Origin of the sequence: Corynebacterium testudinoris, from assembly GCF_001021045.1 — a bacterium.
GTDB lineage: Bacteria > Actinomycetota > Actinomycetes > Mycobacteriales > Mycobacteriaceae > Corynebacterium > Corynebacterium testudinoris.
Genome location: NZ_CP011545.1, coordinates 911628 through 1142313, shown reverse-complemented (window position 1 = coordinate 1142313; position 230686 = coordinate 911628). Strand labels below are relative to the sequence as shown.

The following is a 230686-nucleotide window of genomic DNA, read 5'->3' as shown; positions in this document are numbered from 1 at the left end:
CGATGACCAGGCCGGCAATATCATGCTGTCGGTGTCGGCGGTGTTGATCCTGGTGTGCCTGTTTTTTGTTCTGCGCACCGTCACCGCCGGCAAGGTTGATCGCCTGTCGCTCTATGCGCTGTCGTCCGTGGCATGGGCGGCCATGATGCTCATCGAGCCGGTCTATCTCAACTCAAGCTATGCGCAGATCAACGTCATCCTCATGGCGTTGGTCATCCTCGACATCGTCCCGCGCAAGCGCTGGCTACCGCAGGGAACGCTCATCGGAATCGCGGCGGCCATCAAGCTCTCCCCGCTGGCGATGCTGTTGTACTTCCTTCTTCGTGGGAAGCTTCGCCCTATCTTCGTGGCGGTGGCGTCCGCGCTCATCGCCACCGGGGCGGCGGCGCTCGTGCGTTGGGATGCCACCGTGGAGTTCTTTTCCTCCGTGCTGCTGGGCATGGGCACGGAAGCCGAGTTCGGCGTGGACTCGACCTACCAGTCCAACAGCTCCCTCAAAGGCATGATCATGCGCTGGTACTCCAGCGCAGACAGCCTCGCGGCACATGGCACGCAGGTCAACATCATCTGGCTCGGACTTGTCGTCCTCACCATCGGGTTGGGTGGGTGGCTGATGTGGGCACTGATCCGAAGGGGAATGCTTATCGACGCCGCCCTGGTCAACGCCTTCATCATGCTGCTGGTCTCACCGGTGTCGTGGTCCCACCACTGGGTCTGGCTGGCGCTAGCCCTTCCGGTGCTCGGCTGGCGTTGCGTGACCACATTCGGGGTACCCGTGGGGCTCAGCGCGCTGACGCTTGTGTGGACCTGGCTGGTCCTGCAGGAGCCGCCGAAGTGGTGGTACGGAGACAATTACGACGTCCACTCCCTGACCTACGTGGAGAAGTTCCTCATCTCCGACTTCGTGTGGTTGGCGATCGCGACGATGATCGCCATCGCCGTCAACCTGCGGAAAGTTCCGGTTAGTTCAGCGGATTAGTGCCCGCGCCGAACCACCACAGGGCGACGCCGCCGGCGATGGCCAGGAGGACGAAGACCCAGGAGCTCACGAGCGGACGACGGGCCCAGCTACGCCCATAGTCGAAGGAGTACAAGCCCGGGCCGGTGAACTGCAGCGCCACGGAGATCCCCAGCAACACCACCGAGAGCCAGACAGCCTCGGACCAGGCGAAGACGTTGAGTCCGGCGCCGGTGCCCGTGAGGGCGTGCAATGCGGTGAAGGACGAGGCGATCGTCGCGATCATGGCGAAGAACGGCGTAATGAGGCCAAGCACCAAGAACACGCCCGCGGCCAGCTGCAGCGAAGGAATGATAATCGCCAGAGCGCTCGGTACGAGGTAACCAGCGAACTCCGCTTCCAACCCGGAGATGCCAGCGTTGCCGCCGAGACGGAAGAAGGTGCCCACGGCCTCGAGGATGAGCCACACGCCCAGCAGCAGCCGGACGATCAGCAGACCGAAGTCAGTGGTGCCTCGGCGGTAGTCCGGGGCGGCGGTCTCTTCTACCTCCGTAGCCACGAAAGGATCAGAGGTGAAGGCGGCGGGAGCAGGGGCAACCGGCTCGCGATCAAAAGACACGGTCTCATACGACGGAGCCGGCGTCGGTGCGAAGTCCTGGTCGCGGTAGCTGGGTTCGGCGGCCGGGATCTCTTGCGGCGGGACGCGGCCCGCCCGGTCGAACATGGTGGTTTCCTGCTGAGAGGAGTAGGTGGGAACGTCAATGCCATCATTGTCGGGAGAATTGGCGTTGTCCGGGGTCAGGTTTTTCTCGCTCATGCCTGCCAGGTTATGACACCGACCCCGTTTTTCCTGCGACCATACCCGGCGAGCCGTCACACCGGGCCAATTCTCGGGCCAACGCATCTTTCTCCGCAGCCGTGACTGACAGGCCATAACGACCTTTCACAGCGACGATGCGTTGGGCGTAGTCACACCGGAATGCCTTGTTGGGCGGCAGCCACGTCGCGGCATCACCCGCGCCTTTTTGTTGATTGAGCCCGGCATCAACGGCCAGCAGGTTCAGCGGGTCATTGGCAAAGTCACGGCGCGTGTCCTCGTCCCAGGTCTGCGCACCCTTGGCCCACGCATCCGCCAATGCGACCACGTGATCGATGTGGAGTTGGTTGTCGCCGCGGACGAAGGCGATGGGTGTGCCGCTGTAGGGGTCGTCGAGTGTTCCGGATTCTACGAGGCAGCCAAAAGTTCCGGGTCTGATCTGCGGGTCAGTGAGGTCCCGGCGCAAAATATCGTTGCGAGTATCGCAGCCATTATGGCCCCCTTCCACCCGGACGTCATCGCTCCACCGCTGGCCGAACAGGTCGCGGTCATAGCCGGTCATGGGCGCGCGCCCCTTGACCTCGAGGGCGTCGAGGTCCGCAGGGACCACTGGTGCGGCCGGCACGACGCTGACGACGGTGGTGGGCGCGGGTACGTCGACAAGCAGGCCGCCGCCGACGGCGACGAACACAATGGCGATGAGGAGCGCGATCCTTTTCATGTCGCCTCACACCGTAGCAACCACCCCAGACACAACAATCGTGTAGGGTTGTTGATATGACATCAACTAAGGAATGGGCAGGCGACGCCCAGAACGCCTCGACCGACGGCGAATTCGTCCGCGATACCAACTACATCGACGACCGGATCGTCAACACCGTCGATGACGTCGTCGAACAGCCCGACGGCACCTTCCATTGGCCCGTCGAGACCGGCCGCTACCGCCTCGTCGCCGCCCGCGCGTGCCCCTGGGCCCACCGCGCCGTCATCGTCCGCCAACTCATGGGACTCGAAGACGTTATTTCCCTCGGCCTGACGGGCCCCACCCACGACAAGCGCTCGTGGACCTTTGACCTGGACCCGGACGGCCTCGACCCCGTTCTGGGCATCCCCCGCCTGCAGGACGCCTACCTCAAACGATTCCCCGACTATCCCCGCGGCATCACTGTTCCCGCGATGGTGGACATCCCCACCGGTCAGGTCGTGACCAATGACTATCCCTCACTAGTGCGCGACCTCATCACCCAATGGGGCGACTATGCCCGCCCGGACGCCCCAGACCTGTGGCCCGCCGATCATGTGGAGGAGATGGACCAGGTCAATGAGTGGATCTTCACCGAGGTCAACAACGGCGTCTACCGCTGCGGCTTCGCCGGATCCCAAGAGGCCTACGACAAGGCCTACGACCGCCTGTGGACAGCCTTGGACAAGCTGGAAGAACGCTTGAGCACCCGCCGTTACCTCGTCACCGATCACATCACCGAGACAGACATCCGCCTGTTCACCACCCTCGTGCGTTTTGATGCCGTCTACCACGGGCATTTCAAAGCCAACCGCAACAAGATCACCGAAATGCCCCACCTCTGGGGCTACCTGCGCGAGCTCTACCAGATGCCCGGATTCGGTGATACCACCGATTTCAAGCAGATCAAGGAGCACTATTACGTGGTGCACAAGGAAGTCAATCCCACCCAGATCGTACCCAAGGGCCCCGACCTATCCGGTCTGCTCACCCCGCATGGGCGGGAGGCAATACGCTAGCGGCATCCCGCACGGCAGTGGTGAGCCGCTCCACCAGCTCCGATTCGAGCCGCCAGCGCTGCCAATACAAGGGCACGTCCACGATGTCGTCATCCAACGTGACCAACTCCCCCGACTCCACCAGCTCGGAAGCCTGAAGCAGGGGCAACAACGCCCACCCCAGGCCCACGCGCGTGGCCTCCACAAAGGCCTCGGACGAGGGGATCTGCGAGATGGCACGCTGGCGCCGAACCGTTTCATCAAGACGGCCGTCGAGGTCGGCGTCCTGCAACGCATCATTGGGCCCGAACCTCAACGCGGGCATGCGAGCCCAATCGATGGTTCCGTCCACGGTGTAGTCCTCCTTGAGCTGCGGTGTCGACACCGCCCGATAGCGCATCACGCCGAGCTCTAGCGTGTCGCACCCGGACACCGGGGTAGCCTCCCGCGTGATCGCCCCGAGCACATCTCCCCGCCTCAACAGGGCTAGCGTGCGGGCCTCATCTTCTACTCGCAGCCGCAGGACCGCGGAGCCCATGCGGGCGACGTCGGCGAGCGCGGGGCGAAACCACGTCGCCAGGGAATCCGCGTTGACCGCCACGGACAGCGGGACGCGCTCCAGGCGGGTGCTCAGCTGCGCGTTGGTTTCCGCCTGGAGCAAAGCCATGCGGCGGGCGGCCTGCACCATGACCTCGCCGGCCTCGGTCGGGCTGGCCGGGCTGGTGCGCTGAACAAGCACTCGGCCAACCTGAGCTTCCAGCGCCTTGATCCGTTGACTCACCGCCGATGGGGACACTCCCAGCACCGCGGCGGCGATTTCAAAGCTGCCTTCGTCGACGACGGCGAGCAGTGTTTCCAGGTGGATCGGGTTCATGAAGCAATTCTAAACCAGGTTGCAGAAATGTAATTGGTCTTAAGTTCTCAGCTAAAGGAGAATATCGCTCATGTCGATTATGCTCGCCGGGTTCTTCCTCGGACTCTCCCTCATCATCGCGGTCGGGCCGCAGAACATCCTGCTGATCAAGCAGGGTATCCGCCGCGAAGGCATCACCGCCGTCATCATCGTCTGTGTGCTTTCCGACATCGTCCTCATCACCGGTGGCATCGCCGGTGTAGGCATCCTCGTGGAAAAGGCCCCCCTCGTTCTCGAGGTCCTGCGCTGGGGAGGCGCGGTCTATCTGCTCTGGTTTGCCTGGCGCACCTTCAAAGACGCCCTGCACCCGGGCTCCGTGACCGTCGTCGACGAGGCCCCGACCAGACAGCCCGAAGGCACCGGCGGGGGCAGCGCGGTCTTGACCAAGACCAGGCTCCGGCAACGAACCCACGCGACGCAACGACCGGTGTGGTTCAAACCGATGCTCATGGCCATCGCACTGACCTGGCTCAACCCCGCCGCCTACGTCGATGTGGTGGTCATGGTCGGCGGCATAGCCAATCAGTATGGCGAGGAAGGCCGCTGGCTCTTCGGCCTTGGAGCCTTGGGCGCGACCTTCCTCTGGTTCCCACTCGTCGGCTACGGCGCTGGACTCCTGCGCAAGCCACTATCTAAGCCCGAGGTGTGGCGCTGGCTCAACTTCATCATCACCGGCGTCCTGGTCGCCCTCGCCCTCAAGCTGATCCTGATGTAACTTACTCGTCGCCGTGGATCCGGGAGGCCGTGGCGTCCGCCCAAATGTTGATCCCAGCGTCTCGGGCAACCTCATCGATGGCAGCGAGTTCGGCGGCGCTGAACTCCAAGTGGTTGAGGGTGTCGAGGTTCTCATCCAGCTGGGTCACCGAGGACGATCCGATGAGCGCGGACGTTACGGTCTCTGCCCCGTAGTCACCCTGCTCGCGCAGCACCCATGCCAGCGACATCTGGGCGAGCGACTGCCCGCGCTCCTGAGCGATGTCGTTGAGCCGGGACACCATCTCCAGGTTTTCCTCGCTGAGCATCTCACCCGAGAGGGACTTCTGCGCAGCTGCGCGCGACCCCGACGGCACGCCCTTCAGGTAACGGCTGGTGAGCAGGCCCTGCGCCAACGGCGAGAAGGCGATGACACCGAGTCCATTGTCGGCAGCAGCGGTGAGGAGCGAATCGCCATCCTCGCCCGGTTCCTCGACCCAACGGTTGACGATGGAATAGCTCGGCTGGTGGATCAGCAGCGGGCAGCCCTCTTCGGCCATGAACTCCGCGGCCTCGGCCGTGAGCTCGGGACCATAGGATGAAATACCCACGTAGAGGGCCTTGCCGGACGCCACAATGTCGCGCAGGGCGTACATCGTTTCCTCCAGGGGGGTCTCCGGGTCCGGACGGTGGTGGTAGAAGATGTCCACGTAGTCCAGGCCCATGCGCTCCAACGACTGATCAAGCGAGGCCATGAGGTACTTGCGCGAGCCACCGAAGCCGTAGGGCCCCGGCCACATATCCCAGCCGGCCTTGGAGGAGATGACGAGCTCGTCGCGGTAAGGCTTGAAATCCTCCGCGAAGATGCGACCGAAGTTGGTCTCCGCCGAGCCGATCGGCGGGCCGTAGTTGTTGGCCAGGTCGAAGTGGGTGACTCCCCGATCGAAGGCGCGCCGCAGGATGGAGCGCTGGGTCTCTAGCGGCTTGTCGTCGCCGAAGTTGTGCCACATGCCGAGGGAGATGGCGGGCAGTTTCAGGCCCGACCGTCCCACTCGGCGATACGGCATGGAGTCATAGCGGTTATCTGACGGGTGATAGGTGCTCATAGAGAACCATTGTGCCAGTGGACCAGGCCGGTGGACCTCCACGCTTAAATTCTCAGCGTATTTATATCTACCAAATGACCGAATCCTGTGTTAGCCTCGTCACATTGACGGTCAGGCCTATGCCTCTCAATGAAAGGACCCTCCGCGATGTCCTCACCACCCACCTCCCGTAAATGGACGGTCATTGGCCCCGGTCTGGTGGCAGCGGCCACCGGCGTCGGCTCTGGCGACCTCGTGGCCACGCTCATCGCCGGCCAGCGCTATGGCTACGCACTCCTCTGGGCATGCGTAGCTGGAACGCTCATGAAAATCGTCCTCGTCGAGGGGGTGGGCCGCTATACGCTAGCCACCGGCAACACCATCTTCCACGGCTGGTCCACGCTGGGTAAGTGGACGACCTGGTACTTCGCCCCCTACATCGTTATCTGGGGCTTCGTGTACGGCGCTGCCGCCATGAGCGCCTCCGGCATGGCGCTGGCCGCCCTCTTCCCCGGAACTCCCCTCCTCATGTGGGCGGTGTTCTCCGGCTTGATCGGCTTCGGCCTGACGTGGCTGGGCCACTACAAAATGTTCGAGAAGGTCATCGCGTTTCTCGTGGCAATCATGTTCCTCACGGTGGTGGGTATCGCCACCTTGTCACTGCGTAACCTGCCGGAAATTCTCACCGGTCTCATCCCGACGCTTCCCGAGGGATCCTTTGTCTACGTCCTCTCCCTCGCCGGAGGTGTGGGCGGCACCATCACGCTCGCCGCCTACGGCTACTGGCTGCATGAAAAGAAATGGGACTCACCACCGTGGATGAAGGTCATGCGCCTGGACAATTCAGTGGCCTACATCGTCACCGGCATTTTCGTCGTCGCCATGCTCATTGTCGGCGGCGACCTGCTCTACAGTGCAAACATCGCGGTGTCGTCCGGCGATAAGGGTCTCGTGGACCTGGCCGAGGTGCTCAATGACCGGTATGGATCAGGAATGGCCACCGTATTCCTCGTGGGATTTTGGGCCGCAGCCGTGTCCTCCGTCATCGGCGTATGGAACGGCGTGTCCATGATGTTCGCCGACTTCATCGGCCACCTACGCAAGCTCCCCAAGGATCATCCCGATACCCGCTCGGGCGGGAAATACTACCGCTGGTACATCCTGTGGTTAACGTTCCCCCCGATGCTCCTGCTGTTCCTGGGCCGCCCGACGGCGCTGGTCATCGCCTATGGCGTCCTAGGCGCGTTCTTCATGCCATTCCTCGGGCTGACCCTGCTCATCCTGCTCAACACGAAACGCACACCACAGGAGTGGCGCAACGGGTGGTTTAGCAACACCCTCATGGCGATCATTTCGGCGTCGTTCGTGTTTATCTGCGTCACCGAGATCGCCAAGCTGTTGACGTAGCGCAGCTACGCCAGCTTCTCGGCGATGAGCTTGTTCACCTGGGCCGGATCGGCCTTGCCACGGGTGGCCTTCATGACGGCTCCGACGATTGCGCCGGTGACCTTCGTGTTGCCCGCGCGGTACTTTTCCACGATGTCCGGGTTAGCGGCCAGGGCCTCGTCGACGGCGGCCTCGATGGCGCCGTCATCGCGCACGACCTCCAGGCCGCGCTGGGCGACGACCTCGTCCACATCACCCTCACCGGCGAGGACGCCGTCGACGGCTTGGCGCCCGAGCTTGGTGGTCAGTTTCCCTTCCTTGACCAAGGCGATGACGCGGGCGACCTGTTCCGGGGTGATTGCCAGGGCATCCAGATCCGCCTCGGCTTCCTTTGCCTTCGCCGCCAGGTAGTTGACCCACCAGGCGCGGGCCTCGTCTGGGGTGGAGCCTTCCTCGACGGTGGCGATGATCAGTTCCAAGGCGCCAGCGTTGACGAGGTCGCGCATCTCGGCGTCGGGGAGCTTCCACTCCTGCTGAATGCGGGCGCGGCGGACCCACGGCAGCTCGGGCAGCGTCGCCCGGATTTCTTCCACCCATTCCTTCGGGGCGATGACCGGCGGCAGATCCGGATCGTTGAAGTAGCGGTAGTCCTCGGAGGTCTCCTTCGGGCGCCCCTTGGAGGTGGTGCCGTCCGTCTCCTGGTAATGGCGGGTTTCCTGGACGATGACCTCGCCATTTTCGATGGCGGCTGCCTGGCGCATCATCTCGAAGCGCACGGCCTGCTCGACGGACTTGAGGGAGTTGATGTTCTTCGTCTCGGTGCGGGTGCCAAATTCCTCTTGGCCAATGGGGCGCAGCGAGAGGTTGGAATCCACGCGCATGGAACCTTGATCCATGCGGGCATCGGACACCCCGAGCGCCTTGACCAGGTCACGCAGGGCGGAGACATAGGCCTTGGCAATCTCCGGGGCACGCGAGCCTGCGCCCTCGATCGGCTTGGTCACGATCTCGATGAGGGGGATGCCCGCGCGGTTGCAGTCCACCAGCGAAGCAGTGGCGCCGTGGATGCGCCCCGAGGTGCCGCCCAGGTGGGTGAGCTTGCCGGTGTCTTCTTCCATGTGGGCGCGCTCAATCTCCACGCGCCACTCGGTGCCGTCGAGGAGCTGGACGTCCAGGTAACCGTTGTAGGCGATCGGCTCGTCGTACTGGGAGATCTGGTAATTCTTCGGCTGATCCGGGTAGAAGTAGTTCTTCCGGGCGAAACGCGAGGACTCCGCGATGGAGCAGTTCAGTGCCAGACCGATCTTGATGGCCCATTCAACGCCCTTGGCATTGACCACGGGCAGCGCACCGGGCAGTCCGAGGGAGACGGGATCAACGTGAGAGTTCGGGGCCGCACCGAAATGAGCGGAGCTTGCGGAGAACATCTTCGTCTCCGTGGCTAATTCAACGTGGACCTCCAGGCCCATGACGGGGTCAAACTTCTCCAGAACGTCGTCGAAATCCATCAAGTCATACATCGGGGCAGTCATGGGCCAGATTTTAGCCCGTCTCGCCCTCATCGTCCGCCATCGGGGCGCCGTAGGCCGGGCGCAGCTCCAACCACTCTCGTAGTGGCACCCCATCCTTGCCGGGAGCGGCCGCGAGCTCGGCGGCGAGTTCCCTGGCCCGGCGGGCCGAGGGGACGTCGATAAGCATCCAGCCAGCCACCAGGGCCTTGGAAGCGGGGACCGCGCGGGTGGAGCCGCCGGCGGTGATCAATTCGGCCTCCTCCGACAGCGCGAGACTGTCCACGAACTCACCGCTGGCGCGCAGCTTGTCGGCGAATCGTTCCATGTAGTCGACGTGGGCGCGAACATCGTCCGGTGTCCACGTGGACATGGGAGGGAAGTCGGCGGGGACGCCGCGATAGTGCTTGATCAGTGCGTAGCGGGGCATTTTTATAGGATACGGGAATGAGACTTTCCATCATTCGCGGCGGAACCAGCCGAGCAGTCTTCCTTCACCTGCGTGATCTGCCTGCTCTCCCGGCCGATCGCGATGAGCTGTGCCTGCGGTTGATCGGAAGCCCCGATCCCCTGGCCATTGATGGGCTCGGTGGCGGGGTCTCGTCCAACAGCAAGGTGATGTTTGTTGGCCTGCCGCCTGAGCATCCAGATTGTCCGCCGACTGTCGACCTGGTCAGTGTGTTCGCGCAGGTCTCCCCCACCGAGCCCCACGTCGATTGGTCTGGCAATTGCGGCAATATCTCTGCCGCCATCTCGACGTTTGCCGTCCACCACGGGCTGATAAGCCCGCGGGAGACCGTCCGCGTGTGGAATGCCAACACCGACAGCATCTTCGAGCTTTCCCATTCAGGTGAGCGTATCGACGTCCGCTTCCTCGCCCCCGGCACACTCGGCCCGCGAGTCATCCTCCCGGACAGTGGCCTTGAGGCCAGCCTCGTCGACATCGCCAATCCGATTGCGATGCTGCGGGCTGCTGACGTGGGCATAGATACGTGTGCCACTCCGGCCGCGCTCAACGCCGATGAGGAACTCCTCGACCGACTCGAGGAAATTCGCCAGGAAGCGGCAGGCCTCATGGGCCTGGACGGCCCCGTGCTTCCCCGCCTGGCGTTACTCGGCGAGGGAGATCCGTTGCCCGTTCTCATGACCTCGGTTGGGCGGGTCCACCATGCCCTGCCTGCGACAGGCATCCTCGGCATTGGTGGCGCGCTCGCCCTCGGCGGCACCATTGCTGATCGGCCACCAAGCACAGAAACCGTCCTCCGGCACCCGAAGGGCACCGTGACGGTTTCGGCTTCAGTAGTGGACGGCGAGTTGGAGTGGGTTGCACTTGCCCGCAGCGCCCGCCTCATCATGGACGGCGAAGGCTTCTAGCCAAACATCGCCTGCGCGGTGGTGTAGCGATCCAGCGGCACGGTCTTGAGGTGACCCACGGCGACGTCGAGGGGGATGTTGATGATCCGCTCGCCATCGAGCGCGACACAGGTTCCGAACTTGCCCTCATGCACCGCGCGGGTGGCGCGCACGCCGTAGCGCGTAGCCAGGACGCGGTCGAAGGCGGTGGGGGTGCCGCCGCGCTGAATGTGACCCAGGACGGTGGTGCGGACATCGTGGCCCAGGCGAGCGTGAATCTCGTCGGCGACCTGCTGGCCAATGCCGGTGAACAGCTCGTGGCCGAACTGGTCAACGCCGCCGGAACGCAGCTCCATAGTGCCCTCCTTCGGGGCGGCACCTTCGGCGACGACGATGATGCCGTACTTCTCGCCCATCTGGAAACGGCGCTCCATGGCCTTGCAGATTTCCGCGATGTCGAAGGGCACCTCGGGGATGACGGTGTAGTGGGCGCCGCCGGCGAGGCCAGCGTGCAAAGCAATCCAGCCCACGTGGCGGCCCATGACCTCCACGATGAGGATGCGGTTGTGAGACTCCGCGGTGGTGTGGAGGCGATCCACCGCATCGGTGGCCACGGCCACGGCAGTATCAAACCCGAAGGTGTAGTCGGTGCCGTAGACGTCATTGTCAATGGTCTTGGGCACGCCGACAACCGGAATGCCGTTATCGGAGAGCCACTTGGCGCCCTTGAGGGTGCCTTCGCCGCCGATGGGGATCAGGGCATCAATCTTGGCGTCCGCAAGGTTAGCCTTGATCTGGTCGAGGCCGGCCTTGAACTTATCCGGGTGCAGACGGCCCGTGCCGAGGATGGTGCCACCGCGCAGCAGGATGCGGTCAATGTTCTCGTCGTCGTAGAGATCCACGCGACGGTCCTCCATGAGACCGACCCAGCCGTCTTCGTACCCGACGACTGTCGAGCCGAATTCGGCGCTGGCGGTGCGGACGATTCCGCGGATAACTGCGTTGAGTCCGGGGCAGTCGCCGCCGGAGGTAAGGGTGGCAAGTCGCATGACCTCCACTCTATCCCCGCGTCCGCCTACACGCGAAGGCTGGGACGGAAGAAGGAGACGGCGACGAAGCCAAGACCCAGGGCGACAGCAGGAATGAGCAGGGCGATTGCCATGCCGTGTTCAAGTCCGAGTGCGACCGATCCCACTTGCATCGCTGCACCCACCATCGCGGCACCAAGAACGGAACCGATCTGGCGGGTCGTGTTGTAGACCCCGGACGCCGCACCCATGTACGCGAGGTCGACGTCGCGCATCGCCGTGGCAGAATTCGGTGCCCAGATGAAGGAGCTGCCGAGCCCGTACAGGCCGATGGCGAAAAGGAAATAGTACGTGGGGGCGTCGGACAGCATGATCCAGCTGGCGACCACGAGGGAGACGGCGGAAATACCGAAGCCCACCATGGACATCACCCGCGGGTGGTAGCGGTCAGAGAAGGGACCCACGAGCGGGGAGCCGATCATGGCGATGATCGCCATGGGAACCATCATCAGGCCCGCGCGGGAGGAATCAAGTCCACGGCCATCCTGCAGCCACACCATGATGGGCAGCATCATCGAGGACACGGTAAATCCCATGGTCGCGATGGAAAACGCGGCGAGGGAGAAGTTGCGGTTGTGGAAAATCCCCAGCGGAACCAGCGGCTCGTCCACCCTGGCTTGAAGGCGAACGAACCAGTACAGGCAGATAAACCCGACGATGAGCAACCACCACGGCCAGCCAAATTCGGGGCCCTGTTGGATGGCAAAGACGAGCGAGGTCATGCCGACGAAGGAGACGATGACCGAAGGGACGTCGATTTTCTTCGCGTAAGTGGGCAGGCGCGGGACCCACAACCCGGACAGCACGATCGCCAGCACGCCCACGGGGACGTGCAATAAGAAGATGCCCTGCCAGCCGACGGTGCCAACGATGAACCCGCCCACGACCGGGCCGACGAGGCTGGCAACAGATCCGACTGCACCCCACACACCGAGCGCGGCACCCCGGTTTTCCTTGGCAAAGACACGGTTGATCACGCTCATCGTCTGCGGGGTAAGGATCGCCGCGCCGAGGCCCTGGACGGCACGACAGGCAATGAGCACCTCAATCGTGGGGGCGAAGGCGCAGGCCACCGCCGCGAGCGTGAAAATTGCCACGCCCGTCTGGTACACCGCGCGCTGCCCGAACCGATCCCCCAATCGGCCGGTGAACAGCAGCGGCACGACGATGCACAGCAGGTACACCGACGTGACCCACACGACCTGGTTGAGCGAGGCGTCGAAGTACTCCACAAAGGACGGCATGGCCACGGCCACGATGGTCTGATCGACCAAGATCATGAAGAACCCGAGACAGAGCGCGGCGAGTGCACGCCACGCCTGGGGTTTGGGAAGGACCGTGTTCATTCGCACGAGTGTAACTAAGATCAAAAACATGATCGATCTCAAGAAACCAGAAGAAGTTGCTACCGCCCCAGTCGTCGCGTTGGGTCTGGTCGGAGGCTGGCTCACCGCCCGCGAGACCGGCGTGCGCCCGCTCGGCGGGGTGCTGCTCGCCGCGGCCGGAGGATGGGCAGTGCGCAGCTGGCTGGCCACGTCCGGGCCGGTGACCGCCGTTGGTTTGGGCGCGTTGTACGTCGGCGCGTTCGGCGCCTCGCACCCGTTGGCAAAGAAAATCGGCCCCTGGCCCGCCGTCATCTCGGTGACGGCGGTAGCTGCCGGGGCCGCACATTACCTAGCTGACCGCCACTAGGCCTGTTCGGCGGCGTCCAGTTCCGCGTTGAACTCGCGCTTAGACGCCTGCCACTGGTCTTCGGTCATGCCGATGCGCCAATAGCCGGAGATGGATACGTCTTTCCGATCGACGTCGCCGTCAATGAACAGAAAACGCCGCATTTCCTTGATCATTTCCGCCACGCCGTGGATGAACCACCCCGTGCGTTGCGGCGGAATGCCCGCGGCCCGCACGGCCTCCGATAGCCGGGTGCCGTGGGTCGCGCCCTGCCGGGGCACCCAATGCACGGTGACTCCTGCTGGTTCGGGCATCTCGAAGGTGTCGTCGCAGGTTTCTACCTCGATGTAGACTTCGGCGCTCGCCCCGGCCGGGAGCTTGTCTAGGCCCGCGGCAATCGCCGGGGCAGCCGATTCATCCCCGGCGAGGACGAAGTGGTCATAGTCCCCCGGGTGCCAGGCCCCGCCCGGCCCGCGGTACTCGATAGTATCCCCGACCTGGGCCCGCTGGGCCCACGGGCCAGCCAACCCTTCGTCGCCGTGGGTGACGAAGTCGATGTCGACGTGTCCCGTCGTGGTGTCGGCCCGACGGAACGTATAGGTCCGGGTCACCGATTCACCGAACACGATCTTGATGTAGTGATCGGTGTGCGGCAGTTCCGCCCCGACGAGATCGGGGAAATCGAAGCTGATACGCACCAGGTCGTTGGTGAGGCGACGGACAGCGGTGACGGTGGCGTGGGACAAGGGACGAACCTCCTGATTGGCTTAGGTGACCCTAAGGTACCAGGCGGCCCGCTTCGTAGGCAGAACCGATGCGGTAGAGACGGTCGTCGAAAAACGCCGGGGCCATGATCTGCAGGCCGACGGGCAGCCCGGTGTCCGAGGCGAAACCGGAGGGCACCGACATACCGCACAGTCCCGCGAGGTTGAGCGGGAGCGTGCACAGGTCGAAGTTATACATCTCCAGTGGATCGGAGACCTTCTCCCCCAGTTTGAAGGCCGTCGACGGGGTCGTCGGCGTGACCAGCACATCCACCTTCTCGTAGGCAGCGGCGAAGTCCTGGGCGATGAGGGTACGAACACGCTGAGCCTGCAGGTAGTAGGCGTCGTAGTAGCCCACCGACAGGGCGTAGGTGCCGATGAGGATGCGGCGTTTGACCTCCGGGCCAAAACCTTCGGCCCGCGAGAGAGACATCACTTCTTCGGCCGAGCGAGTGCCGTCATCACCGGCGCGCAAGCCGTAACGCATGCCGTCGAAGCGAGCGAGGTTGGAGGACACCTCGCAGGGCATGATGAGGTAGTACGCGGCCAGCGCGTCATCGAAGTGGGGGCAATCCACCTCGATGATCTCCGCGCCCTGCTCGGTGAGCTGACGCAGGGCTGCATGGTAGTTCTCCATGACACCGGGCTGCCAACCTGCGCGGTCGAACTGCTTGACCACGCCGACCTTGACGCCGCTGAGGTCACCGTTGGCGCCTTCGCGGGCTGCCGCGACGACCGGGGCGACAGGCCGGTTGACGCTGGTGGCGTCGAAAGAATCGTATCCGGCGATGACCTCGTGCAGCAGTGCGGTGTCCAGGACCGTGCGGGCCGTGGGGCCAGCCTGGTCCAGCGAGGACGCTGCGGCGATGAGACCGTAGCGGGAGACGGTGCCGTAGGTGGGCTTGACGCCAACGGTGTTGGTCAGCGCGGCCGGCTGGCGAATGGAACCACCGGTGTCGGTGCCAATGGCGATGGGGGCTTGACCCGCAGCCAGAGCCGCTGAAGAGCCGCCACCGGAACCACCCGGGGTGCGCTCAAGGTCATAGGGGTTGCGGGTGACGCCGTAGGCCGAGTTCTCCGTGGAGGAACCCATGGCGAACTCATCCAGGTTGGTCTTACCCAGGATCGGGATGCCGGCCGCGCGGATCTTGGCGGTAACGGTCGAGTCGTAGGGGCTCATCCACCCGTCGAGCATCTTCGACGCCGCGGTGGTGGGCGCATCGGTGGTGGTGAGCAGGTCCTTGAGCGCCAGGGGGACGCCAGCTAGCGCCGAGGCCGGGGCCTCGCCCTGATCCAGAGAGGCGTCGACGGCGTCGGCTGCGGCCAGAGCTTGCTCCGCGCCGACGTAGAGGAATGCGTTGACTTGATCGTCGGTCTCGGCGATGCGATCGAGGTGCGCCTGGGTGACCTCACGTGAGGTGACCTCGCGGGAGTGGATCTTCTCGGCGAGCTCGGCGGCCGAGAGGGACGTCAAGCCAGAATCCGGAACGGTGTAATTCATGGTTACTGCTCCTCCCCGAGGATCTGCGGAACGACGAAACGACCATCTTCGACGGCGGGAGCCTGGTCGAGAGCCTGCTCAGCGGTGAGCGTCGGGACGATGACGTCTTCGCGCATGGAGGTCGTGATCGAATGCGGGTGGCTCATGGGCTCCACCCCGCTGGTATCGACCCGCTGGACGGCGGAGACACTATCGACGATCCCGTCGATCTGGTCAGCGAACTGCTTCAGCTCTTCTTCGCTGAGCGCCAGGCGGGACAGCTTCGCGAGGTGGGCGACCTCGTCACGCGAAATTTCGGACACTTTAGGCTCAATCCTTACTACACGTCTACGAATGAACTTTTCCCATGGTACTGCAGCTGCCATCCCGGCCGAAGATTGCGCGGGCGAAACGGAGAGGTTCCCCAATTTGGGCAGTTTTGTATCTAAGATGAACTCACACTGATGTATCCGGCAAGCAATTGATTGAAAAGGTGGCCCACTCACCATGTCCTTCCTCATCCGCGTTCTGCTCCCCGATGCACCGGGAAGCTTAGGTGAACTAGCGGAGGCGATTGGCGTGGTCAGCGGCAATATTATGTCCGTTGACGTTGTCGAGACCTTCCCTGATGGCACGGTCATGGATGACATCGTCGTGGAGCTGCCCAACGATGTCATGGCCGATACGCTCATCACGGCCGCCAATTCCATCGACGGCGTCGAGGTCGATTCCATCCGGCCCTTCTCTGGCCGCGTGGATCGCCGGGGACAGATCGAGATGCTCTCTAAAGTGGCCGCCCACTCGGGCAACATCCCCCGCGCCATGGAGGAGCTGGTCAAGGTCACTCCCCAGTCCATGACTGCGTCGTGGGGCATCGTGCTTGATGATGTGGAGGCGAATACCTCCATCACCCGCGTGGCCGCTTCCCAGGCCGCACCCGAGGACGATGGTTCGAGCCCCGTTGACATTTCCGTCACCGCTGCCCGCATCCTCAACCCCGATATGGAGGACTGGGTTCCCGCGTCATGGGGGTTGCTCGACTCTTCCCTCGCCGTCACCCCGTTGGAGGGCACCGGCTTGGTTTTGGTCGTGGGGCGTACCGGTGGCCCGGACTTCCTCGCTAGCGAGGTGGAGCACCTGGGCCACCTGGGGCGGATCGTCGGCGCGATCCTCCGCTAGCCGCCCAGGACTGTTCCCTCCCGGCGGGGATCGGCGCCGCCGAGAATTCCCGTGTCTGTGACCACGAGGGCAGATAGCCCACTGGACTGGTCATCTACCGATATCTCATGCCCCAGGCTTTCGAGCTGGCTGAGCAAGACTCCCGGGTCATCCATGAGGGGATGCTCGCCGCCGATGCCGGTGACCGGGGTATTGCGGGCACCGAAGTTGGGCGCGGAGACCGCCTGCTGCGGATTCATCTCCCAGTCAATGATATTGACCAGTGTTTTGGTCACGTACTGGATGATGAGCGAGCCACCGGGTGAGCCGACGACCATGCTGAGCTGGCCGTCGTCAAACACCAGCATCGGCGCCATTGACGAGCGCGGCCGCTTGGCCGGCTCGACTCGGTTAGCCACTGGTTGGCCGTCCTCCCCGACCGGGTCCGCGCTGAAGTCGGTGAGCTGATTGTTGAGGAGGAATCCGTTCGTCATGTGGAAGGAGCCGAACGCGGCTTCGACGCTCGTCGTCGCGGAGGCGGCATTTCCCTGGCCGTCGATGATGCTGATGTGCGTCGTACCTTGTTCGGGCAGGTCGGCCCCGCGGGCCATCGCGGGAACCAGCTCGCCGGGCTGGGCGCTGCCCATGGACTTCTCGGGGTCGATGAGCGTTTCCCGTTCCGCGATGTAGGAGTCGCTGAGGAATACTCCCACGCCACCGGGGATGTCGGTGAACGCGGGGTCGGCGATGTACGCATCGCGGTCGGCGTAGGCGAGTCGCTCGGCCTCCGACACGAGGTGCACGGCTTCGGCGGCCGGCAGGGCGCCATTTGGCCCTGCCTCGGCGGGGGCGTATTGCGCCAGGTCATAGGCGTTGAGCAGGCGCAGGGTCTCTAGGACTGCGACTCCTCCCGATGAGGACGGCGGCATGCCGCATACCTCGAAGGAGCGGTAGGGCGCACACAGCGCCTCGTGGGTCACCGGGGTGTAGCCGGCCAGGTCAGCGGTGGTCATGAGCGAGGGAGTCATCCCACCGTCGGTGGATGCCGCCTTGTCCACAATGGCTTGCGCCAGCTCACCGGTGTACAGCGCGTCCGGGCCTTCTGCAGCCAGCTTATCGACGACCGCGGCGTACTCCGGGTTCTGCATCCTCGTCCCGGCTGGCTTCGCCACCCCATCGTCGAGGAAGTAGGCGGCAGCTTCCGGATCGCGGGCGAGGTCCTCGGCCGAGTCGGCCACGGACGCGGCCATCCTTGGCGAGATCTCGAAGCCTGCGGTGGCGAGCTCCGCCGCCGGAGTCAGGTTGTCCGACCATGCGCGGGCTCCCTGGCGCTCGTGCAATTCACCGAGCGCCGCGACAATTCCGGGGACTCCGATGGAGCGACCCGAACGGCGCGCATCCGGCACCGCATCCTGGAGATAGTTCTCATCCGCAGCCAGCGGGGCAACCTCCCGGCCATCGATGGCCGAGGTCTGCCCGGAGGCGGCGTCGTAGTAAAGGATGTATCCCCCGCCACCAATGCCCGAGGATTGCGGCTCGGTGAGGCCGAGGACGAATTGGGCAGTCACGAGCGCATCCGCCGCTGTGCCGCCGTCCATGAGGACGTCGCAGGCCGCCTTGGTTGCCAATGGATTCGCGGTGGCGACGGAGAAGTTCTCGCTGGCCACCGCCTGCATGCCGGAGCGGTAGCCGGTGGCGATCTCCGGGTTGGTAGTGATGTCTCGGTCGCTATCGGCCGCTGCCGCTGCGGAGGAGTCGGCGGTGTCCGCCGCCTCCACCTGGCAGTTGGTGGCGTTAAGTGGCTCGACTGTCGGGGCACTCGCCGGGGCGGCATGGGAGGTGGTGGGTGCCGGTGGATCACTGTCGCTCGGTCCACCACAGGCGGCCAGGAGCAGCGCCGTCGTGCTCATGACGGCCGTGAGGGTCATTGTCCGTGAGGTATTCATGACCCCAATGTAACCCACATCACATGGCCGAGGGAGGGCCTTCTTCCAACAGCTGGATAAATCCGGCCTCGTCGAGGATCGTCAACCCTAGGTCGCGGGCCTTGGTTTCCTTGGAGCCAGCGTTCTCCCCGACCACCACAAAGTCAGTCTTTTTCGATACTGAGCCTGAGGCCTTACCTCCGCGGGAAATGATCGCCTCCTTGGCGCCATCCCGGGTGAAGTTCTCCAGGGATCCCGTGACCACAACCGTCAGACCGTCCAAGGTCTGCACAGCGAGGTCGGTACTCTCATCCTCCATGGTCACCCCGGCGTGCGCCCAAGAATCGACGATCTGGCGGTGCCAGTCGACGTCGTACCAGGCGGCGAGGCTCTCAGCAATGATCGTGCCGACGCCGTCGGTGTCGGCGATGTCGGTGACCTCAGCGTCGAAAAGCACCTTCAACGAGCGGAAACGCGAGGCCAAGGCGCGAGCTGCCGAGGGCCCGACATGGCGGATCGACAGGGCAACAATGACGCGCCACAGGTCAGCCTTCTTCGCCGATTCCAGGTTGGCCAGCAGCTTCCGGCCGGAGGCGTTCACCTTGCCGGCATTGGTCGTGTACACCTTCGAGGACTCCAGATCCGTCGAGGTGAGGTCGAACAAGCCCGCCTCGTCCTCCAAGATGCCAGTACGAATGAGATCCTGGGCACCCTTCTCCCCCAGCGCTTCAATATCGAAGGCTCCGCGCCCCGCCAGGTAGGTCAGGCGGGCAGACAATTGCGCGGGGCAGGAACGCGTGTTGGGGCAGCGCCAATCGGCGTCGCCCTCTTTCTGCGGAGCGAGACGGGTGCCGCAGGAGGGGCACAACGTGGGGAAAATGAACTCGCGCTCGGTGCCGTCCCGCTTCTCCACGACCGGGCCGAGCACCTCCGGGATGATCTCGCCTGCCTTGCGGATGACCACCGTATCGCCGATGAGCACGCCCTTGCGGACGACCTCAGTCTGATTGTGCAACGTCGCCATGGACACGGTCGAGCCGGCGACAAACACGGGCTCCATGATCGCGAATGGAGTGACGCGACCCGTGCGGCCCACCCCAACCTGAATGTCGAGAAGAACCGTCGTTACTTCCTCCGGCGGGTATTTGTAGGCGATCGCCCACCGCGGGGCCCGGCTGGTGGAACCAAGAGCGCGCTGTTCGGCGATGGAATCAACCTTGACCACCAGACCGTCCATTTCAAAGATCGCGTCATGGCGGTGATCGGCCCAGTAGGCCACCTTCTCGCGCACCTGCTCCGGGGTATGGACCTGCTCGGTGTAGGGACTGACGGGCAACCCCCAGGCAGCCAGCGCCAAATAGGCCTCGTGCTGGGTCGCCGGTGCAAACCCCTCGCGAGCACCGATGCCGTGGGCAACCATGCGCAGGCGGCGCTTTTTCACATCCTCCGGGTTTTTCTGGCGCAAAGATCCGGCGGCGGCATTGCGTGGATTGGCAAAGGGCTTGCCGCCTTCGGCCTGGCGAAGTTCGTTGACCTGGGAGAAGTCCTCGACCGCGATGAACACCTCGCCGCGGACCTCGATGAGTGCGGGGATGGGAAAATCCGGATGCGGGGTCAAAGAATGCGGGATGTCCTCAATCACCCGGGCATTGGCGGTGACATCCTCGCCGATTCGGCCATCTCCACGCGTCGCGGCCCGCTCCAGGCGGCCGTTCCGATAGACCAGCGCCAACGATAGGCCGTCGATTTTCAGCTCGGCGAGGTAGGTCTCGCTGGGCGTACGCGTTAGCCATTCGGTGAGTTCTTCGTCGTCGAAGACGTTATCCAGGCTCATCATGCGCTCGAGGTGCTCGACGTTGGCGAAGGTCGAGGAGACGACCGCGCCGACCTCCATCGTCGGGCTATCCGGCACGGCGAGCTCGGGGTGGTCCGCCTCAAGCTGCTGCAGCTGGGCAAATAGCCGGTCGAAGTCTGCGTCGGGGATCGAGGGCTGATCGTTGTAGTACAGGTCGCGGTGGTGGCGTACTTCTTCGGCCAGTTCGTTCCACTGTCGGCGGAGGTCGGAGTTCTGCTCAGTCACCGTGCTGATTCTAATCGTTGCGCACGGTTCCAGATTTCCGTATTTTTGGAATTATGGAATTGTACGAGAGATTGGCCGCCATAGAATCCCGGCTCGCTGCCCTGGAGGGCACACGGCCAGACTTTTCCGATGTCGATGACCTCATCTCCTTCACCGGAACTCACGGAGGTGTTGTCTACGAATGGAACCGCCCCGCGCAGTTTCTTATCGACACCACGTGGACGGATCACCTCGACCGGCTCGCCGCCCTCGCCCACCCGGTGCGCGGTGCCATCCTCCAGCGCCTCCTGCAGGCGCCTTCGACCGTCGCCGAGCTTGTCGACGACCGTGTGGTCACCTCCACCGGCACTGCCTACCACCACCTCGGGGCCTTGCAGGCCGGCGGGTGGGTGGCCAAGGAACAGGCCGGAGTGTTTTCCCTCCGCCCCACCCGGGTCATTCCCCTCCTCACCATCATCGCCGCAACGGAGGAACACTAATGCGCATTGTATTGAGCATCCTGGCCGGATTGGCCGTCTTAGCCGTAGCGATAGTCTTTGGGCCGAGTCGAGTAACGGTCTCCGACGAGCGGACGGGAGACCCCGCCCTGGCAGCCTTGCTCGCTGAGCATACCCAACGCGGCCACCATCATCTTTCGGCCTTCACCATGGTGGGCGACGACACCACCTTCGCCGGGTTAGGCGCCGACGAGAACGCCGAGTTCGAGATCGGCTCCATCACCAAAACCTTCACCGCCGAGCTTCTGGCGCGGACGGATGATTCGCAGACCGTCGGGGAGATCATCGACGTCCCCGGCGCGCCTATTGCTGATGTCACCCTGCGGGAGCTGGCCGATCACACCTCTGGGCTCCCCCGGCTGGGAAAGACCAACGTGTTCCGCGATATCTACCTACAGATGACTGCCGGGAACCCTTACGCTGGTCACACTCGCGACGAGCTGCTGGCCGAGGTCGCCGATAGTGAGCTTTCCCAGCGCGGTGAGTTTAACTATTCCAATCTGGGAAGCGCCTTGTTGGGTCACCTCCTCGCCATGGAAGCGGGAACCACCTATGAAGAATTGCTCCACGACGTAGTCCTCGGCCCCAGCGGGATGGATGACAGCTACCTCATGACGTTCGGCTCCGTGCCCCCAGATGCTCCCCGCGGCTTTAATGCTGCGGGCCGCGAAGCCGAGCCCTGGGAGATGGATAGTTACCTCCCGGCCGGCGGCCTGCGGTCCACCGCCGCCGATATGGCCCGATATGCCCGCCACGCTACTGTCCCCGACGTTGCTTGGGTCGTGCGCGAGGACGGCTCGCGGGCCCACAATGGCGGGACCTTTGGCTATTCTTCGATACTCATTGTGGATCGCGCCACGAACAAGGCGGTGTACGTCGTCGGTGACACTGACCTCGGGGTCGAGGACATTGCGTACGCACTGTGGGGGTCGATCTAAATGGGAGCGCTCATCGGTTGGGGATTGGCCCTGTTTCTCATCGGCAGCCTGGTGCTGTCTCTCCGGAAACGCCCCTCGTTGACTGATCTGGTGGCGACGTGGTTGCTTGCCTTCATCATCAGTGCGACGTGGAAGCTGCCCTGGGTGGAGGTGTGGTGGATCATTGCGCTGCTGCTAGCAGCGCATGCAGCGGCGTTCGCCTATTCATGTCTGGGGCGCAAGCTAGGGTGAGTGGCATGAACTTCGACGCCACCCGAATGCTGTCTTTTGACTTGGAAACCACCTCCGCCAACCCCCTGGAGGCACGCATTGTTACCTCTGCCCTCGTGCGCATTGATGGCAGGGATGTCAGCGCCGTCGAGCACCTCGCCGATCCGGGGGTGGAGATCCCGGAGGGGGCCGCGAAGATTCACGGCATCACCACGGAGAAGGCTCGGGCCGAGGGCCGCCCCCACGATGAAGTGCTCGCGGATACGGTGCAGGCCATTCGGCAGGCCTGGGCGGATGGCCTCACCCTCGTGGTGTTTAATGCCAGCTACGATCTGACGGTCTTGCGCAAGCTCACCGGTGATTTCACTGTCACCGGACCGGTGTTTGATCCATTCGTGGTGGACAAGATCAAGGACCGCTACCGCCCTGGGCGTCGAACGCTGACTGATTTGTCGGAGCACTATGGCGTGCGGCTAGAAAATGCGCATGAGGCCACCTCCGATGCGTTGGCTGCCGCGCGGATTGCCTGGAAGCAGGTGAAGCAGTGGCCGGAGTTGGGAACCATGGATTCGGATGAGCTCATGGAAACGCAGGCGGTGGGCTACTACGAGCGGCAGAAGGATTTCGCCCGCTACCTAGAAGGCCAGGGCAAGGACCCGAAGACGGTCAACACGAGTTGGCCTATGCAGTCTTAAGGGCCCGAACTGTGTTGAGGGAGAGGTGGATGATCACCAGGGCGAGGAAAATCCTGCTGAGGGCATCCCACCATCCCAGGCCGGTGGCCAAGGAAAGGTAGTGGCAGCCCAGGCTCATCGTGCCAATGGGGAAGGTGGCGCCCCACCACGCCGGGGAATAGTTGGCCCACGTGAAGGCAGCTCCCCAGTATCGATAAGCGGCATAGATGAACATGGGTATGGCCACGACGAAGAAGGTCGTGCCGTAGATGACCGCTGCCTTGTCGCCGAAAAAGAGGACCTGGGCGGCGGCGGTGGACTGCCCGGCGATGCCCAGGGGAATCCACGTGCTTCCGGCCATGCTCGCGGGAATGGAGGTCGTTCGCCGAATGAGGGCGAGGTAGACCCGGGCGAAGGTGGGCACGGCCGTGAGGAAGCTGAGGGCGAAACAGCCCACCGAGATCACCCAGAAGGCCCGTGGCAACACCCCCGCAGCAAAGAGCTGCCCGCCCGAGGTCGCCGCGACCATGGGAGCCACCAAGCCAAGCCCCCAGAGGAACGTCGGGGCGCCAGAGAACTTACGCAGCTGCCACAGGCAGGTGATCAGGCCCAGCGGCAAGGCGATCGCGTAGGCGATGAGTTGGAAGCTCCACATTCCAGTGACACCGGTCCAGGCAGCTCCCAGTGCCAGCACGCCCATGGCGACCATGCCCCACGGGCCCATGAACTCCTGGTGAAAACCCGGGTTGCGGTGTCTTAGCCAGCCCATACTCAACACGACGAGGACAACGGTGGCGATGACGAGAAAGCCATAGGCCAGCCACGTCCATCCGTGAATGAGGCTCAGCGTCGACGAGATGGAGGTGCCCATGAGGGTGCCAGCCCACGCGGGACCCACCGGCGGGAGCTCCGGCTGCTGAGACTGCTGAGACTGCGGGGACACGGCCATGGAGGATAACCTTATATTCATCACCCACCGTGGTGAGCATCACCTCCCCGGCGTTTTCTCCGTTAAGAAAGAGCCTCCGCGGGCCGGATCGCGGCGGCGAGGCGGTAGGCCCGGGCGGCGTCGAGAAGCGATCCCGTGGGGAAGCCTCCCCGCGGGTGGATGTCCACCTGGGTGTCCAGCAGCGCGGGGTCGAGGCCGAGTTCATCCCACAGCCGGGCGATCTGGCCCATGACCTCGCACTCCGTGGCGCGCGGGGTGGTGATTCCGAGCCCGACTCGCAGGCCGGAGCTGATTGCTTGGCCCAGCGAATCGAGCTGGGTGGTGCCGGACACCTGGTCTACGGTGACCTGGACGGTTTCTACCCCCGACTCGCGGGCGACGGACCACAGCGGGGCGTAGCCGGTCTGGTTGAGATAGACCGGACCCGGTACTCCCCCCACGACTCGGGACAGCAGCTCGGCGAGGTCCTTGGCGTGGACGGGGCGGACGGGGTGGAAGTCGGAAGCGCCGGGCATGCCGACGTTGACAATCGGCAGCAACGGCTCATCCAGCTGCACGATGACCTCGGCTCCGAACCGACGGTGGACATCGGCCATGTGGGTGCGAATTCCCTCGATGAGGGCATCCGCGAGATCGCGGAGAGCGCCGCCATCGGTGAGCACGCGGTGACCGTTGGCCAATTCGATGGAACCGGCCAACGTCCAGGGGCCTGTGACCTGCACCTTGACCGTCTCCAGAGTGGTACCCCAGGCCTCTTCGCAGCCATCGAGGTCGCGGGATAGTTGGTCCTCGACGCGTCGGGTGAGCAGCTGGGGGCGGTCAGTGAGGATCCAGGAGCGGGGTCCCCGATCGACGCTTACTGATTCGAGCAGGGCGGCCGTGCGGCCGACCGCATCGGAGCTGATCCCGCGGGCGGGAAGTTGGGGGATGTGCGGAAGCTGGCCGGTTTCGGAGATGATGACATCGGCGGCGTCGATAAGCGAGGTGCCGGGGAGGACGCCCAAGCCATACGCGGTCATCGGGTGCCGCTGATCGTTCCGGACCCGAGGACAATGTCCCCGTCCGGGTCGGGCAGGTACAGTACTGCGGCCTGGCCGCGCGCAACACCCTGCAACGGGCTGTCCAAGGTCAGCGTCATGGTGTCGCCGTCGATGACGGCGCGGCAGGCAGCGATGCCACCATGGGCCCGGACCTGCACGATCGCGTCCAAGGATCCGGTCATGGCCGGGTGCAGCACCTTGAGCCGGTCGGCGGTGATTCCGGTGACGGCAAGCGCGGCGCGGGGCCCGACGGTGACGGTGCCGGTGGCGGCGTCGATATCCGTGACGTAACGCGGGCGACCATCGTCGGCCGGGTTGCGCAGGTCAAGGCCCTTACGTTGTCCGATGGTGTAGTTCCAGGCGCCGTCGTGCTCCTTCAACGGCGTTCCCGATGTGTCCACGATGAGGCCGGGACGAACGCCGATGCGCGCGCCGAGGAAGGCTTGGGTGTTGCCGTCGGGGATGAAGCAAATGTCATAGGAATCGGGCTTCGACGCCGTGGAAAAGCCGTGGCGGGCGGCCTCCTCGCGGATGAGCGGCTTGGGCGTATCCCCGATGGGAAAGAGGCAATGCTCGAGTTCGTGGCGAGTGAGCACACCAAGGACATAGGACTGATCCTTGTCGGGATCGGTGGAACGGCGCAGGTGACCATCGGCATCGATGGAGGCGTAGTGGCCGGTAGCCACGGCATCAAACCCCAAGGCCAAGCCCCGTTCGAGGAGCGCGGCAAACTTGATCTTCTCGTTGCAGCGCAGGCAGGGGTTCGGGGTCTCCCCCACCTCATAGGAGGCGACGAAATCATCGATGACGTCGGCCTGGAAGCGATCGGAAAAGTCCCACACATAGAAAGGGATACCCAGCTTGTCGCACACCCGGCGCGCATCGGCTGAATCCTCGAGCGAACAGCAACCACGGGAGGATTCACGCACTGCCTGCGGATCGCGTGACAGTGCGAGGTGGACGCCCACGACGTCGTGCCCCGCTTCCACCATGCGGGCGGCGGCCACCGAGGAATCGACTCCGCCACTCATCGCTACCAGAACGCGCATTGTTTCCTTCCGTATATTCGTGCCCTATTTTCCTGCCCGCTATCGAGTACAGATCCCACAGTGTAATACTCCCTGCTCTAAACTCGGCAGCCATGGGCAGAACGCGAAACAAGCCGACGGGGAGCTATGAGATCTCCACCGGCACGGCTGAGTTGGTGCCGGATGACTTTTACCCGGATGCCTGGACCCTCATGGTCAACGGCGTGCCGTCATCGCATATTCAGATCGGCCGGCCTGATCAGCTCGATTTCGAGTACATGCGGTGGATGGCCGCGATCATCGAGGATGTCGTGTCCGATCCTTCCTCGGTCCGGGTCACGCACCTTGGTGGGGCGGCCTGCTCCATGGCCCGCTACTTAGCGCATGTGTGGCCGAGCTCGCGGCACACGGTGGTGGAGCTCGATGCCAAATTGGCGGCTTACGTGCGCGAATGGTTCGACATCCCGCGTGCCCCGACGGTGAAGATCCGCGTCGGTGAGGCCGGCGAGGTTACTCGTGGGTTTCATCCCGCCAGCCGGGACATCATCATCCGGGACGTCTTTTCCGGCGCCGTCACGCCACAAAGCTTATCGACGCCGTCGTTCTTCCGCGCCGTCAACACCTCCCTTTCGGCAGGTGGGTTGTACGTGGCCAACTGCGGCGACCATCCTGATTTGAGCAATGCGAAGGCGGAGTTGGCGGGCATGGCGGAGGTGTTCGAGCACGTCGCCGTCATCGCTGATCCGGCGATGCTCAAAGGCCGCCGCTACGGCAACATCATTTTGCTGGGCTCAGATGCGGAGCTTCCCGGGGAGGGGGCGCTGGCCCGGCGCCTGCTCGGTGGCGCGGTTCCCGCCCAGTACAAAGACGAGGCGTGGACGAGGGCGTTTTTCTCAGGGGCGCGCCCGCACCCCGAGTGAGGCCAAAACGACCGGGACCTCATGCAGAAGGCGGCTGTGACTGACGCCGGTGAGCTCAATGACGTGCCCCAGGCGTGATGACCACGAGGGCACGACCTTGTCCGCGTCAGAGACGATAGAGACGATCGTGACTCCCTCCGGGACCTCGGCGGGGAAAGGCTCAGCGGTTTTGACCTGGACAAAGGACTCGCCCAGCACCTTTTTTGTCAGGCGATGGCTCCCGTGATCGGGAACGCCGCGCCAGGCGGCGCCCAGGCCCACGATCGTTCCAATCCTGCCGCGCAGAGCGGGGCGGTGCGCAAGCCTCAGGGCCAGCAACCCACCGAGAGAGTGCCCGACGATGTCGAAGGTCGGGGCCTCAATCTGGAGCAATTGACGTTCGATGTCCTCCACGGAGCGGTCGAGGTCTTCGGTGCCGCGCCGGCCATAGGCCAGGGCAAGCGGGCGGATGTCATGGGCGCGCAAGGCACGGGCAAGCTTGTGGAATACACCTGGTTCGGAGCCGGTGCCGTGTAATAACACCACGACGCGATCCCCGTCCGACGTCGCGCGGGGTCGCGGCAAGAGCCGGGGGACCAATCCCAAGAGTGAAGGCACGGGAGCGAGTGTAGTCCTTGCTCCCTGTTCAAAACTTAAGAATTTTCAGATAGTTCGCCCGTCGATAGCGCGGGAATATGTTCGGTGCCGCATACTAAAGCCCATGATTCACTTGCCTCTGGTGTCGCTAACTGACACCACTGCCCAAATCTTTATCGCGGTCATCGCGGTGGTGACCACCCTGGTTGCGCTGTTGGGCAAGCCCCGCTGGTATCCGCTCATCGGTTCGGCCCTCACCGGCGTCATCGTCTGGTTCGTCTTGGAAAAGCTGTGGCATCCGTTCCCAGACAAGGTCCCGGCGGTGGTGTACGTCGCGGGGTCGGCGGCCGTCTTTGTCCTGGTGTGCGCCATCGTTCAGCGGCGCTGGCTGGTGGGTATTCTCGCGATCATTGCTCTGGTCAACGCCGGGGCGGTGGCCAATGTGATTTACCAGCAGTACCCCACGCTGCGCTCGCTCAATCCCATTCCCGTGACCGTCGAGATGACCTACGATCAGTTCCGTAACCAACAGGTTGCCCCCACGGTCAATGACCGGGAAGTCGGTGCGTTGGTTACTGTGCCGATGCACACGCCCGGGTTCGCCGCCCGCGACGCCATGGCGTACGTCCCGCCGGCCTATTGGTCGAAGCCGGACCGCGAGCTGCCCGTTTTAGTCCTTCTGGCGGGTAATCCCGGCAAGCCGGCGCAATGGTTCGGCGCGGGCGAGGCCTCGCAGACCGCGGATGACTACCAGTCCACCCATGACGGTCTCTCCCCCATCGTCATCAGTGTCGATGCCACCGGATCACTCACCGGCAATCCGGGTTGCGTGGATGGGCCCAAGGACAAGGTGGACACCTACCTGTCTAGTGAGGTTCCGCAGATGGTCAAGGAGAAGTTCCGCGTCGTCGCTGACCAGTCGCGCTGGACCATCGGCGGCTTGAGCTACGGCGGCACCTGTGCCTTGCAGATTGTGACCAATCACCCCGACTCTTACGGCTCCTTCCTCGATTTTTCCGGCCAGGCCGAGCCGTCGCTGGGGACTCGCCAACAAACCATTGACACCCTGTTCGGCGGTGACGAGGCCGCCTTCGACGCCGTTAACCCGGCAACCCTGCTGGCCAACAACCGCTACCCCACTACTCAGGGCCGCTTCGTCGCCGGTGAGGATGACCCATCCGCAGAGGAAGCCCTGCAGCACCTCAACGATCTCGCGCAGAAAGCCGGAATGACCACCACGTATGAGACGGTCCCCGGCGGACACTCCTATCAGGTGTGGCGCGTGGCATTGGTAGAGACCTTCGAGTGGGCCGCCCAGCGCGGTGGCCTATAACCCCGAGAGACGAACTGGTATGAAAGAAAAACTGCAGTATGCCCTCCGTCAGGTCGGAAAGACCTTTCGCTTCGCCCCCCTGAGCCTTCTGTTGCTGGCCGTGTTGTGGATCCTCCGGGAGATGGTCGGCCCCAACACCGATGATCTCCTGGCCACCTTGGGCATCAGCCGACCTCTCTACCTTCTGGATACGCACCTGCTGACGGCAGGATTGACGGCGTCGACACGCGGCGGGGCACTGCTGGCCACCTTGGGCATCCTCGCCTTCGCCCTGCCCGCCGAGCGGGTCCTGGGTACCCGGCGTTTCGCGCTCGTGGCGTTGGCGTCCTACGCCATCGCCACCCCCCTGGGCGTCGTCCTTGCCGCCCCGATCGATAGCACCGGCCTCAACCACTGGGGTACCGAGCTGCTGCAAGATACGTTCCTCTCCCCCTCCCCGTGGATCTTCGGCACCCTGGCCGTCGCCTCGGGCGCTATGCCGCTGCTGTGGCGCCGCCGCACCCGGCTCATCCTGGTCACCCTCGCCACCACCTTGCTGCTCTTCACCGGGACGCTGTCCGATGTCGTCGCCTGGATCGCCACCATCGGCGGCATTCTCGCCGGGCGGCTATGGTTCCAAGGCCGCACCCGCCCCTCCATGTCTGTCTCCCTGCGTGAGGGCCGCATCCTCGTCACCGTCATCGTCATCGCCGCCTCGCTCGGCCCCGTCCTCGCCGGGCTCAACCCCCGGGCGGAGGGTCCGTTCGCAGCAGTGACATCCTTCATCTGGCAGCCGGACATCTCCGAGGACCAGGCCTACTTCCTCTGCGCGTTGGACAGCAGCAGCCGCGAATGCACCGATGCCATCCTCATGCTCCAGCAATCCGGCTTCGGTTCCCTGCTGGCCAACCTCATGCCCCTGATCCTGCAGGTCGTCATCGCGCTTGGCCTCATGCGCGGACGACGCCTCGCTTGGTGGCTGTCCATCGCCGCCCAGCTGGTCACCATGTTCGCCGTCCTCAACCAGCTCTACCTGCTCAGCGACGCGCCCGACGGAGCCCTGCTCATTATCAACCTGCTCCTCATCGTGGCACCGTGGCTGCTGGTCACTCTCCTGCTCATCCTCACCCGTCGACTGTTCGCCGTGCGTATCGACGTCTCGCGTCTCGCCCGCGGTGCAGGCCTCGTCGTCGGCACCTGGGTGCTCACTGCCGCGGCCTGGCTCATCGGTGCCATGGTGCTGCGTGGCGGCTTCCACACGACCGCGACCTGGGCGCTCGCGTTCGAGGAATTGCCCAACCGCTTCCTCCCGCCGGCGCTGGGGCAGCTCTACACCTACTATCTCATCCCCACCACCTCGGCCACGTGGGCGCTGTACAGCTGGGTCGGGGTCGTATTCTGGCTGGTCACCGCCTACGCGCTCTACCGATTGCTCATGAGCGTACCCAACCGCTCAACCGCCGCTGACCAGGCCCGCGCGCAGCAGATCCTCGAGTCCGGCACCGGCGACCACCTGTCCTGGATGACCCTGTGGGACAACAACCAATACTGGTTCGCCGAGGACGGCTATGTCGCCTACCGGGTGCACAACGGCATCGCGGTGACCGTCGGCGGCCCCATCGTCGGAGCCGAGGGCAACCGGGACGAGGTCGCGGACCAATTCGAAACCTTCGCCACCTCCCAAGGTTGGCAGCCCGCCTGGTACTCCGTGTCGGCCGATTTCGCCGAGGAGCGCTCCTCCCGCGGATTCCAACAGGTGCACGTGGCCGAGGAATCAATCCTGTCCACCGCCGACACCGAGTTCAAGGGCAAGAAATTCCAGAACATCCGCACCGCCCGAAACCGCGCGCCCAAAGAGGGCATCTCCACCGTCTGGACAACGTGGGAGGACGCGGGCCCGGAACTGCGCGAGAAGATCATCGAGCTGTCCGAGCAGTGGGTATCAGAAAAATCCCTGCCCGAGATGGGCTTCACGCTCGGTGCAGTCCCCGAGCTGGGAATCGACGGGACCAAGATGTTGCTCGCCGTGGGCGAGGACGGCACCCTCCACGGCATTACCAGCTGGCTGCCCGTCTACGAGAAGGGCCACGTGGTCGGCTACACCCTCGATGTGATGCGCCGCAATGCCGAGGGCTTCCGGCCCGTCATCGAATACCTGCTGGCCGAGGCCCTGCTCATTGCCGCGGCGGAAGGGCTCCAGTGGATCTCGCTCTCCGGCGCCCCGCTGGCAACCTCCGAGGTGGCCGAGTCCCGCGGGCTTCTCGACGTCACCTTGGACAAAGTCGGCGAGACCATGGAGCCGCTCTACGGCTTCCGCTCCCTGGCCGCCTCAAAATACAAGTTCCACCCCGAGCACCACTCGTGGTTCTTGTGCTACCGCGATGAACTCTCGCTGCCGGCCATCGGCCTGGCGGTGTCCAGCTGCTATCTGCCCCAGCTCAAGGCCAAGGACGCGATGGAGGCCATCCGGGTGTGGGCGGCCTCCCAGCGCGAAGAGGAAACGGCGAGCTAGCCGGCCATCCCGGCGAGGCGGGCGCGGGACACCACGTCCGCGATGACGGCGAGCACGGCGTCAACAGTCTCATCGGTCGTCTCGCGCCCGAGGGTAAAGCGCACGGCGCCACGGGCCACATAGTCGCTGACCCCGGCTGCCAGCAAGACATCGCTGGCGCGGTTGACGCCGCTGGAGCAGGCCGATCCAGTGGAGGCCTCGATCCCCGCCTGGTCGAGCAGCATGATGAGACTATCGCCCTCCGCCCCGGGAAACGATAGGTGCAGGTGCCCGGGAAGGGCGGGCTCCGCGGTGTGAACGATGACGTCGGGGACGAGCTCGCAGATCCCGGAGCGCAGGCGATCGCGGAGCCCTGACAGGCGCAGGATCTCGGCATCCATCTCGCCCACGGCCTCCTCCAACGCTGCGGCGATGGCGGCGGCGGAAGCGACATCGAGGGTGCCGGGACGAATGCCCCGCTCCTGTCCGCCGCCGTGGAGAACCGGCAGCGGGGCCGGCGAGCGACGAGTGAGCAGCAGGCCCGCACCGCGTGGACCGCCGAACTTGTGGGCACTGGCCGCCAAGGTGGTGGCACCGAGAGCGTGGAAATCGATGGGCAGGCGCCCGGCGACCTGGACGGCATCCACATGAACCGGGGTCTCCCCCGCCGCCTCGACGATCGAGGCGACCGGCTGGATCGCGCCCGTTTCGTTGTTGGCCCACATGCAGGCGACCAGGGCGGCCGGGGTGTCCAACAGCGAGAGGTCATGGACGTGTCCGCCGGCATCCACCGGCAGCAGGTCCACGGTGGCACCCGTAGCCCGGACGGTGGCCAAGACCGCCGGATGCTCAATCGGGGTGGTGATGATGCGATCCAGCGGGCTCGCCGCGTACAACCCGGTGACGGCGAGGTTGTCGGCCTCCGTGCCCGAGGCGGTGAAGATGACCTCGATCGGATCGGCCCCGAGCAGCTCGGCGATGCGCTCGCGGGCCGTGTCCAACACGCTGCGCGCCTGCCGACCCGAACCATATTGGCTACCCGGATTCAGTGCCTGGGCATGGGTGACCCAGGCATCGATGGCCACCTGGCGCATTGGCATGGTGGCGGCGTGGTCGAGAAAGTGCGTCATGAGCGGCGGGCGGCGATCTCCGCGACGAGGGCGGGAACGATCTCATTGACATCGCCGACGATGCCCAGGTCCGCGATCTGGAAAATCGGGGCATCCTCATCGTTGTTGATGACCACGATCTTGCGGGCGGTCTGCATGCCCGAGGTGTGCTGAATCGCGCCCGAGATACCCAGGCCGATGTAGAGATCCGGGGACACGGTGACGCCAGTCTGGCCGATTTGGTAGGCACCGTCGTAGTACTCCAAATCGACGGCATCGCGCGTCGCGCCGACGGCGCCGCCGAGGGCATCGGCCAGCTTCTCCACGAGGTCGGTGAAGCCCTCGGCCGATCCCACGCCGCGGCCACCAGCAATGACGATTTTCGCCTGGGCGAGCTCGGGACGGTCGCCCCGCTCCGCCGGGGTGAAGGAGGTGACCACCGCATCCTTGGCGGTGGCAGCGGGCAGCTGCAGCAAAGACACCGTGCCAGCCGCCGGGATCGGGGCGGGCTCGACCGCGCCGGGACGCAGGGTGTAGATGGGGCTCGCACCGCCAACGGCCGCAGAGACCTGCACGGAATCGCCGAACACGGACTGCGCGGCGGTGCGATCGGCGTTGATCCCGACGACGTCGCAAAGCACGCCGGAGGCGAGGCGGGCGGCGAGACGACCGGCGATCTCATTGCCAGTCGGACCAGCGGCGATGACAATGGGGCCGGGGTTGCCGGCGGCCAACATGGACAGGGCATCGACCTGCGGGAGGATAAGCCGGGTGTCGGCGTCGGGCGCGGTCGCCACGACGACGGTGGTGGCGCCCAACTCAGCGAGCTCCGGTGCGGCGGCCTGATCGGTGGTAACGGCGGTGACCTCGCCGAGCACCCGCGCGGCCGTGATCAGCTCAGCGGTGACGGGAGAGTTCGGCTCGACCAGGACATAAACAGTAGACATGGTGATGTGGCTCCTTAGAGTGGTCGAGGATTAGAGGAACTTCTCGGCGACGAGATACTCAGCGATCTGAGCGGCAGTGTCGTCTCCACGGATAACCTCGCCCGCAGTGCGCGCCGGTCGGGTCGTGGCAGCGGTGACCGCGGTGGAGGAATGCGCCAGGCCCACCTGCTCCGGGGCGACACCGATGGCCGCGAGGTCGAGCACGGTGATCTCGTGCTTCTTCGCTGCCATGAGGCCCTTGAAGTTGGGGAAGCGCGGCTTGGCGGCCTTATCTGTCACGGAGAGGATGACCGGCAGCGGCGCCGACAGCTCGTAGTGGCCCTCCGCGGACTCCCGCACGGCCGTCACGGTCGAACCATCAAGGGTTGCCGAGCGGACGTTGGTCAACGCGGGGACCTGGCGGTATTCCGCCAAAATGCCCGGGAGAGCGCCCATCGCACCATCGGAGGAGGAATTTCCGGCGACAATAATCGCCACATCGTCGATGGTGTTGAGGGCGTTGGTGATAATCCACGTGGTGCCCATGACATCGGAACCGGCGATGGCCTCATCGCGGACATGCACGGCGTCATCGGCCCCCATGGCCAGCGCCTTGCGCAACGCCTCATCAGCGCCATCCGGGCCGACAGTGAGGGCGACGACGCGGTAGCCTTCCTGAGCATCGCGCAACTGCAGCGCCAGCTCCATGGCGTATTCATTGATCTCATCAATAACAGAGTCAACGTTGACACGGTCGAGGGTGTTGTCACCTTCCAGGGTCTTGAGCGACCAGGTATCGGGCACGTGCTTAACCAGCGCGACGATGGTGGGCATCGGGTTGTGTCACCTTTCTATCAAGGGGTTTAGAGGTGCATCCTACGCCTGTCGAGCATGGCAGATCAGAGCCACTCCCTGCCGACCGATCCGCGTGCACACCACCGCCATCGGCTGCGAGCCCGTGAGTTTGAGCTTCTTGCGCAAGACATCCGGGTCGACATTGACGCCGCGGACGAGGATTTCCACGCTTCCCGCATCATGTGCCTGCAGCGCGGCTTTGAGCTTTTTCAACGCAACGACCTCCACGATCTGGAAACCGCTTCTACCAGCCGGAATGCGATCGCCGGTGAGGTAGGCGATGCGCTCATCGAGCATCCACAGCCCCTCCCGGTGGGCATAATGCCGCACGAGCCCGGCGCGCACCACGGCCCCGTCCGGGTCGATGAGGTACTTGCCTGGGGCGCCGGCTGTGACATCATCCGGCTCGAGATCGGTGATCCGATCGACCTCTCCGTGGTGAATAATTACCGCCTCGCGCGTCTCCGCACCGGCCAATCCCGGGGTGTAGAGGCACGCCTCCTTCACCCCGCCATCGACGCTGGCGATGCTGACCAACCCTTCCCACCCGGAGTAGTCGAGCCCCGGCGCGCATTTGATGGCCATCTCCGTGCTGTGCCACGCGGCCTGCAGATCCGGCAGCGGGGGCAGCATCTGATCGGGGTGGGTGATCCGCTTGCCTCCTGCCCGTCGCGCCGGGTCCGCCACGACCACGTCCGGGGCGCTGATTGGCCGCAGCGCATCGGCCTGCGCGAGCCACGCGCCGAGAAGGTTGTGCTGCGCCATGCGCAGTCGCACGGGGTCGAGGTCGCTTCCCAGGTACCGCAATCCGTTCGTGCTTATCGACGCCCCCTCTGTCCCCACCGAGCACGTCACGTCATGCACCAGCGCCCCCGGCCCGAGGGCCCGGGCCAGGCGCTGGGCCCGAAGCCGGGCCACCGGCTCGGGGGTGGCCTGCTGGGCGGCATCCAGATCAGTCAGCCACGTGGAAGGAAACTTGCCGACGCCCGCCCTCCGCGCCCGCGCCAATTCCGCCACGGCCCGGCCGTGGTCACCGAAACGAGCACGCAAAGCCGTCGCGTCGTTGAGCGTCGACTTCGCAGTGAGCTGAAGGGATTGCGTGGCGTCGATAATCTCTGCCTGATGGGCAGCGAGAAACGCCACCTCCGCGCGGGTAAAAGACATGTTAAATGCGTTCGATTCGGCTGGTGTGGAAGTAGTCATGGAAACGGGGATCCTCGACCGGATCACCCACGATCGGGGTCATATCGACAGCCTCGGCGGCGGCGAGGGCTGCGGCTGTCGAATCGAAACGGACGAGGAAGCGCATCTGCGCCCACGTCGGCAGGGCCAGGCGGACCAACCCGCACTCCCACCCCTCCAGCAACAGCCGCGGGGTGAACCAACCAGCATCATCCGCCTCAGAGGTGTCCCCATCCGGCTCCTGCCCGGCGGGGGCGACAGCGAGAAAAGACACCGTGTCGAACCAATGATGGTCCCGCCAGCCCCCGACCCAACGAGCCCACGGGACAAGCAGATCCGAGCGGACACGAAAGTCCCGCTCGGTCAACACCTCGGTGAGTGACTTGCGGTGCGAGGTCAGCGAGAGCCGGTCCTCATGATGAGGAGTATCAATGGGACGACCGTCGCCATGGACCGCCAGGAGCAACCCCGTCTCCTCAAACAGCTCCCTCACCGCCGCAAAGACCATGGCGTGGGCTTGTTCATTGCTCATGCCAATGCGAGCAGCCATCTCCTCGACCGATGGCCCCGTCCACAGGGCCGCGTGATCCCACTCGCCGATGGGGAAATCCCGCTTGTCCACTCCCCCACCCGGAAACACCGTCATACCGGGGTAATTGAGCATGGTAGAAACCCGCTCCTGCGCCCACACCTGAAGGCCCTCGGCGGAATCGCGCACGAGAATGACCGTCGTGGCCATCCGAGCCTCATTAAATCCAGTGGGGGCAACCACGCCTACCTCCGATGGGCGAAGTAGCGATCCCCAATGCGGGAGACCTCAATCGGCTGATGGAAGGCACGCGACAAGTTCTCGCTGGTCATCACCGCATCGATGAGGCCCTGCGCGACGACCTTGCCATCATCGAGGAGCATCGCGTGGGTAAACCCATAGGGGATTTCCTCCACATGATGGGTAATCATGACGATCGCCGGGGCATCCGCATCCATCGCCAGCTCCCCCAAGTAACCGACCAAGTCCTCGCGGCCACCCAAGTCCATGCCCGCCCCCGGCTCATCGAGAATGAGCAACTCCGGATTAATCATGAGGGCCCGGGCCACCAGGACTCGCTTGCGCTCGCCCTCCGACAACGTCCCCCACGTGCGATCGCTGAGATGCAGCGCCCCCACCTGATCGAGGATTTCCTTCGCCTGCTCGAAGTCAACCTCTTCGTATTCCTCCCGCCACCGACCGAGCACCGCATATCCGGCAGACACAACCAAGTCCCCCACCTTTTCCTCCGGCGGGATGCGATTGCCCAAGGCCGAGGAGGACACGCCAATCATGGACCGCAAGTCACGCATATCGGTACGTCCCAGGCGCTCCGCCATGACATACGCCACGCCGGACGAAGGAAACTCCTCCGCCGCCGCCATGCGAATCAACGTGGTCTTACCCGCACCATTCGGGCCGATGATGACCCACCGCTCGTCCAATTCCACTTGCCACGTGATAGGTCCGACGAGGGTGCGCCCCCCACGCCGGAACGTCACCTCACGAAAGTCGACCAGCAGGTCCTCGTTGATCTCATCCACAATCTTTTCCACGTTGTCGTTCACGCCCCCATTGTGTCCGATTCTCCGCCTCGCCGGTGAAAATGACACAGCTGGACTAGGCTCGGTGTAGAGCAAAAACCCAACTTCGGAAGGTGAAACCTTATGACCGGTCGACTCGGAATTGATGATGTCCGCCCGCAGATTTCCGGCCGCCTGTATCCCGCCAAGGCAGTGGTCGGCGAGGTAGTGCCCGTATCCGCGCTGGTGTGGCGCGAAGGCCACGATGCCATTGCCGCCGCTGTCAACGTCACCTTCCCTGACGGCTCGCGCACCGTGGCTTTGCAAATGCACCCGGAGAAATACAACCCGGACCGAGTCCACGCTCTCTTCGTCCCGCATGAGCCGGGAACCTGGACCTTCCGCGTCGATGCCTGGTCGGATGTTTTCGCCACCTGGCGCAATGCCGTGACGAAGAAGCGCGCCGCCGGACAGGGCGCGGAAGAACTGGCCAATGATATTGCTCACGGAGTTGAAAGCTTCGAGCGGGCCGCCGAGAACGCCCCGGCGCCGGCCGATGCGACCCTGCGCGCCGTTGCCGCCACTCTCGCCGACGACACCCTGGACATCGATGAGCGCCTCGGCGCCGCCCTCACCGACGAGGTCTCCGAGATCCTTGTGCAGTACCCCTTGCGCGACCTCCTCGTGCACGGCCCCATCTGCGAGGTCACGGTTGATCGCCGCGATGCCCTGGTCAACTCCTGGTACGAGCTCTTCCCCCGCTCCACCGGTGGTTGGGACGAGGCGGGCAACCCCGTGCACGGCACTTTCGCCACCACCGCAGACGCGCTAGACCGGGTAGCCGCCATGGGCTTTGACACCGTCTACCTGCCGCCGATCCACCCCATCGGAGAAATCAACCGCAAGGGCCGCAACAACTCCTTAACACCTGACTCCCACGATGTCGGCTCCCCCTGGGCCATTGGTTCCGCCGAGGGCGGCCACGACGCCGTTCACCCGGAGCTCGGAACCGTGGAAGATTTCGTGGCGTTGCTCGATCGCGCCGAGGAACTGGACCTGGAAATCGCCATCGACTTGGCTCTCCAAGCCGCGCCTGATCACCCCTGGGCGAAGGACCACCGCGACTTCTTCACCGAGCTGGCTGATGGCACCATCGCCTACGCCGAGAACCCGCCGAAGAAGTACCAGGACATCTACCCCCTCAACTTCGACAACAACCCGCAGGCTATCTACGACGAGATCTACCGCGTGGTCAAGTACTGGGCTGATTTGGGCGTGCGGACCTTCCGCGTGGACAACCCCCACACCAAGCCCGCCAACTTCTGGGAATGGCTCATCTCTAAGATCCATGAGACCGATCCCGACGTCATCTTCCTCGCCGAGGCCTTCACCCGCCCCGCACGCCTCTACGGGTTGGCCAAGCTCGGGTTCTCCCAGTCCTACACCTACTTCACGTGGAAGACGGATAAGAAGGATCTCACCGAATTCGCCTCCGAAATCCGCGATTCGGCTGATATTTCCCGCCCGAACCTCTTCGTCAATACCCCGGATATCCTCCACGAGTCGCTGCAGACCGGTGGCCGGGGGATGTTCGCCATCCGGGCCACCCTGGCGGCCACCATGTCCCCGCTGTGGGGCGTGTACTCCGGCTACGAGCTCTACGAGCACGAGGCCGTGGCTCATGGGTCCGAGGAATACCTGGATTCTGAAAAGTACGAGCTGCGGCCGCGCGACTTCGCCGCCGCCGTGGCTTCAGGCGATTCGCTCGAGCCGTACATCACCCTGCTCAACAGCATTCGGCGTGAGAACCCCGCCCTGCAGCAATTGCGCAACCTCACCTTCCACGAGGTCGATAACGACCAGCTCATCGCCTACTCCAAGGTCGACTCCGTCACCGGAAGCCAGGTGTTGGTGGTGGTCAACCTGGACCCGCGCAATGCCCAGGAAGGCACCGTCACCATCGATTACGCGGCCCTGGGTCTGCCCGAGGGGTCGTCCTTCCCGGTGCACGATGCCATTTCGGGCGCTGACTGGACGTGGGGTGCACGCAACTTTGTCCGACTCGTCCCCTCCCAGGACGTCGCCCACATTCTCGTGCTCCCGGAGGTCCCGGCAGAGCTACGGGATCAATTGTCGTGGAGAAACATCACTGACTACCGGGCCTAAACCTCTTCACCGGGGTCATCAACTCCGGTAGCGTCAACATTTAAGTTCCCTTCCTTCCACCCCAGAGGATTTCACCATGCACGACGCCTTCGACGGCATCGACCAGAACCTGCTTATCCCAGACCACGATCTGGAACGGTTGCGTCATTGCCAACACCATGCCCCGCATGATTTCTATGGTTGGCACGCTACATCGGGAGGGGCGGTCATCCGCACCCGACAGCTCGGCGCGACCTCGGTGGAGGTCCTGGTCAACGGTGAAATCTACGAGGCAACCCCGATCGGCGACGACATCTGGGTGCTGGGCCTCAACGATCCCAATCCGCAGGACTATCGCCTCCGCATCACCTGGCCCGATGCTCCGCCGGTGCTCACCGCCGACGCCTATGCCTTCCTTCCCACGCTGGGCAACTTGGATATTCACCTCATCGCGGAGGGCCGCCACGAGCGCCTCTGGGATGTCCTTGGCGCCAACGTCCACACCTACGAAACCAACTTGGGCACCGTCCATGGCACCGCGTTCGCGGTGTGGGCCCCCAACGCTTTAGGTGTCGCGGTCGTCGGCGACTTCTGCGGGTGGAATGCCTCGCAGTACCCCATGCGCTCGCTTGGTTCGAGCGGCGTCTGGGAAATCTTCATCCCCGGCATCGGGGCCGGCGAGACATACAAGTTCGCCATCCAGACCCAGCAGGGCAATCGTCGTGACAAAGCCGACCCGATGGCTAAGGCCACCCAGGCACCGCCGGAGACCACCTCCGTGGTGGTGGATTCCCGCTACGACTGGAATGACGGCGACTGGCTGCGCGCCCGCTCGGAGAGCAATCCCGACCAGGAACCAATGTCCATCTACGAGGTGCACTTGGGTTCCTGGAAGATCGGCAAGGGCTACAAGGAGCTAGCCACTGAGCTTGTGGATTACGTCGCCGATCAGGGTTACACCCACGTGGAATTCATGCCCGTCGCCGAGCACCCCTTCGGCGGGTCCTGGGGCTACCAAGTGTCGGGCTACTTCGCTCCTACCGCCCGGTGGGGCAGCCCGGATGAGCTGCGCGCCCTCATTGAGGCCTTCCACCAGCGTGGCATCGGTGTCATCGTGGACTGGGTTCCCGCGCACTTCCCCAAGGACGACTGGGCGTTGGCGCGATTCGACGGCCCCGCTTTGTACGAGCACCCCGACTGGCGCCGCGGCGAGCAGAAGGACTGGGGCACTTACGTCTTCGACTTCGGCCGCAACGAGGTCCGTAACTTCCTCGTCGCCAATGCCCTCTACTGGATCGAGGAGTTCCACATTGATGGTCTGCGGGTCGACGCCGTCGCGTCGATGCTCTATCTGGACTACTCCCGCGAAGACGGCGAGTGGGAGCCGAACCAGTTCGGCGGCCGCGAGAACCTAGAGGCGGTGCAGTTCCTCCAGGAGATGAACGCCACCGTCCACCGCGCCCATCCCGGCGTGCTCACCATCGCCGAGGAATCGACCTCCTGGCCGGGGGTCACCGCACCGACCGAGCACGGTGGCTTGGGATTCAGCCTCAAGTGGAACATGGGCTGGATGAATGACACCCTCGAGTACTTCAAGCTCGATCCGGTTCACCGCGAGTACCACCACAACGAGATCACGTTCTCGATGATCTACCAGTACTCCGAGAAGTACGTTCTCCCCTTCTCTCACGACGAGGTCGTCCACGGCAAGGGGTCCCTGTGGGGCCGTATGCCCGGTGATGATTGGAACAAGGCTGCGGGCCTGCGCACCCTCTTTGGGTACATGTTCTCCCACCCGGGCAAGAAGCTCATGTTTATGGGCCAGGAGTTCGGTCAGACCGGCGAGTGGAACGAGGCGTACTCCATCGACTGGTCAAACCTGGAAGGCTGGGGCCACGAGTTCCACGTCGGCATTCAGCAGTTGGTCAAGGATATTCACTGGACTTACCGCGCTATCCCCGCGCTTCACTCCCTCGACTCCAGCCCGGAGGGTTTCCAGTGGATCAAGGGCGACGCCGCAGCCCAGAACCTCCTGGCCTTCGTCCGCTGGGGCACTGATGGCTCCGGCGTCCTGTCCGTGATCAACCTCTCTGGTTCCTCACACCCCAAGTTCACCCTGGGCAGCCCCCGTGGTGGGCGCTGGGAGCTGGTGCTCAACAGCGACGACGCTAAGTACGCCGGCGCGGGCAACAACCTCCCGCACACCGTCAGCACGAACGGTTCCGGGTGGGATGGTTTCGAGGATTCCCTGACCCTCGACATCCCGGCTAACTCCGTCCAGTGGTACCGCTGGGTCGGATAACCGGGACGGATAGCCTCCGGCGCTACTTCAGTTCAAGGACTGGGTCGCCGAAGGAAGCATCAAGGTGGAGCTCGCCGGGCTCCACCTTTTTTGCGTTCGTGACCACGACGACGGTGATCATCGAGGGTACTTTGGCCTCCAGGTCGGCGAGGTTGTTCAACCGCACCACGGGGGCGCCTGCCTCGACCTTGTCGCCGCGCACGGCAATTGCTTCAAAACCCTCGCCGTCAAGCTTTCCGGTGTCGATCCCGACGTGGACCAGGACCTCCACCCCGGAATCTGTGCGCACGGTGAAGGCATGAGCTGTGCGGAACATCATGATGATCTCGCCCTCGACCGGAGAGACGACGGACTCTCCGGAGGTCTTCACGCCGAATCCGTAGCCCACGGTGCCCTGCGCGAAGGTCGGGTCCGGGACCTCGGACAACGGGATAATCTGACCGCTTACAGGGGCGATGAGCTGGGTTTTCTTGTGTCCGAACAACGTGGGTCTCCTCTGAAGACGGGAATAGATACCTCCATCATAGACCCTATTCGGGGGTAAGATCTGATCACTGACTTCGGGTGGTCAGCCTGCCGATATGAAGAGCCAAATAGGCGGTCTCGTTCTTGCTCAAACCACGCTTGAGTTCTCCCTCCAGATAGCCTCCGATGATCTCCGCTATTGCCCACGACCGGGCAAGCGAATCCCGGATGGCGGCGACGACCTCACTTTGACCCTCGTCATACGTGCTGGCCTTGTCAATCCGGGAGAACAGGTAGCGGATGTGGGTGATGAAACGCGCAGTTGCGCGTTCATTCTTCGACAGCTCGATGCCGGACTCGCGGCTGACGATGGACAGGATCTCATCGATCATCGTCGTCATCGCGACGGCGAGCGGGATCCGCGAGCTGGTGAACTGGGTGCTCACCGCGTGGAGTGCGAAGGCCGCCGCCTCCACCGGCGGCAATGTCACCCCCAGCTCCGCCATGGTCATCCGGCAGACGTGTCGGCCAAAGTCCAACTCCTGGGGGTAGAGCTGGGCGATGTCGGCCTCGAGGGGGAAGTCGATCTGCTCCCCGGTGCGGCTTCGTTTAACGGCGGCGTGGAGGTGGTCCGCGATGGGCAGCAGCAGGGCCTGCGGGTTGGCCATCCCCAATCTATCTTCGGCAGCGGTGACGACATGGCGCGCCAGGGTGAGGATGTCGGCGGGGAGGGCGCTGAGGGCGTCGGCAATGGAAGCAGCGCGCTGTTGGGTCTCCAACACGTAGGTCATTTCGACTCGGGCAGGGTCAAGCTGCTCGCCCTTGGACACCCCGAATCCCACTCCCCGGCCGAGAATGACGAGGCTCCTACCAGCGTCATCGGTGGCCTGGACAACGTTGTTGTTGTAGCGCCGCTGCAGCCACAGCATGACTAACTCGATTCCACCTTGGCCGCAGTGAGGGGAAGGTCTGTGCTCACGACGATGGTCACCAGCGACGGAACCTTTTCGGCCAAGGCCACCAGGTCGGTCAACTGCACCACGGGTGTGCCTGCCTTGACCTGATCGCCCTGGGCAGCGAGGGCATGAAAGCCCTCCCCCTTCAAAGAGACCGTATCGACGCCGATGTGGACAAGCACCTCCTCACCCTTCGGGGTGCGCACGGCAAAGGCATGGGCAGTGGGAAAGAGCACGATGATCTCGCCGTCGACTGGCGAACGCACGATGTCGCCCGCGGTTTCCACCGCGAATCCCTCTCCGAGCATTCCCTGCGCGAATACCGGGTCCGGGACCTCGGACAAGGGGATGATGGTGCCCTCGACGGGCGCTACCACCTGGGAGGCCTTCTTAAATCCAAACATCTTTGTGCTCCTAATCGTCGAGGTTCATGAGGTCAGCAATGGCGTTTTTGTACAAGACTGCCTTCGCACCGTAGACGGCCTGAATCCCGCCGGATACCTCAAGCACGTCGACGGCCCCGAGGGCTCTCAACGCATCTCGGTCCACGGCCGCGGAGTTCTTCACCGACACCCGGAGGCGGGTGATGCAGGCATCGAGGTCTTCGATGTTGTCTTCCCCGCCCAAGGCCGCGAGGATGTTCGTGGCCTCGGAATAGAGGGCATCTTTTTTCGTGCTCTTGGCGGTTGGGCCTTCGTCATCGGTGGTGGCAGCAGGAGCCTCCGTGTCCGCCAGATGGCCGGGGGTGGGCACCATGAAGCGGGTGATGTACCAGCGGAAGACTACGTAGTAGAGGCAGAACCAGATGATTCCTACGGGGATGACGTACATCCAGTGGGTCTTAGCCTCACCCTGGAAAACGCCGAAGAGCAAGAAGTCGATGAGGCCGCCGGAGAAGGTATTGCCGATGCGGATGTTCAGCAGGTCTGCCACGAGGAAGCTCAAGCCGTCGAAGAAGGCGTGGATAACGTAGAGCAGCGGGGCCACGAAGAGGAACATGAATTCCAGCGGCTCAGTGATGCCGGTGATGAACGAGGTCAGGGCGACGCCGAGGAACAGGCCCAGGTAGCGGGCGCGGCGATCTTTGGGCACGCAGTGGTACATGGCCAGCGCGGCGCCTGGCAGGCCGAACATCATGGTGGCAAAACGCCCGGCGAAGTAGCGGGTGCCTTCCGTGTACAAGCCCTGGTGAGTCGGGTCGGCCAATTGGGCGAAGAAGATCTTCTGCGCGCCGACGACCGTCTCCCCGGCGACCTGCTCGACTCCGCCGAGCTCGGTGTACCAGAACATGGGATAGATCGTGTGGTGGAGGCCAACTGCGCCGGAGAGGCGGAGGAGGAAACCGTAGAAGAAGGTTCCGAAGGCGCCCAAGGAGGCCATTCCGTCGCCAGCGCTGATGAGCAGTTGCTGGAACGGCGGCCAGATGAGGTAGAACGCCGCTCCGATGAGGACGGCGGCTCCGGCGGTGACGATGGGCACGAACCGGGAGCCGCCAAAGAATCCGAGTACCGCCGGCAGTTGGATATTGTGATAGCGATTGTGCAGGTAGACGGTGATCGAGCCGATGACTAGGGCGCCAATGATGCCGGTATCGATCGCCTGCCCGTCGGGATTGAACACTTTTAGCAGTGAGGCGGTCGTGCCCGTCATGACGAGGTAGCCGACGACGCCAGCCAGCGCCGCCGTGCCCTTGTCGCGCCGTGCCAAGCCGATACACAGACCGACGGCCAGCAGTAGCGCCAAGTTAGCGAAAATCACGCTGCCCGCGTCCGACATCACGGTGAAGATGCCTTGCGCGACAGCGTTGTCCAGGACGGGGTAGGCCTCGACCGTCGTGGGGTTTGATAGGGCTCCGCCGATGCCAAGGAGCAGGCCCGCGGCCGGGAGGATAGCGATGGGAAGCATGAAGGCCTTGCCGACCTTCTGCATTGTCTTAAACACCTTGCCCTTGGGGGTGGGCCTCGTCGGGGTGTTGGTGGACATGATGAGCTCCGATCTCCATAGTGGGAGTTCGCAAGCCAAATGGCCGGGGGTGATGCCTCAGTGAGTAACATTCCCCCGCCGGGAGTAATCGATGCTTATCTTACTAGAAAAGCGCGCTCGCCATCTTCGTTCGGGCGGCGGTGACGCGCGGATCGGCGGCGTCGAAAAGCGCCAACAGCTCGATGAGGCGAGCCCGCACTCGATCCTTCTCCGGGGTATGCAACAACCCGATGAGGCGGTCGAAGGCCCGCTCGGGCGCACCTGCCACGATTTCTGCGTCAGCCGCAGCAAACTGCTTATCGACGTCCCCGGGCTCAGCCTCAGCGGCTGCCATCGGGTCGTCGTCGGGGTTCATCCGCTTGAGCAACAGGGTGGTGTTTCGCGCCTGCTGGATGTCCTTGTTTTCCGGCTCCTCGGCGAGGATCTCCTCGTAGACGGCGATTGCGGCATCGAAGTCACCGGCGTTGAGCGCTTCCATTGCACCGTCCAACCGCGGATCTTCCTCGGCGGGCTGTTCTTCGGCTCCCGCGGCATCAAGCCCCTGCAACTGGGGAGCAACTTCATTGACCAGGCCGGTAAGCCATTGGTCCAGGACCTCGCGGGGCTGGGCACCTTCGAACTGGGTGAGGGGACGCCCGCCGGCCAACGCGATGACCGTGGGCAGCGCCTGCACCCCGAAGGCCTGCGCTACCTCTGGGTGGGTATCCGCATCCGCGTAACCCACGATGAAGCGCAGGTTTCCGGCCGCGGCCAACGCCTGCAGATCAGCCTTTAGTTGCTCAGACTCGGGACTCCGCGAGGAACCCGCCATGACGATGACCGGCACCTGGAGCGAGCGACGCACGACTTCGGCTTCGAAATTTTCCGGAGTGACCTCGATGAAGGAGGCGATGGCTCCAGCAGGCTGCTGACGAGCTTCCGCTTGAGCCTTGACATCCGCCAAGTCGATGGCGCCGGACACGTAACGATGGGGGGTGGTCATCTACTTCTCTTCCTGGGACAAACGCGACTCCACGGCCGCGACCTTCTGGTGCAACTGGTCTTGGTGGCCCGGGCGGATATCCGCCTTGAGCACCAAGGACACGCGCGGAGAGACAGCGAGGACGGCATCAGTGGCGCGTTTGACCACGTCCATGACCTCATCCCACTCCCCCTCCACGAGGGTGAACATGGCATTGGTTTCGTTGGGCAACCCCGACTCACGCACGACTCGCACGGCCGCCGAGACGGCATCGGCCATCTCAGCATCAGCCGTCGCCGTCACTGCGGGGGCAACCGAGAAGGCGATGATCATGGGGACAAGGCTACCCTCTTATCTGCGGTCCCAGCACCCTCGGTGCCAATGGCGGCGGTCCTCGGCTCCCCGGCCCACGTCCTTCGGCCACGCGACGATATGGGCCGTGCCCGGAGGAATGTTCTGATTGCAGCCAGGGCAGATATAGAACTTGATGGCGGCAGACGCACTCATGTGCCGCATGAGATACAGCTCGCCGTGTGGGCCTTCGACGGTTTGCGTGCCAAAGACATCCGTCGGCAAAGGGCGCAGTTCGGGCCGCACAGACCGATTACGACGAGGCATTAGAACAACCGCAGCTCGTTGCTTTCCGTGCCACGCAGGGAGTGATAATCGAGCGTGACGCAGCGGATGCCGCGATCTTCCGCGAGCAAACGGGCCTGGGGCTTGATCTCCTGCGCGGCGAACACTCCGGTCACGGGCTTGAGCAGCTCATCTCGATTGAGCAGCTCAAGATAGCGGGTGAGCTGTTCCACGCCGTCGATACCGCCGCGCCGTTTAATCTCCACCGCAATGGTCGCCCCGCGAGGATCCCGAGCCAAAATGTCGACCGGGCCGATAGCCGTGGGAAACTCGCGGCGGACCAGCTCATAGCCGTCGCCTAGGGTCGTGATGTGTTCGGCCAGCAACTCTTGCAGGTGGGCCTCGACGCCATCTTTGACCAGACCGGGATCAACGCCCAGGTCGACGGACGTATCGTGCTGAATGCTCTCGATGGTGATGCGCAACTGCTCACCCTTGGGGTTTTCCACGATCCACAAGAGTTCCCCGGTATCGTCGCCATCGGCATCGGTGATGGGCTGCTCGACCAGGGTGCACGGAGGTGTCATCCAGTTGAGGGGCTTGTAGGCGCGATCGTCCGCGTGAATGGAGACTGACCCGTCAGCCTTGATCATCAGCAGGCGATCCGCCTTCGGCAGATGGGCCTCAAGGCGGCCAACGTAATCAACAGAGCAACGAGCAATGACTAGACGCATGCGTTACAGGGTAGCTGGAACCTAGCGACCGTTCTGGTGCCGGGTGATGCGATTGCGGAGCTTGTTAAAATCAGTGCGCTCTTGACGGATATTCGGGGCCGACTCCATCCAGGCGGTCAGCGCCATGAGACCCCGGGAATCCACCACAATTTCATAGAGCTGTCCGTCATTGGAGATGGTGGTCACTTTCAGACTGGGGTCCATGAACGAGGCCTCCCGGTCCGTCAGCGGGCGACTATCCAGGAACTCCAACTGCTGTCGATTGAGCACCAGGTCCGCCCCAGGTGACAGGGAGCGGAGCTTGTAATAGTGCAATTCTTCCCCGTTATAGCGCACCCGGCCGTGCCGCCAACCGTGCGTACCGGAGGCAGGAAGCCGTCGAATAATCACCGACGTGCCCTGAGAACGCAGCGTCAGAAACCGCCAGAGCGCAAGCAACATCGCCACGGCAGCGATCACAACCAGGACCCAGGCGACAATCTCCACAGACGTTCCCCTCTCATGCTGTATAGGCCAGAATTCTAGTCCCACACTAGGGATATCCCCAACACGGTGGGAGCAGACAAGCACAAGCACCGCTGACCCGAGTCGGGACAGCGGTGCTTGTGAGAGGAAGAGGCGGTGCCTAGTGTCAGGCTTCGGCCTTCCGGCGGACGGCCTTGAGGCCGGCCTCAGCGCGAGCACGAACATTCTCGTCCTCAGCCTGGAGCTCGGCCTCGGCGGCAGAGGAATCAACCTCGTCAGCCCAGACCGCGTAATCCGCGAGGATAGTAACCTTCTCCGCAGACACGGAAAGGAAACCACCCTGAACGGCGGCGACGAGCTTGTCACCGTCGATCGGACGGATGGTCACGACGCCATTTTCGACCAGCTGGCCGAGCATGGGCTCGTGTCCGGACAGCACGCCGATCTCACCCTCGGTGGTCTGCGCGGTGACGATGCTGGCCTGTCCAGACCAGAGCATGCGCTCCACGGAGACCAGTTCCACGGTGATGTCAGCCATGTGCGTCTCCTCTTACTTCTCGGTGAGCTTCTTGTAAGCGGCCTCGACGTCGTCCAGGCCACCGAGGCCGTTGAAGGCCTGCTCGGGGTAGTGATCGAAGTCGCCGTCGCAGATGCGCTCGAAGGCTTCAATCGTGTGCTCCAGCGGGACGTAGGAGCCCGGGATGCCGGTGAACTTCTCCGCAACGAAGAAGTTCTGGCCCAGGAAGCGCTCCAGACGACGTGCACGCTGCACGGTGATCTTGTCCTCTTCAGACAGCTCGTCCATACCAAGGATGGCGATGATGTCCTGGAGTTCCTTGTTCTTCTGCAGGATGCCGATGACGCGCTGAGCGACAGCGTAGTGGCGCTCGCCGACGATCGACGGCTCGAGGATACGAGACGTCGAGGACAGCGGGTTCACGGCCGGGTAGATGCCCTTGGAAGCGATGCTTCGGTCGAGCTCGGTCGTGGCGTCAAGGTGCGCGAAGGTGGTGGCCGGAGCCGGGTCGGTGTAGTCGTCAGCAGGGACGTAGACGGCCTGCAGCGAGGTGATCGACTTACCCTTCGTGGAGGTAATGCGCTCCTGAAGAACACCCATCTCATCAGCCAGGGTGGGCTGGTAACCCACGGCGGAAGGCATACGACCCAGCAGGGTCGAGACCTCAGAGCCGGCCTGGGTGAAACGGAAGATGTTATCGATGAACAGCAGGACGTCCTGGTGCTGAACATCGCGGAAGTACTCCGCCATGGTCAGTCCGGACAGAGCCACGCGCATACGGACTCCCGGCGGCTCATCCATCTGGCCGAACACGAGAGCGGTGTCCTGAAGAACACCCATCTCTTCCATTTCGAGGTGAAGGTCGGTGCCCTCACGGGTGCGCTCGCCGACGCCGGCGAACACGGAGGTACCGGAGAACTCGCGGGCGATACGGGTAATCATCTCCTGGATGAGGACCGTCTTGCCCACACCGGCGCCGCCGAACAGGCCAATCTTGCCGCCCTTGACGTACGGGGTCAGCAGGTCAATGACCTTGATGCCGGTCTCGAGGATTTCGGTCTTGCCTTCGAGCTGGTCGAAGGGCGGGGGCTCGCGGTGGATGCCCCACTGCTCGCCATCGCGGCCGAGGCCCGGAACGTCAAGGCAGTCACCGAGGGCGTTGAACACGTGGCCCTTGACAACGTCACCGACGGGAACGGAGATCGGCTTGCCGGAGTCCACGACCTGGGCGCCGCGAACGAGGCCGTCGGTCGGTGCCATGGAAACGGCGCGGACGAGGTTATCACCGAGGTGCTGGGCAACCTCAAGGGTGATGGTCTTGGCGACTGCTTCGAGGGTGACCTCGACAGTCAGTGCGTTGTAGAGGGCCGGCAACTCGCCGCGCGGGAATTCCACGTCGACGACCGGACCAATGACACGCACGACACGGCCGGCGGTAGACGCCTGCGGTGCGTTCTGCTCTGCGAGAGCTGTAGTCATTTTCTAGTCACTTTCTCCGCTATCGGACAGCGCGCCAGCGCCACCGACGATCTCTGTGATTTCCTGGGTGATCTGTGCCTGACGGGCCTGGTTAGCCACGCGGGACAGGTCTTTGACCAGCTCCGTGGCGTTATCAGTTGCAGACTTCATCGCGTTTCGACGCGAGGCGGACTCCGAGGCCGAAGACTCGAGGAACTTCGCGTACAGGCTGCGCGACACGTACTTCGGAAGCAGCTCGGACAGCAAGGTGTCCGCGTCGGGCTCGAAGTCGTAATCGGGGCTGATGGATCCCTCGGGGGAACCCTGCATGCTCTCGCCCAGGTTGAGGTCCTCATCCTGGATGACCGGCTCAACCGGCAGCAGCTGGAGGACACGCGGAGTCTGCGTCAGCATGGACTCGAACTCCGTGTACACCACGTGCAGCTGGTCAAAGCCACGGACAGGGGCACCGTCGGTGTGAACACCGTCGCGGTACTTGGCCTCCCCGTTGGAGCTGGCGACGAAGCCGTCAATGAGGTGACGACGCACATCGTGGGTCAGGTCCCACTGCGGGTCCTGGGAGAACCCGGTCCACGAGCCAGCGACTGGCTTTTCGCGGAACTTGTAGTATCCAACGCCCTTACCACCGGTGACGTAGCGCACGACTTCGTAACCAGCTTCTTCGAGCATCTTCTCGAGCTCGGCGGCCTTCTTGAGCACGTTGTGGTTGTAGCCACCACACATGCCGCGGTCCGAGGTGATGACGAGCACGGCGGCAACCTTGCCGTCCTCACGCTCGCGCAGCATCGGGTGATCGAGGGAACTCGCGGCCGCGAGACGCTCCATGACGCTGTTGAGCTCATGGGCGTACGGCAGGGATGCCTCGACCCGGGCCTGCGCCTTGGTGATGCGCGAGGTCGCGATCAGCTCCTGAGCCTTGGTGATCTTCTTGGTCGAGTTCACGGACCGGATTCGGTCACGCAATTCGCGAAGATTAGCCATGGTTCACACTCCTCCCTTCGTTGTTAATGACGGTTATCGAATGGGGCATGAATGCCCTACTTCTTAGCCGTCTTGCGAGAGACGTTGAGCTGAGTCTTGCCGACCTGATCGCCGGACAGTGCCTCAACCTCGGGCTCGTTGATAACAACGTGGCCTTCGGTGGTCTGGAAGGTGCGACCGAACGCGTCGTTGGCAGCCAGCAGGGCTTCCTTGGACTCGTTCGACAGCTCCTTGCCGCCGGCAATCTGCTCGTAGACCTCAGGGTTGTTCGCACGAACGTACTCGTGCAGCTCGGCCTCGTAGCGACGGACATCTTCGACGGGAACGACATCGAAGACACCTTCGCCGGCGAGCCAGATCGAGATGATCTGGTACTCAACGGGCTGCGGGGTGTTCTCGGCCTGCTTGAGCAGCTCGACGAGACGCTGGCCACGCTCAAGCTGTGCCTTGGACGCGGAGTCCAGGTCAGAAGCGAAGGTGGCGAAAGCCTCCAGGTCGCGGTAAGCAGCGAGATCCAGACGCAGGGAGCCTGCGACCTTCTTCATGCCCTTGGTCTGAGCGGCGCCACCGACACGGGAGACGGAGACACCGACGTTGATGGCCGGTCGGACACCCTGGTTGAACAGGTCCGACTCCAGGAAGACCTGGCCGTCGGTGATGGAGATGACGTTGGTCGGAATGAAGGCCGACACGTCGTTCGCCTTGGTCTCAATGATCGGCAGGGCGGTGATGGAACCCGCACCCAGCTCGTCGTTGAGCTTTGCGGCGCGCTCCAGCAGACGGGAGTGCAGGTAGAACACGTCGCCCGGGTATGCCTCGCGGCCCGGCGGGCGGCGCAGCAGAAGGGAGATCGCACGGTAGGCCTCGGCCTGCTTGGTCAGATCATCGTAGATGACCAGGACGTGGGCGCCCTGGTACATCCAGTGCTGAGCCAGAGCAGCACCGGTGAACGGTGCGAGCCACTTGAAGCCAGCAGAGTCGGAGGCCGGGGCCGCCACGATGGTGGTGTAGTCGAGGGCACCATTTTCTTCGAGGGTCTTGCGGACCGCTGCGATGGTGGAGCCCTTCTGACCGATAGCGACGTAGATGCAGCGAACCTGCTTCGTCTTGTCGCCGGACTCCCAGTTGGCCTTCTGGTTGAGGATGGTGTCGATGCAGACCGCGGTCTTGCCGGTCTTACGGTCACCAATGATCAGCTGACGCTGACCACGGCCGATCGGGGTCATCGCGTCGATGGCCTTGATACCGGTGGCCAACGGCTCCTCAACGGGCTGGCGCTGCAGCACCGACGGTGCCTGCAGTTCGAGGACTCGCTCCCCTTCCGCCTCGATGGCACCAAGGCCATCGATCGGAACGCCCAACGGGTTAATTACTCGGCCGAGGAACTTCTCTCCGACCGGAATGGACAGGACTTCTCCCGTCCTCTTGACTTCTTCACCCTCCTTGAGGGTTTCGAAGTTACCCAGGACCACGACGCCGACAGAGTCGGTGTCAAGGTTCTGCGCGACGCCGATGACGCCGCCCGGGAACTCAAGCAGCTCATTCGCCATGACCGACGGGAGGCCCGAAACTCGGGCAATACCGTCAGCTGCCGAAATGACCACGCCGACCTCCTCACGGGAGGCCTCCGCGGAGTAGCTCGAGGTGTAGTTCGCAATCGCGCTACGGATCTCATCGGAGGAGATCATCAGCTCCGCCATGTTCTTCCTGCTCTCGGTTGTATCTTCCAGCATTATTTTTGTCGTTATGTAGTCGTGTACTAGACGAGGTTGGCCCGCAGTCGGGCGAGCTTGCCCGCCGTACTGCCGTCAATGATCTCGTCGTCAACGCGGATAGTCATACCACCGAGGAGGCTGGGGTCAACCTCAGAATGGATGGACATCTCACGACCGTAAATTCGTCCCAGCTTGTCGGCTAGTGCCGCCTGCTGGCCGTCGTTCAGCTCTTGAGCAGTGACGACCGAAGCAACCGAACGGCCCTGCAGGGATGCTGCAGCGGACGAGAGGTGTGCGATGTCGTCAATCGGGTTGTGCTCCGGGCGGCCGATGACCTGAAGCGCGAGGGCTTCCGTCACCATCGACACCTTGCCGTAGAGCACGCTCGCGAGCAGACCGCGCTTGCGTTCCGGCCCCGACGTCCGGTCAGAGAGAAGCTGAGTCAGCTCACCCTCACGATCCAGGACGCGGGACAGACGGAAGAGTTCTTCTTCCACCTGGGAAAGCTGGCCCTGGAGCTCGGCGCTGCGGAAAAATGCGCGGCGACCAAGTGACACCAGGCCCGTGCGGAACTCGCGCGGGGTGGACCATGTCTTGGCGGCGGCTTCGACAAGCACCGACAGGGTGCTTTCAGAAACCTTGCCTCCAAACACGGCCCGGATAAGTCCCGTGCGCTGCTCCGGCGTCGTCGATGCCTCGGCGACGGCGACGCGCAGGGCGCGATCGCTGTCGAGGACCCCGACGACGTCGAAAAGCTCGGTTCCGGTCTGGGCGGAAACGGCGATGGCGTTATCCGAACCCTGGACGAGATTGTCCAGGTAGGACTCCACCTGTGCTAGTGCTTCGCGGCTCGCTGCGTGCATGGCGCTCACTTTCCGGCCGGTGCCACAGAGTCGAGCTCAGAGAGGAACGAGTCGATCGTGCCGGAGCGCTTGGTGGCGTCGGAAAGCTCGCCACCGAGCAGACGCTCGGCCAGATTGATCGAATTCTGTCCCATCTCCTGCCGAAGCTCCACCACGACCTGCTCACGCTGGGCCAGTAGCTGCCTCTCACCGGACGCGATGATGCGGTTGCTCTCCTCGGCGGCCTGTGCCTTCATCTCAGCCTCGATCTGCTTGCCCTTCTCGCGGGCCTGCTCACGGATCTCGGCTGCCTCAGCACGTGCCTCGGCGAGCTGCGCGTTGTACTTCTCAAGTGCGGCCTTCGCCTCAGCCTGTGCGGCCTCGGCGCGCTGAATGCCACCCTTGATCCGGTCCTCACGCTCCGTCAGGACCTCCTGGAACTTCGGAAGAACAAACTTGCCGAAGATAATCAGGATGATTACGAGCGGAATGATGGACCAGACGATGTCGTAGGTCTTGGGCAGGAGGATGGAGTTGCCGCCTTCCCAGGGAAGGGTTTCACCCGCCTCTGCCGCAAGGTAATAAATGACGTTCGTCATGAGTCTCCAGTCTTAAAGGGGTGTAGTTACCGCTCGGAATTAGAGGCTGGAGAACAGGAAGCCAGCGACCAGGCCGATAAGAGCCAGGGCCTCAACGAAGGCGATGCCCAGGAACATGGTGGTACGCAGCTGGCCGGCCATCTCGGGCTGGCGAGCCATGCCCTCGAGTGCCTTACCAACGAGGATGCCGATGCCCAGGCCCGGGCCGATGGTGGCGATGCCGTAGCCAATGGCGCCAAGGTGTGCAACCTGAGCAGCATTCTCAGTCTGAGCCAGGATGATCTCGTTCATGAAAGTCGTTCCCTTTCTAGGTGCCCGGTGTAGTTCGCCGGGACTTGAAGTGATTCTGTGGGGTTATTCAGTTGGCCGCGTTGATTCGCGACTTGTCAGTGCGAGTCCGCATGCAGCGACAGTTCGATGTACACCGCCACCAGCAGGGCGAAAATGTACGCCTGCAGGAAGATAATGATGCACTCGTAGAGCGTGAAGAGGACTGCTGCCAGGATGGTCACACCAGAAAGTGCAGTCCAGCCGTTCATCTGCCAGAAGAAGAAGTTCGTGGCGGAGTACAGCAGAACCAGGATCAGGTGTCCCGCAAGGAAGTTCGCCATGAGACGAAGAGCGAGAGTGACCGGACGCATGATGAAGGTTGAGAAGAACTCAATCGGCACCACTAGGAAGTGGAGAACCAGCGGCAAGTTCGGGATGACCACGGAGGACTTCATGAACTTACCGAAGCCGTAACGCTTAGCTCCGGCGTAGATCATGGTGAAGTAGCCCAAGATGGCCAGCGCGATCGGCATACCGATGCGGGCGTTGGCCGAGATGTTCAAGCCCGGAATAATCGTCGACACATTCATGAAGAGGACGGCGAAGAAGATGGTGGCGATGACCGGCAGGAACCGGCGGCCTTCCTTCTTGCCAAGGATGTCCTCAGCGATGTGGATGCGGACGAAGTCCATTGCGAGTTCTGCAACATTCTGCAGGCCCGACGGAATCAGCTTGGGATTCCGGAAGGCGACAAGGAAAAGGACGACCAGAATTGCTGCCATCAGAAGACGGACCAGCATCAGTCGATCCAGTGCGAACCACCCGTTAGCGAAGTCGTTAAACAGGATTTGGCCGTAGTATTGCCCCGGGAAAAATTCCGAGTCCAGATCGGGTGCGTGAAATTCACCCTTCATGGACAGTGTTGTAACGCTCAGCGTTCTCTCCCGTGTTCGGGCCGTGTGGATTGTCACTTCCAGCACGGTGCGATGGACGTCTGAAAAACTCTTCTGACACCACCACGGACTCCGTCGCACATCAGCGAGGTGGCGCCAGGGGACCACAGACCGGTTGTATGCCCTTCCCGAAGGAGGCCACTGAACTTGCCGGGGTAACCCGCAGGACAGCCTATCAGTCGTGCCCGGGTTTCTCGCACCCTGGTCCGTTGTGTTTTCACCCTCCCCCGAGGCCGTCGATCCACCCCGGCCAAAAACCCCCTGTAACTGGGAATTTTCCCCCGCCTGTAAGGTCGATCACACCATAATGTGTTCAACCTCCGACGGGGGTACCCACCCCCAAGCCAGATAAGCGGGGGTAAAGTGCCTGCGCTTTCCCTCCCCCGCCGATGGAGCTAACTATCAGACCTTTTGCGGCGGTCAGTTGACGTAGGTGACCCGCGCGGTGATGACACCCCACACCTCGGTACCGAGGACGACGATGAGCGCGATCACGGTGGTAACGAACAAGGCGGTGCGGTCGTAGAACGTCATGTCGCGGAGGACGAAGAGGACGACGAGCAGGACGACGATCTTGAGCAGCCAGCTGCCTAACACCACGGCTCCGGTGGTCGCGGCACTCGTCGACGAGGTCATGAGAACACTGAGCGCGGTGAGCAGAACAAAGCCGCCACCAATGGCAGCTCCGATGAGCACGCCCCAGATGCCGGGCAGATCGCGCAGTGCCCCCCAGAGGACCAGGGAAATCACCGTGATAGCGACCAGAGCGATGGAGCCGAAGCGCACGGCTCGCAGGAGTGGTCGCCGGGGGTCGTCGTACTGGGAGACAGAAGCGGTGGATTCCATGAAGCGACATCCTACCGCCCCGCTCACTCACGGGGCCGATGGATCCTGGTCAATGACCACGCGGGTGGGTGGAACCTGGCGTCCGAGTTTGCCGGCCCGCAGAGGAATGAGGGTGACGCCGAAGGCGACGAGGAAGGCGAGGAACAGCAGGGCGAGGGCGTAACGGGCCGGGATGATGGAGAAGCTCACGGCGCCGAAAGCGACGACACACACCCACATGTTGAGCACAAGGACGGTGCGGCGGTGGGTATGCCCGAGGGAAAGCAGCCGGTGGTGCAGGTGCATTTTGTCCGCGGAGAACGGTGAGGTGCCGCGGGAGAGGCGTCGCAACACGGCAAGCACGAGGTCAAGCACGGGCACGAAGACCGCTGCGGCGACAACGATGATGGGGCTCATCAACGCAACGATGTCGGCGGTGCCGTAGAGCGACATGTTGATCTTGCCCGAGGCGGAGGTGGAGGCGGCGGCGAGGAGAAGCCCGATGAGCATGGACCCTGAGTCGCCCATGAAGATGCGCGAGGGCTCGAAGTTGTGGGGCAGGAAGCCGAGGCACACGCCCACGAGCCCGGCGGCGATGATGGCCGGCGGATAGGCGGACACAGCACCACCCTGGTCGTGGAGGACGGTGAGGGAAAAAACCAAGATGGCGGCGCCGGCGATCATGCCCAGTCCCGCGGCGAGGCCATCGAGGCCGTCCACGAAGTTGATGGCGTTGACCAACGCCACGGTGAACAAGGTGGTGATGATCGTGGCTTGTACCTGGTCGAGCACGACGGTGGTGCCGTCGCCGATCGGCAGGTACAGCAGCGTCCACGACAGGCCCAGGATGCTCATGATGATCGCCGAGAGCACCTGGCCGATGAGTTTGGTGATCGCGTCTAGTTCATATAAATCGTCCAACACCCCGACGAGGACGATGGCAAATGCAGACCAGATGACGGCGTTCATTTCCGGGGTGATCGGCATGAACCCGCGGGTCAGCGCGGGTAGCTGGGCGGCCAGGAAGACGGCGGCGAGGAACCCGGAGAACATGGCCACGCCCCCGAGCCGGGGCGTCGGCTGCTTGTGCACGTCGCGTTCTCGGATCTCGGCCACGCGACCGGACCGGACCATGATGGAACGAATGACCCCGGTGGCCAGGTAGGTTATCGCCGCGGCGACGAGGATGACCAGCCCCAGTTCGCGCAGCGGGACACCCGCTCCCATTTAGGCGGTTCCCCGCAACGCCTCCGCTGACATGCCGAGGACCTCCCCGATGCGCTCGGCCGTGATTGCACCTTCGCGCAGGATGTGCGGGGCCGGACCGGACAAATCAATGATCGTGGAGGCCTCGCCGACGGGGGTCTCTCCCCCATCAAGGTAGACCGACACGGCGTTGCCCAGCTGTTGCTTGGCGGCGATGGCGGTGGTGGGCGGCTCATGGCCGGAGATGTTGGCCGAGGACACAGCCATCGGGCCCACCTCCCGGAGCAGTTCTATGGCGACGGGGTGCAGCGGCATGCGCACCATGACGGTGCCCCGGGTATCACCGAGGTTCCACGGCAGGGACGGCGCCTGCGGCACGACGATGGACAGGCCACCTGGCCAGAACGCCTCGACGAGGGCCTCGGCCTGCGGGGTAAATTCCCGCACTAGCCCTTTGACGGTGTCCCAGGAGCCCACGAGCACCGGCACGGGCATGTCCGGCCCGCGCTTCTTGGTGGCCAAGAGGGTGGCCACCGCCTCGTTGTTAAAGGCATCGCACCCCAGGCCGTAGAGGGTATCCGTGGGCATGACGACCAGCCGTCCGCTGCGCGCAGCGTCGACAGCGGCACTCATGCCCTCAGCGCGAGTGACCTCATCGGCGCAGGAGTAGATCCGGCTCATAGGTAAATCCTCAGTCCTTATGTGGGTGTAGGGGGAGGTTATCAGTCTGACAGCTTACTCGCTGTGACAAACCGGGCCCGTCCAGTGAGGTCGCGGAGCACGGAAATCTGCTCAAATCCACCGTGCTGGCTCAGCACTGCTTGGACCTCGTCGGAGGTGGAATCGTCGTGCTCGATGCCGACGGCGGCACCGGGGCGTAGCAAGCGATGGATGAGCTCGACCATGTCGGTGATGATGTCCATCCCGCTCGGGCCGGCAAACACTGCCTCTGGGGGATCGGCATACACCTCCGGATCGAGATCCAGGGTCTCGGGAACGTAGGGCGGGTTAGTCACCACCAGGTCCACCGTTCCGTGCCACTGACGAAGGGTGTCGGGGTCAGTGACATCGCCCTGGAGCATGTCAACGCCCGTGCCCGCCGCATTGCGGCGCGCATAGTCAAGGGCTACAGCTTGCTTGTCGACGCCCGCGACTTCCGCGGCAGGGCACGCCGCCGCAATGTAGAGGGCAAGTGCACCGGAACCGGTGCACAGGTCAACGACCCGCGGGGCGTTCATCAGGGCCAACTGGCGCACCCCCCAATCGGCGAGGACTTCCGTCTCGGGCCGGGGAATGAACACGCCCGGCCCAACAGCGAGATCAAGCGGGCCGAATGGGGCGGTGCCCAGGATGTGCTGCAGCGGTTCGCGCCGCTCCCGGCGCTCCACCGCCTCCCAAAACCCCTCCGGGACGTCGGTACGCCCGTGCAGATCCAGCTGGCCGACGCCGTGGAAATGGGCGGCGATGAGCCGCGCGTCGACCTCCGGGGAGGCGACGCCTGCAGCGGACAGTCGCTGCGCGGCGTCGATAAGCGCGGCGCGAAGCGCCTGACCCTCCATCGACCTACTCAGCCTCGAGCCGATCGGCGCGCTCGGAGGCCTGCAGCGCGGTGATGAGATCACCGAGGTTCCCATCAAGCACGGAATCGAGGTTGTTGGCCTTGAAACCGATGCGGTGATCGCTGATGCGATTCTCCGGCCAGTTGTACGTGCGGATACGCTCCGAACGGTCCATGTTGCGCACCTGCGCAGCACGTCCCTCAGCGGCCTCGGCGTCAGCCTTCTCGCGCTCCATCTGCTCCAAACGGGCCTGCAGCACCTGCATGGCGCGCGCCTTGTTCTGGATCTGGGAACGTTCCTTCTGACACGTCACCACGATGCCCGAGGGCAAGTGGGTGAGGCGGACGGCGGAGTCCGTGGTGTTCACACCCTGACCACCCTTGCCCGAGGAACGGTAAACGTCGACGCGCAGATCCTTCTCATCGATCTCGACGGCACCCGGCTCATCGGTCTCCGGGAAGACCATGACGCCGGCGGCCGAGGTCTGGATGCGCCCCTGGGACTCGGTCACCGGAACGCGCTGGACGCGGTGGACGCCGCCCTCGAACTTGAACACGCTCCACGCACCATCGCGGCCCGCATTCTTCGCCCGGAAAGACAAGGTGATGTCCTTGACTCCACCAAGGTCCGACTCCGACAGGCCCAAGACCTCCCAGGTCAGACCATTCTTATCAGCGTAACGCTCATACATGCGCGCCAAGTCACCGGCGAAGAGCGCAGCTTCCTCGCCACCAGCACCGGCCTTGATCTCCATGATGATGTCATCGGCGTCATGGGGATCGCGCGGAGCCAACAGATCAGCGAGCTGCTCCTCCAACGCAATGGCCTCCGCCTCCAGGCGCTCGGCCTCGACCTTGAACTCATGGTCCTCATGGGCCATCTCGCGGGCTGCCTCCAGATCACCCTTGGTCTCCACCCACTGGGAGTTGACCTTGATGATCGGCTGCAGCTCGGCGTAACGCTTCGACAGCTTGCGGAACAGGGCTTGATCCCCCGCGGTCTCCGGGTCAGCCATCTGGGCCTCAATGCCCTGGTACTCCGAGACGATGTCGTCTACGGCAGAAACCCGGTTAGTCATTAGGAATAGTCCTCCTCGTCCTTATCCGCAGCCATCGGAGCGGAAGATGCAACCTGCATGAGGAACTCACCGTTGCTCTTCGACTTCTTCAGCTGCTTAATCAGCAAGTCAATGGCCTGTTGCGGGTCCAATGCCGAGAGGATACGCCGCAACTTGTGCATGATGCGGACCTCTTCCGGGGCGAGCAGCAACTCGTCCTTGCGGGTACCCGACGGGTTGACATCCACGGCCGGGAACACCCGGCGCTCCGAGATCTTGCGATCCAGCTTGAGCTCGGCGTTGCCGGTGCCCTTGAACTCCTCGAAGATAACCGTGTCGCCGGCGGAACCGGTCTCCACCATGGCGGTGGCGATGATTGTCAGCGAGCCACCATTTTCGATGTTGCGGGCAGCACCGAGGAAACGCTTCGGCGGGTACAGGGCGTTGGAATCCACACCACCGGAAAGGATACGGCCCGACGCCGGGGAGGAGTTGTTGTACGCACGACCCAGACGGGTGATGGAGTCCAGCAAGACCACGACGTCCTTGCCCTGCTCCACGAGGCGCTTCGCGCGCTCAATGGCCAGCTCAGCGATAGCGGTGTGCTCTGACGGCGGGCGATCGAAGGTCGAGGCAATGACCTCACCCTTGACGGAACGCTGCATGTCCGTCACTTCTTCGGGGCGCTCATCGACGAGCACGACCATGAGGTAGCACTCCGGGTTGTTCGTCGAGATCGCGTTGGCGATGTTCTGCATGATCGTCGTCTTACCGGCCTTCGGCGGGGAGACGATAAGCGCACGCTGGCCCTTACCAATCGGCATGATGAGGTCAATGACGCGGGTGGTGAGGATCCGGGGATCCGTCTCCAGGCGCAGACGCTGGTTCGGGTACAGCGGAGTCAGCTTGGCAAACTCCGGACGGTTACGAGCCTCGTCGACCGACAGGCCGTTGACCGTCTCAACCCGGACGAGCTGGTTGTACTTCTGGCGGTTACGCCCCTGGCCATGGGTCTGCTGAGCACCCATCTTCACCTGGCCGGTAACGGCGTCACCGGAACGCAGGCCGAAGCGGCGGACCAACTGGTTGTTGACGTAGACGTCCGCGGAAGAAGGCTGGTAGCCCGTGGTGCGGACGAACGCGGCATTGTTGTCGAGGATATCGAGGATGCCTGCAACATCTTGCAGCTCGCCGCCGCCGTCATTGTGCTGATCCGGCTGGTTGCCCTGCTGATTGTTGTCGTTGAAGTCGCTTCCGCCCCCACGGTTGCGACGATTGCGACGGTTGCGGCGACCGCGGCGGCCTTCGCCATCCTCATTCCGGTCGTTGCGATCATTCCGCTCATTCCGCTCGTTGCGGCTGTTGCGATTATTGCGGTTGCCGCGGTTGTCCCGGCCCTCGCGGTTCTCGCGCTGATCGTCGGCGTTTGAGTTGTTGGAGTTATCTTCTACAGCACTATCGGCATGGACGGCGTTGTCACGCTTTTCCGGCCGAGAGTCCTGCTGCTGCTCCTCGCGCTTATCCCCGGAGTCCTGGGAATCCTGCTGGCTGTGGCGGGCGCGGTTGCGGCGGGCCCGGCGGGCAGCGGAACGCGACTCATAGCGGCCCTCATCGGAGCCATCCTGTGAGTTCTCCTGGGAGCCCTGGCTATCGCCGGACTGGGCGGGCTCGTCCTGCTTCGCAGGCGCAGCGGCCTGGGGTGCTTCCTTTTTCGGCGCCGCAGCCTTCGGCGTGTCGGCCTTCTCAGCGCGGGCCTTTGCTGGCACGGATCCCGATTGGATCGCGGCGATGAGGTCCCCCTTGCGCAGCCCGGAGGTTCCCTTAAGGCCCTTATCGGCTGCGAGTTTCCGCAGCTCAGGGAGCTTGAGGGACGCCAGGTTGGGCTGGTCGCTTCCTCCCGCGGCGGTACCGGCGGCGGGGGTGGTGTCCGTTGTGGTCACGGATGTCCTTTCATTGCTTGACCAGCCGCGAATGTGGAAGTAAAAGGTGCGGTACGCGCGCGGCTGGAAGCCTTCATGTTGAATTGAGCGACTCTACGCGTCCATGACCGACGCACTTTCGCGTTCGGAAACTTTGGCTACGGAGCCGTACTTCAGTGGTGATTAGACCGAGCCGGATCAGGTACCTCACAGCCTGACCCGACAGTGCATGACGGTGACGAGGGAGTGGGCGGACGCTACATCCTGGTGGATCGGGGTCTACAAGGTAGCCCCGTCGATCTTTGGACAGTGTAGCGCATCTGTCCGACATGTCCGCATCAACGCGCCCGGCTAGAGTATGGGACATGCTCTCCACCATGCAGAATGTTCCCCTGTCGATTGCGCGCATTCTGGAGTACGGCTCTACGGTTCACGCCTCGACCAAGGTGACGACGTGGCGGACTGATTCCGCCGAGGAGTCTACTTTTGCGGATATTCGCGCCCGAGCAGCGGCTTTTGCGCACGCTCTGCACGATGAGCTGGGGATTACTGGGGATCAACGGGTGGGCTCCTTCCTCTACAACTGCGCCGAGCACCTGGAGGTCCAGTTCGCCGCGGCCTGCAAGGGCGCGGTGTTTACCCCGTTGAACAAGCAGTTGATGACGGACCAGATCCGGCACATCATCAATCATGCCGAGGTGGAGGTCATCGTCGCGGATCCTCGCTTGGCGGCGTCGCTGGGCAAGGCTCTCATCGACTGCCCGACGGTGCGGGCGGTTGCGTTCACGGGGTTGCCGCTCCTGACTGAGCTGGCAGAACTACTGCCCGATGGCATCGATGTTTACTCCTACGAGTCGCTTCTCGACGGTCGCGCGACCCGCTATGACTGGCCCGTCCTTGATGAGAACACTGCGGCGGCCATTTGTTATTCCACGGGCACCTCCGGTGCACCGAAGGGCGTGGCTTATTCTCATCGTTCGATCTACCTGCAGGCGATGGCCTTGCGCACGACAGATTCGCTGGCGGTGTCCAATGGTGAGTCGTTCTTGTGCTGCGTGCCCATTTATCACGTCTTGTCCTGGGGCGTTCCTTTCGCAGCGTTCATGTCCGGCACTCCCCTGGTCTTTCCCGATTCGGATGTGTCCGCCCCCACCCTCGCTCGCCTCATCGCAGCCGTCCATCCCCGCGTGGCCACCGGAGTTCCCACCCTGTGGATCCAGCTCATGGTCCATTACCTGCACAATCCCCCGGAGCGGATGTCGCTCACGGAGCTGTATGTGGGCGGCTCGCAGGCTCCGCCGATCCTCATCAAACTGTGGGAGGAGCGTTACGGCGTCGACGTGGTCCACCTGTGGGGCATGACGGAGACCTCGTCGGTGGGGACGATCGCCCGCCCGCCGTCAGGCTCCTCGGGTGAGGCACGCTGGGCTTATCGCATCAGCCAGGGCCGATTTTCCAACCTGTTGGAGTATCGCGTGGTCAATGATGGCCACGTTGTGTCCTCCACCGACCGCAATCAGGGCGAGATCCAGGTGCGCGGCAACATCGTCACCGGCTCCTACTATCACTCCCCGGCGGAGGAGGATCACGGCGCCGCCAGCCGTTTTCGCGGCAAGGAGGTCGATGACGCCGAGCAGCTGTTCACGGCCGATGGGTGGCTGCGCACCGGCGATGTCGGTTCCGTGAGCGCGGACGGCTTTCTCACCGTGTCGGACCGCGCGCGCGACGTTATTCGATCCGGCGGCGAGTGGATATATTCGGCGATGCTGGAAAACCTCGTCATGGATGCGGCAGAAGTCGTCGAAAGCGCCGTCATTGGCTACCCGGATGACAAATGGGGCGAGCGCCCCCTGGCCGTCACCGTTTTGCACTCGGATGTGGAGCCCACGGAGGAGACAGCCGAGAAGCTCCGCGAACGCCTGCGTTCTAGCCTGCCGGGGTGGATGTTGCCGGAGTACTGGACTTTTGTGAAGGACATCGACAAAACCTCGGTGGGCAAGTTCGACAAGAAGGACTTGCGAAAGCACCTGGAGCAGGGCGAGTTCGAGATCATCAAGCTCACGGGCCCGGGCGAGAAAAGGATCACATCCCCCGAGAATTAACACGGATGAACCCGTGGGTATTTGCTTCCTGGCGCAATGTTCCTAGGATGGGAAGAACATGACTACGCAGCTTCCCCTCCCCCGCTTCCAGGCGGCACCTCCACCACCGCGGATCGACGGCGCTACCAAGCTCGTTGATACGTACGGTCGGGTTGCCCGGGATATGCGCGTCAGCCTCACCGACCGCTGCAATCTCCGCTGCACGTATTGCATGCCCGCCGAGGGCCTCGAGTGGCTGCCCACGGAACTAGCACTTACCGACGCTGAGACCATCCGCCTCATCACCATCGCCGTCGAAAAGCTGGGCATCCGCCAAGTGCGCTTCACCGGCGGCGAGCCGCTGCTGCGCAAGTCGCTGGCAGACATCATCGCCGCCACCACGGCGCTGCGCACCGACGAGGGCGTGGCCCCGGCGACGGCCCTGACCACCAATGGCCTGGGGTTGGACCGCCGCCTGCCCGCGCTCATCAGCGCGGGCCTCGACCGCGTCAATATCTCCCTCGACACCCTGGACCGTGAGCGCTATCACCGGCTCACCCGGCGCGACCGGCTAGCCGATGTCCTGACCGCCATCGACGCCACCATTGATGCTGGCTTGCATCCCGTGAAGCTCAATTCGGTCATCATGCCCGGGGTCAATGAGGACGACATCGTGCCCTTGGCGAATTTCGCCTTATCCAAGGGCGCTCAGCTGCGCTTTATTGAGCAGATGCCGCTCGGGCCGAGGGACAAGTGGCGCCGTGAGGACATGGTCACCGCCGATGAGATCCTCGAGCACCTGCGGACGGCCTTTGACTTGACTCCAGCCGAGGAGCCGCGGGGGGCGGCGCCGGCCGCCCTGTGGCGGGCCCGGAGCCGGACGACGGACGGCGACCCCGGCGGCGCGGATAAGCAAGGACTCATCGGCGTCATTGCGACGGTGACCAGGCCTTTTTGCGGGGATTGCGATCGCACGCGCCTGACCACGGACGGGGCGATTCGCACGTGTTTGTTCTCCCGTTCGGAGACGAGCCTGCGCGATCTCATGCGCTCGGGTGCCAGCGATGACGAGTTGGCTGCCGTGTGGGCGGGGGCGATGTGGGGCAAGTTGCCCGGCCATGGCATTGATGATCCGGGTTTCCTCCAGCCTGATCGCCTCATGTCCGCCATTGGCGGCTAGGGTCGAACGCATGCGGTCGATCACCGAACATCTGGCGGAAGTCCTCGCCCTCGCGGTCCCCCGCTCGGCCACGCCCGTGCTAGCGACCGAAGCCTTAGGGCGGGTGTTGGCGGTGGACGCCGTGGCCACGCTACCCGTGCCGCCTTTTTCCAACTCGGCAATGGATGGCTTTCTCGTCCATTCGGCCGATGTGCCTGCGGGCGAGGAACCGTGGACCGTGCCGGTGGTGGGAGACGTTCCGGCGGGTTCGGGGCCGGTCACTGTTCCCCCTGGGCACGCCGTGCGCATCATGACCGGCGCGCCGATCGGGCGCGATCACACGGGCCTGCGCGTCATCCCCGTCGAGGACACTGACATCCCACCCGGCCCGGTGCCCCTGCCTACGGAGATCACCATCGAGCGCGTGCAGGAGCACCGTACGCACATCCGCCTGCAGGGCGAAAACACGCAACCGGGCGACACGATTATCCCGGCTGGTGCGCTGATCGACGCCGGCGCGATCGCCGCCGCCGTCTCCTGCGGCATCACCCACCTCAGCGTCTATCCCGCCCCCCGCGTTGCGGTCCTGTCCACCGGCGACGAGCTTGTTCCCCCCGGGGTCACGCCCGGTCCGGGCCAGCTTCCTGATTCCAATCTCCCCATGGTCGAGGCTCTGGTTGCCACCTGCGGGATCACGGCTACCGCCGTGCACGCTGGCGATGGCGACGAAGCAACTGCCAGGATTCTCGATGAGCTCTGCGCCACCCACGACCTCGTCATCACCACCGGCGGGATCTCCGCGGGCGCATTCGATGTGGTCCGCGCCGTCACTACCGGTGAGGGGATGTGGTTCGGGCACGTCGCCCAACGCCCCGGCGCCTCCCAGGGCCTGGGCCGCCGCGGCGAAGCAGTGTTGCTGTGCCTGCCCGGCAATCCCGTCGCAGCGTATGTCTCCTTCTGGCTCTACTTCCCGCCCCTGCTCTCAGCACTGGCGGGGGCAGCGACGTCGACAGACATCTGGACCCGCCCCCACGTCATCGCGCGCGTGGCCGACGGCGTGACGCTGCCGTCTTCTCCCGATCGAGCCTTCCTCGCCCCCGTCCGGTTGACCTATGACCGAGACGGCGTGGTGGCGGCTCCATTCAATCGTCGGGCCACCGGCTCCCACCTCGTCGGTTCCCTGGCCACCACCAACGGCCTGGCGGTCGTCGAGCCCGGGGCTGAGAAACCCACTCCGGGCAGCTCGATCCGCGTTCTGCTCCTCGGCGCCTAACTACCTGGCACCCAACTACTTACTGTAAGGAATAGCGAGTGAAGTTCACCCACCTCAACGACGCTGGCACGGCCTACATGGTCGATGTCACCGAGAAGTCCCCCACCGTCCGTTCTGCCACGGCGCAGGGGGAGGTTGCCTGTTCGCCGGAGGTGTTGCAGGCGCTGCGCGACGGCACTGTCCCCAAGGGCGATGTCCTCGCCGTCGCGCGGATCGCGGGAATCTCGGCGGCGAAGAAGGTCCCGGACCTGCTGCCGCTCGCGCACACGATTGGGGTGCACGGGTGTGTGGTGGACCTATCCATCGAGGACGATCACGTGTTCATCTCGGCAACGGTGCGGACCGCTGATCGCACGGGCGTCGAGATGGAAGCCCTCACCGCCGTCACGGTCGCGGCGTTGGCCGTCATCGACATGGTCAAGGGCGTGGATCGTTCTGCCGTCATTCGCCGGTGCGGGATCGTGGCCAAGTCGGGCGGTCGATCCGGGGATTGGTCGCGGGAGCTGTGAGCCTCGGCGTCATCATCCTCGCGGGGGGCCGCAGCACCCGTATGGGCGCTGACAAGGCGACAGTGCTTCTCGACGGCCGCCCGCTCATCACCATTCTCCTCGCCTCGCTCGGGCGCGTCCCCGGCGTCGACCAGGTTGTCGTCGTCTCCCCCTCCCTCACGCTGGAGGGGGTCACGGTGGTCTCGGAGGACCCGCCTTTCAGCGGTCCCGTCGCGGGGATCGCCGCGGGTGCGGACGCCCTGTCCGAAGTTGACCTGGTGGGCGTGGTGTCCGTAGATGCGCCTGATGCCGCGGCCGCCCTGCCGCAGTTGGTGCAGGCACTGGAGGTGGACGCTGATGCTGACGTCGCCGTCATCCGCGCCGCCGATGGCTACCTGCAACCTCTTTGTGCGGTGTGGCGCATCGCGTCTTTGGCCCGCGCGCTGGCGTCTCTGTCCTCGGTCCGGGATGTGGCTGCGAAGAAGCTCCTCGCGGGTGCCGAGGTGATCATCGAAGTGCCCGGCGACGGGAGCGAGCGCGACTACGACACCGCCGCTGAGCTGGCTGAACGCGGCGAGGTCGACTTCGCTTAACTGACCTTGATGGTCCCGTGCTGGCCCTTCTCCGCGTCCGTCATGAGGTGGTTGACAAAGGTGTAGCTCCCCGGCTCGTCGAAGGTGACTTCCACGAACCCGCCCTGTGCGGGGAGGAGTGGGAGGACTTGGGCTCCGGTGTCCTGGTCCAGGCCATGGCGAATGGTGTACTGGCCTTCGGTGAATACCGTGTCAAAGACGGTGCCGACGATGTGGAAGGCCAGCGGGTTGTCCGGGCCGACGTTGAGCACCCAGAAGCGGGCCCGCTGCCCCACCTTCAGTTCGATGGGGCGGCCATCGTATTGGTTGGGGAAGCCGTTGAAGGCGGTGAGGTCGTAGGAGCCGGCGGTGACGCGGTCGGCATCGGCACCCGTGGCCTCCGCCCCGAGGAAGACCTCACTGGCCACCAGCGCGTATTCGCTGTCCACCGTGTCTAGTCCCTCCGGTGGGTCAATGATGACCGCCCCGGCCATCCCGTTGGCGATGTGGAGGCTCATCGGTGCCGTGGCGCAGTGGTACATCCAGATGCCGTAGCGGCGGGCCACGAACTCGTACACCAGGCTCTCACCTGGGTTGATGGTGGACATGGGGGCGTCGGGGCTGACTTCTCCGGCGTGAAAATCGACGGAGTGACCCATCGAGCCTTCGTTTTTCAACGTGATGCGGAAGGTGTCGCCGACCTTGCCTCGCAGGGTCGGACCCGGGGCTTGGCCGTTGAAGAGCCATTGCAGTTGGCGATGACCAGGGGCAACTTCCCGGATCTCCTCGGTGACGGTCATCTCCACGTCGTGGACCGTGCCGGTGGGCGCGGGATCGAGTTCCGGGTCGCGCCAGATCGCATCGGTGATCTCGTGGGAGAGGCGTTCGGCGGAACTGGGGACCTCGACCAGCGAGTCGGTCGCCGGGGCCTCCGCCGCACTGACAGCGGACCCGGTGACCACGACGTCGAACACCATGCCCTGGGATTTGTGTCCGGCGACGGTGCAGTAGCCCTGGGTGTTGTCCGTGAAGACCCCAGCATCGAGGGTGACCGTGTCACCTGGGTCAATGAGCGGGGTGGTCACTCCGTTGAGGGTGAGGTCGTGGCGCTGGTTGTCATCGTTGGTCAGCTGGATGGTGAGCTGGGTGCCCGGGGGAACCTCGATGCGATTGGGAATGTACGCCATGCCCTCAATGCGCACGTCCGCGGTCATCGATCCGGTGGCGACGGCGGTGGGAGCCGAGGTGGGTGTGGGGTTCATGACCCGGGTGGTCAGGGTGACGCCGAGGATGACCACGGCCGCGATCGCGACGCCGATGATGAGCCAGGACGCCCACGACGACGTCTGCTGAGCATCCGCCCCGGAGCTGTTGCCGGAGTGAGGTGCGCCCAAGGGGATGGTCATGAGGATTCCGATCGATGGTGAAGGAGGACGGCGACGGCGAGCGAGCCCACGTGGGCGACAAGGCCAAGGCCGAGGAGGAGGAAGCCGGCGGTGCGGGAGGGGCCGGCGTCGATAAGCAGCAGGAGCAACGCTCCGAGATTGACCAGCAGGACTCGTGCCACCCCGCCGTAGTCGGCGGCGGCCTTCGCGCGGAGGACGCGGGCGCGGCCGCCCGCGAGGAGGACGGGCAGCAGATGATGCAGCACTCCGAGGATGAGCTGCAGGAGTCCCGCCCCAAGGAACACGGGAATGAGCAGGAGGGTGATCATCCGGGGGTCGGCGCCGGTGATGTTGCTGGCGGCATCGGCGGCACAGACCGCAATCATCCACAACAGACCGGCGGTGACGCTCAGCGACGCCGTGGTCCAGCCCGCTCCACCCGTGAGCACCGCCGACAGCACCGGTTGCAGGATGAGAAACGCTGCGGCCACCACGACGAGTTGGAACATCCCCGCCCACACGGCGTGTCCCAGCATCTGCGCCACGATGACCGCGCTGAGTCCAAGGCAGTGCACGATGAGCGCCCTCGTGCAGCGGCGGCGAGCGAGGTCGCTGATGCGGGTGCCGGACAACGTGGGCAGGAGAGTAACCATGGTGCCCAACACTGTGAGCCAGGCGAAACCCCAGATCGCGGCGCGCGAATGGGCGGCGATCATGTCGGAATAGGTGCCCACTCCCCGACCCGCAAAGTTGCCCAAGAGCCCCGCGACAACGAGGAAGGCGGCGGCCGCGAGATAGAACGGCACGGTGACGGCGAACTGACCGGCCAAGCTGCGTCGCAGGTGGCGGTACACCACCACCATGTGCCAGATGAAGGCGCCGATGACGAGGGTGGCCGCGAAGTCCGCGAGCGCACCCCAGTCATAACCGGCCTTACCGATGATGAGCAGGATCAGCCCGACCTGAACGAGGCCAACGCGGATGCTTAAGCCCCGGACGTCGTCGGCGGCGGTGCGGGTCAGCGCCTGCGTGAAGTGGGTGGAGTAGATGAGGATGGCGGTGGCCACGACTCCCAGGGTGAAGGAGTGGACGCTTACCCACCAGCTGATGGGGGCGCCGAAGGATCTGGCGATGGCGATGCCCACTCCCGTGAGCAGCCACAGTCCGATGAGGGCGGCGGCCCAGGTGTGCCAGCGGCTGCGTGCTCGGAGGGAGACATCGGAAAGCGTGAGATCAGCCACGAGCAGGCCGCCTTGTCCTTGTGGTGATGAGGATGACGCTGGTGAGAGCGAAAAGCAAGATCGCGAGGACGTTGATGATGCCGCCGCTCACCCATGCGGTGTTCGCTGCGCGGAGGTCCGCGATTACCCGCACAGCCAGTCCGCCGTGGAGCAGGACCACGGGTACGTACAGCGCCGGGTGGAAGGGAATGGTCCGGCGGATGACCCCGCCGAGGATGAAGGGGGCGTGGGCAAAGATCATGGAGACGACAAACCCCAAGAAGATGGAGTGGACCGCGGCGTCGTGCAGGTGCCCGGCGCGGGTGTGCCCGAATCCGATCCACAGCAGCCCGGCGACGGTGAGCCAGGCGTAGCCCAGCAGCATGCAGATGGCGGTGTAGCGGGGCAGCTTCCCGGCGTGGACGAGGCGTCGGGCGGCATCGACGCGGACGGTGACTAAGGCGGTGGCTATCAGCAGCACGCCCATGCTGAAGAACCCGACCTGGGGGCTCAAGGCAAACACCAGGGAGGACACCACGAGGGCGATGATGAGCGAGGTGATGAGTTTTTCTGCAGCGGTTCCGGTAAAGGAGACGCGGGCGAGTTCCATGCGTTCGCCGATGATCGTCGCGACGGCGAAGACCACGGCGAAGGGGACAACGTCGGCGAAGTCGGCGCCACTGCCCCACGTGACCGCAGCCATGACTCCGCCGATGACGCCGCTGGCTTGGACGAGTAGGGACAGGCTGGCTTGGCGCTGGTAGATGAGCACGTACACGGCCCCGAGGACGAGGAAGGAGATGGTGAAGGCGGCGGCGGGGACGGCGCGGGGGAAGCCAGCTAACACGGTGACCACGCCGAGGGCATTGGCGATGGGGCCAGCCCAGGCCCAGGTAGTTTTCGCTGCGACTGTTCTCTCGAGCCCGATGGCGCCGCCAACGAAACCGAAAACCATGAGCGGCCCGTGGTCTTCGCCCAGGGAGGCGGCCGGGGTATCGGTCCAGATTCCGAGGAGCGTTAGCCCGGCCACAAGCCCGGTGAGCATGGAGGCACCGGCGAAGGCCAGCAACACTCCTCGCGGCCAGATGGGGGCTCGCCCGGTGGGTCCGCGGCCCTGCTTATTTTTCACGGTTTTCATCGTACTAAATCTGCTCTAGGGTGGAAACTGACCATCCACCCTCTTTTCCAGAAAGGCACCCACCCCATGGGCATGCAGCTTCCCCTCTCCCAGGACATCCCCACCCTCAACGCCTCGCAGATCCCCCACGCCGTGCGTCACGGCGCCATCCACGGGGCACTCGATACCCGCCAGGTCGGTGAATCCATGATCCTCATCGCCCCGCACAACCCGCTGCCGCTGCTGCAGGAAGTGGACAACCGCGCGGAGGATTTCGAGGTCACCTACCTCCAGGAGGGCCCCGAGGAGTGGCACCTGAAGTTCACCCGCACGGCGTAGCCGCCGTTTGTCGGGACTAGAATCGCAGGCATGTCCCAGTCGCCGGAGGTCAGACTCACCTGGTCCCACCCCGGCGATGCCTCCCCCGATGAGGCGGGCAGCTATCAGCTGAGCGGGCTCACCAGGTATTCGGCTGAAGGCACGGAAGCGGTATCCGCGTTCGACCCCGCCGACAACCTCATCCTCCGCGGCGATAATCTCCCCGCGCTGCAGGCGCTGCGCCCCCACGTGGCGGGCAGCGTTCGCCTCATCTACATCGACCCGCCGTACAACACCGGCAGCTCCGATTATCTCTACGCCGACAAGCGCAGCCGGGCTGATTGGCTGAGCTTCATGCAATCCCGGATCGACGCCGCCTTGCCGTTGCTTCGCGACGACGCCGTGGTCATCGTCCAATGCTCCTTCCACCAATCGGCCTACCTCGAGGTCCTGCTCGATCAGACCGAAGGGCTGCACAAGGTCGCCGTCATTCATGCGCTGGTCCGCCACCCCGGCCGGGCCCTCACGGCCGATAAGCAATTCAACGATGTCGTGGAGCAGATCCTCATCTACGCCACGAGCCCAGCCTTCCGCATGCCGGGCCAGCTCCGCGAGCGCGATCTCGCCGACTACCGCTGGGAGGTCGAGGTCACCGGCCCCGGCACACCGATGCTTCTCGACGGCCGCGCCTGCACCATCTACCCACCCCAGTCCTGGCAGGCAATCGACGTCGGCCCCGGCCAGGGCACCTTCCGCACCCACTCCATCCGCGGCACGCTGCGGGAGAAAAACTCCTCGGGGCGGTTCTGGGTCGCGAATCTGGAACCGCTGGACTTAGCACCCCTCACGCTTATCCGCGTCCCCGGCATCGGCGCCGATGGCCTCGGCCACCGTTTCTTCCACACCCCCAAACCGGGCAATCGCAATGGCTCCTACTTCCAGGGCGTGCCGGAAGGTTCGACGCACACGCGCATCCCCTACCCCAACTTCCTCGACGTGCACGAGGCATACAACAAGGTCGCCGCCGAAGGGGGCGTGAGCTTTCGCAACGGCAAAAAGCCCGAATCGCTCCTACGCCAGCTCATTGAGATGTTCACCGAACCCGGGGATGTGGTCCTCGACTATCATCTCGGTTCCGGGACCACCGCGGCTGTCGCCCATAAGCTGGGCCGCCGCTACATCGGGATCGAACAGCGCGAATGGGTGGAAACGATCGCCCTGGCCCGCCTGCGGGATGTCATCGCCGGGGAGCAATCCGGCATCTCAGCCGATAGTGGCTGGCAGGGCGGCGGGAGCGTCGTCTACGGGGAGTTGCGTTAGCTTAAGCGCTCAAAAATGTTGGGCAGCAAAGGCACCACGACGCCGAGGGTGTCCCGGACCGCGCCTTTCGAGCTGGGCGAATTGATGATGAGGGCATCATCGGGGCCGCGCCCGGTGAGTCCGATGAGGGCTCGCGAGAGTCCCGCGCACGGCGAGTGCGCCAGGCCTTCGAGCAGGATCTGCGTCATCAATCCCGTGAGCACGACGGCGAGCAGCGGCTCGGTGGCCTCCGGAGTTTGATTGCGCGGGCCTAGGCCCGTGCCGCCGACGGTGAGGATGAGGCGGTGGTGGTTGGCGCGGGCGTCGGCAAGCGCGGCCGAGACCGCCTCGAAGCCTTCCTCGACGATGACGATGTCTCCCGCGATGCCCGCTTCGGCCAGCAGTCGCTGGGCGAGCGGGCCGGAGGCATCCTCCCGCTCGCCGCTGCTGACGCGATCCGAGGCGACGATGATCACCGCGGTGAGGGTGGTTCCCATGATGAGTCCTGTCTGTGGTGGGGTGGGCGCCCGATCGAGCTACCAGCGACGTCGTGAATTTTAGTCAATTCCGCAACAGATTCATGCCCTAAATAGTTAATCACTATTCGTGTTAATTAATAGACATCGCAGGTCAGAGCCTATACCGTGTAATTAACAAACGTCCAGCATTAACTAATCATCCACCCCTTGTGACGAGTGAGGAATTCATGTCAACAGCCCTCAACACCGAAGGCCGGGTCCTCCATGGCTGGGACCCCGAGAAGGAAGAAAACTGGGACTCCGGCATAGCCTGGCGAACCCTCTGGATCACCACCTTCACCCTCTTCATGGCCTTCTGTACCTGGTACCTGGTATCCGCCATCGCCCCAGTGCTCAACCAGATCGGCTTTGATCTCTCCACCTCCCAGCTCTACTGGCTCACCTCCCTGCCCGGCCTCGCCGGCGGCCTCCTGCGCCTGGTGTTCATGTTCCTCCCACCCATCCTGGGCACCCGGAAACTCATCTCCATCTCCTCCCTCCTGTTCGTCATCCCCATGCTCGGCTGGTTCTTCGCCGTCCAAAACACCGACACCCCCTTCTGGTGGCTGCTGTGCCTGGCCTTCCTCGCCGGTATCGGCGGCGGAGTGTTCTCCGGCTTCATGCCCTCTACCGGCTACTTCTTCCCGAAGCGCCTAGCCGGTACCGCCCTCGGTCTGCAGGCCGGACTGGGCAACTTCGGTGTCTCCTTCATCCTGCTTGTCGCCCCGTGGCTCATGGGCGTGACCCTGCTGGGCATCGGCTTCATCGCCCCGCAACGCACAGGCGATGGCGAACTCTTCGTCCACAACCCCGCCATCTTCATGGTGCCGTGGGCCATCGTCATGGCCATCGTCGCCTGGGTGTTCCTCAAAGATGTTCCCGTCAAGGCGAACTTCAGGCAGCAGATGGACATCTTCAGCAACAAAAACACCTGGATCCTCACCATCGCCTACCTCATGACCTTCGGTGCGTTCTCCGGCTTCGCCGCCCAACTCGCGCTGATCATCAACAACGTCTACGGCCGCAATTCCGAGTTCGCCGCCACCTACGCCATCGAAGACCTGCCCAAGGGTGCCGCGTTCGCCTTCCTCGGCCCACTCATCGGCTCCCTTGTCCGCGCCGCCTGGGGCCCCCTGTGCGACCGCTACGGCGGAGCCATCTGGACCTTCTTCGCCGGCGTTGGCATGACCATCTCCACCATCGTCGCCGCCCTCTTCCTCACCCCCGACTCCCCGGATGACTTCTGGTGGTTCCTCGGCGCCATGCTCTTCCTGTTCTTCTTCTCCGGCGTGGGCAACGCCTCCACCTTCAAACAAATGCCCATGATCCTGCCCAAGCGCCAAGCCGGCGGCGTCATCGGCTGGACCGGTGCCATCGCCGCCTTCGGCCCCTTCATCGTCGGCGTCATGCTCTCCATGATCGCCCCCTCCACCTTCTTCTGGGGCTGCGTCGTCTTCTTCGCCTTCGCCACCACCCTCGTGTGGATCTACTACGCCCGCCCCAATGCCCCATTCCCCGGTTAACTCACCTCCCCCGAGCTACCGAAAAGGACTACCCATCCCATGACTACCACCGCCAACCCGCTGTTTAAGTTCGGCAGCTACCTGCGCAAAGGCCAAGTCTCCGACAGCGGCCAGCAGCTCTTCCTCAAGGGTGGCCGCCAAGCCGACATCTTCTACCGCAACCGCTGGTCCTTCGACAAGATGGTCCGCTCCACCCACGGCGTCAACTGCACCGGCTCCTGCTCCTGGAAGGTCTACGTCAAAGACGGCGTGATCACCTGGGAATCCCAGGCCGTGGACTACCCCACCACGAGCCCGGACATGCCGGACTATGAGCCCCGCGGCTGCCCCCGCGGCGCCTCCTTCTCCTGGTACACCTACTCCCCCACCCGCATCCGCTTCCCCTACGCCCGCGGCGTCCTCGTGGACATGTACCGCGAGGCCAAAGCCCGCCTCGGCGATCCGGTGCTGGCCTGGCGCGAGATCGTGGAAACGCCCGAGAAACGCCACGCCTACGTCTCCCAGCGCGGCAAGGGCGGCCTCATCCGCATCTCCTACGAAGAGGCCATCGAGATCGCGGCAGCCGCCCACACTTACACCATCCGCCAGTACGGCCCGGACCGAGTGGCCGGCTTCACCGTCATCCCCGCGATGTCACAGGTCTCTTACGGCGCCGGTACCCGCTTCCTGCAGATGATCGGCGGTGTCGCCCTCTCCTTCTACGACTGGTACGCCGACCTGCCACCCGCCTCCCCGCAGACCTTCGGTGACCAGACCGACGTCCCGGAATCGGGCGACTGGTACAACTCCTCCTACCTCATGATGTGGGGCTCCAACATCCCCGTCACCCGCACCCCGGATTCCCACTTCATGGTGGAAACCCGCTACAACGGCACCAAAGTTGTTGTCGTCTCGCCCGACTTCGCCGACAACACCAAGTTTGCCGATGAATGGCTGCGCATCGATCCGGGTACCGACGCCGCCCTGGCTTTCGCCATGGGACACGTCATCCTCTCGGAGTTCCACGTGGCGAAGAAGACCCCCTTCTTCCTCGACTACATGCGCAAATACACCGACTCGCCCTTCCTCATCTCCCTCGACGAGCGCGAGGATGGCTCACTGACCCCGGGCAAGTTCCTCACCGCCTCGCTGCTCGATGATTCCCACGCCGAGCTCCGCTCCACACCCAACGCCTCCCACCGACTGCTCATGATGCAGGCCGATGGCGCCATCGTCGATCCGGGCGGAACCCTGGCCGATCGCTACGGCGACGACGGCACCGGCAAGTGGAACCTCCGCCAAGACGGCGTGGACACCGTGCTATCCATCGCCGATACTGAGGACTTCTGCACCACCGAGATCCTCCTGCCCCGCTTCGACCTCGACGCCGACCCCGACGATGTCAACGGCACCGGGCCCATCGGCGCCGGCATTATCACCCGCGGCGTCCCCTACCGGGTCGTCGACGGACACAAGGTCACCACCGTCTTCGACGTCATGCTCGCCCACTACGGCGTGCCCCGCCCCGACCTCGATCTCCCCGGCCAGTGGCCCACTGACTTCCACGACGCCACCTCGCCGGGCACCCCCGCCTGGCAAGAGGAACTCACGGGCGTGCCCGCCAACGCCGCCATCCGCATTGGCCGCGAATTCGCGCAGAACGCGGTGGACTCCAAGGGACGCTCGCAGATCATCATGGGCGCGGGCGTCAACCACTACTTCCACGCCGACAGCATCTACCGCACCTTCCTGGCCCTGACCTCCATGTGTGGCACCCAGGGCGTCAACGGTGGCGGTTGGGCGCACTACGTCGGCCAGGAAAAACTCCGGCCGATGAACGGCTGGTCGCAATACGCCTTCGCGCTGGACTGGCAGCGCCCGGCGCGCCAGATGATCACCACCGGCTTCTACTACCTCACCACCGATCAGTGGCGCTACGACAACTCCAAGGCTTCCCGCCTCGCCTCGCCGTTGGCGAACCGGGGTGTCGTGGGAACAAAGTCCTTGTCGGACACCCTCATCGAATCGATGAAGCGCGGTTGGATGCCTTCCTACCCGCAGTTCAACCGCAACCCCCTCCTCCTGGCCGACGAGGCAGCCGCAGCCGGCATGGATGTCAAGGATTACATCGTCGACCAGCTGGAATCCGGTGAGATGCAGTTCGCCTGCGAGGACCCGGATGCCCCAGAGAACTGGCCGCGCATCTTGCTCAACTGGCGCACCAACCTCATGGGTTCCTCCGCCAAGGGCACCGAGTTCTTCCTGCGCCACATGCTCGGCGTTGATTCTGATGCCACGGCCACCGAACTCACCGCGGATGAGCGCCCCGAAACGATCACCTGGCGGGAGAAGGCCCCCGAGGGCAAGCTCGATTTGATGCTCACGACGGACTTCCGCAACACGTCGACGACGCTGGTCTCCGACATCGTCCTCCCGGCCGCCACGTGGTACGAGAAGCACGATCTGTCCACCACGGACATGCACCCGTTCATTCACTCCTTCAACGCGGCCATCAACCCGCCGTGGGAAACGCGCACCGATTTTGAGGTCTTCCGTGACCTGTCCAAGTCCGTCGCCGAGCAGGCAGTGAAGTGGCTGGGCACCCAGACCGACATCATCACTGCTCCGCTGGGACATGACTCGCCCGACGAGTTGAACATGCCGAACGGCATCGTCCCTGATCTCGCGGAATCCGGCCTCGTGCCCGGCACGACGATGGCCAAACTCGTTCCCATCGAACGTGACTACACCAAGATCTACGAGAAGTGGACGCACCTGGGTCCGCTGACCGGCACGCTTGGCACCGGTGTGCACGGCACGGCCTACAACGTCTCCCAGCAGGTGAAGGAGTTGGGGCTGATCAACGGCACCAGCGAGACTTCCATTGGTAATCTGCCGGACCTCGACACCGATATCAAGGCCATCGAGATGATCTTGCACCTGTCTGGCGTATCCAACGGCGAGGTAGCCAAGGAGGGATTTACCAACCAGGGCAAGCGCGTCGGCGCCGACATGTCCGACCTCTACGCCGGAAACGAGAGCACCCACATCGGGTGGGACCAGATCAAGGAACGCCCCACCGAGGTCATTACCTCACCGGAGTGGACCGGTTCCAAGAAGGACGGGCGACGCTACACCGCCTTTTCCATCAACATCGAATACGACAAGCCCTTCCACACCCTGTCTGGTCGCATGCATTACTACCTGGACCACGATTGGTTCCTCGACTACGGCGAGGCCCTGCCGGTGTATCGCCCACCGTTGGATCGCCTGCACCTCAACGGGGAGACGAACCCCGGCCAGCTGGTCAAGGGCGAGGACGGTAACCCGGAAGTCACCGTCCGCTACCTCACCCCGCACAACAAGTGGTCCATTCACTCGCAGTACTTTGACAACCTCCACGTGCTCTCCATCTCGCGGGGCGGCCAAGTGGTGTGGATGTCAGACAAGGACGCCGCAAAGATCGGCGTCGCGGACAACGAGTGGATCGAGGTCTACAACCGCAACGGCATCGTCTCCGCCCGCGCCATTGTCACCCACCGCATCCCGGAGGGCACGGCGATTATGAACCACGCCCAGGAGCGCACCGTTGGCACCCCGCTCAATGAGAACACGGGCCGCCGCGGCGGAACCCACAACTCCCTGACCCGCATCATGATCAAGCCGATCCACGTGGCGGGCGGCTACGGCCACCTGACCTACGGCTTTAACTACATCGGCCCCACCGGCAACAACCGCGACGAGGTCACCCGCATCCGTCGCCGCTCCCAGGAGGTGCAGTTCTAATGAAGGTTATGGCTCAAATCGCCATGGTCATGAACCTGGACAAGTGCATCGGCTGCCACACCTGTTCCGTCACCTGTAAGCAGGCGTGGACCAACCGTGAAGGCACCGAGTACATCTGGTTCAACAACGTCGAAACCCGACCCGGTGTAGGCTACCCGCGCGGCTGGGAAGACCAGGATAAATGGGAGGGCGGATGGACCCGCACGTCCTCGGGCAAGCTCAAGCCGCGCGCCGGTGGGCGCCTGTCCAAGCTGTTTAACATCTTCCACAACCCGAAGCTGCCGACCATCCAGGACTACTACGAGCCCTGGACCTACGAGTACGACAAGCTGCTGCAGGCGCCGAGCAACCAGAACACCCAGCCCACGGCACGCCCGGTTTCCCAACTCGACGGCAGGAACATCGACACGATTTCGTGGTCATCGAACTGGGACGACAACCTCGGCGGCTCCTCGGCCACGATGGATGAGGATCCGGTTCTGCACCAGATGAACCTCACGGTGCAGAAGGAAATCGAAGACTCCTTCATGTTCTACCTGCCGCGCATTTGCGAGCATTGCCTCAACCCGACCTGCGTGTCCTCCTGCCCCTCCGGTGCGATGTACAAGCGCACCGAGGACGGCATCGTGCTTGTCGACCAGGATCAGTGCCGTGGCTGGCGCATGTGCGTATCCGGGTGCCCGTACAAGAAGGTCTACTTCAACCACAAGACCGGCAAGGCCGAAAAATGTACGTTGTGTTACCCGCGCATTGAGGTCGGCCAGCCCACGGTCTGCTCCGAGACGTGCGTCGGCCGCCTGCGCTACCTCGGCGTGTTGCTTTACGACGCCGACCGGGTCGCCGAGGCTGCCGCCACCGAGAACCCGCAGGATCTGTACGAGGCACAGAAGGACATCCTCCTCGACCCGCACGATCCCCGCGTCGTGGCCGCCGCCCAGGAAGCGGGTATCCCGCATTCCTGGATCGACGCCGCGCAGCAGTCCCCCATCTGGGATCTCATCTTCACCTACGAGGTCGCTCTGCCACTGCATCCGGAATACCGCACCCTGCCGATGGTTTGGTACATCCCGCCGCTGTCCCCGGTCGTCGACGCCGTCACCGCCTCCGGCAACGATGGCGAAGACCACAAAGTGCTGTTCACCGCCCTATCGACGATGCGCATTCCACTCGACTACCTCGCCGGATTGTTCACGGCGGGCGATACCGCACCCGTCGAACGGTCCCTGCGCCGGCTCGTGGCCATGCGTTCCTACATGCGTGACATCAACCTGGGCAATGAACCACGGGAGGAGATCGCCGCAGCTGTCGGGATGACGGGCAAGGCCGTGCAGAAGATGTATCGCCTCCTGGGCATCGCCAAATACGACGATCGCTACGTCATCCCCACCGCGTCGCCAGAATCCGCCCGCGGCATCACCTCCCTCGACCCATTCGGGGACGTCGATCCTTCGGACCCGACGCTGCAATTCCCGGACCTCGGCATGGGCGCCCCGGAGGCCTGCACCACGCACGCCGCGGAGCCGAGCGGGAAGGTGTCCCTGCTGAGCTGGACGGGAGATCGCCCCTCCGGGATGTTCCCACCCCGCCACGAGGAGCCCTGACATGGCCCGCACCCCGGTCGGGATCATCCCCGACATACTGACCACCCCGGTCAAGGTCACCGATGACCAACGCCGGACAGTCGCCATCGCCGCGTCCTTTCTCCTGGACTACCCGGACGATGACTTTGAGGCGAAGATCGCGGCCGTCGATAAGCACATTGACACCCTGCCGCCAGCGATAGCGGCGGAGGTGGCCGCGTTCACCGACGCCGCGCGAACTTTGGGGCGCCGTGGCCTGGAAGAGCACTACGTGGAGACCTTCGACCAACGGCGACGCTGCTCTCTCTACCTCTCGTATTACTCCGTCGGCGATACCCGCCAACGCGGCACCGCCATCCTCGCCTTCCGCCAAGCTCTGGAACAGCTCGGCTTTGAAGAGCAACGCGAGGAACTCCCCGACCACCTGTGTGTCGTCCTCGAAGCCGTCGCGCGCAGCGACGGTGAACAGCACGCCCAGACCGTAGAGATGCTCGCCGCCCACCGCGACGGACTCGAAGTCCTCCGCTCCGCCCTGCAACAGCAGAATTCGCCCTTCGCGCACCTCATCATCGCCGTCGCCATGTCGCTGCCACAGATCGACGCCGACACCGCCCACAACTACCTCGACCTGATCCGCTCCGGCCCCCCGGCGGAACTCGTCGGCATCGGCACACCCCTGCCCTTCCCCACCGCCCACCTGGAATCGAGTTAGGACACCATCATGGCCAACTACAACGAATTCTTGTGGGTCGCCTTTCCCTGGCTGGCTATCGCCGCGTTCGTCATCGGCATCATCTGGCGCTGGCGCACCGACCAGTTCGGCTGGACGACCCACTCCACCCAAATCTACGAATCAAAACTCCTGCGACTGTCCTCCCCCCTGTTCCACTGGGGCATGGTCTTTGTCATCCTCGGCCACCTCATGGGCCTGGCATTCCCGAAATCCTGGACCCAAGCCATCGGCATCAGCGACGCTGCCTATCACGTCATCGCCACCTACCCCGGCACGCTCGCAGGCATCGCCGCCATCCTGGGCCTGGCAGGACTGCTCTACCGGCGCATCGTCAATCGCTCGGTCTTCCTCTCCACCTCTAAATCCGACAAGGTGATGTACGTCCTGCTGGGTGGCGCCATCCTCACCGGATTCTTCGCCACCGTCAGCCTCCAGCTGTTCGGCGACGCGCACGGCTACGACTACCGCGAAACCATCTCCCCCTGGCTGCGCCAACTGCTGGTCTTCAACGCCCAGCCCGAGCTCATGACCGACGTGCCGTGGCAGTTCAAGCTCCACATCATCGCCGGCTTCACCCTGCTCGCAGTCTGGCCCTTCACCCGCCTCGTCCACGCCTTCTCCGCCCCGGTGGGCTACACCACCCGCCCCTACGTGGTCTATCGTTCCCGCGACACCCGCACCGGTCCGGTCAAGGAGCATGTGGCCTGGGAACCGATCCGTTCCCACACGGAACAACTCGATGAAAGAAATGAGACACCCTCCCGCGGGGCGTAATTCTGGGGTTGTATTCCGGGTTGTAATCCGGCGCAGTTTCCACGACCATTGATTGAGATACCCGAAAGGTAATTCCATGAGATTGTTCTCCAGGGCCGGAGCGACCGCGGCCGCCTTCTTGGCCGCCGTCACCCTCCTGGCGGGCTGCACCTCCAGCTCGAGCGACACCGCCGCATCGACCGATCCGAGTAGCAGTGACGCTGGCGTGGCGCTCACCGTCCTCGGTGCCTCCTCCACGCGCGTGCTCAACGACGATCTACAGGAACTCACCAACCTCGACCTGACGTTTATCAACGCCGGTTCCTCCACGCTGGTGCAGCAACTGGCCGATGGGTCCCCCGGCGACCTGCTCATCACCGCCGATCGTCCGACGATGGATTCCGCCGTGGGCCAGGACCTGGTCAACGATCCGGTCGAGGTAGCCACGAACTCCCTGGTCATGGTCGTCCCCCAGGGCAATCCCGCCGGGATCACCAGCACTGCTGATCTCGCTGGCGCGAGCGTCGTGCTGTGCGATCCGGTCGTCCCGTGCGGTGCAACCTCCCAGACGATCATCCAAGAGCAGAACATCGAGGTCACGCCAGTGTCTTTGGAGCACGCCGTGGCGGATGTGCTGGGCAAGGTCACCTCCGGCGAGGCTGACGCCGGCTGGGTCTATCGCACCGACGCCCAGGCGGCGGGCGACGCCGTTGAGGTCATCGAGATTCCGGGCTCGGAGTCACACCGCAACTCCGTGATGGCTGCCACCACGACGTCGTCGGAGCACCAGGAAGCAGCCGAGAAGTTGCTCGCCCTGCTCACCTCCCCCGAGGCCGCACCGCTGTGGTCGAAGCATGGGTTTACCCCCGTCACCGCTTAACCGATGTCCGTCCCCCGCCCCGTCACCCCGCGGCCACCGATCGTGGTGGCCGTCCTCGGGGCGATCGGGCTGGCCATCATCCTCGGCCCGGTCATCGCGCTGGGCATCCGGGTCCCGTGGTCGAGGTTCGGGGAGGTCCTGGCCAGTCCAGACACAACGAGCCTGCTCACCGTCACGTTTGCCTCCGCGATCTGCTCCACCCTCATCACCACCGTGCTCGGCGTGCCGCTGGCCGCCTGGCTGCGTCACCTGCGGCGTGGCCAGCGTCTGGTGCGGCTGCTGGTCATGCTCCCGCTGGCCATGCCCCCGGTGGTCGGCGGCCTGGCACTGACGGCGGCCGTCGGCAGGCGCGGGGTGACGGCCCCGCTTCTCGATGCCCTGGGCATCCAGTTCGCCTTCGCCTTCCCCGGCGTCGTCCTCGCCCACATCTTCATCTCCCTCCCCTTCGTCGTGGTCACCGTCGACGCGGCCCTCCGCCAGCTTGACCCCGAGGTCACCGCCAGCGCCCAGGGCGTGGGCATGCGACCGCTGGAGATCCTCCGCCTGGTCATCCTCCCGGCGGTGGCGCCCGCGATCGTCACCGGCGCGGGGCTCGCCTTCGCCCGCTCCCTCGGCGAATTCGGCACCACTCTCACCTTCGCCGGTTCCATGCCCGGGGTCACCCGCACTATGCCGCTGGGCATCTACCTTGAGCGCGAAACAGACCCCGGCCAGGCCTATGTCCTCGGCGCCATCCTCATCTTCTCTGCCGTCGTGGTCCTCGGGCTCGCCGCCCTGCCCTCCATCCTGCGCCGTCGCCCCACCCCGCAGGCCCGGCTTATCGACGCCCCCGACACCCCCGCCCTGCGCAGCCTCACCGCCCCACCCGCCGCCCGGGCTGTTGCGGTCGATGCCGCCGGCATCACTTTCCCCGCCAACCGCATCACCGCGGTCGTCGGCCCCAACGGTTCCGGCAAAACGACCCTCATGGGCAAAATCGCCGGCCGCCTCACCGGGGGCGCCGTCACCGTCGACGGCTCCGTCGTCCTGCTCACCCAGCGTCCCGGCTTACCGCCTGCTTCCACTGTCGCCCAGGCGATCACGATGGTCACCCGGGATCGGGCCGCCACCACCAAACTTCTCAGCGCTGCCGGGCTCACCCCCCTCGCAGGCGTCGCCGTCCCCGCCCTCTCGGGCGGGCAGGCCGCCCACGTGGCCCTCGTTCGCGCCCTCGCCGCCCGACCCGACGTCCTCATCCTCGACGAGCCACTCTCCGCCATCGACGTTGCCTCCGCCGAACACTGGCGGCGTCTCCTGCGCGCCGCCGCCCAGGACCGCACGACCTTGATGGTCACCCACGACCCGCTGGAAGTGGCGGCACTCTCGGAACACCTCGTTGTCCTCACCGGCGGCAGCATCACCGCCGCTGGGCCGACCATCGACCTGCTGGATAACCCGCCGAATGAGTTCGTTGCCTCCTTGGCCGGAGTGAGCCGAATTGTTGGCACCGTCACGTCCAGAGAAGTTGACACGATCACAATTAACCAAGGACAATGGGACATCGCTGGCACGTTCTCAGGCCCGGACGATCAGCTTCCGCTGGTCGGTGACAACGCTGTTGCTACCTTCCCACCCGAGGCAACCACCCTTCGTCTCCCATCCCCGTCCACGGTGAGAGAATCTGCCCGAAACGTCTGGCCAGGAGTCGTAGAATCCGTCGTGGCCTCCACCGCCCGTTCCGGGGCAACCGTGCACGTCAAGGTGGGCGATATCCGGCTGAGCATCCCCGTGACCAGGCGATCCGTCCTCGACCTCGGGCTCAGCAACGGTACCGCCGTCGAGTGCGTTACCAAGGCCGCCGCCATCACCATCCATCCCCGAACCTAGGAGAGGATCACCTCCCGCCATGGCCAAAGCACCAGCTCCCCAGCCAGCAACCGAACTTTTCTCGGAATCGCTGCAGCTAAGCCTCAAGCAGCGGGAGGTCCTCGATGCACTCCAAGCATTCCCCCAAGGCGCTGGATCGGCCGAGCTGGCAGCCACCCTCGGCATGCACGTCAACACCGCCCGTGGGCACCTCGACGAACTGGTCGCCCGCGGCGCAGTCCGCGTTTCCTCCCTCCCCGCCGAGGGGCGCGGCCGACCGTCTTTCATCTTCCAAGTCCGGGTGCCCGATAACCGCGCCGTCGCCGACGAGTACGTCTCCCTGGTGGAAGTCCTCGCAAGCATGGTCGCCGACACGGATTCTGCCACCCCCGAGAATCTCTCCCTCGCCCACGACATCGGGCGCAAATGGTCCCGGCGCATGGCTCAATCTGCCGTCCCCGCCCAGACCGTCGCCGACGTCCTACCGCAGCTGCTCGTCCGCCTCCGCGATATGGGCTTTGATCCGGTTCTCACTCCCCCGCAGTCCCCGGAGGATGGTCACCAGGTCGCCCTCCATTCCTGCCCGTTCATCACCGGTGATTCCCTCCCCACCCCGTTTATCTGCGCCGTGCACGAAGGCTTCCTCCAAGAGACGGTGGGAGAAACCATGGCCGCGACCTCGGGCCGGGTATCCCTCACGCTGCTGCCGTTCTCCGGCGAGGGCGCGTGCGTGGTCGAAGTAGACTCCGACGCCGAGAAGGCTAGCTAGCCGATCTCCACCTGCACCGGGCCGGCGACGTCGAGCTCGTGAACGCGGAGGCCAGCGGCGCGGGCATCATCAAGGATCTTCTCGTCCACGCTGTCAGTGGACAGCACCATGACGGTCGGACCAGCGCCCGAAAGGTACGCGGCATACCCGCGGTTGCGCAGGCGGTTCACCCACTCCGCGGTAACCGGCAGGACGTCGGCCCGATAGGGCTGGTGAAGACGGTCGCGTGTGCCCTCCCACAGCAGCTCCGGGTGATTCTGTAGCGCGACGGTCATCACGGCCGTGCGGGAGACATTGAAGCGGGCGTCGGTGTGAGTGACGTGGCTGGGCAACACCCGGCGCACCGCCACCGTCGAGGCGTGGAAATCAGGAACCAAGGCGGTGGCCTTGATGCGGCGATCAACGGGAATGCTCACGGCACGGTATCCGGGCTGGGAGCCATCGACCGGCGTGGTGGTCCAGGAAACGACGGCCGAACCGAGGACGGAGGCAGCGGCGTTATCCGGGTGACCTTCGAAAGCGGAAGAAAGCTGGACGATCTGGTCGGTGGTCAACGGAGCGCCCGCGAGCGCGTTGGCGGCCACGACGCCCGCCACGGCAGCCGCGGCCGAAGAGCCCAGTCCGCGGGACTGCGGGATGGCGTTGGTGCACACGACCCGCAAACCGGGAGCCTCAGCGCCCGCGGCGTTGAGGCCGGAGCGGATAGCTTTGACCACGAGGTGGGAGCCATCGCGAGGAAGATCGTCCTCGCCCTCCCCGTAGACCTCGATCTCCAGGCCCGCCGCGATGACTTCCACTTCGACGGTGTCGAAGATGGCCAAGGCGAGGCCCAGAGTGTCGAACCCGGGACCTAGGTTGGCAGAGGATCCGGGAACGGTGACGGTCACTTTCGTGCCGATCTCGAGCTCACTGCTCACGATGTTCTCCTAGAAGAGTCGGATGACGCTGTCGACGGCCTTGACGCCGGGGCTGCGCTTGAGTTCCTCGACGGTGGCGGCCAGGTCAGATTCCAGGGCACCGTGGGTCACCACGATGAGGCGGGCATGCTCGCCGGACTCCTCCTGGCGGACGGTCTTGAGGGAAATGCCGCGGCTAGCGAAGGTCGCCGACACCTCAGCGAGGACGCCCGTCCGGTCCTCGACCTCCATGTCGATGTGGTAGCGGGTTTCCACGGAACCGAAATCGGCGATGGGCAGGTTGGCGTAAGTGTTTTCGCCCGGGGCGCGTCCACCGTGGACCTTGTTGCGGGCCGCGCCGACGAGGTCGCCCAACACTGCCGAGGCGGTCGGGTTACCGCCCGCGCCGTTGCCGTAGAACATGAGCCGGCCGGCGGCCTCGGCTTCGACGAAGATGGCGTTGTAGGACTCGTTGACGCTGGCCAGCGGGTGCTCGCGGGGAACGAGGGTCGGGTGCACGCGGGCGGAGACCGCTTCCTGGCCGTTGGCATCGGAGATGCGCTCACAGATGGCGAGCAGCTTGATCACGAAGCCAGCATTGCGGGCGGCGGCGATGTCATCGGCGGTGATTTTGCTGATGCCCTCGCAGTAGACATCCGTGAATTTAACTCGGGTGTGGAAGCCCAGCGACGCGAGAATCGCGGCCTTGGAGGCGGCGTCATGGCCCTCGACGTCGGCGGTGGGGTCGGCCTCGGCGTAACCCAGGCGGGTGGCCTCTGCCAGTGCGTCTTCGTAGGAGGCGCCGGTGGATTCCATCGCATCGAGGATGAAGTTGGTGGTGCCGTTGACGATGCCGGAGATCCGCTCGATCTGGTCTCCTGCGAGGGAGCGGCGCAGCATGCTCACGACGGGGATGGCGGCGGCGACGGCGGCCTCGAAGTACAGATCGACGTTGGCGGCGTCGGCGGCCTCGGCCAGTTCATCCGCGTGCGCGGCAACAAGGGCCTTGTTCGCGGTGACGACGGACTTGCCCGCCTGGAGTGCAGCGAGGACCAGCTCACGGGGGTAATCGATGCCGCCGATGACCTCGACGACGATGTCGACATCGTCGCGATTGATCAGACTCATGGCGTCATCAGTGAGCAAGGAGGGATCGACTCCCGCCCGGTCCTTGGACAAGTCAGAGACGGCCACTCCCTTGAGTTCCAGGGGCCCGCCGATGCGGTGCGCTAAGGGGTCGGAGTGCTCACTCATGAGGCGCAGCACCTCAGTGCCCACGGTGCCGTGGCCGAGAATCGCGATGCCGACCGGCTCGCCGGCTCCCTTGCCTGGGTTGAACGTGGGCTGGATGTTGTCGGTCATGGTTCTCCTGAGGGGTGGCGTATGACGTCCTAGGCGGATTGATACCCGGATGAGCTTACCGGGGCCAAAAGTAACTTTCCCACTTAGGGTTCCAGCGCAAGAATGTCTGCGATGGTCTCGCGCCGCAGCATCAGCCGTGATTTACCGGCCCGGACGGCGACGACGGCGGGCCGCCCGAAGGCGTTGTAGCGGCTCGACATTGCATAGGCGTAAGCGCCGGTGGCGGCAACCGCGATGAGGTCGCCTTCCCCGATGTCGGACGGGTAGCGTGCATCGCGGACGAGGATGTCGCCGGATTCACAGTGGGCGCCGACGAGGCGGGAGGGAATTCCTTCGGCCTCGGTGTCACGGTTGACCACGCGGGCGTCGTAAAGCGAACCATAGAGGGCGGGCCGGATGTTGTCGGACATTCCACCGTCGACGGACAGGTAGCGGCGGGTGACACCATCATCGATGGTGACATCTTTGACCGTGCCGACCTCGTAGACGGTGACGGTGCCGGGGCCGGCGATGGCGCGGCCGGGCTCGACGAGGACGGCCGGCGCCTCGATGCCGAGCTCGGCGGCGGTTTTTGCCACGGCCGTGAGCAGGTCATGCGCCACTTCATCGACGTCGAGGGGCTGTTCGTCTTCGGTGTAGGCGATGCCGTATCCGCCGCCGAGGTCGAGTTCGGCTAGCTCGACGCCGAGCTCGCGGTGGATGGTGGAATAGAGGCCGAGGACGCGATCGGCGGCCATGGTGAAGCCGGTGGCGTCGAAGACCTGGGAACCGACATGGCAGTGCAGACCAACGAGGTCGAGATTGCTGGCATCCACGGCTGCCGCAGCCGCGCGGAATGCCGACCCGGAAGCTAGGGAGAAGCCGAACTTTTGGTCCTCGTGGCTGGTGGCGATCGCCTCGTGGGTGTGGGCCTCGATGCCGGGCTTGACGCGGATCATGACCTGCTGCGTCCGGCCCTCCGCGGCTGCGATGGCGTTGAGCTCACGCAACTCCGCATCCGAATCGAGGACGACGTGGCCAACGCCGGCCACCACGCAGGCGCGGAGAAACTCCGAACCTTTGTTATTGCCATGCGCCGTGATTCGCTCGGCGGGGAAATCCGCCAGCAGGGCAATCTGCAGCTCATTGTGCGAGGCGACATCGAGACTGAGGCCCTCCTCATCAACCCAGCGGGCGACCGCGCGGGTGAGGAACGCCTTCGAGGCATAGTGCACGTGCTGGGGCCCACCGAAGGCGCGCGCCATGTCCTGGCAGCGTGAGCGGAAATCATCCTCGTCCACGACGAAGACGGGCGTGCCGTACTGTTCGGCGATTTCCGGCAGTGGGACCCCGGCGATGGTGACCACGCCGTCTTCTTCCCGGCGGGCATTGCGCGGCCAGACGTGCGCGGGGAGCTCGTTGAAGTCTGCGGCAGCCATTACATTCTTTCCGGGGCGCTCACGCCCACGAGGCCGAGAGCATTAGCCAAGGTCTGGCGGGTGGCGGCGGCCAGCGCGAGGCGCGCGGAATGGATCGGCTCCGTCTCTTCGCCAGCCTTGGGCAGGATCTGGCAGTTGTCGTAGAAGCGGTGGAATACTCCGGCCAGCTCCTCGGCGTAGCGGGCAACGCGGTGCGGTTCGCGCAGTTCAGCGGCCGCCTTCACCACGGCGGGGAACTCACCGAGGGTGCGAATGAGGTCGCCTTCGCGCTCATGGGTGAGCAGGGAGAAATCGGCGCCGTCATAGTCCAGGCCCAGCTCGGCGGCCTTGCGGGCGATAGAGCACAGGCGGGCGTGGCCGTACTGGACGTAGTAGACGGGGTTGTCCGAGGACTGCGACGCCCACAGCGCCAGGTCAATGTCCAGGGATGAATCGACCGAGGAGCGAATGAGCGAGTAGCGGGCAGCGTCGATGCCGATGGCCTCCACGAGGTCATCGAGGGTGATGATGGTGCCGGCCCGCTTGGACATGCGCACGGCTTCGCCATCGCGGACGAGGTTGACCATCTGCCCGATCATGACCTCGACCTGCTCGGCGTTATAGCCCAGCGCCGCTGCCGCTGCCTTGAGGCGAGCGATGTAGCCGTGGTGATCCGCGCCGAGCATGTAAATGCACAGGGTGTGCCCACGGTCGAACTTGTCCTTGACGTAGGCGATGTCACCAGCGATGTACGCGGCCTCGCCGTCGGATTTGATGACCACGCGGTCCTTGTCATCACCGAAGTCGGTCGACCGCAGCCACCAGGCATTATCCGCCTCGTAGAGGTTGCCGTTGTCCTTGAGCGTTTGCACCGCCCGGTCGACGGCCCCGGACTCGAATAGCGAATTCTCGTGGAAGAACACGTCGAAGTCAGTCCCGAATTCGTGCAGTGACTCCCGGATGTGCGCGAACATCATGTCCACGCCCTCCGCGCGGAAGGTTTCCTGCACTTGTTCTGCAGTCCCTTCCAGGGCCTGCGGCTGCTTATCGACGACCGCCCGAGCAATCTCCGCAATATAGGCGCCACCATAGCCATCCTCCGGGGTCGGCTCGCCCTTGGCGGCCGCCACGAGGGAGCGGGCAAAGCGGTCGATCTGCCCGCCGTGATCGTTGAAGTAGTACTCGCGGGTGACGTTGGCTCCCGAGGCAGTCAAGATACGCCCCAGGGAATCGCCGACGGCTGCCCAGCGGGTGCTACCAAGGTGGACCGGTCCCGTCGGGTTGGCGGAGACGAACTCCAGGTTGATCTTCTCCCCCGCATACAGGTCGGAAGAACCGAAGGCCTCCCCCTCCGCGAGAATCCGACCGACGACCTCGCCCTGCGCGGCGGCCGCCAGGCGAATGTTAAGGAAGCCCGGCCCGGCAATCTCCGCGACCTCAATCGCGGGATCCTCCGCCAGCGCCTCCGCCAGCCACGTGGCTAGCTCTCGCGGGTTCTGCCCGACCTTTTTTGCCACCTGCAACGCGAGGTTCGTCGCGTAATCGCCATGCTCCGGGTTGCGCGGACGCTCCACCACCACCTGCTCGGGCAGAACAGAGGTGTCGAGGTCGCGGCTGGCGAGCACGCCGATGGCGACCTCCCGGATCAGGGAGGAAAGGTCAGCTGGTGTCATGGCGGATAAGTGTAATGCACACCCACGACAGATTCTTACCCCGGCCACTAGCGGGCAAAAGACTAGAAGAGGAACCAGTTTGCAATTAAGCTGATGCGGACCTGCCACGTAACTGAGAAGAGACGACGCCACCCATGAACGTATCGCGCCCAGTCGCGGCTTTCGCCGCTGCCATTGTCGGACTAGCTGGACTGTCCATCGCCACCGCTCCCGCCAATGCCGCCCCCGCCCAGCCCATCACCTGGGAAGAGTGCCCAGAGCAGGTCACCGATCCTGCCGCAACCTGCGGGCGTATCGACGTCCCCATGTACCACTCCGATCCCGCCGGCGCGACCATTTCCGTGGGCTTCATCAAAGTCCCCGCATCCAACCCAGGTGCCAAGCGTGGCACGCTCTTCGGCAACCCCGGCGGCCCAGGCGGCGACGCCTACTCCTACTTCGGCAACCCCCAGGTCTTCGCCTGGCCGACCGGTATCACCTCCGAGTGGGACCGCGTCGCCGTTCAACCCCGCGGCCTCGCCGGCTCCACCCCGCTCGACTGCACCGAGATGCCCGCCAACACCAGCCCCACCGACCCCCACCTGCGTCAGGGTGCCTTCATCCGCGACTCCTGCGAAATCAAGACCCCCGGCTACACCGCATCCCTAACGACCGACAACACCGCCAATGACTGGGAATGGGTCCGCCAAGCCCTCAACGAGGACCGCATCTCTATCATGGGCCTGAGCTACGGCACCTACTTGGGCTCCGTCTACGCTTCCCGCTATCCCCAGCACACCGACCGCGTTGTCCTCGACTCTGGCATGGACCCCAACCTGGCCTGGAACGGCGTCATGGGCACCCAGCAGGGCGGCTTCGAATCCAGCCTCCACGACTTCCTCGGCTGGGTCGCCGAACGCAACGACACCTACGGCCTGGGCACCACTCCCCTCGCCGTCTACCAATCCTGGTCCCGCAAGGTCGTCTCCGAGGCCGGCACCAACCCCACCGTCGTCCCGCCGCCCGCCCAGATCGGTGACATCCCGCCGGGATTCGACTGGGCCGGGCAACTCGCCGCAGATGCCATGACGGCCACCGGCCCCGCCCGCGTCTCCTCCGAGGGCCTCTCCTCCCAGGCAGTACGCCCCGGTGCGAACCAGTCTCGCTCCGTCACCTTGTCCATAACCCGCATGTCCCTGCCCAACCCCGGCGCCTGGGACCAACTGGCCAAGATGATCAACGGCACCGCCGAGATCCCCACCATCGAAGATCTCTCCGGCACCCCCGAACAACAGTTGGCCGTGTTGAACACTTCAGCAATGCAGCGCATGGTCATGTGCAACGAAAACACCACCACTCCCAACCTGGCCGACGTTCCCCGCTACGCCTGGACCAACTACGTCACCGGCGACATCTTCACCGCCCCCAACGCCATGTTCACCTCCGGCGCCGGCTGCTCCGGCATCGAGCCCAACTCCGGCCGCCAGCTCACCGACGGCTCCCAGCTCGCCACCCGTCCGCTGCAGATTCAAGCCACCGGCGACCCCCAGACCCCCTACCAAAACCACTACACGCTTGCCGAGCAGATGCGCAGCCAAGTCATCACCGTCCACGGCAACGGCCACGGCCACGTCGCCACCGGCAACCAGGCTGTCGACGACGCCGTCGTCTCCTACCTGCGTACCGGCGTCGCCCCCGTAGCGAACGTCCCCGGCGTGAACTAGGTTTGGCCAGGTTTGCTTGCGCGGTTTTGTGTAGGTGATTCGGCCCCGGCCTAGACCGGGTGCTAAGATTTCACCGTTGTTATCCCGACCACGCGTCGGGGTGCAGCGGGTCTCCGTAGCTCAGTGGATAGAGCATTGGTTTCCGGTACCAAAGGTCGCAGGTTCGAATCCTGTCGGGGACACCATGTCATGTCTCGAGACATAGTTCCTACTTTGTCTCGGGGCATGACCTTTTTTGTGCGGGTTCAGGTGGGTCGAATGTGGTTGATTCTGCGGGAGTAACGGAGCTTCTTCTCCGCTGATGCTTGCGACTTTTCGGGTGCCCCAGTCTTCAAAGCCGTCACTGGCGGCCTCCTGAGCCTGGCTGATCTTCGCTGATGCCAAGGAACCTGCTGATCCGAGCTGTAAGGCTGTTAGCAGCTGGCCTTGACGTTTCGGTGGCGTCTTTTGAGACTCGTCCCCCTGCGTGTTCGTGGTGGGTGGAACGATGTCGCAGGACATCTGTTTTTCTGATCTTGGGCACGATGGTGTTCCTCCCGTGGGAGGGTGGGGCATGCGGAACTATGTTGTGAGACATCAGGGCCTTGTGGGGCGGAACGATGTCACGGAATCAGACACTGCTGGGGGCACAATGTCATGTCTCGAGACATAGTTCCTACTATGGCTCGGGGCATGACCTTTTTTGTGCGGGTTCACGTGGGTCGAATCTGGTCGATGCGGCGGGAGCAAAGGAACTCATTTTCCTCTGTGTCACACTGCTTCCCGAGTGCCTCAGTCTTCAAAGCTGACATTGGCGGTGTTCTTCACGTGGCACTATGGGGGGTAGTGAATCGATACCGAAACGCTGCCGTTGGTTCTCTGCTCCATCATGTCATGCTGGAGCCAGTTAGGGCTCTTGGGCTGCTGGTTCCTCACCCTCACTGGTCCACGCGTCCGCTTCCCAATCCATCACGCAGTCCCAGGCCTTGTCTTTGATGGCCTCCCGCAGTTGAGTCTGGTACTGACGGTAATCCGCACCGCCGAGTGTCGACCATGCACCATTGGGAGGAGTGACCTCGAGAGTCTCCTTCCCTCGATCGTAGATAATGCGGTCAACAGGGGCGTGAAGGTACTGGTAAACCTTCCCGATTGCGGAATGGTCAAGAACTGCAAGATATTTGAGAGTCATGTTTAACCACTTCTGCGCTTGCCCGTAATGGAACTTGAACGTCGGACGCTGAGGGTGCTCTTCAGCGTTGACCATCTCTACTACGCCTTCGCACCAGGCTTGGTGTGCGATGTCGAACCTGTCCTGGTCACCAATTTCTTTCAAAGACTCTACGAACGAGAGGACGCTGTCCTCGACATTCCGCTTGATTCTTTCCGCTGACGGGTGCGACCCAATCCCGCGAAGGGTCCGTGCCAAATCGCGATATGCGCGCTTGGAGACAACCCTGATTGCCTCGTCACCGTGCGGTTTGTGTGCCACCCCTCTGGAGAATTCGTGCGCCACCCCTTTGGAGAAATAGAACGCTACCAGGGAATTCATGCGTCGGTCTAGTTCCATAACCCCACGGTACCCACACCCAGCATTTTCCATACAGGAAACTCACGCGGCACTGAGATGCTAGCCCCCAAACCGCGACGACACACCATTGCGACATCCACGGAAGGGGCGCCACCACCGCCCGTTTACTGCCCATGGAAGCTATTTCATTCGCGTCCCCCACCAACACCATGATCCATACATCGTCCCTGCTAAGCCCCTAGAGACAAGCACCCCAATTCCGACTTCAAGAAGATAACGTGATGCACATCTATCCACTCTCCTTTTGTAATCTGTGCCACTATTGGTGAGGTCAGAACGATACCGATGAGGAGAGATAGACATGACCAAGGTCATCGACGTGAAGGACACGGCAACCGAGTGGCTCCACTCGTTGGAGCAGGCGGGTGGAGCTTCTGACGCTGCTACCGCCGCCACGGCAATAAGCGAGCTGTTTGAAACCGAGGGATACTGGCGGGATCTGCTCGCCTTCACTTGGAACATCACCACCGCCGAAGGGGCGGAAGAGATTGCGGAGATGATCCGCACAACGTGGCCTGCCAGCAGGTTGAGCAATGTTGTCCTGGACGGCGAACCGGTTGATGAGGGAAACGGCGTCACGCGCGTCAAGTTCTCCTGCGACTCCCAGGACTTCCGTTGCACGGGCATCGTGCGTCTTCGTAACGGCAAGGCGTGGACCATGCTCACCTCGGCGCGCGAGTTGAGGCAATTCCCAGAACCGAGCGGTCGGCGTCGTCCGCTGGGTGCGGAACATGGGCAAAGCGCCGACAAGCGGAACTGGGCGGACAAGAAACTCGATCGTCAGAACGCACTCGGTGTGACGGAGCAACCCTATGTTCTCATCGTGGGAGGCGGTCAGGGCGGCATCGCTCTGGGTGCACGGCTGAAGCGCCTGGGGGTGCCCGCCCTCATTTTGGACAAGGCCGCGCGCCCCGGTGACCAGTGGCGCGGTCGCTACCACTCACTCTGCCTCCACGATCCGGTCTGGTACGACCACCTCCCTTACCTGCCCTTCCCAGATGACTGGCCAGTGTTCACCCCTAAGGACAAGATGGGTGACTGGCTCGAACACTATGTCGGAATCATGGACTTGGACTACTGGACGAGGACGGAGTGCGTGCGAGCCAGTTACAACGAGGCCGAGAACCGCTGGGATGTCACCGTTAATCGGGATGGCGCCGAGATGACCCTCCATCCCGCTCAGCTTGTCCTAGCGACGGGGATGTCAGGTGTGCCGAACCGGCCCTCACTGCCGGGTGAGGATAGCTTCCACGGGGAGATCCGACACTCTTCCGAGCATGCTGGAGGTGAGGTTGATCGGGATAAGGATGTCGTCGTGTTGGGTGCGAACAACTCGGCCCACGACATCTGCGCGGACCTCTATGACAACGGTGCTCGTCCGGTGATGATTCAGCGCTCCTCGACCCACATCGTGCGTTCCGAGACGCTCATGCAGGAGGTTTTCGGGCCCCTGTATTCCGAGGAAGCTCTGGAAGCCGGGGTGGATACCGACACCGCCGACCTGCTCTTTGCTTCGTGGCCGTACAAGGTTCTGCCCGAGGTACAGAAGGTAGCCTTTGACAAGGTCCGGGAGATCGATAAGGACTTCTACGATCGATTGGAGAAAGCAGGTTTCCTCCTCGACTTCGGTGATGATGATTCGGGGTTGTTCCTCAAGTACCTGCGGCGCGGTTCCGGCTACTACATCGATGTCGGTGCCTCCGAGCTCGTCGCCAGTGGAGAGATCCCGGTTCGCTCGCGAGTCAACATCGAGGAAGTCCGGGAGCGCTCCGTAGTGCTGTCCGACGGCACCGAGTTGCCTGCCGACGTCATCGTCCTGGCCACCGGGTACGGGAACATGAACAACTGGGCCGCCCAACTGATCAGCCAAGAAGTCGCTGATCAAGTCGGGCCGTGCTGGGGCTTGGGTTCGGACACCACGAAGGATCCGGGCCCGTGGGAAGGTGAATTGCGGAACATGTGGAAGCCGACGGCAGTAGACGGGCTGTGGTTCCACGGCGGTAACCTCCATCAGTCACGGCACTATTCGAGGTACCTGTCCATGCAGCTCAAGGCTCGATACGAAGGTATGGAGACACCGGTCTACGACAACACTAGAGATCAATAATCTGACTAAACTGCAGCTAGCATAGTCTGCTAGTCAACTGGCGGCGGACGGCAACGAAATATCAGTCGATCGCCGCCAGGATCGCCGACTGGCAAACTGTTCGAAGTAAATTCGAGCTTAATGAAGGCGGCAAATATCCGAACAGGATTTAGTGTCAGATGCCGCAGAGTCGATACCTTAGGGGAAAACTACCTGCGATTGCACCGTCGAGCTCTATGTCAGAATTCATTTATCTAGAGGAATTATAAAGTCCATTGCGGACACGTGAAGTCCTAGGATCCATTAAAGATGCACAGCACAAAGCTTGTTAGGTCAATGGTTCTCTACAGATTGATACCCGAAGTTCCCTAGATAGCTTCTTTACACTATTTAGCATCCCCATTTTTTTCGGTGATCTCCATCCCCACTAAGGCACAGCGCGACTAGACCCTTTACTGTGCCGATAACCTTCTCAGTTAAACATCTGAAATTCGTTCATTTCTGGAGGCTCTTTGCAAAACACGAGCTATTCAACTACTGGAGCATCTGGTTGCTACAAACCTCAGTCCATCCAGAGGTTCCATCGGTGAAAAATGTGGTACCGGTTTGGTGAATTTGAGGGTCCCCACAGTGAGAGACTTGCTTATCGAGAACTCTAGGTGCTTCTACGCCAGGAGCTCCAGTAAAACCAACAACGGGAGACGCTTCCGGAGTTGGACGAGGGGCTGGCGCGACCGGCGCCGGCGTGTGAGCAAAATTGGGCGTTGGGCCTGGCTCTTGCGCGGGACCTACCTCGTCGAGTGAGGCACGCGTTGCAGACGCATCGGGAGCCGGGAATTCCCACCTCGCACCATTTAGGGTTTCCGTCAATCGAATCTTTGAAGCACCATCAGGAACATCCATAATGTGAACCCTCCGTTCAGTATCTCCGACTTGCATCGTTTCCCTCCAAGCTTGCTCACGCGTCGATGGTGAACACCAAGAAGACTGGGGAAGCTCTTGGTTGATTCCTTCTTTGTCCAATGCTGACCAATCCGACCAAATCGGGAATTCACCAGGACGATAGTCAGAGTCGGATGGCTTTGTTTCCAGAAGAACAGTCGCTTTAACGAGGTGAGTTCCTGAAGGCTGCTCGCCAAAAACTGTTCCTTCGCACATCTCCAGCAGATCGAGCGATTCCACAGTAAAGTTGATTGAACAATCGGAAACGTCAGTACAGTCCATGCCGTGTCGAAATCCTACTTGCCCCTCCACACCTTTACTTAGATCTCCAAGCTGAGCAGTCGCGCCATTCGAGACCTCCTCATCAATCGTCGTGGTTGGTTCTGACTCGACACCACCGTTTCCTTGTGTACAAGCTACGACTCCAATAAGGAGCATTGGAGCCATGATTGACGCCAGTACGAGGCTTTTTTTCATAGATAGTCCCTTCAATTCTTTTACTGTTTCCCGGGATGTAATGGATGGTCTCGCGAGACCGGAGCTAAATGTTTTAAGAACAAGCTGGGCTTTCCTGGCGGAAAAGACGGTTTAACCGCGAGTACGAATAGATGACTTGGAGGAATACTTGTGATACATCACCCATCACGATCTCGCCTAGGCTTGTCGTCAGTATAAGTCTCGCACATTGAACCCCTGGGCATCCGGGAATCAATCAAGCAGCGCCCACGAAGATCTCGTCGGACACAAGCACAAACCTTCATGCCAGTTCGTGTGTAGGGCCGAATTTGGAGGGAGGCCAGTATCCACCGATCATTTGCTCTGGCGCGTCGTTGGTCACGCTCACCAATGAGTAACCGGTGCCAGCACCTAGACGAACTACAACGCGATCGGCCGCACTCCTCTCAGGGACACGTCCAAGGTCGAAATACGGCACGCTAATCGCACTGGCTCACCGGTTCGCGGAAGTCCATATCCAAAACCGATGGGCGCAGTCCGACATGGGGCAAGAGCCTTCCCCATGTCGGTAACTCCCACTATGGTTGTGACATGACCAACAACATCAGCGGTTTCCTGTCCAGCTTGCCCATCGACAAGATCGCCAACCAGCTCGGCGAGAGCCCCGACGACGTTCGCTCCGCAGCCGAAGCTATCGTGCCGACTCTGCTCATGGGAATGGGCGCCAATGCTCAAGATCCCAACGGCAAGGAGTCCTTGGAGAAGGCGCTGGATGGCCACGATCCCTCACTGGTGGAAGGCGAGGTCGATGTGGAGGCCATCGACACCGAGGATGGCGCTAAGATTGCCCACCATATTTTTGGCTCCCAGGAGGAGCAGGTGGTCAGCCAGCTCGGTGGCCTGGGCAGTGGAGGCAGCAGCCTGGTGAACAAGCTCATCCCCATCCTCGCGCCGTTGGCAATGTCGTGGTTGGCGGGTCAGCTGACCAAGAACTCCCAAGGCGGCGGTGCCCAAGGTGGGCTGTTGGAGCAGATCCTCGGGCAGGTGCTCGGCAGCGGGAATACTCGAGCCACCACCGGAGGTGGTGGTGGATTCGGTGAGATTCTCGGCGGACTGCTGGGCGGCGGACGTCGATAAGCAATTCCCACGAAGCGAGAGGATCTTACGTGCTGTTTATTGCTCGCATGGATGTGTCATTCCCCGATAATTTGACACCGGAGCAGGTGGCGGATTTCCAGGCCCGGGAGAAGGAATATTCTGGGAACCTGCAGGCCAAAGGGACGATGAAGGGTATTTGGAGGGTCGTAGGCAAGTATTCGAACTACTCAATTTATGACGTCGCGAGCAACGATGAGTTGCAGGAGGTGCTCAGCGGTTTCCCGATGTACAAGTACATGAACATCGAGGTCACCCCGCTCGCGCAACACCCCAACGCCACGCGCGACTTCTTCGCCTAGCCGCGAGTAACAGACAACCGCCCGTCCCCCAGCAAAGGGAAACGGGCGGTTGTTGCGCCTAGTGCTTAGGCCTCCGGCATGAGGATCCAGGCCACCAGGTACAAAATGGCCTGCGGGCCGGGGAGCAAGAAGGAAGCGACAAAAAGCAGGCGGACCAGGGTGGGGTTCCAGCCGTAGGTTTCGGCGATGCCGCCGAGGACGCCGGCGACGTAGCGATCGGTGATCGAGCGGTGAAGGCGACGCTGGTAGATGGGTTCGTTAGTCATGATCTGGGGCTCCTTGTGCCTCGTTTTGTGCTGATGACTCCATTGTGATGGAGCGGGGAGGCAAATACATCGGGAGAGCCCCTGATATCCACCCTGATCTATGTGGCGCCCAATCCCGGGGAGATGCCGGAGTGCCCGATGACGTTATCTACGTCCACCACGCCCTTCCAGAATGAGGTCAGCGCCGTCATTTGTTCCGGGGTCATGTGGTCGAAGACGACGCGACGCACGCTTTCCACGTGGTCGGGAGCGGCATCGGAAAGCCGCTTGAGGCCTTCATCGGTGAGGGTGACCTCGACACCTCGGGCATCGCATTCACTCTTATTTTTGGTCACGAGGCCGCGACGTTCCATCCGAGTGATCTGGTGGGACGTGCGGGAGCGGTCCCAATCGAGTGAATTGCACAGGTCACGTAGGCGGAGGGTCTGGTCGGGGGCCTCGGAGATGGAGACGAGGACGGCAAATTCAGAGGCCGAGACGCCGCTTACGGCCTCCAAGGTGTCGTCGAGCACGCGATCAATCTTGCGCGTGGCGGCGAGCATGAGGCGCCAGAACGCCTGTTCCTCATCATTGAGCCAGCGGGTTTCAGTAGCCATGTCAACAATCATAGCCCCTTGCCTACCGTGATTGAAAATCGTTGTCAACCCCCGCTGCCTGGGGTTTCGTTAATGTCGAGTTTCTTGTTGACACGTCATACACATCGCGCTATTGTTGCACCTGCACTTGAGAAAACACCACACTTAAAAGGAGCAACACAATGTCTAACCTCACCGGTACCTGGGTCCTCGATCCCGCCCACACCAGCATCGCCTTCATCGCCCGCCACGCCATGGTGACCAAGGTGCGCGGCACCTTCGATGAGTTCGAGGCCACCGTCGTCGTCGACGAAGCCAACCCGGCCAATGACTCCGCAGTCGCCGTCATCAAGACCGCTTCCGTCCACACCGGCAACGCTGACCGCGACGGCCACGTCCGCGGCGACGACTTCTTCGCTGTGGAAAAGTTCCCGGAGATGACCTTCGCCGCCACCTCCTTCAACCTCCACGGCGATGGCAGCACCGTCACCGGCGACCTCACCATCAAGGACGTGACCAAGCCGGTCACCCTCGACGTGGAGATCTTCGGCGTCGAGGAAGATCCCTTCGGCAACACCCGCGTCGGCTTCGAAGCCAACACCAAGATCAACCGCAAGGACTTCGGCGTCGACTTCCAGGCCCCCCTGGCCTCCGGCGGCGTGCTCGTCTCCGAGCAGATCACCATTCAGATCGACGGTTCGGGCATCAAGCAGGCCTAAGCTCCGCGCTCTTCACCCCCGCACGGACCCACAGTGGTCTGCGCGGGGGTTTTCTTCTACCTCATCTTCAAATCATCAATGGCAAACTCGGTTCGATCCTGCACCAGGTGATAACGCTCCGGTACGCAGGTAAGCACAATAACTTGCCCCTTCTTTCCCATCTGCTCAAACAATGTCGACATGAGGGCCAGCCGGTGCATATCGGTGGACCCCAACGCATCATCAACGACGACGGGAACAGGTACCCATCCATCACTGTCCTCCCGAGACACCAACTCGGCGATGGCAAAGCGAGTAAGAATCGCTAGCTGTTCCTTAGCCCCGCCCGACAGGAAGTCGAGGCCGACCGTGGCCTCCCCGACGGTGCGATCAGTCACCTGCAGCGTGTCGGACAGCTGGAACTCCACATCATCGCCGAACACCCACCGAGCCAGTCGGCTGAGCTCATCAGCAAACGGCTGCGCGTAGCGGGCCCGTGCCGCATCCCGGTGCCGGTGAAGAGTGTTTCTCAACATCTCCACCGCCTCGGCACGACGCTGCACCGAATCCAGACGATGCGACGCGGCAGCCAACGACGCCTCCGCCTTTTCCAGGCGTTCGGCAGCACCCGTGGCCATCTCGATCCGCCCACTGAGCTCCGCAAGCTGCGTCGTCGAATCCGCGATTTGCTTGTGTAGCGATTCGACTCGCGTCGCCTTCGTCCGGTGCAGGCCCGCGGCCCGCTCCGGATCGGCCGCCGCCACCTCGGCCTGGGCCACGCGCCACTGCTCGACCACCGCATCCCGCGCTGCGCGCTGCTTGTCGACGTCCCCGTCCAACTCCGCCGCGCCCGCCTTCTCCTCCGCGTCAGCCAACGTTTTCTTCGCGGCACCGTCGGCCTGCTCCGCAGCTTCGATTCGCACGGTCAGCGTGCTCAGCGCGGTCGTGGCTTGTCGCTCACGCCACGGAGTTAGCGCCGCATCGAGTTCGGCGGCCTCCGCTCCAAGCCGATCGAGTTCCTCTTCCGTCGCCCGAACGTTCGCGGTGGCGGCAGCGACATCAAGGTCCTCGGGGAGCGCCTCGCTCCCCTCTCCGTCGGCTGTGAGTCCGGCGAGCTCGGCGGCGAGGGACTCCGCATCGGTGCCGCTGAGCACTGACGTTCTTTCGCGCTCTAGGGCAGCGAGCTTCTCCGCTACCTCCCGGTAGGCATCGCGGCGGGTGCGAAGTGCGTCGAGGGAGGAGCAGCCCAAGTCTTGGAGAAGTTCAGCCACCCGGGCGGTGGCCCGAGCAACCAGATCCTCCTCAGCAGCCGATTCAGCCAGTCCGGGGAGGTAGCGGGCGGTGACCTCGCCGATTGTGATTTCACTTCCGCGTTCCAACTCCACGGAGACAGCTTCAGTGCCAATGGAGACTTCTTCGCCGTTGACCAGCACTGACCCGGGGGTAGTCGCCGTCAACTGGAGTTTGGATGTGGTTTGCTCCCGCAGCCGTTGTTGGAGGATGAGTTCTTGGCTGGCTTCCTCTACCGCGCGGACGTGGGCATCGGAGACCTTCAGGCGAGCATGTTCTTGTCGTAGCTCCGCGATCTGGGTAGTCAGCTGCGTGACCTGTGTGTGCTTCGCAGCCACCTCGTCCCGACGCACTGCTGCCTCGACCCGCCGCGCCACCGAGCGCGCCTCTCGCACATTGGCTGCTGCCACCGCCTGTTGGCGCTTGGCTTCCTCTAACTTCCCCCCTAGCTCTACCAGTTGGGCTGCTTCGGTGGCCGCGGCCGCGGCCGCATCCTCCAGCCCGGCGCGGCGGCGGTCGAGTTCGGCGGCGGCGAGAACGACGGCGTCGATAAGCATCCGGCGCTGCTCGACGGCGTGAGTGGCGCGCTGGAATTCCCTCTCAGCTCGCTCTACCTCGCCCGCCAACGCCTCCGCCTTCGCGGCGGCCTCGGCGGCAACGCGGGCCACCTCGGCGGCGGCCTCCGCTTCGGCCACAGCCTCCGGCAGCGCCGCGGTCGCCCGTGCGCGGGTATCCGTGACGTGGTCGTGCCGGAGAACGTAACCATCGAGCTCCGCGGCCGAAGCCTGGGCTGCGGAGTTTTCCTCGGTGGCTGCCTTAACGTCGTCCATGGCCTGGGCCAGCTCACCGCGCTGCTTGCCGGTCGCGGTGTAGTAACGCTGGTATTCACTATTCACCGCAGCCATGAGCCCGGTGTCCTCGATACCAGCCCCCTGGGTACCGGATGCCCCGTCAAGAGCGCGGGTGAGGGAGGAAATGCCAAGGGCATCGACGCTGTTGCCCAGGTCATCCTGGCGCAGGAACAAAGTGCTCAGCAGGTCCGAGTCGAGGTGCTCGGCGATGAGCTCCTTCAGCTTCGCTTCCGCTTCGTCGCCGGTGAACACCTGGCGCTGCGGGGAGGACAGGGACAAGCGGGCACTTTTGTCTCGAAACCACGTCTTCTCCACCGTGAAGGTCACCGGGCCCAAGGACATGGTCACCGCAACGGAGGGAGAGACGTCACGGTCGACGGGTTTGGCGGCCTTGACCACCTTGTTCTTCGCACTGTGCTTCTCGTTGAGAACGAGGTGGAGGGCATCAAGAATGGTGGACTTGCCCTTCTCGTTATCGCCGTGAATGACGATAACCCCGGTGTCGGGCAGTTCCTTGAGTTCCAGGTGGTCAATGCCGCGGACGTTGTCAAGGGTCAGGGAGTGGATGCGCATGAGCTAGGACTCCTGTGACAGACGGAAGAGGAGGTTGACGGCGTCGCGGGCGGTGGGGTCCTCGTCGGCTGCGCTGACCAACTCGGTCAACGCGGTGGCCGCGAAACCGGACAGGCCGAGATCGGCGAGCTCCTCCTCCCCCGGTTCCACGTGCAGGTCGGTGAGGCGCTCACGTTCGTAGAGGGCGGCGAAGACGGGGGTGCGAGCCGCCACTCCGGTCTCGAGCTGACGGGTATCGGTCATGGTGAGAGTTCCGCGCAGACCGTATTTGATCACGGTGCGGTCCTTATGGGGATAGGCGTCAAGGGCCGCCAGGAACTCCGCCACATCCGCGGCGGACGCCAGCTCACGGTCAAGCGCCTCGAAGGTCCACTCCCCGATCGGGACTTCCTCCACCACGACGGACGCATCCGACGCCGAGGATTTAGTCACCTCCACAACGAGGGCCTTGCCAGAGTTGGTCTCGCCCCCGCCGGCGGTGGCCAGATCACGAAAATCAGTAACTTCCGGTGACCCCGAAAACCACACTCGCCCGGAGTCGCCCACAGGTTGCGCGGAATGGGTGTCCCCCAACGCCAGGTAGTCAATGGTGCCGTCAGCGAGCCGGGCCTCGACGTGGGCCAGATCAATGAGGTCGGCGTGGATGTCATTGGAGCGGGATTCCGCCTGGCCATGGCCCACCATCACCCGGATCCCATCGGTGGGCTCGAGGCCATCGAGTGCCCGGTGCACCAGGTCAGTCGTCGCGCGCTTGGCCAACAAGGGCGCCCCGACGAGCTCCACCCCCGGGGCCACCTCCACCGGAATGGAGTCCCCCAGGACGTGGACCCCATCGACGTCGATGCGGCGGAAAACCGAATCCGCCACCAGCGGGTCATGGTTGCCGGGCAGCAGATACACGGGCACGGGCAACGCCCGCAAGCGCTCCAGTGCGCGGCCGGTCACCCGGTCAGACAGAGAGTTATGTTCAAACACATCACCGGCGACGACGATGAAGGCACAGCCGTGCTCGGCCGCCACCTGGCCGAGCCGGTCGATCGAGCGGAGGCGGGCATCATCGAACCGGCCCTGGGCATCAGAGTCCAAGAACCACCGGGTCATTCCCAATTGCAGGTCAGAGGTGTGGAGGAACGTGCATGACGTCATGAGTCATTGTCTATCACGCCACCCTGACACAAGGCGTCGTACAGGTCTTCCAAGTCGGACACAGCCCGCAATTGTTCGACATTGGTATAAGAAATAATGCGCATGGCCTTGTGCAGAAGATCCAGGTCAGAGTCATCGAGCGCCGGGGCCAGGCGCGGGGTCGGCAGGTCGGGGAATTGCCGGCCCGACCAGAACAGCTGTGGGTCATCCTCCGACTCCTTCGCCGCTCCCTTCGCCTGGGCCATGACGGCCTGCTCCAACGCGGGAAGGTTCAGCCCCCGGATCTCGAAGAGCAGCTGCGGGTCGGCATCAATACGCGAGGCAAGCACCTCAACGACCGCCACCTCGTGCTTGCACACCGGGGCCGGATCGGGGCAGTCACAGAGGAAACGAATGTCCTCCGGGAGTTCGGTGACCAGCACCTTGAGCAATTCCTCGGACAGATCTCCCTGCCGGGCCCGCTTCATGCCGTTCGGGGTACGGGCCAGTGCCGCCGCGACGTCACTGAGCTCATCGGAGGAGCGATAGGGCAACACGACGGAGACATTGAAGGGCTCGTTTTGGGAGCCCGCCACCTGCGCATGTGCCCGACCGTTGAGCAGCTCCAGGGTGACCACGTGGCCTCCGGCCGCGTACTTGCGGCCGCGGCTGAGGCGACCGCTGTCGGTGCGGGAGGTAATGGCGTCGATAAGCACTTGTGCCCCCGGCGACATCTTCTGCCGGGATCGCTGCGGGATGGCCGTGACATCGGCCGGGCCACTGACGCGGGTTTTGGCGCCGAAGTTGGCGTAGATGACGTTGTCCTCAGATGGGCGCTGCGGCATGCTATTCCTCCCTCCCGCGATAGCTCATGAGCTGGGCAAGCTGCTCCGGGCCGAGCTCGGTGATCCAGCCCTCGCCCTCACCGATGACGGCGCCAGCAAGTTCCGTCTTGCCATCAAGAATGTCTTGGATGGATTCCTCCAGCGTACCGGCGGTAGTCATCTTGTACACCGCGACGTTTTTGTCCTGCCCGATGCGGAAGGCCCGGTCGGTGGCCTGGTTCTCCACGGCCGGGTTCCACCACCGGTCCATGTGGATGACCATCGACGCAGCGGTGAGGTTGAGGCCCGTGCCACCCGCCTTGAGCGAAAGGATCATCGCGGGCGGACCTCCGGGCGATTGGAAGTTGGCAACCATGCGATCGCGGCCAGTCTTGGTCACGCCGCCGTGGAGGAAGGGAATGGTCTCACCGAAACGCTCGGAAAGATAAGGAACGAGGAGATCGCCGAAGGCCTTGTACTGGGTAAAAATGAGCACGCGCTGCTCAGTCGCCACGGCCTCGTCGAGCAGGCGCATGAGTTCCGCCACCTTGCCGGAACGATGGCGGCCCTTGGCCGTCACCGAGGAACCGTCGCCGAGGTACTGCGCCGGGTGATTACAAATCTGCTTGATGCGCGTGATCGTGGCCAGCACGAGGCCGCGGCGGGCCATCCCCTGGCGCTGGGCGAGGCGAGTCTGGACATCATCGACCAGCGCCTTGTACAGCGCCGCCTGCTCCGCCGTCATCTGGACAGTAATAATCTCCTCATTCTTCTCCGGGAGATCATCGATGATCGTCGGATCAGTTTTGAGGCGGCGCAAGATAAACGGCGCGGTGAGGGCACGCAGGCGTTCCGTCATCTCCGGGTCCTGCTCGCGCTCGATGGCTTTGGCGAAATGGTTGCGGAAAAAGCTCGTCGACCCGAGCACGCCCGGATTGACAAAATCGAGGATGGAACGCATTTCGCTCAGGCGGTTTTCTACCGGAGTGCCGGTCAGAGCGATGCGGTGCCGGCTGGGCAGAGAACGCACGGCCTTGGACGCCCGCGTGGTGGAATTCTTAATCGCCTGAGCTTCATCGAGCACCACGCGATCCCACTCCACCGTGCCCAGCTCCTGGAAATCGCGCCCCACCACGCCGTAGCTGGTGACCATGAGGTCGGTGGTGTTCAACGTCGCAAGCAACTCCTCTCCGTGGAGGCGCTCCGGCCCGTGATGCACCAAGACCCGCAGGTCCGGCACGAAACGCGCCGCTTCTTTCGCCCAGTTGCCCACCACGGACGTCGGGGCGACCACGAGGGTCGGCCCGGCGGCTTCCCCCCGCTCGTGCTCAATGGCCAGCAGGGACAAAAGTTGCAGCGTCTTGCCCAAGCCCATGTCATCGGCAAGGACGGCGCCGAGATTATTTCGCGACATCCAGTACAACCAATCAACGCCGCGCCGCTGATAGTCACGCAGCTCCGCGTGGACGGTAGCGGGCAGCTCGACGCGTTCCGGGGCAACGGTCGCGGTACCGCCGAGCAGCGCTGCGTGCCACGTCGAGCCGGTGAACTCGATGGGCTCGGCGGCCATGGATTCCAGAGCAAGCTGCCGCAACTCCGCGAGGGTGACCTCGCCGACATCCCCGCCCTCCGAGAAATCCTGGTTAAACGCTTCGCGCTGCCGGTCCACAGCAGTAACGAGCTCCTCCCAGCCCGGTTCCTCCAGCACGCGCGCCCGCTCCGCACGAGCGGCGGCCTTATCCAACTCTTTCCTGCGCCGCTTCCGCGAGGTCGCGGCCAGCTCCTGCATATAGCCGGTGATCTTGGCCAGGGCGGAGGTATCGGCCATGACCCACTCGCCGCGCAGCTTAATCAGGCCGGTCTTGGAATTAACCAGCTCTGTCATCTCCGCATCGGTCAGCTCAATATCGCCCACCGACATGCGCCAGTTGTACTCCACGATTTGATCGAGCCCGAAGTGCTTCTTCGTCGCCCCCACGGCCGCATCGGTCTGCTCGGAGGTTTCCAACCGCGCCTTGGTCTCATAGGTCGACCACGCCTTCGGCAGCATGACCACGAACCCGGCAGCCTTGAGCTTGGGCACATCACGGGCAATAAACTCAACGATTTCAGCGGTGGTCAGGTACACATCCCAGTCACCGGCTTGCTCGCGGTGCCCCGGGTCGATGCCAGCATCAGTGCCAAAGCGGGTCCGCAGGGAAGGATCAAGCAGATCACTGACGTCGATCGCCCGGCGCTGGGACGAGCGCAGCTTTTCCACGCTCGCCCGGTCCACCTCATCCGTGCGCACCGGTCGCGGCGAGTCCGTCCCCGAGCGCACCTGCACCCGAATGGGCCACGAGTTGTCATCCGGATCGACGTGCAGATCATCCTTGGAAGGTTCCTCCACGATGAAGACCAATTGCAGGTCGATCGCAGTGATGGAATCTTTCCAATCGTTCACTGCGCGCAGCAGTGTCGGCCCACCGCGGCGCAGCGGCGTGGAATTGAGCAGGGATTCAGCGAAATCGTGCCAAGGATAAGGCCGCGGCGATTGCGACAAATCCTCCAACAGCGCCGAGGCATTCCAATGGATGAGCTGATCCGCGATCGACTCGAGGTTCCGGTTATTCGCCGTGAGAATGCCCGGCGCGGAGGCGACCATCTCCGCCAACCAGCCCCGCTCCCCCAGCCCCGAGGCCAGTTGCCACTGCGGCCACCACATGCCGTCTTCGAAGAGCAGCTTGGGCACCACCCGACCGGCCTGGGCAAAGCGCGCCAGGCCGGTGTTCATGCGCACCAGCCACTCCAGGTCGGGGGCGATGGCCGCCCGCTGGGCTTTCGTCGCCGCCGCGCCTGGCTCCAGCAGGAACGCCAGCTGGCTGAGCACCTCCACCGCCTGTTCCGGCGCGAAAGAGGCGGTGGGAATGGTCAACTCGACCTTGCGGCCCTTCGGAGTCCGCAACTCTGTGCGAACTCGATGCCGAAAAGAACGGTCCCGGAGGAGGAAACGGGCCGCTGGCGGGAAGGTCGACTGGGGCACCGCCGAGGGCAACACCACTCGATGTCCCTCCACCTGCTCGACCCAAATATGGAGGCCGGAAGGCATCCAGAGGCCGTGCAGAAGGAAAGAAGGCATAGGTTCTTTTCTACCACCTGGGGCAGACACAAGCAGGGTCGAGCATCATCGACGTCATCGTGGGCTCGCTCCCCTGGTGACGAGTTTGTTACAGGGTTGTTACGTTCAGGCCCGATGCAGGTTATCTCCTGGTTCTGCACACTAAGATCGTGGGCTAGGTCTCAATGGTGGGACTATCGGTTTGGGCACACAATGCCTGGGCCGTTAACGTGCGGAACGACACCCTGTTTCCACGTCTACGAGATTTTCTACAAGGAGGACCGCACGGTGAGCGAAACAACCTGGTTCATCATCGCCATCATCATGTATATGGCGCTGATGCTCGCGATTGGTTATTGGAGTTATCGCAAGACAGATAAGTACGACGACTACGTGCTGGCTGATCGCGGATTGAACCCCTTCGTCGCCGCCATGTCCGCCGGCGCCTCTGACATGTCGGGCTGGCTGCTCATGGGCCTGCCGGGCGCCCTGTTTGTCACCGGTATGTCCGAGCTGTGGATTGCCATCGGACTTCTCGTCGGTGCCTGGGCAAACTGGAAGTGGGTGGCCCCCAGACTGCGCTCCTACTCGGAGGTGGCCAACAACTCCATCACCTTGCCCAGCTTCTTCGAAAACCGCCTGCACGATAAGTCCAGGATCCTCCGCATCGTGGCGGCGGGCATTATTATCTTCTTCTTCACCTTCTACGTCTCCGCCGGCATGGTTTCCGGCGGCCGCTACTTCGAGGCAACCTTCGGTGGCGAATACCTCAACGGCATGCTCATCATCGCGGCCGTGACCGTGGCGTACACCTTCATCGGCGGCTTCCTGGCCGTGTCTTATACCGATGCGGTGCAGGGCATGATTATGTTCGCCTCGCTCATCATCGTGCCGGTCATGGCGCTCATTGCCTTGGACAATCCCTCCGACATCTGGACCTGGGCCGCGTCGAATGACTACGGCCCGTACACCAGCGGCGTGGGCAATCCGACGTACTTCAACATGATCGCCGGTGTTTCGGCCGCGGCGATCATCGGCAACTTGGCGTGGGGTTTGGGCTACTTCGGGCAGCCGCACATCCTCGTCCGCTTCATGGCTCTGCGCTCCCCCGCCGAGGCGAAGGTGGGCCGCTGGATCGGCATCGGCTGGATGCTCCTGTGCATCCTCGGTGCCACGGCCACTGCTGTCATCGGTACCGTGTTCTTCTCGCAGAACCCGGATATTGCCGTCACCGACCGCTCCGCGTTTGAGACGGTCTTCCTCGACATGGGACGCATTCTCTTCCACCCGCTGCTCGCTGGCCTCGTCCTCACGGCCGTGCTCGCCGCGATCATGTCGACGATGTCTTCCCAACTGCTGGTCGTGTCCTCCTCGCTCATCGAGGATCTGTACAAGATCATCCGCAAGCGTCTGCCCGAGGAGAATGTTCTCATTAACCTCTCGCGCTCGGCGGTCTTCGTCGTCGCCATCGTGGCCGGTATCTTGGCCATCACGCCCTCCGACACCATTTTGGGCCTGGTCGGCTTCGCCTGGGCAGGCTTCGGTGCCGCCTTCGGCCCGCTGGTCTTGGCGTCGCTGTACTGGAAGCGCCTCAACGCTCCGGGCGCGATCGCCGGCATGGTCACCGGCGCGGTCGTGGTCCTCGCCTGGGGCACGCTCGGCGGGTCCGACATCATCTACGAAATGGTTCCGGGCTTCATCGCCGCCTCCGTCGTGATGATTGCTGTCACGCTGCTCACCGCCCCTCCCAAGCAGGAGGTTCTCGAGGAGTTTGATAAGGCCTCTCACCTGGCCGCCATCGTGAATAAGCACGAAGACATCGACATTGAGGTCGCCGCCGCAAAGGTCGAGCGCGGCGAACTCTAGCCAGAGGATCTTCTCAGGGAACCTGCGCAGCCTCACACCAGTCCAATACTGGTGTGAGGCTTTCTTTTTTCTTCGCCGTCCTCGTCGTCGCTACCGCCGTCATGGTGGTGCCCCGCGGACTGCCCCAACCGCTGCCTGAGGTCGCCGACGTTCCCCAACGTGCCCGCGTCCTGGGCTACTCGCGCGCCGAGTTCGGCTCCGGCTGGGCTCCCCATGGTCCCTGCACCATCCGGGAGGCGCTCCTCGCCTCCCTGCTTATCGACGCCGTCTTAGACACCCCCACCTGCACCCTCACCGGTGTAGCCACCTTCGACGATCCCTATACGGGATCCTCGTTGAGCATCTCCGATGCCATCGACATCGATCACATCTTCCCGCTCTCCGCCGCGTGGGATTTGGGCGCGCATCGTTGGACACCGAGCCAGCGCCAGGCCTTCGCCAATGATCCCCGCAACCTCTACCCCGTGTCCGCCGCCGCGAACCGGGACAAGTCGGACCAGCTTCCGTCGGACTGGATGCCGTCGCACCGTAGCTCGCGCTGCTGGTACGCCCAGCGCCTCGCGGCAGTCGCCGAGGCCTACGAGCTTCCCCTCCCCACCGCAGACATCCGCACGATGAGGCGGGCGTGTCACCACATCCTCACGTAGCTTCCCCCACCTGGCTTCACTAGGATGGCCAGGGAATACCGAGACTACCAATTCTGAAAGGGTCACTCCTTGACCACCATCATGATCGTCCTCCACGTGTTGGCGGCTGTCCTGTTCATCGGACCAGTCACCATCGCCACGTCCACCTTCCCGGCCCAGGCTGTCAAGGCCCGCGCGGGTGACGCGAAGGCCGCTGGAGCCGCTGCCGTCCTGCACCGCATCACCAGTGTCTACGGCATGCTTTCCGCCCTCGTACCGATCATCGGCGTGGGCATCATGTTCACCGATGGCTCCTATTGGCGGGAGGGCAAGTACCACATCGCGATCACCCTGGCCATTATCGCGTGGGCAATCCTCCTCTTCCTCATCCAGCCTCGCCAGCGGAAGATGATGGGCTCTCTCGGCCTGCTCGACGCCGGGGACTTCGATCCCGAAACAGATCAGCTCGACGACGCCAAGTGGGACAAGACCAAGTCTCAGCTGTCCATGTTCAGCGGCATCTTCGCCCTCCTCTGGGTCATCATGCTCGTCCTCATGTACCTCTAGAGGTCACACCAGCGGACAACCAGGTGTGGCTTTTCTCCAGCAACACCACGGGCGCTGGATTCCACTGCAAGTTCACCCCACGTACTTCCGATTGGAGTAAAAAGTGAACATTGATTTTAGGGACTATGCAGCGTCAATTCTGCAGGGCGACAAGGTTCGCCTGCGAGCTCTTGAGGAGGATGACCTCCCCCTGCTCGCTACCTGGTGGAATGACCCGACGTGGATGGTCTTTCAAAACGCCAAGATCACACCGACGCCGCACTCTTCTACGATTGACATGTTTCGAACGTGGAGTGGCAACAAGGATGCCAGCAACTTCGGATTTTCCATTGAGGAGGCCGCGAGCAAGGAACTAGTCGGTCATGTCACTGTCTGGGGAATTGATCCGATTGTCCGTGCCGGAACTCTCGCGATCATCATCGGTGGCGAGCACGTCGGTCGGGGCCTCGGCACGGATGCCATGCGGGTGGTGCTCCGATTCGCTTTCGAAGAGCTAGGCATCAACAAGATCGAGCTCAGTGTCTGGGAGTACAACTCACGGGCGCTGCGAACGTACGAACGCGTGGGGTTTGTCGTCGAAGGGTCACGTCGCGCGGCTACTATTCACGCCGGGCAGTACTGGGCCCAGATTCAGATGGGAATTCTCAGGAGCGAATATCTGGAGATTCGTTGATCTGAATCGACCGCCCATCCGGGTCGTCAATTCGAAGAGAGCGGCCGAAATCTTCGTCCACAATCTCTCCACCAGAAAATCCGGCATCGTTCAACCGCCGCATCGTGTCCTCAAGCGGCTGATCCGCCTCGAAGCACAGATCAATCGACCTCGATTTGTGTCCGGAGTCTGCGCTCGACACCGAGTGGAGAGCCAACGTGCCCCCACTGGCCTGGAGCTCCACCCAGTCGCCCGCCTCGGCGTGAAAACCCAGGTCGAGGCCAAGAGCCGAGTAGAATCGAATGCTTGCGTCAGTATTCCCGACATAGATGACCGGCAACAGGCGCATCTTGTTACTCCTATCGAAGCTGTTGAAGACGATTGTCGCTCGTGGAAAAGCGCATGCACCCCAACTGTAACCGGGCTGACCCACTGACATGCTGACGTTGATATTCCCCAATGCGAGCGCATCCACGTGAATGAGGGCGGACCCATTGCGATGCGACAGTTGTGTGGGCCTCACGTCTTTTCACCGAGGTACCTTTGCACTTGAAGGTTGAGGTCTGCCGAGTCTCTGCCGGCAGTCATTCACTGACATAGCTGCATGCAGATGTAGAAATCATGCCGGAATCGCAATCGCCCACCTGGACGCCGCACAGCGACTTTCGCGGCAGTGCACCCATCACTCACATCCGCCTCGGAACCAACAGCGGGGGTATCCCTTAGCCTGAGCTTCACTTATGCCATACGTGATCTAGGTCATACGCTAGGCTGGAGGCTACCTAGCCACAAAGGGGACATGATGAGCGTCGTGCTTGCCGCATCCGACATCTCGTCTGCTTTGCGGCTAACGTCCAGCCACTCATGATCTACGAATACGAGAACGGCACACATTGCACTGGTAAGTATCCAAACGCAAACAGCTGCCGAGACACTTTCAACAAACCAGGAGTTAAAAACTACCAGCTCAGTGCTTGTCTCGCGTGGAGTAAATACGAAAGTCAGGGCTAGAATGTCTACCATCATCATTGTCGCCATTGCGGCCATCGTGCTCATCATCATTCCTGGCGGGCTGATGCAACAGCGCATCCGCAAGCATTCAGAAGAGCCCGACGCCGAAGCCCGTCAGGCAGCACTGGACTTTCAACGAGATGTTGACCGAGGACGAGCAGGGTTCTAACCCGATGTTCTGCATCAATCCCTCAACGACGGGAATGACCGCGGAGCCGGCCGCGACCTAAGTGGACTGTCGTTCCCCCATTTTCCGATGCCGCCGCGAAATGGCCTTCCGTAGGGCACTACTCAGTAGGGTCGGTTTCCCAGCGCTTGCCTTTGTAGCGCAAGCGGTCACCTGTCTTTAGTGGTGCTACCCGGTGCCAGGCCGGGGCCGGGATCCAGCACACTGTGTCCCTCGACCGCCGAGCAACCCAAAACCCGCACTTGCTAACAACTCCGGGGTCAAAAGCCCTTCCCCACCCCCCAAGTTGTTAGGAAGTGCGGGTTTCGCCGAAGGCAGTGGGCCTGAAGTGCTAAGGAACAAGAAAGTTGGGCTTCCATCCAAACAGCACTACCGCCACGAGCACCCGCCCGGGTGACAGGCCAGAGCCGGGCCAAAAACCGCACTTGCTAACAACTCCGGGGCCAAACGCCCTTCCCCACCCGCCAAGTTGTTAGGAAGTGCGGGTTTCGTCGTCGGCAGTGGGTCTGCAGACGAAAGGCCTGGTGCCTCCCCACATCGGGGAGGTACCAGGCCTCTAGTTAGGTCGGCGTACTAGTCGCGCCAACCGCCACGTCCACCGCGGTCATTGCGGTCGCGTCCGCCACGGTCATCGCGGTTGCCACGGTATCCACCGCGTCCACCACGATCGTCGCGGTCACGTCCACCGCGGAAACCACCGCGGTCTCCGCCACGACCACCACGGTCGTCGCGCTCAAAGCGACGCGGGGGGCGTCCACCGGAGTCGGGCTCGATGTTGATGAGCTGACCGGAGATGCGGGTATCGGACAGGCGGCCCAGGACCGACTTGTCCATGTCCTTCGGCAGTTCGACCAGGGTGTGGTCGACGGCGATGGTGATGCGGCCGAAGTCCTTGGAGGTGAGGCCACCCTCGTTGGCCAGGGCGCCGACGATGGCACCTGGGCGTACGTTGTGGCGCTTGCCCACGGCGAGACGGTAGGTGGAGAAGTCACCGTCGCGGTCGAAGCGGGAGCCACGGTCTCCGCCACGATCATCGCGATCGAAACGGCCGCCACGGTCACGGTCGAAGCGACCACCACGGTCGCCGCGATCGCGGTCGTTGCGCTCGCGGCGCTTCTCCGGCGGGGCTTCCTTCATGAGGAAGTCGCTGCCGGCCTGTGCCTGGGAGGCCAGGGCTGCGGCGATGTCTTCGACGGGAACGTCGTGTTCTTCGGCGTAGGACTTGATCATGCCGCGGAACAGGTCGATCTGCTTGGACTCGAGGGACTCGGTGATGGAGTCCATGAACTTGCCCTTGCGGGATTCGTTGACCTCATCGACCGTGGGCAGTTCCATCTCGGTGAGCGGCGCGTTGGTGGCGCGCTCGATGGCGCGCAGCATGCGGCGCTCACGCGGGGTGACGAAGAGGATTGCCTCGCCGGTGCGGCCGGCGCGGCCGGTGCGGCCGATGCGGTGGACGTAGGACTCGGTGTCGTTCGGGATGTCGAAGTTGAACACGTGGCTGATGCGGTCGACGTCGAGGCCGCGGGCGGCAACGTCGGTTGCGACCAGGATGTCCAGTCGGCCGTCCTTGAGCTGATCGACGGTGCGTTCACGCTGGTTCTGTGCGATGTCGCCGTTGATGGCGGCGGCGGAGAACCCGCGGGCGCGGAGCTTCTCGGCGATTTCTTCGGTCTCGTGCTTGGTGCGCACGAAGACGATCATTGCTTCGAACTCGGTGACCTCGAGGATGCGGGTGATCGCGTCGAGCTTGTTGCGGTGCGCGACGTTGAGGAAGCGCTGCGTGATGTTGGTGGCCGTGCGGGTCTCGGACTTGACCGAGATTTCGCGCGGATCCTGCAGGTACTGCTTGGAGATCTTGCGGATGCCGTTGGGCATCGTTGCAGAGAACAAGGCGACCTGCTTGTCCTCGGGGGTGTCCTCGAGGATGCGTTCAACATCGTCCTGGAAGCCCATGTTGAGCATCTCATCGGCCTCATCGAGGACGAGGAAGCGCAGACGGGAGATGTCGAGGGATCCCTTTTCCAGGTGGTCGATGATTCGACCGGGGGTGCCAACGATGATCTGAGCACCGCGGCGCAGGCCGGAGAGCTGGATGCCGTAGGCCTGGCCACCGTAGATCGGCAGGACGCTGATCTTGCCGAGGTGGTCAGCGAAGGACTGGAAAGAATCGGCGACCTGGAGCGCGAGCTCGCGGGTCGGGGCGAGGACCAGCGCCTGGGGCGAGCGGTCCTGCATGTCAATGCGGGCGAGGATCGGCAGCGCGAAGGCTGCGGTCTTGCCGGTACCGGTCTGGGCGAGGCCGACGACGTCGTTGCCTTCCATGAGAACCGGGATGGTCTGCGCCTGGATGGCGGAAGGGGTCTCGTAACCGACCTTCTTCACCGCGTTGAGGACGGCGGAGGGCAGGCCGAGGTTGGCGAAACCGTGTTCGTCATCCTGGTCATCGCCAGCGTCTTCTGAGGCGTCTACTGCCTTGTCGGCAGCGGTATCAATAGTGTCATCGTTGTCCGAGAATTCTTCGGTCTCGGAGCCGGTGGCCTCAGAAGTATCCGCGTCCCTGGTGTCCTGATCGCCCTGGGCCGGGACATCGGGATCAATAACATCCTCGATGGTCAGCGGCCCGGTGGCGGCGGAAGCAGCAGAAGCTGCATCACCTTGCGGGTTTTCCTGAGATTCCGACGTGCTTAGGTCATCCGGCTCATGTACGCCGCCGGTGGCGTTATCGGTAATGCTCATTGCCTGACCAGAGTACGCCACGACGCACCAAGATGCTATTTATCACCAGGGTGTCTTCCGCTACAGTGCTTATCGACGCCCGCGGGGGTCACAGTTGGTTGGAAACTATCGCAAAGCTCCCGTTTCCGTTTCCACAACTGCCACCACGTCACCGGAGACGACGAGCTGCGTGGCGTGCTCGATCTCGGGTGCCAGGAACCTGTCCGGGCCGGGGCCCGGAACCGTCTCCCGGAGCTTGGTGATCACTGCCGCTGTCGCTGGAGCCGGACGATGATCCCGCATGTCAATCGCTCGGGCGGCTGTGAGAATTTCGACGGCGAGGACGCGGGCCAGGCCGTCGACGCTGCGCCGCAGCTTGCGGGCCGCCGACCATCCCATGGAGACGTGATCTTCTTGCATCGCCGAGGAGGGAATCGAATCGACGCTCGCCGGTGCGGCCAGCCGCTTCATTTCCGAGACGATGCCCGCTTGGGTGTACTGGGCGATCATGTGGCCCGAATCAACCCCCGGGTCGAAGGCGAGGAACGGGGTGAGCCCGCGGTTGCGGGCGGCGTCGAGGAAACGATCGGTGCGGCGCTCAGAAATGCTGGCGAGGTCCGCGCTGACGATGGCGAGGAAGTCCAACACGTAGCCCACCGGTGCACCGTGGAAGTTGCCGTTGGAGGTCACGCGGCCATCGAGAGCGACGACGGGATTGTCGATCGCCGATGACAGCTCCACTCCGGCTACCCGGCGCGCATGATCGAGCGTGTCCCGAAACCCGCCGGCCACCTGCGGGGCGCAGCGCAGCGAGTAAGCATCCTGGACATGGTGCTTGGCAAAGCGCTCGGCGGCACGGTCGAGAATCTCCGAGCCTTGAGCGACGGCGAGAATGTTCGCCGCCGACGCGGCCTGACCCGGGTGGGGCCGAAGTTCTTGCAGGTCCGGGGCGAAGACGGTGAGCGTTCCCTCCAGACCTTCAACGGTCATGGCGGCGGCGACATCTGCGGTGCGCGCCAGCCGGTCGAGATCGTGAATGGCCAGGCACAGCATGCCGAGCATGCCGTCGGTGCCGTTGATGAGGGCGAGGCCCTCTTTTTCTTGAAGCACCACCGGTGCGATGTGATGGGCGGGGAGGGCCACGGCGGCGTCGATAAGCATCCCTTCCGAATCACGGACCTGCCCCTCCCCCATGAGCGCCAACGCGCAGTGCGACAGGGGCGCGAGGTCGCCGGAGCAGCCGAGCGAGCCGTATTCGTGGACGACGGGCGTGAGGCCCGCGTTGAGCATCGCCGCGTAGGTGGTGGCAACGAGCGGGCGGACCCCGGTGCGGCCCGTGCACAGGGTGGACAACCGCAACAGCATGAGGGCGCGGATGACCTCGCGCTCCACCTCCGGGCCGGAACCCGCGGCGTGGGAGCGGATGAGGCTGCGCTGCAGCTCAGTGCGCTTATCCTGCGGGATGTGCTTGCGAGCCAACGCGCCAAACCCGGTGGAGACGCCATAGACGGGGTCGGGGCCTTCCGCGAGGGAATCGATGTGCGCTCGGGTGGCCTCCATCGCCGCGAGGGAGTCCGGGGAAATCTCCACCGGGGCTCCGTGGCGGGCGACGTTAACAACATCGTCGATGCTCAGCGCGCCGATTCCGATGGTGATCGTGTCAGTCATTTCTCAAGCCTTTCGTGGTGGGAGATTAGTGGGATATTGAGGTAGTTGCCACGCGGACACCAGCTCGCCCGCGTGGTAGGTCTGCCAGGTCAGCGGCATCCCCGGCCGGTAGGCCAGATCGATGGCGTGGGTGCTGGTGAGGACGTGGAGATCGGCGGACGCGCCCACCGCGATGGTGCCCTTCGCCGGGCGCCCCTGCGGATCCAGGCCACCGCCAACATCGTGGCGGCGCAGGGCCCGGGCGCCACCGGTCGTGGCGGCGTGGATGGCCTCATCCAGGGTGAAGTGCTGCTGGAGCACCGCCGTGGCCACGCAGAAATTCATCGAGGAGGTGTACGAGGTGCCCGGATTGAGATTGGAGGCGATGGCGACGTGCACCCCGGCGTCGAGAAGCTGGCGGCCCGGGGCCAGCGGCTGCCGGGTCGACAGATCGCACGCCGGAAGGATCGTCGCCACGGTCTCTGAACCGGCCAGCGCGGCGACATCGGCGTCAGTGACGTAGTTGACGTGATCGACGCTGGCAGCACCCAGTTCCACGGCCAGGCGCACACCCGCGCCAGGCCCGAGCTGATTGCCGTGGACGCGCAGCCCCAGCCCCTGCCTGCGACCGGCTTCGAGGACCCGGCGCGACTGCTCCTCGGTGAACGCACCGCGCTCACAGAACACATCGATCCAGCCGACGTGCGGGGCGACGGCGTCGAGCATCTCACCGACGACGAGGTCCACGTACTCCTCCGTCTCGGCGCCCGGGGGCACAAGATGAGCGCCGAGGAAGGTGACCTCGTCGACGTAGCGGGCAGCGAGTTCGGCGGCAGCCAATTCCGACGCGACGTCGAGCCCATAACCAGTCTTGGTCTCCAGGGTGGTGGTTCCCCCGGCATGAGCCGCGGCGATACGCTCGCGGAGGAGGCCCTCCAGCGCGTCCGGCCCCGCCGATCGGGTGGCCTCCATAGTCACGGCGATGCCACCGGCGGCGTAGTCCTCCCCCGCCATGCGGGCTTCAAACTCCTCGGCCCGACTGCCGGCGAAGACCATGTGGGTGTGCGAGTCCACCCATCCGGGGAGGACCGCACGCCCGCCGAGATCACTGGCCTCATCGGCGGCCGGAGCGGCGGACTGCGCCCCCACCCAGGCGATGCGGCCGTCCTCGATGATGACCGCTGCGTCATTGATCGTGCCGAGCTCGGAGACGGTGCGCAGCTCGGATATTCCTGTCAGCAGGGTGGTCTGGGCACGAGAGTTCATGTGTATCTCCGTAACTAGTGGTGTCAGCTGGGGTTACAGCACAATAAGCATGGCTACCGGGACCGCGACGATGACGCTGATGACCACGCGGAAGAACCAGATGAGCACCATCTGCCAGATCTTGAGGGGGATGTCCGTGGCCAGCACCGCGGGAATCATCGCGGAGAAGAACAACACCTGGGATACCGACACCATGGCGATGATGAGGCGCAGGAGCTCCGACTCGTTGCCTGCCACGAGGGTCGCCGGAAGGAAAAGCTCGGCCAGGCCGATGGCCAGCGATTCCGCGGCGAGTCCCGGATCGGGGATGGGCAGAAGGTGGACCAGCGGGTAGAAGATGTAGCCGAGGACCTTGAACAAAGGGGTAAACGTCGCCGCCAGCAGTCCCAGGAAACCCACGGAGAGGATGCCGGGGAGGATCTGCATGGCCATGACGACGCTGTCGCGGAAGTTGTACCAGAGGACTTTTCCCACCGACGGGCTGGCGGCCAGTGTCGTCTGAGCGGCAGACCACGCGGCGCGGAGGCGATTGCCACTGACTCGTTCCTCCGGGGTTGGTGTAACTCCCGGGTAATAGTCAGTGCTGAACGTGCGCAGCGGCGGCAGGTAGACCGTGATGGCGGTGGTGACAAAGGTGACCACGAGGGTGCCCAGGAAGTACAGGCCCCACAGGTGCATGATGTCGACGGTCTTGGCGATGACGATCATGAAGGTCGCGGAGACGGTAGAAAAACCCGTGGCGATGATCGCGGCTTCCTTAGCGGTGTAACCACCCCGCTTGTACACCCGGTTGGTCACCAACAGCCCAAGGGAGTAGCTGCCAACGAAGGACGCAACGGCATCGATAGCTGCCCGCCCGGGGAGTTTGAACACGGGGCGCATGAGTGGTTGTGCGAGAACTCCGACGAACTCCATGAGCCCGAATCCGACGAGGAAAGCGAGGAAGATCCCGCCGACCGGGACGAGCAGGCCGATCGGCACGACGAGCTTGTCAAAGAGGAACGGTCCGATGTCCGGGCGGAACACCACCGCCGGGCCGACGTCGAACACCAGCATGGACGCGACAATGAGACCGAGGATTCCTAAGAACGCAAACGTTCCCTTCGCGAGGGACTGCCGCCACCGCCCGGTAACAAAGGGATAGACGGTGCCAGCCACGATCATGAGATAGATGAGGTACTGGGTGTTCTCCCCCAGCACCGTCCTGATCCCGGTGACGATGTGATCGAGCAGAATCGTCGACGTCCCACCAATGGTCACGGGCACGAAGAAGGCAACGATGCCGATCGCGCTGTAGACAAAGAAGCGCCAGGAACCGGTGGACTGACGAACGTTCATGCTCAGCTGTCTTCCCCGGCGCGATCGTCAGAGGCGTTGGCTTCGCGGGAATGGAAGGGCATGGGCACGCGCACCCCGCGTTCCTCAGCCACCTCATTGGCCCGGTTGTAGCCAGCGTCGACGTGGCGGATAACGCCCATACCGGGATCGTTGGTGAGGACGGCGGTGAGCTTGGCGGCGGCCAATTCCGTGCCGTCGGCGACGATGACCTGCCCGGCGTGGATGGAGCGACCGATGCCCACGCCGCCGCCGTGGTGAATGGACACCCAGGTGGCGCCGGAGGAGGTGGCGGTGAGGGCGTTGAGCAGGGGCCAGTCGGCGATGGCGTCGGAGCCGTCGAGCATGGACTCGGTCTCGCGGTAGGGGGAAGCAACGGAGCCGGAGTCGAGGTGGTCGCGGCCGATGACGATGGGGGCCTTGACCTTGCCCTCGGCGACGAGGCGGTTGAACAGCAGGCCAGCCTGGTGGCGTTCGCCGTAGCCCAGCCAGGCGATGCGGGCGGGCAGGCCCTCGAATTCGACGTATTCGCCGGCCGCGTCGATCCAGCGGTGCAGGTGTTCGTTATCGGGGAACAGTTCCTTGATCGCCTCGTCGGTGACACGGATGTCGTCGGGGTCTCCGGAGAGCGCGACCCAGCGGAAGGGGCCTAAGCCCTCGCAGAACAGCGGGCGGATGTAGGCGGGGACGAATCCGGGGAATTCGAAGGCGCGGCTGTAGCCGGCGTGGCGGGCCTCGTCGCGAATGCAATTGCCGTAGTCGAAGACCTCGGCCCCTTCGTCCTGGAATTCCACCATTGCCTGGACCTGGGCGGCCATGGACTCGCGGGCCTTTTTGGTGAAGGTGACGGGATCTTCGGCGGCTTCGCGCTGCCAATCTTCGAGGGCGATCTCGGCGGGCAGGTAGCTGAGCGGATCGTGGGCGGAGGTCTGGTCGGTGACAATGTCGAAGGTGACCTCCCCGGCGCGGTGGCGGCGCAGCAGCTCGGGGAAGACGTCGGCGGTGTTGCCGACGAGGCCGACGGAGAGGGGCCGCTTGTCTGCCTTGGCTGCGTTGACGCGGGCGATGGCGTCGTCGATATCGGTGGTGACTTCATCGAGGTAGCGCTTGGCCTGGCGGCGCTTGAGGTGGGATTCATCGACGTCCACAATGAGGCACACTCCACCGTTGAGCGTGACTGATAACGGCTGGGCGCCGCCCATGCCGCCGCAGCCACCGGTGAGGGTCAACGTCCCGGCGAGCGTGTTGCCAAAGCGCTTGCGGGCGATGGCGCCGAAGGTTTCAAAGGTGCCCTGGAGGATGCCCTGGGTGGCGATGTAGATCCAGGATCCGGCGGTCATCTGGCCGTACATCATGAGACCTTCGGCCTCGAGGCGGCGGAATTCGGGCCAGGTGGCCCAGTCGCCGACGAGGTTGGAGTTGGCGATGAGGACGCGCGGGGCCCAGACGTTGGTGCGGAACACTCCGACGGGTTTGCCGGACTGGACCAGCAGCGTCTCATCTTCTTCGAGGTCTGTGAGGGTGTCCACGATGGCATCGAATGCTTCCCAGCTGCGGGCAGCGCGGCCGGTGCCGCCGTAGACGACGAGGTCCTCGGGTCGTTCGGCGACTTCGGGGTCGAGGTTGTTCATGAGCATGCGCAGCGGGGCTTCGGTTTGCCAGTTCTTGGCGTTGAGTTTGGTTCCGCGGGGTGCTCGTACTTCTCGGGCTTGCGACATGGCGTGGGTTCCTTCACGGGCTCGGCACTAGTGTGATTCGCTTCACTGGTCTCACACTCTAGGTACCGGTGCCGCGCGCCCATAGGCCCCACGGCAGCAAAGTGTCTGGAATACCAGACTTACCAGGTCAGGATGTTCGCGTTCCGTACATTCGCTCGGACAGCAGCTGCGCATTGCGCTGCAGATTCTCTACCGCGGCGCGGACCTGGCTCTCGCTAAAACGCCCGACGGGGAAGGTCACTGCCAGGGCGGCCGCCGGTCGCTGCAGGTGATCGAGCACTGCCACGGCGATGCTGCGTTGGCCGCGCGCCACTTCTTCCACCTCTTCGGCCCAGCCGCGCTCGCGCACTGTTGCCAACCGCTGATGGAACTCGCGCAGCGTCTCGCCCGAGCCCGAGCCCGAGCCCGAGCCCGCGGCGGTGGCGAAGGCGGCGCGTGCTTCCCGCTCGGGCAGCACCGCCAGCATGGAGCGCCCCGAGGCGGTGCGGGTGGCGGGCAATCGCACCCCCACCTCCGTTACCAGCGACACCGCTCCCGGCGCGCGCAGCTCGTGGAGGTACACGATCTCGGAGCCCGCCAACCGCGAGATGTGCCCGGAACCTTGCAGCATCTCCGCCGCTGGGACAATCAGCCGGGCGCCCAGCCTCACCAGTGGTTGCTGCGTGGTGTACGCGTTAGCCATGGCGTACGCCGCCAGCCCGAGACCGTAAGTCTTCTCCCCCGGGATGTGAACGACATACCCGGCTTCCTCCATGACCTTGAGCAGGTGGTACATCGTCGAGCGGGGAATACCCAGTTCTTTGCGGATGCGGGCGGCGGAGATCGGCACGTCAATCGTCGATAGCAAGGAAAGAATTCGCAGCGTGTGCTGGGCAGCGGGGACGTGTCCCATGAATTCACCTCGAGAAGTCTGGGATACCGGACGAAAAGTTCTACCGCCCGACTATAGCCATCTGTGTCCACTGTTATTGTTTTCCCCCATGACCGAGATGATCATTCCCCCCACGCCTTGGACCGGGCGTAACGACGGCCCCGGCATCGAGCATGCCCGCTGGCACTCCACCATCTCTGCCCCCCAGCCTGCCCCAGGAATCGCCCTGCTGGGCTTCGCCTGCGACGAGGGCGTCCGCCGCAATGGGGGCCGTCCGGGCGCCGCGGCCGGTCCCGACGCCATCCGTTCCGCTCTCGCCTCCCTGGCAGTCCACCAAAACACCCCGCTTTACGACGCCGGGACGGTCACCGTCCCCGGCACCGATCTCGAGGCCGGGCATGAGGCCCTCAGCCGCGAGGTTGCCTCGCTGGTCGAGGCCGGACACCTCGTCATCGTTCTCGGCGGCGGGCATGAGACGGCCTTTGGCAGCCACCGGGGCGTCCGGGAAGCATTGGGGTACTCCCCCGCAATCATCAATCTCGACGCCCACTTTGATCTCCGCGAGGCGGATCAACCGTCATCGGGCACGCCGTTTAAGCAGATCGCTGAGCTCGCCGGTTCCGAGTTCGACTACACCGTGTTGGGTATTTCCCGGCCCAACAACACCCGCCAGCTGTTTTGCACCGCCGCCTCCCTCGAGGTCCACGTGGTCAGCGACGTCAAGCTCGGTTCCCTCACCCTGGAAGAGTGCACCGAACTGGCCGAATCTCTCTCGGAGAACCACGATGCGATCCACCTGAGTATCGACCTCGACGTGCTGCCCGCCGCCACTGCCCCCGGCGTCAGCGCCCCGGCGGCCCTCGGAGTCGACTTCCCCCGGATCCTCGCGCTGGCCACCGCCATCGCCGCCACCGGAAAACTCCGGCTCGTCGATATCGTCGAGCTCAACCCGGACTACGACATCGACGGGCGCACCGCGAAGGTCGCCGCCCGCCTCGTCGATGAAATTAGCTCCGCAGCTCGTGGCTAAGTGAGTCGAGCTCGCCGCCACCGGCCATGAGGATGGTAAACGCTTCTAACTTCTCCGGCAGAAGGCCACAGAAAATAATCATTAGTGAGTATTGACCTCGTTTGGAGCGCCAACGCGATGCCAAGATCATTTCCCTGAAAGACCTCGGAGAGTCGAGGGACTGGTGTTCGTCGACAATGAGCCTTTCGCCGGCTTCGACTCAAACGAAGACCTGGGTTTTTCGGGAGCAGGCAAAACCATTCCCTCCGATGAATGACGGCGGCTCACTCACCTGGAATTGTCTGGAGAGACTGCACTCACGGGTCACCTCTTGAGGACCCCCCCTTCCAATCGCCTGCCCGCCGCATCTTCGCACATTTTGCATGACAGGTGACCTCGATCTTCAAATTCTAAGAAATAAGATGCAACGACTCTTGGGTCTGCTGCACGATCAGGTGACAGTGGTTAGTCACGCAGCCTGATCGGCTGGTGTGGTCATGATTGTCTCGAACTCGATCGGGGTCAAGCGGCCTAGGCGGTCCTGTCTGCGGCGTCGGTGGTAGGTCCTCTCGATCCAGGTAACGATGGCGATCCGGAGCTCTTCTCGGCTGGCCCATGCGCGGCGGTCGAGGACGTTCTTCTGCAGGAGTGCGAAGAAGCTCTCCATGGCTGCGTTGTCCCCGCACGCACCGACGCGGCCCATGGATCCGGTCATGTCGTGAATGCCCAGAGCGCGCACGAATTTCCGGCTACGGAACTGAGACCCGCGGTCGGTGTGGACCACGCAGCCGGCCACGTCGCCGCGGCGGGCGACCGCGTTGTTGAGGGCAGCCACGGCTAGGCGGGACTTCATCCGCGAATCGATCGAGTACCCCACGATCCGGTTGGAGTAGACATCCTTGAACGCACAGAGGTAGAGCTTGCCCTCATTGGTCCAGTGCTCGGTGATATCGCCGATCCACAATTCGTTCGCGCCATCGGCCTTGAACTCGTGCCGGGTTCTGCCCTCCTCATCGGTGACGGCGCAGAGGTCATCGTGGACCGGTGGACCGGGCTTCTTACCGTTCTTGCCGCGTTTCTTCCCGAACACCGACCACCAGCGGTTGTCTGAGCAGATCCGCCACGCAGTGCGCGCTGCCATCGGTTGACCGAGATCGCGGGCCTCATCCACCAAATAGCGGTAGCCGAACTCGGGATCATCCCGGTGGGCGTCGAACAAGGCATTGGCACGGTAAGCCTCATTCAGCTCTGCATCGGTGATCGGGTCCGCCAGCCACCGGTAGTAGGGCTGGCGAGCAAGATTGAGCACCCGACACGTCACCGTGACGGGGACACCGTCCACGGCCAACTCACGAACGAGCGGGTACATCATTTTCCCGGCAGATTGGCCTGCGAGAGATACGCCGCGGCACGGCGGAGGACCTCGTTCTCCTGCTCCAAGAGACGGATCCTCTTCTTGGCGTCGCGCAGTTCAGCCGACTGAACCTGAGTCGAGCCCAACACTTCACCGTCCTCGAGGTCAGCCTTCTTCAGCCACGAGTACAGGGTAGTGAAGTGGACCCCGAAGTCCTTGGCGATCTGGGAGAGCTCGACACCGGGCTCACGATTCCGTGCGACACGGACAACGTCATCGCGGAACTCTTTGGGATAGGGCTTGGTCACGGTGTACATCCTTCCAGCCCAACCATCTGATTAGGCTGCTCGGTTGTCACCTGATCGTGCAGCAGACCCCTTATATCGAGTAGTCAGTACCCGCAAGCGAGAGATCCATCACGCTCAATGCAATGTAAAACCGCTGCCTGACATAGAATATCGGTAGATTCAGTCAAGCACCGGAAGCGAATAAAATTGTCTCAATACCCGTATTGGAAAACTGTCCCAACGGACGAAATCGAACGACGATTGGTACTTTTCAGCGAACATTGGCTGCAAGAAATTAAAAGATGGAAGAACGAAGGATCCATCAACTCAGCAGAAAGGAGCAGCGGGCAAAGATTTTGGCTCGATTTCCTCGGCTGCTTCGGCTTTGACGCGTTGAAAATGGACATTTTCGAACACCAAGCTTTTCGCCCAGTAGCCCAGACGCCGGGAAGGATAGACGTTCGAATGGGGAGCCTGTTCATCGGTGAAACTAAGAGCCCTCCCGTAAATATCAAACGAGCCGATATTCAACTCATCGACTACAGGGCAGGGTTCTCCGATCTAGACCCGACTGCGCCCATGTATGGAATCAGTACCAATTTCAAGACCTTCCACATCTTCAACTTCGATAGCAGCCGTAGCCATCCCATACTGGGAGTAGATCTCGATGATCTTCCACAGAATCTGAGCTACTTCAAATTCCTCTGCCGGCCTGTCCCTCAGAGACCTGTACCAAAGCTCCCAGAGCCAGTGACACCATTCTCCAACAGTCTTGATATCCAGAACGACATCAGTTACCTCTTGGGCCACATGCCAGGCGATATTCGAGGAATTAAAATATACCGCCGCCGACAGGAAGCGCTCGCTGGATATCTACCTCTTTACAAAAACGCGGTCGCGGGAGGGTGTAAAGAATCTTTCCGGGATTGGGCATTGAAGCGAGGTTTTTCACAGACCCTAGAAGACGAGCTTAAGAAAGACAAGGATCTCCGCTCGCAGACCAATATGGGGATCTGGATGTTTGCCGGAATGTTAATGTTTGTCATTTTGATCATTATTTTAGCGACCAGGTAGTCGATAATCGCTTTCCAGGTCGCCGCCCGCCTCGTCGATGAAATTAGCTCCGCAGCTCGTGGCTAAGTGAGTCGAGCTCGCCGCCGCCGGCCATGAGGATGGTGAGTTCCTCCAAGGTCACTTCGTCGCGGGTGGCGTCGAGGACCTGGCGGCCGAGGTTGAGCATGATGAAGCGATCGCCGACCAGGAATGCGTGGTGGGGGTTGTGGGTGATGAGGATGACCCCGATACCCCGGTCGCGGGCTGCGGCGACGAAGCGCAGGACCATGCCGGACTGCTTGACGCCGAGAGCGGCGGTGGGCTCGTCGAGGATGAGCACCTTCGCGCCGAAATAGATCGCCCGGGCGATGGCGACGACCTGACGTTGACCACCGGAGAGGGAGGCGACGGGGACGTCGACATTGCGGAGGTCGACGCCCATCTCGCGCAACTGCTCGTCGGCAATCTTTTTCATCTCATCTTCACGCAGGCGGCCAAAGGCGCCGACAATTTCCTGGCCGAGGAAGAAGTTGCGCCACACGCTCATTTGGCCGACGACGGCCAAGTCCTGATAGACGGTGGCGATGCCCGCATTGAGGGCATCGCGGGGCGTCGAAAAGCTCACTTCCTCCCCGGAGACGTACATCGTGCCGGACGTGGCCTGGTGCAGACCCGCCAAGATCTTGATGAGGGTCGACTTGCCCGCACCGTTGTCGCCGAGCACGCAGGTGACCTCGCCGGAATTGGCCGTCAGCGAAACGGAATCCAGGGCGGTGAAAGCGCCATAGGTCTTGGACACCTCGTCGAGGCGAATGAGTTCGGTCATGATCGTTTCCTGGTGAACTTCTCGAAGGTGTTGTTGGTCAGCACCGCGAACAGCAGCATGGCGCCGAGGAAGAACATGAACCAGTCGGGGTTCCACCCGGCGTAAACGATGCCCTGGTTGGTCATGCCGAAGATGAGCGCACCGATCGCCGTGCCAATGACCGTGCCTCGTCCACCCGTCATCGCACAGCCGCCAATGACGGCGGCGATGATGTAGAGGAACTCGTTGCCCACGCCCTGGCCAGCCTGGATCGAATCGAACATGAACAGGTTATGCATGCCGACAAACCAGGCGGCGGCGCCGACGAACATGAACAAGGTGATTTTCACCCGACGCACCGGCACACCGACTGCCCGGGCGGCATCCTCATCGCCACCGACAGCGAAGATCCAGTTGCCGAAGCGGGTCTTGAACAGCAAGAAGCTGCCCAGCGCCACGAACAGCAGCCACCACAGGACCGTGATGCGGATGTTGACGCCGCCGATGGTGAGAGTCGAGGCGAAGACCGCCCGCGCGGACGCGAACCCTTCCATATCCGAAATGATCGGCGTGGCCACCTGGCCGGTGACGAACTTCGTGATGGCCAAGTTCAAACCCTGCAGCATGAGGAACGCCGCCAGCGTGATGAGGAAGGAGGCAATCTTCGTCCGCGTGACCAGATAACCATTGATAAAGCCAATGCTCAGAGCAATACCGAGGGAGATAAGCGCCCCCACCCACGAGTTGAGCCACAGGTTGTAATTGAGCATCGTTGCCGCCAGCGACGCCGTGGTCACCGCGACGCCCGCCGACAAATCGAACTCGCTACCGATCATGAGCAGGCCCACCGCCACGGCCATAATGCCGATCGTCGAGCTGGCGTACAGCACAGTGGCGAAGGCATCGACCGAGCGGAACGCCGGGGCGACGCTGAAAAACATCACGAAGATAATGATGGCGCCGACGAGACTGGTCAGCTCGGGACGCTTGAGCAGGGTCGTTAGCCCTTCCGACACGCGGCTCATCGTGGCATTCATCGCAAACCTGCCTGAGCGGCGTCCGCGATTGTGTCAATGTTGGAGGAATCGACGAAGCTCGGGCCGGTGTACACGGGGCGGCCGCCGCCGACCGTGCTGCCGTTGCGATGCGCCAACCACAAAGAATCAACCGCCATATACCCCTGCAAGTAAGGCTGCTGATCAATCGCGAAGGCGATGTCACCCTTACGGACGGCCTCCACCAACTGCGCGTTCGTATCAAAGGTAGCGATCTTCACCTCTGCCCCCGCATCGCGCGCCGAGTTCACCGCGGCCAGAGCCACCGGGGTGACCAGGCCCATCACCCAATCGATCGACCGATCCTGAGCCAGCTTGGCCTGCAAAGTCGACTGCACCGAGGTCAGGTCCATGCCATTGACGTAAATCGTCTCCACCTCACCCCCGCCGCCGAGGCCTGAAGCTACGCCCGAACAGCGCGCCTCCTGGGAAGAATTTCCCTGCTCATGGATGACACACAGGACATGCTTGGCCTGTTCCTGCGCCAGGCGCTCGCCCGCCCGCGTGCCAGCCACGCTCTCTTCCTGCCCGAAAAAGCCCGACAGACCAAAATCTTGATAGCGATCCATGCCAGCATTGAGCCCCACGACCGGAATACCGGCGTCGACGGCTCGCTGCGCAGCCGGACCCAACGCATCAGCATTGGGCATGGTCACGGCGAGCCCATCCACCCGCGCATCGATGGCCGACTGAATAAGATTCGCCTGGTTAGGCACCTCCGGATCGGCCGAATACCTCAACTCCACATTGTTCTTCCGCGCCGCGTCCTCCGCGCCCTTGCGCACCAAATCCCAGAAGGTATCCCCCGGGGCGCCATGGCTCACCATCGACACGACGATCCGCTCGGTGTCCACGGTGCCCCCTCCCCCAGCCTGCCCCGTGGAGCGCGGAGCCCCACCGGTGGCGGAACAACCCGCGAGGAATAGGGCTGCCGACGTGACAACCACAGCTACGGAGGCGGCCAGCGGCCGACTAAAGAACTTCATTCCATGAAGTAAACGCAGGTCAGGGGGCTTAGTCAAACGTATGCCCAACTTATGCCACACCTACATTATCGATACAGATGGATTGTGCTGGACATTTCCGCCCACAGCAAAGTCACCGTTAGCGAATGCTTATCGACTGCTTATCGACGCCGCCGTGGCTAGCGTCGCAGTCCCCTCCCGCCAAGCGGTGCCCAGGCACCTATGATTGTCCCTATGTCTCAGCGGATAGAGGTAGTGGGCGCAGTCATCGTGCGAGACGGCCTCATCCTCGCCGTCCAACGCGGACCCGGCAAAGCCCTCCCCGGGACATGGGAGTTCCCCGGCGGAAAAATCGAAAACGGCGAAAGCCCAGCAGACGCCCTCCTCCGCGAACTCCGGGAGGAACTCCTCTGCGAGGCAACAATCGGCGACCTCATCACCACCACGGCCCATGACTACGACTTTGGCACCGTCGTGCTGACCACCTTCTTCTGCGCTCTAAACCACGACGAACCAACCTTGACCGAGCACGTCGACTTGCGCTGGCTCCGGCCCGCCGACCTCCTCTCAGTCGACTGGGCGCCCGCTGACGTGCCCGCCGTGGAAATCATCATGGAAAAATTCGCCTCGTGATACCCCCACCCCGTTCCATCGCGCGCGACGTCGAATTCGGGTTCCTCGACGGATCTCTGCCAGCGGATCAACTGCACAACCCCGTGCTCATCTCAAACACTGATGACAACACGATGCTGCGCGCCATCCGGGAAGAGCTATCAAACTCGTCTCATTTCATCTTCTCGGTCGCTTTCATCACCAGCTCAGGCCTGGCAATCCTCAAGCAAGCACTCCATGAATTCCCTGGCACCGGCGAGATCATTACCTCCCGCTACCTTGACTTCAATGAGCCCGATGTATTCCGAGAGCTTCTCAATCTTGACCGGGTGACAGTTCACGTACACCCAGATATCGAGGACGGCTTCCACGCCAAGGGCTACATCTTTCACCACGGCTTCGGCGTCACTGCCATCGTCGGCAGCTCCAACCTCACGGATAGTGCCCTCGTGGTGAATCAAGAATGGAACTTGCGTTTCTCGGCGCTACCCGGCGGCCACATCGTCGATCAACTCGACCGAGCCGTGCACAAGCAAAGGGACCGAGCCCAGCCGCTGTCATTGGAGTGGATCACAACCTACGAACAGAGCCGGCGCCCGAGAACGATCATGGCCCAGTCTGATCACCTGGTCGACGTCACCGATGACCAGCACGTCATCGTCCCCAATATGATGCAATCCGCGGCCCTGGAAGCTCTCGGCAACGTCGTCGACGCGGGCGAAAAGCGAGCTGTCATCATCTCTGCGACGGGCACGGGTAAGACGATCCTGGCCGCTCTGGCGGCCAGGAAGGCACAACCCCAACGCTTGCTGTTCGTCGTCCACCGCGAGCAAATCCTCACCAAGGCATCAGAAGAGTTCCGACGCGTCCTCGGCGCCCCAACCTCCGACTTCGGTTTCTACGTCGGTGGCCGAAAACAACTCGACGCCAAATACGTCTTCGCCACCTACCAGTCGCTGTCTCGCCCCGACACATTGCCAACTATTGATCCCCGAGCCTTCGACTACATCATCATCGATGAGGTCCACCGTGCCGGCGCCGAAAGCTACCGTCGCTTGTTGGACCACTTCCAACCACAGTTTCTGTTGGGATTAACGGCCACTCCCGAACGCACTGATGGATTTAACATCTTCGAGTTATTCGACTACAACGTGCCCTTTGAGATCCGCTTGCAGGATGCACTCCGATCCAAGATGCTGGTGCCGTTCCACTATTACGGCATTTCTGACTTCACCGATAGTCGCGGCCGAGTGCCCCACGACGTGTCGTCGTTGGAAGAACTTCTTTCCGACGACCGAATCGACTACCTCCTCGAGATGCTCCGCGTCTACGGCTATCCCCGCGGGGTCAGAGGACTCATTTTCTGCAGTAGAACACAGGAAGCGATCCGGCTCTCCACGTCACTCAACCAACGCTATGTCAATGGCCAGCTCCTCCGAACCGTGGCTCTCACTGGAGCAGACTCCGAGGCTGCCCGCGAAGATGCCATAGCCAAACTTGAGTCCGGCGAACTCGACTATGTGCTCACCGTGGACATCTTCAACGAGGGAATTGACATCCCCTCCGTAAACCAGATCGTCATGCTCCGAGGCACGCAATCAAGCATCATTTTCACCCAACAACTCGGTAGAGGCTTACGCAAAGCGGCTGGGAAAGACCATCTTCGAGTCATCGACTTCATTGGCAACTACGCCAACAACTACCTCATCCCCATCGCCCTGACCGGCGACAATTCAGCCAACAAGGAAAGCGTGCGAGAAAAGATCGTTCGCACTCGTGCAGAGGGGCTGACCTTAGGCACTTCCAGCGTGAACTTCGATCGCATCGCGCAGAGCAGAATTCTCGATGCACTGGCCAAAGCAAGGCTCGCAGGTAAGCGCGAGTTTAAGGAGGCGATCCTCAATCTTCAGTACCGGCTGGGTCAAATACCCCTTCTCATCGATTTTGCCCGCTTTGACACCATCGATCCCTATCTGCTCGCCAGCAAGTACAGCAATTATTGGAGCCTGCTTCATTCTTTCAAGCTCACCGACATCGGTCCCACTCCGCAGGAAGAGCACTACCTCAAGTTTCTCAGCACAGAACTTCTCAACGGGTTTCGACCTCACGAACTACTCCTGATCAAGGAGCTCCTCGAGTCCGGCCCCCTCTCCAGAACTGCATTTCAGCAGCATCTCAAACAGCTAGGCACCTCCCATTCTGACGACGTCCTGGACTCCACGGAGCGCGTCCTCACCCTTGACTTTTTCGGTGCCCGCCGCCGAAACCAATACGGTGCCATCTCCTTCCTCTCCATCGACGGGGATTCCTACGCTCTCGATCCGACGTTCAAGAGTCTCTATTTCGCCTATCGTGAAGGCGGCGACCGCGCCCACACTGCCCAATCTTTCCGCTCGCACGTGGACGACATTCTCAGCACCGCGCTATATCTCAACGAAGCACGGCACTCCTGGAATGGAGACTTAGTAATTGGCAACCGATACAGCCGAAAGGATGCCTGCAGACTCCTCCTGTGGGAAAAGAACCAAGAGTCCACCCTCTTTGGCTACAAGGTGGACACGGTGACATCCACCTGCCCCATCTTCGTTACCTATCACAAGGACCCCGACGTCTCCGCGAGTACACGATACGAAGACGAGTTCGCCAGCCCCCGGCTCATGAAGTGGTTCTCCAAAAATGACCGGACCCTCGACAGCTCCGAACTCACACCCATCATCACCAACGAGGTGCCCCTGCACCTGTTTGTTAAAAAGAGCGACTCCGATGGATTAGACTTCTTCTATCTCGGGGAGGCCGACAGCACTGACCCCCGCCAAACCACGATGGTTGGAACGGATGACAAGATCCACGATGTCGTCACCATGGGCCTTCATCTGGAGTCAGAAGTAGAACGAGGTCTCTATGAATACCTCGTCGAGAACAGCGGGCTTCCTCGCAGTCACATCGAATAGGCGTTAATGGGTCGCCAGGATGCGAATGCCGCCTCCTACCGTGACGTTTCGGGAAAGGTGGTCGATGGTGAAGACCAAGACCTGAGCGATGCACTTCCCACCTACGTTTTCACAATCGGGGTCCTGCCCAGGGTTCGTCCTTCTCCGTTGCGCGACACGTGTGATGGCGGCGTTCCTCGGGACGCAACAGAAGTAGCCAAAAGCTGTCCTGACGGTAGCGATGATATGCACGCGCATGTGTCCATTGAACCGCCGATACCCCCCTGCTCCCCATTCGGAAGTAGTCATCGAGGCCAACTACATGATCAGCTACCAAAGTCTTTGAGAAAGACCCCAATGATCTCGACATCAACGATGTCGTCGAGGGGAATGTCACGGTAGCGACGATCATCGAGAGTCCTGAGCCGCACACTATCCGGATCCATGGACCAGGCTTGGCCTACCTCGATCTTGGCGGGTTCCTGTCGTCGCACCCTCACAATCATGCCCGTCGCCAGGGCCTCTAGGAGTTCCTCATACATGGTGACGAAGATAGCCGGCACCGCCGGCACCACGGTGCAGAATCTAGGACGAGCCACAGGGAATGAACTTAGCCACATGAGGCCGGATAATGATCGATTTGGTGCTAATGCACGAGCTTCACTCTCTAGAACCCCGACTCCATGGTGGCCTTCTGGCTCTTTCAGAGGGCCTGTCTGGATCCTTTACGCCATTGAGCCTGGAAGCCTACGGTAACCACCTCGTTTTGTCCCCTAATCCTCCTCGGGGAGGGATTTCTCGGTTCTGGGGGCAGAGTCGTCTGGAGTACTGGGGACAGGTTCCTTTTCGCTCTCTGGACCCATCGTCTTCTCCACCACCCGGTGGACGGCCCATTCGACGGGGCCACGGCGGAAGAACCATCGCCATAGTGATGCGAAAAGTAGGAAGCCGAGAATTTGGGCTAGGAACATCCCCATCCAGGCGGGATCGGATTCGATTGGCATGGGATAGGTTCCTTCCCCCGGCGGATACATGCCCCACTCAAAGTCGAGGGCATAGGCACCTTCCAAGGCGAATTCGTCTCCCATCTTGAGGCTGGGATCCATGTCCGGGAAGTAATACGGCGGTTCGGCGGGAATGAAGTGAGCGGAGACGAAGGTGCCGTTGGCAATGGTGGTGATCAGCACATGGACGATGTAGACCGTGTAGGACATCGCACCGAGCGCTCGAAGCGGGTAGGTCACCCACACGATGGCGGGTACTCGGCATGCGAGGAGGCAGACGGCGATGACAATCATCGACACCGCGCTTGAGCTCACGACATCGAGGAAGTCTCCGGAGTGGGGTGTTCCACCCAAGAGCTCCCTGAAAAGTCCTCCGCCGATGCTCGCTGCGACTGACATCATCAAGGCCACGAAGAGGAGTATTCCGCCGATTCCGAGCAACATCCACTGTCGATCTGCTCGTTCCAGCGCCAGACGGTGGATGAGCAATCCGATGAGGAGGTAGGCGACCCAGGCTAGTAGCGGGTAGGAGCCAAAAAGTAGATCGCTGAGCTGCAAGCCCGCGAATCCAATGTAGAAGTAGTACTGCGAGGCGGCTAGTAATGGTCCAGCGATGAGCAGTACTGCCAACAAGGTGAAGAGCCACCGAAGGCGCCACCCGATCACCGGGAGTAGTAGGAGGTAGGCTGCACCGATCGCGGTCAACACGATCATGATGTAGCTCTGGATCCCAGAGAGAATGACCCCCAGTCCGAGCAGGATGACGGCGCGGATGAGGATGTTGAATCGCGCCCGGCTCAGTGATTCCGAGCGTTCGGTAATGATGCCCATCGATACGCCCGCTAGCACGGCGAACAAAGCCGAGGGATAGCCGGTGGTGATCCACGTTTCGGGTCCTAAGTGGGCGGCGATCATGCCGGTGATGGCGAGTGCGCGGGCTAGATCCAGGCCGTGGATGCGGGTCATGGATTAATGGTATTGGAAAGCTCTTAGATTCGCTCTAGCTTTGGGGCGCGGCCATCGTCGAGTGTTTCTCGGCCGAAAGCCCACGCCACGGCCGCCAGCAAGCCGATGACACCACAGATGAGGAAACCCACCTCGAAGCCATAGACCTGGGCGACGTAGCCGATGAGGATGGGGCCGGTGATGGCGCCGAAGTCCATGGCCATTTGGTAGTTGGCCAGCACGCTTCCGCCGGATCGTTCACTGCCGATGACATCGGCCACGACAGCTTGTTGGGATGGATTGAGCATGCCTGCTCCCGCGCCCGCCAGCGCCGAGACGATGAGTAAGGGCCACAGGTCGTGGGTGAACCCGAGGGTGGCCGTGAAAATCGCATTGATCACCAGCCCGACGATGATGAGTGGCTTGCGGCCGATGGTGTCGGCCAGTCGGCCCGAAACCTGGAGGACTACTGCGTTGCCAGCTGCAAAGGCGGCCATGGCCAGCCCGGCGATGGCCGCGCCGTTGTTGAAGGCAGCGGCGACGAAGAGGGGCAAGGTTGCCACGCGCACGCCGAAGTTGATCCATCCGTGGGCGAAGGCGGAAATGAGCGCTGATCGATAGGCGCTGTCGCGGATGGCCTCGCGGAACAGCAAAGGATTGGCTTTGGCCTTGTCAGATTGGGAGTCTTCCTGTGGCTTTGGCATTTTCCACCACACCACGAAGGCAGCCACCGCCACGGTGAATCCGTAGATGACGAAGGGAACCCGCATTCCGAGGACGGAAAGGGCGGCACCAATAATGGGGCCGATGATGTTGCCCACGAGGAAGGCGGTGCCGTAGAGCGCTGAGGCTCTGCCGCGACAGTCGGGCGGGGCCATCTTCACAATGAGGCCCATGGCCGAAACGGTGAACATCGTGGAGCCAATGCCTGCGATGCCTCGCAGGAGCAAGATGTGCCAGTATTCCTGTGCCCCACCGACCAAGGCGGTCGTCACTGCCACGGTCATCAGGCCCGTGAGATAGACCCGGCGAGAGCCGATGCGGTCGATGAGCTTTCCTGATGCCGGAGCGAAGATGAGTCGGGATCCGGCGAAGACGGAGATGACGGCGCCTGCGGCAGCCATGGATACATCGAAACTGACCACGAACTGCGGCATGATCGGCGCGATAAATCCGTAGCCCAGCGCGATGATGAAGGCAGCGGATACGAGGATCCAGATTTCGCTGGGCAGCTTCGGTGTGGCGTCAGTGTGCTCGGTCATGTCTTGTTCAGATTACACTGACCACTGTGATTCGCACTACTGTTCGCATGAATCGAACACTCGTGTCTATGGCGGGATCTAGAGTTCACCACATGACAACCAACACTGCTCACTACTACGCCCACCTCCTCCGCCACCGTCAGGCTTCGACCCTCAACGATTTGTCCTCCATCATTCATCACCCACGCTCTCTTGCCCGGCCGACTGCCTCGTGGCGCCCACCACTCAAGCGGCTGCCGGCACCACCAGAAGGAGAGGCACTCAACGTGACCATTACTCGCCATCGAGTTGGTCCGCAGGCCAAGGCACGTGTTTTCGGCTTCGGCGAGGATCGGGTCCCGGCATACCTCCTTACTCTCCGGTTCACGGATCCGCGGGGCGGCAGCGTTGATGTTGCGCTCGCAGAGGGGTGGGTGAGAGCCCTGATTCATGACGCCGCAGCTGACGCCGTCCACGAGGTCACGGTCACCGACCACGCTCCCACGTTTGTGTGGCTGGCCGATAGTGATTACCTGCCTGTCCGCTCCCCCGCCTCACTCTTTGGTGGGTTTGAACAGGCTGCTTAGCAGCGGAATCTACAACGCGCGGAGGTAGCGATCGATCACGTCAAATGGTGACGTAAGGATCGAGTTGATGGAACCAGCAATGAAGGCATCATCTTCAGGGCTATAAAAGGCAAACGCACCTGTCACACCGGTATGCCCGAACATCAGTTGCTTTTTCGGTCCGAACGGGAATCGGCTGTTGTGGGGCGCGGCCATCATGCCCGCCCCATAGCGCAGCGGCCAGTATTGGATTCGCCGCAACTCCGGTTCAGCCAGATGACGCGGGTTGAAGAGCTTGCCCGTGTGGAAGGCGCGGATAAACGTCAACAGATCATCCGCCGTGGAGATCACGCCGGCTGATCCTGGGGAACTGGACAGGTAACGCGATGCCCACACCGGGTCCTTGTGGGTCCGAAATGGGGCGTAGTCGCGGGTCGCTGGAACCACGAACGTGGTCAACTCCATTCCCAATGGCACAAGGATGTACTCGTAGGCCATCTCCTGGAAGCTACGGCCCGTGGTGTGCTGGGCAACCTGTGACAACAGCTCAGCATTGAGGTCTGAGTAGTGGGCTCGTCGCCCTGAACCACCGGGTGGGAATTTGGCGCCAATCGTGGCGGAGATTTCCATCTGCTCGTCGACGTGGACCACGCGATCCCAATCGACGATCTGCTCGACAACGGTGCGGCCCCCGGGGTCGCGGCTGTCTTCCCAGCTCGGCAGGCCAGACGTCTGGTCCAGCAAGTGACGGACGGTGATGTCGGCCCCGTAGTCCGACCCGCCCACCACGTGGAGTCCATCCAGGGAGCCCGAGGGCATGCGGGAGGCCACCGAGGAGTGATATGTGAGTCGTCCCTCGTCGATGAGGCGGAAAATGATCGCGTGGGTAAATAGCTTGCTCACTGATTCCGCCGCGAAGCGGGCATCAGTGTCCATCGCGTCGAAGCAATAAGAATGGCGGACGGTGCCGTCCGTGGTTTCGAGGACGACCGCGACGTCGCCAAGCTTATTCATAGCCGCCACCTTGGTGTCGGCGTCAGCGAGTGACTCCTTCACCGTGGGTTGCGGTCGATTCCGCCAACTACCAAGCCGCTCGCGGAGTGAGGAGCGGGCCATGCCCAGCTACCTACCTTTCGTCGTCTTCCGAATCATCTTCAGAATCCTCATCTGAATCATCAAAATCCACGTCGTCTTCGTCGTCCGCGCCGAAGATGTCATAGACGTCCGGCTCATCAAACTCATCGTCGTCGAAGGACACGAGCTGAGCCTCCCAGTCATTCGCCTGGTCGGCGGCGAGGGAAAGGACGTCGAAGAGTCGGTCGAAGTCGGTGAAAGCGCCCAACTCCAAGATCTCGTCGGTGGCCAACTCCACGTCGGCGTTGAGGTCGGCGAACAACCGCATGCGGTCCTCGTCGGACAACTGGTCATCGCCGTCGGACTCCCACAGCTCCCCGATGGCCTGATCGATGAGGTCCTCGAAGGACTCACCCTTGGCGATGAAGATGACGGAGGCGGTGGGCACGCCGTCGACGACCTCCACCTGGACCTCCAGCTCAGAGTTCTCACCGGCCTCCGCGCGGACGAGGTTCGCGATGAGGGAGTCCTGATAAAACTCCAGCTCAGCGATGCGCTCGTCGGTGCCTTCCAGCAGGTCACGCAACACGGTGATCATCTGGTCGGTGGCAACGTGCTTGTCCACGGTGGCCACCGCGTCCTCGACGGAGAAAACAACGGAGACCAATACGGCCTCGAAGTCCTCATCGTCCTCGTCTACATCGGCGGCGGCGATGTAGACGTTGGCGGCCGGCATGTGCGGGTCAATTTCCACGAACTGGATTTCCAGGTCCGAGGTGATGGGGACGAACATCGTGTCGTCGTTCACCCGGGACTCGATGCCGTCGGCGTCCAGTGCTGCAGCGATGTCCTCAAAGAAACTCATGGTGGGCTGTGGTCCTTCCAAAACAGAGGCGAAACCGCGGTCGGCAGTCCCGATCTAGCCTAGCCGCGCCGCCGCCATCTCGCCGGGAACTTCACTTGTCATCCTCGGGATTCCCGCAAATCGGTAGCCTGCATCAACATTCCCAGCTCTTCGAGCAATTCGGGGCGGCCATTCCCCCACTCGGTCATGCGGTAGTCCTCCCAGGCGCGGCGTTGGGCGGCCTTCGGATCAAAAAGCGCACGGGTGTCATGGTCGAAAACCACTGTGGCGCGGCCAGGCCGGGTGTCATCCGCGCCGTCATAGGCGGGCCATTCTTCCCCAGGGTGGCCGTGGTGGATGAAGGAACCCCAGTGGTATTGGATAAGGTCGGTCAGCTCCTCGTATCCGTCCATGCCGCCGAAGCGGGAGAGCCCGGCGGTGCGGGAGGCGGTGGGGTCGCCGAACACTGCGGAGAGTTCGAGGGAGTGCATGGCCCCTAGACCCAGCCAGCGCAGGGCGGCGGGTGCGTAGTCGAAGCGGTACATCCAGGTGGGGGCGGTGCGGGCGTGCGCACCGGCGAGGCGGACGGAGGGGGCCCAGAAGAGGGCGTCGGCAAGCAGCTCGGCGAATTGGGTGCGTTCGGTGGCACCCTCGTAGGCCCGGAGGACGCGCGGGGCGTGGGCGGGATCGAACGCGGAGAGCAAGCGCAGGGCGCTGCGGGAGCGCGCGGAGGTGCGCATGTAGAAGACTTTGGAAAAGCTGGCCTCATCCGAGTTGGTGCCAATGAGCAGCGGGACTTGGGCCTGACCACCGGATTCGAAGATGGTGAGGGGGTGGTCGGGGACCACCCCGCCGTCGATAGTCGGGCCATAACAGGAGTTGAGGTGCAGCAGCTCACCGCCGTGCCACATCATGGACTGCCCGGCGCGGACGAGGTCGGCGGCGGATTCATCGCGCAGGTCGGCCAAGGTCGCTTGGCGCGGCAGGGCCATGCGGTAGACGAGCTCGCGGGCCCACAGCGTGGCCTGGGCGCGGGAGTGAATCATGGAGATCGGCGGGGATTGGGCGATGGCGCGGTGGAAGAGCCCGGCGACGGCGGGCACGCCCATGAGGGTGGTCACGGCTGCGCCACCGGCGGATTCGCCCATGAGGGTGACGCGGTCGGGGTCTCCTCCGAAGGCGGCGATGTTGGCCCGGACCCACTTGAGGGCCAGGATTTGATCGCGCACAGCCGGGTTGGCTACGCAATCCTCGCCGATGCTGCGCAGGTCAAGGTAGCCGAGCACGCCGAGGCGGAAGTTAATGGACACATAAACCGCGTCCATGGTGCGGGCAAAGGAGTAGCCGCGCAGCATCCGTTCGTGGGAGGAGCCCATGATGAAGGATCCGCCGTGGAGGTAGACAACGACGGGCAAAACGTCGTCCGTGTCGGGGCGAACAATGTCGAGGGCGAGGCAATCTTCATCACCGATAATCCTGTCCGTCCAGGAGTATGTCGGCTGCGGGGCGGGTGGGGCGAAGCGGGTGGCGTCGCGCACGCCAGCCCAGGGTTCGCGCTGCTGAGGGGCCCTAAACCGGCCCGATCCGGAGGTAGGCGCGCCGAAGGGAACCCCGCGCCAGGTGCGGATGCCTAACTCTTCATCGACCAGCCCACGGACCACTCCGGCGGTGGTGGCGATATCGGGCCCCGTGCTCATAGCTACTACGGTAGTGAGCATGGTTAATTACGTCGACCGGGAAACCACTCTGTGCATTTCGTTGTCTGCTCGCCCCTCGAATCACGGCGTCCGTTTCCACAACTGGCTCTACGCCGAACTCGGCCTCAACTTCCTGTACAAGGCGGTGGCACCGACGGACATCACCGCCGCCATCGCGGGCGTTCGCGGCCTGGCTATCCGCGGGGCCGGGGTCTCCATGCCGTATAAGCAGGATGTCATCCCGCTTATCGACGCCCTGGATCCCTCCGCCGAGCGCATCAACGCCGTCAACACGATTGTCAATACTGACGGCGAGTTGGTCGGCTACAACACCGACTACGTTGCGGTGGCACAGTTGCTGCGCACCCACGAGGTTGATCCTTCCTTGCGCGTTGCCGTTCGCGGTTCCGGTGGAATGGCCAACGCGGTTGTTGCGGCGTTGGCTGATCACGGGCTGCAGGGCACGGTCGTGGCCCGCAATCATGCGACGGGCTCGGCGCTGGCGTCCCGCTATGGCTGGGAGTACTCGGCGGAGGTGCCGGCGGGTGCTGAGCTGCTGGTTAATGTCACCCCGTTGGGCATGGATGGTGAATCCGCGCACGTTCAGTCGTTCTCGGATGCCGAGGTCGAGGCCGCGGCCGTGGTGTTCGACGTCGTGGCTTTCCCGGTGGAAACACCCCTCATCCAGGCGGCCCGCCGTTTGGGCAAGCCGGTCATCACCGGTGGTGAGGTCGTTGCCCTCCAGGCTGCGGAGCAGTTCACTCTGTACACCGGTCACACCCCGACGCCGGAGCAGATCATCGCGGCCGAGGACTACGCCAGCCAATAAGTTTCACAGCATATTGCCAGTTGACTGTGGGAATGTGCCAGCCGTATTAGTGTGTTGATCCAGAAGTAAGCGATATATCGCCAGACATGGCCCCCGAGCGCCACCGAACGCCACCGAACGCCACTGCACAATGAGGAGTGACTTCATGACCATCACCGACGGCATCAATTCTGACCCCCAGGCCGTCGAGGCCACGAGCGGTTCCTCCGGGCGCCTGCTCATCGGCGCCCTGGATCGGGCCGTGTCCATCCAGTCCGGCGCCATCATCGCCTACGTCGAACGGCTGCGCCGCAAGAATCCCGATGCGAGCCCGCAGGAACTGCAGACCAAGATTGACAAGCACTTCGCTTACTTGGCCACCGGTTCCGGGGCGGGCGCGGGTGCTGCCGCCGCCGTCCCCGGCATTGGTTTCTTTACTGGTGCCGCCGCCATCGGCGCGGAATCCCTCGTCTTCCTCGATGCCGCGACCTGGTACACCATGGCCAGCGCGCATCTGCGCGGGGTGGATATCTCCGAAAAGGAGCGCCGTAAGGCGCTCATCCTCATTGTGTTGTTGGGGGCGAAGGGGACCGCGATCGTCGATACGCTGGTGGGCGATGTGTCCAAGGGGTCGGGGCTGTCCACCGTTGCCGCCATGGCCCGGTTCTCGGCTCCGAAGCTGACGGAGGTGAACAACCGGCTCATGCGCACGGCGTTGAAGTCGGTATCGAAGAAGTTCCGCCGGGCGTGGCTGGGCAAGATTATGCCGTTGGGGATCGGCGCGGTGCTGGGCACCCTGGCGAACCGGAAGCTGGCGAAGGCGGTCATCGCTAATTCGCGCGAGTCGCTCGGCCCTCTGCCGCGGGATTTTGGCACGCCCGGCCCCGTGATTGAAGCCTAACTTGGAGGGGCATTCCGGCCGACGGGTCCTCATCGATGTGCTTCGTCAGCGCCGCGGTGTCACCATCGCGGCCCTGGTGGCGACGGTCGGTGCGGTGCTCTTTGAAGTCGCCATCCCGCTGCTCACCGGCTCGGCCGTCGATGTCGCCACTGGCGCCATCACCTCGACCCCGGCGACGGAGCTGTTTCAACAATGGTCGCCTCTGACGGCGATCATTGTCGTGCTCGTCCTCGTCGCGGTGGGCCGCTTCGCCTGCCAATTCGCGCGGCGCTACACGGCTGGCCGATTATCCATCGGTACCCAGCACACGCTGCGGGTCCGGCTGCTCGACTCACTCCAGCGTCTCGACGGCCCCGGCCAAGACAACATCGTCACCGGCCAGGTCGTATCGCGCTCGATCTCCGATCTCAACGCCACCCAAGGCCTCGTCGCCATGGGACCGTTGGCGCTGGGATTACTCATTCAGCTCGTGGTCACCGCCGTGGTGATGTTTAGCGTCTCTCCCCTGCTCACCCTCATCGCCTGCGCTTTCCTCCCGCTCATCGTCGCGGTGGCACTGTTCTCCCGGCGCACGATGTACGCCGCTAACTGGGTCGCCCAACAAGCCACCGCCGACCTGGCCACCCACGTGGAACAAACCGTCACCGGCGTCCGCGTGGTCAAGGCCTTCGCCCAGGAAACCCGCGAGGTCGGCCGCCTCGACGCATTGGGACGCACGCTCTATGCGGTGAAAATGCGCTCGGCCAAACTCATGGCCCGCTATCAGCCGTTGCTGCAAAACCTGCCGCAGCTGGCCCTCGTGGTCAACATCCTCCTCGGCGGGTGGATGGCCATCCGTGGCGACATCACGGTGGGCACCTTCTTCGCCTTCTCCGTGTATCTGACGTCGATGACGCAGATCGTCAGCATGCTCTCCGGCATGATTGTCACCTTCCAGATGGGCCTGGCCTCCCTCGACCGCATCGCCGACATCCTCGACTTGCGCCCCTCGCGAGTCGATCCTGCCGATCCGCTGACCATCCCGGAGGGCCCCCTCGGCCTCGCCGTCGACGCCGTCACCTTCGATACCGACGGTCGCCGCGTCCTCGACTCACTCAGCCTCACCGTCCCCGCGGGCGGCTCGCTCGCCCTCATCGGCCCGCCCGGATCAGGAAAATCAATGGCGGTCCAACTGCTCGGCGGCTTCTACCAGCCGGATGCCGGGTCGCTCTCGCTTATCGACGCCGCCGGCACCCCCCTCCCCTACGGCCAGCTCACGCTGGCCACCCTGCGGCAGGCGGTCACCTGCGTCTTCGACGAGCCTTTCCTCTATTCCTCCACCATCCGCGACAACATCACCATGGGAGCCACCGCCACCGAGGAGGAGATCCGGCGCGCCGCGGAACTCGCGCAGGCCGTGTCCTTCATCGAGGAGCTGCCCGACGGCTTTGACACCGTCGTCGGCGAGCGAGGCCTCACCCTCTCCGGCGGGCAGCGCCAGCGCATCGCCCTGGCCCGCGCCCTCTTCGCCCGGCCCCGCATTCTCATTCTCGACGACGCCACCTCCGCCATCGATGCCGCCACCGAGGCCCGCATCATTCACGGCCTGCGGGCGGAGCTTAACGACGTCACCATCGTCTCCGTCGCCCACCGCCAATCCACCCTCGACCTCGCCGACAACGTCGCTATCGTCGACTCCGGCCGAGTGGTGGCCAGCGGGCCCGTGTCAGAGGTATCCACCGACCCGCAATTCCTCGCCGTCATGGACCCGACCCCACTCCAGCGAGAAATCGGTCCCGATCCAGCCCACGATGCCCTGTGGCCCGCCGAGACCCAACACGGTCGACAGGAACACATCATTGACTCCTCCGCCGTCGTCGGCGGGCGTGGCGGTGGCGGCCGAGGAATCGGCGCGATCACCGCCACTCCGGAGCTGTTGGAACGGGTGGACAAGCTTCCCCCCGCCACGGAGGAACCCGGCCTGGATTCCGCCCGCATCCGCGAGGACCTCTCCGACTTCCACCTCCGCGACCTTTTCCGCTCCGTCTGCTTCCTCATCCTCGGCGTCATCGCCTTGCTCATCGTCGGGGTGCTCGCCTCCCTCGCCTTCCCGACCCTCATGCGGTGGGCCGTCGACTTCGGCGTGGGACGAGACTCCGTGGGCACCCTCTGGGAGATCGCCGGGGCGGGCCTCGTCGTCGTCGCGATCTCGTGGGCCGCTGCCGTCGCCCTCGTCATCTACACCTCCCGCACCGGTGAACGACTCCTCTACAGCCTGCGCCTGCGCAGCTACGCCCATCTCCAACGGCTGAGCATGAGCTTCTATGAGACGACGATGTCGGGCCGCATCATGACCCGCATGACCACCGACATCGACACCCTCAGCTCCTTCCTCCAAACCGGACTGGCCCAGGCGATCGTCTCGGTGGGCACGCTCGTGGGCATCCTCGTCATGCTCGCCTACACCGACGCCGGCCTGTCCCTCGTCGCGGTGGCGGCCATCCCGCTCATCGTCGTGGTGACCATCATCTTCCGCCGGATCTCCACCCGCCTCTACGCCCAAGCCCGCGAGCAAATCAGCACCGTCAACGCAACCTTCCAAGAAGACATCAACGGGCTGCGCACCGCCCAGATGCACGGCCGCACTCCCCTGGCGCTGGCCACCTTCGAGCGCGAATCAGAACGCTACCGCCGCCTGCGGGTCCGCTCCCAGGCGGCCGTGGCGCTGTACTTCCCCGGCGTCAACGCCATCTCTCAGATCACCACTGCTTTAGTCCTCGGGGTCGGGGCGAGCCGGGTCGCCGGGGGCGATCTCACCGCCGGCGTGCTCGTCGCCTTCGTCATGTACCTCGCCCAGCTGTACGGGCCGATCCAGCAATTGGGCCAGATCTTCGACTCCTGGCAGCAGGCCGCCGTCGGTTTCCGCCGCATCACCGATCTGCTCGCTCACAAGCCCACGGTCGACGACACGGGCACCGACCCCGACGCTGGGCGCGCGGCCCGCGGCCCCCTCGCACTGCACGACGTGTCCTTCTCCTATGGCCCCGACTCCCCGCTCGTCGCCGAGGACATGAACCTCACCATCGCGCCGGGGACGACGCTGGCCCTGGTGGGGCCGACGGGGGCGGGGAAATCGACCGTCGTCAAGCTGTTGGCCCGGTTCTACGACCCGGTGACGGGCGAGGTGACAGCGAGCGGCACCGACATTCGCAATTTCCCGCTGCCGCAATGGCGCCGCCGCATCGCACAGGTGCCGCAGGAGGCACACCTCTTCATGGGCACGATCGCGGAAAATATCGCCTACGGCGAGCCCGAGGCCACGGACAGCGACATCGAAGATGCCGTCCGCCGCATCGGCGCACTCGCCATCATCGCCGACATCCCCGGCGGATTCCGCCACAACGTCGGCGAACGCGGCCGCGGCCTGTCCTCCGGACAGCGCCAACTCATCGCCCTCGCCCGCGCCGAACTCCTGCGCCCCGACGTCATGCTTCTCGACGAAGCCACCGCCACCCTCGACCCCGCCACCGAAGCCGCCGTCCTCGACGCCTCCGACCGGATCACCCGCGAACGCACCTCCATCGTCGTAGCCCACCGACTCGCCACCGCCGCCCGCGCTGACCGCATCCTCGTCATCGATGAGGGACGTATCATCGAAGACGGCACCCACTCGGCGCTCCTGGAACGGAACGGTGTGTACGCGGGGATGTGGCACTCCCACCGATAATGGGGGTGCGAAACTCCCCCTCCGCTATCTTGACGCGGGCGGGCACACGCTACCCTGTAGTGAGCTATTACCGTGTGAGCTAACGGACCACAAAAAGATCAATGAAATGAGGCGAGCACCTGCCGTGAGCAGCGCAAGTACTTTCGGCCCGAACGAGTGGCTGGTAGACGAGATGTTCCAGCAGTTCCAAAAGGACCCCCAGTCCGTGGATAAGGAATGGCGGGAGTTGTTTGAAAAGAACGGCGCCCCCTCCACCGCCTCCACTACCAGCGGAAAGGCTGCCGCTGTGAAGGACAACAAAGTTGCAGCACCGAAGCGGGAGACCCTCGTGACTGAACAGGCCGCTAAGGCTCAGGAGACGACCAAGAAGGCCACCGCCGCCCGCCCGGCGAAAAAGGCCCAGGTCTCCCCCCTCGACCGCGCCGGAACCTCCCCGCAGCCCGACGCCGGCACGAAGCCGCTCAAGGGTCTGTTTAAGGCCATTGCCAAGAACATGGACGAGTCGCTGGAGATCCCGACCGCCACCTCCGTGCGGGACATGCCGGTCAAGCTCATGTTTGAAAACCGCGCGATGGTCAACGACCACCTCAAGCGCACCCGCGGTGGCAAGATCTCCTTCACCCACATCATCGGCTACGCCATGGTCAAGGCCATCATGGCCCACCCGGGCATGAACGTCTCCTACACCGTGGCTGACGGCAAGCCCTCCGTGGTGACCCCGGAGCACATCAACATCGGCCTCGCCATCGATCTCCCGCAGAAGGACGGCTCCCGCGCACTCGTGGTCGCCGCCATCAAGGAGACCGAGAACATGAACTTCGACGAGTTCCTCGACGCATACGAGGACATCGTCGCCCGCTCCCGCGTTGGCAAGCTCACGATGGATGACTACTCCGGCGTGACGGTCTCCCTGACCAACCCCGGCGGCATTGGCACCCGACACTCCGTGCCGCGCCTGACCAAGGGCCAAGGCACCATCGTCGGCGTCGGCTCCATGGACTACCCCGCCGAATTCGCCGGTGCCTCCGAAGACCGCCTCGCCGAGCTCGGCGTGGGCAAGCTGGTCACCATCACCTCCACCTATGACCACCGCGTCATCCAGGGCGCCGAGTCCGGTGAATTCCTGCGCACCATGTCCCAGCTGCTGGTCGACGACAAGTTCTGGGACCACATCTTCCAGCGCATGGGCATTCCCTACAGCCCGATGCGCTGGGCCCAGGACGTCCCCAACACCGGCCTGGACAAAAACACCCGCGTCATGCAGCTCATCGAGGCCTACCGCTCGCGCGGCCACCTCATCGCCGACACCAACCCGCTCGATTGGGAGCAGCCCGGCCTCCACGTCCCCGACCACCGTGACCTGGACATCTCCACCCACGGCCTCTCGATCTGGGACCTCGACCGCGTCTTCCACGTCGGTGGCTTCGGCGGCAAGGAGACCATGACCCTGCGCGAGGTGCTCTCCCGCCTCCGCGCTGCTTACACCCTCAAGGTCGGCTCCGAGTACACCCACATCCTCGACCGCGACGAGCGCGAATGGCTCCAAGACCGCCTCGAGGCCGGTATGCCCAAGCCGACCAACGCCGAGCAGAAGTACATCCTGCAGAAGCTCAACGCCGCCGAGGCCTTTGAAAACTTCCTGCAGACCAAGTACGTCGGCCAGAAGCGTTTCTCCCTCGAAGGCGCCGAGTCCCTCATCCCGCTCATGGACGCCGCCATCGACACCGCCGCGGGCCAGGGCCTCGACGAGGTTGTTATCGGCATGCCCCACCGCGGGCGCCTCAACGTCCTCTTCAACATCGTGGGCAAGCCGCTGGCTCAGATCTTCAACGAGTTCGAAGGCAACATGAAGCAGGGCCAGATCGGTGGCTCCGGCGACGTGAAGTACCACCTCGGCGCCGACGGCCGCCACCTCCAGATGTTCGGCGACGGCGAAATTGACGTCTCCCTCGCAGCCAACCCCTCGCACCTCGAGGCCGTCGACCCGGTCATGATCGGCATCGCCCGCGCCAAACAGGACGTCCTGGACAAGGGCGAAGACGGCTTCACCGTCATGCCGCTCATGCTCCACGGCGACGCCTCCTTCGCCGGCCTGGGCATCGTCCAAGAGACGATCAACATCTCCGGCCTGCGCGGCTACACCGTCGGCGGCACCGTCCACATCGTGGTGAACAACCAGATCGGCTTCACCACCACCCCGGACTCTTCCCGCTCCACCCACTACGCCACCGACCTGGCCAAGGGCTTCGACTGCCCCGTCTTCCACGTCAACGGCGACGACCCCGAAGCCGTCGTGTGGGTCGGCCAGCTGGCCACCGAGTACCGCCGCCGCTTTGGCAAGGACGTCTTCATCGACCTCGTCTGCTACCGCCGCCGCGGCCACAACGAAGCCGACGATCCTTCGATGACCCAGCCGCTCATGTACGAGATCATCGGCGACCGCGCCTCCGTCCGAGCCCGCTACACCGAAGACCTCGTCGGCCGTGGTGATCTCTCCGTCGAGGACGCCGAGGCAGCCGCCCGCGACTTCCACGACCAGATGGAATCCGTGTTCAACGAGGTCAAGGAATCCGACAAGGCCGTGCCGCAAGAGCAGACCGGCATCACCGGCTCCCAGGAACTCACCCGCGGACTGGATACGTCCATCAGCCGCGAAGAGCTCGTGGAAATCGGGCAGGCCTACTCGCACGTGCCGGAGGGCTTCGAGCTGCATCCGCGCGTGGCCCCGGTAGCCAAGAAGCGCACCGAGTCCGTCACCGACGGTGGCATCGACTGGGGCTGGGGCGAGCTCATCGCCTTCTCCTCCCTGGCTAACTCCGGCCGCCTCGTCCGCCTCGCTGGCGAAGATTCCCGCCGTGGCACGTTCACGCAGCGCCACGCCGTCGTCTTCGACCCGCGCACCGGCGAAGAGTTCAACGGCCTCAACGAACTGGCCCAGGAGAAGGGCGACGGCAAGTTCCTCGTCTACAACTCCGCCCTCACCGAGTACGCCGGCATGGGCTTCGAGTACGGCTACACCCTGGGCAACCAGGACGCCGTCGTGGCCTGGGAAGCACAGTTCGGCGACTTCGCCAACGGTGCCCAGACCATCATCGACGAGTACGTCTCCTCCGGTGAAGCCAAGTGGGGTGAGACCTCCGGCGTCATCCTCCTGCTGCCCCACGGCTACGAGGGCCAGGGCCCGGACCACTCCTCGGCCCGCATCGAGCGCTTCCTGCAGCTGTGCGCCGAAGGTTCCATGACGGTGGCTCAGCCGACCACCCCGGCGAACCACTTCCACCTGCTGCGCCGCCACGCGCTGGGCACCATGAAGCGCCCCCTGGTCGTCTTCACTCCGAAGTCGATGCTACGCAACAAGGATGCCGCCTCCGCCGTGTCCGAGTTCACCGAGGTCACCGCCTTCCAGTCCATCTTCAACGATCCTCGACTGGTCTCCCTCGACGGGGAGATCATCGGCGACGCTGAGAAGGTCACCTCAATCCTGCTGTGCTCCGGCAAGATCTACTACGAGCTGGAAAAGCGCCGCGCGAAGGACAACCGCGAGGATGTTGCCATCATCCGCATCGAGATGCTCCACCCGATCCCCTTCAACCGCCTCCGCGAGGCCTTCGAGTGCTTCCCGAACGCCAAGGAAGTCCGCTTCGTCCAGGACGAGCCGGCCAACCAGGGACCGTGGCCGTTCTACAACGAGCACCTGCGCAACCTCATCCCCGAGATGCCGCCGATGCGCCGCATCTCCCGCCGCGCGCAGTCCTCGACTGCTACCGGCGTGGCCAAGGTGCACCAGCTGGAGCAGGCGCAGCTGATCGACGAGGCCTTTGAAGACTAAGTTGCGGCCTTAGGAGATAAAGTCTCGGCACCCCGTGAGAGGGGGTGCCGGGACTTTTCTAGTAGGCGAGCCACTCCGCCACGACGGTGGAAATGGACGACTCGCGCTGCGCGGACTCCACGAGCTCCTTCAGGTCCGCGGTGGTGAGGTCGCGGGTGGCTTTGTTGAGGGCTTGGGTCTCACGGCGATCAAAAAGCTCCCGGTAGTAGACGGGAACGATGCTGTGCGGCAGTCGCTGGGTGCCCTCCGTCGCGCAGCCTTCCGCCGTCGACGGGTCCGGGGTGGCTAGCGAGCCGGGGAGGGAGCCAACGAAGGCATCGTAGGTGCGTTCGGCCAGGTCTCCGGCATTGGGGTTCGCGCCCGCGGCGGCATACTCCTGGGCCAATTCGTTGGCGGCGGCGGAATCGACGTATTCGAGCATTGGGCCGGAGCAGTCAATGATGAAGTCCACTTCCCCGCTGCTGATGGCATCGATCCGGCCCTTGACGCCGCTTTCGGGATCCACGCGCAGGCTGGTCGTGCGCCCCTCACTTTGGAGTACCTGCTGGTAGATCTCGGCGAGGACGCTTTGTTCCATCGAATTCGGCTCAATGAGCATGATGACGGAGCGTTTAAGCCCCTCCAGCTCGTCGCGGTGGGGCTCCATGGTGGTGCAGGCGCTTAGCGACGCGGCCGTGGCCACGGCTAAGACGCTAGCCAGGATTGTGGTGCCGGTTGCGCGGGGACCGCGGTTTCCTCGACGCAACATGAACGGCTCCTCATATCTCACACGGGCCCACACGGGCGGGGCAAATCTCCCGAGAAGTCTACCCCGCCGCCGTGAACTGGCTCCGATGCTTGGCGATGATGTCGCGAGCTTCCGGTGCCCGCTCCGGCTCGCAGAGCACATCGTAGCGCCCGGCGACGATCTGGGTCTGGGAGGTGAAGTCGCGCCGCCCGCTCGACATGGCGTAGGGCACGACCGCCATGACGATGCCGAAAATGGTGCCGATGAAAATGCCGGTGAGCAGCGGGGAGAGGAAGTTGCCAAACACAATGCCGATGAGCACGCCGAAGAACACGCCGAGCCACGCCCCGGACAGGGCGCCGCCGCCGATGACTCTGCCCCACGTCAGCCGCCCGGTGACTCTTTCCACTTCCATGAGGTCCACGCCGACGATGGTGAGTTGCTTGACGTCAAACTCCAGGTCAGAGAGCTTATCGACGGCCGCCTGTGCCTCCGTGTAGTGGTCAAAACTGCCCACCGGCCACCCGGTGGGCAGGGGGCGGAGGTCGGCGATGGGGCGGGCGTTTGCATTGGGATTTGTCATACCTGGTTAACGTCACACCACTCCAGTTGGTTCCCGGCTCCAGGTGACTATGCTTGGTCACCATGAGTGCAGTCACCCGCGTTTACGCTGGCCGTCTCGTCGGACTCCAGGTTCGTGGCCCGGACCTGGACCCGATTGGTCGGGTCCGCGACGTTGTCGTCAACATCCGTGCCGAAGGTCAGCCTTCTCGTGCGCTGGGCGTTGTGGTGGAACTGATACAAAAGCGCCGTATTTTCGTGCCCATGTTGCGAATCGCCGCGATCGAACCGGGCGATATCACCCTGGCCACGGGCTCGGTGTCCATGCGCGCGTTCCAGGTGCGGACGGGCGAGCTGACGGTCATGTCTGACCTCGTGGGCTCCAAGGTGCACACCGATGACCCGGAGCTCGCCCAGTTCCACGGCCGGGCCATTGAGATCGCCGATGTCGAGCTGGAGCGAACCCGTTCCCGCGACTGGGTCATCTCCCGTGTCGCGGTGTTTGGCTCTCGCCCCAAGTTTGGCCGCGCCCCGGAGCTGTTCACCGTCCCGTGGCCCTACGTCCACGGTGTCTCGGCGGCGGGCGTCGGCCAGACGGACAGCATCGCGGAGAAGATCGCGGAGTTTGATCAGATGCGCCCGGCCGATGTGGCGAACTCGCTGCACCAGATGTCGACCACGATGCGCCACGAGCTGGCTAACCACCTCAACGATCATCGGCTCGCCGACATCCTCCAGGAGCTGCCCGAGGACCACCAGGCCGAGCTCTTAGAGACCCTCGACATTGAGCGCGCCGCGGATGTCCTGGAGGAGATGGACCCGGATGACGCCGCCGACATCCTGCAGGAACTGCCCGATGCCAAGGCCGAGGTCCTCCTCGAACTCATGGACCCCGAAGAATCCGCCCCCGTCCGCCGCCTCATGAGCTTCTCCCCCGACACGGTCGGCGCGCTCATGACGCCGGAGCCGCTCATCCTCACCCCGCAGACGACCGTCGCGGAGGCCCTCGCCTTGGCGCGGGACCCTGACTTGCCGACGTCGCTGGCCTCGATGGTGTTCGTCGTTCGCCCGCCGACGGCCACCCCGACGGGCAAATACTTGGGCTGCGTGCATCTGCAAAAGCTGCTCCGCGAGCCCCCTTCGTCGTTGGTCTCTGGCATCCTCGACCCGGACCTGCCGCCGCTGTATGCCGACGATGATCAAGAGATCGCGGCCCGCTACTTCGCTACCTACAACCTGGTGTGCGGACCGGTTCTTGATGCCAACAACCATCTCCTCGGGGCCGTCGCCGTCGACGACCTCCTGGACCACCTTTTGCCGGAGGATTGGCGCTCGCAGGGCGTGCGCCCCGCGGCCGTCGATAAGCAGGTGACCCATGGCTGAGTACACCCGTACCGAACTGGACACGCCGGTCGGCGTTCGCCGCCGGAACTTCTTCAAGCTTGACGACGACACGATCGGAGCCGCCGCCGAGAAGGTGGCACGTTTCTTCGGCACCGGCAACTACCTCATGTGGCAGACGGTGTTCGTCATCATCTGGATCTGTCTCAACGTCGGCGGCATGTGGTGGAATTGGGACCCGTACCCGTTCATCCTGCTCAACCTGGCGTTTTCTACCCAGGCTGCCTACGCGGCGCCGCTCATTCTGCTCGCGCAGAACCGCCAGGAGGACCGCGACAAGGTCTCCGTCAACGCCGACCGCCGCCGCGCGGAACAAACGAAAGCGGACACGGAATTCCTCGCGCGCGAACTCGCCGGAGCCCGCCTCGCCATCGGCGACATGGTCTCCCGCGATTACCTGCGCCACGAGCTCGATGATCTGCGCTCCCTCATGGAACGCATCGAAGCCAAACTCGACGACGTCTCGGCCGATGTCATCGATTCCGCCGGCGACCTCCGCGAGCCCATCCAGGGCGATCTGGCGGAAGAGAGGGATCGTTGACGGGCGTACTACTATTGGACCCGTCATGACTGTACTCACCGAATCCGCTGTCCGCAGCGCGCTTTCCCGCGTAGAGGATCCTGAAATCGGCAAGCCCATCACCGAACTGGGGATGGTCAAATCGGTGGAGATCACCGGCAACAACGTCGCGGTCGAGGTGTACCTCACCATCGCCGGTTGCCCGATGAAATCCACCATCACCGACAACACCCGAGCCGCCGTCGAAGAGGTGGAAGGGGTGGGCACCGTCACCGTCACCACTGATGTGATGAGCGACGAGCAACGCCGCGAACTCCGCGCCTCCCTCCGCGGCAACGCCCCCGAGGCCGTCATCCCCTTCGCCCAACCCGACTCCACGACCCGCGTGTACGCGGTGGCGTCGGGCAAAGGCGGCGTCGGCAAGTCCTCGATGACCGTCAACCTCGCCGTCGCGCTCGCCGCCCAGGGATGGAAGGTCGGCGTCCTCGACGCCGACATCTACGGCCACTCCGTGCCCGCCCTCCTGGGTTCTGATGCCCGCCCCAACGCCGTCGACGACATGATCATGCCACCCCTCGCCCACGGCGTGAAGATGATCTCCATCGGCCACTTCGTCGACGGCAACGCCCCCATCGTGTGGCGCGGCCCGATGCTGCACCGCGCCATCCAGCAATTCCTCGCCGACGTCTTCTGGGGCGACCTCGACTTCCTCTTCATGGACCTTCCCCCCGGAACCGGCGACGTCGCAATTTCCGTGGCACAGCTGGTCCCCAATGCCGAGCTGCTCATCATCACCACCCCACAGGCCGCAGCCGCCGAGGTGGCGGAGCGGGCCGGGTCCGTCTCCCAACAGACCCGCCAACGCATCGCCGGCGTCATCGAGAACATGTCCGCCATGGTGCTTCCCGACGGCAGCACCCTCGACGTCTTCGGCTCCGGCGGCGGGCAGCACGTCGCCGATCGCCTCACAGCACTCACCGGGGCGAAGGTTCCGCTGCTCGGCCAGATCCCCCTCGACCCGCAGCTGCGCGTCCACGGCGACGACGGCAACCCCATCGCCGTCTCCGAGCCGGACTCCCCCGCCGCACAGGCCGTGCGGGACGTGGCCAGCCACTTGGTGACCCGCCGCGATTCTTTGGCCGGGAAATCTCTGGGACTGGGAGTCAACCGCTCCTAGTCGCTTGACTTAGGTGATGTCGGCCCAGGAGAAACCTCCGGGCCGGCCACCGTCGCCGCTGTCGCCTCCGTCGTTATTGGGAGGCTGCTGCTGGGTCGGATTCGGGGTAGGTTTCGGGGCCGGACGCGTGGCAGGCCGCCGGGGATCATCCTGCATCATCTTCCTCGGGTCGAAGTCATCGAGGAACTCCTCATCGCCATCGAACAGCGCCTTGGTGATGGCCGCCCGCGGACCCATGCGGGTATAGGACGCCACTTGCTCAATGGGCTTGCGGAACTCTTCGAACTCCGCCCCCAACTCGCCGTTGAGCTCCTTCTTGGCATTATCAATGGCGCGCCGCGCAGCAAAAATCGCGGCGCGGATATCCTCGATCAGGCCCGGAAGACGTTCTGGGCCGATGACGATGAGCGCCACGACCAATAGCGTGAAAATCTCCAGCCAACCGATGCTCTCAAACACACGTCTACCTTAGCTGTCAGTAACCCTGATTGCGCTTCACGGCCCGCATGAGCATTTCCACCTTGTCCAACAGGCCTTGCGGCACCTGCGTGGGAGTGGATTCGGCATCGGGTCCGGGACATACGGGACCGGTGGCAATACCCGCGAGGCGATTGAGCAAATCACGCGGGGCGCGGACCTCATCGGTGATGTTGGAGCCGCGCAACCACTCGGAGGCGCCGCGCTGGCGTTCAATCTCGGCGCGGCATTCAGCGCAGTGCACGAGGTGGACGCGGGCCCGGTGGGCGGCGAGGTCGGTGAGTTCCCCATCAACGAAAGCGGCAACCGCCTCGGGGCTAAGGTGCTCCACCGAGGCGAATTGCCGGGGTTTTCTGGGCTTGCGGGGACGACGAGGCTGATCTCGTCCATCCATGGAAGAAAGATGCGGATTGAACATCCCTACGGCCTGCCTCCTCACTCGACGCCATCTGTGGCCAACTTATGCCGCCAGAATACGCCTTTTTGGTCCACATCGCTGTCCGGCAATTTTAGCGAAGCAGCAGCTTGGCGCCCTCATCATCGATGGCGGCGGCCTCCAGGCTCGCGCGCAGCTGCGATCGTCCGCGGTGGATGCGCGAGCGGACGGTGCCCATCTTGACGCCGAGGGTGTCAGCGATTTCGTCGTAGCTCATGCCCACGACATCACAGAGGACGACCGCCACGCGGAAATCGGCGCCCAGGTCGTCGAGGGCATCCTGGAGTGCCGGGTCGAGGTTGGCGATGTTGAAGGCTTGCTCGGGTGTCATGTCGGTCCCGACTACCCGCTCGTAGTCCTCGGGCAGGGCCTCCATGCGAATCTTGCTGCGGTGGCGGACCATGTCGAGGAAGAGGTTGGTGGTGATGCGGTGCAACCAGCCCTCGAAGGTGCCGGGCTGGTAGTGCTTGAGGGAACGGAAGACCCGCATGAAGGTTTCCTGCGTGAGGTCTTCTGCATCGTATTGGTTACCGGACAGACGAAACGCTAGGCGATAGACGCTATCCGCGTGTTCCGCAACGAGCTCACCCCAGGACGGCATGTTTCCCTCACCCGCATCAAAGGCGGCGGTGCCGGTCAATTCTTCAGACTGTACCGACTCTTCGGGGCTAGGGGTGCTCGGAGAGAACGTCATGGGCTTTATTGTGCTATATCCGACTGCAGAACACTACACAGACTTCTGGCAAATTTCTGTGAAGGCCCACCCGCGATGTCACGTGAGACACCCCAGCCCCAATCGCCTCATCCACCACATATGCGCGTGTCCACATCCTACCTGGGCCGTGGGACTTACACTCGAAGATGTGACTGACACGGCATATGACGCACTCCGTTCCTTCATCGAGTCCAGCTCGGAGGTCCCCGAACCCCTGGCCGCGGCCCGCCGCGATGCCGAGGAATTCGGACTGACCGTCCCCGACGAGATGACCGGCCAGCTCCTGGCCACCCTCGCGGCTACCTCCCGGCACGAGAAGTCGACCGGCGCCGTCGCGGTGACCCCCGCTGCGGCCGTCGCGGGCTGGTACCTGCTGCGCGGGCTCGGCGACCACGGCACCCTCACCTGCATCGACTCCGAGGCAGAGCACCAAGCCAACGCGCGGACCACCTTCCGAGAGGCCGGCTACGCCCCCTCCCGTGTCCGCTTCCTCCCCTCGCGCCCCCTCGATGTCATGGGCCGACTAGCCAACGAGTCCTACCAACTTGTCTACGCCGAGGTCTCCCCCGCCGACCTCCCAGCCATCCTCGCGACGGCGTGGCCCCTGCTCACCCCCGGAGGCACCCTCGTCCTCGCGGACTCGCTTCTCGACGGCACCATCGCCGACGCCTCCCGCAAGGACCGCGCTACCGCTGCGGCCCGGGAGGCGGACGACAGCGCCCGGAACCTCGAGGGCGCGCTGGTCACGCGCCTACCCTTGGGTGCGGGCCTGACGCTGGTCACCCGCCTTTAGGCGGGGACGTCGACAAGCACGGTAGACCCTGAGCTACACCACGTCGTTCTTGCCCACCGCCACGACGCCGCCCGCGGAGATCTTGAACCGGGCCTCATCGCGCGCGCGATCGACCCCGATGATCTCACCCTCACGGACGTAGACGTTCTTGTCCAAGATGGCGTGGCGCACGACGGCCCCCTTGCCAATGCGCACACCCGGCATGAGCACCGAACCCTCAACGGTGGCGCCCTCAGCCACATGAACGTCACCCGCGAGAACCGAATTGCGAACCGTACCGCCGGAGATGATCGAACCCGGCGCTACGATCGAGGACTGCGCAATGCCGCCCTGCGTGAACTTGGCGGGCGGGAAATTCTCATCGTCGGTCGAGTGGATCGGCCACTGACGGTTGTACAGGTTGAAAACCGGGTGCACGGAGATCAGATCCATGTGCGCCTCATAGAAGGCGTCGATGGTACCGACGTCGCGCCAATAGCCATGGTCACGCTCGGTGGAGCCGGGGACGAAGTTGGAATTGAAGTCGTAGACGCGGGCCTGTTCCTTGTTAACAAAGTAAGGGATGATGTCACCGCCCATGTCATGGTCCGAGTCATCATTTTCCTCGTCTTCGAGCAGCGCCTGAATGAGGGCATCCGTGGTGAACACGTAATTGCCCATCGAGGCGTAGGTGACATTCGGGTCGTCCGGAGTAGACGGCGGGTCAGCCGGCTTCTCCAGGAACTCCGTGATGTTGCTATCCACGTCCGCCTGGATGCAGCCGAAGGCCGAAGCCTCAGAGCGCGGGACACGGATACCAGCGACGGAGCAGGACTTGCCGGATGCAATGTGCTCCTCCACCATTTGGGAGGGGTCCATGCGGTAGACGTGGTCGGCGCCGAAGACGAGGACATAATCAGGCTTCTCGTCGTAGATGAGGTTGAGCGACTGCACAATCGCGTCCGCGGAACCCGTGAACCAACGCTTGCCGCGCCGCTGCTGGGCGGGCACGGAGGCGATGTACTGCTTCACTGGGCCGTGGAGGGACCAGGCCATCGAAATGTGTCGGTCGAGCGAGTGCGACTTGTACTGCGTCAACACCGCGATCTTGAGGTAACCGGCGTTGACGAGGTTTGACAACACGAAGTCGATGAGTCGGTAAGTACCGCCGAACGGGACTGCGGGCTTAGCTCGGTCCTCCGTCAGGGGGAACAATCGCTTACCTTCGCCGCCGGCGAGAACGATAGCTAGAACATTCGGCTGAGTCTTCACACAGTCCAATCTAGGTCGTTTCGAGCCGTTTCGCCCGCGATGATGCCAAACCGTTTTCCACGGCACGCGCCCCTTTACCCCCGATCCCCCCGGCATGGGGGCGCGGGCGTGGCTACGCTCGGGAGGCATGAGAGTCGGAATGTTGACCAGAGAGTATCCCCCGGAGATCTACGGCGGCGCGGGAGTCCACGTCACGGAGCTCACCCGATTCATGCGGGAGATCGTCGAAGTAGACGTCCACTGCATGGGAGCACCCCGTGACCTGCCGGGAGTCTACGTCCACGGCGTCGATCCGGCGTTGGAGGACGCGAACCCGGCGATTAAGACGCTGTCGACGGGCTTGCGGATGGCCACGGCGACCAACAACGTCGATGTTGTCCATTCCCATACCTGGTACGCAGGGTTGGGCGGCCACCTCGCCGCTCGCCTCTATGACATTCCCCACGTAGTCACGGCCCATTCCCTCGAGCCGCACCGCCCGTGGAAGCGCGAGCAGCTCGGCGGCGGCTACGAGGTGTCCTCGTGGTCGGAGCGCAATGCCATGGAATACGCCGACACCGTCATTGCGGTCTCCGCGCAGATGCGCGAATCCATCCTCGAGGCGTACCCGCGTATCGACGCCGATAAGGTCACCGTGGTCCTCAACGGCATCGACACCGAATTGTGGCAGCCGCGGCCCACGTTCTCATCGAATCCCGACTCCGTGCTCACGGAGCTGGGCGTCGACCCGGATCGCCCGATCGTCGCTTTCGTTGGCCGCATCACGAGGCAAAAGGGAGTGGAGCACCTCATCAAGGCGGCCGCCCACTTCCACGAGGATATCCAGCTGGTGCTGTGCGCCGGTGCGCCGGACACCCCCGAGATCGCCGCACGGATCACTACCCTCGTCGAGGACCTGCAGTCCCGCCGGGATGGCATCTTCTGGGTCCAAGACATGCTGGAGAAGGAGAAGATCCAGGAGATCCTCACTGCCGCCGACACGTTCATGTGCCCGTCGATTTATGAGCCCCTGGGCATCGTCAATTTGGAGGCCATGGCCTGCGGCACCGCCGTGGTCGCCTCCGATGTGGGCGGCATCCCCGAGGTTGTCGTCGATGGGTTGACGGGCACGCTCGTGCACTATGACGAGAACGACCCGGAGACCTTCGAGCGGGACTTCGCCGCGGCGGTCAATGCCATGGTGTCCGACCCAGCCCGGGCCGCCAAGTTTGGCGAGGCCGGTCGCGAGCGGGCCGTCAACGACTTCTCTTGGGCCGCCATCGCCCAGCAGACGGTCGATATCTACGAGTCACTGCGCTAGGAGAACTACTGACTGTGAGTACCCACTCTTACCGCCCTGAACTGCACGTGACCGCCGAAAAGGGCATTCTGGATGCCCCGGCGGGCGTCCTCTTGGATGGCTCCCGGGACGGCACCTGGCACCTGTTCTACCAATACCGGCCCACCCCGGAGGCCCCGGGGCGTTGGGCCCACGTCGTCTCCGAGGACGGTCCCTTCGACTGGGAGGTCTGCGACGACGTCCTCGTCCCCGTCGGCGGCGAAACGGAGCTGCGGGCGGGCTCGGTGGTGGCGGCCGCCCGCCCCGGTGACGTTGACCTCTACTTCACCTCCGTCACGGCGGCGGGCACCTCGATCCAGCGGGCACAGCTGAGCGATATCGGTGACACCTGTCCCATCAGCGATGATGCCCTGGCCCTCGACCCGCGGGTCCGCCGACTGGGCGATGTCGTCTCTGACCGCGATGACCGCATTCGTTTCCGCTCCCCCTGCGTGGTGCCGGACTGGGAATCAGCCGAGGATAGAGACGCCGGCCATGAGGGCTGGCTCATGCTCGCGGTGACCGGCCCCAAGGGTCGCCCCTCCGCGGTCGTGCTCACCAGCCATGACGGGCAGGCGTGGTCCTTCCAGGGCCCGCTCACCTTTGATAATGACCCCGGCTTCGATGAAGCGGCGGTCGTGGTCGGCCCCCGCATTCTGCGCCTGCGCGACGAGGTGGACGGGGAGATCTACGACATCCTCCTGGTCACCCTAGAAGCCAGCGGCCGAGACGTGTCCGGCTACCTCGTGGGCACGCTGACCGGGGCGAGCTTCGCGGTAACAACCCCGTTCACCCGCGTTGATCGGGGGCACGATTTCACGCGCCCCCGCAATACCAATGTCACGCCAGGGACGGTGCCCACGGCAAACCGCTACGATCAGTCGGTGCTGTTTGGCCTGCTCAACGGGGTCGGGCGTGGCGACGAGCCGCTCAACCATGCCTCCATGGCCGAGGAAGGGTGGGCGAATGTCATCTCCCTGCCACGCGTGATCACGCTCCAGGGCGGGGTCCTCTTCCAGACTCCGCCGCCCGGCCTGCCGGACGCTATCGCCCGGACTCATCATGCGCGTTCCTGGACCGGCCTGTGCGAGGTTCCTGAGGGAGCAAGCCTGTCGGCCGAGCTTATCGACGCCGCCGGCCACACCGCCGCCATCGTCTCGCACACCGGCAACGAACTCATCCTCGACCGTTCCATGAATCCGCATCACCGCGGCGATGCCCCTGCCCGGGCGGAGCTCGCCGAGGGCGACAGCGATTCCCTCTCCATCTTCGTCGACGGTTCCTGCGTGGAAGTCTTCGCCGACGGTGGCGCGATCGCGATGTCCAGCCGCGTCTACATCGACGGTGGCTGCTCCGACATCCGAGTGAGCACCTCCGGCGCCGCGGAAGTTATCCGCGGCTGGCACCGGGAGCCGGTTAACTCTCGTCAGCTTCCTGACTACGGGGAGCCTTCGCCAGACGAGTGAGGCGGGCGCGCGCCGTGATGGTCATCGTCTCCGGCAGCGCCGCCACCCGGGAGTTGAGCTCCTCCGGCCCGATGTGACGGGCGGAGGGGCTCATTTTGATCTGGGCCGCGATGGATTCCTTGTCCAAGGTCATGGGGAACTCGATGAGCTCGGGCTCCCCCACCAGCTCAAGATGGCCGGCGAACTGCTCGAGGAGGCGTTCGACCTTGCCCTCCTCCACCTCGATGATGCCGAGGGGGTCGCGCAGCTCGGATAGATGCCCCCGATCAGCGGTGAGGATGACGGCCTGGCCGCCGGGCACGAGGACGCGGGCGAACTCAGCCGCATTGCGGGGAGCGAACACGACGGTAATGACGTCGATCGAGTTATCGCGCAGCGGGAGGCGCTCCCACACGTCGGCCGCAATGGACCCGACGCGCTGGTGACTGCGGGCCAGATGCTTGACGGCATGCGACGAGACGTCGATGCCGACGCCGCGGGAAGACTCGACGTCGTCAAGCGTGTGTGACAAGTAATAGCCCGTACCTGCGCCGACTTCAGCGATGACGGGGCGCGCGTCGAGGGGCACCTCGTTGTCATCGAGGGCGTCGTGCACACCGGCGGTGACCGCCTCGACGAAGGGGGCGAAATGCCCGTGCGACAGGAAGGTCTCGCGGGCGAGGACCATGTCCATGCTGTCGCCGCTGTGGCGCAGGCCGCTGCCGCCAGCCAAGGTCACATAACCCTGGCGGGCAACGTCATAGGAATGGCCGGTCTCAGAGACCAGGCGGGTGTAGTCGTCTGCACCGGACAGCGGGGAGCCGTCGACGGGATCGGCGAGGACGTCGATGATGTCGGAAAGCATAGAACTCAGACTACCCGCCCGGGTAGCAGGGGATTTTACTCAGCCGCGGCGATGAGCAAGGCCCCCAGCTCGGCGGCTTCTTCCTTGGTCAATTCAACGACGAGGCGACCGCCACCGTCGGAGGGGATGCGCATGACGATCTTGCGGCTCTCCTCGACCGCTTCCATCGGTCCGTTACCGGTGCGAGGCTTCATAGCTGCCATGGTGGGTGGGGCTCCTTCGTCCTAATTGAGTATCCCCATCCAGCTTAGACTTTTTCGGCTCCCCGGTTGGATCGCTCCTGCGCAAGCTGCCATTCCAGGTGTGCGATGACGTCGTCGACCTGCTCGGGGCGGTAGCCGCGCGGCACGATCTCGAACTGCACGTCGCGCATGGCCCCGCGCGCCACGGCGAGGCGGTTGGCCTCGATCTGGTTGCGATTATCCACTGGCTCCAGGATTTCGCCGCGCCCGAAAATCCGCCCCCACAGCCACGTGCCCAGCACGACGAGGGCCGCCAGAAGGAGGATGAGCAGAATCCAGGTCAGCATGGTGTTAGAGAATACCCGACAAGGCGGGACGCTTATCGACGCCCGCGCGGTCCAACAATGTCGCCGCCACCACGTCCGCCATCGGAGCCAGCTCCGCCAGCGGTCGGTTGCGGTGGGAGCGCACCCCCAGGTCCACCTGGGTGATGGAGTGGGCGCCGTGAGCGGCGGCGACGTCGATAAGCAAACCGGCCTCGACGCCGTACCCGGCGACGAACTCGAGGTCCCGGGCGGTGCTCGCACGAATGGCATATTCCCCCGCGAGGGGCTGGCAGATGTGGGCGAGCTCGGGGTAGCGCAGGCGCAGCAGGGGCCGGGCCGTGAGTTCGGTGACGCGGCCGCCGCCGGTGGGCTGGCCATCGATGCTGCGCTGATAATCAGCCTTGACGAGGTGGATGCGCTCATCGCGGAAGGGTTCGGTGAGGGCGCGGACCATGCCGGGGCGCGGGTGGAGCAGGTCGGCGTCAATGAATACGATGATGTCTCCGGTCGCGGCCGCAACTCCGCGCCAGAGGGACTCCCCCTTGCCGGGCCGCGGCGGGATCTCGGGCAGAATGTCACGCCAGTTGATCACCGTCGCCCGCTGCGCCTGTTGGGCCGTGCCATCGGTGGAATCAGCATCGATGACGAGGATCTCATCGGGGCCATCTGCGGCGACGGCCTCGACGACCTCCGCGATGGTGGCCTCCTCATTGAGGGCCGGGATGACCACGGAGACCCTCATGCCAGGCCTCGGACGGTGTTCATCGGCGGGAAAGTGCCTTGGATGGCGGCGGTCATGCGCACCACGTCGAGCGTCTCCGCGACCTCGTGGACCCGGAAGGCGGCGACCCCGCGGGCGGCGGCCCAGGCGGTCGCCGCGAGGGTCCCGGCCACGCGCTCCCCCACGGGACGGTCGAGGGTCTCCCCGACAAAGTCCTTGTTGCTCAGCGCCATGAGAACGGGCCATCCCGTGGCCACCAACTCATCGATGCGGCGCAGCAGCTCGAGCCCGTGGAAGGTGTTCTTGCCAAAATCGTGGGTCGGGTCGAGATAGATCTTGTCCTCCGGGACGCCGCAGGCCACGGCCTTCTCGGCGAGGCGCGTGGTCTCGGCGATGACGTCGGCCACTACATCGTCGAAGTGGACGCGGTGGGGGCGGGTGCGGGGAACGACGCCGCCGGTGTGCGAACAGACGTAGCCCACCCGATGCTGCCCGGCGACCTCAACGAGCTCCGGGTCGTGCCCCGCCCACGTGTCATTGACCAGGGTGGCACCGGCCCTAATGGCAGCGTCAGCCACCTCAGCGCGCCAGGTATCCACCGAAATGACGATGTCAGGATGCTGCTTGGCGACGGCCGCGATCGTCGGCACGATCCGGTCCATCTCCTCGCTGGCACTCACCTCAGCCCCCGGCCCAGCCTTGACCCCGCCGATGTCAACGATGCTGGCGCCTTCATCGATCACCTGGGCGCAGCGATCCAGGGCCGCCTGGTCAGCGAAGGTCGCCCCCTGGTCATAAAAAGAATCAGGGGTGCGATTGACAATCGCCATGATGGCGGGCAGCTGGTTCACTCTTCGTTGTCTCGCAGGCGCCCGTCGGTCATGACACGGTGGGCCTCGACGACATGCTCAACGGCCTCATCCACCGAATCGGTGACGAGGAACAAATCGACATCATGCTCAGAGATGAGCCCCTCCGCGAGAAGGCGGCCAGTGATCCACTCCACGAGACCGGACCAGAATTCCGTGCCCAACAGAACGATCGGGAAGTTAGTCACCTTGCCCGTCTGCACCATGCACAGCACCTCAAAGAGCTCGTCGAGGGTGCCGAAACCACCCGGCAAGCAAATGAACGCCTGCGAGTACTTCAAAAACATCGTCTTGCGGACGAAGAAGTACCGAAAGTTCAGACCAATATCGACCCAGTCATTGAGATGCTGCTCATGCGGGAGCTCAATGCCCAAACCAACGGACAGCCCACCGGACTCGCTAGCACCCCGGTTCGCAGCCTCCATGAGGCCCGGGCCGCCACCCGTGATGACGGCATAGTCCGCGGCGACGAGCTTGTCCCCCAGCTCAACCCCCTTCTCATACCAGGGCTGCCCCTCGGGGATGCGGGCAGAACCAAAGACAGTCACGGCTCTGGGCAAATTGGCCAGCGCATCAAACCCGGTGACAAACTCCCCCTGAATGCGCAGGATGCGCCACGGGTCGGCGTGCTGCCAATCGTGGTCGGCACCGAGCTCCAGGAGGCGCTGATCGTAGGTAGAGGACTTGGCGCCATCAGGGGTGTCGGCGCTGTCCGGACGCAAGAGCATAGGACCGCGCAGCAAACGCGCCTTTTGAGAATCCGGGGTGATATTCGGGGCCATGAGAGAACAACCTATCTGTTAAGGGTGAGTGCGCAGGAATCGTTCCAGCTGATCAGCTACCTCAGTCACCTGGGCGACCGGCAGCTGCTCATCAATCTTGTGGGCAAAACTTGGATCCCCCGGGCCAAAATTGACGGCAGGAATCCCCAGCTCAGCAAAGCGCGCCACATCGGTCCAGCCATACTTCGCCGTGACGGTACCCCCGACCGCCTCAATGAGGGCGGCCGCCGCCGGGTGATGCAGACCCGGGAGAGCGCCCAGGGCGAGATCATCGACCTCGAGGGTGAAGTGCTCATCCAGCTGCAGCACCTTAGCCAGATGATCCTGCGCCTGCTGACCATCGCGATCGGGAGCGAAACGGAAATTGACCAACATCTCCGCCTGATCCGGGATGGTGTTCGTGGCGACGAACGACTCCACCTTCACCACATTGATACCCTCCCGATAGACGCATCCATCGATATCAACGATGCGGGGCTCATACTCCGCGATGCGGCCAATAACCTCCCCGAGGCGATGGGCGGCGTTGTCCCCCAGCCAACCACGGGCGGAATGAGCACGCACCCCATGGGCCGTGACCTTCACCCGGAGGGAACCCTGACAACCAGCCTCAATGATCGCCCCCGAAGGCTCACCCAACAACGCCAAGTCCCCCTCAAGCCACTCGGGATCGGACTGGGCCAAGTGCGCCAGCCCATTGAAACGCCCCTCCACCTCTTCGCATTCATAAGCAATAAGGGTGAGATCATGGGCACTGCTGTTGAACAACGTGGCAAAACAATGCAGGTAGACCGCCAAACCCGACTTCATATCGACGGTCCCACACCCAAACATCGTGTCCCCCTCCATGCGGTGGGGCACGTTATCAGCCAGGGGGACGGTGTCCACATGACCGGCGAGGACGACGCGGGAGCGGAGACCGCGATTCGTGCGGGCGGCGACGGTATTGCCGCGGCGGATGACCTCGACGTCGACAAGCTCGTCCACAAGCTCACGGAGCGCAACCTCCACCGCATCCGCGATCTCCTCCTCATGATGAGAAGGGCTCGGTATATCGACCAGCGCAGCGGTCAGGGCAACGGGGTCAGCAGAAAGATCGAGTCGGTGCACCCGATCTAGCGTACCGGCCCACACTGAAGGTGTCCTGAGGGAGTGCGCGACTTAGAATTAGCAGCATGATGACTCAGGGCGCCACCGCGATTGGTATTGCCAACATAGCCATGGACGGCACCATCCTCGATACGTGGTACCCAGAGCCCGAACTTGTCGACGGCACCGGCCTCGTCTCCGGCTCCGAACGCCTCGGGGCACGCGACATCCCCGACAGCCTGCTCAAGCTCGTCCTCCTCGACGAAGACCGCATGGTCGAACAAGTCGCCGTGCGCACCACCATCGCCGACCTCCAGGCCTCGCCTATCGACGCCCACGACGTCTACCTCCGCCTCCACCTCCTCTCCCACCGGCTCGTCCGCCCCCTCGAACTCAACATGGACGGCTCACTGCGGCGCCTATCCACCGTCGTGTGGACCAACAAAGGCCCCTGCACCCCCGGCAACTTCGAATTCGTCCGCACCGCCCTACGCAGCCGCGGACTCATCCACGTCTACGGCATTGAAAAACTACCCCGCATGGTCGATTACGTCGTGCCGACGGGCGTCAACATCGCCGAAGCCGAACGCGTCCGCCTCGGCGCCTACCTCGCCCCCGGCACCCGCGTGCTGCGCGAAGGCTACGTCTCCTTCAACTCCGGCTCACTCGGGGCAGCCCGCATCGAAGGCCGCATGTCCTCCTCCACCGTCATCGGCGAAGGCACCGACGTCGGACTCTCAGCCACCATCCTCGCGCGGCGACGCTCCGACGGACTCCGCGACCCCATCACCCTCGGCGCCAACTGCCGACTGGGCGTCTCCTCCGGCGTCGTCGGACTCACCCTCGGCGACAACTGCACGATCGGCTCCAACATCGTCCTCGAACCGGACACCCAAATTTTCGACGCCGACGCCGGACACCACATCCCCGCCTCCACCCTCAACGGCCGCTCCGGATGGACCGTCCGCATGGAGCTCGGCCACGCAGAACCCGTCCTACGACGCACGTGGTAGGTGCCTGATTGAATCCGCTTGCTGGGGCGGGGACTAGCCTCAGTAACTATGACGACTCAGGAAAACGGTCCGGCTTCGGACACTGGCACGAGCCAGTCCTTGGCTGGTCAGTCCGCTAAAAGCCCAGGAACCCGGCTAGGCACCGGACTCAAGACCCGCCACCTCACCATGATGGGCCTCGGCTCCGCCATCGGCGCCGGCCTATTCCTCGGCACCGGCGTGGGAATTGAAGCGGCAGGTCCGGCCATCCTCCTCGCCTACATCGCCGCCGGCGCCATCGTGGTGCTAGTGATGGAAATGCTCGGAGAGATGGCCGCGGCGCGCCCCTCCTCTGGCTCCTTCTCCACATACGGCAAAAACGCCTTCGGGCACTGGGCCGGATTCACCCTCGGCTGGCTGTACTGGTTCATGCTCATCATGGTCATGGGCGCTGAAATGACCGGCGCCGCCGCCATCCTCGGCGCCTGGTTCGGAGTCGACCCCTGGATCCCGGCCCTCATTGCCGTCGTGTTCTTCGCGGTAGTCAACTTCGCGCGGGTGCGCGGCTTCGGCGAATTCGAGTTCTGGTTCGCGTTTATCAAGGTCGCTGTCATCATCGGCTTCCTCATCATTGGTGTCGGCCTCATTTTCGGCTGGCTTCCGGGCACGACCTTCGTGGGCACGACGAACTTCATCGGCGATCACGGTTTCATGCCCAACGGCTGGTCCGGCATGGCCGCTGGCCTCCTCGCCGTGGCGTTCGCCTTTGGCGGCATCGAGCTAGTGACTATTGCCGCTGCGGAGTCGGAGGACCCACAGTCCTCCATCGCCACCGCTGTGCGGGCGGTTATCTGGCGTATCTCGGTCTTCTACCTGGGCGCCGTGCTTGTCATCACCTTCCTCGTGCCCTACCAGCAGCTTGGCAGCGCCCAAACGGCCGCCGAATCACCCTTCACCGCCGTGCTGTCCCTAGCGAATCTGCCCGGAGTGGTCGGTTTCATGGAAGGCGTCATTGTCCTCGCGCTCCTGTCTGCCTTCAATGCGCAGATTTACGGCACCTCCCGCCTCGTGCACAACCTGGCCGTTGATGGGGATGCTCCTGCTGTTTTTGCCGTCACTAATCGCGAGAATGTGCCGATCAACGCCGTCGTGTTGTCCATGATCTTCGCCTTTGCCTCGGTCGGCCTGCAGTACTGGAACCCCGAAGGTCTGCTCACCTTCCTGCTCAATGCCGTTGGCGGCTGTCTCATTGTCATTTGGATCATGATCACCGCCTCCTATCTCAAGTTGCACCCGGAACTCGAAGCCAACGGGGAGATCTCCACCGTCCGCATGTGGGGTTGGCCGTGGCTCGGGTGGGCCACGATGGTTGCTCTCCTGGGCCTCGTGTCACTCATGGTGTTTGACGCCAACGCTCGCTCCCAAGTCTTCGCCGTTGTGATCGTTGTCGCAGTGCTCGTCGGCCTCTCCGCAATCACGAATTGGTGGCATCGTCGGGTATCGTCTCGTCCATGACTTCAGCCACCGCGCGCGGATTAGCCACCATTACGCACGACGGAACCGTCCTTGACGTCTGGTTCCCCGCCCCTGCCCTGGCGGATGACCCGCTGACCACTGGCACCGAACGCTTGGCGGAAACCCCGCAGCAATTTGCCAATTTGGTCGGCCCCGACGATGACCGGGGGGTCGCGCGAGTCGCGGTCCGTACGTCCATCGCATCGCTTGATGATGCCCCCGTCGATGCCTATGACGTCTACCTCCGCCTCCACCTGCTTTCCCATCGTCTCGTTCGCCCCCACGGGATGAACATGGATGGCGTGTTCGGCCTCCTGGCCAACGTGGTGTGGACCAACTACGGCCCGTGCGAGGTCTCGGACTTTCAGATGGTTCGCGGCCGCCTCAACGCTCATGGCCCGGTGACCGTCTACTCCGTGGATAAATTCCCCCGCATGGTCGACTACGTCGTGCCGGAGGGCGTCCGCATCGCCGACGCTGACCGCGTGCGACTGGGGGCGTTTCTCTCCCCTGGCACGACCGTCATGCATGAGGGTTTCGTGAACTACAACGCTGGCACCTTGGGCACCTCGATGGTGGAAGGCCGCATCTCCGCTGGTGTCGTCGTTGGCGATGGCAGCGACATCGGCGGCGGCGCTTCCATCATGGGAACCCTGTCGGGTGGCGGCAAAGAGATCATTTCCATCGGCGAGCGGTGCCTGCTGGGCGCTAACTCCGGCGTGGGGATTTCGCTTGGCGACGACTGCGTAGTTGAGGCCGGCCTCTACGTCACTGCCGGTACCAAGCTGTTGGTGTTCGGCGCCGTGGCGGAGGCAGTTGGGGTCGATAGCGGCTCCCGAATTAAGGCGGCAGAACTGTCCGGGGTGAAGGGGATCCTGTTCCGCCGTAACTCGATCAACGGCGCAGTCGAAGCAACTCCGCATGCCAAGGCCCAGGGCATCGAGCTCAATTCGGTTCTGCATAGCAACTAAGCAGACTTGGGTGGGTCTGGGTACAGCAACTCATCCCAGATGTCGTCTTCTGTGAGCCCGCCCGAATTGTCGGGTGGGTTTTTCCATGCGTCTACCGCGTCGGCCACAGTGGGATGCAAGGGCATCGGTGGGCCCACGTCTCCCCTTGCTTGATCTTTGCCTTCGGTCTTTTTCCGGGCCCTCAATCTCGCCCCGGCCGAGTGTTCTTGCAATTCGGTGTTATTGAATTGGAGTTGGTGGCTGCCTGCGGGTTTCCAGCCAGCTCTGCCACTTTCTCTATCCCTGGTCATGTGGCCCATGCCTCTGGCACCGTCTCGGTTGTCATTGTTATCGGCGTGGTGGCTCGGACAAACGAGGGTGAGATTTTCCAGGTCCGTCATCCCGCCGTGCACCCAGGCTTGAATGTGGTGGACGTGATTGTAGATGGCAGCTCCGGAGCAGTTTCCGCAGGCGCACAGCCCTTCCAGAGCGAAGAGCGCGAGGCGTTGGTACAGGGTGGCGGTTCGTACCGTCCTTCCCACTGCCAAGGGCTTGCCCGCGGTGTCGTGGAGGATTCCTAGATCGAAGGATGCGGCTCCGAGCTTAAGAATGTCGAATGGGGTCAGCAGATCGCCGGTGTTGGAGAGGAACACTGATTCGGAGCTCATGTTCTCGACATCCTCGGTCGTCATGCTCACTACGACGGAGCCGACTCCTTGGCGGTTGACCTTGCTGTCGTTCGCCAGGTGGCCTTCAAGAATTGCTTGGAGCTGATCGACAGCCCTGACTGATCGTCGGCGCTTGTCTTCCCCTTCAGGAGCCAAGGTGTTCGCTCCGGGCCGCAGACCTGGTGCGAGAGCTGCTTTGAGCATTGCGGCGATTGATGCAGGCAAGGTTGCCGTTAGTCGAACGTTGCCATCGCCGTCCGGCTCCCCCATGGAGAGGTATCGCCGCTTGTAGCCTGCGAATGGGTCTTTGGATCCGTCCGGCCGGCGGGCCGAGGCGTTGGCATTCTTAACCTGTCGACGAAGCCAGATGCGCAGATCCTCTGGGGTTCGTTTGTCAGCTTCCTCCAGCGCTTGTTCGTGGAGGAGGGACTTGCTGGGGCGGGAATGCTCGCCGAGGTTGCGTAGCTCCTGGGAGATGATGCGTTGTTTTTCGTCCGCAACCTCTTGGGCCTTCTTCCGAGCACGTTCCTGAGCCTCACGGTCGCGTTGTTGACGCCGCTCTGCTTCTTTGCGGGCTTCCTCCTGCCGACGCCGATGCTCTTCCTCAGCTTCCGAGTCACCCATATCTTCTGACGGGACGGGAGACACGGGCGAAGAGGGCACTGGCTGAGCTGCTGGCACAGTGAACAGACTCTCACCGCGCGACAAACGGTCAACGGCCTCCCGGTAGGAAATACCCAACGTCTTAGTCAGGTACTCGATGGACCTGGTAGATCCGACGAGCCGGCCGGCATTAGAACGTTCTGCGATCCAGGCAAAGGCGGCGTCAACGGTGGACTTGGAACCGGTGATGGTTTCGAGCTTGATCACGCCGTCTCGTACATCCTCGAAGTCCAGCGAGGAGGGGTCAGACATGGCGGCAGCCAGCTGCGCCAGGGCATCAACGGCCTGGTCAACCAGTGCATCTAGCTGCTGCTTAGTGGACATTTCCCCTCCAATCCGTTCGCTGTGTTCGCTTACATTTTCGATCGTAACAGCACTCGCGGCCGAGTCAAGCCGACAAAGCGAAAAATTGTTCGACTACCCCCAGGTGTGGTAGAACTTTTACTCTATGCACAGTTAAAGCGCCTTGATGTACACTATCTTTTACATCAACCGGAAAGGAACACGTCCTGTGCGATCAGTGCCGCCACCGAGAATCCCCACCTCCACTTAGTAGCCTCATTCGGCAACTCGACCCTCTGAGGAGCTCAACACCATGAGCGATGAAAAGCAGCACAACATGGTCCGCAAATACCGCCGTTGGCATGAGCTAAGCCAAGCGGAACTTGCGGAAAAGGTGGGAGTGTCACGCCAGACCATTGCCAACATTGAGCGGGGCAACTACTCCCCCTCAGTCCACTTGGCGTTGTCCATCTGCAAGGAACTCAAGCACTCCGTCGAAGAGGTCTTCGGCGATGAACAGGAAGGTGCATAACGTGAGCTACAGCTATTCAGACGCCATCATCGATCAGGCGGATGCCTCGGTCGATGACGAATTCGAACGGCAGATGCTGCACAAATCGTCGACGGTCACGGTGAAATGGATGTCGTGGTCGATTTTGCTCACTGCAGCGATGTTGGCATGGGCACTTCGAGGCCCGGACACTCTGTGGACAGTTCTCATCTGTCTCGCACCCCTGGTGGCGACGTGGATCGGCGTAGCGTGGCTCCGGAAATCGGTGCCGACCCCGCGCCCAGTCGCCCTGTCGCGGATCGAGTGGGTCGCCCTCATCTTCATCATTGTCGTGTGGCTGGCGGGCATTGCCGTGAGAGGCTTCGGTTCTTCCCCGTCCTTTACCATTGCCGCTGCAGTAGGGGCGATGATGGGCCTGCTCGCCACGATCTTCCTGGCCTCATACATTCCGACGCGGCAAAGGAGGAAGGATATTCAGCGGCTCAACGAACACGCAGATTCCGAGGAGGATTAGGCCCGAGCGACGGGTTCCTGCTCAACCACAATTTCAAGCTTCTTGCTGGAGCCCCTGAAAGCCCACAACTTGTTGATCATGAAGTTCACCGGCATGGCCACGATGATGGAAATCGCTGAGGCCCAGTAGAACTTGGTCCGAAGGCCAGTCGAATCATCGAAAATGTCGACGGGCAATGTGAGCGGTGACGTCGGGTTCATCAACAGGGTCAGGACGATCTGGCTGACCACGAACGCGCCGATGCCTGTGAGGAGGAAGGGGAAGAAGCCACGCCACCAGCTGCGTCGAGGGTAGCCCCGGAAGGTCCAGCTGCGGTTGAGCTGGTAATTCCAGGTGTTGGCAACGAGGAAGGCAATCGTGGCAAAGACGTGGTACCAGCGAATGTGGAAGCTTGATCCCAGCAAGTTGAGGAACGCATCGTGCTCGGAAATGCCCCAGCCCCAGCCGCTGATCTTCTTGGTTAGGTAGACCACCAGCAGGTTGACTACCGTGCCGGAGCCGCCGACGATCCCGAACATGATGAATTGCCGGAACGTGGTGGAAAACCGTCCGCTCATACCGCTTCGCTCCGCCATGACGGCCCTGCCCTCGCTTCTTACTGGATATTAACCACTCAATCCTACTGGTGGAAGTGGAAAATAACTAAGAAAGGCACGTTGTTCTCCGGAAATTGGGTCCTGGAAGCGGAGCTCTGTCGCACGCAAGTGGAGGGGAGTGGAAAAATCGTACAAGGAAAGGCCCCGGTCAACGGGATAAGTGTCGTCGCCAAGGATCGGGCAGCCGAGGTGATTGAGCACCGCGCGGATCTGATGGGTGTGGCCAGTGAGAGGTTCGACCTCGATGAGGCCATTTCCCAGGGAACGCACCTTAGTCCGCGTGGGCACGCCGTGTCCATCTGGCACGACGTCAACGGCTCGCCGCCCAGGTGTTTTCACCAGGTCAACCCGCACCTCTACCCCACGACCAACGCCACCAGCGCCACCAGCATCACCAGCACAACCATCACCCGCCACCCGCGCGTGATAGATCTTGCGCACCCGCCCGTTCTGGAACAACTGCTGGTACACACTCCGGGTCGCAGCGCGCCGCGAGCAGAGGAGAACTCCGCTGGTTAGTCGGTCGAGGCGGTGGAGGGGAACGATCTCGTCTGAGCCGTAGGCCAGCCGCAGTCGGGTTTGCACGGTTTCCCGGACGATTCGCCCGTTACTCGTCGAGGGCAGGAAGCTGGGCTTGTCTACCACGATGAGATCGGGGTCTTCCCAGAGAATTCGCTGGTGAAAGGGTATGGGAGGCTCGGGCGGGATGTCGGGATGGAACCAGGCGGGTAGGGGGCGCTCGAGCACGGTCCCGGGTACTAGTTTCTCTCCGAAGGCGAAGGGTGAGTCGCCTGCGGAGCCGGCCCACAATTCCGGCGTGGGAGGAACGACGCCGCGCAGAATTATTCGTTGGGGCGAGATGCCTTCCCGCGCCGGGATCGGTGACCGCGAGCCCAAGTGTTAGGCAGCGAGTCGGGCGACGGCGGCGTCGATACGCTCGTCGGTGCCGGTGAGGGCGACGCGGACGTAGTGTTGGCCTGCGGGTCCGTAGAAGTCGCCGGGTGCGACGAGGATGCCGCGGGCGGCGAACCAGTCGACGGTGTCTCGGCAGTCTTCTCCCCTGGTGGCCCACAAGTAGAGTCCGGCGGAGGATTCGGTGACCTCGAAGCCGGCGGAGAGTAGGGCTCGCATGAGTTTCGCTCGCCGCTGGGCGTAGCGGTTTTTCTGTGCTGCTTCTTGGTCGTCGTCGTTGAGGGCGGCGACCATGGCTGCTTGGATCGGTCCGGGAACCATGAGGCCCAAGTGTTTGCGCACGCCGAGGAGTTCGCTGATGAGATCGGTGTCGCCGGCGAGGAATCCTGCGCGGTAGGACGCGAGGTTGGAGGTTTTGGACAGGGAGTGGATGGCGAGGAGGCCGGTGTGGTTGCCGTCGCAGACGCGGGGGTCGAGGATGGAGACGGGTTCTTCGTCCCAGCCGAGCCCGAGGTAGCACTCGTCGGAGGCGACGATGACGCCTCGTTCTTGTGCCCAGGACACTACTTTTCGCAGGTGGTCAACGCCGAGGACTTTACCTGTGGGGTTGGATGGCGAGTTGAGGAACAGCAGCGCGGGTGTTTCCGGCCCTACGGCCAGGAGTGAATCGGCCCGCAACACTCGATTAGCTCCGACTAGGGCGGCTACTTCGTAGGTGGGGTAGGCGACCTCGGGGATGACGACGAGGGAGTCGCGGATGCCCAGCAAGGTGGGTAGCCATGCGATGGCTTCTTTGGTCCCGACGACTGGTAGGACGGAGGACGGGGTCAACCCGGTCATCCCGTAGCGGCGTTTCAGCGACGAAACAATGGCTGCGCGGAGTTCTTCGGTGCCCGCGGTCTGCGGGTATCCGGGTTCGGCGGCGGCGTCCATGAGCGCCAGTTGGATTCCCGGGGCGACCGGGTCGACGGGGGTGCCTACGGAGAGGTTAACTATGCCGTCCGGGTGCTCGGATGCTCGCTGCTTGGCACCTGCGAGCGTGTCCCAGGGGAAGTCGGGCAGGCGGGATCCCAGCGGGGTGCGAGCCACGTTCTACTCCTGGTTCTGCGGCGGGAGGGCGGCGATCATGGGGACGTCGAAGTCCTGCGGGCCGAGCTTGGCGGCGCCGCCTGGGGATCCGAGGTCGTCGAAAAACGCGGCGTTGGCGTCGTTGTAGTCGAGCCATTCGTCGGGGACATCATCTTCGTAGAAGATGGCTTCGACGGGGCAGGCGGGTTCACAGGCTCCGCAGTCGACGCACTCATCGGGGTGGATGTAGAGCATGCGTTTGCCTTCGTAGATGCAGTCCACGGGGCACTCTTCAACACAAGCGCGGTCGAGGACATCGACGCAAGGTTGGGCAATGGTGTATGTCATCTTTTTTGCAAACTCCTGGCTTTAGCGAAAATCTTCCCCTAGTATGTCACTTTCCCCGTATCAGTGGCCAAATACCGCCAGCGATACCGGCGGCGAGCAGGGCGACGCTGCGGATGCTGCTCACCACGAGTTGGTCGCCGGTGACACCGCCGCCGAGCATGAGTCCGATAAATCCCAAGCCCCAGACCATCAAGGGGATCAGGGCGATGGCGGGGGTGGAGGTCCACAGGCGGGCGGTGCGGGTGAGCACCATGTTGAATAGAAACGCCACGATGATGGTGTAGGGGAAGGCTATTTTCGCGCCGCCGGGCAGGGTGATCCATGTGCCCAGGTAGACGATTTCCAGGAGGACGGACACCAGGGCGCCGATGGAGAGCCACAGGAGGCCGAAGCCGGCTTCGCCGCGGGAGAAGTCGGTGCGGATGATGCGTTCGCTCATCCTTGCCACTCGCGATCGAGGCCGTCGAGAAGCTCGGGCCCGCCCGGGGTGCCGGCGGCGAGTTGGTAGTACTCCTGTCGGAGGATGGGCTGGGCTCGCAGGTTCGACAGGGCGAAGACGGGGTCTGGCCCGATTGCCCACGCGGCCTGCGGGTTGGTGTGGGAGACGCGTCCGTCGGCGATCCACACCTGGGTGGCGTGGGCGCGCATGGCTTCGCGCTTGGCGTCGTGGTCGGCGCTGCTGAGTTCTACGACAAAATCATGCTTATCGACGCCCTGGTTCTCCAGGTAGGCCGCATCGGCCCGCGTCCAGCCTTCCGGCACGACATCGATGCGGTCGACGGCGGCCGTGGAGGCCGCCAGGTCGCTGACCGCCCACAGCAGGCGTGGCACCGCCACGCGAGCGGCCGCGGCGTGGGTGATCTCGTGGGCGTGGATGTGGTCGGGGTGCCCGTAGCCGCCGTCGGGGCCGTAGGTGATGACGAGGTGGGGGCGAATGTCGGCGAGGACATCGGCAAGCAGGTCGACGGCGAGGGTGCCGGAGTTGACGAAAGCCCGCGGGTTGGCGTGCGCCGGGCTGCCCACCATGCCGGAATCACGGAAGCGGCCGGCACCGCCGAGGTAGATGCCGCGCACGCCGAGGATGGATAAGGAGGCGGCCAGCTCGGCGGTGCGGAATCCCCCCAGCTGGTCTGATTCGGAGGCGACGAGCCCGGCCCAGGTGGAGCCGATGACCTCGCCTTCTTCACCCAAGGTGCAGGTGACAACGGTGACGTCGGCGCCGCGTCGCGCGAGTTGAAACAGGGCACCGCCGGTGGCGATGGCTTCGTCGTCGGGGTGGGCGTGGACGGCGACCACGCGGTAGCCAATCAGGTCACGGGAGCTCACAGTTTCCTCCAGCTCGGGACCGTCGAGAGCGCGGCGGTCGAAGTCCAATTATTGAGGTTGGGGTCGGGGCCAACGATACCCTCGCCGAGAACCTGCACTCGGGTGTCCCCCAGGAGCGGAATGGTCACGTGTTCGCGCTCGTTGATTCGCTCAAAAACTTCGGAGGCATCTTCGGGCGCGACGATTCCGGACAGCACATCGCGCGCCACCGCATCGCTCTCCGGGGTGCAATAGGCACTGAGGTTGGCGGCTCGGGGCGAGGACGGCGCCTCGGGGCAGAGCCACTCCCCCGCCAGTCCCGTCGCGCTGTTATCGGTGTTTTCCCAGGTGATCACAGCGTCGACTCGTCCACGGGGCAGGAGGATTCCGGTGATCTCCGGCAGATCGGTGGAGATGATCTGCGCCTTGACGCCACGGGCGGCGAGCAACTCGACGATCGCGCGGCCCGCGGCGGCGGAGGCATCATCGCCGACGTTGACACCTAGCCGCAGCGGCTGCTCGGCGGTCAATGACTGCAGCAAAGCGGGAGTAAAGGTGGCATCAGCCGCAGGCTGATGGTCGGGAACGCGCAGGTTGGAGGACCGGCCGGCGGCGATGCGGGCGATGAGGGGGACGTCGATAAGCGAACGCAATTCCTCCCGTGCGGCGACGTCGGCAAGCACGGTCGAGGTGGTGGACAGGCTCAGCTGGAGTTCGCGCTCCAGCTTGACCGTGCGGACTTGGGTGCCGGTCATGATGGAGTACGCGTCGACGGAGGTTTCGGCGGGGAAGGTGTCCAGGAAGCCGATTTGTCCGCTGCGCAGCTGCTCAGCGCCCTGCGTGACGGAACGCACCTCGCGGAAGTTGACCAGGTCGATGCTGGCTGGGTTCTCACCCCAGAAACGATCATTGCGGTTGATCGTGATGATGCCGCGGGAGCGATCGACGCTGCGGATCATGTAGCGCCCGGCCGACGCGGGAATGGTGTCGGCGAGTGCTCGCTCGAAGTCGGAGGCATCGGATTGCAGCAGGTGGCTGGGCAAGAAGGAGGAGAACAGGTCCCGCCATTCGGCGACGGCGGTGGCCAGATCGACGTCGACGGTGCGGCCATCGGCGGACACCCGCATGCCGGTGATGGCGTGGTAGCCAGCCGGATCGACGACGGCGGGGGTATCGCTCATGCCGTGCCACATGTAGCGGAAATCGGCGCCCGTGATCGGCGTACCGTCCGACCACTGGGCACCCGGCGCGATGACGTAGCGCAGCGATTGTGCGACGCCGTCCCGGTCAGCGGGGACCTCCTCCGCCGAGGTGAGGACGTCGGTGTCCATGACGCCATCGCGGAATGCGCTGGGCAGGACGAGGCCAGCCAAGGATTCCACGAAGGAGGAATTATCGGAAATAAGGTGCGGATTGAGCCCGCTGTGCAGCGGGTCCACGCCGATATCGATCACCGCTTCCGCCCGGGAGGGGGTCGGTGCAGCGCTGGAGGTGGCCGAAGGTTCCGGCGTCGGCATCGGTTCCTCCACCGGCGGCGGGCCGGGGTTGGCGACACAGGAGCTCAGCAGCGTCACGCAGGCGACGCTCAGGAGTATTCGGCTTTTCACCCTGCCAATTATGCCTTGGCGGCAGGCGCGGCCCCAGTTCGCAGCGCCGGGGCGAGGAATGCGACGACCGCGCCGATGATGATGAGCAGGCCGAATGCCCACCGCAGGCTCAGGCCCGTCGAGATCGCACCGATGAGGGGGCTGGTGCCCAAAAAGCCCAGGCGCATAAGCCAGCTCACGGCGGTCACGCCCGCACCTTCGGACAGGCCGGGCAGGCGGGCTGCCGCAGCGAAAGCGCTGGGCACGAGGGTGGCGCAGCCGAAGCCGGCGAACGCCAAGCCCACGAAGAGCAACACCGGTCCGGTGGCCAGCACAACGAGGACGCCGCCGATGCCGATGAGCACGCCGCCGTTGCGCGCGACGGCGACGGTGCCGAAGCGGTTGATGAGCATATCGCCGGTGAACCGCCCGATGCACTGCGCCGCCAGCATGACGGTGAATGCCAGACCGGCCGCCTCCAGTGTGCCGCCGGCGAGTTCCACGGAGGCGAGGCCGGACCAGTTGTTGGCCAGGTCCTCGATCATCGTGCCCGACAATGCCACGAGCGCGATGGGGAGCACCACCATGGCCGAGGTCCATACTCGCTTATCGACGCCGCCGGCACTCCCGTCGTCTTCCTTCCTCGACGCCGGCACCGGGCCGGTCAGCCACGTACCCACCAGGGCAAAGAGCATGACGACGCCCGCGACAATCCCCAGGTGGACCCGAATGTCCAGCCCGGCGACGGCCGCGGCGGTACCCGCCGCACCACCGGCCACCGCACCCAGGGACCAAAACGCATGGAGTGAAGAGATGATGGATTTTCCCAGCCGATCCTGGACTCGGACGCCCGCGACGTTTTGCGAGACGTCCACGACCGCATCCATGAGACCAAAGCAGGCGAAAACGACCGCCAACGGCCACGCCGAGGGTATCCAGCCGATTGTCGCGACGAGCAACGCCAGGATGGCCGTACCGTACAAGACCACCTTGCGGGGCCCGAACCGGTTGACGGCCCAGGAGGGCAGCACGGTCGAACCGAGGGAACCGACGGCGACGGCCGCAACGAGCAGACCGAATGCCAGATCGCTCAGGCCCCACTGCGCCTTGATGGTGGGATACCACGGCAAGACGGAGGAAAACACCGCTCCGTTGGTGGCAAACAAAATGCCGACGCCGGCGACACGCCTATACCCTTCGTTCATGCGGCCCATGCTTCCACACCGGCGCACAAAAGACCTCGTCGCGCGGAGACGGCAGCGGAGCGATTGCCCTGCTGAGGCCATTAGTCCCGCCGAGAAAGCGAGTGGACACGTGGGCGGAATCACTGCTCTGCGCAGCCACCTGTGGCGACACGAAACTCACGGGGGTTTCGGGGGTAAGCATCGCGTGGGATTTAGCTGCGAGCCGCCTGGGTAAAGTGCGAGAATTCTCCGGTCTGCTGAATACTCACCAAAGGAAAACAATGCGCCGCCTGCTTATCCTCCCCCTCGCTCTGTCCGCCACGCTCGTCCTCGCTGCCTGCGGCGGCGGAGAAGCCACGCCCGTCACCGAGACGGTCACCTCGGTCAAGGTGTCCACCCAGAAAGTTACGGTCACTGAGTCCGTGGTGGAAGAACCGGAACCGGAAGCTGCGCCCGAACCAGAGCCCGAGCCCGTGGTCGCCCCCGTGGAAGCGCAGGTGAATACCGTCCCGCAGGGCTTCGCCTCCATCCCCGAGCCGGCCCGGGCCGTTGCTCCCGCGCCTGCCCCGGCCCCCGCAGCCGCCTACTACAAGAATTGCTCCGCCGCCCGAGCTGCCGGTGCCGCTCCGGTGTACGCGGGTAGCCCCGGGTACGGTACTCACCTGGACCGCGACGGCGACGGCGTCGGTTGCGAGTAGGCAGCTCCAGCGGCGACTAGTTCGTCATACCCGGATATCCCCTCGGCGTCACCCACACGTGCCCGCCAACGACCCGCCTGCCGGTGAGTTCTGCGGTGCGCAAGGAGGGGATATTCGCCTGGTTGATGTGCCCCCACAGGGTCGGCCGTCCGCCTTCATGGATATCGGGAAGCTTGTCCACCAGCCGCTGCATCGCGGCAGCGGACAACGCATGGCCCTGGAACATCGGGTCAATGCACTTCTCCTCCACCACCCATCCGGTCAGCCCATAGGAGTTCTCGGCGCGCGCGGCGACAATGCCCACGTCCTCCCCCTTCCATCGGACGCTGAACAACAGTCCATCGTCCTGCGCATCCTGCAGCGACTGCTCATCGGAGGGACTCGCCCACCAACTCAGCTCTGGGTGTGACGCTTGAATAGCGTCATAGATGTCCGCTACGCGCGTCGCCGCCACAGCTGGGGAGACCTCGATAAGTTCCACGTCCCCATAGGACTGAACGCGTGGCCTGGCCCGCTGCTCATCGACGGGGGCCGCCACGATATACATGTCCACCGACGCCGAGACCGACGCCCAGACCGCGTTCGAGGAACTATTCACCTCCTCCGCGAAACCGTGCGGATCAGCGACGTAGACACGGAGGCACCGAGGGGAAAAATCTCGGAAGAATGTCAACGGGCCACTTGACGGGTCGATCAATGCCTGGACTCCGGCTGGGGATGGTGGAACCGTGGTGGCAATAATGTCGACGAAGGCGCGGTCGAGATCGCGGTTACGGAAACGCGCGCCAGCTAGCGCCCAGTGCCCATCGCTGAGCGGAACGACCCGGTTTGCCCACAGCAGCACGGACGGGACATCGAGCGGCACGGCGTTATCCAACTGGGTAGCAAACTCCAGGTTGTCTATCCTGCTGAGTTCCTCGGCCAGCCAATCGTTCACGGGACCAGACTGCCCGGCGGCCCACCTGCGAACATCCTCGGAGAGCCATGCGGTCGCTGCCTCAATCATGTGTGTGTCGCCGACCATGGGAACCTTTCTACACCACTACTTCCCCACAACGACGGAAACGCCTGGCGATACGACAAAGCCGCGCCGGGCGGATAAATTTTCCGCCACCAGCGCGGCTGCCGATGTCACTGAGTTACTTGTTCAGCTGCTTCTCGCGGGAACGAGCGCGGGCCCGCTCCGTGGCATTGAGGTTGAGCTTGCGCACGCGAAGGATGTCCGGGGTGACCTCGACGCACTCGTCTTGGCCACAGAACTCCATTGCCTCATCGAGGGAAAGGGTGTGTGCCTTGGCCAGGGTGACGGTGGTGTCGGCGGACGCTGCACGCATGTTGGTGAGCTTCTTTTCCTTGGTGATGTTGACGTCCATGTCCTCATCACGGTTGTTCGCGCCGACGACCATGCCTTCGTATGCCTCGGTGCCCGGCTCCACGAAGAAGGAGCCGCGGTCAGCGAGGTTCTGCAGGGCGTAGGTGGTGATCTGGCCGGAGCGGTCGGCGACGAGGGAGCCTGAGTTACGGCCCTTGATCTCGCCGGCCCACGGGCGCATCTCAATGGCGTAGCTGTTGGCGATGCCGGTGCCACGGGTCTCGGTCATGAACGTGGTGCGGAAACCGATGAGGCCACGGGCCGGAACGTCGAACTCCATGCGCACCCACTCGCCGGCGCCGGTGTCCATGCTCGTCATCTGGCCCTTGCGGGCAGCCATGAGCTGGGTGACAGCGCCCTGGTGCTCACCGGGGACATCGATCACCATGTGCTCGAAGGGCTCGTGGACCGAGCCGTCGATGATCTGGGTAACCACCTGCGGCTTGCCCACGGTCAGCTCGAAGCCTTCGCGGCGCATCGTTTCCACGAGGATGGACAGAGCCATTTCGCCGCGACCCTGAACTTCCCAGGTGTCGGGGCGCTCGGTCGGCAGGACGCGCAGGGACACGTTACCGATGAGCTCGTTGTCCAGGCGGGACTTGAGGACTCGGGCGGTGAGCTTGTCGCCACCACCTCGTCCGGCCAGCGGGGAGGTGTTGACGCCGATGGTCATGGAAATGGCCGGCTCATCCACGGTGATGCGCGGGAGGGCAACCGGGTTCTCGGGATCGGCGAGGGTGTCACCGATCATGATCTCATCAATGCCGGAGATGGCCGCGATGTCACCAGCGATGACCTCATCGGTGGGCTGGCGGGACACGCCGACGGTGCGCAGCAGCTCCGCGATCTTGACGGTCTTGAAGTGCTCGTTGCCCTCGTCGTCGTAGTGGATCCAGGAGACCTGCTGGCCCTTGTGGAGCTTGCCGGCGTGGATACGCACGAGGCCGATGCGGCCCAGGAAGGACGAAGAGTCAAGGTTGGTGACGTGAGCCTGCAGCGGGGCGTCAAGCTCAGCGGAGGGCTCCGGGAGGACCTCGTAGATAACGTCGAAGAGGGCCTGGAGGTTGTCGGCCTCGGGGGCGTTGCCGTCACCGGGGTTCTCGGTGGAGGCCTTGCCCTCACGGCCGGAGGCGTACAGCACTGGCAGATCGAGGAGGGACTCGGCGGCCTGAGCGGCTTCCGGGTCCTCGAGGTTGGCGGCCAGCTCGAGCAGGAGGTCCTGGGAATCGCTGACCACTTCTTCGATGCGGGCATCGGGGCGGTCGGTCTTATTCACGAGGATGATGACGGGCATCTTGGCGGCCAGCGCCTTGCCCAGCACGAAGCGGGTCTGCGGGAGCGGGCCCTCAGAGGCATCAACAAGAAGAACGACGCCGTCGACCATGGACAGCGCGCGCTCGACCTCGCCACCGAAGTCGGCGTGGCCCGGGGTGTCAATGACGTTAATGATGAGGTCATTGCCGTCCTTGCCCTGGCCCTTGCGGCGGATGGCCGTGTTCTTGGCCAGGATGGTGATGCCCTTTTCGCGTTCCAGATCTCCGGAGTCCATGACGCGGTCGGTGACTTCGCCGTGATCGCCGAAAACGCCGGACTGCTCCAGCATGGCGTTAACGAGGGTGGTCTTGCCGTGGTCAACGTGCGCGACGATGGCGACGTTACGGAACTCAGGGTGGGACACGAGTGGGCTGCTCCTAGCGGATGTTGATCGGGCCCGTCGAGGCCGCGAAGGTGAACAGCCCATAAGACTACTCGCGATTGGCCATAGCTGCACTATCGGAGACCTGGGAGTGTGACCAAGTCATCTCGCCGGTCACCTCAGCGGTCTCTTGGGCCTTTGCCCTTGGCCCGTCAGATCTTTAGAGTCGGGGGACACGCAAGTGTAACGAAATGGTCTCGAAGCACGACAGAACTAAATAGTTAAGCGAAATGGCTTGACTGTGGGAAACAAGTGAATATTGTTGTGCAATGAAACTACTGTTAAAGATGTGACTTCGGAAAGGTCCTCTGTGGGATCACCCATCCGCTCGGCAAAGCGCGCCGGCCGCCTCTCGGCGATCGTCGCCACCACCGCAGCATCAGCGATCGCCCTCACCGGCGTACTGGTGCCGTCGGTCGCTTCGGCGTCGTCGCTGCCGCAAGGCCCACTCGACGAGCTGGGCCGCCCGACGCCGCAGGTTGCCCAGCAGGTCCGTGATTTCGCTAACCACCCGTGGTTGCCCAAGGAGATCTCCAACGCCGTCCTTTCCGCCCTCGCCTTCTACTCGGGAGCTGATGGCGGTACGGAAGGCGGAGTTCCGCTCCCCGTCGGGGGCCCAGGGTTCACCCAGTTCATCTGGCCCACCGTGTCGGGCAAGTGCATCGATGGCAGCTTGGACGCCGTCGGATCGGCCATCGCCGTTCCCGGCCCCACCACCATTCCGGCGCCCGGAGCAGCCGAAGGGCAAACGGCCTTCCTTTTCACCGCGTTGGGCACCTCCCCCGCCGCCTCCCATCAGGGCGAGTTGTTCGTGCACTGGTTCAATCTCACGAATCTGCGCCACGGCATCACTTCCCTGGAGAACAACGGCATCAACCCCGAGGGCCCGGCTACCGTCTCCGGCACTGCTGATACGGGCGCGGGCACGGTTGTCGCCGTCGTGTCCGGAAATGTGCACACCGAGTCCAACTCTTGCAGCTTCATCCCCACGGCCGCGATCATCGATGCGAGGTAATTAGACGTGACCACTGATCTTCACCCCGTCAAGCAGGAGACGTTTCATACCTCCGATCGAGTGAACATCGATCCGAAGGGTCACCAGCGTGCGGTTGATACGTTCCAGGTCACCGATTTTGGCCTGTACATGGCCCGCGGCGCTAACCACCCGAAGTTTGGCTACTTGGAATCGTGGCTGCTGCCTAAGCTTGGCCTGCGCGCTAATATCTTCCACTTCCGCGAGGGCGTTGAGCAGCGCCAGGATTTCTACTTTGATGTCGCTGATATCGACGTCGACGGGGCTGTGTGGTCTACCCGCGACCTGTATGTTGATCTCATTTCCGTCACGGGTGAGCCGATTGATGTCCAAGATATCGATGAGCTCGCCGCTGCCACCTCTGCTGGCCTCATCACGGCCGAGGACGCTGAGCGCGCCATCGACACAACCCTGACGGCCGTCGAGGGCATTACTCGCCACCAGGATGATGCCATGGAGTGGCTGCGCACCTTGGGCATTGAGCTCACGTGGGCAGATTCGGTGAACCTCGCCCCCGCAGAAGCTTAAACGTTGTGACGCCAAACACTTTCGCAGGGTAGATTTTAAGGTATATATCCCCCTCGAAAGGAGCTGTCATGACTGATCACAACAACAGCGATGAGAAGAAACTGCTTTGGGAGTTCCCCGAAGACAAGCCTTTCACGCACAATCACCCCGAGAACATCGGCAAATCTTCCGAAGAGCTGCGCGATGAGTTGCCGGAGGAATGGGGCCAGGAGTCCTTCCCGGCCAGCGATCCGCCGGCGAACTACTAGGTTATGGCGACAATTTTCCATAACCCTCGCTGCTCTAAGTCGAGGCAAGCTCTCGCCTACTTGCGGGAGCGCGGCGTCGAGCCGGAGGTGGTCTCCTACCTGGATGCACCGCCGAGCGTCGATAAGCTCACAGAGCTTCTCGACGCCGCCGGGCTCAGCCCGCACGACGCCATCCGCGTGCGTGAGGCGGAGTATCGCGAGCTTGGCTTGAGCCAGGACTCCCCTGACGGGGAGTTGCTGGCTGCCATGGTCGCCCATCCCCGCCTGATCGAAAGGCCCATCGTGGTGACGGAGAAGGGCGTGCGGATCGCCCGCCCCACCGAGATCCTCGACGAGATTCTTTAAGAAAAGCACTGAGGCCCTGCCCATTATGGGCAGGGCCTCTCATGCTGGAGTGGGACTACTTCTCCCAGCCGATATCCTCCACGGGGATTTCGGCGAAGGACATGGCTCCGTAGTTGGCCAGCCCCGGCTTCACGGCGACGATCTCCGGGCCGTTGGCGTACGGCATGATGCCGAAGGTGCCCATGGCCTCCTGCTCGAGCACGTTGGCGCGAGCGATCTGCTCATCGGGATCGGAGATGCGCTGCAGCTCGCGGATCTTGGTGTCAAGCTCCGGGGTACCGGTACCGGACAGGTTCAGCTCCGAGTCGGACAGGTAGACCTGACCGAAGTAGGCGACGCCGAACGGGTCACCGGAGCGGAAGCCCATGAGGAAGATGTCGAAGTCTCGCTGGCTGGTCACCTGGGAGAACTCGGACGACGGGCGCTCCTGGATCTGCACATCGACGCCGACGTTTTTGAGCATCGCCTGGATCGCGCCAGCCGTGGCCTGGACCATCGGGCTTTCACCGGTGATGACGTAGCGCAGGGTCAGGGGCTGGCCATCCTTCTCGCGGATACCATTGGCACCCTCGGTCCAGCCGGCCTCGTCCAGCAGGGTCTTAGCCCGATCAGCGTCGAAGCTGAGGACCTCACCGAAGTTGTTCTCGTAGCCCTCCTGGGTCTGGAACAGCGCGAAGGAACCCGGGAGATCCTCGGTGTAGTCGAGACCATTGAAACGGATGGCAGCAATCTGCTCGCGGTCGACGGCCGTCATGACGGCCTCGCGCACCTTGATGTCTTCCAGCATCGGCGACTTGCTGTTGACAGTCATGAGGTAGTTGGCCGGCAGCAACGCGGTGCGGATATCGAGCTTGTCGCCCATTTCCTTCGCAGTGGCCAAGCGGTCCTTCGTAGCCACACCGGAGGCGTCGATCTCGCCCGCGCGGAGGGCGTTGAGGCTGGCCTGATCCTCCATCTGTCGGTAGACAATCTTGTCCAGCTTGCCGGTATCGCCCCACCAGTTTTCATTCTGGACAAAGCTGATCTCGCCCGTGTTGAAATTGACGTTCTCCACCTTGTAGGGGCCAGCTCCCCACTCCGGGCGCACCTGGCCGAGGTAGCCGGTGTTGTAGAGGTCGGGAGTGTTAACGGCGTTGTGCAGCAGGAAGCCGAACAGGCCCTGCCACCAGGCATAAGACCCGTCGAAGGTAACCACGGCCTGCTTGTCATTCTCGCCGCGCTCGACGGACTTGATCAGCTCATAGCCATCCGTAGAAGAGACGTTGAGCTCCTCGTTCTCGCCGTTAGAGAATTTCCAGGTGTGCTCGAAGGTGGTCCAGTCAATCGGGGTGCCATCGTTGAAGGTAGCGTCCGGGTGAATGGTGTAGGTGAGGACAGTGTTGCCATCGACGACCTCGTCCTTGACATCGGTGAGGTAGTCCGGATTGGCGTGCCAGGTGCCGTCGCCATCAAACAGTGAGACCTGCGGGTTGTACCACTTCCACACATTCTTGGTGTAGAGGTTGCCGTCCGCCTGCCAGGTGTTCTGCTGCTGGCTGAGTTCCGCCAGCGGCAAGGTGAGGGTGCCGCCGTCTTGGAGTGCGTCACGCTCCTGGATGTTGTAGTCGCCCGAGGCGCTGACGCTGTGGGCGTCAATCGCCTCCGAACCAGCCGAACCTCCGCTGGTCGAGTCTGAAGAGCCGCCGCCAGAACCACAGGCAGCCAAAGTGAGCGCGCTGACAGAGAGGGTGGCGATGGTGAGAGTACGGATACGTGATCGCATGAGCTTTCACTTCCTTTCAATATATGGGTTGTAAGGGTTTACTCGGGTCGTGCTTCGGAGCCGAGACCTGGGTGGTCCCTGGTTCGCGTGGCCACGGGATCCGGGATGGGAATCGCCGACAGCAGTTTTTGGGTGTACTCGTGCTGGGGGTTGTCAAAAATGGTGTCCACCGGTCCCTCCTCGACAAATTCACCCTTGTACATGACGGCGACCCGATCCGAGAGGTGTCGGACCACCGAAAGATCGTGGGCAACGAAGAGGTACGACAGACCCAGCTTGCGCTTGAGGTCTTCCAGCAGGTTGATCACGCCAGCCTGGATGGACACGTCCAGCGCCGACACCGGTTCGTCGAGCGCGATAACCGACGGCCGCGTGGCCAGCGCCCGTGCCAACCCGATGCGTTGGCGTTGGCCACCGGAAAACTGCCCCGGGAACCGGTCAATCTGGCTGGCATCGAGTCCGACCAAGCGCATGAGCTCCGCCACGCGGGCTTTGCTGTCACCCTCGAACCCGAGGGACGACAAGGGCTCCTCCAAGATCTCCCGAATGGTCATGCGGGGATTGAGCGAACTCATGGGATCTTGGAACACCATCTGGATGTCTCGACGGGCTGATCTTCGCTGCCCGCGAGAGAACTCCGCCGTGTCCTTGCCATTGAGGACAATGGAGGTGCCCTTGTCGGGTTCCAAGCCCATGACTTCCAGGAGGGCGGTGGTCTTGCCCGAGCCGGACTCGCCGACGATGGCCAAGCACTCCCCCTCCCGGAGGTCAAAGCTGACGTTTTTCACCGCGTGAACGGTGCCCACTCGCCGCTTAATCACCGCTCCCTTAATCAGTGGGAAATCCTTGGTCAGATTGTCCACCTGAAGGGTGATCTTGCGTTGCTCCCGTGGGACGTCTCCCAGTACATCCTCCGAGAGAACCGGCACGGGGTACAGGGACTCACCGTTTAGTTGACTGTCGTGGATCTCCGGGGAGCGCAGGCACGCCGTGAAGTGCTCGGGATCGTCCTCGACCGGGAGCAACGGCGGCTCGGCGGTGAGGCAGGCGTCGATAGCAATCGGGCAGCGAGGGGCAAACTGGCAACGATCCTGGATGTTCACCAAGATCGGGGGCGAACCCTCGATCGGGGTGAGCGGATCCGTCGATCGCTGGTCGACTCGCGGCGTGGAGCCCAACAAACCGATGGTGTACGGCATCTTCGGCTGAGCGAAGGTGGAAAACACATCAGCCTTCTCGATGGGTCGGCCCGCGTACATCACCATGACATCATCGGCAGTCTCGGCGACTACTCCCATGTCGTGGGTAATGAGGATCATCGCCGCGCCCGTCTCCCGCTGCGCCAGCTTGAGCAGGTCAAGGATCTGGGCCTGGATGGTGACGTCCAAGGCGGTGGTGGGCTCGTCGGCGATGAGCAGGCGCGGGTTGTTGGCAATCGCGATGGCGATGACCACGCGCTGGCGCATACCGCCGGAGAACTCATGGGGGAAGTTCTTGACCCGCTTCTGCGGCTCGGGGATGCCGACCAGGTCCAGCAGCTCCACGGCCCGCTTCGTCGCCTGCGACTTGGAGATCCGATTGTGGGCCTGCAACGCCTCGACGATCTGATCACCGATGGAAAACACCGGGGTAAGGGCCGACAACGGATCCTGGAAGATCATGCCAATGCCGGAACCGCGGATCTTTGACATCTGGGAGTCAGACAGGCCGAGGAGTTCGCGGTCGTCGAAAAGAATGGACCCAGTGACATTCGCATATTGCGGGAGCAGGCCCATGATGGCCAGGGAGGTGACGGACTTTCCGGAACCGGACTCACCGACGATGCCGAGGGTGCGGCCCTCGTGGAGATCGAAGTCCACACCTCGGACGGCGGAAACCTTGCCGGCTTCCGAGGGAAAGGTGACTCGCAGATCACGCACGGACAGGATGGGAGTGCCCACACTCATGCCTTTCCTCCAGACTTAGAATTCGGGTCGAGCGCGTCACGCAGGCCATCGGCGATAAACGCCATCGACACCGTGAGCAACGTCAAGGTCGCCGCCGGGAAGTAGAACTGCCACGGTGCGGACTGCAGCGCGCCGGAACCCACCGACAACAACGTTCCCAGGGACACATCGGGCAGCTTGACGCCCAGACCCAGGAAGGACAGGCCGGTCTCCGCCATGACGGTGGAAACGATGGACAGCATGAATTGAATGATGAGCAGCGAGCCAATGTTAGGGATGATGTGGCGCACCACCGTGCGGGGCCGGCTGACCCCCATGAAGCGGGCCGCACGCACGTAATCGTTCTCCCGCACGCTCAATGCCAATGACCAGATCACACGAGCCGGATACATCCACCCAAACAAGATGAACACCACGACGAGGATCTTCCAATCCCCCGCCGAGTCCGCTACCAGCAACGCGATGAGCAGGAAGGTCGGGATGGCCAGCAGGAAGTGGATGACGGCCAGGACAGCCTTTTCCATGAAGCCGCCATACAGCGCGGCGCCGGCACCAATGACTGCCGAGAGCACCAGCGTGGCCAAGGACACCAACACCGCGATGGTGAGCGAGCGCCCCAGACCGTGGACCGTCTGAGCAAAAAGGTCATTGCCACCATCGGTGGTGCCAAACCAGTGCTCGGAGGACGGCGGGGTGGACAGGTTCATGAAATCCGGCTCGTCATAGGACCACTGAGACAGGTACCCGCCGAAGATGGAGGCCAGCACGAGGCCCACGAAAATGATGAGGCCCACGACCGCCAGCTTGTTGCGGAAGAAGCGCCGGACGTACAGGCGTAGCTTGTTGGTGCCCACCGCCCGCTCTGGTGATGTTTCCACCGCCAGGAGGGTTTCGGGGTCGTGGCCGCCCGTAGCTTGGGAACCAAACCCGGACGCCGGAGTGAGGTCCGCGACGGGGGACGCCGGGCGCACTCCCAAATTCTCTCGCGCGGTATCCATCGAGAGATCGTGACGGTGCTTGTTGTTGTCCTTACTCATGTTCAGCTCACCCTCACTCGGGGATCCAGGGCGACCACCACGAGGTCAGCCAAAATTGCGGACACGGCGACCATGAGGGCGCCGAAGGCCGCCACGGCGACGACACCGTTGACATCGTTTTTAGTAATCGTTTCGATGAAGTACTGGCCCATGCCGTTCCAAGCGAAGATCCGCTCGGTCATGACGGCACCGGTGAAAATGCCGGGGACCGAGAACGCCACGGACGTGGCCACGGGAATGATCGACGTCCGCAACGCATGCTTGCGGATCGCCTTCTGCCTCGTCAGCCCCTTCGCGCGGGCCGTTCTCACATAATCGGCCGACAGGTTGTCCAACAACAGGGTGCGCTGCATCAAGTGATAGCTGGCATAAGAAATGATGAGCAGCGAAATGGTGGGCAGAGCTAGGTGCTGGAAGGTATTAATCAGCCAGGGGAAGAAACCTTCATCCCGTGACGACGACGGAGCGCCAGTGACGTAGAAGACGCGCGTCCCGGTCCACTCGTTGATCTTGAGGGCCAAGGCGACCACCAAGAGCGATGCCACGACCACGTGCGTGTTCATCGTGACAATGGAAACGCCCTGCCACAACCGGTCTGAGGCTTTGTACTGGCGGGAGGCGGTGTACACGCCGAGCCCCACGCCGATGACGACCGCCAGCAGCGTTGCCATGAGCAGCAGCTGGGCAGACACCCAAATGCGATAGGAGATCTGGGCATTGACCGGATCACCCAGCGGGGATGTCCCCCAATTCCAGTGGAAGAGAATCCCACTCAACCAGGTCCACCACCGCTCTAGGAGCGGCGTCTCGGGGTTGAGATTCAAGGGAGTGAGGATTCTGTCAATCTGATCAGAAGACAGCGGCGGCCGACGACCCGCGTAATTGGACCGAGGGTCGAGGAAGGTGGCTGCCAGAAGATAAGCGACGTTGGTAGCGAGGAAAATGACGATCAACCACGTCAGGGTCTTCCTTAGAAGATATTTCAGCATCGGCATCAAACCCCAGCTTTGTCGGGATACGAATAAACAGACCACCATGGATAATGTGTCTTAGGTTACAAACCTACTCATTATGAGACCGATTCGCTGGAAAATCGCTAAAAATAAGGCCCAACCACCCCCAGGCTCAGGTTTCTTGGCCTTTTTATCAAGGCCTACATCAGCGGATACCTAATCTAGCGGCGCAAATGCCGAAACTAACGCACAGCTATCACGTGCATAAAAAGCCACCCCACCTCCGGGCACATCCTGCTTCGACATGCAGGCGGATCCCGGAGATGGGGTGGGTGTCAGATCGACCGTGCTGCGTGATTACTCCTCAGCGAGGCCGAGGTTGGCTCCGGTACCCAGCTCAATGTTGAGACCAGGGACGGAATTAATAAGGTCCTTCGTGTAGTCCTCGCGCGGATTGGCAAAGACTTCATCAGCAGTGCCCTGCTCGACGATCGCACCTTGCTTCATCACCACAACATCATCAGCAGTCTGGCGGACCACTGCGAGGTCGTGGGTAATAAAGAGGTAGGACAGGTGCAATTCCGACTGCAGGTTGCCCAGCAGCTGGATGATCTGGTTCTGCACCAACACGTCAAGCGCGGAGACGGCCTCGTCGAGGACGAGCACATCCGGGGACAGCGCGAGGGCACGCGCGATGGCGATGCGCTGGCGCTGGCCGCCGGAAAGCTCATTCGGGAACCGACGCATCGTCGACCGCGGCATCGCCACCATATCCAATAGCTCTGCGACGCGGGCCTCACGTTCCTTGCGGTTGCCCACCTTGTGCAAGGCCAAAGGCTCCTCGATGCACTTGTAAATCGAGAACATCGGGTCCAGGGAACCGTAAGGGTTCTGGAACACCACCTGCATCTTGCGGCGCATGTCGAACAACTCGCGGTTGTTCAGGGTCGTCAGATCGGTGCCCTGGTAGTACACCTTGCCCTCGGTCGGATCGAGGAGATTGAGCACCATGTTGGCCACCGTGGACTTGCCGGAACCGGACTCGCCCACGAGAGCCAGGGTGGTTCCTTTGCGCAGAGTGAAGCTGACGTTGTCCACGGCACGGAGGGTCTTCTTCGCTCCGCGGGAGCCGCGGACATCGAATTCCTTGGTGAGGTTTTCTACGCGGATGACTGCTTCCTCGGACTCCCCTTCACCACCGGTAGCCATGAGCTCATTAGATTCCACGCCGGCCGCCAAGGCGGACTGGATACGGGAGGACGCGAGCGAGGGCGCGGCCTTGACCAACCGCTGGGTGTAGGGGTGTTGCGGATCGCGCAGGATCTGCAGGGAAGGACCCGATTCGACGATTCGGCCGCGGTGCATCACCACGAGGTGCTCGGCGCGCTCGGCGGCCAGACCCAGGTCGTGGGTAATGAACAGCACGGCGGCACCAAGATCGCGGGTCAGCCCAGCCAGGTGATCGAGGATGCGCTTTTGCACCGTCACGTCGAGAGCCGAGGTCGGCTCGTCGGCGATGAGGAGCGAGGGGCGCGCCGCGAGACCCATGGCGATGAGCGCGCGCTGGCGCATACCACCGGAGAACTCGTGGGGGTACTGCTTGGCGCGGCGCTCGGCATCGGGAAGACCAGCCTCCCCGAGCAGCTCGGCCACCCGGGCATTGACCTCGGAGTTCTTCACCACGTCGTTGGCCTTGAGGGACTCACCGATCTGAGTGCCAATGCGCCACACGGGGTTGAGGTTGGACATCGGGTCCTGGGGAACCAGGCCGATTTCCGAGCCGCGGAGCTGCTGCATCTCCTTTTCGGAGAGTTTGGTGATGTCTTGGCCCTTGAACAGGATCTCGCCACCGGTTACCTGGCCGGTGCCCGGGAGAAGGCCCAGGATGGACATCGCCGCGGTGGACTTGCCGGAGCCGGACTCGCCGACGATGGCGACGGACTGTCCCGGGTAAATGGTGAGGTTGATGCCGCGGACGGCTTCCACCACACCGGTGGAGGACTTGAAGGCGATCTTGACGTCCTTCATCTCCAGCAGCGGAGTCTGATTCGTATTAGTGGTCATCGCTTCCTCGCCTTCGGGTCAAGCGCGTCGCGGACGACGTCGCCCATCATGATGAAGCTAAGCACCGTCAGTGCCAGCGCCATAGCCGGGTAGAACAGCACCATTGGCTGGGTACGCAAACTGGCCTGGGCGGCGGAAATATCGCCACCCCAGCTGACGATGCTGGGCGGAAGTCCGATGCCAAGGAACGACAAGGTCGCCTCGGCGACGATGAAGGTACCCAGGGCCACCGTGGCGTAGACGATGATCGGGGCGGCGGCGTTGGGCAAGATGTGGCTGGTGAGGATCTTCCACCGGGACGCACCGACGGCACGCGCCGCGGTGACATACTCCTCGTTCTTCACGCTCAACACCGCGCCACGAGTAATACGCGCAATGTTGGTCCAGCCGAAGAGTCCGAGGACTAAGACCACGGTGATGATGGTGCGGTAGTCCTTGAACACCTGCATGACCACGATGGCGGCCAGCACCAGCGGGACAGCGAAGAAGACGTCCGTCACGCGCGAGAGGATCGAGTCCAGGATGCCACCGAAGTAGCCCGCCAGGGAACCAATGAGCGTGCCAATGAGCACGACGAGCGCGGTGGTGAGGATGCCCACCGTCACCGAGGCGCGGGCGCCGTAGATGGTGCGGGCAAAAATGTCACAGCCCTGGCGGTCAAAGCCGAAGGGATGTCCGGCACGTGGTTGGTCAAGCGAGTTGGCCAGAATACACATGCGCGGGTCAGTAGAGGTAAATAGCTGCGGGAACAGTGCCATGAGCACGGCGATGAGGATGAGGGCGGATGACACCCAAAACAGCGGTCGGACGCGCAGGTTGCGCCACGCCTGGCGCCATTGCGATACCGGGGCGGACTCATCGGACACGGCGTCGACGGCACCCAGGCCGGTCTCATCCGTCTCGGCGATGAAGTGGTCCTGGCCCATGCGGGGGCGCAGGGTGTTGCCCGCCAGGATGTCATCTTCGCCGGCCGGGTTGGATACGTTGCGGTTGATGTCAGGCATATCGAATCCTCGGGTCGAGAACGGCGTAGATCAGGTCAACGATGAGGTTGGCGATGATGTACACGATGACAAGCACGGTAGTAAATGACACGACCGTGGTGGGCTCACCCTTAATGATGGCCTGGTAGATCGTGCCGCCGACACCGTTAATGGCGAAGATACCTTCGGTGACGATGGCGCCGCCCATGAGGGCACCAAGGTCAGCACCGAGGAAGGTGGCCACGGGAATGAGCGAGTTACGCAGCACGTGGCGGCTCATGACCTTGCCGTTAGACAGGCCCTTGGCCCGGGCGGTGCGGACGTAGTCAGCGCGCAAGTTCTCGGACACCGACTGGCGGGTCAGCCGCAGCACGTAGGCGAATGATACAGCACCGAGCACGAGGGCTGGCATGAGCAACGACGTAAACGATTCTCTTGAACCCACGGTCACGGGGAGTATTCCCCACTTCACGCCGACGACGAACTGCAACACAAAGCCGATGACGAAGGAAGGAACAGCGATGACGATGAGCGACATGACCAACACGGTGGAGTCGAAGATGCCGCCGCGGCGGACACCGGCGATAACGCCGAAGATGATGCCGAAGACTGCTTCGAAGACGATGGCCATCGCTGCCAATTTGATGGTGACAGGGAAGGCGTTCGCCATGACGCTAGACACTGGCTGTCCGGAGAAGGTGGTTCCGAAGTCCAGGGTGAATATGCCCTTGATGTAGAGCAGGTACTGGATGATGAAGGGTTTATCCAGGTTGTACTCCGCCTCGATGCGGGCGCGAGCCGCCTCGGTCAATCCGCGGTCGCCGCCGAGGGCTTCAACCGGGTCGCCGGGCATGAGGAAGACGAGTGCGTAGATGAGTAGCGTGGCTCCGAAGAACACGGGGATCATCTGGAGCAGTCGTCGCCCGATGTAGCGCAACATAACTATTCCTTAACTAGACCTGGTGTGTGCTGCATTGATGCAACGGCCGAACCCCGCGTGAGTCGAGCTTTCACGCGGGGTAAGGACCAGTACTGCAGCGTTCACAGATCAGATTGTTCCGACAGTGATTTCGCGAACTACTTCTTGGTGATGTTGTAGTACACCGGGACCGACTTCCAGGAGAAGACGACGTTGTCGACGTTCTGGCTGGAGCCACCGGTCACGTTGGAGTACCACAGCGGGATCACGGGCAGGTCCTGGAACAGGATCTCCTGCGCCTCGTTGTACACCGTGGCCGCTGCCTCCGGGGAGTCAGAGCCTGCAGCCTCGGCGAGCTTGGCGTCGAAGGCCGGGTTGGAGTAGTCACCATCGTTGGAGCCGGCACCGGTGCCGTACAGCGGGCCGAGGAAGTTACCCAGGGACGGGTAGTCGGCCTGCCAGCCGGTACGGAAGGCACCCTGGATGGTGCGGCTGGTCACGTCATCGCGCAGGGACTTGAAGTCCGGGTACGGGTTGCCGATGGCCTCGATGCCGAGGGTGTTGCGGATGGAGTTGACCGTGGCGTCGACCCAGGCCTGGTGGCCGCCGTCCGCGTTGTAGGAGAGGGTGAACTCGCCGGTGAAGGGGGCGATGGCGTCAGCCTGTGCCCACAGATCCTTGGCCTTCTCCGGGTCGTAGTCCAGGACATCGTTGCCCGGGATGTCGCCGTTGTAGTTCGGCAGAACCGGGGAGGTGAAGTCAGAGGCCGGGGTGCGGGTGCCCTGGAAGATGGTCGCGGTGATCTCTTCGCGGTTGATGGCGTGGGAGATGGCTTCGCGGCGCAGCTTGCCCTCGTCACCGCTCCAGTGCTCGAGGCGCTCCGGGATGGTGAAGGACTGGAAGACAGCGGACGGCTGGTTCACGGCACGGTCACCGAGCTCGGACTCGAAGGTGGAGAAAGCGGTGTCCGGAACGGCGTCCAGCACGTCGAGGTTTCCGGCGAGGAGGTCGTTGTAGGCGGCGTCCTGCTGGGCGTAGAAGTCGAACTTGATGCCGTCGTTCTGCGGCTTGCGCTCCCCGGTGTAGTTCTCGTTGGGGACGAGGGTGGCGTCCTGGTTGTGGTTCCAGGTTGCCAGCTTGTACGGGCCGTTGCCGTTCGGGTTCTCACCGAAGGCAGCCTCGTCTTCGCGGGCCTCGTCGGGCAGCGGGTAGAAGGCGGAGTAGCCCAGGCGCTGCGGGAAGTCGGCCTCGGGCTGGTTGAGCTCGATGGTGAAGGTCTTGTCGTCGATGACCTTCAGACCCTCCATGGACTGAGCGCCTTCGGCGTAGCCGAGGATCGGCTCGAAGAAGTACTCGGAGAGGTGGGAGTTCGCCACCGCGTAGTTCCAGGAGTCCACGAAGTGGTTGGCGGTGATCTCAGTGCCGTCCGCGAAGGTCCAGCCGTCCTTGAGGGTGACACGGAAGGTCTTGTCGCCCTCGGGCTCGATGGACTCAGCCACCTCGTTGTGGATCTCGCCTTCCGCGTCGTAGTAGACGAGGCCGGAGTAGATGAGGTCAACGATGCGGCCGCCACCGACCTCGTTGGTATTCGAGGGGATGAGCGGATTCTGGGGCTCGGTGCCGTTGGCGACAACGTAGTTGTCACCGCCGGTGGAGCCGGATCCCCCGCCGGAACCGGAATCGCTCGAGCAGGCAACCAAGCCCATGGCCAAGGTGCTGGCCGCCAGAACGCTGAGCGCCTTCTTACTGAGAGTCATACTGTGGACCTCCAGGTAGGTGTGATGATGTCCTCCCAGCATAAACTGTGACCGACCTCATTAAGAATGATACCCACCCAGGAATGTCACTGACTCCCGGCAGCTTTCCCTATGACTGCCATGCGACCAGCACAAATCAGACATCCGATGTTTACCTGCCGGAGAGGTCCGCTTACCCCTATTCACCCCCGCCCATCTCAATTCGGAGATGAACGGGCACGTTTCCGGCTCCGGTAAAGTGTTCGCGCTCCTGCGCGGCCCACATATCCCACCATGGTTCAAAGCTCGGATCGCGATTCAAAGCGCGCCTGCGGCGCAGGGCAGCGGGAGCACAGACTCGCACAGTCAACACGTCGCCGCGCTGCGTCGCCTTGCTTATCGACGCCCGCGTCACCGCACCCACCCCTTCCACGATCATCGAGGCGTGTGGGTCAAGGTCCACCCACCCCGCGGGCCGGTTGTCCACCCAATCCCATCGGCGATAGCCGGGGCGGAGAGGATGGAGGACGTCCTCCCCCACCATCGCGGCGCCAGCCGCGAGTCCCGACCACCCGGGATAGAAGCTATCGAGATGGACCACCGGCAGGCCCCAATGACGCCCGAGGGCCTCGGCGTAGGTGGACTTGCCGGACCCCGAGGGACCGTCGATAAGCACTGTCAGCATCAGGCCACGCCCAGGAAGCGGAAGTATCCGGTGACCACCGCAATGCCAATTGCGGCGACGGAGACGAGCAGGCACACCGCCATGACCACCCAATCGCGGGCGTGCAAGCGGGACTCGCGGGCCCATGTGCGACCGTGCTCGGCGACGCGGCCGAACCCACGGGCCTCCATCGCCGTCGCGAGCTTCGAGCCGCGCCGCAAGGACAGGACCAATAGGCCGAAGGCGAGGGTGAGCAGATAGCGAACGCGCCCCTGATCAGCAATGCCGCGGGCCCGGCGCGCCCGGCGCATCGAGGTGAGATCATCGCGAAACAGCGAGGCCAGGCGGGCGGCGGCCACGGCGCCCAGCACGAACCGTTCGGGCAAGCGCAGGACCTGGGCGAGGCCATCACCAAAGTCAGTGGGATCGACGTCAGCCGAGAGCACGATGACCGGCAGGCCGACGGCGAGCACGCGGACGAAGATAGCCGCCGCCAAGGACAGGGAATTATCGGTGACGTGGATGAGGAGGAACTGAACATGAGTCTCCCCTTCCGGCCGCCCGTAAAGGGCCATTGGAATCGCGGCCAGCGGGGCGGCGAGGAAGATCGGCCAACCCCGGCGGATGAGTCGGGCCCAGCTCACCCCACACGCGGGCGCGACAAGGACGGTGAAGGCCAGGGCGACGGCCGCGGACACGATATCCACCGAGAGCAGCAGCGGGGTGGTCAACACCATGAGACCGATGACGCGCGTGACCGGATTGATGCCCTGGAGCACGTTCATCGGATGCGCACCTCGTGATCGCCGAGGGCGTGGAGAAACAGCTCATCGTGGGTGATGGACGCGACCGTCACTCCCTGGTCCGTGAGCTCGCGGACCAGGCCGACGAGCTCGACAAAAGTGGTGGGGTCCTGACCGAAGGTCGGCTCATCGAGAATGAGCAAGCGCGGGGTAGCCACCAGCGCCGTTGCCACGGACAGCCGGCGCTTCTCCCCACCGGAGAGCGTGAAGGGATTGGCCTGCGCCAGGTGGGCCAGCCGCAAGCGCTGCAGGAGATCATCGATGCGGTCCTGCGATCCACCCGACACCGCCATCTCCTCGGCCACCGTCCGCGCGACAAACTGGTGTTCCGGGTCTTGAAAGACATAACCCACCCGCGTGGCCAAGTCCCGCGACGACCACTTGTGCGGCGGGGTATTCAGTCCCTGGCGCAGTGCCTCGGCGTAGCGCAACTCCCCCTTCACCGGGGCGACGAGACCAGCCAGCGTCAACGCCACAGTCGACTTACCGGCCCCATTCGGCCCGGTGATGACGGTGGAGCACCCTTCCGGCAGCTCAAGCGTGCGCGGTGGACCCCAATAGGGCTGAAGATCGCGGGCCTCGACCAGCGCGGCGGTGGAGTCAGGGACCGGCGGGGCGGCCGGAAGCATCGGAAGCGAAGGCAACTCGGAGGAGGTGATCTCGCGCAGGCCCTCCGCATCCAGGTGCACGTAGCGGTCGACCATCGGCGCCCACAGATGCGGCCGATGTTCCACCACGATGAGGCTGGCGCCCGTCTCCGCGACGACTTTTTTCACCGCCGCCACCACTTCCCGCTGACCCTCCGGGTCGAGGTTCGCGGTCGGCTCATCCAGGAGGATCAGCTCGGCCTCCATCGCGATGACCCCGGCCAGCGCGAGGCGCTGCTTCTGCCCGCCGGAAAGATAGCGGGTGGGGTGATCGAGGGGAAAATCCAAACCCACCAGGTCCAGGGCACGACGAACCCGCGGCCAGATCTCTTCCCGGGGAACGCGAAGATTCTCGCACCCGAAGGCGACATCGTCCCCGATGCGCGAAGCGATGACCTGCGAATCCGGGTCTTGCAGCACCATGCCCACCGTGCCATTGATGCTCAGCGAACCCATTGATTCGCCGTCTTCTTCATCGCCGAGGATGCCCGCCAGAGCCGACAAGAGTGTTGACTTCCCGGCCCCAGAATTGCCGGTGAGCAGAATCTTCTCGCCGCATTCAACGCGCAGGCTCACGCCCTGAAGCGCGGGGTCCCGGCGGGAGGCGTGCCGCCAGCCGAGGTCGCGGGCCTCGACAATGGCCGACCCAGTGGCCGGCCCCGTTGCCGGCATCAGACCCGTTTCCGCCCAGCCGCGAAACGGTCAAGCGCGCCCGTCGAGGCAAGAGCCTTGACCAGCCAATGGCCCAAGAAACCGGCGAGGATAGCACCCGAGATGACCACGCAGGTGAGGTAAATCGAGTTGAACGCCAGTGACTTGGCCAGGTTCGCGCTGGTGAACAGCTCCAGGATGAAGGCGCCCACGCCTGCAGCGGCGCCAGCGAGCATAGCGACAGGGAGGGTGAAACGGCGGTAGCGGAATGCGGCGAAAATGAGCTCCGCGCCCAGACCTTGGGCGATGCCAGAGTAAATCGTTTCAATGCCCCATTGATTGCCCAAGAGAGCCGAGACCGTCGCGGCTACCACCTCAACGAACAATGCGGCGCCCGGCTTGCGGATGACCAGGCCACCAATGACGCCGCCGAGCAGCCACACGCCCACGGCGATGCCACCGAAGCCGGGAGTGAGCGCGTCCATGGCGGTGAACCAGGCATAGCCAATGGAGTTCCAGACCCAGAAGATGAGGCCGCAGGCCACACCGAGGACGGAAGCAATGATGATGTCAATGACGCGCCATGATGAGCGCGCGCGTGAAGTACTCACAGTATTTTCTCCCTAGCGCCGGTACTAACCGGATCAGGTTCGACGGTTCGCCTTTGGTAGGCATCTCAGCCCGGATTTTCACCGGGTACCCGTGGTGGTTTTTTTCGTGCGCAGGCAACCTTACCTCGCCTACATGAGGCCGAGCTAGCTACCCACTGGCTACCCAGCGGGAGCCGTCCCCACCGCCGGGATGCTTCCACTGGACAACGAGGTTTTCTTCCCCGCCCAGGTCCACGACCCCGGTGCCAACGATGGCCTCTAGCTGGTCCCGGTGCTCGGGGGAAGATTCGATATGCAGCAGCAAAACGCCGTCGCCGACGATCATGTCGACCTCCCCGACGTTGTCCGAGGCGAAGATGAGGCTGCCTCGTTCGGCCTCGCTGTCCCACTCAGTACGGGCGGAGCTGGCGAAGCGGGCCGTGAGGGCTTTGGCAAGACGTCCCGGCCTGGCACTTCTTATGCGGGCAGTCGCGGAGGCAGTCATAGGCTCACGCTACCCCAGCACCTCCAGCATCAAATCATGGAGCCGGGTGTCCACCCCGTGCAGCTCGCCCATTCGGCAGATAGCGCCGACCTGGGCGTCGAGCTCGTTGGGCCGACCATCGCGCAGGTCACGTTGCATGGAGCTGGTGGCCTCCGCAGGCATCCGGTCGGCGAAGGCGAGGGTGTCCTCGACAGCCGTGGCGGGCATGTCAATGCCGTTGGCCAGCGCTGTTTCATAGGTCTCGCGCATGAGGGCTTCTAGTGATCCGCGGTAGCGGCCGCGCAATTGGGCCATCGGCTGATCGGTCAGGGCACCCAGGGCACCGGTGCTGGTCACGAGCATGGCCTTGAGCCAGACATCGCTGAAGATGTCGTCGATGACGCTTGCCTCCACGCCAGCTTCTCGCAGGGCCGCGGCGAAGGGCTCGCTCCGCTCGTCCGCCGAGCCATCCCACGGGCTAAATGAGTAGGTCATCGGCCCGCCGTGATACTCCACCTGCGCGGGGCCGATGTGGTGGAAGTAGGCGCGGACCACCCCTGGCCAGGTCCGCTCCTTGCCCACGACGTTCGCAACCAACCACGGCACCTCGACGGAGTTTTGCGTCAGCGCCACCGCAGCGCTAGGCGGCAGCCCATCCAATAGGGCGGCCAAGTCGGTCTCGGCGGTGACCTTCACCGCCAATAAAACGACGTCGACGTCCCGGGGCACCTCCGCGAGCGTGCCGTAGGCACGGACGGGGATAGGAGCGGCGTCGTTAAGCACAAGTCCCCGGTCCTGCAGCACCGCCAAGGTTTCGCCCCGGGCGACGAACACGACGTCATGCCCCGCTTCGACGAGGCGGCCGCCGAACCAACCGCCGATGGCTCCTGTTCCTAGGATCGCGATTCTCATGGCACCCCATTGTAGGATTTATTTGTTCTCTTGTATTGACGAAAGGTTCCAACATGGCCGGTGGACTACTAGCTTTGCTTGACGACGTCGCCCTCATCGCCCGCAGCGCCGCCGCCAGCCTCGATGACGTCGCGGCCGCAGCCGGAAAGACGTCCGTCAAGGCCGCCGGCGTGGTCGTCGATGACGCCGCCGTCACCCCCCGCTTCGTTACCGGAGTCACCCCGGCCCGCGAATTGCCCATGATCTGGCGGATCACCAAGGGCTCACTGGTAAACAAGCTCATCATCATCCTCCCCATCGCGCTGCTGCTCAGTTGGATCGCGCCGTGGGCCCTCACCCCCATCCTCATGATCGGCGGCACGTACCTCTGCTTCGAGGGCGCCGAGAAGATCCTCCACATGGTCCTCCCCCACGACTCCCACGAGGACAAAACCCCCGTGCGGGAACAAGTCAACTCCAAGGAGGCCGAGGACAAGCTGGTCAAGGGCGCCATCATGACCGACCTCATCCTCTCCGCGGAGATCATGGTCATCTCCCTCAACGAGGTCGCCGACCAGCCGATGCTCTTCCGCGCCGCCGTCCTCATCGTCGTCGGAATCGGCATCACCGCCCTGGTCTACGGCGCGGTGGCCGTCCTGGTGAAGATGGACGACATCGGTCTGCGGATGGTCGAGCGCGGCAAGGGCGCCGCCTTCGGTCGCGGCCTCGTCGCCGCGATGCCCAAGGTGCTGTCCACGATCGGGTTCATCGGTACCTTCGCCATGCTCTGGGTTGGCGGGCACATCATCGTCGTCGGACTCGAAGAATTCGGCTTCACCTGGCCATATGACTTCATCCACGGCCTGGAGGTCGCGGCCGGCGGCGGGTTCCTCGGCTGGCTCGTCAACACCTTCTTCTCCCTCATCGTCGGCCTCATCTGGGGCCTCATCGTCACTGGCATCGTCATGGGCGTGAAAAAGCTCACCGGCCGCAAAGCCGTCGACTCCGTCCACCACGAGTAGCGTGCGCCTCGCCGTCGCTGTCGTCACAGGTGGCATCGCCGCCGGGATCATCGGCGCGGCAATGACGTGGCTAGTCCACCTCATCCAGTCCTTTCACGGCTGGTGGTGGGCCCTCGCCGGGGGTTTCCTCGCGGGCCTCGGCTGGTGGTGGCTGCGCCGTTCCGGCCCCGTCCGCCACATCGAAGATTCCCTCCACACCGGCTCTCCCCTCCCCCTCGGCCGTTCGCTTATCGACGCCCTCCTTCAAATCCTCGCCGTCGCCTCCGGCCTGTCCCTGGGCAAAGAACAAGCGCCGCGCCAAGGCGCGGCGGCGCTCACGTCCACCATCGCCGGGTGGGTGCGCCTCTCCCCCGAACAGCGTGGAATCGTGGTGGCCGCCTCCGCCGGTGCCGGGCTAGCGGCCGTCTACAACGTTCCCCTGGCGGGCCTGCTCTTCACCCTCGAGATCCTGCCCGTTCGGCGAAGCTGGCGGCTACTCATCATCGCAACCACCACCACTGCCCTCGCCACCATTGTCTCCTGGCTCCTGCTGGGGCGACGACCGATCTACCAATTCCCGAACGTGGACTTCTCCTGGTCCATCGTGGCCTGGGCGCTCCTCGCCATCCCCCTGGCCGCGATTCTAGGTTCCGGCTTCCTCTGGCTGATCGCCCGTGCTCAACGCTTCGCCACCTTCGATCCCCGCTGGCTGCCCCTAACCGTCGCCGCAGCCACCGGCATTGTCATCGGAGTCTCCCACCTCATCCCCGACGTCACCGGCAACGGCGAAGTGATCCTCCAGACCGCCTTCACAGCCGATTCCCCCCTGTGGCTCTTCGCCGCACTTCTTCTGATCAAACCACTGCTCACGGGGCTATCCCTCAGCTCGGGGGCAGTGGGCGGCACCCTCACCCCCGCCATGGCAATCGGTGCGGCCCTGGGTGGATTCGTCGGCGTCGCCTGCGGAATGGACACCCCCTTGGTCGCTGCCTGTGCCTTGGTCGGAGCCGCCGGAGTACTGGCAGTGGTGCAACGCGCACCCTACTTCGCCGCATTCATCGCCTGGGAACTCACCTGGGCGCCCTGGTGGATCTTGCCCCTCCTGGTCGTGGTGGCGTGGGCGGCCCACCGCTTGGCGATGCACTTCCCGCCGTCGCACGCTCCCGCCCACAAAGCGTGAATTCACCACCTAGAAAGGACTCCTTTCGCCGGCGCTGGGGGTGCGGACGAATTGTTGGACCACGGGCGACGTCGTGCGAAGCGCAAGTCGCTCAAGCAAAGCCCCGTTCCACCTCATTCTGGTGGAGCGGGGTTTTTTGCTGCCCTCGAATCTCACAGGGCCGGAACGGGCGGTGTGATCGGTGGGCCTACACAAATTCTCTAGAATGCATCGCGCTGTTTCAAGTTTCCGCAGGTCGCAGAGAATCGAGATACGCATTCTAGAGAATTCATGTACCCCTCACCCTGTCGAAACGAGTCCTCTCAACCAGGGTGACATCACGGGAGGCAGGGGCAGGGGACCTCACGAGCACGCCAAAACCCGCTTTCGCTAACAACTCCGGGCTCAATCCCCCTTCCCAACCTGCCAAGTTGTTAGGAAGTGCGGGTTTCGCCAACTCAGTGAGGGTGACGTATTCGGAGAAAGGATCTGGAACTCGATGTTCAGTCCACAGCCCGGTAGCAGGCCGGAACTGCGGCAGCATTCAACATCTTGTACATCAGGTGAGCATCAACAGCGACAGCGCCATGACCGCCATGCCGAGGATGAGGCCATAGACCGCGGTGTGGTGGCGGCCGGTGGCCTGCGCGGTGGGCAGGAGCTCGTCGAGGCAGATGAAGACCATGACTCCGGCGACTGCGGCGAAGGCGATGCCCAGGGCGACGGGGCCGAGCAGGGGCATGAAGAGGAGGAAGCCGATGAGTGCTCCGGCGGGTTCGGCCAGTCCGGAGAGCAAGGACCAGGTAAAGGCCTTGGCGCGTGAGCCGGTGGCCTCGCGGATGGGGACGGCGACGGCCACGCCCTCGGGAATGTTGTGGATCGCGATTGCTACGGCCACGGCGATGGCTACTTCGGGGTCTTCGAGTCCGGCGATAAAGGTGGCGAAGCCTTCGGGGAAGTTGTGGATGGCGATGGCCACGGCGGTGAAGGCGCCCATTTTCATGAGGCGTCTGCGGCGGGCGTCGAGAACCGGGTCGGCTCCGATGCCGCGTTCGTGGGGGTTGATGGGTTCGGGGACGAGGCGGTCGATGATCGCGATGACGGCGATGCCGAAGAAGAAGGCTCCGACGGCACCCCATTGGCCCCAGCCCTCGCCCCAGGCGTCGGTGAGTTCGGCGAAGCCTTTGGGCAGGATCTCCATGAAGGAGACGTAGAGCATGACGCCGGCGGAGAAGCCGAGGGAACCGGCCATGAATCGGTCGCCGGGGTTTTTGCGGAGCACAGCGATGGCTCCGCCGATGCATGTGGAGAGGCCGGCGAAGACGGTCAGCCCGAGGGCGAAGAGCACCGTGCTCAGGTCATACATGGAGGATTACTTTACCGCGTCGTCGTCGCCGGTTGGCGTGCATCCCTCCGGTCCGCAGACGGGGGCGTCCTCGGCGCCGTTGACCACGATGAGAGTGGAAAAATCGAAGTTGTTTGCATTCGTTTTCATTAGCATTGCACCTTAAACTCTTTGCGTACTCTGTGCAAGTATGACGCAGCATTTTGAGATTAAAGTCCCCGGCGGCAAGCTCGTCGTCGCGGACGTGGATGTAGAAGACAACCGCATTAGCGCCGCAAAGATTTCCGGCGACTTTTTCCTCGAGCCGGACGAGGCGTACGGGGCGATCGCCCCCTCGCTGGTGGGTGCGCACACCAGCGAAACCACCGAGCAGCTGCAGGGGCGGATCGACACCGCCCTGTCCACGTTCGACGACCTTGCCCTGCATGGTTTTGGCACCCACGACGTCGCGGTGGCCGTCAAGCGCGCCATCAGTGGCGGCACGGATTTCACCGATCACACGTGGGAGGTCATCCACCCGGGTCCGCTGCCGACGCCGGTCAATGTGGCGCTCGACGAGGTCTTGCTCAACCAGCTCGCTGAGGGCACGCGGGGCCCGACGCTGCGTTTTTGGGAGTGGGAGGACAAGGCCACGGTGATTGGCTCCTACCAGTCTTATGTCAATGAGGTGGACCCGGAGGGCGTCGAGAAGCATGGCATTACCGTCGTGCGGCGGATCTCTGGGGGCGGCGCCATGTTCATGGAGGGTGGCAACTGCATCACCTATTCGCTGTATGTGCCAGAGTCGATGGTTGCGGGACTGTCCTATGAGTCTTCGTACGAGTACCTGGACCAGTGGGTGCTCGCCGCGCTGAAGAAGCAGGGGGTCAACGCCTGGTATGAGCCGATCAACGACATCACTTCCGATGGCGGCAAGATTGGCGGCGCGGCCCAGAAGCGCCGCAAGGACGTCGTGTTGCATCACGCAACGATGAGCTATGACATTGACGCGGACAAGATGATGGAGGTCTTGCGCATCGGCAAGGTCAAGCTCGCGTCCAAGGGGCTGCGGTCGGCGAAGAAGCGGGTGGATCCGTTGCGGCGGCAGACGGGCTCGCCGCGCGAGGAGATCATTGAGACGATGATCAATGAGTTCATGGCTCGTTACGGGGCGCAGCGCGCGGAGTTGTCACACGCTGACCTGGAAGCGGCGGAGAAGCTCGTGAGCGAGAAGTTCGGTACCGAGGAATGGACTCATCTTGTCCCCTAATGTCATTCGCGTCCTCGGCGCCCACGAAAACAATCTCCGCGGCATCGACGTCGACATTCCGAAGCGCCGGCTCACGGTCTTTACGGGCGTGTCCGGTTCCGGAAAGTCTTCCCTGGTGTTTGGCACCATCGCGGCGGAGTCGCAGCGCCTGATCAACGAGACTTATTCCACGTTTGTCCAGGGTTTCATGCCCACTCTTGCCCGCCCGGATGTCGATCATTTGGAGGGCATTACCACCGCCATCATCGTTGACCAGGAGCCGATGGGCGCGAATTCGAGGTCCACCGTCGGCACCGCTACCGATGCCACGGCGATGTTGCGCATCCTCTTCTCCCGGATTGCCGAGCCGTCGGCGGGCGGCCCCGGCGCGTACTCCTTCAATGTGCCCTCGGTCTCCGCCTCGGGCGCGATCGCGGTGGGCGATGGCAAGAAGGAACGCGTCGACTTCAAGCGCACCGGCGGCCAGTGCCCCACGTGTGAGGGCATGGGTCGAGTCTCCGACATCGACTTAACCCAGCTTATCGACGTCTCCTTGTCCCTCAATGACGGCGCCCTCCTGGTCCCCGGGTACAAGGTCGGTTCCTGGGTGTGGAAGACCTTCGCCGAGTCCGGCCTCTACCCGGCGGACATCCCGATCGCGGAGTTCACCGAGGCGCAGCGCCACGCACTGCTCGACGAGGAATCACAGAAGATCAAGTTCAACGGCTTCAACTACACCTACGAGGGCCTGGTCGTCCGCGTGAAGAAGTCGATCCTGTCTAAAGATCGTGACTCGATGCAGAAGGCCATCGGCGAGTTCGTCGACCGGGCGGTCACCTTCATCGCGTGTCCTGCCTGCGGTGGCACGAGGCTCGCCCAGCACGCCCTGGAATCACGCATCCTGGGCAAGAACATCGCCGAGCTCTGCGCCATGGAAATCCGCGACCTCGCCGAGTGGATGGAGCAGGTGGAAAATCCTTCCGTCGCCCCGCTCATCACCGCCATCCAGGACACCCTGCGCAGCTTCGTCGAGATCGGCCTGGGCTACCTCACCCTCGATCGACCGGCCGGAACCTTATCCGGTGGCGAGGCGCAGCGCACGAAAATGATCCGACACCTCGGTTCGGCGCTGACGGACATCACCTATGTCTTTGATGAGCCCACGGCGGGCCTGCACCCCCACGACATCGAGCGGATGAACAAGCTCCTGCTCGAGCTGCGGGACAAGGGCAATACCGTGCTCGTCGTCGAGCACAAGCCGGAGACCATTGCTATTGCCGATCACGTCATCGATCTCGGTCCCGGCGCGGGTTCCGCCGGTGGCCTCCTCCAATACCAGGGTCCGCTGGAGGGACTGCGGGAGGCGGGCACGATCACCGGCCAGCACCTCGACGATCGGGCGCAGCTCAAAGACACCGTGCGGGCGGGCAGCGGCGCGATCGAGATCCGTGGAGCGTCGCGCAATAACCTTCGCGACGTCGATGTCGATATCCCGCTCGGAGTGCTCACTGCCATCACGGGCGTCGCGGGGTCCGGCAAGTCGTCCCTGGTGGGGTCGCTACCCGCGCGAGAAGACATGGTCATCGTCGACCAGTCCCCCATCCGCGGATCCCGCCGCTCCAATCCGGCCACGTACACGGGGGCGCTGGAGCCCATCCGCAAGGCCTTCGCCAAAGCCCACGGGGTCAAGCCCGCGTTGTTCTCCCCCAACTCCGAGGGTGCCTGCCCGAACTGCAAGGGCGCCGGAGTGGTCTACGTCGACCTCGGCATCATGTCCGGGGTGGACCTGCCCTGCGAGGTGTGCGAGGGACGGCGTTTCGATGACGCCGTGCTGCACTATCTCTTCGGCGGCAAGAACATCGCCGAGGTCCTGCAGATGCCCGCCGCCGAGGCCGCGGCCTTCTTCGCCTCCACCGACGCCAAAGTTCCGGCGGCTGCCAAGATCTGTGCCCGCCTCGTCGACGTCGGATTGGGGTACCTCACTCTGGGCCAGCCCCTGACCACGCTGTCCGGCGGTGAGCGCCAACGCCTCAAGCTGGCCAGCCACCTGGGCGAGAAGGCCAATGTGTTCATCCTTGATGAACCGACGACGGGCCTGCACCTCGCGGACGTCGATACGCTATTGGCATTGCTTGACCGCATGGTCGAGGCGGGCAAGACCGTCGTGTGCATCGAACACCACCTGGCCGTGGTGGCGCACGCCGACCACGTCATCGACGTCGGGCCCGGCGCGGGTTCCGATGGCGGCACGATCGCCTTCGCCGGTACCCCGGCCGAGATGGTCGCCGACGCCGCGACGCTGACGGGGCGCTACCTCAAGGAGTACGTGGGCTAGGGCGGATTTACTAGGCTGAATACATGGTTGTCCCCAGCTATCCCCTCGCGCTGCCTCCGACGGGCACGCCGCCGCGTTCACTGACCGTGGACCGCGTCAACCAGGCGATTCTCTTCTCCCAGCTGCGTTCGGCAGAGCTCATTGGGCCACTGGGGGCTCCGATTGACGTCACCTTGGTTCCCAATTTGGGGGACGGGGGGTGGCGGATTCGGTGGGAGTTCGGCATCATCGGCTCCCTGTCGGCGCAGGTCCGCGCGGACTACCCGGAGATCGAGCGCGTCGTGGATGCGGGTCTCATGCCGCTCACGCGCGCGCGGGTGAGCATTGACCGGGCGGCGGGTCGCCTCGCCGTGGCGGTGGAACTGCCCGAGCCCGGCACGGCGGTCCCCCTCAACAACCTTCCCCCCGGCGCCGTCCTCGTCCCCCAGGGCGAGCTCCATCCGCTGCCCGCGGACCTGCCCGATGGTCACTACCTTGGGGTGGTGGTGTCCGATGAAGCATTGCTTATCGACGACCGCGTCATCCCCACCCCGGACGCCCCCTGGCGGGTGCGTGCCTACGGGCACGAGGAGCCCGTCGGCGTCCGGGTGTTCTCCCACCACGGTTATTCGGTGGTGGATGCGGGCCCCGGCCGACCCTTGACGCTTCCCCCCTTGCCGGTGGTGGAGGTCGAGCCGGAGCAGGTGGAGGTCCTGGCCCCTGGGGTCTGGGCGATCACGATGGACGGCGATGAGCTCGCCGAGCCGGTGCCCGCTGGCCCACGAACCGTGATGTTTCGGGCCATCAATGTCGAGGAGCTCTAGCGGATCCGCCGGTGGCCCCCGTCCAAACGCACTGTCACACCGGTGCGGTCGAGGTATTCCAGCAGGGGGATGGCGACTCGGCGCGTCGTGGCCAGTGCACGGCGCGCCTGCGAGGTGCTAAACGGTTGTTCCAGCTCGCTGAGCAGCTCTGTCGCCCGGGCAGGCGCGGTGGGCAGGAGAATGATCCCCTCACCCAGACGCAGGATCCTCCCGGCCCGCTCCGCTGCGGCCAGCTCTTTGCTTCCCAAGCTCAGGGCACGAAGCTCGTCGGCGTCGGGGGCGTGGAAAGGGTCCCGCCGCAACGTGGTCTCCAGCTGGACAAGCGGTTGCTCCGCCACCCCCAGGTCTGGCGCGGCACCTGGTTTCTTAATCACTCCCTCGGACTGTTCCAGCTTGGCGGACGCCACGACGAGCCCCAGGAGCGAATCATCCGGGAGGTCGAGAATGCCCAGTGCCGCCCCGCGGGTCAGCCCCGCCGAGAGGGGATGGTCGTCAGAGTGCTTCTGGACGGCCCGGATGAGCTCATCGCGCCAGGCGCCCAAGTGGCGGACGTGAATCCACCAATCGCGCAGAGCAATGGCTCCCTGCGGGGGCTTGTCCCCCACCGTCAGGCCCATCTGCGCGAGCTCCGATCGGCGGATCGCCCCGCGGCGGGCAATCTCGGCGAGGGCGTCTCCCCGCTCGTCCGTGGAGCTAAGAGCACGGGCGCGGCGACGCCCGTCACCCCGACGCTCTAAGGTCGGCGGGTCCACGTCGAGGACCTGCCCACCTGCGAATACCGCTCGGTCCCCGGGGCGACGCAGGACGAGGCGATCGCCGATGATGAGCGGCAGCCTACGTTGCAGGACCAGGCGGGCATGGGCGGCGTCGAAGGGCCTGAGCGTGGCAGTCACCGCCGCCGTACCGATGTGGACAACTACCTCCGACGGGGCCTCGGCGAAGGTGTGGCCCGAAGCCCGGCGAATGTCCACCGTGTCCACGATCGGCCACGCGCCCGAGGTAAGTAGGACATCGCCGCGGTGGATGTCCTCGCTTGACTCACCGCGCAGGTTAACGGCGATGCGGTTGACCGGCCCGACCTCTGCGAGGGACTGGTTGCGGCTGTGCAATCCACGGATGGCGACCTCGCGGGTGCCCGCCGCGCTGTGTAAGGCGAGCTTGTCGCCCTCCGCCACCGTCCCCCCGGCAAGCGTGCCGGTGACGACCGTGCCCGTGCCTTTGAGGCTAAAAGCGCGATCAATCCACATCCGCACCCGCGCCGTCGGATCCGGAGTGGGCGCGGCGTCAAGGACCTGAGCGAGGGTGGCGCGGAGGGTGTCCAGGCCCTCGCCGGTGCGGGCAGAGACGGTGACCACGGGGGCGTCGGCAAGCAAAGTATCGGCGAATTCGTGCCTTACCTGGGCTACTACCTGCGCGCGGCGGGCCTCGTCCGCCCGATCCGCGCGGGTGAGCGCGATGACGCCGTGGCGGATGCCAAGCGCGCGGACCGCATCGCGATGGTCCGTCGACTGGGCCTGCCAGCCCTCGTCGGCAGCGACGACGAAGCACACCACCGGGGTAGGGCCCAGGCCCGCGAGCATGTTGCCGAGGTAGCGCTCGTGGCCGGGGACATCGACGAACGCGACGTCCGTGCCCTCAGCGAGGTGAGTCCACACGAAGCCCAAGTCGATGGTGAGGCCGCGGCGCTTTTCTTCCTCCCACCGGTCCGGCTCCATGCCGGTGAGGGCTTTGACCAGGGTGGACTTGCCGTGATCGACGTGACCAGCGGTGGCGACAACAAACACCTTATCCCGCTCCCTGCGCGCGCCGGATCGCCGCCGCGACCTCGCGATCAAGGGTGGCGGGCACGCAACGCAGGTCGATGAGGCACACGCCCTGGTGCACCCGGGGCAGAACGACCGGATCGCCCGTGCGGAGCCGCTGGGCTAGCTCAGCGGGCAGCTCGACGGCCCAACCGGGCAGCGGAAATCCGGGTGCCCCTCCCCCGCCGACGCGGCCATCATGCTCGACGACCGTGCCGCCGACCTCACCGGCCAGGGACGTCGTCCGCGCGCGAAGAGTGTCGGGGTCCAGGTGAAGGGCCTGGTGCACCGGAGTTTCCCGAGCATTAACCGTGGCCTCGAGCGCCGCGAGCCGCAACTTATCAATGCGCAGCGCCCGCGCCAAGGGATGCTTCTTCAGCCGCGCCATGACCGCCGCGGTACCCAAAAGAATGCCCGCCTGTGGCCCGCCGAGGAGCTTATCGCCGGACGCGATGACGACGTCCGCGCCCTCGGCGAGCTGGGTCGCCACATCCGGTTCCTCCGGCAGCGCGGGATCATGGGTGAGCAGGCCGGAGCCAAGGTCAACGATGAGCGGAAGGCTGTGCTCGTCCGCCACGGCGCGAAGCTCGGTGACCGTGGCCTCAGCGGTGAACCCCTCCATGCGGAAGTTCGACGGATGCACCTTGAGCAACGCACGAGTGCGGGGAGTGATCGCGCGGACGTAATCCGCCACGTGGGTGCGATTGGTTGCGCCCACCTCGCGGAGGTTAACGTCCGTGGTCTCGATGAGCTCTGGCAAACGGAAACCCGCCCCGATCTCGATGAGCTCGCCGCGGCTGATGATCACTTCGCCACCTTCGGCCAGCGCCGTCGTCGCGAGGAGCAGGGCCGCGGCCCCATTGTTGACCACGAGCGCGTCCTCCGCGCCGGGGCAGGCAGCCAGGAGCGCACGGATGGCCCCGGCGCCACGATCGCCAGAACGCAACCCCGTGGCCAAGTCCATCTCCACGTCGACATAGCCGGCCGCCCTGGTGAGCGCCGCGGTGGCGGCATGGGACAGCGGCGCGCGACCGATGTTGGTGTGGATGATGACACCGGTGGCGTTAATCACCGGAGTGAGCGAGATCGCCTGAGCCTGGTGCAGCCGGGTAGCAAGTTCCTCGGCCACATCCTCCGGGGCGACGTCACCGGAGCGGGCTGCCTCCTGGACGGCCTGGATGTGGGAACGAATCACCGGCGCTGACAACACGTCCCTCGCCGCCACGACCGCCGGAAGCCGGAGCAGATCGTCGGTCCGGGGGATTCGACGGCGGGGATCCATCGTGGCTGGCCTTGCCCTTTCCTTTGCGGTTGAGCTTTCAAAAAATGGCGGAGACGGACGAGAATCGAACTCGCCAGACCGAGGTACTCGGCCTCACCGGTTTTGAAGACCGGGGCGCCCACCAGGACACGTACGCCTCCACATGACAGGCTACCTCGTGACTAATGTTTGAAGGATGACACCTGACATCAAGCTCACTGGATTCGCCGCCGGTGGAGGTTGCGCCTGCAAGATTCCCCCGGGAGAACTCGAAGAGGCCGTCCGCGGGCTGACCGGCGTCAGCGACGAAAACGTCCTCGTGGGCCTCGATGACGGCGACGATGCCGCGGCTGTCCGCATCGCCGACGACATCGCGGTCATCTCCACCGCCGACTTTTTCACCCCGGTGGTCAATTCCGCCTACGACTGGGGCCGCATCGCTGCCGCCAACGCCCTCTCTGATGTGTATGCCATGGGTGGGCGCCCGGTCACGGCCATCAACTTGCTGTGCTGGCCGCGCGAGAAACTGCCGATGGAGTTGCTCACCGAGGTGCTGCGCGGCGGCATGGACATCGCCAACGAAGCCGGAGCGCCCGTCACGGGTGGCCACTCCATCGACGGACCCGAGCCCGTCTACGGCATGGCGGTCACCGGCATCGCCGACCCGGCCCACCTCATGCGCAATGATGCGGCCACCGCTGGCCTCCCCATCACCCTCACCAAACCGATCGGTGTGGGGTTGCTCAACAACCGCCACAAGAACACCGGGGAGGTGTTCCCCGCAGCGATCGAGACGATGACAGCACTTAACCGCGAGGCCTCGCAGGCCGCCGTGGCCGCCGGTGCAAAAGCGGCGACCGACGTCACCGGGTTTGGCCTGCTCGGTCACTTGTACAAGATGATGCGGGCCTCCGGCGTCGCCGCGATCATTGATCACGCGACCGTCCCCCACGTCGACGGCGCCGACGAAGCGCTGCGCGACGGGTTCATCTCCGGCGGCTCGCGCCGCAACCTCGACTGGGTCCGCCCACACCTGCGCGCGGACGGCATCAGCGAGGAGGACCTCATCATGCTTGCCGACGCCCAGACGTCCGGAGGTCTCCTCGTCATCGGCGAGGTCCCCGGGTATCCGGTCATCGGCGAGACCATTGCGGGTCCCGCCGGGACCGTCACCGTGCGCTAGCCAGCGGTGGTGATGCCCTCGCCGGTATCACCGGCGTTGACACGATCTTCCAAACGGCGCTTCTGGGGCTCGATGACGTACTTGGGGTCGGTGACCGAATGCAGCCCCGCCTCCAGCACGCCGAACCGGGTGAGCGCCGAACCGGCCAAGAGAGCAGCTCCGGAGGCCGCGGCGATCTTCCGGTTGCCCCCGCCGATGAGTGCTCCGAGGCCGCCAGCGATGACGAGCCGTTCCGCCCAGTGGAGCAGCTTCCCGGCGGTGCCGTGCTCGTAGGGTTCCATCGAGATCTCATCGATCTGGGCGTGCATCGCCTTCGTCGCGGCGACATCGCAGGCCGCGCCGACAACGGCCAGGGCACGCGCCGGGCCCGCCTCTGCCACGGGGGTGGTGAGCATTCCCAGCCCTCCCGAGGCCGCCGAGGCGGAGCTGACAAAAAGGAAGGGGAGGTGGAACTTCGCGGAGTTCCAGGCGGGGTTCGACGTATCGCCAAACAGCACGGCGGTGTAGACCGCCAACGGCGCGCCGAGCGCCCCGGCGATGAGCCCCGCGGTTGGTGCTGCCGCCTGGTGGGTGACCGTGCGGGCTACTTGAGGCAACGGCAGACGACGGCCCGTCAGATCATCAGCTTCCGCCGCAGCCGACACGGCGGCCAACGTGCTGAAGCTCGCCAGAATCCAGGAACCAACGTTCATGGGCGATGACAGCTTGAACACCCGGAACATGTGGAGCAGCCGCTCCGGGCGTCCGAGGTCCGCGATCAAGGCGAGGGAGCCGACGCTGGCGGCGGTGAAGGCAGCCAGTCGGCTATTGCGCCGCAGAATTGGACGGTTGCTTAGCTGGGCGCCCGCCCCCAATAGTGCCGAGCCACCCGCCACGCCACCCAGGAACAGATAGGTGCCAATCGGCCATTCCCACGGCGGGGCTTTGACCACCGGCTTGCCGTAGTAGGACTCGAACTGCATATCCGGGACCATGCGCTCCTCACGGGAGCCATCCATTGCGCCGGCACCATGGCGCTTCTTCTTCCGCCCACCGCCGGAACCACGGCGGCGAGGCTCCACGGGATCGCGGTAGCTATCAAAACGACTGGTCACTTGCGTCCTCCGATGACAAACGAGCCGACCACGGCAACCATCATTCCCGCCGCGGCAATCGCGGCCTTCTTCGCCATCGCGGGAAGATCCGCGGTAGGAACCCGCGGATCGGGCGGCAGACCGTAGACCTCGGGGGCGTCGAGAAGCAAGAAGATGGAACCGGTGCCACCGACACCATCGTGGGAGTTCGCGCCGTACAGGCGCGCCTCGGTGCGACCCTGCGCGTGGAGCTGAGCGACCCGCTCACGGGCGCGGGCCAGCATTTCCTCGTAATCACCGAACTGAATCGACTCCGTCGGGCAGGCCTTCTGGCACGCCGGCTGGAGTCCATCCTTGAGGCGGTCATAACACAGGGTGCACTTCTGCGCGACGCCGACGTTTTTCGCCGGGGCCTGCACACCCTCCGTGAAATCGGGCCCCTCGCGGGTGTCCTTCTTCACCACTCCCCCGTCGGGGCGACGCTCAATGACGCCGAAGGGACACCCGGCGACGCAGGTTCCGCAGCCGTTGCACACATCATCCTGGACCACGACGGTGCCAAACTCCGTGCGGAACAGCGCGCCCGTCGGGCAGACATCGAGGCAACCAGCGTTGGTGCAGTGCTTGCACACATCCGACGACATGAGCCAGCGGAAATCGGGCGTATCGGGGTGATCGCTTCGAGCCTCCTCGGCCGGGGGCGCCATGGACGGCATCCCCAACCCGATGAGCTGGCGCCCCGACTCGCGGGCAATATCAATGCGCTCTTCGTCCTGCTCGATGAAGGCAACATGCCGCCAGGTATCCGCACCCAAGGAACCAGTGTTGTCGTAGGAATTACCCGACAACTCATAGCCCTCAACCGGGTTGCGGTTCCACTCCTTGCACGCGACCTCGCAGGCCTTACAACCGATGCACACCGAGGTGTCGGTGAAGAACGCTTTCCTCGCGCCCGGGGCGTAGCCCACGTGCAAGGGCGACTCCGTCAGATCGTTGGTGTTAGTCGTCGTCATGCGCGTTCTCCTTCCCGTCCCTCTCGAACCTCAATGTCTTCTTCCAAGCGATCCTCGGTCTCGAGATAACCCACCGGATCGGTGACCTTGGTGTTACCCGACGCCGCGGTCAGACCCGCCCTCACCTGATACAAGGTGATCAGATCATCGCGCGCCGCGCCACGGGGGCGCCGGCCAGCTCGGATATCACACGCGCCGACCTTCGACGCCTGGATGGACACATTCGGATCCAAGGTGATGCCCAATAAATCATTGGGGCCATCACCGGTGACCGGCGAATACGGACCATTGCCAAAGTGGAAGGGCAAACCGATGTTGTGATACTCCTGCCCGTTGATGATCATCGCCGGCATCCGGTCAGTGACCAGGACTCGAGCCTCAATCGCCCCGCGGGGAGAAATCAGCGTCGCCCACCCGGCGTTTTCCAACCCACGCAGCTTGGCCAACTCCGGCGAGACCTCACAGAACAACTCCGGTTGCAGCTCCGCGAGAAACGGCAACGCCCGCGACATCGCGCCCGAGGTGTAATGCTCGGTCAGGCGATACGTGGAGAAGGCAAACGGGTACACATCCGAGCCGAACTCACCCGGCTCCGGCTTGGACAAGTTGTCCGCGCCCGGGAAGGTGAGACGCGCCGGCGACTGCTGCTGCTCATAAACCGCGTTGCCCACCGGGGACTCATGCGGCTCATAGTGCGTGGGCAGCGGACCATCCACCATGCCCTTCGGGGCAAACAGCCAACCCTTGCCGTCCGCCTGCATGATGAAGGCGTCGGTTCCGGCCAAGGCCGCAGGGCCCACGGCGGTGTGCTCGGGCTTGTAGTCCGGGCGCAGGCCAACGGGGAAATCGGGAACATCGTCGCCGACCCACTTGCCCTGGGACTCGTCCCACCACACGTATTTCTTCCGCTCTGACCACGGCTTGCCGTCTGCGTCCGCGGAGGCACGGTTGTAGAGCAGGCGCCGGTTCAACGGCCACACCCAACCCCAATCCATGGCGAGCTCATTCTGCTCACGCCCCGGACGCTTCTTCGCCGAATGATTCACACCGTCGGCGAACACACCCGCGTAAATCCAGCAGCCACCCGAGGTCGAACCATCCGCCTTCATCTCACCGAAAGAGCTGAGCAGCTGGCCGGCCTTGTCACCGGAGACATGGAAACCGTTAATCTCCTGCAGCACCGCCTCCGGGTCCGGGTCGCCGTGCTCATCCACCGGGTAATCCCAAGTGATGTTCTGCAAGGGAAGGTCGCGCGGATCATCCGAATCAGCGAGCTTTTCGCGGATGCGCACGCCCAGGTCATAGAAGAACTTCAGCTCGCTGGTTGATTCTCCCGGCGGCTGCTTAGCCTGGAAACGCCACTGCAGCATGCGCTGGGTCTGAGTGAACGTGCCCGACTTTTCCACGTGGTTGGCGGCAGGCATGAAGAAGACCTCGGTCTCCACCTCCTCCGGGACGAGCTCACCGGATTTCACCTCCGGGGAGTCCTTCCAGAACGTGGCGGTCTCCATGAGCTGGAAATCACGCACCACGAGCCACTTGAGGTGGCTAAGACCCAGGCGCTGGAGGCGCCCATGGGACTGGGCTACCGCAGGGTTCTGGCCAAAGACCAGGTAGCCCTCAACCTCATCACGCAGCATCGCCTGCAGCGTGTGATACGTCGAGTGCGCGCCCGTGAGCTTGGGTATCCAGTTGAAACCCCAGTCATTGTCCTTCGTGGCATGCTCACCGAAGTAGGCCTTGAGCAGGCTCACCGCGTAGGTATCGCCCTTCTGCCAGAAACCAGCCTGGTTCGGGTTCGACACCGTCCACAAGTAGTCATTGAAGCTTTGCTCCTGGACCGTGGGCATGGGCAGGTAGCCCGGCAGCAAATTGAACAAGGTCGGAATATCCGTGCTGCCCTGGATGGACGCATGCCCGCGCAGCGCCATGATGCCGCCGCCCGGACGACCCATGTTGCCCAGCAGCAACTGCAAGATCGCGGAGGTACGGATGAACTGAGCGCCCAACGTGTGCTGGGTCCAGCCCAAGGCGTAGGCGAAGCACGTCGTCCGATCGCGACCGGAGTTTTGGGTAATGGACTCCGCGAGGTAGTAGAAGTCCTCGATCGGAATGCCACAGGTTTCCTGCACCAACTCCGGGGTGTAGCGAGAGTAATGGCGACGCAAGATCTGGAACACGGTGTGCGGATCCTGCAACGTCGGATCCTGCTTGAAGTGCCAGGTATCCAGGGGCGCGCCACCATCTCCGGCGGACTCCGCCCACGCGGCCTTCTGGTGCTCATCATTTTGATCCGTGTCCGTCGGCGTTTCTACCCGCACGGCATGGGTCTCCCGCTGGTACTCCCACGTCTCATTGTCATACTGGCCCGTCTCCGGGTCGAAACCAGAGAACAACCCGTCGAGGTCCTCGGTATCAAGGAACTCCTCATTGATCAGCGTGGCAGCGTTGGTGAAGTTAAGGACGTACTCCTTAAACCACAGATCATTTTCGATGACATAGCTGATGAGCGCGCCCAACAGCACGACATCACTACCGGCCCGGATACCGATGTGACGGTCCGCCATCGCTGACGTCCGGGTGAAACGCGGATCGACGTGAATGAGTCGAGCTCCGCGCTTCTTGGCCTCCATCACCCATTGGAATCCAACGGGGTGAGCCTCGGCCATGTTTGAACCCTGAATGACGATGCAGTCTGCATTCGCCATATCCTGCAGTGGCTGGGTCGCTCCACCGCGGCCAAACGAGGTTCCTAAACTAGGAACCGTGGCGGAGTGTCAAATACGAGCTTGGTTTTCCACCTGAATGGCGCCGGCGGCTGTAAATAGCTTCTTGATCAGGTAGTTTTCTTCATTGTCCAGCGTCGCACCACCCAGGCCGGCGATGGCCATGGTGCGGTTGACCGGGCGACCAAACTGGTCGGTGTCCTGCCAACCGTTGCGGCGGGATTCGATGAAGCGCTCGGCGATCATATCCATTGCTTCATCGGGGTCGAGCCGCTGCCACTCGGTGGACTTCGGTGCGCGGTACAACACCTCCGTCTGGCGCGACGAAGAGTTAACCAGCTGCTCCGATGCCGAACCCTTCGGGCATAACCGCCCGCGGGAGATCGGCGAATCTGGATCGCCCTCGATCTGAATGACCTTCTCATCCTTGACGTAGACGAGCTGGCCGCAGCCCACCGCGCAGTACGGACACACGCTCTTGACCACGCGGTCTGCCTCGGAGGTGCGAGCGTGCATGTGCTCACTCTTCGGCGATTCGGCATTGTGATCTCGGCCAAAGGCGTCACCATCGCGCAATTGCTTAATGACGGGCCAGTTCAGCGGACTCAGGCGGGACATAATGACAACTTTAGCCTCATTTGTTTGGTGGGTCACAGCCGGGTGGGCGCCCGGGTGTTGTCCGAAAGTTGGATATGCGCGCGGGCTTATACCGGCCTACACCGGGTCGAAAACCCGGAACTGCACGGCCGGCTGGCCATCCGGCTGCTCCAGCATCTTCGGGATGAACACGTCCGGCTTGGGGTGATTGGGCAGCTCCTCCAGGTATCGCACGTGGCTGGACAGGGAGGCGATGCCTGCCTGGACTGCCGCGGCGTCGATAAGCATCCTGTGGGTGGGTTCGCCAGCATTGACGATGAGCAAGCGCGTGACCTTCCAGGCTTCCAGATCGGGATCGCTGAAGATCCACGGATTGTCGGCGTCGCGGACGGCATCCACCGTGGCCAGCCCCACCGCGCGATGGTCGGCCTGGTTGAACGTGCCATAGGCCTCTAGCTCAAAGTTCGCGGTGATGACGGTATCGGGGCGGAACTCGCGGATGCGACGGGCGATGTCGCGGCGCAGATCCAGGCCATACACCATCTGCCCATCAGGATGATCGAGCAGCGTCAAATCACTCACGCCAACGGCCTCGCAGGCGCGGCGCTGTTCCTCGGCGCGCAGCGGGCCACACTCAGCCGGGTCGAGGGAACGAATCCCCGCTTCACCGTGGGTGAGCAGCAGGTACGCCACCTCTACCCCGGCGCGGGTCCACTGGTCGACCGCGCACGACAGTCCATATTCTGCATCGTCGGGGTGGGCGACAACGATGAGGACTCGGGCGATGTCGGAGGTATCAAGGTCAGGGAGAATCTCAGGTGTCGTTGTCATGACACCAGGGTAGCCACGGCCAGCTCAATTCTGCCGCCATTGCCAGGAGTGCAGCCGATCCGTCTCCTCAAAGCCCAGGTCGCGGTTGATGGCCAGCATCCAGTGGTTGTCCACCGCGTTCCACGTGTGGATCCTGCTCACGCTGGGGTAGTTGCGCTGGAGCAGCCGGATATTCTCCAGTTTGACGGCTCGGCCGAGCCCGTGGCCGCGGTCTTCCTTTCGCACCAAGGTGCCATCCTGGTAGGCGAATTCCCTGCCTTCCAGCGATGTCTCCAGCGTGGTGTACGCGACGGCCTCCCCGGTTGCCCTGCGCAGCGCCACGGCGGTGAACACGGCGAAACCCCCGGCCGCGATCTTCGCTTCCCACGCTTTGATGCGGTCGACGTCCCACACCTCAGGCTCGACGTCGGCCTCACCGATGGGGGCATCGGTGCTCATGCGCTCACGCAGGCGGCACATCGGTTCCACGAGATTCTCGGGCGTGGCGCCTTCGAAGCTCACTAGCTCGTAGTCACTGCTGGTCGTGGGCTCAGCCGCATCGTCCAGCACCAACGTACTGATAATTTCCTCATGCACCCGGTTAAATCCGTGGCTGCGCAACCAGTTGATCGTACCCGTGAGCCCCTGCAGCGCGACGCAATTCACCGTCGTGCGGGCCGTATCTTTCCGAAGGTTATCGACGCCGCGCCACAGCGCGTCCAGCACATCTATATCGTCCGGCGCCGCCCGCATCTGCAATTCCATCAAGTGTTGGTTGTCCAACAAGGGGAGAATCACTTTGGCCATCCCCACCGGGGTGTCACCCCGGTAGGCGATGAAGGCGTCCCGCCTGCTCAGCCGGTCACTATGGGAAATCGCGACGAGCTCCGGCAGCGTCCACTGGAAGTCTGCGCTCCACGGGGAACCGGGATCCGCGCGCTCCCACACCTTAAGGCCATCGGCGGCGGCTTTGGCGGTGAGTTGTCCATGGTGGACGACGGTGATGGCGGGCATGGCGCCAGTGTAGAGCTAGTAAGCCACCGAGAACCGCTCACGGCGATGAGCCGGCTGCTCGATCTCGTCGACCACCGCCTGGGCGAAGTCCGCCCCCGAGATCTCACTCTTGCCTTCCGCATCAACCATGAGGACGTCCCCGCCAATGCGGAACGTACCGGTGTGCTCGCCGGGAAACCAAGGGCCGAAGCTGCCGGCCGGGCTTACGTAGAACCAGTCGAGGGCTTCGTCGGAGGCACGCAGGTCATCGAGAATGCGGGCCATCTCATCGGCCTCGGGCTTGATCTCTGCCGGGAACCCCTCACCCGAAGCCACGGTCGGGCCGCCCGGGGCGACGAGAAGTGATCCCGCGCCGCCGATAACTCCCAATCGGGTACCGGACTTCGTTGCAAAGTCCGCGACTTCCTTAGAGACGCCTTCCAGCTTTCCTTCCAGTGCGCCGCGCGGTGAGAGAGCTCCGACAATCACGTCAGCGCCTTCCAGGGCAGCTGCAAGGGCCGCTGAGTCCAAGACGTCTACCTCTACATAGGTGACACCAGGTGTCTTGTCGGCAGGCGCGGTGCGCGACAGTGCCGTGACCTCATGCCCGCGCTGCGCGGCTTCCCGAACGATATTTCCACCGGCGTAGCCAGTGCCACCCACAACGATAATCCGTGCCATGTTCCTAAACTCCTTGTTGTCTATGGGCTTTTTTCTGAAACCCTGGTCACTTACGATAAGTAAGTAACAACGCAATGGCTAGTACTTACCCAAAAGTTCGTATCGCACTCTTTCGTTCCCGAGAGGATCCCAACCATGGCCACCCACGCCTGGGACCCCTACAACCGCGACTGCCCCACCCGCCGCCTCCTCGACCGAATCGGCGACACCTGGACCCTCCTCGTCGTGGGTGCCCTATCCGACGGCCCACTGCGCTTCGGCGAGCTCAACAGGCGCATTGATGGCATCTCCCAAAAAATGCTCACCCAAACCCTGCGCGCATTAGAACGCGATGGCCTGGTCAAACGCACCCAGTACCCAGAAATCCCACCGCGCGTCGAGTACGAACTCACCCCGGAGGGGCATTCGCTGCGCGAGCCCCTCGACGTCCTCAAAGAGTGGGCCAATGCGCACATGTCCAGCATCATCGCCGCCAGGGAGCTTTACGACGCCCCCGCCTAGCTCCCCGGCACAATGTCCCGCCATGGGAGTGTGGGACACATCACGGCACTTGGCAATTAATTCCAGCCCAGCGCATGTGACCTCGCTTCGAGACCTACATAATCGACGATCTACCTGCGATTCGTCTCGTCGGGCGACCGCGCACTCGGAAACGATCGCTATTCAGAGTTTCTCCGGAAATTCCTGTGAAGTACCTCAATCATGGTGACATGTCCACAACGAGGGTTTAGCGTTGTCTCGTACCTCAAGGCAACCTAAGGAGACCACCATGACCGAGAACAGTTCCGGTAGGACCAAGAAGATCATCGCCATCGCTGTCGCGGTACTGGCAATAATCATCGCGGCAGCATTGATCATTCCCCGCATCTACGCGGCAAATGAATCAAGCGACGTCGCCGCCCCCAGCCTGAGCAGCAGCACCTCAGCCACAGCCACAACCGATGCTGCCACCGACATCAATGGGGCATGGACCATCAGCACTGGTTCCTACGCGGGATACCGAGTCAACGAAGTCCTCAACGGCGCCGACGTCACCGTCGTCGGCCGCACCGAGACCGTCACTGGCGACGCCGCCGTAGACAACGGCACCCTCAACTCCGGCAGCATCACCGTCGACCTGGCCAGCGTGACCACCGACTCTGACCGCCGCGACAACTACTTCCGTACCCAAGCCATCGACACCACCGCCAACCCGAACGCCGTGTTCACCATCACCGAGCCTGCTTCCCTCGAAGGCCTGGGCAGCGACCCGATCGATGTCACCGTCCAGGGCGACCTGACCATCAACGGCGTCACCCAGCCGGCCTCCGCGACGCTCCAGGTCGCAGTAGTCAACGGCGAGATCAACGCGGCTGGCAGCATCCCCATCACCTGGTCCGACTTCGGCGTCGAAGCACCTAACCTGGGATTCGTTGCGGTTGAAGACGCCGGAACGCTGGAGTTTCTCGTCGTCCTGGCGAAGTAGTTTTCCAGGCCAGCTCAATCGACGGCGGCCGAATATATCCGGCCGCTCACGAGCTGTCCTACGCTCCCGCCCAGTGACGACGTCAGCGAAAACAGCGCCACGATCGACGTTCGCCGCGATTCATTACCCACTGAATACTGCACATCCCAGGCAACGACCACGTTCAGTACTTCACCGACTGTTCCCAGAAGTGACCCCACCAGGAAACCAAGCAGAATCACAGCCGGGGCAACTGAGGAAGTCAGGAGAAAAAGAAAGAACCCGACTGAGCCAATCCCAGTCAGATATGCAACAGCAATCAGCTTTAGAGGATAGGCCACTCGACCATCTGGAGAAGTCACCCTGGAAATGAGTCTCCGCACGGCATCGTTGACCACAATTCCCAGGACTGAGGACGCAAACAGAAGCCAGGCATAGCCCGGCCCGAAACCGGCGACGACGAACGGGAGCAACGCCCCGGCGATACCGACGATGAGGAAGCCTCCCACAAGCAGCCACCATATTCCCCAGTCCCCCGCTTGAAGCCCCATCGGCACGCGCGCTCGATGCTCCCCCGGCTGACCGCTAGCGCCTTCACCCCTGAGCAGGTACGTCGCTGAATAGCAGGCCAGGTACGCCACCATGCCCACGAAGGCGACGGCTAGATACAGCCGGGTTTCAAAACGCAGCACTATCGGGACGAGCGCACTACCCAGCAACGCAACCGTGAGCGTCCAGGTGCGCAGGCGTGATTTGAAACCAATCAACTCTTGCTTGTCGATGTAGCGAGGAGGGAGCGCACCTCGCAGAGGTGACACGACCCGCCCCAATCCGAACGCGGCTGCCAACACAATGACGAACGTGTAACCCGAGCTAAAGAACATGGCTAGGTAAACGGCAACCTGTACCACTTGAACCGCCATGAGGACTCGGCGAGTACCCCAGCGATCCCCGAGAGCTCCCACGGGAAACGACAGCACGATCCCGAGAAAGAGAAATGCTCCCACGAGTGACATCGACAATCCCGGATGCACAGTGGAGCGGTCTAAGACCAAGAAACCGATACTCGCGGCTAGGAAAGACGTGGCGAGAGCATCAGACAGGACATTTAAGGCAATCAAAGCCTTGGGAGTGGCTCGGACAAGTGAATTCATGGCGAGAGATCACCGGCCGGGAATACTGAACAACGTCGGACCGTGAGTTCTGCCCGTCGACGTTCACGCGTTGTTAGCAAGCCCATATCTATCTCTAGCACACGTCAGAAGTGCCCGCGTAGAGCCAGCTAGAGTGGTTGCCATGAAAGATCTGCCTATCGCGCCAGGTCCCGGGGTTCCCGAGGGCCTGGTTATTCCTGCGGCAGATCTCAATGAACGTTTTGCCCGGTCTTCGGGTCCTGGTGGCCAGGGTGTCAACACCACCGATAGCAAGGTTCAGCTATCGATCGACCTTGCAGCTACGAGTGCGTTGACCGATGCTCAACGCCGTCGGGCCTTGCGCAATCTCGACAATCGGACCAGCGGAACCGTGCTCACCGTCTCCGTGTCCACGCAGCGGTCTCAGATTCGCAACCGGGCGGAAGCCCGGGAGCGCATGGCTGCGCTGTTGCGCCAGGCACTGGCGCCGCCACCACCGCCCCGGCGGGGGACGAAGCCGACGCGGGGATCAGTGCGGCGTCGATTAGCAACGAAGAAGCACCGATCAGATATCAAAGCCGCGCGGCGTCGACCCACTTTCGAATGATCCCTGGGCAGCCGCCACCAATTCCCTTGGACTATTCGGATGATCGAACATCATTGCCGATAGCTGCCCTATGGTCGAAGACATGGCTACTCACTATGAACTGAACTATGACTGGTCGAAGCTGGGCCCGACACCGTGGACGGAAACGTCCCTGGTGAAGCTGCAAGCCGACTTCCACTCCTACGACGACGGCGACCAGCTGTGGCTGACAATCAGCCGGTGGTGGGAAGCAATGGAAAAGGACGACACTGGTGTCGCCTTCGATGGGGGCTGTTTCTTCCCCGCGCTGGTGCGGGTATCTACAGAGCACGTGACCGCGTGGATCTGTTCGCACGGCGAAGATGCGTTTGACTCAATTGCGCACTACGCGGAGGAGCTGCGCGCAGTGGCCGAGTCGGCCGATACCGACGTCGTCGCCACGTGGACGGAACTCCCCCACACCGTTGATCAGGCGGAACGCTGAGCCACGATCTGCTCGACGAGGATGTCAGCGTGGCCTGCGTGTTGGGCTAGCTCGCGGATGCAGTGAGTAAGCACCCACCGGAGAGTGAGCTCGCCCATGCTCGGATGGATGCAGCGATCGTCCAGGTTTAGTTGGATAATGACCCGGTCGGCGGCAGCAATGGCTTTCTCGTGTTCTGCAGCTAGGTCTGCGAGGGTGTCGTCGGACTCAAGAATGAAGCTCTCATCCACAGTCTCGGGAATGTCCATGTCAGCGCGCGTTTTCCCGCCGAAACGGCACACAAACCACACATTCTCAACGAAGGCCGCGTGTTTGAGAAGCCCCATCGGAGTGGTCAAGGAGGGCACGAGGCGGCGGCGAGCTTCCTCGTCGGTGAGCTGTAGGACGGTTTGCCGGAGCAGCCGCCGATGCTCCGACAGGAACGACAGCAATACGTCGCGTTCTTCCTCGGGCATTTTCTCGGTGCTCATCGGGAATGTCCTCTCGTCGGTTCCTGAACGCCCAGACTAGCGGCCTGTGGTTCACTTGCGGCATGTCCCTCATGAGCAAGTACCGCTCCACCGGAGCCGACCCACTCTTTGGCGATCCCCGTCGCGCCCACCGCGGAGTGGCGATGGAGGGGTACTTTTGGCGAATCACCGACCCGGACACCGGCCGGGTGGTCATCGCGCTGTGCGGAGCAAACGAAGGTCCTGACGGGGCTTGGTCGACGGTCGGTTTAGCTTCATGGCCGAATGGCGTCGTGCGCACCGAGGCCCTCGACGGTGCATGGACCAATCCCGATGGTCTCGGCGTCCGTGGCGGGTTTTCTCCTGATGAGGGCGCCAGGCCAGCCTTTGATGGCAGCGACCGAGAATTGCACGTCAACCTGGGCGAAGACGCGCAACTCGACGTGACGTTCCACGATCTCAGCCCGTGGCCGCACCGCATGCTCGGCGGGTCCAGCATCTTCCAGACGATCCCGGCACTCAACCAATATTGGCACCCGTGGCTGCCCAGCGGTCGCGCATCGGGCACGGCAAGGGTCGGCGGTGAGACCTGGGAGTTCGATGGTGCCCAAGTCTATTCGGAGAAGAACTGGGGTCGCGAAGGCTTTCCCGAATCGTGGTGGTGGGGTCAGGCGCAGGGCTTCGCGGAGCCCGGCGCGTCAGTGGCCTTCGCCGGAGGTGTGGTCACCTCCGGCCCCCTCACGGTCGAGGTGACGGCGTTGGTGGTGATGCTTCCCGACGGCCGCGTCATACGACTCGGCGATCCCGCCATCAGTCCGGTCACCACGACCACGTCCGACGAGCAGTGGCATCTATCGGGTCGCGGTTTCGGGTGGCGGATTGAGGTGTCGGCCTCCGCTCCCTTGGACCAGGCTTTCGTGCTGCCGGTACCGCTGCCCAGCGAGCATCGGAATACACCGGGTGACCTGGAGCATCTCGTGGGTGATCTCTCGGTGACTGTGTCAAGGTTTGGCAAGCACGTGTGGACGGGCACGACCACGCTCGCTGCCCTGGAGCATGGGGGCTTGGATCGGGCCCGGGCGGAATTGCGACGTCGAGGGCTGGATGAGGGACTGACGCACGCGCCACCGCGATGTTGACACCGTTAACTTAGCTCGCTACCCTCCCATGTATGCACCGCTTACATTCCACGTCTCTCGTCTTTGAACCCCTCACTCTCGCCAACGGAGCGACACTGCCCAACCGCATCGCCAAAGCCGCGATGGAAGAAAACATGTCCGCCCCCGGCCAGCTGCCCGGCGATGAACTGACCACCCTGTACCGACGCTGGAGCAACGGCGGCGCGGGCCTTCTCATCACCGGAAACGTCATGGTCCACGATGCCGCAATGACCGGCCCAGCCGGCGTCGTCCTCGACGGCGACCAGCCCCTCGACCCCTTCCGCCGCTGGGCGGACGCTGCTAAGTCCGGTGGCGCGCGGGTGTGGATGCAGATCAACCACCCCGGGCGCCAGGTCATGGCGGACATGCCGGGCGTGGCATGGGCGCCCTCGGCGCGTCGCGTGGCATGGGCGCCCTCGGCGCGTCGCGTGGACGTCGGCAAGCAAAGTGGACGTTTCGCCGAGCCAACCGAAATGACGCCTGCCCAGATCCGGGAGACCATCGACCGCTTCGCCACCACGGCGGCGCTGGCGGAGCAGGCCGGCTTTGACGGCGTGGAAATCCACGCCGCACACGGGTACCTGCTGTCCCAGTTCCTCTCGCCGCTGAGCAACACGCGCACCGATGAATGGGGCGGCTCACTGGATAATCGCGCCCGCCTGCTGCTCGACATCGTGCGGGCAGTCCGCTCCGTAGTCGAACCGGGCTTCGCCGTCGCCGTGAAGCTCAACTCCGCGGATTTCCAGCGCGGAGGGTTCGACGCCGATGATGCCCGGCGCGTCATCGACTTGCTCGCGCCCCTGGGAGTTGACCTCGTCGAGCTCAGCGGCGGCAGCTACGAAAGCCCCGCGATGACCGGATCCTCCGCCGATGAACGCACCCTGGCCCGCGAGGCGTACTTCCTTGAACTCGCCACCGACCTGGCCGCGACGAGCCCCATCCCCCTCATGCTCACCGGCGGCATCACCCGCCTGCCCGTCGCGGAGGAAGTCCTGGCAGAGGGCGTCGCGGTCGTCGGCATGGGTTCGGCCTTGGCCGTGGACCCGGACCTGCCGAACACGTGGCAGCAAGACCAGGCAGCGAAGGTGACATTGGCACCCATCACGGCGAAGGACAAGACCATCGCCTCGGCCATGTCGATGGCCCGCGTCCGCGTCCAACTGCGCCGAGTAGGTGCTGGCAAGCCCACGCGCCCGGGGGCCAATCCGTGGTTGACGTTCGCCGCGGAACAGGTACGCCAGAAACTCGCGCTGCGTCGCTACCGCCGTTGGCTCAACGCTCGGCACTGAAAACGGCACTGAAAACGGCACTGAAAACACGGCCCAGCGGGGATACCATGAATGGCAATGAATTCAGGGGCGCCGAGCACAGGCGCGGAAAGTGCAGATGAGATGGCGACCGAAGCCAAATCTTCCTATCACCACGGTGATCTGCGGACGGCGTTGCTCACCCATGCCACAGACATGCTCGAGTCCGGGGAGAACTTCTCCATGCGGGCACTGGCCAAGCGGGCGGGCGTGTCCAATGCTGCGCCCTACCGGCACTTCAATGACCGGGAGGCGCTTGAGTCTGCGGTGGCGATCGACGGGTTCCAGGACCTCCGGGCCCAGCTCGGGTCGCTGCCCTCTCCCCCCTCCGATCCGGCTGATCTCGCCGAGTTCGGCGTCATCTACGTCCGCTTCGCCTTGGCCCACCCGGCCCGCTTCAAGCTCATGTTCGGCCGCGAGTGCGATGACCGCGACGACGAGCGAGTACGCGCCGCTAGAGACCTCAATGATCTCCTGACCAGCGCCGTCGCGGAGGTCTTCCCCGACTCGGATGCGCCCGCCCTGGCCACTGCGGCGTGGGCGCTGGCCCACGGGCTGGCGTTTCTCCATCTCGATGGGAAGCTCGACAATCACGACCCCACGACTATCGACGCCCGCGTCCGCACCTCGTTCGCCGCCATCCTCACTTAAGGAGCACACCATGACCAAGCGCATCCTCCACGTAGTCACCAACGTCGACCACTACGAATCCGACCCCTCCCACCCCACCGGCCTGTGGCTCTCCGAGCTCACCCACGCCTGGGACGAGTTCGAGGCCCAAGGCTTTGAGCAAACCATCGTCAGCCCGGTCGGCGGCCATTCCCCGCTCGAGCCGCGGTCGCTGAAATTCCCCACCTACGACAAGTCCGCGAAGGCGTGGCACGAGAATCCCGAACGCATGGCGCTTCTCGACGACACCCGTTCCCCAGACCAGCTCCAATCCTCCGACTTCGACGCCATCTTCTTCACCGGCGGCCACGCCGTCATGTACGACTTCCCCGACTCCGAAGGCCTCCAACGCCTCACCCGCGAGATCTTCGAAGCCGGTGGCGTCGTCGGCGCCGTGTGCCACGGCTACTGCGGGCTATTGAACACAGAGCTTTCCGACGGCCGCCTTCTCGTCGATGGCCGCCGCCTGACAGGTTTCTCCTGGCAGGAAGAAGTCCTCGCGGGCGTCGCAAAGCTGGTACCGTACAACGTGGAAGCCGACATGAAAGAGCGCGGCGCCGACTACCACAAAACCCTCGTTCCTTTTGCCCCCTATGCCATCGCAGATGGCAACCTTGTCACCGGGCAAAACCCCGGCTCGGCGAAGAAAACTGCGGAGAAGATGGTCGAGGTGCTCAAGGGGTAGCGCGCCGCAATGAGAACTATGAGCTACACCGAGTCACGTGCCAACTACGCACAGGTTCTGGACGATGTGACCAATGATCGCGAAGCAATCGTCGTTACTCGAGCCGGACACGACCCTGTCGTCATGGTCTCGCTCGCCGATTACGAATCCCTTCGAGAAACTGCTTACCTGCTCCGCTCCCCCGCTAACGCGCGGCGTCTTCTCGACGCCATGGAACGCCTTGAAGCCGGCCGCGGCGAACCACATGATGCCGCCTGTCTGGGATGAGCATGCGTGGGACGACTATCTCTGGTGGCAAACGCAAGACCGAAAAGTACTGAAAAGAATCAACCTGCTAGTGAAAGACATTGTCCGAAACGGCAATGAGGGGATTGGCAAACCGGAGCCGCTGAAGCACGACTTCGCCGGCTACTGGTCTCGCCGCGTCACCGACGAGCACCGGCTCGTCTATAAACTCACCGCAACAGAGCTTCGCATTGCCGCCTGCCGCTATCACTACTGACGTGTGTCAGGCTTTAAGCACGTATCTCAAGATCTCCACGACCTGATCGGGCGTCGTGCACCAGGCCTGGGCTGCGGCATCGACTTCCTTGAGCGGATGAACAATGTCCTCACCATGCAGCGTCACATAGGGCTTACCTAGAGCCGCACAATAGCCCGCGTCAAAAGCAGCGTTCCACTGCTTATACTCCTCACCGAAGCGGACGACGACCATATCCGCCTGCTCGATGAGCGTCCGAGTACGAATGGAATTGACCTTGGCGGACTGATGATCGCGCCAGAAGCCGCTGGCAGCATGAGCAAGGTGATCACCCGCGGCATCACTGGCCGGATGATCAGTCACCGGAGCCGTAAAGACGACATCGAGCCCCGCAGCGGTGGCCCCGCGCTGGATCTGCTCGCGCCAATCAGTGTGGATCTCGCCGGAAAGATAAACAGTGAAACTCATGGGTGATTCCTCCTAATGTGGCCTTCTATGGCGCAGGCTACCTCACCTCGTCCACCGGCGGCCGCCAGACGAGCACCGCGACAGTGACCGCCAAGATCACCGCAGTCAGCGCGAACGGGACGGGAATGAGTGGGTCGACGAGTACTAGGATGCCCGCCAACGGCACGACAGTATTGACGATCCGGTCGGCGTGAGACCTTATCGCCAGCACCCAAATGCCGAGGATAAACACGGCTAGCGGGATAGTAAACGCGAAAGAAGCCCACGGCTGATGCAGCTCGCTGCGCCCAGTGATGACATCGATCTCAGCCTCAATACCCGCAGAGAACGCTCCCGCCGCAGCGAAGATAAAAAAGTGCCCGTACCCATAAACCAAGGAACTACTAAACGAGCTAATAGCGTTGTGATGCGGCGGCCAGAAATAGATCCACCACAACGCGGCCGTCGCGACCAACGTGAGCACCGCCATCGCGATCAAAGGGCCAAGATCATGGTCGTCGTGGACGGCCTCGATGATGGCGTTGGCGGAGGCCAAAAGGCTCTCGCCAAGCAAGATGAGCGCGAACAGGCCGTAGCGTTCCGTGATGTGGTGCGGGTGCCAGGGCGTCGACCCAGTGTTCTCAGCGAGGATCGGCACCGCCAGCTCCGCCAAGATGAGGACTACCAGGGCGACGTAGAACAGGTCCGTTGGCAGAAGGAGCGAACCTAGCCATATCACCTGCACCACGGCAATCCCTGCGGCATAGATCTGCGTCGCTCGGCGAGTCGGCCCCGCCCACCGGGAAGCCCGCAACCACTGGGCAACCATCGCCAGACGCATGACAATGTAGGCGATGATGAGGACCGTGAAATCGCGGTGCTCGAAGACGGGGCCAATGCCCGAGGCAAGCACCAAAACTCCGGCCATCTGCACGAACGTGAGAACGCGATACAACCAATCATCAGTATCAAAACTGGTGGCGAACCACGTGAAATTCATCCACGCCCACCAAATCCCGAAGAACACCATCCCGTAGCTGGCGATCCCGTCCCAGACATGGCCTGCGCTAAGGGCGTGATGTAGTTGGACTGCCGCGGTACTGACAGCGACGACGAAAACCAGATCGAAAAACAGCTCCAGCGTCGACGCAGTACGACCCTCTTCACCGGGGTCGCGGGGGCGCATCGGAACGAGGCGGAAGCGGGATTGAGTTGTCATGGCAAGGCTTTCTGCGCAGGGGGACGGTCCCGCAATGATCTTAGTTGAGGCAGAAAGCTCTCCCCCGTTTTCCGCGGTGCAAGTGAGTCGGCGAAATGCACCGAGTTGTCGCTAGTGCAGTAGTTCAGCGCGTGCCGTGGCGTGCGACCGTTTGCTCGGTTCGCCTCTCTGGCCGAGGGGGTTCGCGGGGTTCGAGCTATCACACTTTGGTGAGAACCTTCACGACGCCCCGGGCAGTCCTCCCAAACTTGGACCTCATCTCCCGACGAACCTTCCAGACCCACAACCGCCTGAGTTCCCAATCTTCGCCCCTGGCAGAGTCTCCCGCTTCCTCGAGCCTCAACGCGAACAGCGCGAGCGCAGCCACCACATCGCTCGGTGTACCGGCGATTTTGTACGCCCTCTTGATCTCATCACCGGAAAGGATGAAACGCACAGCATCCGCATCCGAGTCGTAGACAAAAGCATCAGCGCCTTCGACTGCGAAGACCAGCCAGCTCGGGGGCCACCCCTCGATCGGCACATTCTTCCGGAAGTTCCACCCAAAGGCATCCTGTTCCTTCCAGAGATCCGCCAGTCGAGGGACGAGAATGTCGTTGCCCCCACAGTCGAAGCTGACACCCCGAGGCTTTCGGCCGTCCTCTCCGAGAGGACCCATCTCCTGATAGAACTCAATGAGTGCCGGGGGCAGCGGCATTGGCCCCTGCCAGTCAGAGGCGGGCTGAGGCGCGCAGACGCCGAAGTGCTTGAGAAAATCTAGTCCATTGGTCATGGAAATAAAGTACGGGATCCTTCTCGATGCCGCAGCTGAAGGCACGAAAGTTCTCTCATTGATCAGCCAATGTAGCCAGCGGCGATTGCCCCCGCGAGGTGGAAGCTACATTTGGCAGGAGGCACGGAGCTAGAGCTGGAGCTGGAGCTGGAGCCGATTGGTCTGGTGAGGCTGACTATGACTCCGTGTACACCGCCATGACATCCCGGCCGGTGGCCCCGAACTTCTCCTCCATTTCCGTGCGAACCTTTTCGACCCACGAAGGAAGGAGATCGAAATCCTCAGTGAACTTTGAGTCGCCGGCTTCCTCATCACGCAGCGAGAACAGCGCGACTGCACCGGTCACTTCAATGGGCGTACCGGCAATTTCTTTGGCATCCTCAATATCTT

Annotated in this window: 214 protein-coding genes, 2 tRNA genes and 1 pseudogene (2 of these 217 only partly in view); 83 read left to right on the top strand and 134 right to left on the bottom strand. The window is 63.5% G+C overall.

Annotation, left to right across the window (positions count from 1 at the left end):
- A protein-coding gene (locus CTEST_RS05550; RefSeq protein ID WP_236686151.1) for a glycosyltransferase family 87 protein crosses the window boundary here: on the top strand, nt 1-979 show its 3' portion. Its footprint begins 284 nt before the window's first position; the window shows 979 of its 1263 coding nt (coding positions 285-1263); its start codon lies off the left edge, out of view; it ends in the stop codon at nt 977-979.
- Here CTEST_RS05550 and CTEST_RS05545 read toward each other — a convergent pair.
- Both CTEST_RS05545 and CTEST_RS05540 read right to left on the bottom strand, forming a co-directional pair.
- A complete protein-coding gene (locus tag CTEST_RS05545; protein WP_047252905.1) occupies nt 963-1775 on the bottom strand; it encodes a DoxX family protein in 813 nt (270 codons plus the stop codon). The two genes, CTEST_RS05550 and CTEST_RS05545, sit on opposite strands and share 17 nt — an antisense overlap.
- A gap of 10 nt (nt 1776-1785) precedes the next feature.
- On the bottom strand, nt 1786-2496 hold the full coding sequence (locus CTEST_RS05540; RefSeq protein ID WP_083985451.1) for an HNH endonuclease family protein: 711 nt from the start codon (nt 2494-2496) through the stop codon (nt 1786-1788).
- Nucleotides 2497-2552: 56 nt separating this feature from the next.
- Between CTEST_RS05540 and CTEST_RS05535 the strand changes: the two are divergent.
- A pseudogene (locus CTEST_RS05535) lies at nt 2553-3530 on the top strand (glutathione S-transferase family protein); the annotation flags it as partial.
- Here CTEST_RS05535 and CTEST_RS05530 read toward each other — a convergent pair.
- The gene (locus CTEST_RS05530; RefSeq protein ID WP_047252904.1) at nt 3505-4389 is read right to left on the bottom strand and encodes a LysR family transcriptional regulator ArgP; all 885 of its coding nucleotides are present in this window, start codon (nt 4387-4389) and stop codon (nt 3505-3507) included. The pseudogene CTEST_RS05535 and the gene CTEST_RS05530 sit on opposite strands and share 26 nt — an antisense overlap.
- A gap of 70 nt (nt 4390-4459) precedes the next feature.
- Here CTEST_RS05530 and CTEST_RS05525 point away from each other — a divergent pair, with 70 nt between their 5' ends.
- Complete coding sequence (locus CTEST_RS05525; protein ID WP_047252903.1) at nt 4460-5143, top strand: LysE/ArgO family amino acid transporter; 684 nt, start codon at nt 4460-4462, stop codon at nt 5141-5143.
- A gap of 1 nt (nt 5144) precedes the next feature.
- Here the strand turns inward: CTEST_RS05525 and mgrA are convergent, their stop codons facing one another.
- Nucleotides 5145-6227: an L-glyceraldehyde 3-phosphate reductase gene (gene mgrA, locus CTEST_RS05520; RefSeq protein ID WP_047252902.1), complete on the bottom strand. Its 1083-nt coding sequence runs from the start codon at nt 6225-6227 to the stop codon at nt 5145-5147.
- A 147-nt stretch (nt 6228-6374) separates the two neighbouring features.
- On the opposite strand from mgrA, the gene CTEST_RS05515 reads away from it, so the two are divergent.
- On the top strand, nt 6375-7613 hold the full coding sequence (locus tag CTEST_RS05515; RefSeq protein ID WP_047252901.1) for an Nramp family divalent metal transporter: 1239 nt from the start codon (nt 6375-6377) through the stop codon (nt 7611-7613).
- Between the two features lie 5 nt (nt 7614-7618).
- Here the strand turns inward: CTEST_RS05515 and gatB are convergent, their stop codons facing one another.
- Nucleotides 7619-9124, bottom strand: coding sequence for an Asp-tRNA(Asn)/Glu-tRNA(Gln) amidotransferase subunit GatB (gatB, locus tag CTEST_RS05510; protein WP_047252900.1), 1506 nt, complete (start codon nt 9122-9124; stop codon nt 7619-7621).
- A 10-nt stretch (nt 9125-9134) separates the two neighbouring features.
- Nucleotides 9135-9530, bottom strand: coding sequence for a YciI family protein (locus CTEST_RS05505; RefSeq protein WP_047252899.1), 396 nt, complete (start codon nt 9528-9530; stop codon nt 9135-9137).
- A 17-nt stretch (nt 9531-9547) separates the two neighbouring features.
- On the opposite strand from CTEST_RS05505, the gene CTEST_RS05500 reads away from it, so the two are divergent.
- The gene (locus CTEST_RS05500) at nt 9548-10474 is read left to right on the top strand and encodes a PrpF domain-containing protein (RefSeq protein ID WP_047252898.1); all 927 of its coding nucleotides are present in this window, start codon (nt 9548-9550) and stop codon (nt 10472-10474) included.
- On the opposite strand, the gene CTEST_RS05495 is transcribed toward CTEST_RS05500, so the two are convergent.
- A complete protein-coding gene (locus CTEST_RS05495) occupies nt 10471-11502 on the bottom strand; it encodes a 6-phosphofructokinase (RefSeq protein WP_047252897.1) in 1032 nt (343 codons plus the stop codon). The genes CTEST_RS05500 and CTEST_RS05495 overlap by 4 nt on opposite strands.
- Before the next feature lie 26 nt (nt 11503-11528).
- On the bottom strand, nt 11529-12887 hold the full coding sequence (locus tag CTEST_RS05490) for an MFS transporter (RefSeq protein ID WP_144413228.1): 1359 nt from the start codon (nt 12885-12887) through the stop codon (nt 11529-11531).
- Between the two features lie 28 nt (nt 12888-12915).
- On the opposite strand from CTEST_RS05490, the gene CTEST_RS05485 reads away from it, so the two are divergent.
- Entirely contained in the window at nt 12916-13233 is a 318-nt protein-coding gene (locus CTEST_RS05485) for a hypothetical protein (protein ID WP_047252896.1), read from the top strand.
- Here CTEST_RS05485 and CTEST_RS05480 read toward each other — a convergent pair.
- From CTEST_RS05480 to gatC, 3 genes are read right to left on the bottom strand one after another with little or no spacing between them, the layout of a single operon-like run.
- Nucleotides 13230-13958 carry a siderophore-interacting protein gene (locus tag CTEST_RS05480; RefSeq protein WP_047252895.1) on the bottom strand — a complete coding sequence of 243 codons (729 nt, stop codon included), beginning with the start codon at nt 13956-13958 and terminating at the stop codon, nt 13230-13232. The two genes, CTEST_RS05485 and CTEST_RS05480, sit on opposite strands and share 4 nt — an antisense overlap.
- A 31-nt stretch (nt 13959-13989) precedes the next feature.
- Nucleotides 13990-15477 carry an Asp-tRNA(Asn)/Glu-tRNA(Gln) amidotransferase subunit GatA gene (gene gatA, locus CTEST_RS05475; RefSeq protein ID WP_047252894.1) on the bottom strand — a complete coding sequence of 496 codons (1488 nt, stop codon included), beginning with the start codon at nt 15475-15477 and terminating at the stop codon, nt 13990-13992.
- Nucleotides 15478-15479: 2 nt separating this feature from the next.
- Nucleotides 15480-15779: an Asp-tRNA(Asn)/Glu-tRNA(Gln) amidotransferase subunit GatC gene (gene gatC, locus CTEST_RS05470; RefSeq protein ID WP_047252893.1), complete on the bottom strand. Its 300-nt coding sequence runs from the start codon at nt 15777-15779 to the stop codon at nt 15480-15482.
- A 184-nt stretch (nt 15780-15963) separates the two neighbouring features.
- Here gatC and CTEST_RS05465 point away from each other — a divergent pair, with 184 nt between their 5' ends.
- Nucleotides 15964-16635 (top strand): ACT domain-containing protein, encoded by a 672-nt coding sequence (locus CTEST_RS05465; protein WP_047252892.1) that lies wholly within the window; start codon nt 15964-15966, stop codon nt 16633-16635.
- On the opposite strand, the gene ggt is transcribed toward CTEST_RS05465, so the two are convergent.
- A complete protein-coding gene (gene ggt / locus CTEST_RS05460; protein WP_047254244.1) occupies nt 16632-18560 on the bottom strand; it encodes a gamma-glutamyltransferase in 1929 nt (642 codons plus the stop codon). The genes CTEST_RS05465 and ggt overlap by 4 nt on opposite strands.
- A 19-nt stretch (nt 18561-18579) precedes the next feature.
- Complete coding sequence (gene ligA / locus CTEST_RS05455) at nt 18580-20619, bottom strand: NAD-dependent DNA ligase LigA (protein WP_047252891.1); 2040 nt, start codon at nt 20617-20619, stop codon at nt 18580-18582.
- Nucleotides 20620-20672: 53 nt separating this feature from the next.
- Here ligA and CTEST_RS05450 point away from each other — a divergent pair, with 53 nt between their 5' ends.
- Genes CTEST_RS05450 through CTEST_RS05435 form a run of 4 tightly spaced genes read left to right on the top strand, consistent with a single transcriptional unit; the run spans nt 20673 to nt 22959 of the window.
- Nucleotides 20673-21098, top strand: a complete 426-nt coding sequence (locus tag CTEST_RS05450; protein ID WP_047252890.1) for an ArsR/SmtB family transcription factor — start codon at nt 20673-20675, stop codon at nt 21096-21098.
- On the top strand, nt 21098-22054 hold the full coding sequence (locus CTEST_RS05445) for a serine hydrolase domain-containing protein (RefSeq protein WP_047252889.1): 957 nt from the start codon (nt 21098-21100) through the stop codon (nt 22052-22054). The genes CTEST_RS05450 and CTEST_RS05445 overlap by 1 nt, the downstream gene beginning before the upstream one ends.
- Complete coding sequence (locus CTEST_RS05440) at nt 22055-22285, top strand: hypothetical protein (protein ID WP_047252888.1); 231 nt, start codon at nt 22055-22057, stop codon at nt 22283-22285.
- 5 nt (nt 22286-22290) lie between these two features.
- Nucleotides 22291-22959, top strand: coding sequence for a 3'-5' exonuclease (locus CTEST_RS05435; protein WP_047252887.1), 669 nt, complete (start codon nt 22291-22293; stop codon nt 22957-22959).
- Here the strand turns inward: CTEST_RS05435 and CTEST_RS05430 are convergent.
- The 3 genes from CTEST_RS05430 to mnmA form a co-directional block, all read right to left on the bottom strand.
- Complete coding sequence (locus tag CTEST_RS05430) at nt 22946-23887, bottom strand: SLAC1 family transporter (RefSeq protein WP_052844308.1); 942 nt, start codon at nt 23885-23887, stop codon at nt 22946-22948. The two genes, CTEST_RS05435 and CTEST_RS05430, sit on opposite strands and share 14 nt — an antisense overlap.
- A 62-nt stretch (nt 23888-23949) precedes the next feature.
- Nucleotides 23950-24906: a uroporphyrinogen decarboxylase/cobalamine-independent methonine synthase family protein gene (locus tag CTEST_RS05425; RefSeq protein ID WP_047252886.1), complete on the bottom strand. Its 957-nt coding sequence runs from the start codon at nt 24904-24906 to the stop codon at nt 23950-23952.
- Nucleotides 24903-25976, bottom strand: coding sequence for a tRNA 2-thiouridine(34) synthase MnmA (gene mnmA / locus CTEST_RS05420; RefSeq protein ID WP_047252885.1), 1074 nt, complete (start codon nt 25974-25976; stop codon nt 24903-24905). Before mnmA ends, CTEST_RS05425 begins: the two co-directional genes overlap by 4 nt.
- Before the next feature lie 92 nt (nt 25977-26068).
- Here mnmA and CTEST_RS05415 point away from each other — a divergent pair, with 92 nt between their 5' ends.
- Nucleotides 26069-26875, top strand: a complete 807-nt coding sequence (locus tag CTEST_RS05415; protein ID WP_047252884.1) for a spermidine synthase — start codon at nt 26069-26071, stop codon at nt 26873-26875.
- Here the strand turns inward: CTEST_RS05415 and CTEST_RS05410 are convergent.
- On the bottom strand, nt 26849-27472 hold the full coding sequence (locus tag CTEST_RS05410; protein ID WP_047252883.1) for an esterase/lipase family protein: 624 nt from the start codon (nt 27470-27472) through the stop codon (nt 26849-26851). The two genes, CTEST_RS05415 and CTEST_RS05410, sit on opposite strands and share 27 nt — an antisense overlap.
- 103 nt (nt 27473-27575) lie before the next feature.
- On the opposite strand from CTEST_RS05410, the gene CTEST_RS05405 reads away from it, so the two are divergent.
- Both CTEST_RS05405 and CTEST_RS05400 read left to right on the top strand, forming a co-directional pair.
- Nucleotides 27576-28784, top strand: a complete 1209-nt coding sequence (locus tag CTEST_RS05405) for an alpha/beta hydrolase (RefSeq protein ID WP_047252882.1) — start codon at nt 27576-27578, stop codon at nt 28782-28784.
- Between the two features lie 19 nt (nt 28785-28803).
- Nucleotides 28804-31275, top strand: coding sequence for a bifunctional lysylphosphatidylglycerol flippase/synthetase MprF (locus CTEST_RS05400; RefSeq protein ID WP_047252881.1), 2472 nt, complete (start codon nt 28804-28806; stop codon nt 31273-31275).
- On the opposite strand, the gene CTEST_RS05395 is transcribed toward CTEST_RS05400, so the two are convergent.
- Genes CTEST_RS05395 through CTEST_RS05370 form a run of 6 tightly spaced genes read right to left on the bottom strand, consistent with a single transcriptional unit; the run spans nt 31272 to nt 36922 of the window.
- The gene (locus tag CTEST_RS05395; protein ID WP_047252880.1) at nt 31272-32384 is read right to left on the bottom strand and encodes a cysteine desulfurase family protein; all 1113 of its coding nucleotides are present in this window, start codon (nt 32382-32384) and stop codon (nt 31272-31274) included. The genes CTEST_RS05400 and CTEST_RS05395 overlap by 4 nt on opposite strands.
- Nucleotides 32381-33310 carry an electron transfer flavoprotein subunit alpha/FixB family protein gene (locus CTEST_RS05390; protein WP_047252879.1) on the bottom strand — a complete coding sequence of 310 codons (930 nt, stop codon included), beginning with the start codon at nt 33308-33310 and terminating at the stop codon, nt 32381-32383. Before CTEST_RS05390 ends, CTEST_RS05395 begins: the two co-directional genes overlap by 4 nt.
- A 30-nt stretch (nt 33311-33340) precedes the next feature.
- Entirely contained in the window at nt 33341-34123 is a 783-nt protein-coding gene (locus CTEST_RS05385; protein WP_047252878.1) for an electron transfer flavoprotein subunit beta/FixA family protein, read from the bottom strand.
- Nucleotides 34124-34165: 42 nt separating this feature from the next.
- Complete coding sequence (locus CTEST_RS05380; protein ID WP_047252877.1) at nt 34166-35308, bottom strand: THUMP-like domain-containing protein; 1143 nt, start codon at nt 35306-35308, stop codon at nt 34166-34168.
- Between the two features lies 1 nt (nt 35309).
- Nucleotides 35310-36098, bottom strand: coding sequence for an NUDIX hydrolase (locus CTEST_RS05375; RefSeq protein WP_047252876.1), 789 nt, complete (start codon nt 36096-36098; stop codon nt 35310-35312).
- 2 nt (nt 36099-36100) lie between these two features.
- Entirely contained in the window at nt 36101-36922 is an 822-nt protein-coding gene (locus CTEST_RS05370; protein WP_236686150.1) for an ABC transporter ATP-binding protein, read from the bottom strand.
- A 99-nt stretch (nt 36923-37021) separates the two neighbouring features.
- On the opposite strand from CTEST_RS05370, the gene CTEST_RS05365 reads away from it, so the two are divergent.
- Together CTEST_RS05365 and glgB are read left to right on the top strand one after the other, a co-directional pair.
- Nucleotides 37022-39043: a maltotransferase domain-containing protein gene (locus tag CTEST_RS05365; protein WP_047252875.1), complete on the top strand. Its 2022-nt coding sequence runs from the start codon at nt 37022-37024 to the stop codon at nt 39041-39043.
- 76 nt (nt 39044-39119) lie between these two features.
- Nucleotides 39120-41324, top strand: coding sequence for a 1,4-alpha-glucan branching protein GlgB (gene glgB / locus CTEST_RS05360; protein ID WP_047252874.1), 2205 nt, complete (start codon nt 39120-39122; stop codon nt 41322-41324).
- 22 nt (nt 41325-41346) lie between these two features.
- On the opposite strand, the gene CTEST_RS05355 is transcribed toward glgB, so the two are convergent.
- From CTEST_RS05355 to rho, 23 genes are all read right to left on the bottom strand, one after another.
- A complete protein-coding gene (locus CTEST_RS05355) occupies nt 41347-41808 on the bottom strand; it encodes a PTS sugar transporter subunit IIA (RefSeq protein WP_052844307.1) in 462 nt (153 codons plus the stop codon).
- 67 nt (nt 41809-41875) lie between these two features.
- A complete protein-coding gene (locus CTEST_RS05350) occupies nt 41876-42718 on the bottom strand; it encodes a PRD domain-containing protein (protein WP_047252872.1) in 843 nt (280 codons plus the stop codon).
- Nucleotides 42719-42720: 2 nt separating this feature from the next.
- Nucleotides 42721-43149, bottom strand: a complete 429-nt coding sequence (locus CTEST_RS05345) for a PTS sugar transporter subunit IIA (RefSeq protein ID WP_047252871.1) — start codon at nt 43147-43149, stop codon at nt 42721-42723.
- A gap of 10 nt (nt 43150-43159) precedes the next feature.
- Nucleotides 43160-44728, bottom strand: coding sequence for a PTS transporter subunit EIIC (locus CTEST_RS05340; protein ID WP_236686149.1), 1569 nt, complete (start codon nt 44726-44728; stop codon nt 43160-43162).
- Between the two features lie 103 nt (nt 44729-44831).
- Nucleotides 44832-45710: a tetratricopeptide repeat protein gene (locus CTEST_RS05335; RefSeq protein ID WP_047252870.1), complete on the bottom strand. Its 879-nt coding sequence runs from the start codon at nt 45708-45710 to the stop codon at nt 44832-44834.
- On the bottom strand, nt 45711-46022 hold the full coding sequence (locus tag CTEST_RS05330) for a thiamine-binding protein (RefSeq protein ID WP_047252869.1): 312 nt from the start codon (nt 46020-46022) through the stop codon (nt 45711-45713).
- Between the two features lie 18 nt (nt 46023-46040).
- The gene (locus tag CTEST_RS13840; protein WP_083985446.1) at nt 46041-46307 is read right to left on the bottom strand and encodes a hypothetical protein; all 267 of its coding nucleotides are present in this window, start codon (nt 46305-46307) and stop codon (nt 46041-46043) included.
- The gene (nucS, locus tag CTEST_RS05325) at nt 46307-46999 is read right to left on the bottom strand and encodes an endonuclease NucS (protein ID WP_047252868.1); all 693 of its coding nucleotides are present in this window, start codon (nt 46997-46999) and stop codon (nt 46307-46309) included. Before nucS ends, CTEST_RS13840 begins: the two co-directional genes overlap by 1 nt.
- A gap of 21 nt (nt 47000-47020) precedes the next feature.
- Nucleotides 47021-47485, bottom strand: coding sequence for a DUF2550 domain-containing protein (locus CTEST_RS05320; RefSeq protein ID WP_047252867.1), 465 nt, complete (start codon nt 47483-47485; stop codon nt 47021-47023).
- A 145-nt stretch (nt 47486-47630) separates the two neighbouring features.
- Nucleotides 47631-48002 carry a F0F1 ATP synthase subunit epsilon gene (locus CTEST_RS05315; protein WP_047252866.1) on the bottom strand — a complete coding sequence of 124 codons (372 nt, stop codon included), beginning with the start codon at nt 48000-48002 and terminating at the stop codon, nt 47631-47633.
- Between the two features lie 12 nt (nt 48003-48014).
- A complete protein-coding gene (gene atpD, locus CTEST_RS05310) occupies nt 48015-49460 on the bottom strand; it encodes a F0F1 ATP synthase subunit beta (RefSeq protein ID WP_047252865.1) in 1446 nt (481 codons plus the stop codon).
- A 3-nt stretch (nt 49461-49463) separates the two neighbouring features.
- Entirely contained in the window at nt 49464-50441 is a 978-nt protein-coding gene (locus CTEST_RS05305) for a F0F1 ATP synthase subunit gamma (protein ID WP_047252864.1), read from the bottom strand.
- Between the two features lie 56 nt (nt 50442-50497).
- Nucleotides 50498-52141 (bottom strand): F0F1 ATP synthase subunit alpha, encoded by a 1644-nt coding sequence (gene atpA / locus CTEST_RS05300; protein ID WP_047252863.1) that lies wholly within the window; start codon nt 52139-52141, stop codon nt 50498-50500.
- A 59-nt stretch (nt 52142-52200) separates the two neighbouring features.
- On the bottom strand, nt 52201-53019 hold the full coding sequence (locus tag CTEST_RS05295) for a F0F1 ATP synthase subunit delta (protein WP_047252862.1): 819 nt from the start codon (nt 53017-53019) through the stop codon (nt 52201-52203).
- Nucleotides 53020-53024: 5 nt separating this feature from the next.
- Nucleotides 53025-53597, bottom strand: coding sequence for a F0F1 ATP synthase subunit B (locus CTEST_RS05290; RefSeq protein WP_047252861.1), 573 nt, complete (start codon nt 53595-53597; stop codon nt 53025-53027).
- Between the two features lie 39 nt (nt 53598-53636).
- Nucleotides 53637-53888: an ATP synthase F0 subunit C gene (locus tag CTEST_RS05285; RefSeq protein ID WP_047252860.1), complete on the bottom strand. Its 252-nt coding sequence runs from the start codon at nt 53886-53888 to the stop codon at nt 53637-53639.
- A gap of 95 nt (nt 53889-53983) precedes the next feature.
- The gene (gene atpB, locus CTEST_RS05280; protein ID WP_047252859.1) at nt 53984-54781 is read right to left on the bottom strand and encodes a F0F1 ATP synthase subunit A; all 798 of its coding nucleotides are present in this window, start codon (nt 54779-54781) and stop codon (nt 53984-53986) included.
- Nucleotides 54782-55240: 459 nt separating this feature from the next.
- On the bottom strand, nt 55241-55666 hold the full coding sequence (locus CTEST_RS05275) for a hypothetical protein (RefSeq protein WP_047252858.1): 426 nt from the start codon (nt 55664-55666) through the stop codon (nt 55241-55243).
- Between the two features lie 27 nt (nt 55667-55693).
- Nucleotides 55694-56872: a glycosyltransferase family 4 protein gene (locus CTEST_RS05270; RefSeq protein ID WP_047252857.1), complete on the bottom strand. Its 1179-nt coding sequence runs from the start codon at nt 56870-56872 to the stop codon at nt 55694-55696.
- Nucleotides 56873-57532 (bottom strand): L-threonylcarbamoyladenylate synthase, encoded by a 660-nt coding sequence (locus CTEST_RS05265; protein WP_047252856.1) that lies wholly within the window; start codon nt 57530-57532, stop codon nt 56873-56875. It lies immediately after the preceding gene.
- Between the two features lie 41 nt (nt 57533-57573).
- A complete protein-coding gene (gene prmC / locus CTEST_RS05260; protein ID WP_047252855.1) occupies nt 57574-58410 on the bottom strand; it encodes a peptide chain release factor N(5)-glutamine methyltransferase in 837 nt (278 codons plus the stop codon).
- A gap of 4 nt (nt 58411-58414) precedes the next feature.
- Nucleotides 58415-59488 carry a peptide chain release factor 1 gene (prfA, locus tag CTEST_RS05255; protein ID WP_047252854.1) on the bottom strand — a complete coding sequence of 358 codons (1074 nt, stop codon included), beginning with the start codon at nt 59486-59488 and terminating at the stop codon, nt 58415-58417.
- A complete protein-coding gene (gene rho / locus CTEST_RS05250; RefSeq protein ID WP_047252853.1) occupies nt 59488-61407 on the bottom strand; it encodes a transcription termination factor Rho in 1920 nt (639 codons plus the stop codon). Before rho ends, prfA begins: the two co-directional genes overlap by 1 nt.
- Before the next feature lie 344 nt (nt 61408-61751).
- Here rho and CTEST_RS05245 point away from each other — a divergent pair, with 344 nt between their 5' ends.
- From CTEST_RS05245 to mobA, 5 genes are read left to right on the top strand one after another with little or no spacing between them, the layout of a single operon-like run.
- The gene (locus CTEST_RS05245) at nt 61752-63488 is read left to right on the top strand and encodes a long-chain fatty-acid--CoA ligase (protein ID WP_047252852.1); all 1737 of its coding nucleotides are present in this window, start codon (nt 61752-61754) and stop codon (nt 63486-63488) included.
- Between the two features lie 58 nt (nt 63489-63546).
- The gene (gene moaA / locus CTEST_RS05240; RefSeq protein WP_047252851.1) at nt 63547-64647 is read left to right on the top strand and encodes a GTP 3',8-cyclase MoaA; all 1101 of its coding nucleotides are present in this window, start codon (nt 63547-63549) and stop codon (nt 64645-64647) included.
- A gap of 10 nt (nt 64648-64657) precedes the next feature.
- The gene (locus tag CTEST_RS05235) at nt 64658-65899 is read left to right on the top strand and encodes a molybdopterin molybdotransferase MoeA (protein ID WP_047252850.1); all 1242 of its coding nucleotides are present in this window, start codon (nt 64658-64660) and stop codon (nt 65897-65899) included.
- A gap of 38 nt (nt 65900-65937) precedes the next feature.
- Nucleotides 65938-66408, top strand: a complete 471-nt coding sequence (gene moaC, locus CTEST_RS05230) for a cyclic pyranopterin monophosphate synthase MoaC (RefSeq protein ID WP_047252849.1) — start codon at nt 65938-65940, stop codon at nt 66406-66408.
- Nucleotides 66405-66980 carry a molybdenum cofactor guanylyltransferase gene (gene mobA, locus CTEST_RS05225; RefSeq protein WP_269082330.1) on the top strand — a complete coding sequence of 192 codons (576 nt, stop codon included), beginning with the start codon at nt 66405-66407 and terminating at the stop codon, nt 66978-66980. Before moaC ends, mobA begins: the two co-directional genes overlap by 4 nt.
- Here mobA and CTEST_RS05220 read toward each other — a convergent pair.
- Genes CTEST_RS05220 through CTEST_RS05210 form a run of 3 tightly spaced genes read right to left on the bottom strand, consistent with a single transcriptional unit; the run spans nt 66977 to nt 70693 of the window.
- Nucleotides 66977-68365, bottom strand: a complete 1389-nt coding sequence (locus CTEST_RS05220) for a multicopper oxidase domain-containing protein (RefSeq protein WP_047252848.1) — start codon at nt 68363-68365, stop codon at nt 66977-66979. The genes mobA and CTEST_RS05220 overlap by 4 nt on opposite strands.
- Nucleotides 68362-69585 carry a hypothetical protein gene (locus CTEST_RS05215; protein WP_047252847.1) on the bottom strand — a complete coding sequence of 408 codons (1224 nt, stop codon included), beginning with the start codon at nt 69583-69585 and terminating at the stop codon, nt 68362-68364. Before CTEST_RS05215 ends, CTEST_RS05220 begins: the two co-directional genes overlap by 4 nt.
- Nucleotides 69578-70693, bottom strand: a complete 1116-nt coding sequence (locus CTEST_RS05210) for a hypothetical protein (RefSeq protein ID WP_236686148.1) — start codon at nt 70691-70693, stop codon at nt 69578-69580. The genes CTEST_RS05215 and CTEST_RS05210 overlap by 8 nt, the downstream gene beginning before the upstream one ends.
- Before the next feature lie 81 nt (nt 70694-70774).
- Between CTEST_RS05210 and CTEST_RS05205 the strand changes: the two genes are divergently transcribed.
- Both CTEST_RS05205 and CTEST_RS05200 read left to right on the top strand, forming a co-directional pair.
- Nucleotides 70775-71020, top strand: a complete 246-nt coding sequence (locus CTEST_RS05205; protein WP_047254239.1) for a DUF2249 domain-containing protein — start codon at nt 70775-70777, stop codon at nt 71018-71020.
- 30 nt (nt 71021-71050) lie between these two features.
- On the top strand, nt 71051-72319 hold the full coding sequence (locus tag CTEST_RS05200) for a DNA methyltransferase (RefSeq protein WP_047252845.1): 1269 nt from the start codon (nt 71051-71053) through the stop codon (nt 72317-72319).
- On the opposite strand, the gene CTEST_RS05195 is transcribed toward CTEST_RS05200, so the two are convergent.
- On the bottom strand, nt 72316-72795 hold the full coding sequence (locus CTEST_RS05195; RefSeq protein ID WP_047252844.1) for a molybdopterin-binding protein: 480 nt from the start codon (nt 72793-72795) through the stop codon (nt 72316-72318). The genes CTEST_RS05200 and CTEST_RS05195 overlap by 4 nt on opposite strands.
- A gap of 209 nt (nt 72796-73004) precedes the next feature.
- Here CTEST_RS05195 and CTEST_RS05190 point away from each other — a divergent pair, with 209 nt between their 5' ends.
- The 8 genes from CTEST_RS05190 to CTEST_RS05155 all read left to right on the top strand — a co-directional run bounded on the left by CTEST_RS05190 (nt 73005) and on the right by CTEST_RS05155 (nt 84664).
- Nucleotides 73005-74339 (top strand): nitrate/nitrite transporter, encoded by a 1335-nt coding sequence (locus tag CTEST_RS05190; protein ID WP_047252843.1) that lies wholly within the window; start codon nt 73005-73007, stop codon nt 74337-74339.
- Nucleotides 74340-74378: 39 nt separating this feature from the next.
- A complete protein-coding gene (locus CTEST_RS05185) occupies nt 74379-78104 on the top strand; it encodes a nitrate reductase subunit alpha (protein ID WP_047252842.1) in 3726 nt (1241 codons plus the stop codon).
- Entirely contained in the window at nt 78104-79705 is a 1602-nt protein-coding gene (gene narH / locus CTEST_RS05180) for a nitrate reductase subunit beta (RefSeq protein WP_047252841.1), read from the top strand. The genes CTEST_RS05185 and narH overlap by 1 nt, the downstream gene beginning before the upstream one ends.
- A gap of 1 nt (nt 79706) precedes the next feature.
- A complete protein-coding gene (gene narJ / locus CTEST_RS05175; RefSeq protein ID WP_047252840.1) occupies nt 79707-80396 on the top strand; it encodes a nitrate reductase molybdenum cofactor assembly chaperone in 690 nt (229 codons plus the stop codon).
- 9 nt (nt 80397-80405) lie between these two features.
- Complete coding sequence (gene narI, locus CTEST_RS05170; protein ID WP_047252839.1) at nt 80406-81191, top strand: respiratory nitrate reductase subunit gamma; 786 nt, start codon at nt 80406-80408, stop codon at nt 81189-81191.
- A 76-nt stretch (nt 81192-81267) separates the two neighbouring features.
- Nucleotides 81268-82050, top strand: coding sequence for a molybdate ABC transporter substrate-binding protein (modA, locus tag CTEST_RS05165; protein ID WP_047252838.1), 783 nt, complete (start codon nt 81268-81270; stop codon nt 82048-82050).
- Between the two features lie 3 nt (nt 82051-82053).
- Complete coding sequence (locus tag CTEST_RS05160) at nt 82054-83916, top strand: ATP-binding cassette domain-containing protein (RefSeq protein ID WP_047252837.1); 1863 nt, start codon at nt 82054-82056, stop codon at nt 83914-83916.
- 19 nt (nt 83917-83935) lie between these two features.
- Nucleotides 83936-84664, top strand: a complete 729-nt coding sequence (locus CTEST_RS05155) for a helix-turn-helix transcriptional regulator (RefSeq protein ID WP_047252836.1) — start codon at nt 83936-83938, stop codon at nt 84662-84664.
- Here the strand turns inward: CTEST_RS05155 and thrB are convergent.
- The 4 genes from thrB to argS all read right to left on the bottom strand — a co-directional run bounded on the left by thrB (nt 84661) and on the right by argS (nt 89992).
- The gene (gene thrB / locus CTEST_RS05150; RefSeq protein WP_047252835.1) at nt 84661-85581 is read right to left on the bottom strand and encodes a homoserine kinase; all 921 of its coding nucleotides are present in this window, start codon (nt 85579-85581) and stop codon (nt 84661-84663) included. The two genes, CTEST_RS05155 and thrB, sit on opposite strands and share 4 nt — an antisense overlap.
- Nucleotides 85582-85590: 9 nt before the next feature.
- Nucleotides 85591-86922 carry a homoserine dehydrogenase gene (locus tag CTEST_RS05145; protein WP_047252834.1) on the bottom strand — a complete coding sequence of 444 codons (1332 nt, stop codon included), beginning with the start codon at nt 86920-86922 and terminating at the stop codon, nt 85591-85593.
- An 83-nt stretch (nt 86923-87005) separates the two neighbouring features.
- Nucleotides 87006-88340, bottom strand: coding sequence for a diaminopimelate decarboxylase (lysA, locus tag CTEST_RS05140; protein WP_047252833.1), 1335 nt, complete (start codon nt 88338-88340; stop codon nt 87006-87008).
- The gene (argS, locus tag CTEST_RS05135; RefSeq protein ID WP_047252832.1) at nt 88340-89992 is read right to left on the bottom strand and encodes an arginine--tRNA ligase; all 1653 of its coding nucleotides are present in this window, start codon (nt 89990-89992) and stop codon (nt 88340-88342) included. Before argS ends, lysA begins: the two co-directional genes overlap by 1 nt.
- A 134-nt stretch (nt 89993-90126) precedes the next feature.
- Here argS and CTEST_RS05130 point away from each other — a divergent pair, with 134 nt between their 5' ends.
- On the top strand, nt 90127-91695 hold the full coding sequence (locus CTEST_RS05130; protein WP_083985443.1) for an alpha/beta hydrolase: 1569 nt from the start codon (nt 90127-90129) through the stop codon (nt 91693-91695).
- A gap of 109 nt (nt 91696-91804) precedes the next feature.
- A tRNA-Arg gene (locus CTEST_RS05125) sits at nt 91805-91880 on the top strand.
- 701 nt (nt 91881-92581) lie between these two features.
- Here the strand turns inward: CTEST_RS05125 and CTEST_RS05120 are convergent.
- Nucleotides 92582-93223 carry a hypothetical protein gene (locus CTEST_RS05120; RefSeq protein WP_236686147.1) on the bottom strand — a complete coding sequence of 214 codons (642 nt, stop codon included), beginning with the start codon at nt 93221-93223 and terminating at the stop codon, nt 92582-92584.
- A 340-nt stretch (nt 93224-93563) separates the two neighbouring features.
- Between CTEST_RS05120 and CTEST_RS05115 the strand changes: the two genes are divergently transcribed.
- Nucleotides 93564-95369 (top strand): NAD(P)-binding domain-containing protein, encoded by a 1806-nt coding sequence (locus CTEST_RS05115; protein WP_047252831.1) that lies wholly within the window; start codon nt 93564-93566, stop codon nt 95367-95369.
- Between the two features lie 513 nt (nt 95370-95882).
- Here CTEST_RS05115 and CTEST_RS13535 read toward each other — a convergent pair.
- Nucleotides 95883-96767, bottom strand: coding sequence for a hypothetical protein (locus CTEST_RS13535; protein WP_144413227.1), 885 nt, complete (start codon nt 96765-96767; stop codon nt 95883-95885).
- A gap of 570 nt (nt 96768-97337) precedes the next feature.
- Here CTEST_RS13535 and CTEST_RS05110 point away from each other — a divergent pair.
- Nucleotides 97338-97883 carry a DUF937 domain-containing protein gene (locus CTEST_RS05110; protein WP_047252830.1) on the top strand — a complete coding sequence of 182 codons (546 nt, stop codon included), beginning with the start codon at nt 97338-97340 and terminating at the stop codon, nt 97881-97883.
- A 29-nt stretch (nt 97884-97912) separates the two neighbouring features.
- A complete protein-coding gene (gene catC / locus CTEST_RS05105) occupies nt 97913-98203 on the top strand; it encodes a muconolactone Delta-isomerase (RefSeq protein WP_047252829.1) in 291 nt (96 codons plus the stop codon).
- A gap of 65 nt (nt 98204-98268) precedes the next feature.
- Here catC and CTEST_RS05100 read toward each other — a convergent pair whose 3' ends face one another.
- Together CTEST_RS05100 and CTEST_RS05095 are read right to left on the bottom strand one after the other, a co-directional pair.
- Nucleotides 98269-98469 carry a PspC domain-containing protein gene (locus CTEST_RS05100; protein WP_047252828.1) on the bottom strand — a complete coding sequence of 67 codons (201 nt, stop codon included), beginning with the start codon at nt 98467-98469 and terminating at the stop codon, nt 98269-98271.
- A gap of 98 nt (nt 98470-98567) precedes the next feature.
- Nucleotides 98568-99065 (bottom strand): MarR family winged helix-turn-helix transcriptional regulator, encoded by a 498-nt coding sequence (locus tag CTEST_RS05095; protein WP_047254236.1) that lies wholly within the window; start codon nt 99063-99065, stop codon nt 98568-98570.
- A 161-nt stretch (nt 99066-99226) separates the two neighbouring features.
- On the opposite strand from CTEST_RS05095, the gene CTEST_RS05090 reads away from it, so the two are divergent.
- On the top strand, nt 99227-99763 hold the full coding sequence (locus CTEST_RS05090; protein ID WP_047252827.1) for a YceI family protein: 537 nt from the start codon (nt 99227-99229) through the stop codon (nt 99761-99763).
- Between the two features lie 56 nt (nt 99764-99819).
- Here CTEST_RS05090 and CTEST_RS13055 read toward each other — a convergent pair whose 3' ends face one another.
- From CTEST_RS13055 to CTEST_RS05070, 4 genes are read right to left on the bottom strand one after another with little or no spacing between them, the layout of a single operon-like run.
- Entirely contained in the window at nt 99820-102456 is a 2637-nt protein-coding gene (locus tag CTEST_RS13055; protein ID WP_052844306.1) for an AAA family ATPase, read from the bottom strand.
- A gap of 3 nt (nt 102457-102459) precedes the next feature.
- Complete coding sequence (locus CTEST_RS05080; protein WP_047252826.1) at nt 102460-103602, bottom strand: metallophosphoesterase family protein; 1143 nt, start codon at nt 103600-103602, stop codon at nt 102460-102462.
- The gene (locus tag CTEST_RS05075; RefSeq protein ID WP_047252825.1) at nt 103599-104426 is read right to left on the bottom strand and encodes an SWIM zinc finger family protein; all 828 of its coding nucleotides are present in this window, start codon (nt 104424-104426) and stop codon (nt 103599-103601) included. Before CTEST_RS05075 ends, CTEST_RS05080 begins: the two co-directional genes overlap by 4 nt.
- 1 nt (nt 104427) lies before the next feature.
- Nucleotides 104428-107523, bottom strand: a complete 3096-nt coding sequence (locus CTEST_RS05070; protein WP_047252824.1) for a DEAD/DEAH box helicase — start codon at nt 107521-107523, stop codon at nt 104428-104430.
- Nucleotides 107524-107790: 267 nt separating this feature from the next.
- Between CTEST_RS05070 and putP the strand changes: the two genes are divergently transcribed.
- The 4 genes from putP (at nt 107791) to CTEST_RS05050 (ending at nt 111234) form a co-directional block, all read left to right on the top strand.
- On the top strand, nt 107791-109368 hold the full coding sequence (gene putP, locus CTEST_RS05065; protein ID WP_047252823.1) for a sodium/proline symporter PutP: 1578 nt from the start codon (nt 107791-107793) through the stop codon (nt 109366-109368).
- A gap of 53 nt (nt 109369-109421) precedes the next feature.
- Nucleotides 109422-110015, top strand: a complete 594-nt coding sequence (locus CTEST_RS05060; RefSeq protein ID WP_236686146.1) for an HNH endonuclease family protein — start codon at nt 109422-109424, stop codon at nt 110013-110015.
- Nucleotides 110016-110084: 69 nt separating this feature from the next.
- Nucleotides 110085-110561, top strand: a complete 477-nt coding sequence (locus CTEST_RS05055; protein ID WP_047252822.1) for a hypothetical protein — start codon at nt 110085-110087, stop codon at nt 110559-110561.
- Between the two features lie 103 nt (nt 110562-110664).
- Complete coding sequence (locus tag CTEST_RS05050) at nt 110665-111234, top strand: GNAT family N-acetyltransferase (protein ID WP_236686145.1); 570 nt, start codon at nt 110665-110667, stop codon at nt 111232-111234.
- Here the strand turns inward: CTEST_RS05050 and CTEST_RS05045 are convergent.
- Nucleotides 111206-111562 carry a VOC family protein gene (locus CTEST_RS05045; protein WP_047252821.1) on the bottom strand — a complete coding sequence of 119 codons (357 nt, stop codon included), beginning with the start codon at nt 111560-111562 and terminating at the stop codon, nt 111206-111208. The two genes, CTEST_RS05050 and CTEST_RS05045, sit on opposite strands and share 29 nt — an antisense overlap.
- A gap of 663 nt (nt 111563-112225) precedes the next feature.
- Here CTEST_RS05045 and CTEST_RS13665 point away from each other — a divergent pair.
- Entirely contained in the window at nt 112226-112393 is a 168-nt protein-coding gene (locus CTEST_RS13665) for a hypothetical protein (RefSeq protein WP_158408150.1), read from the top strand.
- A gap of 591 nt (nt 112394-112984) precedes the next feature.
- Here the strand turns inward: CTEST_RS13665 and CTEST_RS05040 are convergent.
- The 6 genes from CTEST_RS05040 to CTEST_RS05015 all read right to left on the bottom strand — a co-directional run bounded on the left by CTEST_RS05040 (nt 112985) and on the right by CTEST_RS05015 (nt 121987).
- Nucleotides 112985-115150, bottom strand: a complete 2166-nt coding sequence (locus CTEST_RS05040; protein WP_047252820.1) for a DEAD/DEAH box helicase — start codon at nt 115148-115150, stop codon at nt 112985-112987.
- 105 nt (nt 115151-115255) lie between these two features.
- Nucleotides 115256-116797, bottom strand: coding sequence for a histidine ammonia-lyase (hutH, locus tag CTEST_RS05035; protein ID WP_047252819.1), 1542 nt, complete (start codon nt 116795-116797; stop codon nt 115256-115258).
- A 3-nt stretch (nt 116798-116800) separates the two neighbouring features.
- The gene (hutI, locus tag CTEST_RS05030) at nt 116801-118042 is read right to left on the bottom strand and encodes an imidazolonepropionase (protein ID WP_047252818.1); all 1242 of its coding nucleotides are present in this window, start codon (nt 118040-118042) and stop codon (nt 116801-116803) included.
- 33 nt (nt 118043-118075) lie between these two features.
- Nucleotides 118076-119380: a YjiH family protein gene (locus tag CTEST_RS05025; RefSeq protein ID WP_047252817.1), complete on the bottom strand. Its 1305-nt coding sequence runs from the start codon at nt 119378-119380 to the stop codon at nt 118076-118078.
- 2 nt (nt 119381-119382) lie between these two features.
- Nucleotides 119383-121095 carry a urocanate hydratase gene (hutU, locus tag CTEST_RS05020; RefSeq protein WP_047252816.1) on the bottom strand — a complete coding sequence of 571 codons (1713 nt, stop codon included), beginning with the start codon at nt 121093-121095 and terminating at the stop codon, nt 119383-119385.
- Nucleotides 121096-121222: 127 nt separating this feature from the next.
- On the bottom strand, nt 121223-121987 hold the full coding sequence (locus CTEST_RS05015) for an IclR family transcriptional regulator (RefSeq protein WP_047252815.1): 765 nt from the start codon (nt 121985-121987) through the stop codon (nt 121223-121225).
- An 88-nt stretch (nt 121988-122075) separates the two neighbouring features.
- Between CTEST_RS05015 and hutG the strand changes: the two genes are divergently transcribed.
- A complete protein-coding gene (gene hutG / locus CTEST_RS05010; RefSeq protein WP_047252814.1) occupies nt 122076-122996 on the top strand; it encodes a formimidoylglutamase in 921 nt (306 codons plus the stop codon).
- Nucleotides 122997-123444: 448 nt separating this feature from the next.
- On the opposite strand, the gene CTEST_RS05005 is transcribed toward hutG, so the two are convergent.
- A protein-coding gene (locus CTEST_RS05005) for an IS3 family transposase (protein ID WP_407919233.1) occupies nt 123445-124637 on the bottom strand; the annotation gives its coding sequence in 2 pieces (ribosomal slippage) (nt 123445-124350 and nt 124353-124637; 1191 coding nt in all).
- 240 nt (nt 124638-124877) lie between these two features.
- Here CTEST_RS05005 and CTEST_RS04995 point away from each other — a divergent pair.
- The gene (locus CTEST_RS04995; protein WP_144413226.1) at nt 124878-125690 is read left to right on the top strand and encodes a type IIL restriction-modification enzyme MmeI; all 813 of its coding nucleotides are present in this window, start codon (nt 124878-124880) and stop codon (nt 125688-125690) included.
- A 43-nt stretch (nt 125691-125733) separates the two neighbouring features.
- Here CTEST_RS04995 and CTEST_RS04990 read toward each other — a convergent pair whose 3' ends face one another.
- The 3 genes from CTEST_RS04990 to CTEST_RS04980 are packed head-to-tail and all read right to left on the bottom strand — an operon-like array spanning nt 125734 to nt 128515.
- Nucleotides 125734-126495, bottom strand: coding sequence for an ATP-binding cassette domain-containing protein (locus CTEST_RS04990; RefSeq protein WP_047252812.1), 762 nt, complete (start codon nt 126493-126495; stop codon nt 125734-125736).
- Nucleotides 126492-127499: an ABC transporter permease gene (locus CTEST_RS04985; protein WP_047254232.1), complete on the bottom strand. Its 1008-nt coding sequence runs from the start codon at nt 127497-127499 to the stop codon at nt 126492-126494. The genes CTEST_RS04990 and CTEST_RS04985 overlap by 4 nt, the downstream gene beginning before the upstream one ends.
- 8 nt (nt 127500-127507) lie before the next feature.
- Nucleotides 127508-128515, bottom strand: a complete 1008-nt coding sequence (locus CTEST_RS04980; RefSeq protein WP_047252811.1) for a substrate-binding domain-containing protein — start codon at nt 128513-128515, stop codon at nt 127508-127510.
- A gap of 213 nt (nt 128516-128728) precedes the next feature.
- On the opposite strand from CTEST_RS04980, the gene CTEST_RS04975 reads away from it, so the two are divergent.
- Nucleotides 128729-129127: a (deoxy)nucleoside triphosphate pyrophosphohydrolase gene (locus CTEST_RS04975; RefSeq protein ID WP_047252810.1), complete on the top strand. Its 399-nt coding sequence runs from the start codon at nt 128729-128731 to the stop codon at nt 129125-129127.
- Nucleotides 129124-132057, top strand: a complete 2934-nt coding sequence (locus CTEST_RS04970) for a DUF3427 domain-containing protein (RefSeq protein WP_047252809.1) — start codon at nt 129124-129126, stop codon at nt 132055-132057. The genes CTEST_RS04975 and CTEST_RS04970 overlap by 4 nt, the downstream gene beginning before the upstream one ends.
- A 305-nt stretch (nt 132058-132362) precedes the next feature.
- Here CTEST_RS04970 and CTEST_RS04960 read toward each other — a convergent pair whose 3' ends face one another.
- The 3 genes from CTEST_RS04960 to CTEST_RS04950 form a co-directional block, all read right to left on the bottom strand.
- Nucleotides 132363-132635 carry a hypothetical protein gene (locus tag CTEST_RS04960; RefSeq protein ID WP_144413224.1) on the bottom strand — a complete coding sequence of 91 codons (273 nt, stop codon included), beginning with the start codon at nt 132633-132635 and terminating at the stop codon, nt 132363-132365.
- Nucleotides 132636-132809: 174 nt separating this feature from the next.
- Entirely contained in the window at nt 132810-134006 is a 1197-nt protein-coding gene (locus tag CTEST_RS04955) for a DUF418 domain-containing protein (protein WP_047252806.1), read from the bottom strand.
- 23 nt (nt 134007-134029) lie between these two features.
- Nucleotides 134030-135247 (bottom strand): MFS transporter, encoded by a 1218-nt coding sequence (locus CTEST_RS04950; protein WP_047252805.1) that lies wholly within the window; start codon nt 135245-135247, stop codon nt 134030-134032.
- Nucleotides 135248-135339: 92 nt separating this feature from the next.
- Here CTEST_RS04950 and CTEST_RS13310 point away from each other — a divergent pair, with 92 nt between their 5' ends.
- A complete protein-coding gene (locus CTEST_RS13310; RefSeq protein ID WP_144413223.1) occupies nt 135340-135813 on the top strand; it encodes a hypothetical protein in 474 nt (157 codons plus the stop codon).
- A gap of 9 nt (nt 135814-135822) precedes the next feature.
- Here CTEST_RS13310 and CTEST_RS04940 read toward each other — a convergent pair whose 3' ends face one another.
- The 3 genes from CTEST_RS04940 to CTEST_RS04930 all read right to left on the bottom strand — a co-directional run bounded on the left by CTEST_RS04940 (nt 135823) and on the right by CTEST_RS04930 (nt 139407).
- Nucleotides 135823-136908, bottom strand: a complete 1086-nt coding sequence (locus CTEST_RS04940; RefSeq protein WP_047252804.1) for a serine hydrolase domain-containing protein — start codon at nt 136906-136908, stop codon at nt 135823-135825.
- A gap of 10 nt (nt 136909-136918) precedes the next feature.
- Complete coding sequence (locus CTEST_RS04935) at nt 136919-137731, bottom strand: hypothetical protein (RefSeq protein WP_047252803.1); 813 nt, start codon at nt 137729-137731, stop codon at nt 136919-136921.
- Between the two features lie 98 nt (nt 137732-137829).
- Complete coding sequence (locus CTEST_RS04930; RefSeq protein ID WP_047252802.1) at nt 137830-139407, bottom strand: carboxylesterase/lipase family protein; 1578 nt, start codon at nt 139405-139407, stop codon at nt 137830-137832.
- Between the two features lie 19 nt (nt 139408-139426).
- On the opposite strand from CTEST_RS04930, the gene CTEST_RS04925 reads away from it, so the two are divergent.
- From CTEST_RS04925 to CTEST_RS04910, 4 genes are all read left to right on the top strand, one after another.
- Nucleotides 139427-140236, top strand: a complete 810-nt coding sequence (locus CTEST_RS04925; RefSeq protein WP_047252801.1) for a shikimate 5-dehydrogenase — start codon at nt 139427-139429, stop codon at nt 140234-140236.
- A 145-nt stretch (nt 140237-140381) separates the two neighbouring features.
- Entirely contained in the window at nt 140382-141116 is a 735-nt protein-coding gene (locus CTEST_RS04920; protein WP_236686144.1) for a hypothetical protein, read from the top strand.
- 1 nt (nt 141117) lies between these two features.
- Nucleotides 141118-144822: an ABC transporter ATP-binding protein gene (locus CTEST_RS04915; RefSeq protein WP_047252799.1), complete on the top strand. Its 3705-nt coding sequence runs from the start codon at nt 141118-141120 to the stop codon at nt 144820-144822.
- Nucleotides 144823-144946: 124 nt separating this feature from the next.
- Nucleotides 144947-148651, top strand: coding sequence for a multifunctional oxoglutarate decarboxylase/oxoglutarate dehydrogenase thiamine pyrophosphate-binding subunit/dihydrolipoyllysine-residue succinyltransferase subunit (locus tag CTEST_RS04910; protein ID WP_047252798.1), 3705 nt, complete (start codon nt 144947-144949; stop codon nt 148649-148651).
- A gap of 58 nt (nt 148652-148709) precedes the next feature.
- On the opposite strand, the gene CTEST_RS13050 is transcribed toward CTEST_RS04910, so the two are convergent.
- Nucleotides 148710-149399: a type 2 periplasmic-binding domain-containing protein gene (locus CTEST_RS13050; protein ID WP_052844305.1), complete on the bottom strand. Its 690-nt coding sequence runs from the start codon at nt 149397-149399 to the stop codon at nt 148710-148712.
- A gap of 58 nt (nt 149400-149457) precedes the next feature.
- Nucleotides 149458-149961, bottom strand: a complete 504-nt coding sequence (locus CTEST_RS04900) for a general stress protein (protein WP_047252796.1) — start codon at nt 149959-149961, stop codon at nt 149458-149460.
- A gap of 62 nt (nt 149962-150023) precedes the next feature.
- Between CTEST_RS04900 and CTEST_RS04895 the strand changes: the two genes are divergently transcribed.
- Genes CTEST_RS04895 through CTEST_RS04885 form a run of 3 tightly spaced genes read left to right on the top strand, consistent with a single transcriptional unit; the run spans nt 150024 to nt 153037 of the window.
- Entirely contained in the window at nt 150024-151322 is a 1299-nt protein-coding gene (locus CTEST_RS04895) for a magnesium transporter MgtE N-terminal domain-containing protein (protein ID WP_047254230.1), read from the top strand.
- The gene (locus tag CTEST_RS04890) at nt 151315-151881 is read left to right on the top strand and encodes a DUF1003 domain-containing protein (protein ID WP_047252795.1); all 567 of its coding nucleotides are present in this window, start codon (nt 151315-151317) and stop codon (nt 151879-151881) included. The genes CTEST_RS04895 and CTEST_RS04890 overlap by 8 nt, the downstream gene beginning before the upstream one ends.
- Nucleotides 151882-151906: 25 nt before the next feature.
- Entirely contained in the window at nt 151907-153037 is a 1131-nt protein-coding gene (locus tag CTEST_RS04885) for an Mrp/NBP35 family ATP-binding protein (RefSeq protein ID WP_047252794.1), read from the top strand.
- A gap of 9 nt (nt 153038-153046) precedes the next feature.
- Here the strand turns inward: CTEST_RS04885 and tatB are convergent, their stop codons facing one another.
- The 3 genes from tatB to sigE all read right to left on the bottom strand — a co-directional run bounded on the left by tatB (nt 153047) and on the right by sigE (nt 154644).
- Entirely contained in the window at nt 153047-153496 is a 450-nt protein-coding gene (gene tatB, locus CTEST_RS04880; RefSeq protein ID WP_047252793.1) for a Sec-independent protein translocase protein TatB, read from the bottom strand.
- A 16-nt stretch (nt 153497-153512) separates the two neighbouring features.
- Nucleotides 153513-153908, bottom strand: a complete 396-nt coding sequence (locus CTEST_RS13950; protein WP_047254229.1) for an anti-sigma factor family protein — start codon at nt 153906-153908, stop codon at nt 153513-153515.
- 115 nt (nt 153909-154023) lie between these two features.
- On the bottom strand, nt 154024-154644 hold the full coding sequence (sigE, locus tag CTEST_RS04870) for an RNA polymerase sigma factor SigE (RefSeq protein ID WP_047252792.1): 621 nt from the start codon (nt 154642-154644) through the stop codon (nt 154024-154026).
- Between the two features lie 169 nt (nt 154645-154813).
- On the opposite strand from sigE, the gene CTEST_RS04865 reads away from it, so the two are divergent.
- Nucleotides 154814-155458, top strand: coding sequence for an O-methyltransferase (locus CTEST_RS04865; RefSeq protein ID WP_047252791.1), 645 nt, complete (start codon nt 154814-154816; stop codon nt 155456-155458).
- Between the two features lie 33 nt (nt 155459-155491).
- Here the strand turns inward: CTEST_RS04865 and glgC are convergent, their stop codons facing one another.
- Nucleotides 155492-156709 (bottom strand): glucose-1-phosphate adenylyltransferase, encoded by a 1218-nt coding sequence (gene glgC / locus CTEST_RS04860; RefSeq protein ID WP_047252790.1) that lies wholly within the window; start codon nt 156707-156709, stop codon nt 155492-155494.
- A 127-nt stretch (nt 156710-156836) separates the two neighbouring features.
- On the opposite strand from glgC, the gene glgA reads away from it, so the two are divergent.
- Nucleotides 156837-158009 carry a glycogen synthase gene (gene glgA, locus CTEST_RS04855; protein ID WP_047252789.1) on the top strand — a complete coding sequence of 391 codons (1173 nt, stop codon included), beginning with the start codon at nt 156837-156839 and terminating at the stop codon, nt 158007-158009.
- Between the two features lie 14 nt (nt 158010-158023).
- A complete protein-coding gene (locus tag CTEST_RS04850; RefSeq protein WP_047252788.1) occupies nt 158024-159493 on the top strand; it encodes a GH32 C-terminal domain-containing protein in 1470 nt (489 codons plus the stop codon).
- On the opposite strand, the gene CTEST_RS04845 is transcribed toward CTEST_RS04850, so the two are convergent.
- From CTEST_RS04845 to dapE, 7 genes are read right to left on the bottom strand one after another with little or no spacing between them, the layout of a single operon-like run.
- Entirely contained in the window at nt 159444-160337 is an 894-nt protein-coding gene (locus CTEST_RS04845; RefSeq protein ID WP_047252787.1) for a methyltransferase domain-containing protein, read from the bottom strand. The genes CTEST_RS04850 and CTEST_RS04845 overlap by 50 nt on opposite strands.
- Nucleotides 160338-160372: 35 nt before the next feature.
- The gene (locus CTEST_RS13305) at nt 160373-160540 is read right to left on the bottom strand and encodes a DUF3117 domain-containing protein (protein WP_083985440.1); all 168 of its coding nucleotides are present in this window, start codon (nt 160538-160540) and stop codon (nt 160373-160375) included.
- A gap of 44 nt (nt 160541-160584) precedes the next feature.
- Entirely contained in the window at nt 160585-160866 is a 282-nt protein-coding gene (locus tag CTEST_RS04840) for a hypothetical protein (protein WP_047252786.1), read from the bottom strand.
- Between the two features lie 4 nt (nt 160867-160870).
- Nucleotides 160871-161587, bottom strand: a complete 717-nt coding sequence (locus CTEST_RS04835; RefSeq protein ID WP_047252785.1) for a glucosyl-3-phosphoglycerate synthase — start codon at nt 161585-161587, stop codon at nt 160871-160873.
- On the bottom strand, nt 161584-162417 hold the full coding sequence (gene folP, locus CTEST_RS04830) for a dihydropteroate synthase (protein ID WP_047252784.1): 834 nt from the start codon (nt 162415-162417) through the stop codon (nt 161584-161586). Before folP ends, CTEST_RS04835 begins: the two co-directional genes overlap by 4 nt.
- Nucleotides 162414-163217, bottom strand: a complete 804-nt coding sequence (locus tag CTEST_RS04825; protein WP_047252783.1) for an LOG family protein — start codon at nt 163215-163217, stop codon at nt 162414-162416. The genes folP and CTEST_RS04825 overlap by 4 nt, the downstream gene beginning before the upstream one ends.
- An 18-nt stretch (nt 163218-163235) precedes the next feature.
- Entirely contained in the window at nt 163236-164327 is a 1092-nt protein-coding gene (dapE, locus tag CTEST_RS04820) for a succinyl-diaminopimelate desuccinylase (RefSeq protein WP_047252782.1), read from the bottom strand.
- 65 nt (nt 164328-164392) lie between these two features.
- On the opposite strand from dapE, the gene CTEST_RS04815 reads away from it, so the two are divergent.
- Genes CTEST_RS04815 through dapD form a run of 3 tightly spaced genes read left to right on the top strand, consistent with a single transcriptional unit; the run spans nt 164393 to nt 167784 of the window.
- Nucleotides 164393-165319, top strand: coding sequence for a DapH/DapD/GlmU-related protein (locus CTEST_RS04815; RefSeq protein ID WP_047252781.1), 927 nt, complete (start codon nt 164393-164395; stop codon nt 165317-165319).
- 48 nt (nt 165320-165367) lie between these two features.
- Nucleotides 165368-166813 carry an amino acid permease gene (locus CTEST_RS04810; RefSeq protein ID WP_083985439.1) on the top strand — a complete coding sequence of 482 codons (1446 nt, stop codon included), beginning with the start codon at nt 165368-165370 and terminating at the stop codon, nt 166811-166813.
- Complete coding sequence (gene dapD / locus CTEST_RS04805; RefSeq protein ID WP_047252780.1) at nt 166810-167784, top strand: 2,3,4,5-tetrahydropyridine-2,6-dicarboxylate N-succinyltransferase; 975 nt, start codon at nt 166810-166812, stop codon at nt 167782-167784. Before CTEST_RS04810 ends, dapD begins: the two co-directional genes overlap by 4 nt.
- Here the strand turns inward: dapD and CTEST_RS04800 are convergent.
- A complete protein-coding gene (locus tag CTEST_RS04800) occupies nt 167781-169418 on the bottom strand; it encodes an HNH endonuclease signature motif containing protein (protein ID WP_052844303.1) in 1638 nt (545 codons plus the stop codon). The genes dapD and CTEST_RS04800 overlap by 4 nt on opposite strands.
- A gap of 271 nt (nt 169419-169689) precedes the next feature.
- Between CTEST_RS04800 and CTEST_RS04795 the strand changes: the two genes are divergently transcribed.
- Complete coding sequence (locus CTEST_RS04795; RefSeq protein ID WP_047252779.1) at nt 169690-169908, top strand: helix-turn-helix transcriptional regulator; 219 nt, start codon at nt 169690-169692, stop codon at nt 169906-169908.
- Between the two features lies 1 nt (nt 169909).
- Nucleotides 169910-170401, top strand: a complete 492-nt coding sequence (locus CTEST_RS04790) for a hypothetical protein (protein ID WP_047252778.1) — start codon at nt 169910-169912, stop codon at nt 170399-170401.
- Here CTEST_RS04790 and CTEST_RS04785 read toward each other — a convergent pair.
- Genes CTEST_RS04785 through CTEST_RS04750 form a run of 8 tightly spaced genes read right to left on the bottom strand, consistent with a single transcriptional unit; the run spans nt 170398 to nt 177421 of the window.
- Entirely contained in the window at nt 170398-170976 is a 579-nt protein-coding gene (locus CTEST_RS04785; protein WP_047252777.1) for a GtrA family protein, read from the bottom strand. The two genes, CTEST_RS04790 and CTEST_RS04785, sit on opposite strands and share 4 nt — an antisense overlap.
- Nucleotides 170977-171006: 30 nt before the next feature.
- Complete coding sequence (locus tag CTEST_RS13300) at nt 171007-171843, bottom strand: pseudouridine synthase (protein ID WP_083985691.1); 837 nt, start codon at nt 171841-171843, stop codon at nt 171007-171009.
- Between the two features lie 54 nt (nt 171844-171897).
- The gene (dapC, locus tag CTEST_RS04775; RefSeq protein WP_047252775.1) at nt 171898-172998 is read right to left on the bottom strand and encodes a succinyldiaminopimelate transaminase; all 1101 of its coding nucleotides are present in this window, start codon (nt 172996-172998) and stop codon (nt 171898-171900) included.
- Between the two features lie 3 nt (nt 172999-173001).
- Entirely contained in the window at nt 173002-173325 is a 324-nt protein-coding gene (gene fdxA, locus CTEST_RS04770; protein WP_047252774.1) for a ferredoxin, read from the bottom strand.
- A gap of 46 nt (nt 173326-173371) precedes the next feature.
- Nucleotides 173372-173764, bottom strand: a complete 393-nt coding sequence (locus tag CTEST_RS04765) for a hypothetical protein (RefSeq protein ID WP_047252773.1) — start codon at nt 173762-173764, stop codon at nt 173372-173374.
- A complete protein-coding gene (gene mshB, locus CTEST_RS04760; protein ID WP_047252772.1) occupies nt 173761-174651 on the bottom strand; it encodes an N-acetyl-1-D-myo-inositol-2-amino-2-deoxy-alpha-D-glucopyranoside deacetylase in 891 nt (296 codons plus the stop codon). Before mshB ends, CTEST_RS04765 begins: the two co-directional genes overlap by 4 nt.
- Nucleotides 174648-176237, bottom strand: a complete 1590-nt coding sequence (locus tag CTEST_RS04755) for an ABC transporter family substrate-binding protein (protein ID WP_236686143.1) — start codon at nt 176235-176237, stop codon at nt 174648-174650. The genes mshB and CTEST_RS04755 overlap by 4 nt, the downstream gene beginning before the upstream one ends.
- 8 nt (nt 176238-176245) lie before the next feature.
- Nucleotides 176246-177421 (bottom strand): MFS transporter, encoded by a 1176-nt coding sequence (locus CTEST_RS04750; protein ID WP_047252771.1) that lies wholly within the window; start codon nt 177419-177421, stop codon nt 176246-176248.
- Between the two features lie 260 nt (nt 177422-177681).
- Between CTEST_RS04750 and CTEST_RS13970 the strand changes: the two genes are divergently transcribed.
- Complete coding sequence (locus CTEST_RS13970) at nt 177682-178098, top strand: excalibur calcium-binding domain-containing protein (protein ID WP_047252770.1); 417 nt, start codon at nt 177682-177684, stop codon at nt 178096-178098.
- 16 nt (nt 178099-178114) lie between these two features.
- Here the strand turns inward: CTEST_RS13970 and CTEST_RS04740 are convergent, their stop codons facing one another.
- A complete protein-coding gene (locus CTEST_RS04740; protein ID WP_047252769.1) occupies nt 178115-179122 on the bottom strand; it encodes a hypothetical protein in 1008 nt (335 codons plus the stop codon).
- 115 nt (nt 179123-179237) lie between these two features.
- The gene (gene typA, locus CTEST_RS04735; RefSeq protein ID WP_047252768.1) at nt 179238-181148 is read right to left on the bottom strand and encodes a translational GTPase TypA; all 1911 of its coding nucleotides are present in this window, start codon (nt 181146-181148) and stop codon (nt 179238-179240) included.
- A gap of 328 nt (nt 181149-181476) precedes the next feature.
- Here typA and CTEST_RS04730 point away from each other — a divergent pair, with 328 nt between their 5' ends.
- The 4 genes from CTEST_RS04730 to arsC all read left to right on the top strand — a co-directional run bounded on the left by CTEST_RS04730 (nt 181477) and on the right by arsC (nt 183320).
- Entirely contained in the window at nt 181477-182181 is a 705-nt protein-coding gene (locus CTEST_RS04730; RefSeq protein WP_144413221.1) for an Rv1157c family protein, read from the top strand.
- A 6-nt stretch (nt 182182-182187) separates the two neighbouring features.
- Complete coding sequence (locus CTEST_RS04725; protein WP_047252767.1) at nt 182188-182727, top strand: DUF402 domain-containing protein; 540 nt, start codon at nt 182188-182190, stop codon at nt 182725-182727.
- 68 nt (nt 182728-182795) lie between these two features.
- The gene (locus CTEST_RS04720) at nt 182796-182975 is read left to right on the top strand and encodes a hypothetical protein (RefSeq protein WP_047252766.1); all 180 of its coding nucleotides are present in this window, start codon (nt 182796-182798) and stop codon (nt 182973-182975) included.
- Between the two features lie 3 nt (nt 182976-182978).
- Complete coding sequence (gene arsC, locus CTEST_RS04715; protein WP_047252765.1) at nt 182979-183320, top strand: arsenate reductase (glutaredoxin); 342 nt, start codon at nt 182979-182981, stop codon at nt 183318-183320.
- Between the two features lie 55 nt (nt 183321-183375).
- Here arsC and CTEST_RS04710 read toward each other — a convergent pair whose 3' ends face one another.
- The 14 genes from CTEST_RS04710 to CTEST_RS04645 form a co-directional block, all read right to left on the bottom strand.
- Complete coding sequence (locus CTEST_RS04710) at nt 183376-185082, bottom strand: ABC transporter family substrate-binding protein (RefSeq protein WP_047252764.1); 1707 nt, start codon at nt 185080-185082, stop codon at nt 183376-183378.
- A gap of 38 nt (nt 185083-185120) precedes the next feature.
- Entirely contained in the window at nt 185121-187028 is a 1908-nt protein-coding gene (locus CTEST_RS04705) for an ABC transporter ATP-binding protein (RefSeq protein WP_083985437.1), read from the bottom strand.
- Nucleotides 187025-188065 (bottom strand): ABC transporter permease, encoded by a 1041-nt coding sequence (locus CTEST_RS04700; protein WP_047252762.1) that lies wholly within the window; start codon nt 188063-188065, stop codon nt 187025-187027. The genes CTEST_RS04705 and CTEST_RS04700 overlap by 4 nt, the downstream gene beginning before the upstream one ends.
- Before the next feature lie 2 nt (nt 188066-188067).
- Nucleotides 188068-189054 carry an ABC transporter permease gene (locus CTEST_RS04695; protein ID WP_047254224.1) on the bottom strand — a complete coding sequence of 329 codons (987 nt, stop codon included), beginning with the start codon at nt 189052-189054 and terminating at the stop codon, nt 188068-188070.
- Between the two features lie 321 nt (nt 189055-189375).
- Nucleotides 189376-191082, bottom strand: coding sequence for an ABC transporter ATP-binding protein (locus CTEST_RS04690; protein ID WP_047252761.1), 1707 nt, complete (start codon nt 191080-191082; stop codon nt 189376-189378).
- Nucleotides 191079-192008: an ABC transporter permease gene (locus tag CTEST_RS04685; protein WP_376701781.1), complete on the bottom strand. Its 930-nt coding sequence runs from the start codon at nt 192006-192008 to the stop codon at nt 191079-191081. Before CTEST_RS04685 ends, CTEST_RS04690 begins: the two co-directional genes overlap by 4 nt.
- Nucleotides 192009-192078: 70 nt before the next feature.
- The gene (locus CTEST_RS04680; protein ID WP_047252759.1) at nt 192079-193005 is read right to left on the bottom strand and encodes an ABC transporter permease; all 927 of its coding nucleotides are present in this window, start codon (nt 193003-193005) and stop codon (nt 192079-192081) included.
- Nucleotides 193006-193142: 137 nt separating this feature from the next.
- A complete protein-coding gene (locus tag CTEST_RS04675; RefSeq protein WP_047254223.1) occupies nt 193143-194741 on the bottom strand; it encodes a peptide ABC transporter substrate-binding protein in 1599 nt (532 codons plus the stop codon).
- A 178-nt stretch (nt 194742-194919) separates the two neighbouring features.
- The gene (locus CTEST_RS04670; protein ID WP_047252758.1) at nt 194920-195405 is read right to left on the bottom strand and encodes a nucleoside/nucleotide kinase family protein; all 486 of its coding nucleotides are present in this window, start codon (nt 195403-195405) and stop codon (nt 194920-194922) included.
- Complete coding sequence (locus CTEST_RS04665; protein WP_047252757.1) at nt 195405-196169, bottom strand: energy-coupling factor transporter transmembrane component T family protein; 765 nt, start codon at nt 196167-196169, stop codon at nt 195405-195407. Before CTEST_RS04665 ends, CTEST_RS04670 begins: the two co-directional genes overlap by 1 nt.
- Nucleotides 196166-197506, bottom strand: a complete 1341-nt coding sequence (locus CTEST_RS04660) for an ABC transporter ATP-binding protein (protein ID WP_047252756.1) — start codon at nt 197504-197506, stop codon at nt 196166-196168. Before CTEST_RS04660 ends, CTEST_RS04665 begins: the two co-directional genes overlap by 4 nt.
- On the bottom strand, nt 197506-198096 hold the full coding sequence (locus tag CTEST_RS04655) for an ECF transporter S component (RefSeq protein ID WP_047252755.1): 591 nt from the start codon (nt 198094-198096) through the stop codon (nt 197506-197508). Before CTEST_RS04655 ends, CTEST_RS04660 begins: the two co-directional genes overlap by 1 nt.
- A 148-nt stretch (nt 198097-198244) precedes the next feature.
- The gene (locus tag CTEST_RS04650; protein ID WP_047252754.1) at nt 198245-198580 is read right to left on the bottom strand and encodes a DUF2218 domain-containing protein; all 336 of its coding nucleotides are present in this window, start codon (nt 198578-198580) and stop codon (nt 198245-198247) included.
- A 9-nt stretch (nt 198581-198589) separates the two neighbouring features.
- Nucleotides 198590-199471, bottom strand: a complete 882-nt coding sequence (locus tag CTEST_RS04645) for a 2-dehydropantoate 2-reductase (protein ID WP_047252753.1) — start codon at nt 199469-199471, stop codon at nt 198590-198592.
- 53 nt (nt 199472-199524) lie between these two features.
- Here CTEST_RS04645 and CTEST_RS04640 point away from each other — a divergent pair, with 53 nt between their 5' ends.
- Nucleotides 199525-200472, top strand: coding sequence for a DUF808 domain-containing protein (locus tag CTEST_RS04640; protein ID WP_047252752.1), 948 nt, complete (start codon nt 199525-199527; stop codon nt 200470-200472).
- 1 nt (nt 200473) lies between these two features.
- Complete coding sequence (locus CTEST_RS04635; protein WP_047252751.1) at nt 200474-201631, top strand: chloride channel protein; 1158 nt, start codon at nt 200474-200476, stop codon at nt 201629-201631.
- Between the two features lie 538 nt (nt 201632-202169).
- Here CTEST_RS04635 and zupT read toward each other — a convergent pair.
- Nucleotides 202170-202976 (bottom strand): zinc transporter ZupT, encoded by an 807-nt coding sequence (gene zupT / locus CTEST_RS04630; RefSeq protein WP_047252750.1) that lies wholly within the window; start codon nt 202974-202976, stop codon nt 202170-202172.
- A gap of 6 nt (nt 202977-202982) precedes the next feature.
- Nucleotides 202983-203105, bottom strand: a complete 123-nt coding sequence (locus tag CTEST_RS13910; protein WP_260452575.1) for a hypothetical protein — start codon at nt 203103-203105, stop codon at nt 202983-202985.
- Nucleotides 203106-203145: 40 nt separating this feature from the next.
- Here CTEST_RS13910 and CTEST_RS04625 point away from each other — a divergent pair, with 40 nt between their 5' ends.
- From CTEST_RS04625 to CTEST_RS13040, 3 genes are read left to right on the top strand one after another with little or no spacing between them, the layout of a single operon-like run.
- Nucleotides 203146-204204, top strand: coding sequence for a lipoate--protein ligase family protein (locus CTEST_RS04625; protein ID WP_047252749.1), 1059 nt, complete (start codon nt 203146-203148; stop codon nt 204202-204204).
- A complete protein-coding gene (locus CTEST_RS04620; RefSeq protein WP_047252748.1) occupies nt 204194-206518 on the top strand; it encodes an ATP-binding cassette domain-containing protein in 2325 nt (774 codons plus the stop codon). The genes CTEST_RS04625 and CTEST_RS04620 overlap by 11 nt, the downstream gene beginning before the upstream one ends.
- A gap of 23 nt (nt 206519-206541) precedes the next feature.
- Nucleotides 206542-207321 carry a hypothetical protein gene (locus CTEST_RS13040; RefSeq protein WP_052844301.1) on the top strand — a complete coding sequence of 260 codons (780 nt, stop codon included), beginning with the start codon at nt 206542-206544 and terminating at the stop codon, nt 207319-207321.
- On the opposite strand, the gene selB is transcribed toward CTEST_RS13040, so the two are convergent.
- The 3 genes from selB to CTEST_RS04600 form a co-directional block, all read right to left on the bottom strand.
- Nucleotides 207318-209105 carry a selenocysteine-specific translation elongation factor gene (gene selB / locus CTEST_RS04610; RefSeq protein WP_047252747.1) on the bottom strand — a complete coding sequence of 596 codons (1788 nt, stop codon included), beginning with the start codon at nt 209103-209105 and terminating at the stop codon, nt 207318-207320. The two genes, CTEST_RS13040 and selB, sit on opposite strands and share 4 nt — an antisense overlap.
- A 1-nt stretch (nt 209106) precedes the next feature.
- Nucleotides 209107-210405: an L-seryl-tRNA(Sec) selenium transferase gene (gene selA / locus CTEST_RS04605; protein WP_047252746.1), complete on the bottom strand. Its 1299-nt coding sequence runs from the start codon at nt 210403-210405 to the stop codon at nt 209107-209109.
- A 45-nt stretch (nt 210406-210450) separates the two neighbouring features.
- Nucleotides 210451-210545: transfer RNA gene (locus CTEST_RS04600), tRNA-Sec, on the bottom strand.
- A 35-nt stretch (nt 210546-210580) separates the two neighbouring features.
- Here CTEST_RS04600 and selD point away from each other — a divergent pair.
- Nucleotides 210581-211567 (top strand): selenide, water dikinase SelD, encoded by a 987-nt coding sequence (gene selD / locus CTEST_RS04595; RefSeq protein WP_047252745.1) that lies wholly within the window; start codon nt 210581-210583, stop codon nt 211565-211567.
- Here the strand turns inward: selD and nrfD are convergent.
- The 6 genes from nrfD to CTEST_RS04560 form a co-directional block, all read right to left on the bottom strand.
- Nucleotides 211564-212661 carry an NrfD/PsrC family molybdoenzyme membrane anchor subunit gene (gene nrfD / locus CTEST_RS04590; RefSeq protein ID WP_047252744.1) on the bottom strand — a complete coding sequence of 366 codons (1098 nt, stop codon included), beginning with the start codon at nt 212659-212661 and terminating at the stop codon, nt 211564-211566. The genes selD and nrfD overlap by 4 nt on opposite strands.
- Nucleotides 212658-213653, bottom strand: coding sequence for a 4Fe-4S dicluster domain-containing protein (locus tag CTEST_RS04585; protein WP_083985436.1), 996 nt, complete (start codon nt 213651-213653; stop codon nt 212658-212660). The genes nrfD and CTEST_RS04585 overlap by 4 nt, the downstream gene beginning before the upstream one ends.
- Complete coding sequence (gene fdh / locus CTEST_RS04580) at nt 213650-216997, bottom strand: formate dehydrogenase (RefSeq protein WP_236686142.1); 3348 nt, start codon at nt 216995-216997, stop codon at nt 213650-213652. The genes CTEST_RS04585 and fdh overlap by 4 nt, the downstream gene beginning before the upstream one ends.
- Nucleotides 216998-217093: 96 nt before the next feature.
- Entirely contained in the window at nt 217094-217807 is a 714-nt protein-coding gene (locus tag CTEST_RS04570; protein ID WP_047252741.1) for a PIG-L deacetylase family protein, read from the bottom strand.
- Between the two features lie 24 nt (nt 217808-217831).
- Complete coding sequence (locus CTEST_RS13035; RefSeq protein ID WP_052844300.1) at nt 217832-218800, bottom strand: GNAT family N-acetyltransferase; 969 nt, start codon at nt 218798-218800, stop codon at nt 217832-217834.
- A gap of 15 nt (nt 218801-218815) precedes the next feature.
- Nucleotides 218816-219460 (bottom strand): NAD(P)-dependent oxidoreductase, encoded by a 645-nt coding sequence (locus CTEST_RS04560; RefSeq protein WP_047252740.1) that lies wholly within the window; start codon nt 219458-219460, stop codon nt 218816-218818.
- A 135-nt stretch (nt 219461-219595) separates the two neighbouring features.
- Between CTEST_RS04560 and CTEST_RS04555 the strand changes: the two genes are divergently transcribed.
- Both CTEST_RS04555 and CTEST_RS04550 read left to right on the top strand, forming a co-directional pair.
- On the top strand, nt 219596-219961 hold the full coding sequence (locus CTEST_RS04555) for a winged helix-turn-helix transcriptional regulator (RefSeq protein ID WP_047252739.1): 366 nt from the start codon (nt 219596-219598) through the stop codon (nt 219959-219961).
- A gap of 268 nt (nt 219962-220229) precedes the next feature.
- Nucleotides 220230-220925, top strand: coding sequence for a YceI family protein (locus CTEST_RS04550; protein WP_047252738.1), 696 nt, complete (start codon nt 220230-220232; stop codon nt 220923-220925).
- A 14-nt stretch (nt 220926-220939) separates the two neighbouring features.
- Here the strand turns inward: CTEST_RS04550 and CTEST_RS04545 are convergent, their stop codons facing one another.
- Nucleotides 220940-222058 (bottom strand): MFS transporter, encoded by a 1119-nt coding sequence (locus CTEST_RS04545; protein WP_083985435.1) that lies wholly within the window; start codon nt 222056-222058, stop codon nt 220940-220942.
- Between the two features lie 142 nt (nt 222059-222200).
- Here CTEST_RS04545 and arfB point away from each other — a divergent pair, with 142 nt between their 5' ends.
- Nucleotides 222201-222644, top strand: coding sequence for an alternative ribosome rescue aminoacyl-tRNA hydrolase ArfB (gene arfB / locus CTEST_RS13290; protein ID WP_083985434.1), 444 nt, complete (start codon nt 222201-222203; stop codon nt 222642-222644).
- 82 nt (nt 222645-222726) lie between these two features.
- Nucleotides 222727-223107, top strand: coding sequence for a hypothetical protein (locus tag CTEST_RS04540; RefSeq protein ID WP_144413220.1), 381 nt, complete (start codon nt 222727-222729; stop codon nt 223105-223107).
- Here the strand turns inward: CTEST_RS04540 and CTEST_RS04535 are convergent.
- Nucleotides 223092-223577, bottom strand: a complete 486-nt coding sequence (locus CTEST_RS04535) for a DinB family protein (RefSeq protein WP_047252735.1) — start codon at nt 223575-223577, stop codon at nt 223092-223094. The two genes, CTEST_RS04540 and CTEST_RS04535, sit on opposite strands and share 16 nt — an antisense overlap.
- Nucleotides 223578-223639: 62 nt before the next feature.
- Here CTEST_RS04535 and CTEST_RS04530 point away from each other — a divergent pair, with 62 nt between their 5' ends.
- The 6 genes from CTEST_RS04530 to CTEST_RS04505 are packed head-to-tail and all read left to right on the top strand — an operon-like array spanning nt 223640 to nt 227879.
- Complete coding sequence (locus CTEST_RS04530) at nt 223640-224695, top strand: tocopherol cyclase family protein (RefSeq protein WP_047252734.1); 1056 nt, start codon at nt 223640-223642, stop codon at nt 224693-224695.
- Nucleotides 224696-224727: 32 nt separating this feature from the next.
- Nucleotides 224728-226005: an NADH:flavin oxidoreductase/NADH oxidase family protein gene (locus tag CTEST_RS04525; RefSeq protein ID WP_047252733.1), complete on the top strand. Its 1278-nt coding sequence runs from the start codon at nt 224728-224730 to the stop codon at nt 226003-226005.
- Between the two features lie 57 nt (nt 226006-226062).
- Nucleotides 226063-226674, top strand: a complete 612-nt coding sequence (locus CTEST_RS04520) for a TetR/AcrR family transcriptional regulator (RefSeq protein ID WP_236686141.1) — start codon at nt 226063-226065, stop codon at nt 226672-226674.
- Nucleotides 226675-226684: 10 nt separating this feature from the next.
- Nucleotides 226685-227377, top strand: coding sequence for a type 1 glutamine amidotransferase domain-containing protein (locus CTEST_RS04515; RefSeq protein ID WP_047252731.1), 693 nt, complete (start codon nt 226685-226687; stop codon nt 227375-227377).
- 9 nt (nt 227378-227386) lie between these two features.
- Nucleotides 227387-227644, top strand: coding sequence for a type II toxin-antitoxin system Phd/YefM family antitoxin (locus CTEST_RS04510; RefSeq protein ID WP_047252730.1), 258 nt, complete (start codon nt 227387-227389; stop codon nt 227642-227644).
- Nucleotides 227625-227879 carry a Txe/YoeB family addiction module toxin gene (locus tag CTEST_RS04505; protein ID WP_047252729.1) on the top strand — a complete coding sequence of 85 codons (255 nt, stop codon included), beginning with the start codon at nt 227625-227627 and terminating at the stop codon, nt 227877-227879. Before CTEST_RS04510 ends, CTEST_RS04505 begins: the two co-directional genes overlap by 20 nt.
- 6 nt (nt 227880-227885) lie before the next feature.
- On the opposite strand, the gene CTEST_RS04500 is transcribed toward CTEST_RS04505, so the two are convergent.
- The 4 genes from CTEST_RS04500 to CTEST_RS13025 all read right to left on the bottom strand — a co-directional run.
- Complete coding sequence (locus CTEST_RS04500; protein WP_047252728.1) at nt 227886-228326, bottom strand: YtoQ family protein; 441 nt, start codon at nt 228324-228326, stop codon at nt 227886-227888.
- A 37-nt stretch (nt 228327-228363) separates the two neighbouring features.
- On the bottom strand, nt 228364-229524 hold the full coding sequence (locus CTEST_RS04495; RefSeq protein ID WP_236686140.1) for a low temperature requirement protein A: 1161 nt from the start codon (nt 229522-229524) through the stop codon (nt 228364-228366).
- Between the two features lie 199 nt (nt 229525-229723).
- Complete coding sequence (locus CTEST_RS13030) at nt 229724-230296, bottom strand: hypothetical protein (RefSeq protein ID WP_052844299.1); 573 nt, start codon at nt 230294-230296, stop codon at nt 229724-229726.
- A 175-nt stretch (nt 230297-230471) separates the two neighbouring features.
- Nucleotides 230472-230686: the end of a hypothetical protein gene (locus CTEST_RS13025; RefSeq protein ID WP_144413219.1), read on the bottom strand. It continues 385 nt past the right edge of the window; the window shows 215 of its 600 coding nt (coding positions 386-600); its start codon lies beyond the right edge, outside the window — the gene reads right to left on this strand; it ends in the stop codon at nt 230472-230474.

What these genes read in the sequence shown, in the direction of transcription:
- CTEST_RS05545 (WP_047252905.1), bottom strand. Translation starts at nt 1,775, where the DNA reads ATGAGCGAGAAAAACCTGACCCCGGACAACGCCAATTCTCCCGACAAT.
- CTEST_RS05540 (WP_083985451.1), bottom strand. Translation starts at nt 2,496, where the DNA reads ATGAAAAGGATCGCGCTCCTCATCGCCATTGTGTTCGTCGCCGTCGGC.
- CTEST_RS05530 (WP_047252904.1), bottom strand. Translation starts at nt 4,389, where the DNA reads ATGAACCCGATCCACCTGGAAACACTGCTCGCCGTCGTCGACGAAGGC.
- CTEST_RS05525 (WP_047252903.1), top strand. Translation starts at nt 4,460, where the DNA reads ATGTCGATTATGCTCGCCGGGTTCTTCCTCGGACTCTCCCTCATCATC.
- mgrA (WP_047252902.1), bottom strand. Translation starts at nt 6,227, where the DNA reads ATGAGCACCTATCACCCGTCAGATAACCGCTATGACTCCATGCCGTAT.
- CTEST_RS05515 (WP_047252901.1), top strand. Translation starts at nt 6,375, where the DNA reads ATGTCCTCACCACCCACCTCCCGTAAATGGACGGTCATTGGCCCCGGT.
- gatB (WP_047252900.1), bottom strand. Translation starts at nt 9,124, where the DNA reads ATGACTGCCCCGATGTATGACTTGATGGATTTCGACGACGTTCTGGAG.
- CTEST_RS05505 (WP_047252899.1), bottom strand. Translation starts at nt 9,530, where the DNA reads ATGCCCCGCTACGCACTGATCAAGCACTATCGCGGCGTCCCCGCCGAC.
- CTEST_RS05500 (WP_047252898.1), top strand. Translation starts at nt 9,548, where the DNA reads ATGAGACTTTCCATCATTCGCGGCGGAACCAGCCGAGCAGTCTTCCTT.
- CTEST_RS05495 (WP_047252897.1), bottom strand. Translation starts at nt 11,502, where the DNA reads ATGCGACTTGCCACCCTTACCTCCGGCGGCGACTGCCCCGGACTCAAC.
- CTEST_RS05490 (WP_144413228.1), bottom strand. Translation starts at nt 12,887, where the DNA reads ATGAACACGGTCCTTCCCAAACCCCAGGCGTGGCGTGCACTCGCCGCG.
- CTEST_RS05485 (WP_047252896.1), top strand. Translation starts at nt 12,916, where the DNA reads ATGATCGATCTCAAGAAACCAGAAGAAGTTGCTACCGCCCCAGTCGTC.
- gatA (WP_047252894.1), bottom strand. Translation starts at nt 15,477, where the DNA reads ATGAATTACACCGTTCCGGATTCTGGCTTGACGTCCCTCTCGGCCGCC.
- CTEST_RS05465 (WP_047252892.1), top strand. Translation starts at nt 15,964, where the DNA reads ATGTCCTTCCTCATCCGCGTTCTGCTCCCCGATGCACCGGGAAGCTTA.
- ggt (WP_047254244.1), bottom strand. Translation starts at nt 18,560, where the DNA reads ATGAATACCTCACGGACAATGACCCTCACGGCCGTCATGAGCACGACG.
- CTEST_RS05450 (WP_047252890.1), top strand. Translation starts at nt 20,673, where the DNA reads ATGGAATTGTACGAGAGATTGGCCGCCATAGAATCCCGGCTCGCTGCC.
- CTEST_RS05445 (WP_047252889.1), top strand. Translation starts at nt 21,098, where the DNA reads ATGCGCATTGTATTGAGCATCCTGGCCGGATTGGCCGTCTTAGCCGTA.
- CTEST_RS05440 (WP_047252888.1), top strand. Translation starts at nt 22,055, where the DNA reads ATGGGAGCGCTCATCGGTTGGGGATTGGCCCTGTTTCTCATCGGCAGC.
- CTEST_RS05435 (WP_047252887.1), top strand. Translation starts at nt 22,291, where the DNA reads ATGAACTTCGACGCCACCCGAATGCTGTCTTTTGACTTGGAAACCACC.
- CTEST_RS05430 (WP_052844308.1), bottom strand. Translation starts at nt 23,887, where the DNA reads ATGGCCGTGTCCCCGCAGTCTCAGCAGTCTCAGCAGCCGGAGCTCCCG.
- CTEST_RS05425 (WP_047252886.1), bottom strand. Translation starts at nt 24,906, where the DNA reads ATGACCGCGTATGGCTTGGGCGTCCTCCCCGGCACCTCGCTTATCGAC.
- mnmA (WP_047252885.1), bottom strand. Translation starts at nt 25,976, where the DNA reads ATGCGCGTTCTGGTAGCGATGAGTGGCGGAGTCGATTCCTCGGTGGCC.
- CTEST_RS05415 (WP_047252884.1), top strand. Translation starts at nt 26,069, where the DNA reads ATGGGCAGAACGCGAAACAAGCCGACGGGGAGCTATGAGATCTCCACC.
- CTEST_RS05405 (WP_047252882.1), top strand. Translation starts at nt 27,576, where the DNA reads ATGATTCACTTGCCTCTGGTGTCGCTAACTGACACCACTGCCCAAATC.
- CTEST_RS05400 (WP_047252881.1), top strand. Translation starts at nt 28,804, where the DNA reads ATGAAAGAAAAACTGCAGTATGCCCTCCGTCAGGTCGGAAAGACCTTT.
- CTEST_RS05395 (WP_047252880.1), bottom strand. Translation starts at nt 32,384, where the DNA reads ATGACGCACTTTCTCGACCACGCCGCCACCATGCCAATGCGCCAGGTG.
- CTEST_RS05390 (WP_047252879.1), bottom strand. Translation starts at nt 33,310, where the DNA reads ATGTCTACTGTTTATGTCCTGGTCGAGCCGAACTCTCCCGTCACCGCT.
- CTEST_RS05385 (WP_047252878.1), bottom strand. Translation starts at nt 34,123, where the DNA reads ATGCCCACCATCGTCGCGCTGGTTAAGCACGTGCCCGATACCTGGTCG.
- CTEST_RS05380 (WP_047252877.1), bottom strand. Translation starts at nt 35,308, where the DNA reads ATGTCTTTTACCCGCGCGGAGGTGGCGTTTCTCGCTGCCCATCAGGCA.
- CTEST_RS05365 (WP_047252875.1), top strand. Translation starts at nt 37,022, where the DNA reads ATGACCGGTCGACTCGGAATTGATGATGTCCGCCCGCAGATTTCCGGC.
- glgB (WP_047252874.1), top strand. Translation starts at nt 39,120, where the DNA reads ATGCACGACGCCTTCGACGGCATCGACCAGAACCTGCTTATCCCAGAC.
- CTEST_RS05350 (WP_047252872.1), bottom strand. Translation starts at nt 42,718, where the DNA reads ATGCTGTGGCTGCAGCGGCGCTACAACAACAACGTTGTCCAGGCCACC.
- CTEST_RS05345 (WP_047252871.1), bottom strand. Translation starts at nt 43,149, where the DNA reads ATGTTTGGATTTAAGAAGGCCTCCCAGGTGGTAGCGCCCGTCGAGGGC.
- CTEST_RS05340 (WP_236686149.1), bottom strand. Translation starts at nt 44,728, where the DNA reads ATGTCCACCAACACCCCGACGAGGCCCACCCCCAAGGGCAAGGTGTTT.
- CTEST_RS05335 (WP_047252870.1), bottom strand. Translation starts at nt 45,710, where the DNA reads ATGACCACCCCCCATCGTTACGTGTCCGGCGCCATCGACTTGGCGGAT.
- CTEST_RS05330 (WP_047252869.1), bottom strand. Translation starts at nt 46,022, where the DNA reads ATGATCATCGCCTTCTCGGTTGCCCCCGCAGTGACGGCGACGGCTGAT.
- CTEST_RS13840 (WP_083985446.1), bottom strand. Translation starts at nt 46,307, where the DNA reads ATGCCTCGTCGTAATCGGTCTGTGCGGCCCGAACTGCGCCCTTTGCCG.
- nucS (WP_047252868.1), bottom strand. Translation starts at nt 46,999, where the DNA reads ATGCGTCTAGTCATTGCTCGTTGCTCTGTTGATTACGTTGGCCGCCTT.
- CTEST_RS05315 (WP_047252866.1), bottom strand. Translation starts at nt 48,002, where the DNA reads ATGGCTGACATCACCGTGGAACTGGTCTCCGTGGAGCGCATGCTCTGG.
- atpD (WP_047252865.1), bottom strand. Translation starts at nt 49,460, where the DNA reads ATGACTACAGCTCTCGCAGAGCAGAACGCACCGCAGGCGTCTACCGCC.
- CTEST_RS05305 (WP_047252864.1), bottom strand. Translation starts at nt 50,441, where the DNA reads ATGGCTAATCTTCGCGAATTGCGTGACCGAATCCGGTCCGTGAACTCG.
- atpA (WP_047252863.1), bottom strand. Translation starts at nt 52,141, where the DNA reads ATGGCGGAGCTGATGATCTCCTCCGATGAGATCCGTAGCGCGATTGCG.
- CTEST_RS05295 (WP_047252862.1), bottom strand. Translation starts at nt 53,019, where the DNA reads ATGCACGCAGCGAGCCGCGAAGCACTAGCACAGGTGGAGTCCTACCTG.
- CTEST_RS05290 (WP_047252861.1), bottom strand. Translation starts at nt 53,597, where the DNA reads ATGACGAACGTCATTTATTACCTTGCGGCAGAGGCGGGTGAAACCCTT.
- CTEST_RS05285 (WP_047252860.1), bottom strand. Translation starts at nt 53,888, where the DNA reads ATGAACGAGATCATCCTGGCTCAGACTGAGAATGCTGCTCAGGTTGCA.
- atpB (WP_047252859.1), bottom strand. Translation starts at nt 54,781, where the DNA reads ATGAAGGGTGAATTTCACGCACCCGATCTGGACTCGGAATTTTTCCCG.
- CTEST_RS05275 (WP_047252858.1), bottom strand. Translation starts at nt 55,666, where the DNA reads ATGGAATCCACCGCTTCTGTCTCCCAGTACGACGACCCCCGGCGACCA.
- CTEST_RS05270 (WP_047252857.1), bottom strand. Translation starts at nt 56,872, where the DNA reads ATGGGAGCGGGTGTCCCGCTGCGCGAACTGGGGCTGGTCATCCTCGTC.
- CTEST_RS05265 (WP_047252856.1), bottom strand. Translation starts at nt 57,532, where the DNA reads ATGAGCCGGATCTACTCCTGCGCCGATGAGGTCACTCGCGCTGAGGGC.
- prmC (WP_047252855.1), bottom strand. Translation starts at nt 58,410, where the DNA reads ATGGAGGGTCAGGCGCTTCGCGCCGCGCTTATCGACGCCGCGCAGCGA.
- prfA (WP_047252854.1), bottom strand. Translation starts at nt 59,488, where the DNA reads ATGACTAACCGGGTTTCTGCCGTAGACGACATCGTCTCGGAGTACCAG.
- CTEST_RS05245 (WP_047252852.1), top strand. Translation starts at nt 61,752, where the DNA reads ATGCTCTCCACCATGCAGAATGTTCCCCTGTCGATTGCGCGCATTCTG.
- moaA (WP_047252851.1), top strand. Translation starts at nt 63,547, where the DNA reads ATGACTACGCAGCTTCCCCTCCCCCGCTTCCAGGCGGCACCTCCACCA.
- CTEST_RS05235 (WP_047252850.1), top strand. Translation starts at nt 64,658, where the DNA reads ATGCGGTCGATCACCGAACATCTGGCGGAAGTCCTCGCCCTCGCGGTC.
- CTEST_RS05220 (WP_047252848.1), bottom strand. Translation starts at nt 68,365, where the DNA reads ATGACCATCCCCTTGGGCGCACCTCACTCCGGCAACAGCTCCGGGGCG.
- CTEST_RS05205 (WP_047254239.1), top strand. Translation starts at nt 70,775, where the DNA reads ATGCAGCTTCCCCTCTCCCAGGACATCCCCACCCTCAACGCCTCGCAG.
- CTEST_RS05200 (WP_047252845.1), top strand. Translation starts at nt 71,051, where the DNA reads ATGTCCCAGTCGCCGGAGGTCAGACTCACCTGGTCCCACCCCGGCGAT.
- CTEST_RS05195 (WP_047252844.1), bottom strand. Translation starts at nt 72,795, where the DNA reads ATGGGAACCACCCTCACCGCGGTGATCATCGTCGCCTCGGATCGCGTC.
- CTEST_RS05190 (WP_047252843.1), top strand. Translation starts at nt 73,005, where the DNA reads ATGTCAACAGCCCTCAACACCGAAGGCCGGGTCCTCCATGGCTGGGAC.
- CTEST_RS05185 (WP_047252842.1), top strand. Translation starts at nt 74,379, where the DNA reads ATGACTACCACCGCCAACCCGCTGTTTAAGTTCGGCAGCTACCTGCGC.
- narH (WP_047252841.1), top strand. Translation starts at nt 78,104, where the DNA reads ATGAAGGTTATGGCTCAAATCGCCATGGTCATGAACCTGGACAAGTGC.
- narJ (WP_047252840.1), top strand. Translation starts at nt 79,707, where the DNA reads ATGGCCCGCACCCCGGTCGGGATCATCCCCGACATACTGACCACCCCG.
- narI (WP_047252839.1), top strand. Translation starts at nt 80,406, where the DNA reads ATGGCCAACTACAACGAATTCTTGTGGGTCGCCTTTCCCTGGCTGGCT.
- modA (WP_047252838.1), top strand. Translation starts at nt 81,268, where the DNA reads ATGAGATTGTTCTCCAGGGCCGGAGCGACCGCGGCCGCCTTCTTGGCC.
- CTEST_RS05160 (WP_047252837.1), top strand. Translation starts at nt 82,054, where the DNA reads ATGTCCGTCCCCCGCCCCGTCACCCCGCGGCCACCGATCGTGGTGGCC.
- CTEST_RS05155 (WP_047252836.1), top strand. Translation starts at nt 83,936, where the DNA reads ATGGCCAAAGCACCAGCTCCCCAGCCAGCAACCGAACTTTTCTCGGAA.
- CTEST_RS05145 (WP_047252834.1), bottom strand. Translation starts at nt 86,922, where the DNA reads ATGACCGACAACATCCAGCCCACGTTCAACCCAGGCAAGGGAGCCGGC.
- lysA (WP_047252833.1), bottom strand. Translation starts at nt 88,340, where the DNA reads ATGGCTGCCGCAGACTTCAACGAGCTCCCCGCGCACGTCTGGCCGCGC.
- argS (WP_047252832.1), bottom strand. Translation starts at nt 89,992, where the DNA reads ATGACACCAGCTGACCTTTCCTCCCTGATCCGGGAGGTCGCCATCGGC.
- CTEST_RS05130 (WP_083985443.1), top strand. Translation starts at nt 90,127, where the DNA reads ATGAACGTATCGCGCCCAGTCGCGGCTTTCGCCGCTGCCATTGTCGGA.
- CTEST_RS05120 (WP_236686147.1), bottom strand. Translation starts at nt 93,223, where the DNA reads ATGAATTCCCTGGTAGCGTTCTATTTCTCCAAAGGGGTGGCGCACGAA.
- CTEST_RS05115 (WP_047252831.1), top strand. Translation starts at nt 93,564, where the DNA reads ATGACCAAGGTCATCGACGTGAAGGACACGGCAACCGAGTGGCTCCAC.
- CTEST_RS13535 (WP_144413227.1), bottom strand. Translation starts at nt 96,767, where the DNA reads ATGAAAAAAAGCCTCGTACTGGCGTCAATCATGGCTCCAATGCTCCTT.
- CTEST_RS05110 (WP_047252830.1), top strand. Translation starts at nt 97,338, where the DNA reads ATGACCAACAACATCAGCGGTTTCCTGTCCAGCTTGCCCATCGACAAG.
- CTEST_RS05100 (WP_047252828.1), bottom strand. Translation starts at nt 98,469, where the DNA reads ATGACTAACGAACCCATCTACCAGCGTCGCCTTCACCGCTCGATCACC.
- CTEST_RS05095 (WP_047254236.1), bottom strand. Translation starts at nt 99,065, where the DNA reads ATGGCTACTGAAACCCGCTGGCTCAATGATGAGGAACAGGCGTTCTGG.
- CTEST_RS05090 (WP_047252827.1), top strand. Translation starts at nt 99,227, where the DNA reads ATGTCTAACCTCACCGGTACCTGGGTCCTCGATCCCGCCCACACCAGC.
- CTEST_RS13055 (WP_052844306.1), bottom strand. Translation starts at nt 102,456, where the DNA reads ATGCGCATCCACTCCCTGACCCTTGACAACGTCCGCGGCATTGACCAC.
- CTEST_RS05080 (WP_047252826.1), bottom strand. Translation starts at nt 103,602, where the DNA reads ATGACGTCATGCACGTTCCTCCACACCTCTGACCTGCAATTGGGAATG.
- CTEST_RS05075 (WP_047252825.1), bottom strand. Translation starts at nt 104,426, where the DNA reads ATGCCGCAGCGCCCATCTGAGGACAACGTCATCTACGCCAACTTCGGC.
- CTEST_RS05070 (WP_047252824.1), bottom strand. Translation starts at nt 107,523, where the DNA reads ATGCCTTCTTTCCTTCTGCACGGCCTCTGGATGCCTTCCGGCCTCCAT.
- CTEST_RS05045 (WP_047252821.1), bottom strand. Translation starts at nt 111,562, where the DNA reads ATGCGCCTGTTGCCGGTCATCTATGTCGGGAATACTGACGCAAGCATT.
- CTEST_RS13665 (WP_158408150.1), top strand. Translation starts at nt 112,226, where the DNA reads ATGTCTACCATCATCATTGTCGCCATTGCGGCCATCGTGCTCATCATC.
- CTEST_RS05040 (WP_047252820.1), bottom strand. Translation starts at nt 115,150, where the DNA reads ATGAGCATTACCGATAACGCCACCGGCGGCGTACATGAGCCGGATGAC.
- hutH (WP_047252819.1), bottom strand. Translation starts at nt 116,797, where the DNA reads ATGACTGACACGATCACCATCGGAATCGGCGCGCTGAGCATCGACGAT.
- hutI (WP_047252818.1), bottom strand. Translation starts at nt 118,042, where the DNA reads ATGAACTCTCGTGCCCAGACCACCCTGCTGACAGGAATATCCGAGCTG.
- CTEST_RS05025 (WP_047252817.1), bottom strand. Translation starts at nt 119,380, where the DNA reads ATGAACGTTCGTCAGTCCACCGGTTCCTGGCGCTTCTTTGTCTACAGC.
- hutU (WP_047252816.1), bottom strand. Translation starts at nt 121,095, where the DNA reads ATGTCGCAAGCCCGAGAAGTACGAGCACCCCGCGGAACCAAACTCAAC.
- CTEST_RS05015 (WP_047252815.1), bottom strand. Translation starts at nt 121,987, where the DNA reads ATGGGACACGTCCCCGCTGCCCAGCACACGCTGCGAATTCTTTCCTTG.
- hutG (WP_047252814.1), top strand. Translation starts at nt 122,076, where the DNA reads ATGACCGAGATGATCATTCCCCCCACGCCTTGGACCGGGCGTAACGAC.
- CTEST_RS04990 (WP_047252812.1), bottom strand. Translation starts at nt 126,495, where the DNA reads ATGACCGAACTCATTCGCCTCGACGAGGTGTCCAAGACCTATGGCGCT.
- CTEST_RS04985 (WP_047254232.1), bottom strand. Translation starts at nt 127,499, where the DNA reads ATGAGCCGCGTGTCGGAAGGGCTAACGACCCTGCTCAAGCGTCCCGAG.
- CTEST_RS04980 (WP_047252811.1), bottom strand. Translation starts at nt 128,515, where the DNA reads ATGAAGTTCTTTAGTCGGCCGCTGGCCGCCTCCGTAGCTGTGGTTGTC.
- CTEST_RS04975 (WP_047252810.1), top strand. Translation starts at nt 128,729, where the DNA reads ATGTCTCAGCGGATAGAGGTAGTGGGCGCAGTCATCGTGCGAGACGGC.
- CTEST_RS04955 (WP_047252806.1), bottom strand. Translation starts at nt 134,006, where the DNA reads ATGACCCGCATCCACGGCCTGGATCTAGCCCGCGCACTCGCCATCACC.
- CTEST_RS04950 (WP_047252805.1), bottom strand. Translation starts at nt 135,247, where the DNA reads ATGACCGAGCACACTGACGCCACACCGAAGCTGCCCAGCGAAATCTGG.
- CTEST_RS13310 (WP_144413223.1), top strand. Translation starts at nt 135,340, where the DNA reads ATGACAACCAACACTGCTCACTACTACGCCCACCTCCTCCGCCACCGT.
- CTEST_RS04940 (WP_047252804.1), bottom strand. Translation starts at nt 136,908, where the DNA reads ATGGCCCGCTCCTCACTCCGCGAGCGGCTTGGTAGTTGGCGGAATCGA.
- CTEST_RS04935 (WP_047252803.1), bottom strand. Translation starts at nt 137,731, where the DNA reads ATGAGTTTCTTTGAGGACATCGCTGCAGCACTGGACGCCGACGGCATC.
- CTEST_RS04930 (WP_047252802.1), bottom strand. Translation starts at nt 139,407, where the DNA reads ATGAGCACGGGGCCCGATATCGCCACCACCGCCGGAGTGGTCCGTGGG.
- CTEST_RS04925 (WP_047252801.1), top strand. Translation starts at nt 139,427, where the DNA reads ATGGTTAATTACGTCGACCGGGAAACCACTCTGTGCATTTCGTTGTCT.
- CTEST_RS04920 (WP_236686144.1), top strand. Translation starts at nt 140,382, where the DNA reads ATGACCATCACCGACGGCATCAATTCTGACCCCCAGGCCGTCGAGGCC.
- CTEST_RS13050 (WP_052844305.1), bottom strand. Translation starts at nt 149,399, where the DNA reads ATGTTGCGTCGAGGAAACCGCGGTCCCCGCGCAACCGGCACCACAATC.
- CTEST_RS04900 (WP_047252796.1), bottom strand. Translation starts at nt 149,961, where the DNA reads ATGACAAATCCCAATGCAAACGCCCGCCCCATCGCCGACCTCCGCCCC.
- CTEST_RS04895 (WP_047254230.1), top strand. Translation starts at nt 150,024, where the DNA reads ATGAGTGCAGTCACCCGCGTTTACGCTGGCCGTCTCGTCGGACTCCAG.
- CTEST_RS04890 (WP_047252795.1), top strand. Translation starts at nt 151,315, where the DNA reads ATGGCTGAGTACACCCGTACCGAACTGGACACGCCGGTCGGCGTTCGC.
- CTEST_RS04885 (WP_047252794.1), top strand. Translation starts at nt 151,907, where the DNA reads ATGACTGTACTCACCGAATCCGCTGTCCGCAGCGCGCTTTCCCGCGTA.
- CTEST_RS13950 (WP_047254229.1), bottom strand. Translation starts at nt 153,908, where the DNA reads ATGGATGGACGAGATCAGCCTCGTCGTCCCCGCAAGCCCAGAAAACCC.
- sigE (WP_047252792.1), bottom strand. Translation starts at nt 154,644, where the DNA reads ATGACGTTCTCTCCGAGCACCCCTAGCCCCGAAGAGTCGGTACAGTCT.
- glgA (WP_047252789.1), top strand. Translation starts at nt 156,837, where the DNA reads ATGAGAGTCGGAATGTTGACCAGAGAGTATCCCCCGGAGATCTACGGC.
- CTEST_RS04845 (WP_047252787.1), bottom strand. Translation starts at nt 160,337, where the DNA reads ATGCTTTCCGACATCATCGACGTCCTCGCCGATCCCGTCGACGGCTCC.
- CTEST_RS13305 (WP_083985440.1), bottom strand. Translation starts at nt 160,540, where the DNA reads ATGGCAGCTATGAAGCCTCGCACCGGTAACGGACCGATGGAAGCGGTC.
- CTEST_RS04840 (WP_047252786.1), bottom strand. Translation starts at nt 160,866, where the DNA reads ATGCTGACCTGGATTCTGCTCATCCTCCTTCTGGCGGCCCTCGTCGTG.
- CTEST_RS04835 (WP_047252785.1), bottom strand. Translation starts at nt 161,587, where the DNA reads ATGAGGGTCTCCGTGGTCATCCCGGCCCTCAATGAGGAGGCCACCATC.
- CTEST_RS04825 (WP_047252783.1), bottom strand. Translation starts at nt 163,217, where the DNA reads ATGGCCCCGAATATCACCCCGGATTCTCAAAAGGCGCGTTTGCTGCGC.
- CTEST_RS04815 (WP_047252781.1), top strand. Translation starts at nt 164,393, where the DNA reads ATGATGACTCAGGGCGCCACCGCGATTGGTATTGCCAACATAGCCATG.
- CTEST_RS04810 (WP_083985439.1), top strand. Translation starts at nt 165,368, where the DNA reads ATGACGACTCAGGAAAACGGTCCGGCTTCGGACACTGGCACGAGCCAG.
- dapD (WP_047252780.1), top strand. Translation starts at nt 166,810, where the DNA reads ATGACTTCAGCCACCGCGCGCGGATTAGCCACCATTACGCACGACGGA.
- CTEST_RS04800 (WP_052844303.1), bottom strand. Translation starts at nt 169,418, where the DNA reads ATGTCCACTAAGCAGCAGCTAGATGCACTGGTTGACCAGGCCGTTGAT.
- CTEST_RS04795 (WP_047252779.1), top strand. Translation starts at nt 169,690, where the DNA reads ATGAGCGATGAAAAGCAGCACAACATGGTCCGCAAATACCGCCGTTGG.
- CTEST_RS04785 (WP_047252777.1), bottom strand. Translation starts at nt 170,976, where the DNA reads ATGGCGGAGCGAAGCGGTATGAGCGGACGGTTTTCCACCACGTTCCGG.
- fdxA (WP_047252774.1), bottom strand. Translation starts at nt 173,325, where the DNA reads ATGACATACACCATTGCCCAACCTTGCGTCGATGTCCTCGACCGCGCT.
- CTEST_RS04765 (WP_047252773.1), bottom strand. Translation starts at nt 173,764, where the DNA reads ATGAGCGAACGCATCATCCGCACCGACTTCTCCCGCGGCGAAGCCGGC.
- CTEST_RS04750 (WP_047252771.1), bottom strand. Translation starts at nt 177,421, where the DNA reads ATGAACGAAGGGTATAGGCGTGTCGCCGGCGTCGGCATTTTGTTTGCC.
- CTEST_RS13970 (WP_047252770.1), top strand. Translation starts at nt 177,682, where the DNA reads ATGCGCCGCCTGCTTATCCTCCCCCTCGCTCTGTCCGCCACGCTCGTC.
- CTEST_RS04740 (WP_047252769.1), bottom strand. Translation starts at nt 179,122, where the DNA reads ATGGTCGGCGACACACACATGATTGAGGCAGCGACCGCATGGCTCTCC.
- CTEST_RS04720 (WP_047252766.1), top strand. Translation starts at nt 182,796, where the DNA reads ATGACTGATCACAACAACAGCGATGAGAAGAAACTGCTTTGGGAGTTC.
- arsC (WP_047252765.1), top strand. Translation starts at nt 182,979, where the DNA reads ATGGCGACAATTTTCCATAACCCTCGCTGCTCTAAGTCGAGGCAAGCT.
- CTEST_RS04710 (WP_047252764.1), bottom strand. Translation starts at nt 185,082, where the DNA reads ATGCGATCACGTATCCGTACTCTCACCATCGCCACCCTCTCTGTCAGC.
- CTEST_RS04705 (WP_083985437.1), bottom strand. Translation starts at nt 187,028, where the DNA reads ATGAGTGTGGGCACTCCCATCCTGTCCGTGCGTGATCTGCGAGTCACC.
- CTEST_RS04700 (WP_047252762.1), bottom strand. Translation starts at nt 188,065, where the DNA reads ATGAGTAAGGACAACAACAAGCACCGTCACGATCTCTCGATGGATACC.
- CTEST_RS04695 (WP_047254224.1), bottom strand. Translation starts at nt 189,054, where the DNA reads ATGCTGAAATATCTTCTAAGGAAGACCCTGACGTGGTTGATCGTCATT.
- CTEST_RS04690 (WP_047252761.1), bottom strand. Translation starts at nt 191,082, where the DNA reads ATGACCACTAATACGAATCAGACTCCGCTGCTGGAGATGAAGGACGTC.
- CTEST_RS04685 (WP_376701781.1), bottom strand. Translation starts at nt 192,008, where the DNA reads ATGGGCCAGGACCACTTCATCGCCGAGACGGATGAGACCGGCCTGGGT.
- CTEST_RS04680 (WP_047252759.1), bottom strand. Translation starts at nt 193,005, where the DNA reads ATGTTGCGCTACATCGGGCGACGACTGCTCCAGATGATCCCCGTGTTC.
- CTEST_RS04675 (WP_047254223.1), bottom strand. Translation starts at nt 194,741, where the DNA reads ATGACTCTCAGTAAGAAGGCGCTCAGCGTTCTGGCGGCCAGCACCTTG.
- CTEST_RS04670 (WP_047252758.1), bottom strand. Translation starts at nt 195,405, where the DNA reads ATGCTGACAGTGCTTATCGACGGTCCCTCGGGGTCCGGCAAGTCCACC.
- CTEST_RS04665 (WP_047252757.1), bottom strand. Translation starts at nt 196,169, where the DNA reads ATGAACGTGCTCCAGGGCATCAATCCGGTCACGCGCGTCATCGGTCTC.
- CTEST_RS04660 (WP_047252756.1), bottom strand. Translation starts at nt 197,506, where the DNA reads ATGCCGGCAACGGGGCCGGCCACTGGGTCGGCCATTGTCGAGGCCCGC.
- CTEST_RS04650 (WP_047252754.1), bottom strand. Translation starts at nt 198,580, where the DNA reads ATGACTGCCTCCGCGACTGCCCGCATAAGAAGTGCCAGGCCGGGACGT.
- CTEST_RS04645 (WP_047252753.1), bottom strand. Translation starts at nt 199,471, where the DNA reads ATGAGAATCGCGATCCTAGGAACAGGAGCCATCGGCGGTTGGTTCGGC.
- CTEST_RS04640 (WP_047252752.1), top strand. Translation starts at nt 199,525, where the DNA reads ATGGCCGGTGGACTACTAGCTTTGCTTGACGACGTCGCCCTCATCGCC.
- zupT (WP_047252750.1), bottom strand. Translation starts at nt 202,976, where the DNA reads ATGTATGACCTGAGCACGGTGCTCTTCGCCCTCGGGCTGACCGTCTTC.
- CTEST_RS13910 (WP_260452575.1), bottom strand. Translation starts at nt 203,105, where the DNA reads ATGAAAACGAATGCAAACAACTTCGATTTTTCCACTCTCATCGTGGTC.
- CTEST_RS04625 (WP_047252749.1), top strand. Translation starts at nt 203,146, where the DNA reads ATGACGCAGCATTTTGAGATTAAAGTCCCCGGCGGCAAGCTCGTCGTC.
- CTEST_RS13040 (WP_052844301.1), top strand. Translation starts at nt 206,542, where the DNA reads ATGGTTGTCCCCAGCTATCCCCTCGCGCTGCCTCCGACGGGCACGCCG.
- selA (WP_047252746.1), bottom strand. Translation starts at nt 210,405, where the DNA reads ATGGATCCCCGCCGTCGAATCCCCCGGACCGACGATCTGCTCCGGCTT.
- selD (WP_047252745.1), top strand. Translation starts at nt 210,581, where the DNA reads ATGACACCTGACATCAAGCTCACTGGATTCGCCGCCGGTGGAGGTTGC.
- CTEST_RS04585 (WP_083985436.1), bottom strand. Translation starts at nt 213,653, where the DNA reads ATGACGACGACTAACACCAACGATCTGACGGAGTCGCCCTTGCACGTG.
- CTEST_RS04570 (WP_047252741.1), bottom strand. Translation starts at nt 217,807, where the DNA reads ATGACAACGACACCTGAGATTCTCCCTGACCTTGATACCTCCGACATC.
- CTEST_RS13035 (WP_052844300.1), bottom strand. Translation starts at nt 218,800, where the DNA reads ATGCCCGCCATCACCGTCGTCCACCATGGACAACTCACCGCCAAAGCC.
- CTEST_RS04560 (WP_047252740.1), bottom strand. Translation starts at nt 219,460, where the DNA reads ATGGCACGGATTATCGTTGTGGGTGGCACTGGCTACGCCGGTGGAAAT.
- CTEST_RS04555 (WP_047252739.1), top strand. Translation starts at nt 219,596, where the DNA reads ATGGCCACCCACGCCTGGGACCCCTACAACCGCGACTGCCCCACCCGC.
- CTEST_RS04550 (WP_047252738.1), top strand. Translation starts at nt 220,230, where the DNA reads ATGACCGAGAACAGTTCCGGTAGGACCAAGAAGATCATCGCCATCGCT.
- CTEST_RS04545 (WP_083985435.1), bottom strand. Translation starts at nt 222,058, where the DNA reads ATGAATTCACTTGTCCGAGCCACTCCCAAGGCTTTGATTGCCTTAAAT.
- arfB (WP_083985434.1), top strand. Translation starts at nt 222,201, where the DNA reads ATGAAAGATCTGCCTATCGCGCCAGGTCCCGGGGTTCCCGAGGGCCTG.
- CTEST_RS04540 (WP_144413220.1), top strand. Translation starts at nt 222,727, where the DNA reads ATGGCTACTCACTATGAACTGAACTATGACTGGTCGAAGCTGGGCCCG.
- CTEST_RS04535 (WP_047252735.1), bottom strand. Translation starts at nt 223,577, where the DNA reads ATGAGCACCGAGAAAATGCCCGAGGAAGAACGCGACGTATTGCTGTCG.
- CTEST_RS04530 (WP_047252734.1), top strand. Translation starts at nt 223,640, where the DNA reads ATGTCCCTCATGAGCAAGTACCGCTCCACCGGAGCCGACCCACTCTTT.
- CTEST_RS04525 (WP_047252733.1), top strand. Translation starts at nt 224,728, where the DNA reads ATGCACCGCTTACATTCCACGTCTCTCGTCTTTGAACCCCTCACTCTC.
- CTEST_RS04520 (WP_236686141.1), top strand. Translation starts at nt 226,063, where the DNA reads ATGAATTCAGGGGCGCCGAGCACAGGCGCGGAAAGTGCAGATGAGATG.
- CTEST_RS04515 (WP_047252731.1), top strand. Translation starts at nt 226,685, where the DNA reads ATGACCAAGCGCATCCTCCACGTAGTCACCAACGTCGACCACTACGAA.
- CTEST_RS04510 (WP_047252730.1), top strand. Translation starts at nt 227,387, where the DNA reads ATGAGAACTATGAGCTACACCGAGTCACGTGCCAACTACGCACAGGTT.
- CTEST_RS04505 (WP_047252729.1), top strand. Translation starts at nt 227,625, where the DNA reads ATGCCGCCTGTCTGGGATGAGCATGCGTGGGACGACTATCTCTGGTGG.
- CTEST_RS04500 (WP_047252728.1), bottom strand. Translation starts at nt 228,326, where the DNA reads ATGAGTTTCACTGTTTATCTTTCCGGCGAGATCCACACTGATTGGCGC.
- CTEST_RS04495 (WP_236686140.1), bottom strand. Translation starts at nt 229,524, where the DNA reads ATGACAACTCAATCCCGCTTCCGCCTCGTTCCGATGCGCCCCCGCGAC.
- CTEST_RS13030 (WP_052844299.1), bottom strand. Translation starts at nt 230,296, where the DNA reads ATGACCAATGGACTAGATTTTCTCAAGCACTTCGGCGTCTGCGCGCCT.